Genomic DNA, 230,686 nt, shown 5'->3' on the forward strand with positions numbered 1-230,686 from the left:
TTTTCCCAAAGTAAGAAGATCTAAAAATTTCAATTTTTTCAATCTGTCTCCCTCATTTGCGGGAAGGATTAAGTTTACCATACTAAATAATAAATTATCTGTAAAAATAAACAATTATGATTACATATTTTCAATTTGCCAGCCGTTAAACTGCAAAATAATTTGCCTGCCAATCTATCTTACAACTGTTTTTATAGTTTTTGAACAGCCTATAGTTATAAGTTCCAAAGAATTTATGTAAAATATTAGAGATCAATTTTGATAAAAATTAATGATTTGTTGTCCGGAATTCACAAAACATCTATTGTGAAAAATTCAAATAAAACTGATTTATTGAGTTTTCGATATTTTAAAAGTTTGATTTCCAGTCACTTAATACGCATGAGAACTTCTACTCTAAAGACTGATATTAAAAATTTATTGAAAGTGTTTAATCGTTTAAATAACTCTTAGTCATATTACCCAAAATTTTAGTTAGCCATTTTCAAATTTTCGGGATGGTCACGGAACAGGTCATATAAACTGGGATCTATTTTAATTTTTTATGATACTTGAGCATAAACAAAAAACGCTGTAAACATTGATGTTTACAGCGTTTTAGCTTATTTTAGTTTCTCAACCAGCGGAGAGAGAGGGATTCGAACCCCCGGACCTGTTACAGTCAATAGTTTTCAAGACTATCGCAATCGACCACTCTGCCATCTCTCCAAATACTGCTACTATAGGATGTTTTTAAGAATGTACAAATTTTTCACCATGGAAATTCGGGTAAATTTTTCTTGGATTAATTTTTCTGCTGTATTTCAGTTACTTAAATTTTTCAATTCTGTTGGTTTAAATAATTCTTGATGGTCTCAGTAACTCCAAAACTGTCGTTTGAGCAGGCTTCAAATTTTGCTGCTTCTTTCACCGAAGGATGTGCATTTTTCATGGCAAAAGAATATCTGGCATTTTTCAGCATTTCGATATCATTGAGATAGTCTCCGAATGCCATCGTCTCTTCGGGCAGGATGTTTAGAGATTTCTGAAGTTTTTCTATTGCAATTCCCTTGTTGGTGTGTTTATTCATAATGTCAACCCAGTATTTACCGGAAACTACAACTGCCAAATTTTCATTTTCAAATTTTTTCAGTTCCGGATACAGAAATTCTTCGGAACTAACGGGATGGTACACCGCGATTTTAAAAACGGAGTCATCCACCGCCTCTGTAAGATCTTTTTTTTTCTGATTTTTAGTATAATATCTGCTGAAATAATCTACAAAATCCTGATCGTCACTTTCATAATATGAATTTGCTTTAGCACTGAGAACGGCTCTTGCACTTGGAATTTCACGAATCTTTTTTATAATATCGGCAATGGAATTTTGTTCTAAACGGTCTGCAAAAATTTCTTTATTCCTGTAAATAATATAGCCGCCATTCTCTGCAATGAAACCAATTTCGCTTTCAATCTTTCCGAAATATTTTGTAATTCCAGACATCTGCCGTCCGCTGGCTGGCACGAAAAGTATATCCCTCTTTTTAAGTTCTTCATAAATCTCCGGAAATTCCGGACTCACTTCATATTTTGAGTTCAGAAAAGTTCCGTCCATATCCGTAACAATCATTTTGATATCCTTCATTTTAAAAACTTTTATTATATGTAATCGCACACAAATATAGGTCTTTATAAATGATTCGGTTTTAAGCAAAGATTAATTTCAACTGAAATCATATAAAATATACAGTTTTGAGGTTATCTAGTAATGGAAAAATTTATTTTCGGAATAATCGGTTCACCAGGCAAGAATCATTTAATGAGTTTTGTATGATTCTTTCTGTAAATTTTCTGATCAAAACTGTAATATCTGGCAGCGCGGTGAGAAACGTTGCTTTCAATTTCGTCCAGAGGAACAATGTAATTAAATGACGAAACTTTCTTGTGGAAATTTTTGATATCAATATACTTTTCACTGATAGCGCTGTACAACTGATAAAGCTGTCTGACGGTGAATTTTTTTGGCAGAAGTTCAAAAATGATGGTGAAATCAGATTCAATCCATTTTCTGATTTCTATGAGTGATTCTATGATAATCTGATTGTGATCAAAAGGAAGATCAGAAACTTTGTCTACCGGAAACCAGTCTACCGTTTCATACTTGCTGCTGTTTATTTTACGGTCTATTTTACAAAGTGATAGATAAGCTACGGTGATAATTCTGTCTATGTGATGATTGTATTCTTTGTCCATCCATTTCACGTCTTTCTCGCTGGCTCTTGAGGGGTCCGCAAAACATTTAAACTGTTTGAGAACCATCTTTTTAATTCCCGTAAGCTCTGTAAGAACCCGCTGGGCTGCATCATCTACGCCCTCGTTATTCATAATCAGACTTCCGGGGAGTTTTCTGTGCTGCTCGCCGGGAGAATTTTCAAAATGACGCTGTACCAAAAGAATATTGAGCCTGTTTTCTGTATCAAAACCAAAAACAACGCAGTCTACAGAAACATAAGTATGTATGAAATTCGGATTCATGGCTTAAGTTAAAAATCGTAATTCCACAAAGATAGATATTCATTGGGATTAAAAAAAAACTAAAAAGATGTTGTTTGTCAGTAATGTATATGTTTTAAATTGACATCATTTAAACAGACAGTCTTACAAGTTTTGGTTTACCTTTTAGACTGAAGAAGATTTGAATACACAGGTTCCTGGTTTTATTGTGAATAAAATTGATCTACCAACAAAAAAAACTGCCAATTTCGGCAGTTTTTCTGTATTTTTTATCTGGAATTAAAGCATTTTAAGATTATTCACTTCCTGTTCTGTAAGAATTCTCCAGTGTCCTCTTTTGATATTTTTCTTGGTCATTCCTGCGAACATTACTCTATCCAGCGCTTCAACTTCATATCCCAATCTCTGGAAAATTCTTCTGATCACGCGGTTCCAGCCAATGTGGATTTCAATTCCCACTTCGTTTCTCGGTTTACCTTCGATGAAGGAAATCTGATCAACTTCTGCAATTCCTTCGTCTAACCGGATTCCTTCTGCGATAAGTTTTAAATCTTCGTTAGTTAATTTTTTATCTAAAGTTACATGATAAATTTTCTTGGCATCAAACGAAGGATGCGTCAGTTTTTTTGTCATGTGACCGTCGTTCGTCAATAAAATAACTCCCGTGGTAGAACGGTCTAATCTTCCGACAGGGAAAACTCTGTACGGTGAAGCGTTAGCCACCAGATCCATAACGGTTTTTCTTGCTTTGTCGTCTTTGGTAGTTGAAATATATCCTTTTGGCTTATTTAAAAGAATGTAAACCGGTTTTTCAGGTGTGATATTCTGTCCGTCAAAAACTACCTTGTCTACTTTCTGAACCTGATAACCCATCTCGGTCACCACTTTTCCGTTTACTTCCACCAAACCCTGAGTAATTAAATCGTCTGCTTCTCTCCTGCTGCAGATTCCTGAGTTGGCGATAAATTTATTGAGACGGATGGTATCTTTGTGAATATCTTTATCAATCTTTGTAAGCCTTCTTTTTTGTACAAAAGATCTGTTTTTATCTTCATTACCGTCTGCTGCGCCCGGTCTTCTTCCATATTTCAGGCTTCCTCTCTCGTATTTATCTCTTGTATTGGTGACTGCCGGTCTGCTTCCGCCTCTGCCTGCTGCAGATTTTCCGAAAGGCTTTTTGTCTTCACCCGGATTGGTAATAAAATCTTTCTGTTCAGTTTTTCCGAATTTCTTATCCATTCTTGCCTGATAACTGTTGTCAGCCGGCTTTCTGGACTCTGAATTTCTTTCTCCTGCTTTAGGAAAAGATTTTTTAAATGGTTTTGACCCTGAATTTCCTGATTTTGAAGCACGAGATTCATCAGAATTATTTCTTGTTGAACTTCTTGGTTTCTTTGGCCTTCCTGAATTATTGTCTCTTCTCATGCTAAATATTTGTGCAAAGATAGGCAATTTAGTAACGAGTTAAAAATTAAGAATCATAACTTTGTAGCACACAATACTTCAATTTAAAAAAATCAGACGATGATTACGTTCTTAGACAAAAATTTTTCTCAGCTCAACCAGTTCATGAAAGAGAAGACAGCTAGTAAAATATTTATTTTGGTGGACGAAAACACGCATGAATACTGTTTGCCACCATTCCTGGGAAATCTGGAAACGGATATTTCTTTCGAAATTTTGGAGATTGAAGCGGGAGAGGAAATGAAGAATATACAGACGGCTAATCATCTCTGGGAGATTCTTACCGAGATCCAGGCAGACAGAAATGCTTTAATCATCAACCTTGGCGGCGGTGTAATCACAGACATGGGCGGTTTTGTAGCTTCTACTTTTAAACGAGGAATTCCGTTTATTAATGTTCCTACTACTCTGCTTTCGATGTGTGATGCTTCGATTGGTGGAAAAACGGGAATCGATCTGATGCATTATAAAAACATGGTGGGCACATTTTCTTTCCCAGAACAGATCTATGTTTACCCTGAATTTTTAGAAACACTTCCTGCGAAGGAGCTTAAAAGCGGTTTTGCAGAAATGCTGAAACACGGTTTGATTGCCGATAAGAAACACTGGGAAGATTTAATAAGGCTTAATGAAATAGATGCTGTGGGCATCGAACCCTTCATTGCAAGATCGATGGAAATAAAACAGGAAGTTGTAGAGGCAGATTTTCTTGAAAAAAATATACGTAAGACTTTGAATTTTGGACACACCATTGGTCATGCCATTGAAAGTCTTTGTTTGGCTAAAGGCAAACCTGTTCTTCACGGTGAAGCCGTTGCGCTGGGAATGATCTGCGAAAGCCATCTGTCTTATCTTGAAGGTCTGCTGGATGAAAATGATTCGGAATTGATTATCGGTCATATTGCAAGATACTTCTCTTATACAGATATCACTGAATTTAATGAGGATGAAATTTTTGCGATGCTGCTGAATGACAAAAAAAATACAGATGCAAAAATCAATTTTTCTTTGCTGTCTGAGGTCGGTCTTGCTAACTTCGATTATCAATGTACAGCAGAAAATATTAAAAAATGTCTCGAATTTTACATAAAACAAAGTAATTTTTGAGTTAAAAATTACAGTTTTCATGATTTAAATCATAAAACATTATTCAACGCATATTAAATTTTAAAACATTAGTTTACTGATTTTCAATTAAATAAAAACTAAATCGATTTTTGTACCAGATGTTTTTGCCTGTAATTTCGAAAAAAAATAAAAATTTTGGCAAAGTATTTGAAAGATTGGAAACGTCTTAAACAAAAAGAGGCAGTAAAATTTAAAATTAGTAAGTAAACATTAAAATTTAAAGTTATGAAAAAGTTAATTTTTGGAATAGCAACATTAGCAACAACATTTGCGTTTGCGCAGACTTCACCAAGTACAGGATCATCAGCATCTCCAGTGAGATTCGGTCTTAAAGCGGGTATGAACGTAGCTTCATTGTCTAAAGACGCAGGTCTTGAGGATCAGAAATCTAAAATCGGTTTTAACGCTGGTGTATTCGCAAACATCCCCGTAGCAGAGTCTTTCAGCATTCAGCCGGAGGTTTTGTACAACCAGTTAGGTTCTAAAGTAGAAAACTCATACACAGTATTAGGTGTTACTACAAGAGAATCTTATTCTACAAATTTAGATTATATCTCAGTGCCAGTAATGTTCCAGTATAATTTTGTACCAAACTTTTACGTTGAAGCAGGTCCGGAATTCGGATTTATGATCAGCGCTAAAAACAAGGGTGACAGAACTACAACAAGCGGTGGTAACACTACTATGGTAAGCTACACAGATGATATCAACAAAGACAACTTAAACACATTCAACTTTGGAGTTGGTTTAGGTGCTGGATATTATTTTACAGACAACATTGGTGTTACAGCGAGATACGTAGCCGGTGTAACAGACGTTGCTAAAGACAGACCAAGTGGTTCTGATGCAATCAGAAACAACAACTTCCAGGTTGGTTTAGCATTCAAATTCTAATCAGAATACAATCTTAGTTTCAATAAAAAAAGGTCAGGTTTTGTAATGAAACCTGACCTTTTCTCTTTTATTTGAAAGAAATTTAATTAAATAATTCTAATTCTTCACCTTTTCCTACAGGATATTGTTCGGTAAAACATCCGAAACAGTGATCAGCAGAGCCTAAAATAACTTTTAAATTTTCTGTGCTTAAAAATTCCAGAGAATCTACACCTAAATAATCTCTCAATTGCTCGGTAGACATATTGGCAGAAATCAAATCATCTTTTGACGGTGTATCAATTCCTAAATAACAAGGGGCAATAATTGGCGGAGAAACACTTCTGAAGTGAATTTCCTTCACGCCTGCTTCTTTTAAAATTTTAACCAAACGTTTTGAAGTAGTTCCACGAACGATAGAATCATCGATGATTACTACTCTTTTGCCTTTGATTTCAGAAATTATAGGGTTCAGTTTAAGATTCACAATTCTCTCTCTCATCTCCTGAGTGGGAACGATGAAACTTCTTCCAATGTATCTGTTTTTAATTAAAACCGGACGGAAAGGAATTCCTGAAGCCTTAGAAAATCCAATTGCAGCCGGAACACCGGAATCCGGAACTCCAATTACAACATCTGCTTCTACAGGAGCCTGCTCCCATATTTTCTCGCCAGATTTTTCTCTGATTTCGTAAACGTTGATGTTTTCTAATGTAGAATCTGGTCTTGCAAAATAAATATATTCAAACGAGCAGATTCTCTGCTTTCCTTTAGCTTCATCGGCCATGTAAGAATGCAGTTTTCCGGGTTCGTTTTCGTTTGTGTAAACAATTTCTCCAGGTAAAATATCTCTCACATACTGAGCTCCAACGGCATCCAGTGCTACAGATTCTGAGGCTACAACGTAAGTTTTCTCGTCAATTGCCCCCAAAACCAAAGGTCTGATTCCGTTAAAATCCCTGAAAGCAAAAAATTTATTTCTCGTCATTCCCACTACAGAATAAGCTCCTTCAATTTTCTCCATCGTCGCTTTTATTGCTCCACGAAGACCAAGGTCAAGATTTTTTTGAATTAATCTTAAAATAACCTCAGAATCAGAAGTGGCCCTGAAGACAACGCCCTCAGCTTCCAGTTCAGCCTTCAGTTCTTTCGCATTGGTTAAATTCCCGTTGTGAGCGATAGAGAGGATGATCTGGTCGTATTCGTTTTTGGCAAAAAATGGCTGAAAATTGTATTTCTTTTTATCTCCCGCAGTCGTATATCTTGTGTGACCGATTGCAGAATTTCCCATAAAAGTTTCAGGATTTTTGATTTCTTTATAAACATCCAAAACCAAACCTTCATCTTTCATATTGGTGATTTTCCCGTCTTTGAGAACGGAAATACCGCAAGCTTCCTGGCCTCTGTGCTGAAGCGCAAAAAGACCGAACTGTGAAAGCGAAAACGTATCCAGATCACAATCAGAATGCATTCCGAAGATCCCGCACTCCTCATTGGGAGCATCCAGTTTTTCTTCTTCCTGCGTTCTGAAAAGATTTCTGCCGTAGGTTTGAGTTTCAAACTGTTTTAAATATTCACTTTTATGAATGTCTAAACTTTTCATTTTTAATTTTCTAGATTTGTTGGATGTCAGATGTTGGGTATTGGGTGAAAATCACCCCGCATCCAACATCCCGCACCCATCATATTACTTGTTAAGTACCGTTTTCAGTCTGTTGTAGATTTCTACGTAAGCTTCGGTTACTTCACCAAGATCTCTTCTGAATCTGTCTTTATCCAGTTTTTTCATGGTGTCTTTGTCCCAAAGTCTGCATGTATCAGGAGAAATTTCGTCAGCAAGAATAATTTCGCCGTCAGAAGTTTTCCCTAATTCAATTTTAAAATCTACCAGAATGATGTTCATTTTATCGAAAAGATCGATTAAGATTTCGTTGATGTCTGAAGTTAATTCATACATTTCGTCTAATTCTTCATACGTAGCTGCACCTAAGAAAACAGCGTGGTGATCATTGATAAGCGGATCTCCCAATTCGTCTTTTTTGTAGCAGATATCAAAAATAGTTATCGGAGATTTAATTCCTTCTTCTACTCCCAGTCTCTGAGCCATACTTCCTGCAGAATAGTTTCTTACCACCATTTCCAGAGGAATAATTGATACTTTTCTTACTAATTGCTCTCTTTCGTCAATTTTTTTGATGAAATGGGTTTTGATTCCTTTTTCATTCAGATATTCAAAAATAAGGGTTGTGATGGCGTTGTTCATTTCGCCTTTCAAATCTACAGAACCTCTTTTCTGAGCATTAAATGCCGTTGCATCGTCTTTAAAACGTACTACAACTTCTTCAGGGTTTTCGGTAGCAAATACCTGTTTTGCTTTTCCTTCGTACAACATTTCTAGCTTTTGACTCATAATTTTTACTTTCTTTTATTTTTAGATTTACTATAATTTAATTAAAATTCCTGTTAATACCGCTGCTCCGAAACTTAAAAGGGTTCCTATAAGCACATATTCTGTAAGTTTTCTCTGTTTTGCCTGTGCCAGATCACTGAATCTGAACACCGATTTTGCCGCCACCATAAATCCTACACCTTCCCAATGGTTTACCATAATAAAAGTGAAAACCATTAATCTTTCTAAAATCCCGATGTATTTCCCGGCATTAGACAAAGATTCTGTTTGAAGACTACCTGCCTGTTCGTTCACTGGCGTCCATGATGAAAGTAATAATTTAATGAAAATTGAAGCGGGCGAGGTTAAAAACAAAGCTCCCATCACGATTTTTAAAAAATCTGCATCTTTCCGAAAATCAAACTCAAACTCATTAAAATAAAGAGAAATTCCGCCGATGACTGCTACATGAAGCAACTGATCAATAAAAAACCATTTTTTTTTAGTCTGAATATTCTGAAAACTGAGTTTGCAGGCATCAATAATAAAATGGGTAATTCCTACAAAAACAGCGACCCTCCAAAGTTCAGTATTCCAAAGGAAAATAAGACTTACAACGGTGTGAATCAGAATATGAAGATATAAATACGGGCTTTTCAGTTTGCGGTTTTCTTTATCTGCAACCCAAGAGTTTGGCTGAAGAACAAAATCTCCGAGTAAATGTGCCAATATGAGTTGAATAAAAATCATCTTACAATTCTGAAATTTTCTTTTTAAAGTAATGGTTGGTTTCTACGATCAGTTCGTAGTTTGAACGTTTGAGCCTTTGGCTGATAGAAGATTGCGAAATCGTGAATTTTTTGGCAAGATCTTCCTGCGTGCTATCTTGGTTCATAATCATTTCATGAAGGATTTCTGAGGTAGCCATCGTCCAGCTGTCAAAGTCTTTTGAAGCCCATTTCAGGAGAATATTGAGGTCTCTGTCTACAGAGTCATTGGATGTTTTGATGGATACGGTGTGGCCGTCACTTTTGAGGTCATTCAAAAGTCTGCCGGAATTTACATAAGCCGTTCCGTTAGACTCAGTGATTTTTTCTGAGAGGAAATTTTCTTCGCCGATGCCAATCGCCATCCGCACGTCTAGATTTTCCTGACTTTTTATGAGAGATTTTATGGCTAAGAATCGCCAAAAGATATCATCGATACTGCATTTCAGCTGAAATTCATCTCCCCGGTAAATTTCCCAGGTCTGTGGGCTACTTCCCCACTTTTCAAGGAGATTCTTTAGTCTGGTAATCCAAACTTCAGTGTCTGCATGTTGAGAATTTATAATATCACCCGTGATGACCGCTATCATTCTGCAAATATAAGCATTAAAACTTATAAATAAAAGATATAAGCTAAAAGACTTATAATTGATGATTATTAGTGATTTTGCTTATTTGTTTTGATTTGAAATTTGTGTGAGATGTTATATGTGAGATGCGTGGTTCAAACCTTTCAAATATAAGCAGAAAGACTTATAATTGGTCATTATTAGCTTTTTGGCTTATATTATAATTTTTTTCTTAATAAAATTAATCTGCTCCCGGAAAATGATAGCTTTTCTGTTTATTGTCTGTATCATCAATATTGATGTTTAGTGCAATATAAACAAAATGAACATTTTTGTTGCCTGCCGCTTCAAACTCGCGCTGCCAAAGATATCCTCCCAGCATTCCGAAATTTTCATCAATCTGATATCCCACACCGCCATAAACTCTGTTTCTTGCAAACGACGGTTTGTTTGGGCTTACAACAAAAATTTCATCGTAGGCATTGGCAAATAAAGTTCCCGGTTTCACAGATTTTGCGTTTAACGGAACCGTAACATTCAGTCTGTAGCGGTATCTCATTCTTTCTGAATCTACATCCTTCACAGGATCGTGAAACCAGCTTTTTTCTACCCGGAAACGATTTTCAAATTTTACAGTTCCTTTTTTAAAGTCGATCACATCCTGCAGCCATACCCTGAATTCTTCTCTGCTGATCCTGTGGTTTTTATAGGTGGCATATCTGCCAAGTCCCACAAAAGGCTTGTGGGTTTTGGTAAGATTATATCCTAAGCCTCCTTTAATTTCGTAATAATCGGGGTAAGAATATTCTTCAATTCCTCTCATCTGAGTTTCTGCGTACAGAAAAAATTTTGGGTGGAATTTATACGTTAAAGTAATGGCATTAAAACTGGAAATATGCTCCTGCGCACCGGCAAAACCCATCCCTAAAATCAAACCCAGACCGACAAAGAATTTCATTTAAAAAATTTTTGCAAAATTAGATTAATTAACATTTGATTCATATTAAATTATTATTAACAATTATCTAAAATTAAGCTGATAGGTGAAACCAAGATGAAACCACCTCTCAGGCATCGGTACACCGAAGGTTTCGGTATATTTTGTATTGGTGACATTGTTAATGAGAATATAAACGGAAAGATCATTTCTGGTAAAACTTAATTTCTCATCCAACAGCTGGTAGCTCCCGAAATTCAGTCTTTCATTGTATCGGTAAACCAGTTCGCTGGTGAAATATGTCAGGAAGCGGTTCTGCAGTTTTCCCACAAACTGATGCTTCAGATTATCGAGATTGTATCTTGCAAAAACAGACGCCGGATTTGTAAGTTTATTCTCAAGGAAAGTGTAACCAACTGTGTATCTCAGCCAGTCTGTCACTTTGTGATCAAATTCCAATTCCACACCTTTTATATTGCTGTCACCCACATTTTTTGCGTACCAAACGGGATCTGTAAGACTTATTTTTGTCCAGTCGATGGTATTGTTTCCATCTCTTAAAAATCCGCTGGCTTTGGCTAAAATATTTTTGGTCTGATACTGATAACCGATTTCTGCATACACGGCATTTTCAGGTAACAGATTCATATTTCCCTGCTCGGTTTTGCTTACATAATATAAATCAGTAAACGTCGGAACCCTGTGAACACGGGCAATATTTCCGTACACTTTGCTGTTTTCAAGGAAGGTGTAGCCTACATCAATTCCCGGATAAAAGAAGTTTCCGTCTGTGGAATAATTCGCCCACGAAGCACCCGGACTTATGTTTAATTTTTTATCATAGAAAGAAAAATGATGTTCAAAGAAAAGCTGTGTTACAAATCTTTCACGGTGTCCCAGATTGTTACTTGCCAGAAATTCCTTTCTCAGTTCAACACCTAAACCAGTAGTTCCCAGATTTGAATTGTAACTTGCATTCACTTCTCCGCCCACATTGTTTCCGATGTGCATATTTCGGTAAATTTCAGGCTTGGCTCTGTTGAAAACATACATATCCTGCCCTCTCCGCCAGTATACATTTGAATTTAATTTAAACTTTCCAAAGCTTTGCTGATGTGCTAAACTTACAATCGAAGCCTGCAATTCTTCATACTGTTCGGTCGCTGCAGGAGAAGAATAAAATCCATTGGCTCCGAATTTTTTCTCCGAAATTCCCGCCTGAAGTCTTAAACTTCCGTTTTTTATTTTAAGCTGATTTTGGTAATAAGCGTTGCGGATTTCATAATCTGTATTGTAACGGTAACCTTGCGAAGAATTACTGTTGACCTGAAGTAAATTTGAGAATTTTTCGTTACCGAAATTGGCATTCAATCCCATTCCATAAGTTTCATAATCTCCGGCTTTCGCACTTATTTTCAAACGCTTTCCAGGTTCTGATTTTGTAATGATATTAATAGCTCCGGCATAGGCATTTTGTCCGAAACGTCTCGCTGCAGGACCTTTTATGACTTCAATTCTTTCCACATAATCCAGATCTAAAGGAATATTCAGAGAATTATGTCCCGTTTGAGAATCATTCATCCTGATTCCGTTAATAAGAATAAGCATCTGCTCAAAAGATCCTCCTCTGAAACTCACGTCACTCTGCACTCCGTTGGCTCCACGTCTTCTGATATCCATTCCGGGAACGAGTTGAAGGATCTCGTCGATACTTCTTGCCGGGGAAGCCAGAATATCCGCTTTTGTAATGACTGAAATATTCTGGTTGGCAGATTTGTAAGGCGTTGCAATAAATTTTCCCTGAATCTGCACCGAATCAATATCTGAAGATTTTTCCTGTGCTGAAACCGAAAAAAATGCAGAGACAGCAGAGATTGCAATCAGTTTTCTGATCATAGTTTGTATAGTTTAGTTTGAAGCGTTCAAAATTAGCAGACTTCAATCAGACCAAAAAATGATACTTGTCATAGAAAATTGATTAAAATTTAATCTTTAGAATAAAAACTTTTATTAAACTAAAAACCCCTTCAAAGAAAGAATATAATCTCAAAATTAACTCAGAATTTCGTATTTTTGTAGGTCACAATTTTACTATGAAATTATTGTCTTCTTTGTTACTTGTCTTAGGCATTTTTGTAAAATCTCAATTTACCTATCCTAACGTATCAATTCCAGATCCGCTATCTAAAATTGATTTTGATGACGAAAAAGAAACAATCAATTCTGCTGAATCTATTTTCATTAAAAATAATAAATTAAAAGAATTTTCCAAGAAAGGAACGTTTTTAGGAGAAACCCATACAGAGATTAAAAAACTTGATATTTACGGAAATATTACATATACACTACATTCTACAGAATTACCTGCAGATCATCGTGAGGCTCCGTTAACATCAGCTTTGGTTCATATTCCTGAAAACAGAAAAAGCGAGTATAAAACTGTATCAGACAATAGTAGAATTGTTTCGTTTTATTCAGAGCGTAATGGTAAGATTGGTGTAAAAACTGATGTATCTTACAATAACGATAACCAGATTATAAAGACAGAAAACAAAGATGAAACTAATGAATATTTTTATGAAAATGGACTCTTGACTAAAATTTTATCAAAAGAAAAAAGTTTTAAGCGTGAGTCGTTTTTCACCTGTGATTCCAAAGGAAAACTTATTTCTATCAAGTCAGAAAACACATTTCCTAACGGACAAAAAATGGTGCAAAGCAATACCTTCAAATATGATGCTGCCGGAAATCTGATTTCAAATTTGCAGAACAGCACCATGCATGGTATCAGTGAGAAGAAATATGTGTATCAGAAAAATAAAATTGTAAAGTACACTCACCTGATGGGCAATAAGGTTTGGGATGAAAGATTGTACGAGTATAATGCTGATCATTCATTAAAAAAAATAACTAAAAATAAAACAGACTTCGGAATTATTACTGTATCATACAAATACGCAGATGGTTTTTTAACAGAAAAAATTGTCGGAAATGACAAAAAAGAAGCAATACTCAGTACATTGTATTTTTATGATGATCAGGGAAGATTAATCAGGATAGACCACAAACAAAATAATGTAATAAATGCGTTATTCACAATTACTCACAGTAAAAACAAAATTGCCCAAACAGGATTAGGTTACGAATCTGTTTATACATTTTACGAATAAAAAATTATGGCTACAACTACAGAAATCGATATAAAAAAACAACTCTTCGTAAAAAACGCACACCTTAACAATCTGAAGCACATTGACGTTCTTATTCCTAAAAATAAGCTCATCGTAATCACGGGAGTTTCGGGAAGCGGAAAATCTTCACTGGCTTTCGACACGATTTATGCCGAAGGGCAGCGCAGGTATGTGGAAAGTTTAAGTTCTTACGCAAGACAGTTTTTAGGTAAACTTGAAAAACCGAAAATTGATGATATTAAAGGTCTTGCACCTTCCATCGCAATTCAGCAGAAGGTCATTTCGTCGAATCCGAGGTCTACGGTGGGAACTTCTACCGAAATTTATGATTATATGAAGCTTCTTTTTGCGAGAGTTGGTAAAACATTTTCTCCGGTTTCAGGTGAAGAAGTAAAGAAAGATTCGGTTTCTGATGTAATTGATTATATTAAAGATGCCAAAAAAGACACGGCGTTTTTACTCACAGCACCTTTGGATTTTGATGCCGAAAATTTTAAAGAAACTTTAAATGTTTTAAAACTGGCCGGATTCACAAGACTTGAAATCAACGGAAATGTCGCCGGAATTGAAGATTTGGAAAGTTTCGGATTCACTCCCGAAAAAAATATGGTCATTAATCTTGTGATTGACCGTTTTTCTTATGAAGAAGATGAGAGTTTTCTTCAGCGACTGGCAGATTCCATCCAGATGGCATTTTATGAAGGACGGGGATACTGTTCTTTAAAAAATATTGAGTCCGGAACGGTAAAAGAATTTTCAAATAAATTTGAGCTCGACGGAATTGAATTTGTTGAGCCGAACGTTCACTTTTTCAGTTTTAATAATCCTTTCGGAGCCTGCCCGACCTGTGAAGGTTACGGAAAAGTAATTGGTATTGATGAAGATCTGGTGATTCCCAACAAAGCTTTATCACTTTTTGAAGATGCCGTTGCATCATGGAAAGGCGAAAGCATGAGCGAATGGAAGAAAGATTTCATTAAAAAAGCCGGCGACTTCCCTATTCATAAGCCTTACCATCAGTTAACCAAAGAGCAGAAAAACTTCCTTTGGAAAGGCGATGGAAAAAGCACTTTCCCTTCTCTGAACAATTTCTTTAAAATGTTGGAGGAAAATCTGTACAAAATTCAATACAGAGTGATGCTTTCAAGATACCGCGGCAAAACACTTTGCCCGACATGCGAAGGTTTGCGTCTGCGAGAGGAAACGACCTGGGTAAAAATCGACGGACACAACATTCAGTCGATGATTGAGCTACCTTTGGATGAACTTTTCCCATTGATTGAAAGCTTAAAATTATCTGAACACGACAGAGAAGTTGCGAAAAGACTTTTATACGAAATTACGACAAGAATTGCATTTTTGCTGAAGGTCGGTTTGGGCTATTTAACTTTAAACAGAACATCCAACACCCTTTCCGGAGGAGAAAGTCAGAGAATTAATCTGGCGACGAGCTTAGGAAGTTCTTTGGTTGGATCGATTTATATTTTGGATGAACCATCCATCGGTCTTCACTCAAGAGACACCGAAAATCTGATTGGAGTTCTGAAAAACCTGCGTGACCTCGGTAACACTGTGATCGTTGTTGAACACGATGAAGACGTGATGAAAGCGGCAGATTACATTATCGACATCGGTCCTGAAGCCGGATATTTGGGTGGCGAACTCGTTTTTGCAGGTGATTATAAAGAATTAAAAGATGCCGATACTTTAACTTCAAAATACCTTACCGGAAGACTTGAAATTGAAGTTCCGAAAAAGAGAAGAAAAGCGAAAGAATTTATTCACATCAAAGGTGCAAGACAGAATAATCTGAAGAATATTGACGTAGACATTCCTCTTGAAAATCTTGTGGTGATCACGGGCGTTTCGGGAAGCGGCAAATCTACTTTAATGAAAGAAATTCTCACCACCGAAGTTCAGATTCAGCTTGGAATGGGCGGTAAAAAAGGAGATTACGATTCGGTAGAGTTTCCTTTGAAAATGATCAAAAATATTGAACTGATTGACCAAAATCCTATCGGGAAATCTTCAAGATCAAATCCTGTAACCTATCTGAAGGCTTATGATGACATCAGGGATCTTTTTGCCAAGCAGAAAATGTCTAAAATGATGGGTTACAAGCCGAAACATTTCTCTTTCAACGTGGATGGCGGAAGGTGTGATGAATGTAAAGGTGAAGGCGTAATCAACGTTTCGATGCAGTTTATGGCTGATATCGAGCTGGAATGTGAAACCTGCAAAGGAACCCGTTTTAAAAACGAAATTCTTGAAGTAAAGTTTGATGAAAAAAATATTTCAGACATCCTTCACATGACCGTTGACGAGTCTCTCGAATTTTTTAAAGAAAATAAAGAAGATAAGATTGTTACGAAACTTACGCCGCTTCAGGAAGTTGGTTTGGGCTATCTTCAGCTTGGTCAGAGCTCTTCTACCCTTTCCGGTGGTGAAGCACAAAGGGTAAAACTCGCATCTTTCCTTGTGAGAGGTGTTACGAATGACAAAACCTTATTTATTTTCGATGAACCGTCTACCGGACTGCATTTTCACGATATTCAAAAATTGCTGAAGTCGCTACAGGCTTTGATTGATTTGGGACATTCTGTAATTGTAATCGAACATCAGCCAGATATCATAAAATGTGCTGACTACATCGTAGACATAGGTCCCGATGCCGGAAAGCATGGTGGCGAAGTGGTTTTCACAGGAACTCCGGAAGATTTGGCAAAAAATAAGAAGTCGCATACGGCGAAGTATGTGGCGGAAAAATTAGTTTAGTGATGATTTATTTTCAAAACAAAACCGGTAATTAGATTTTGCTTACCGGTTTTTTTATTTTACATTCACCTTAAAAACTTTTAACTGACGACCTTTATCGGAAATGAGTTTCACCATAAAGATTCCGCCAGAAAGTTTTTTGCTCAGCTGAATGAAATTAATTTTCTTTTTTTCCAGTTGAAACGTTGCAGCTAATCTGCCAGACATATCATAAACTGCAATCATTGTCTTTTCTTTTTCAAGAATACGTCCAGAGATATAAAAATCTCCGTTATTGGGATTGTCATAAAGCTGAATATCAGAATTAGGGTCAGATTCTGAAGTTGAAAGTGTATTCAAAGCAAATTTCACAATATATCCGAAGGGCTGCCCGGGATAAGGATTGATCATTGCCGGAAACCCTGAACCTGGCGTACCGATTCCGGTACTGCTGCCTGTAACTCCCCAAATGATCAGTGAGCCATCGCTCAAAAATTCAGGATTGTAAGTGTCAGAATAAAGCGAATTGCCTCTTGCTGAAAAGTACGAGCAGTATTTCATATTGCCGAGCTCATCAAATTCGGTAAAATAAGAATTGCTGGAATTGACATTGTTTTCAAATAAAGAAGTGCGGAAAGCACCAGGTGTAGCAATGTTATCGGTATTTGAATATTGTTTTCCTGTCATTACAATTCTGTTGTTAAAAAGTGCCAGATTGCTGAATCCGTTTACAGTATCAGTATTATTACTTCCAAAATAAGTTCCCCAAATCCGGTTTCCTGTAAAATCAAACTTGGTAAGATAGAGATCCGAAGTACCTGTAATCATCGGTTTATAAGCCCCTGCAGTAGCAAAATAACTGCTGTTCGCAAGATCTGACGAAGTTCCGCTGATATAAATTCCTGTACTGCTTACCTCTATTTCATTGGCAAAACCTAAAGAACCAACACCCGGAGAACCGAAATAAGTTCCCCACACCCTTGCACCGCTTGAAGAATCAAATCTGTACAAAATCTGCTTTGCCGGAACATCCGGCTGAAAAGTACCTGCCGTTGTCTGTCCAGTCACAATAGAATCAAACTGACTGGTGAGAATGTAAACACTGTTCCCGGAAACCTCATAATCTGCAACTGCGGAAGGAAGATATGTTCCCCATATTTTCTGACCGGCAGAGTTCAACTTCACCAGATAATTATTTGTGATCTGTGTGGCAGACGAGGGAATATAACTGGCCTGATACGCTCCCGGACTTGCTACGCCGGGAATATCCTCAAGCGTTCTTCCCGTAACGAAAATACTGCCGTCTTTGGTATCCATTCTTAGAGTTACCGCTGGTGCATCAATAGAATTCGGAAGGTATGTTTTCCACAGAAGTGTACCAGAAGGACTGACTTTTGAAAGCAAAAGCGTTAAATTGTTGGATAAAGGATTTGCAGTAAGCCATACTCCAGCTGTAGAAAGGTTACTGACCTGTGAGGGTAAATAATCAAGATAAAATCTGTTGTCGGCAGCATCAATTCCTATCAGATCTTTATATCCTACAGTCTGCCGTACACCAGTGTAACTTCCCTGAAGAAACAGACCTCCGGAAGAGAATGTGGTAGCATAGCTGTTTCCATAGTTTGACGGAATAAAATTTCCTCCGCCCGAAGTAATGTACTGATTATAATACGTCGGTGCGTATCCTGCCTGTTGGAAAGTTTCACTGACTGAATAAATGTTGTTCTGGCTGTCTGTATGAAAAGAATATCCGTAAACAAATTTATCCATTAATAAATTGCCGCATCCGCCCACATAGGTTCCCCAGTCCAGATAATAGGGAAAAGTAGATTGAGCTCTTACCACAGATACCGATGCAAAAAGTAGAAGAAAAATATATAATTTTCTCATTGAGGTGAATTTGATTCAAAATTATTAAATATTTATCAAAGGATTGGAAATGTTTTTAAAAATTTTAGAAATGATAAACTCTTATTAAGTATTTTAAAACAATTATTTCTTATTATGACTCAGGTATAAGTTATCCACAAAAAAATGTGGATAACCTGTGAATTTTAACATTAAATTTATATTGCGTATTAAAATTATTCCTAAATTTACTATGTAATAAAAATGAAATGAAAACTTTTCTTGCTTTTCCATTTTCAGAAATTGCAATTAAATTTGATATAAAATTTAAGCACAGCATTGTCGGCTGTGCTTTTTTGTTGTTGTCTAACTAAAAAAATGAGATGTATTTATCTACTGAGTCCGCTCCTAAATAGCGGATTCTTTTTTTTGTAAAGAAAAAAATATCCCAAAGAAAATTCTTCAGGATATTTTTTTATTTTTTAGTGAGTGCTTTAAATTTGATATAAGAAACTATTGCCAAAGTAAGCATCGTTGCCAAACCAAGATAAACCCAAATCGGGATTGGAACCGGATCTCCTGCTGCATATGAGTGAAGTCCGCTCAGATAATAATTTACTCCAAAATAGGTCATCACCATTGAACAGAATGCAAACATGGTTGCTACGTGAACAGCCCATCTGCTTCTTAATCCCGGAACTAATCTCATGTGTAAAACGAAAGCGTACACCATGATTGAAATGAAGGCCCAAGTTTCTTTTGGATCCCAGCTCCAGTATCTTCCCCATGATTCATTTGCCCAGATTCCCCCAAGGAAGTTACCAACGGTTAGTGTGAAAAGACCAATGGTTAAAGACATTTCAGAAACAATAGCCAGTTCTTTTAATGTTGTGTCATTATGAAATTTGAATAATTTTTTGTCTGCAATAATGTAAAATACCAGTGAAATTACTGCAATAATCATTGACAGTGCAAAGAAACCGTAACTTGAAACGATGATCGCAACGTGTACAATCAGCCAATAAGACTTCAATACAGGGACTAACGGTGTAATCTGCTGGTCAAGCGCCGAACCCCCGTGGGCAAAACCCATCATAATCACTGCAACCATAAATCCTGCCGCTGGGATTAATGCGTTTGAATTGTTTTTAGTGCTGAAAAAACTTTTTTTCTCAGAAAGTACTTTTTCTCCTGTCTGGTCACCGCTGCTCTTCCCGAAACCGAAATAAAAGGCAAGACCTGCAGAAATTCCAATCCATGAGATGAAAACAATGGCCTCGTAACCATTACTCCATGGGGCGTGGCCAGAAATATACCATCTTCCTACCAAACCTAAAAAATGTAAAAAATAACCAACTATCCCAATATAAATGATTGCCCTGATGGCAACAGTAAGCATCTTTTTCGGTTTGAAAAGTTCTATAAAGCCCAGGATAATTAAGAATCCACCAACAAACGTGTAGAAAATCAAAAGCGCAAAATTGATGTTTAATTTGTTCATAAAAACCTCAAGATTAACTTTAGATTCAGAAGGAACTACTGCTTTACCCCATTTCTGCTGATAATCTGAAAGTTTTTTGAGTTCGCCGTCTGCCCTGCTCCAGTTTCCGGATTTCTGTGCCTGAAGAACTTCTGCAAAATAAGGTCCCATCACTTGTTGAGATTCAGCATCTGGTTCCATTTTTTGGTTTAACCAGCTGTTCCATGTGTGATTAGAATCGTTTTTCACAGGTACAATTCTCATAAACTGCCCGCTGAAGAAACCGTTAAAAATCTGAACTTTTTCGTTTATTTTAATAATCTGTTTGTCATATTCAGATTGTTCAGAAGGTTTTTTTCTGAAAGCTGTGTTGAAATCAGCATCAAGAATGTAGGTAAGATTTCCGTTGGCATCAGCCGGGAAAAGATTCATCAGAGAAGTATAGCCATCTTCATCTGCCTTTGTTTTTTTTAAAAGTTCTTCTCCTCCTTTAGAATCTATTTTAATCAGAGGAACCATTGTCCAGCTTGGGGTATCGGTATTGATAGAAATAAACCACTGCTCGGCGGTAAGATATTTTCCGTCAGTTCCTTTAAACTTATCGTGTTTATATAATTTTCTCAAGACGTCTAACGCCTCTGTGTTAATCGGAACAATTCTACCCTCGTAATTCTGTACCAACAGATATCCAAATTTGTCTGCATGTTCTCTGCTGATTTTGTTTTTAGCAATGATTTCGTCAGCAGATATATTTCTCATTTGAGTTAAAGGCCCTGCCAGTGAATTTTGCTTTGGCAGAGGCTTTTCCGGAGCAACTTCGTGCGTATGGCCATCATCTTCCACATGAGTATGCTCTCTGCTTCCGTCATCCTTACCGTGCATTTCTATTTTCTGAGCATTCAGACCAATGCTTAAAAGAACTAAAAGAATGGTTGCTGCTTTCTTTTTACTGATATCTTTCAGCATTCTATTCAATTTCCAGAAATGCGTTCCCTTCCAGAAGAACATCACAAACATTCCACCGAATAAAAATGCATAACCGATATAAGAAATTAAAGTTCCCCAGAAATCGTGGTTTACAGAGAGTAAAGTTCCCATTCTGTCTGGCGTATAACTTGCCTGGAAGAAACGGTAACCTTTATAGTTTAAAACATTATTCATGTAGATTTTATAAGGTGTTTCTTTACCTTCATCAATTATTTTTACATGACTTTCATACGCACTTGGAGATGTACTTCCGGGATAAGTTTCCATAACGAAATCATCTAATTTTATGTTGAATGGTGTTGTGTAAATTTTAGGTCCGAAGCCCATCATGATATTCAGCCCATCCATTGTGACCTGTTTGTAAGCATTTGGGTTTCCTCTCTCTACAGATAAATCTACAATTTGTTTTGTTTTTGGTCCCTGAATTTCAACAGTCAGCTGATCCGGAACATTCTGGTCTTTTTTTCTGTCGCCTTCCACGGCAATTAGATTTCCTTTCCTTAAACCTTCAGGTACTACCAGTTTTAAATCATTAATCGTATATAAACTTCTCAAAACCAAAGGCTGAAACTGATCTTTCAGAGTTGTACCTGTAGCCTGAGTTGCCATCGTCATATAAGCTGCATCTACAGGCGTTTTAATCATGATCTGTCCGCCATTTAAGGCAAATTCCACAGCTCCTTCAATTGCTCTTCCGAACGATACTAAGGTTCCGTTTACAGACTTGGTTTCGCCCTGTTTCAGGTAAATATTCTGTCTTCCTGTGCTTCCGGTAGATACCAGATGAAGATATTCTGCACCCTTACTATTTGGTACCAAACTGTCTTTTTTTCTCTGGATGTAATCTTTCGCTACCACTTTAATTTTCTTGTTGTGAAACTCGTAATTGGCTTCAAAATCCTTATGCAGTGGCGACATCAGATAGGGAATGTCCTGATACGTGAGCACATCACCTTTTTCTTCAATCTGAATTTTGAAGAAATGTTTATCTGTAACAATCTCATTGGTAGTTTCACCTTCACGGATGCTCATTTGGCCTTCAAAACTGATATATCTGGTAATTGCACCGCCAATAAATATCAAAATAAAGGAAAGGTGAAAAACCAGAACCGGCCATTTTTCTCTTCTGTAAAGACGGTATCTTGCAATGTTTCCGCAGAAATTAAGGATCAGCAGAAACATTACCAGCTCAAACCATTTGGCTTCATAGATGAGTGCCTTGGCAGCCGGCGTCCCGTAGTCGTTTTCAAGAAAGGTGGCATAGGCCATAGAGAAGGCATATACCAGCAAAAGTACCGCCATCGTTCGGGTAGAAATAAGAATGTCTGTTAACTTCTTCATGATTTATTTACTTGACTTGCAAAAATAAGGATGAAAAAACGAAAGGTCGAGAAAAAAAACTGTTATTTGTCAGCCAAGAGCCACAGTCAGCTTGTTTGGAATCGTTCTTAATAATTAATTTAAAGTCTCATTTCCAATAAAAAAAGGATCGTTTTGAAGGATGTTTTAAGAAAATTTCTGCTTAAACGCCCACATATTTTACAGAGATTTCTACTAAAAAAACATTAAATTTGCCCACATTGAAGCTATGGAAAAGAAAACACAAAAATCGCAGCCTGTCACTCAGGAACAATCTAAAATCTTATCGAAACCGAGAATCTTTTTCGGTTTGCTGTTTATTGTATTTGCCGGGATTCTTACAATATCGTTTATATCCTACTTATTCAACTGGAAATCAGACCAAAGCCAGGCTGGTGCACTGCTTGACAAAACCATAAAATCTTCTAATATTTTCGGAAAACTCGGGCAGTGGCTGGGCAAAATTTTCATCTATGAAAGTATAGGAGTTGCAGCATTTATTGTGGCATTTCTGTTTGTGGTTTTCGGAACAATGATTCTGAAAAAGAAAATTTTTAAACCATGGATGACGTTTGGGCATTCGCTTTTTTTCATCTGCTGGCTCCCGATTTTTTTCGGGGCAGTAACCAAAGGTCAGAGTGTACTATGTGGTGTTTACGGATATCAGATTATGGATACTATGGTTTCAATGATCGGTTCTGTGGGACTTTGGGTGGTTTTAGCTGTAAGCATTTTACTCTATTTCATTCTTGAATTTAATTTAAGACCAAGCTCAATCAAAAACAGGCTGGATTCTATAAATGAAAATACAATCGGAAGAGTGAAAGCAATGATGCCAAATTCTGAAGAGGATTTTGATGCAGATCAGGAACTGGCTGTGGAAGAAGAAATTCAGCAGGAACCAAAAATCACAGTACAGGAAGTGGTTTCTGCCCCAAAAAAGACAGAAATCATTCCTGAAATTAAAATAGAAGAGCCTAAGCTGGATCCTATCGTCACTCCCAATCAGACTTCCTTTAATGCTGAATCGGAAAAACCGGTTGAGTTTGCCAATTCTGTGAATCTTACAATGCAAACTCCCGCTGCAGTGCTTCCTAAAACGAGCCCAACAGATGCTTTTGAAGTAAATACAAAAAACGTTAATTCTGCGGATAATATTTCATTTAAAGTAGAAGTTGCTCCGGTAATCGACATTGTGGATGATGCAGATAAGCAGTCTCAGGATTTGGTTGATAAGCATGGTTTATACAACCACCGATTGGATTTGGCTAAATTTCAAATGCCTCCTTTAGATCTCCTGAAAGATTATGGAAATGAAGAAATTTCAATCAATAAAGATGAATTAGAAGAAAATAAAAATAAAATTGTTGGTCTTCTGAAAAACTTCAACGTCGGAATTGCTGAAATTAAAGCGACCATCGGGCCAACTGTTACTTTGTACGAGATCGTTCCTGAAGCGGGGATCAGAGTGGCCTCCATCAAAAAATTACAGGATGATATTGCTTTAAATCTTTCCGCTTTAGGAATCAGAATTATTGCACCGATGCCAGGTAAAGGTACAATCGGAATTGAGGTTCCGAGAAAAAATCCCACGATGGTTTCTATGAGATCAGTAATTGCTTCTCAAAAATTTCAGAATACAGATATGGATTTGCCGGTGGTTTTCGGTAAAACAATTTCCAATGAAGTTTTTATGGCTGATTTGTCTAAAATGCCCCACCTTCTGATGGCTGGAGCTACCGGACAGGGCAAATCTGTGGGTATCAATGCGATTCTGACTTCCCTACTTTACAAAAAACATCCAAGCGAACTGAAATTTGTGATGGTGGATCCTAAAAAAGTGGAACTTTCTCTGTATTCTAAAATTGAAAGACATTATTTAGCCAAACTTCCTGATTCGGATGATGCAATCATTACAGATACCAATAAAGTAATCAATACATTAAATTCACTTTGTATAGAGATGGATCAGCGTTATGATTTGCTTAAAAATGCTTTCTGTAAAAACCTGAAGGAATACAACAAAAAATTCAGCGAAAGAAAACTGAATCCTGAAAACGGTCACCGTTATTTGCCTTACATTGTTTTGGTAGTGGATGAGTTTGCAGATTTGATTATGACCGCCGGTAAAGAAGTGGAGCTTCCGATTGCAAGACTGGCACAGCTGGCAAGAGCCGTGGGAATTCACTTAATTGTAGCTACACAAAGACCTTCTGTAAACGTAATTACGGGTATGATTAAGGCAAACTTCCCTGCGAGAGCTGCTTTCAGAGTGATTTCAAGTGTAGATTCCCGTACGATTCTGGATTCTACCGGTGCAGATCAGCTGATTGGTAAAGGAGATATGCTTTATTTCAACGGAAACGAAATTTTGAGACTTCAATGCGCTTTTGTTGATACTCCCGAGGTGGAAAGACTGGCAGAATATATCGGTGAACAGAAAGGTTACGCTTCAGCATTTATGTTGCCTGAATTTGTTTCTGAAGACGGGGCAAGCACCGTTGGCGCGTTTGATCCGAATGAGAAAGATGTATTGTTTGAAGAGGCCGCAAGAATTATCGTTTCTACACAGCAAGGTTCTACTTCGATGCTTCAGAGACAGCTGAAATTAGGTTACAACAGAGCGGGAAGAATAATGGATCAGCTGGAAGCAAGCGGTTTGGTAGGTGGTTTTAATGGGGCTAAAGCAAGAGAAGTTCTCATAAGCGATCTTCATTCTTTGGAACAGTTTTTGGAAGACCTGCGAAATTAAAATTAGAAAAAATAATTTTCTAAAAAGTAAGAGCCTGTTTAAATTTCATCAAAATTAATTTCCACGCCCCTTCCTTCAACAAGCTCAGGATGACATGGGAGTTAATTTTTTCTTTAACCATTTTTAAACAGGCTCTAAAAACATTTAAATTTTTGGGTTTAGTCAGTTTGATTAAGATTGTATCTGAACATCATGATTAAGCTTAAATCCATTTGATTTTATTTAAACTTAAAAAATCATTAGAACCAAAAATTTAAAGTTTTAACTGATATTAATACCTAACCTTTAACTTAAGACTTAAATTAACGTCTAAAGTACAGAACAGAAATTTATAAAATGAAAAATCTATTATTGAAAATAACTGCAGCAGGTTTAATTATCATCAACGCAGGAATGGCTCAGGCTCAGAAAATCGATGCAAAATCCAAGAAAATCCTGGATGATGTAACAGCCAATTATAATGCTAAAAAAAATTCTTACTTTAAATTTTCTTTCGGAAGCGGACTGAACGGGAAAGTGGATAAAACTGAAACTGGAATTTACTACGCTGCCGGGAACAAATACAAACTGAAAATCATGGAAACTGAGCAGATTTTCGATGGAAGTAAAATTTACAACATCAATACTGAGGATCAGGAAGTTACGGTGGCAAAACCAAATGCAGGAAGCCAGATGTTTTCTCCTATCAACTACCTTTCGAGCTACAGAAAAGATTATAATGTGACGTACAGCGGGAAGAAAACAATTAATGGAGTAAGCGCAGATTTCATCAAACTGACTCCCGTAAAATCAAACGGACTGCAGCACGTTTATCTTTACATCGATTCTGCTAAAAAACAAATGCTGAAGCTGGAACAATACGGTAACAATAAAGACATCGCCGTAATTGCCATTCAGGAATACAAAGAAAACCAACAGCTCGATTCTCAGATGTTCACTTTCGATAAGAACAAATATAAAAGCTATCTGGTTACAGAATTATAATACAGAAATCCCGCAAGCGCGGGATTTTTTTGCAATTGAATATTGTTTTCACATAAAAAATGCCTGCGGATTTCACAGGCATTTCTTATTTCACTTTACTTTTTTATTATTTTAAAATTCTGAGTTTTATCTTTTGTAACAACTTTCAGGATATAATTTCCTTTTGTAACCTGCGTTAAATCCAGTCTGTTTTCTGAAGATTTATCTAGAGGATATATCTGTAAAAGCTGACCAGCAACATTGTAAAGCTCTGCACTTTTCACCTCTACATTTCTGCTGTTACTTATCGTGATGATCCCCGAAGTAGGATTTGGATATACTGATAAGCCTTTCATTTTTTCAGTTTCCTGCGTGCTTAAGGCGGCAAAATTACAGTTGTACACGTAGATCTCATCAATGTACCATCCATCTACTCCACCGCAGCCATCAGTTCCCATTTCAAATCTGAATTTAATATTAGATCCGGGAGTTACACCTAAAGTCGTAAGGTTAACGATACTCTGTCCCCAGGTGCTTTCTAGCTCTCCCTTATCCATTCCGTTAAAAGCAGCTTGTCCGCTCAAAGGATTGTCGTTTTGGGCCGTAGCCAGATTAGTATTGTAGGGATTGAGTGTAAACGCGCTTGATGGAACCAACGTCCACGCCCCGCCATTGAGGCTGTATTTAATATTTCCTCCGTCATACGATGCTTCAGTTGCTACATAATGGTTAAATGCCATTTCATAGTTACCTGCTGTGTAAGCCGGAAAGGTAATCAGCGGACTTTCAAGTCTCAAAATTCCGTTTTGAAAGTTGGTTGAGCAGTTTCCATTATTTGGGTCAATGCCAAAAATTGCTTTTCCTGCTCTGCCTCGTGGCAGGGTAGAATCAATAACCCAGTTTCTCTGCGTCCAGGTAGTGTTAGTGCCAATATTTGTTGCAGTCCAGCTTCCTAATCCGTTTTCCCATTTTTCCTGAAATAACGGAGCTGATGTAGCATTTGTACAAAGCTCTGGTGCAGGTGCGGGCAAAACTTTGGTGAAGTTGCACTGCGTATTTACAGAAGAACGAAGTTTTACTGCCAATAAAGCATTCTGCAGATTCTGAAGTTCGCCAATTGAAAATATCTGCCCTGAAGGACCTGCAGGAGCAGCTGATGTTGTAAGACCCTGAAGGTTAATGCCAATAAGATCATTAAATGAGCTTTCTAAAGCATCTGCAAACGCAGAATAGTTGCTGGTAGAAGTGAGATATACATTCTGTGCTCTCCACCACAAATGGGCAGCTTTTGTAAATCCGATAGGTGTAACCGTGTAGCCGCCGTATGTACCTCCGTCTACCAGTAAAGCATAAAGATGATTCCCAACTCCCGAATTTATATGCACGCCGCCAGAATCTGTTGCGGCACAGTGGTAGTAATTTGCATCAAGCATATTACCGGGATTTCCGTTACAGTTGGGGTTCCACATATCTCTCAAGGGTGCGGGTATACCGGTTGCTGTTACATCTTCTCCCATTTTCCATCGCTGTGTATTGGAACATGCAGAAGTAGTGCGGACTGCCAGATTTTCGCCGCTGTCCTGGTAGTTATTCAGCAAATCTATTGTTTCTCCCCAAACGTCAGAATAAGATTCATTAAGTGCCCCAGACTGATACTGATAAATTAAATCACTCGTATATTCTGTATACGCATGACCCCACTCATGTGCCACAACGTCATCTGCAGCAATGTTTGTGCAGTAATTGGCTGTAACGCCATTCCAGTTGGCATTGGGACAGCTGATATTTGGGTTATTGTTGATGGTGATCATGCTATGGTCTGCGCCATCGTATGAAACATAATTAAATGCGTTTTTGAAGAAGTTATAAACATGCTCAGAAGTGATGACCTCATTCTGCTGCCACTGGTCAAGCGTTCCCGGCAATGCATTTCCCTCCTGCCATTTTAGATTGGCGGCATTTGTATTGGTTTCATACAGTTTTCTGTCTATCACATTATGAATTCCTGTAAACTGATCTACGAGTTTTCCCGTGTGAGCGTTGATAAAGACAAATTCACGTACATCATTTTTGTTGGTAACCTCAATTTCATAAGCCAGGAAAGTACTGATCGGTTCTCCCTGAGCGAGGCCTCTCGGGAACATCAGCAGTCTCTGCCTTCCAATCTCCAGGGGCAGATCTTTAAAACCAAGTTTCTGATCTTTTACTATAGATTTTGCGTTTTTTATGGCTACCTCAATCGAAATTTCCGGGGAAGCAGTATCATTGATGTCTGGAATAATATTTCCATTGATGGAAGTAAGCTCTTCATTCCTGTTAAAATGAAATTTCAAAACACCGTCAAAAACAGGTACACCTTTGTAAGTCTGCGCATAAACAACGTTCTTCAGTCCATAGTTATCTATAAATTCTTTTACTAAAACCAGATCCTGAGGAGATTCAAGATTAAAGATTCCGAAATTTTCCTGAATAAAACTTTGAGCTTTTTCTAAAGCAGTACTTCCCTTCAGCTGAATTTTTTCTGCTTGTGGAAATATTATAAAATTTGGTGTAGCAGTATTTGAGTTAAAAGAAATCTGTGCTTTTGTATCGGCAGCAAACCTTGATAGATGAGTAGATTTTTGTGCCGTAGCCAGCAAGGATGCAACTGTAAAGACAGTGCAGATCATTTTTTTCATGTAAATACCAGTTAATATCTGGCAAATATACATCATAAACCCTTTTATCTGTTAAAATTTTCAATAAACTTTATACTAAAGTATAACAATCAATATAAATACAAATATCTGTTGAATTATAGATAAATTTTTTTCTTAATTAAGAGCCGTTTAAAAATGCCTTGAAAATTTCATCAAAATTAACTCCCTTGAGGGTCAGAGAAATTAATTTTGATGAAATTTAAAAAGGCTCTAATTCTTTGAAATGTTTTTTATATCCAATAATCATCTGTTTTTTATAAATTTGCTTCATGTTTAAAATTTTAGACCGATATATTATCAAGACCTTTTTCGGGCCTTTCTTTTTCATATTCAGTGTTCTGTTTTTCATCTTTATCGTCAATATTGTCTGGATTCAGCTGGGGCAGTTTATGGGTAAGGGTTTAAGCACGTTTCAGATTCTTAAACTTCTCTTCTATCTGGGAGTAAATGTAATCACAATGGTACTTCCACTCACTATTCTTCTCGCAAGCATTATGTCATTCGGGGAATTTGGCGAGCGGTATGAGCTGGCAGCAATGAAAGCGGCGGGAATTTCTTTAACAAGAGTAATGATTCCGCTTTTTGGAGTGGTAACCGTTTTAGCTATTCTCCTTTATTTCTTTTCTAATAATATTGTTCCGGACTTTCAGAGGAAGGCAAAAAATATGCTTTTTAATATTGCACAGACCAAACCTGCGCTTAATTTCACACCCGGTCAGTTTATCGACCAGATTCCCGGATACATGGTGAAATTTGATAAAATTGAGGGCAAAAATGCAGAAAAACTGCAAGGAGTTTTTATTCATAAAAAAGCAAATACTTATGATAATCAACAGTCTATCGTAGCCCAAAGAGGCGAATTTGCACCAGCAACCAACCCTGCCTACCTAAAACTTTTACTTTTTAACGGTTACGTTTTTGAAGACAGCTATGCCGGAAAAGGTGAAAATGTGAGGGTAAAACAACCGGATCAGGCCATAAAATTTGATACGCTCACTGCACATTTCGATATCAGCGAACTCATCAGTAAAGCAATTGAAAAAGAGCAGATTACAGACGATTACCGTTTCCAGACCTTTAATGAGCTTAATTCTACAATTGCCACCGTTCAGAAAGACAACAAACGGCTTGCGGACAATATGAGTTCAGATCTAATCTCTCAAACCAGTTCTGCAGTTACATATCTTGACAAAAGCAAAACGAAAGCTCCTGTAAAAGCTCAGTACAAAATTGATACTATAAAAACTGACAAAAAATTAGACCTCATTTTTAACGGATACAACAGGCTAGACAATCTTAAAAGCAGTTTAGACACAAAAAATAATGAGCTGAATCCCAGCGTTAAATACTTCAGTAAAGTAATAATTTACCAGCAGAGAATTCTTACCTATTCTTTCACCTGTATTATTTTCTTTATGATTGGTGCGAGTTTAGGCTCAATTATAAGAAAAGGAGGTATGGGTCTTCCGGTAATCATCGCAATTGTGATTTTCATCATTTTCTATGTCATCAATGTAGGTTTTGAAAATGTAGCGTGGACCGGCAAACTGAATCCTTACCTGGCCGCCTGGCTGCCCAATATTATTTTGTTTCCCTTCGGAGTCTGGATGACGTACAAGGCACTTACAGATTCACAGCTGTTTGACGCAGAAAAATACAAAGCATTCCTGAAACCTATCACCAAAAGATTTGTAAAAGTGAAAGAACATAAAAGATATCAATAATTTTTAATGAAATGAATCTGACTTTTTAACCGCAGATTGATTAATAAACAAAACAATCCTCAGAAATTTATTTTTTCTGAGGATTGCTTGTTTTTGATTGAGACAAAATTTTTATAAACAGATTCTGTATCAACATCTGAAGCTGTTTTTTTGTACTAACGGACTATTTTATTTCCTGCTGAACTTTTCCGCAGTTCAGCATCGAACTTCCGTAATAAGGATTGATGATTTTAGCCTCATTGCTGAGCCATGCCGCATCTGCCATTGGGCAATACTGCAGATAAATGGTTTTATCTGCCAATTTGTATGTTTTTGAGAGCGATAACATCTGATCAGAAATGTTCTGAAATTTCGCTCTCTGAACTTTGATATCTTTAGAAGCCGAAATGAACTGAGCATTATCCTTTATCTGCTTTAAACTGGCACTGTTTACCGTCTTCGAATCTAAGCCCGATGCTGTTTTCAAAAACTCAGAAGCTGAAACCGCAGCTTTTGCAGAACTGTCTGATGCCAAAGCATTTTTCAGGACAATATAATTCTGATAAAGTTTTGAAACCTGTACATTTTTCTTTGACTGAGCGAAAACCATCGATGAACCGAAGGCAACAGCCAAAAATAAAAATTTTGCTTTCATGTAATTATTTAATTTTAAATTCAAGTTTTACATTGAAGAATCTTCCCGTTAATCTTACAGGAACCGGATACATGAGGCTTGTATTGGAATCTGTAATCCACTGGTTAGAAACCGTATTGTTGATATTAAAAGCATTAAAAACCTGTACTCCTAAAATTAATTCTTCAAAATTCCCCCAGAATCCGTAGGTTTTCTTCTTGTCTTTTCTGTCGATAAAAACTTTAGACAAACCTAAATCTACCCTTTTATACGATGGTAAAGTTTTCTGATACTGATAAGGATCTGTAAAAACCGGTGCACCATTCGGAAGTCCCATTGCATAGGTTAAAGTTAAATTCACTCTCATTGAAGGGAATTTCGGCATATAGTCCTGATAAAACATTGCAAATCTTAAACGCTGATCTGTCGGTCTCGGAATGTTGCCTCTTCCATCAATGTTTTCAAAAACGCGTGCGTAACTTGCCGATAACCAGGAATCAATTCCCGGTACAAATTCCCCGAAAAGCCTTGTGTCAATACCATAAGCGTAGCCGGTTGCGTTGTTTTTTCCTGAATATCTGATCCTCACATTATCCATGTAGTAAGGAATCAGATTGTCCATTTTTTTGTAGTAAAGCTCCGTTGTAAGTTTAAAAGGACGGTCTTCAAAAGTAAATTCGTAATCGTTTTTCAGGATAGCCTGAATTGATCTCTGGGATTTTATGTTTGAATTGAAATTACCGTTTAAATCTTTAATTTCCTTGTAAAAAGGTGCCTGGTAATAAATCCCTCCTGATAAAGTGAAGAGCATATCAGCATTCCACTCCGGCTTTATCGCAAACTGCGCTCTTGGAGAAATAATCGTTTCGTTGTTAAAACTCCAGTGTGCTACTCTAGCTCCGGCATTAATAAAAACCCTGCTGGAACCCCAGTAAAATTTCTGAGAATATTGTCCGTATGCAGAGACCCTCGTAGGCTCAATATGGTTTTTACCGGCAATGCTGTAGAATAAATCCAGCTCTGAAGCATCCGGAAAACGCGGGTCAAAATTCTGTGTAGGAATGCTGTAACCTGAAGAATCAACCAGTTTGTATTCATTAGTTAAATCCTGAAGATTTTCTTTCTCGAATTTTAATCCAAACTCAAGATCCGTGTTCACATTTGGCGAAAACTTAGTTCTCAGCTGAGCTCCGTAAGTTCTTACAAACAAATCGTTTCTTGCGTGTTCTATCTGTCCGCCCACGTCGTATGAAGTTACAGGTGCGCCGGTAATCGGGTCAAAAGTCTGTAAAATATAGCTGGATGCGATGGTGTAATATTCTCTTTCACGGTTCTGGTAAGCAAAACTGTCTAAAGTAAATTTCCATTTTTCTGAAGGTTTATAGTTTAAAGAAACTGTTCCCATCATATTTTTGTAAGCGTCATTTTCTCTTCCGTTGTAAAAAACATTAAGATTGATCGGCTGACTTACACTTCCAAAATTAACTTCTCTTTCTTTAGGAATCATTTCATAATCGTTTTTAGAATAAAATCCTATGAACGAAAGTGATAGTTTTTCGTTGAAATGGTAATTGATATAAGACTGAAAATCGTAATATTTTGGGTTGAAATCTGTGTCTTCATTCAAAGTGTTCAGAACCAGATTTGTATTTCTGTATCTTCCTGAAAATAAAGCGGTCAGTTTTTTGTTTTTTGAAGCTAAACCGGCAGTCAGTCTCCCTCCGATTAAACTTGCTTCACCTGAAACTTCAGATTTTTCAGGCTCACGATAGTAAATATTTAATGCTGAGGACATTTTATCACCGTATCTGGGTTCAAAACCGCCGGCAGAAAAGTTCACTGTAGAAACCATATCGGAGTTAATGATACTTAAGCCTTCCTGCTGAGAATTTCTGATGAGAAAAGGTCTGTAAATCTCAATATCATTAATGTAAATAAGGTTTTCGTCATAGTTTCCACCACGCACCATGTACTGTGAAGAAAGCTCGGTATTGGAGTTGACGGATGGCAGAGTTTTGATCAGGCCTTCAATACCTCCGGAAATACTTGCCACGTTCTGTGCATCCCGCGCTGATATTTTCACTGAAGTAAGATCATTGGTTTTCCCTCTGTCTTTTCTCTGGAAAACAATTTCTTCAATTGTATTGATTTTTGTGGTGTCTTTCTTTTTTACCTGCGAAAACGCAAGTACGGGAAGAACGAGACTGAGTGGTAAAACTAGTTTTTTCAATAGAAATGCTTTAAGATTTCGGAACGTGAAATTATTAAATTTTATTTTATAAACTTACTTTTAAGAAAAATTTCTGACCATTCATCTACAAATTCTGCCGGAAGTTTTTTCTGTTTAACAGCTGCGATGCACAAAATAATATCTTTGTCACCTTTCACAAAATAGTAAACCTGAGATTCTGCATCCTTTGATTCTTTGTATGCATCAGCTTCCATAGTGAAAAGTTTGTATTCTTTCCCGGTCTGTTTATTTTCAGAAAGCTCAGTGACAGTGAGATGATGTACTTTTTCCTCCGCCTGTTTTCTGTGATATTCAAATAAAGTTGCAACGGGCAGTGAAGCTGTGTTTTTCATCGTCAGTTTGGTAACAATGATGCTGTAATTTTCCCAGTTTTCATTTTCAGGAATATATTCCAGCACTTTCATCTGCATATTTTCTTTTGAATTAGCCAGTTTCAGTTTATACTCCGCCGGAAAATCTATCTGCAGAGAATCTGTTTTCTGAGCCGAAGACCAGAAAAACATTGAAAAGAAAAATATGAACGAGAGTTTTTTAAACATAGTGAAAATCCAGGGTTAAGATTAAAATTGAAAACAAAAGCTATAAAACTTCCAGCTTCTGACTTCCAGATTCCAACTTTTTATAAAATCGCTTCTCTTACCCTCGTCAGTTTCTGAAGTAAATCTTCCAGAAGATCGAGTCTCAGCATGTTTGCTCCGTCTGATAAAGCAGTTTCCGGAGTTGGATGGGTTTCAATGAAAATTCCGTCTGCACCTACGGCAATACCTGCTTTGGCAACAGTTTCAATTAATTCCGGTCTTCCGCCGGTAACGCCTGAACTTTGATTGGGTTGTTGAAGTGAATGCGTAACATCCAAAATTACAGGTGCATAATTTCTCATCGTGGGAATTCCTCTGTAATCTACAATTAAATCGGTATATCCGAAAGAATTTCCTCTCTCGATAATCGCTACTTTTTGGTTATTGGAATCTGTGATTTTTTCCACTGCAAATTTCATTGATTCCGGAGAAAGAAACTGTCCTTTTTTCAAAGAAACACATTTTCCAGTTTCAGCTGCTGCAACCAAAAGATCGGTCTGGCGAACTAAAAACGCGGGAATCTGCAAAACATCAACGTATTGGGCTGCCAAAGCTGCGTGTTTGTTTTCGTGAATATCTGTTGTGGTGGGAATATTGAAAGTTTCGCCCACTTTTTTTAAGATTTCAAGAGATTTTTCTTCGCCTATTGTGGTGAAAGAATCCACTCTGCTTCTGTTTGCTTTTTTAAAACTTCCTTTAAAAATGTATGGAATTTCGTATTTGTTGGTTAATTCTACAACTTTCTCCGCAATTCTAAGTGCCATATCTTCGCCCTCGATAATGCACGGGCCGGCAATTAAGAAAAAGTTTTTGGAATCTTTGTGGTGTATGTTTTCTAAGTACTGAATCATTTTTATAAATTAAATAAGTTCAGTAAAAATACATAAAAATTAAGTCATTTTTTTGATGACCTTCTCAAAAGTATTCAAATTTCTGCTGGTAAACTGATCTTTCATACTTTTTTTACCTAAAATCTTCCCAAATGTCGAATCTAAAGTATTTCCTTTCGGAACCTGCCAGTAAAAAATTCCGTTTTCGATTTTTGCTTCTTCATTTTCTGCTTTTGAGGAATTTTCAAATTCAGCCATTAAAGTTTTCTCAAAATTTTCATTGCAGACAAAAACATAAATGTGAAAATCGTCATTTTTCTGAAACGGATTGCTATTCAAATAATTCTCTACATCGTTCCGGTTTTTTACGAAAAGGAAATCTTCATAGCTGAAATGATCAGACATCGCTTTTTCCAGAATTACTTTTAGATCAGATTTCGTTTTATCAGAAGAAAAAATAATATTTCCCGAAGCCAAAATTGAACTTACATTACTCATCCCCGCATCCACAAAGACTTTGCAGACATCAGCCATTTTCATGTTGGTTCCTTTTACGTTTACGCCACGGAGGAAAGCACAGTACTTCATTTAACGGATTAATCGGGTTAAAAATTTATTTTGAAGATATGGATAATCACATAATTCTGCACCAAAACTTTTAAAAAAAACCTCAATACCACGGATATTTCCGCCCATGAAATCAAATTTTGTATGCCCGATATGCTGTTCTAAAATTTTATCCACTAAAAATGAAGCCCCGTTATCAGCAATATTTTTTTCTTTGTTTAAAAGTGCAAGGAGATGAAATTCACAAGTGTCTTCAATTATAATAGCCAGATTAATAAGTTCATTTTCTTTCAGTGCTCCAAATAGCCGGATGTGTTTGTTTTGATTCAGAAAAAAAATATATTTCTCGAATTTTGAAAAATCTTTCGTCAGCAAACCTTTATAATTTCTTCTTATGAATTCTGATGTTTCATCATTCAGTTCACATTCTTTAAAATTCAGATACTGCGCAACTTTTACAGTAGATTTTCTTCCTTTAAAATATTTTTTTTTTCTGAGAAAGGCATAATCAGAAACAGGAATCTTGTAGTTTTTTCTTGTCTGAAGTTGCGTTGAAAATTGATTTTTATCATTAAAACTGTAGAGAAAAACAGTAAATTTCTTTTTCAGAAAATTTAGAAAAACATCATTTGTTTTTGGATTATCCGTTTTAGAGAAAACACCTAACTGCTGACAGAAAAGTGGCATACTTACGAGCTTTATACCATATTTTTTCTGCAGGTGAACAGGCATTACAGCTTCGTAATCGTTCAAAACCAAAACTTCCCAGCTTCCTGAGAGGTGGTCTAAAATTTCTATTCGAGCATACCAGTTTTTCTGTTCTGAAGTATGGATACATTGATTATATTTCTCAAAATCAATCTCGTGGTATTTAAGTTTTCTAATCATAATAATCCTTCGTCGGCAAAACTTAAATATGCGTTTTGGGTGATGATGAGATGGTCTAAAAGCTGGATGTTCAGGAGATTTCCTGCGTCCTTAATTTTTTTTGTTATATTGATGTCTTCCTGGCTGGGTTTTAAATTTCCTGACGGATGATTGTGCGAAACAATAATTCCTGTCGCAAAATGATCCATCGCAATTTTAAACAAAATCCGAAGATCCACCAGAGACTGATTGATCCCACCTTGAGTAAGTTGACTGAGATGCACAACTTTATTGTTTTGGTTTAAAAATAAAGCCCAAAATTCTTCGGTTCTTAAATCTGATAAATGAATTTTCAAAACATCGTAAGCCGTTTTACTGCTTGTAATTTGAGGTTTGTCGGGGATTTCCTGTGCAGCTCTTCTTCTCCCAATTTCCAAAGCAGTCGCAATGGATATGGCTTTTACTTCGCCAACGCCTTTAAATTTAGTTAAATCTTTTATTGAAAGTAAACTCAACTGATGCCAGCTGTTATCCACCGAAGCCAGTATTTTTCTGGCTAATTCTACCGCTGTTTCGTCTCTGCTGCCGCTGCCCATAATGATTGCCAAAAGTTCAGAATCGGAAAGTGAATTCTTACCTTTCAGTAAAAATTTCTCTCTCGGTCTGTCGTCTTCTGCTAAAAATTTGATGGACATTTTGTCAATTTAAAATTAATAAAAAGCATACAGAATTATCGTCTTTTCTGAGCTGTCGATGTGCTTGGCAGTTTCTTTAAACGCTTTTGGAGAAAGCATTGGGCAGCCCAGACTCAAACATGACGGAGCATCAGATTCCTCATCAGGAACGCAGTCCAGAGCATGAATTACAATGGCACGGTTTCTCGCATTGCTGTTGGTTTGATCTAAACCATCCAAACGGTAAGACTTTCCGAATTTCCCGGAATAAGATTCTTTAATCTCATATTTCCCCAACGAAGACTGATATGAATTTTCGGTATTGCTGAATTTCAGGTCTCCGTACACTCTGCTGTTGGAGCCGGAGCCATGCGAAACTATTGCCGACTGCAGAATTTTATCTTTCTGCAGATCGTAAACAAAATACCTGTATTTGCCTGATTTAATTTTAAAATTGATAAAAACAGCCAAATCCTGATTGTAATTTCTGTCTTTAATAAAACTTTTCAGCTCAGTGATTTTCTCTTTTGGAATCTGCACATCGGCGGTCTGCGAACGTCCTTCGCAACTTACAAAAAACAGAATCAGAAAAAGAAGAAAATTTTTGAGCATACTTTATTCTACGATTAAACCATCCACCATCACCAGTTTTCGGTCTGTGATTTCGGCAAGATTTGGGTTGTGCGTTACGATGACAAAAGTCTGGTTGTATTTATCTCTCAGATCAAAGAACAATCTGTGCAGATCATCTGCGTTTTTTGAATCCAGATTTCCTGTTGGTTCGTCTGCGAAAATAATTTTTGGCGAATTGATCAATGCCCGTGCAACTGCTACACGCTGAGCTTCACCTCCGGAAAGCTGAGTGGGCTTATGGTCTAAACGGTGCTGGATTTTCAGGTCTTCAAAAATAGATTCTGCTTTTTTAATAGCTTCTCTTTCGTTGGCACCGGCGATTTTCGTAGGCAAAAGAACGTTTTCAAGAGCTGTAAACTCAGGTAATAACTGGTGAAACTGAAATACAAAACCAATATTCTGATTCCTGAATTTCGAGATCTGTTTATCACTCATACTGATGAAAGATTCTCCCGAAATTGTGATTTCAGTACTGTTGTCTTTAGGGATCGTGGGGCTGTCTAAAGTGCCCAGAATCTGCAGCAGTGTAGACTTTCCCGCACCGGATTCCCCAACTATTGAGACCACTTCACCTGTTTTGATGTGAAGATCAACGCCTTTTAAAACTTCTAAATTTCCGTATGATTTACGAATATTTTTTGCTGTAATCATGTTTCAAAAATAGTGTTTTTTTTGCTTTTCCGTATTTTAAATTACACAATATATTCCGGTAATGATTCATTATTTTCTGATTGAAATTCTGAATGTTGTTCCTTTTCCCACTTCTGTCTGGGAAATTTTTATATCGCCGTTGTGATATTCCTGCACTACCCTTTTGGCTAAACTCAAACCCAGTCCCCAACCCCGTTTTTTTGTAGAATAACCCGGTTTAAAGGCGTTTCTGGCTTGGTTGTGCGTCATTCCGCTTCCGTTATCTTTTACTTCTATCAGAATATTTTTGCTTTTACCAATCATCCAGATTTGCAGTTTTCCTTCGCCTTTCATCGCGTCAACAGCATTTTTTACTAAATTTTCAATCACCCAGCTGATCAGAATTTTATTATGCGGAACCAAAACCGGATAGTTGGGAAGATTAAGACTGAAATCTACCCTTCTGGAAATTCTTGTCTTGAGGTAATCGTAATTTTCGGTGATGGTGGCATTCAGATTCATGTCATTGAGTTCGGGAACAGAACCGATTTTAGAAAATCTTTCAGAAATTGTACGCAGTCTTTCGATATCTTTTTCAATTTCTTTCACACCGTCAGAATCCGGGGTTTCCAGCTTCATGATTTCCATCCAGCCGATCATAGATGATAAAGGAGTTCCGATCTGGTGTGCTGTTTCTTTTGCCAAACCGGCCCAGAGATAGCCTTCATCTGTTTTTTTTATCGTTCTTAAAAACCAGAAGATAAAAGCAAGGTATGCAATAATGAAGAGCCCCAAAAAATAAGGGTAATATCTTAAATCACTGAGTAATTTTGAGTTGTCAAAGAAAAACAGCTGTTTGTCTCCTTTTGAAATTTCAAGCTCGAATGGTTTATAATTGCTCTCCATCTTGATGATGAGTTTTTTGAGTTCTTCAGGATCATCCAGAACTTCCTGAGGTATATTTCTGGAGCTTCCCTCGAAAATAAGCGGGTTTTTGTTTTCATCTGTTAAAATGGCCGGTATCTGATCATTTTCTTTAAGAATTGCAAATAAAAGTTCCTGAGTTTCTGAGCTTTTCTGCTGATTTCCCTGCATCATTTTGATGGCTGTTGCAAAAACTTTGATGCGTTCAGCTTCTTTATTTCTCAGATTATTGATGAGAATGTTGGATGAAATAATCAGAGCCACCACAATCACAGTAAGTATAGTAAATACAGACCAGTTGCTGAGACGTGCTAAAAAAGGACGGTTTTTCATAATTATTTTAAATTATTCAGTATCTTCTGCAGCTCTGCACTTCCGCTTCCCTGAAAATTGTTGATGATGATCGCATAAACATATTTTTTACCGTCTTTTGAAGTGTGAAAACCGGCGTAAGATTTTGTGTCGCGCATGGTTCCGCTTTTCATTTTCATACCGTTGTCCTGTGTAGGAAAACCTTCGTCATAACTGCTGAACCAAGGCTGTTTTTTAGCATAAATTAAAGCCTGAACTTCCGCTTTTGCTGAGACGTAGTTTTGAGGCGAAAGCCCGCTTCCATCAGCAAAATTAATCATGTTGGGATTGATTCCTTTTGATTTCCAGAACTCTTTCAGATACGCAACTCCACTTTTGAAACTCGGGTCACCTTTCTTTTCTTTACCTAAAGTTTTGATAAAATTTTCTCCATACATATTTACAGATTTCCTCAAAAACCAATATACGATTTTGTCTAAAGTCGGCGATTCGTACGTGAGAATTATGTTTGTTTTTGGTGCTTCTGAAGTTTTCCTGCCACCAATTTCCAGCTGAGAATCTGTAACCACATTTCCTGATATTTCAATTCCTGATTCTTTCAGCCAGTTCTGAACTTCAACTCCCAACTGCAAAGGAGGATTGGGCAGTGAACCAGAAACCGTTGTCACTTTCCCGGCAGGAAGATTTCCGTTGATTAAAGCTATATCTGAATGCGGTGCAGTAAAAATGAGACTTTGGTCTGAACTTCCGGCTGCTTTCAAATCGTTCAGCCACTTTACGCCTTGCAAGGGATAAGAAAAGTTCTTAAAATCTGTTCCGTTAATATTGATATCAAACTGATTTTCGCGCCAGTTGACACCCCACACTCCGGCTCCGTAATAATTCCCCAAATCGTCCCACGGCCAGCCTCCGGGAATGGTCTGATGGTCGTAATAAGAATCATCAATAATAAGATCACCGGAAATCTTTTTAATTCCTGAATTTCTGACGGCTTCCAGAAGTTTCTGTTTAAAGTTCTCCGGTTTATAGCCTTCGTATCTCCAGCTGCCTAATGTGGGATCGCCATTGGAAGTGATGAATAGATTTCCATTGAGATTTCCGCAAGAAACTGTTCCGGAGTAAGACAATGTTGTTTTGTAGGTGTAGTTTTTGCCTAAAACTTCCAGAGCTGCCGCTGCAGTAAAAATTTTCTGTGTAGAAGCCGTTGAAAGTCCTTTGCTTCCCTGATATTCGTAAACCAAATTTCCACTTTCATCAGCTACATAAAATGAGAGGTTTGATGAGACTGCTGTTGATGAATTCATCAGGTTTTTTGTTGCAACATCTAGTTTCTGCGTAATGTTTTGAGCAAAAAACATTTGTGTGACAATGGTAAAAGCAGCAATGGTAGTTTTCATTTAATGATATTTAATAATACTGGATAATGCTTCGGTTCCAATCAGCATGACAGTTTTGATATTGTAATTTTTTAAAATTTTTAAATTATAAACTGGTTCCTGCTTCTATTTCATAAGGTTCTTTTCCCTTTTCAAAAATCCGGGTCAGTTCGCTTCCTTCCACGGTAATTTTATCACCGATTCTTCTTATCCAGTTTCCTTCCCGAAGTCCGACAACTTTAATGTCATTTTGAGTCAGAAATTCCTTAATTCTTGTTTCTCTGGTTTCTCCGTTATGTTTTAATTCCGGATTTGGATCTAAATAATGCGGATTTATATTAAACGGAACCAACCCCATGCAATCGAAACTCGGTGGGTAAACAATCGGCATATCGTTCGTTGTTTTCATATTCAGTCCGCCAATATTACTTCCTGCACTGCATCCGAGATAGGGCTTTCCGTTTTCTACATTTTCCTTTAAAACAAACATCAGATTTTCTTCGTGTAACGTTTTAACCAAAAGAAAAGTGTTTCCACCTCCTGTGAAGTAGCCTTTTGCTTTATTTAAAGCTTCATTTTTAGCTTTAAACTCATGTAAACCTTTCACTTTTATGTTTATGGTTTCAAAGAAAGATCTTGCTTTTTCAGTATAATCGTCATGAGAAATACCGCCGGGCCGGGCAAAGGGAACAAAGATAATCTCGTTGGTCTCTTTATATAATTCGATGAGCTCTTTTTTTAAATATTCCAGATAATTTCCGCCAAAAATTGTGGAAGTTGAAGCGAGTATGATGTTCATTTTTTTAATTTAAATACATATAAATTACCTTACAAGTGAGGTCAAATATTTTTGATAATTAACAAAGATAATTAAAACAAAGAATTCATAATGCATAAGAAAATTCATTTCAATGGAATGTTTATCTTTGTGGAATATAAATCAATTTAAACGAAATGAAATTTTTTATTGACACTGCCAATTTAGAGCAGATTAAAGAAGCAAAAGACCTTGGAATTCTGGATGGTGTAACTACCAACCCTTCTCTGATGGCGAAAGAAGGAATCCGTGGTTCTGAAGACATCAAAAATCACTATAAAGCCATCTGCGAAATCGTTGACGGAGATATTTCTGCGGAAGTTCTTTCCACCACCTATGAAGAAATGATTAAGGAAGGCGACGAACTCGCTGCAATTCACCCAAATATCGTGGTAAAAATTCCGATGATTAAAGACGGTATCAAAGCATTAAAATATTTTTCTGATAAAGGCATCAAAACCAACTGTACACTTATTTTCTCTGCAGGACAGGCACTTTTAGCTGCAAAAGCAGGCGCATCTTACGTCTCGCCATTTTTAGGAAGACTTGATGATATTTCTACAGATGGTCTGAATTTAATTCAGGAAATCAGATTGATTTTTGATAATTATGGTTACAAAACTGAAATTCTGGCAGCTTCCATACGTCACTCAATGCACATCATTGACTGTGCTAAAATTGGTGCTGATGTGATTACTTCACCGCTTCCTCCAATCTTGAGTTTGCTGAAACATCCATTAACAGAAAGTGGTCTGGCTCAGTTTGTTGCAGATTCTCAGAAATTAGCGTAATAATTTGAGATTTGAAATTCATTTTGAATTTTAAATGTTAGTAAATCAGATTATATAAAATAAGAAATCCCGAAATTGTATAGTTTCGGGATTTTTTTATGTATTTGAAAATTTTTTACCAGTCTGAAGTACGTCTGCGCTTTTCAATCATTCCGTCAACGGAAAACCTTCCTGCACCCAACGTGATGATGATCACGTAAATTGAGAGATAAAGTAAGCTCGATTCTCTTTTATCAAAAGGGTCGGCACCGTGCACAACAAAAGCGGCAATTCCCATTGTAAACAGAAGAAAACCGGCAGCTATTTTTGTAAATAATCCCAGAATAATGAATATCGAACATACAAATTCTGCGAATACTGTTAATGCCAATGAGATTTTTGGGCCTAATCCTAAGAAGTCGTAAAACTTGATGTCTCCTCCTTCAATCAAAGTCTGCAGCTTCGGAAATCCATGCGAAATCATTGCAAATCCTATAAATAATCTCACAATGAGCAATACTATATCAAGAACAAGTGGATTATTTTTTAAATTTTGATAGCTCATCTACTTAAATTTAGCTTAAAGATAGCAAATAATGTACTAATACAACGATGGGTATTGAGTTTTTGTCTATCTGTAACCAAAATTCTTTAAATCTCTGTCGTTTTTCCGCCAGTCTTTCTTCACTTTTACGAAAAGGTTTAAGTGAATTTTTTTTGAGAAAAACTTTTCAAGATCAATTCTCGCTTCAGTTCCTACTTTTTTGATGGCTTCACCTTTATGACCGATAATAATTCCCTTCTGCGTGTCTCTTTCAACATAGATAATAGAATCGATGAAGATAATTCCCTCTTTTTCTTTAAACATTTCAGTCACTACTTCCACAGAATAAGGAATTTCCTTTTCATAATTCAAAAGAATCTTCTCTCTGATGGCTTCATTGACGAAAAAACGCTCAGGCTTGTCGGTATACATATCTTTATCGTAGTATGCCGGACTTTCGGGCAACATTGATTTTAATTTTGGCAGAATAACATCCAAATTAAAAGCATTCAGTGCAGAAATGGGAAGAATTTCAGCTTTAGGAATTCTCTCGTGCCATTCGGTGGCTATTTTTTCCAAACCTTCCTGGTTGGTCTGGTCTATCTTATTTAAAAGCAGTAAAACCGGAACCGGAATTTTATTTAGTTTATCAATTAAAAATTCTGACTGTTCAGATTTATCGGTAACGTCTACAATAAAAAGAAAAACGTCTGCATCCTGAAGAGAATCTTTCACAAAATCCATCATTTTTTCCTGCAAACCATATTTTGGATCTAAAACTCCGGGAGTATCAGAAAATACAATCTGTAAGTCTTCTTCATTATAAATTCCAAAAATTCTGTGTCTGGTTGTCTGAGCCTTCTGCGTCACAATGGCCAGCTTCTCTCCCATCAGTTGATTCAGAAGGGTAGATTTACCGGCATTTGGCTTTCCAACGATATTTACAAATCCTGCTTTGTGCATATAAAAAATTTAATTCGCATTTTATTACGATTTGCAAAGTTAGTAAAAACAAAATTGGTCTTTGAGTGAATATTCATTTTAGATGTTTAAAAATTATTAATTTTGGGGAGAGTTGCGGGTTGCGGGATTCGAGGTGCGACATAAAAATGCGCGTTGTCAAGTGCAGGATGATTTTTCAGATTAACATTTTAATATGAAAAAATTTACTGAATTAGAATACATATCGAAACCCCGACGGAAACCCATAATAACTCCAAACCCGAATCTCGCAACCCGAACCCCGTAACCCGTAACCGAACCCCAATGACCATAGAAAATATTATAGATAAAATCTACCCGCTTCGTGAAAGTTCAAAAGAAAATTTGATACAGAATATTACGGAAGTAAGTTATACTAAAGGTTTCTGTTTAATGAAAGCCGGTAAAGTTGTTCCCTACATTTATTTTTTAAAAAAGGGAATCGCCCGTGCTTACGCTTCATCAGAAAATAATGATATTACATTTTGGTTTGGAACTGAAGGTGAACCTGTGGTTTCCATGAAAAGTTATGTGGAGGGAAAGCCCGGTTACGAAAGCATTGAATTGCTTGAAGATTGCGATCTGTATCAGCTTGAAACTTCAAAATTAAAAGCTTTATTTAATGAAGATATCCACATTGCCAACTGGGGAAGAAAATTTGCGGAACGCGAGCTTATAAAAACCGAAGAACTGATTATTTCAAGGCAATACAAAACAGCTTTGGAGCGGTATAAAGATTTGTTGAAAGAAAAACCATATTTGCTGCAAAGAGTTCAGCTTGGTCATATTGCTTCTTATTTGGGAATGTCGCAGGTGAGTCTGAGCAGGATTCGCGCGGAGATGAAGTGATTGAGTTGGAGGGTTTGTGAGTTTGAGAGTTTTAGAGTTTTAGAGTTTTAGAGAAAATACTTTTTTTAACAATTGTAAAATTTTAAATGATTTTAAAACCTCAATTTTGCGGGATAAATTTATTTAAAAATGAACTGGATTATTTTAATCATTGCTGGATTATTTGAAGTTGCGTTTGCATCTTGTCTCGGGAAAGTAAAGGAAACTTCAGGCAACGAAATGTATTGGTGGTTTGGAGGATTTCTAGCTTGCCTTACGATCTCGATGCTTCTTTTGATCAAAGCGACAGAAACTCTTCCCATTGGAACCGCTTATGCTGTTTGGACAGGTATCGGAGCCGTAGGAACTGCTTTGGTTGGAATTTTAGTTTTCAAAGATCCCGCAACTTTCTGGAGGATATTTTTTATATGTACATTGATTGGTTCTGTGATTGGATTGAAGGCAGTTTCTCATTAATTTAAAAAACGTAAATAATTTTTAATTTTTGTCACCTGTACAAGAATAGTTTTCTTCGTAACTTTAAACAAAAATTATGAAAAAAACTTTACTCTTTTTAACAGCTTTCGGCAATTTTATTTTTGCTCAAAACCCTGAGCTTTTTAGCAACAGCTGGTATATTTCGCAGATGGTTATCAATAATCAGACTTTGGTTGCACCTGTAATGCAATTACCAATTGGAGCCTCCTACTTTCAAAATACTGGAAGTACTTATTATTTCATTTCAAAATATTATAATACTTCAGGTTTTAATTTGACATTTAATACATCGCCTGACAGTTTTACAAAATTCCCCGCATCTTGTACATTAGCAGTTTATAACGGTACAAATGCTTCTGCTGCCCAAGCTTTTGATGGAAGTAACTGTAATTTTTATTTTGATCCTGCAGGAACTGTTTATAATTACCAGATTATCAATAACGGAAGTTCTAAAACGCTTATCATAACAAACACGACAACGGGAAATAAAATTTATTACAACAACGATTACATTTATTTGGGAACGAACGATAATATTCTTAAGAAAAGCTTTAAAATTTATCCGAATCCGGCGAAAGATTTTTTAACGATTGAAAATATTGACAGAAATTTAAATTTAAAGATTTATGATGTGTCGGGTAAACTGATTTATGAAACTTTGACTTCAGGTAAATCAGTAAGGGTTGATATCAGTCATTTTCAAAAAGGCCAGTATATTCTGATGATTGAAAATTCCAGACCTGAATTTTTTATCAAAGATTAGTTTCTCTCATAATGCAATAAAAAAGGCCTCAGAATCTGAAGCCGTTTTTGTTTATTTTTTTTTAACAATGGGTAAAATTTCATTTTTCCTCAATCCGTATTTTTTTATTTCATCATCGGAAAATTCCTGAGAATAAAAATTAGCTTCCACTTCGAAGCCTGCCTTTCTTAGGCGGTCAAAATAATCCATTCCGTACCAGCGGACGTGGTCGTACTGTCCGAAATGTTTCTGTCTTTCTTTTGGATCTGTAATGCTAAAATCTTCGTAGGTTTTTTGCAGGGAATTCTTCATCGGAACCTGCAAAATCCCCCATCCTCCGGGTCTCATCACACGATATAATTCGCTCATCGCTTTCGCATCATCCTGAATGTGTTCCAAAACGTGATTGCAGAAAATAATATCAAAACTTTCATCCGCAAAAGGAAGATCCAAAATATCAGCTTTCACATCCACGATTGGCGAAAAAAGATCAGCGGAAATGTAATCCAGATTTTTCATCTTTTTAAATTTCCTCAAGAATTCCTGTTCCGGTGCGATGTGGAGCACTTTATAGTTTCTTGTAAAAAATTCGGTTTCATTCTGAAGATAAAGAAACATCTGACGATGTCTTTCCAAACTTAAAGTTCCCGGAGACAAAGCATTTTCACGCTGAGTGCCGTAACCGTATGGAAGAAATTTTCTGTAAGACCTACCGTCGATAGGATCAAAAAATTTATCTCCTTTAAAGAACTGATAAATCAGAGGTCTTGCCCAAACACTCATTTGAATAAGCATCGGACGGGGGATTTTATTGAGTAAAAGCTTGGTTAGTTTTTTCACTGTTTATGTTTATAGGAAGCTGTTAAGCAGCGGAATATTGGTAGAAATTTAAAAGAAATTAAAAATCCAGTTGAAAAGCCTTTTCCTCATCACTTACAATTCCCAATGCTTCATAAATGTAATCGAAAGTTGATAAAAGCACAGGTTTGCCATTAATTACAGCTACATCGTGCTCAAAATGCGCAGAAGGTTTGTTATCAAGAGTCGTCACCGTCCAGCCATCGCTGTGGAATTTTACCTTCTCTGTTCCAAGGTTAATCATCGGTTCGATAGCGATAGTCAAACCATCTTTGATCACTTTACCACTACCCTGTCTTCCGTAGTTCGGAACCTGCGGATCTTCGTGCATTTTCCTCCCTACACCATGACCTACAAGTTCTTTTACCACTCCGTAACCTTGATTTTCACAGTGTTTCTGAATAGCATACGAGATATCACCAATTCTTTTTCCTCTTACACACTGCTCAATTCCTTTATACAAAGATTCTTTAGCAACTTTCAAAAGTTTTTTAGTTTCTGGGGAAACTTCTCCAATTTCAAAAGTGTATGCATGATCTCCCACAAAACCGTTAAGAATAGCACCACAATCTACAGATAGTACGTCACCTTCTTTGATTTCTTCCTTGCTCGGAAAACCGTGTACCACCTGATCATTAGGTGAGATACAAAGTGAATACGGAAAACCTCCGTAACCTAAAAACGCTGGCTCAGCACCTTGATCTTTGATAAAATCGTGAGCTAACTTATCTAAATGAAGCGTAGTAACTCCCGGTTTAATTTCTTTGGCAATCATTCCCAAAGTTCTGGAAACCAGTCTTGCGCTTTCTTTCATCAGACGAAGCTCGTCTATATTTTTTAAATGAATCATTAATTCTAAAAATGTAACAATCTAACAGTGTATCAGTGTAACAGTTGCTGATTGGTAGATTGTTAAATTGGTAAATTGTTACATTGGATTGTTTACCAAAACAAGCCTTTCTTCTTTTCTCTTTTCAGTTTTGAATAGGCTAAAACTTCGCCTCCTTCCACACGGAATTCTATTCTTTCTGTGATGATGTTGTAGATTTCGCCCCAGCCTGGGAAACCACCGATGTTTCGGTCGTCTATAAACCAGTCTGCATCAATTTTTCTGGATTGTGTAGCAGAATCAAAAACTTCACCTTCAAAACTTGAGTTTACGGCATAAAATTCGAGTCCGTTTTTTCTGCAAAATTCTACTGCATCTTCTAGAGCTTGCCCGTGACGGTAAGTCCACAAAATAAGTCTGTATCCTTCAGATTGTAGTTTTTTTAAAGTTTCAAAAGCAAAAATTTTTGCTTTACCAACCGATGGATAGGCATCTTCCACCACTGTTCCGTCAAAATCTACCGCTATTTTTTTATTATTCATCTTTTATGTATGATTTAGCGTTGCAAAGATACTAAATAAAATAAAAGAGTGCTACATCGCTGCGGCACTCTCTTTTTATAAATATTGTTAAACTAATGTCTACTTTTTCACCCAGTTGAATTCAAACTGAAGATCCGGAGTAGAAATTCTGTCTGTAATTTTCTGTAGTCTTGAAGGAAGTTTCATTAAATATTCCTGAGCTTTTTCTGCTTTTTCGGTAAGACCTGTGATGTGTTCAATCTTCCATTCATCCAACAAATCTTTCATAATATTAATGTAATCCTGACCTGTATAGACCATACATCTTTGAGCTGCATCAGAGAAATGTCCCCAAAGTTCGCCCGCTGCCTGACCGCTCTGTCTCATCATGTGAGCCGGCATTACGATTTTTTTACGCATCATGTCTTCAAATGCCAAAATCATTTCTGAAGGATCTAATTCTAAAATTTTTGCAACAAAATGCTTGTAAGCTTTTGCGTGTCTTGCTTCATCGGCAGCAATCACACCACACATTTTAGCTAATTTTCCGTTTCCGGTTTGTTTTGCCAAAGTTCCTACCCTCCTGTGCGAAACGTTGGTCGCTGTTTCCTGAAAACTTGTGTAAACGAAATTTCTGTAAGGATCCATACTTGTTCCGATATCAAAACCATCACTGATTAAGTATTGGGTAGTGATTTCCATCTGTCTCATATTAACTCTACCGCACAGGTAAAGGTATTTCCCAAGTAAATCGCCGTGTCTGTTTTCTTCAGCTGTCCATGATCTGATCCAGCTTGCCCAGCTGGGACCGCTTTTTTCCTGATCAATCCCATCAACACTCATCAACCATGATTCGTAAGAAGGCAATGCTTCTTCCGTGATACAGTCACCGATGAGGGTCACAAAAAGATCGTAAGGCATCTCCTGAGCAAAGGTTTGAATTTCTTCTAAATCATATTTAAAATCAGCGCTCGACGGATCCGGAAGGTAGTCTGACGGCTGCCAAATTTTTTCGATTGGGGTTAAAAATTTATCAAGGAAAGAACCAACTTCTTTTTCCAGAATTCCCATTACTTCTTTCCTTACTAAGCTTTGATACATTTTAAAATTGATTTATATGAGTTGCAAAGATATAATATAATTTATTATTTGTAACATAATAACCATAACCTTATGATGATTATTATGAAAGACCGCTGTTATTACAACGGTCATTTTAGTTTTATATTGCTGATTTTCTTATTAGTCAGCAATAATATTGCCAGTCATTACTGCAGGAATTTCCACACCCATCACTTTTAAAATTGTAGGTGCGATATCTCCAAGTTTTCCTGCTGTAAGATTCCATTCACGGTCTTTATCCATTACAATTAATGGAACCAGATTGGTTGAATGCTGAGTATTTGGCGATCCGTCGGCATTTTTCATTACATCAGAATTCCCGTGGTCTGCCAGAATAAAAACTGCATAACCGTTTTCGTAAGCGGTTGTAGCAACCTGTTCGATACATTTATCCACCGTTTCAGCTGCTTTTATCGCAGCATCAAAATCTCCTGTGTGCCCCACCATATCCGTATTGGCGAAATTTAAACAGATAAAATCCGCAGATTGATTTTTAAGTTCAGGTAAAATAGCGTTTGTAATATCGTAAGCTGACATTTCAGGCTTTAAATCGTAAGTCGGAACGTCTTTCGGGCTTGGACAAAGGAGTCTTCTTTCACCCTGAAATTCTTCTTCCCTTCCGCCACTGAAGAAAAACGTAACGTGTGGATATTTTTCAGTTTCGGCAATTCTAATTTGTGTTTTGCCATTTCTTTCCAAAATTTCACCCATTGTTTCTGTAAGAACATTTTCGTCAAAAACAACTTTTACGTTCTGATATGTTTTATCATAATTGGTCAATGTCACATAATATAAATCCAGTTTTTTCATCTGATAATCCGGCATATCTTGCTGACAAAGCACTTCTGTTATTTCACGGCCTCTGTCTGTACGGAAGTTGAAGCAGATCACCACATCGCCATCTACCATTTTTGCCATCGGAACAATGTTTCCAACCTGCGTTTCTTTGGTAAGAATGATGGGTTTGATAAATTCATCTGAAATATTATCGTTATATGAATCCTGAATTGCCGATAAAGCATCAGTGGTTCTAAATCCAATACCTGAACACATCGCATCGTAAGCCAATCTCACACGCTCCCATCTTCTGTCTCTGTCCATCGCAAAATATCTTCCGGTAACCGTTGCAAGTTTACCTGTAGTTTCAGACATGTGCTGCTGAAGTTCCTGAATAAAACCTAATCCTGAATGAGGATCGCAGTCTCTGCCATCTGTAAATGCATGAACATATACATTTTCATTCAAATCAAAGTTTTTGGCAGCGGTTAAAAGTCCTTTTAAATGATTAATGTGCGAATGAACGCCACCATTTGAAACCAAACCTATAAAATGAACTGCTTTATTTTCTCTTTTAGCATAATCAAAGGCGTCAACAATTACCTGCTCGTGGCCAAGAGTTCCGTTTTCTACTGCCATGTTGAGTTTTACCAGATTCTGATAAACCACTCTTCCCGCTCCTAAGTTCATGTGACCCACTTCAGAATTTCCCATTTGTCCGACAGGAAGACCTACCGCAAGACCGCTGGCTTCTAAAGTTGTGTGTGGAAATTTCTGGAAACAGCTGTCCATGAATGGTGTATTGGCCTGGTCGATTGCCGAAACTTCGGGGTTTCTTCCTAATCCCCATCCGTCAAGGATTGCTAATATTGCTTTTTTTGACATTCTTTGAAAAATTTTAACAAACAAATTTATCCATTTATAAATGAAAATCCGAATTTATGGTGCTTAAATTTTGATTAAAAGCTGTTAAAACTCAAGATTAAAACATTTCTAATTGTAATATTATTAAATTTAGTAATTATTAAATTTAAGATATGATAAAAATTAAAAAATGCATCGTTGTAAGTTCAACATCATTTCTCCTTGCCTTTGGATCATGTAATTATCATGAAAAATCAAATATAATTAAAATTGTTTCAGAAAATCTATCTGATTTACAAAATATATTAGATGTTTCTAAATTCAAACCACAAAAAGTTAAATTTCTACACATTTATTTTGATAATTCTAAAGGTATTCTTGCGGGACCTTCTGATAGTTTTATTCAAGCTGAAATGCTTTATGATAAAAAGAAAATTGATTCATTAAAAAACACTGTAAGTAAGTCAGAATCTGATTTACAAATCACGAACATTGATGTTTTTTTGAACAATTGGTTCGACAGCAAAACTTCTGATGAACTTGTTAAAGATCAAAAAGAATTAAGAGTTTATAATGATTTTCTCTTTAATACAAGTGGGAGTATTGTTATATTAGAAGACAAAATTCTATATAGAAAATAAGCTTTCCAATTAGAATAAACATTCTACATACTTTTTTGAAGAGAATTTTTTAATTTTGCCACATGGATTTAAGAGACCAACTAAAAAACCTTTTCCCCACTCACGAAGAGCAGGATTTTGAAATGCCGCAGGAAGCTTTTAAACAGAAAGAACCTCTGGTTTGTAAATTTGAAAAGAAAGGCAGAAACGGAAAACCCGTAACTGTAGTTGAAGGCTGGGAAGGCAGTGAGGAAGATTTGAAAAAAATCTCCAAAAAAATAAAAACCACCTTAGGAATCGGTGGTTCTGAAAAGGATGGAACGATTATCATACAGGGCGATAACCGTGATAAAATAATGGATATCCTTAAAGAAATGGGCTTCAGGACCAAAAGAGTCGGCGGATAATCTAGAAATAGATCTGGGTTTCCGGCATTTGTTTTCTGAAGTGCTCAACCTCATCTTTTTTCAATGGATTACCGTTGAGAATTAATGTTTTTAAGTTTTTAAGCTGGGTAATCTCCTGTGGAAGTGATTCCAGATTATTATTGGCGAGATTTAAACTCGAAAGTTTTTTCATGTTCTTTATTTTCGGGGAAATTTTTGTGATTTTGTTTTCTCCGATATTTAAAAATTCCAGTTTTTTAAGTTTTAAAATAGTTTCTGGGAAAATGGTGATGGCATTTTTCTGAAGTTCCAGATATTTCAGTTTTGACGGGAATTCAGAATTCTTTAAATCACTGATCTGATTAGAAGAAAGATTTAAAAATTTTAAAGCCCTGATTTTTTGCACGCCGTAAACACTGCTGATCTGGTTGCTGCTCAGGTTAATTTCTTCCAGACCCGAAATATCTGTTAAAGCTTCCGGAAAGATATTCAGATTATTGGCATCGAGATAAACCGTTTTCAGATTTTTCAGTTTTCCAAATTGGGGACTGACTGTCGTGAGCTGATTCAAATTCATTGAAAAAGAGGTCAGTTTCTGAAGTTTAGAGATATTTTCAGGTATGTATTTAATATTGTTTTCATTTAAATTTAAAAACTGTAAATCCTGAAGAGAAAAAAGTACCTCATCAATTTTTTCAAAATTATTGGCCATCAGATTCAGAAAAAATACAGACTGTAAACTGGAAATCTGAGGAGGAATATTAAATAAACCCTTTTCTCTGAAACTCATACTGTACACTGTTTTTTCAGATTTTAAAGCAGATTCAATATCTGTGTACGTTGGATATTTCACAGGATCTATCTGAGCATGCAGTTCAGAAATAACAATGAGTGATAAAAAAACAATAATCTTCTTCATACAATAAAAAAAAGCCACCGGAAAAGCTTCCGGCAGCCTGATGCTAAAATTAAAATTACTTTTTAAGAATCTTCGCAGTCTTCTGGAATCCTTCTGCTTCAATATTTAAAATTAAAACTCTTGAAACATTGAGTTCATTAGTCAAATCTAAATCCAACTGGCTTGTAGAACCGGTATAATTTTTCTTAAACACAACCTTTCCGTCGATGCTGTAGGCAGTTACTGCAAGATTTTTCAATGCCTTCGGAGAATTGATTTTTACAATTCCTGAAGTTGGGTTTGGTGCTACTGTCACTTCTGTTTCTTTGATGACCTCGCTCGTTGCAAGGTTTCCGCTTGTGCCTAAAAACTGTGAAAGAGCTACAACTACAGTGGCAGATTTTCCTTTGTAATCAATTGTATTTCCTGTTGCATCAATATCTGTACTGATGGTTGAGTTAGGATGCTGAATACTGAAGAAACTGAATTTTTTATCTGGTGTAAACGTAAGACCAGTAGGTTCCGAACCTGCCGGCATTGATGCAAACAATCTCACGTTCGGGTTAGCCTGAGTGTGATCCGGAGCCACTACCCAAATATAGTTTTTTCCGCCATCTTGAAGAACCCAAAGATTTCCAAGTTCGTCAAAAGTAAGGTTGTCATTTCCGTCTCCCCAGGATTCAGTTTTGATTCCCTGAGCAGTGTTGAAAGAATAAACAGTCGACGCACCTCCCACGAAAGTTTCAACGTTGGTAAGCGTCATCCCATTGTCTGTCATTCTGTATACTTTATCGAAACCTTTTGCTGTAAAGTAAATTTTACCATCTAATGGACTGATTTCTACGTCTTCTACTCCATTAAAAGAAGTACCCCCCAAAGACTGAGCTAAAGCCTGAGTGTTGTTTTGGTCCGCCTTTGTTTTGTTGGGAATCTGAATCCACTGTCCGGTTGTTGACACAGGATCTCCATTGCTAAGACCATTGGTTAACTTTAATACATAAAGATTTCCTGAAGCAAGATTGTTTGGCGTATCCATTACATATTTGTAAACCATGTGTGTTCCGCCGTCTTCGCCGTAGTAAGCGATTGTTCCTGCATCATTTACCACTACATTTTCATGATTCATAATTCCCATTTGCCAAAGTTTATCTTTAGTACCGGCAGTATTATGAGACATTACCTGTGCAGTGACAGGATTTATCTCTACCAGCCATCCGTAATCTTTGTATCCATCTCCATTGGTGTCATTGGCTGTTACAGATTCTTCAGCAGTAACCACAGTTCCCCAAGGCGTGATACCTCCCGAACAGTTTCTGATGGTCTGCACGAGACTTGTATCTGAAAAGCCTACTGCTCTGGATCTAGACAACTGCCAAAGTTTTGTTGTCGTATTGTAATTCACTTCTGCCATGGTCACTCCACCAGGATTGGTTTCATGGTTCACAGATAAATACCCGTCTTCGCTGCTGCTGTTTTTGGGTACGTAAGCCGTAAAGTCATTAAGACCGCCTACCAAACCTCCGCCTTCTGTGTAAGAATCACCTTCTTTCAGGATCAGCTGATATTTGTGCTCTGCCGGAATAATCAGTTTTGCAGTTTGTGCTGTTGGAACAATTGAGGTAAAACAGCTTATGTGCGTTCCTGTACAGTTGTTTGCAGGCGGTGTGGGTGTAGGGGTTGTTACAACTGTTTTAAGATAAGCATCAATGGTCAGGTCAGAACTTGTAGCACTTCTGTTATGCAGTTCTATAGAAATTCTGTTATTTCCCTGTACAAACTTGTTTTTTGGAATGCTGAAAACATTTATAGCCGTTTCTGCCGAACCATCAATTGTTGTACTTGAAAACGTGCTGTGAGAAACTGCGCCAGCAGGCATATTGTCTCTGATAACTTCTTCACCGTTAAGATACACAATAATGCCGTCGTCTCTTCTCACGCCAAATTCCATACTGTTGGTTAAATCAGCAAGATTTACCGTAAAATCTTTGATGAGATATGCGGTGTCAACTCCTGTTATGAAAGGAGTAGTAACAGGATCTCCGTATCCAAGCGGTCCGTTTCCTGAAGCCCATGCAGAAGCGTCGTAGGTTGAGCTTATCCAGGTTGCAGGAAGGGCAACATCTGCATCGTTAAATTTCCATGAGCTCTGTAATCCGAAGATTGTAGTCTGTGCCTGGACCATTGAAGCTGTCATCAATGCCAAAGCGGCCACTGTAAGTAATTTTCTTTTCACTTTAATTAAATTATCATTTTCAAGTGCAAAGCTATCTGTTTCCCGATGGCTTTCCGTTACGCTATCTTTAATTAAAAAGTGCTGAATATTAATAAAACTGAAAGTGAATGTTACGAAGTTTAAATTAGTATTAAATTTAAAATTTCATCATTTGCAAAATTCAAATTTTTGAGTGGGAAGGGGGCTTTTTTTTCCAATAAGTAACTGCTAACCCCTTCTTTCATTGAATTTGTCGAAATGGCGTTGAACGGTTAACAGGGGACAATATTCGATTTTTGAAGAAATCTTAGCAATTTATCAATACTTCGCGCTTTAGCCCGATGATTCAAATGATGCTACGATAATGGCTTTAACCAAAATTTATATCTAAAGTTTTGCTAAAGCCATTCAGATAGTACTAAAACAAAAACGGGCTGAAGCCCGTTCCTAATGATAACCAGATTTATCGTTAAACTATATTCCTGAATCCCAAAACAATATTCTTGCTTCCTGAAAGTATATTCTTGCATTCCTAAAAAATATTCTTTCATCCTAAAAGTATATTCTTGCTTCCCAAAAATATATTCTTGCTTCCCAAAAGAATATTCTTGCTTCCCAGAACTATATTCTTTCATCCCAAACTTATATTCTTACATCCCAAAACAATATTCTTGCTTCCTGAAGGCACATCCTTGCAACCCCCGAAACTCTAATCCCCTACCCTTAAAATATAATTTTAAGGATACGGTTCAACGTATGATTATTTTTTCTTCACCCCAGTTTTAGCCTTGCTGATATCCGTCAGACTATTCAGAAAACTGATCAGTTGCTTTTTCTCAGTCTGTGTAAGATCGAGTTTATCGGCTGGCAAGGTTTGGTTTTTCATGGGTAGGCCTAAACCTTCCCCTCCGCCTTCATTGTAAAATTCAATTACCTCTTCCAAAGTTTTGAAAGCACCGTTGTGAAAGTATGGTTTAGTTAAAGCAATATTTCTGACGGTCATCGTTTTAAAAGAATTTTCATAAATCCAGGAGTTTTCTTTTTTTACGTTAGAATTAATCCTTCCCCTGTCATCATCCAGTTCAATTGGAAAATTAATAATCGGTTTTTTGGTTACTCCCAAAACTTCAGATTCATTTTCATTAAAAAACGGAGGAACCAGACCCGAAAAATGCGGCGCAAAATGACAGGTCGCACAGTTGGCTTTTCCCATAAAAAGATTAAAACCCTGTTTGGCGTCTTCAGAAACATCCTTTTCATTTCTCATAAAACGGTCAAAATCGCTTTCAAAAGAATACAGTGAAGCTACAAACGAACTCAAAGCTTTGGAAAAATTCTGTTTTGTGATTTTTTTATCATTAAAAACTTTTAAAAACGACTGCCTGTATTTTTGATCCGAATTTAATTTGGCAACTATTTTTTCATAATCGGTATCAAATTCATCCTTATTGTAAATCACATGCTCGGCTTGTTGCTCAAGATAAAAAGCACGCATATCATAGAAAAACCTTTTGGCAAAAACCGCATTATAGAGTGATGGCGAATTCCGTAAAACAGTCTTCCCTTCCACATTGCTCAATGATTTTGATTTTAAATCGGTGTACGCATTCTCCGGAAGATGACAGCTTGCACAGCTCATTTTACCATTCGAACTTAATCCTGTATCGTAGAAAATCTTTTCGCCCAGATCTCTCAATTCTTCAATGTCTTCAGAAGGTTTCAGTAAAGTATAAAAATAAGGATCGAAAAAATCGGCTTTAAAAAAATCTTTATTGGCAACATTCCATCCCGAAAAGTTTTTGAGATCATCCGGTCTTCCGTCCCAATTCCCAAATTCCTGATACAGCGGCTGGATGAAGTTTTTATAGAATTCAATACGGTCAAAAGTTTCAAAATCTTTATTTTTCTCCAAATACTGAATGGTTTGATCTAAAATCTGAATGGCTTTTCCAGTTTTAAAACTTTTAAAGTAAACATCATCCAAAATATAATTTTTCATTCCCAGCACTGCGTGTGCAGACTCTTCAGAAATATTCAAAGATCCTGGCGTATCAAAACCAGTCACTCCCAAACTGTAAATCCTGATTAGCTCGATTCTTAGAGGTAAAGTTTTGTTGGTACCGCTGCTTACGCCATTTTTCAGCGTACTGAGGTAGAAATTGGCGTAACTGTTATACAGAAAACCGGTGATTGTTTTTATTTCTTCTTTTTTCTTTTCGGCTTCATCAGAAAAAATTATTTCATCTAAAACCTGCATGCCTTCCGGTGGCAAAGTGTACGCGGATGTTCCCGCCGCTTCGATATGAAAAAGAGGTGCTGCGTTGAGATGGGTTTTGTTAAATTCCGGATAATGGTAAGCAACAAAAAATTCGATTTCCTTGAAAGAATTTCTGGTTTTTCTTATGGTTTCACGTAGTTTTTCTACGGTGATCTTGTTTTCAGAAAAAAGTTCGGCATCATTTTTCAGATATTCCAGCTCGATTTTGAAATTGGTAAGACCCTGGTTTATGAATGTATTTTCATTCTTAAAACCTTTATCCGTAGCATTAAAAGACATGGCAAATAATACAATCAGAATAGCGGGAATAAATAAAAAGTAAGATCTCACGATTTTTTTAGCTGCAAATTTACCTTCTTTGTTTTGGTAACATTTTAACGATAAATTAAATAATGTTTACATTTCGTTTACATCAATTTTAGTACTTTTAGAAACAGAAAAATAAATATTATGCTTAATCAACTTGCAGCTTCGGAACTTATTCTCAATGAAGACGGAAGCATTTATCATTTAAATCTTTTACCGGAAGATATTGCCGAAAAAATTATTCTCGTGGGCGATCCCGACAGGGTTATAAAGGTTTCCAAACATTTTGACACAGTAGAAATCAAAAAAAATAAAAGAGAATTTTACACGCACACAGGTACTTTAAGGGGCGAGAGAATTACGGTGATGTCAACAGGAATAGGAACTGAAAATATTGATATCGTCATGAACGAACTCGATGCCCTGGTGAATATTGACCTTAAAAAAAAGGAAATAAAATCTGAAAAAACGTCACTTCAACTTTTCAGAATGGGAACTTGTGGAAGCGTTAATCCTGACGTGGAAGTGGATAATATGATGGTTACTCAGAATGTTGTGGGTCTAGACGGGCTGATGAATTTCTACAAAGATTATCAGTTTGAAAATGAATTTTCCAAAAGTTTTTACGAAAATTTTCCTTACGAAAAGATCAAGCCCATGCTTTATTTCTCAGAATGGTCTGAAGAATTGGGTGAGCTTTATAAGGATGCCAAATATCTTGGAAATACGGCCACTTTCCCAGGATTTTACGCACCTCAGGGAAGACAACTGCGTCTGAAAGCCACAGACGAAAAGTTTCTTGAAAACTTAAATGACCTGGGAATTACCAATTTTGAAATGGAAACTTCTGCCATCTATGCGTTTTCTAAGCTGTTGGGGCATCAGGCTGTAACGGTGTGTAATGTAATTGCTAACCGCAGACGCGGAGAATTTTCCAAAGACCATCATGCTTCAGAGCAGAATCTGATTGAGTGGGTACTGGAAAGGGTTGTAAAGTAAAAAAAAAAGGATTTCATAATTTTGAGATCCTTTTTATTTTTATCATTACGGACAGTTTTTTTCGTATTCCTTCACGATATCAATGTACATCTGGGCTTCGTGCAGAAATAACTGCCTTCCTATATATTCCATTCTGTCTTCCCGGTTTCCGTCAATTTCATGAGAAGCTTTTTTCACTTCTTTACGGTAGCTGATCATATCTTCCCGCATTTTTTTTGTAAAGGCTTTATCATTCACCCTTGCGCGCAAATCATCCAGATACTTTGTGAAAGCAGGACATTCTTTACCGGCAACTTTGTAGGCATTTGCAAAATTATCAAGACTTCTTTCTCTGTTGAATAATTTGATGTCAAGAGGCGTTACCGCAAAATTTTCCTGATTGTTTTTCAGATAAAACGTTGAATAGGCATACTCGCATGTGCCTTTTACAATCTTATTGCTACCCGGGGAAGCCTGACAGATAAAATTGGCTTCGCCATAGACATTTATTTTACCTTCATACACCAAAGGCATGTACATCACCTGTTTGAGATCTTTCAATACATTATTTTTATCAAAAACCCTGATAGATAATCGTTCGAAAGCTGCAATCTCATCATTTTCCTTATCAAGAAACTTAAAACCCACAATATCTTTTGAGTTCATCGTCATTTTCTGACCATCTTCGGAGATTTTGTATTCAATTTTCACATTGGTATTCTGCTCTCCGCCGAAGAAGCTTTTAAAACTGCTCAGCTGCGGGAGCGTGATTCTTTTGAAGAGTACGGTCATTTTGCTGCCGTCCGCTTTGGTAATTTCTACAGGCGCGTAATCACTTTTCTTCTGTGCTGTAATCTGCACTGCGATAAAAAGCAATAATAGTGGGATTATTTTTTTCATTAGTAAATTTAAGTTCAGTTTTTATCAGAGTATCTTAGGGTCTGTTTTTTTTTAAGAGCTGTCGGTTAATCTGGATCAGTTCGGGCAGTTTTTTTCATATTCCCTCACGATTCCTCCATAGAAATCCAGGTAAGCCTGAAGCATGTACTGACCAATCAGTTGCTGAGTTCCGTTGTAACCTAACTTGGCACTTTTGCCGTCTTCATAGGCTTTTTTTCTCACACCTTTAAATCTTTCGTTGATTTGTTTTTTAAAATCTTTATCGTCTAGTTTGCTCTGAAAGTTATCCATATATTTCTGAAATTCCGGGCAGCTTCTTCCCGCATATTTGAAGGCTTCAACCATTTTATCGTACAGAGAACCGGCAAAAAGACCCATTTTATCATAATCTACAGGCATTACAGCAAAACTGTCTTTTGCGTTTCTGATGTAAATTTTAGAATAGACATAATTACACGCCGCACCCGTGCAGACCGTTAGATTAGAACCGAAAATCTGCAATTTTCCGTCATACAGCAAAGGCTGAAAGGATCTTTTCTTTTTGTCTGAAATCTGACCGTTTTTATCGATATATTTCATGTCCAGCCTTTCAATGGCATTCACTACATCGTCGTGATCATCAAAGATTTTAACCAGTTTTATTTCATCAGCACCAAATTTTTCGTCAGCAGATGTCTTGGTTTTTTTATAAACAAAATTGTAGATATCATCTTTATCAAAGAAACCCGGATAAGTACCGTTGGGATAGGTATAGCCTACAAAGAATGCATCTACTTTAGAACCGTCTGCCATTGTAAATTCAGCTTTAGGAAGGTCTTTAGACTGCTGTTTGCCATAATATTGCTGAGAGAAAACAGATGCACTGAAAATGCACATTCCAAGAATGAGTAATTTTTGTTTCATTGATAATTATTAATTTAAATAAAAGTTTTTAAAAAATTCCGTGCTCAAACATAAAGAAAAATTATGATTTTATCACACTATGGATAAATATTTTAAGAAAACTATGACTATAATGAAATACTCTTCACATATTAACAAAATTTTAAATGACAGAAGATTCATACTGAAGTCATTGTGATCTGTGCATTGATACATCAAAATGCTGTGTAACAAATACGAGCAATTGAAAAATTCTTTTTTTACATCTTAATTCACTTTATTTAGATGCTGCAATGATAATCAGTTATTAAATACACATGAGCTAACATAAAAAATTGTTTATAGAACTTTACAAATGTTTTTAAATTAAAATTAATTTTTATTGGATTCTATATTCTGCAAAGATTATGTGTTAAGTCAAATGCACGTTTCTAACCTTCGGCTGCGGATGTAGATTTAACCACAAGATTTTTCGGTACAGATGTTTTTATGAAAAATTTAACAACAAAAAAAAATCTTTAGGAATACTTCTTGTTTATTCCATAATAATTAACACCTTAAATAATTAAATATTATGGAAAATCAAGATTACAACAAAGCAGAAAAAGCAGTAGACAACACTAAAGATTCTTTACAGAATGCTGCAAACGACGCAAAGTGGAAAGTGGAAGATTTGGCAGACCGTGCTAAAGATTACATCAACGAAAAAAGAAATAATGATGAGGAAGCTACCAACGAAGGCTGGCTTGAGAGAGCAAAAGATAAAGCCGGAGATACATGGGAAGACATCAAGCAGGGAGCCAACGATGCGTGGGAAAAAACCAAAGATGCTGCAGAAGATGTAAAAGCAGAATGGAACAAAAAAACGAATTAAAATTAAGTCTTATATATAATTCAAAGAAAAACGGGGTCTTTTTATAAAAGGCGCCGTTTTTTATTATGCTTAAACGCAAATATTCGTTACATTTGTAGCTTAATAAACATTAAAATACTATGTCATACGGTTTACTTAAAGGCAAGAAGGGAATTATTTTTGGAGCCCTTAATGAACATTCAATCGCTTGGAAAGTTGCAGAAAGATGCCATGAAGAAGGAGCAGAATTTATCTTATCAAACGCTCCAATTGCCCTGAGAATGGGAGAATTGAATGCTTTGGCTGAAAAAACAGGTTCTGAAGTGATTGGTGCAGATGCAACTTCTATTGAAGATCTTGAAAAACTTTTTGATGCCGCTGTGGCAAAATTTGGTAAAATCGATTTTATCCTGCATTCAATCGGGATGTCTATCAACGTGAGAAAAGGGAAACATTATACAGATATGAACTATGACTTTTTGGAAAAAGGTTGGGATATCTCAGCAGTTTCTTTCCACAAAGTGATGAAAGTGGCTTACCAGAAAGACTGTATGAACGAATGGGGAAGTATTTTGGCATTGACATATATCGCTGCACAGAGAACGTTCCCGGATTATAATGATATGTCTGACAACAAAGCATATCTTGAAAGTATCGCAAGAACTTTTGGAAACTACTGGGGACAGAGAAAAGTACGTGTAAACACGGTTTCTCAATCTCCTACTCCAACGACTGCAGGAAGCGGTGTGAAAGGTTTTGGCGGATTCATGGGTTACGCTGAAGATATGTCTCCACTGGGAAACGCTACAGCATTAGAGTGTGCAGATTACTGTGTAACATTATTCTCAGATTTAACGAAAAAAGTGACCATGCAGAATCTTTTCCACGACGGAGGTTTCAGCAGCTCAGGTGTTACTCAGAAAGTAATCAGCAAGTATGATGTTGAATAATCATGGGTAATGAGTAATTGGTAATAAGTAATTTTTCAATTATATATAGAATCCGGAACTTTTTGTTTCGGATTTTTTTTATTGTTTATCTTTAGATAAAATTAAGTAATGCTAATTAAGAATTTAACATCGATAGTTATATCATTATTACTTGTTGGTTGTGAAAAAAAAAATACTACAAAATTAAAAGAAAAAGAAAAACAGCATAATGATGGAGTCCCTCCCAAGAATAAAAAAGTAAGTACCAACAACAGTTGTAATATAAAAAATGCACTTAAAATTATTTATGAATTACCGGAAGTTCAAAAAGAGTCAACATTTGTGGATTCCATTTCTTCAGGAAAAAAACGTTTATCTTTTATGACGGATAGTTTAGAGATTGATAATAAATCTTATTACATGGTAAAAACTGGATTCAATGGTGAATTACATTGGGAAACTTACACAACTTTTTTTATTGATAAAGATAATTGCAAGGAAATCTTGGTTGACGAAGTTATATCAGGTGATGCCATTCCTTTGGACCAATGGAGTAAAATTAAAAATTAAGTCACTCTAATTTTCAGAAAAAAGAATAGCGGCACCAAAAACGTTTCTAATACTTAATACACATTATATATTAATCCGGAACTTGTTGTTTCGGATTTTTTTTGGACTCAAAGTGCTATTTGATCTTTCATAATTATCTGCGAAATTCACTACAGAAGCCAATATTATTAGTAACCGACCATTCATAGCAACTGTAAGGTTTGTATTCTTGAAGTTATAAGCAAACAATCAAATCGTTGGCGATTCAGGGAATTTATTAGGAAAATTGATTTATTAAAAATGCGGATTATGAAGATCTCCTTTAAGACCTTGTTCCATTAAATAAATAGCACTTAAAATTTTTATTCCAAAATAGTGTAATAATAATCTATCGCATACAGTTCATCATCAAAATATGCATAATCGATGCGAATATAACCATCAAAAGCAGGTCTTATTCTTGGATCAAATTTGGTTAATGGTTCATCATTTTCGGTAGCATAATACCAAGTAGAAATCGTTCCGCGTGAATTGAAGAAATCTGCATTTTTTACGGTAGGTTTTAGCTTTGCAACCAATTCTTCTCTCTTTGTATTTTTATCGATGTAAAAACCATTTATTTTCACAAAACCTTCTACTGCAGGAATTTGCATTAATAATGAATCTCTATTGCTTGCAACATAATTGGGTTTATGCTTTTTAAAAATTATTCTGTATTTTCGAACTATTTCTAAAACTTTACCATCTTTATTGAGAACAGAGATCATTTTAATTCCTTCGGGACTATTGTAAATATCCAAGTTCTTTTCATTAAGACTATAAGTTTTACCATCTTTATTACTAATCATCAAAGAATGACCATTTTTATCTTTAACTACGCGATCACCATACGTAAGAATTAAAGGTTTATCACTATAAATAAAATCATTTAGATCCTCTGTTTTGGGCATACCCAATATTTTGTAAACGCTTTCAACAGTATCTGATTTTAAATTTATGTTATTATAAAAAAGTTTATACCCTTGAATTTCAAAACGGTTGTTTTGTTTTTTGAATTCTTTTTCAGCATTTACCTTAACTTCTGGTTTTGAAACTGTTTTCTCATTTTTCTCTTGTCCTTGACAGGAAATACAGAAAAAAAATATTAGTAATATTTTTAAATCTTTCATTTTTTTTATTTTAATTTTTACCGAGAAACATCGGAATTTTAATTCTAAAAACTAAGCATTTCTTGCTTGTGACAAGTGTTCTTTTGCACTTTGTGCTAAGTAAGTGGTTTCTGTATCAATTTCCTGTTGCAAAACATTTCGGTAGTTCGCCATCAAATTGCCGAATTTTTTATATTGTTCATCTTTGGTATCATTTAAACAATACTGATAGAGCTTGCCTGCAAAATTGCTGTCATTATTTAAAAAATCCTCTTTCGCTTTGATGACTAGTTCATTATAAGATAAAACCTGATTTTCCAGTAAACCTACTTCTTGCTTTTCCAATTCGGTGGGATATTCTTTCTTAAGTTCTGCCAATATTTCTGAGGTTTTATTGTCCGTATTGTTTGCCCAAATATTGAAATTATATTTTTCTTCTGGTGAGAGTGAACTGAACCCATCTTTCATCAATTTATCTCTCCATTTTTTTCCCTCTTCCATCAAATCATTCAAATACTTTCTGTAATCTTTCATTTGTTGGTCTATTCTTTCGCCAATTTCATCCACTTCTTTCTTTAACTGCCTTTTGGTCATTTGAAAATAGCGTTCTATTTCCTCCAAAAAATCTGCGACGGTCTGTTGCAGTTCTTCAAATTTGTTTCTAAGATCACTTATCGTTACCAGTACAGAATTGTACAATGCCCGTATATCTTTAACTTGTGCTTTTACCCAAATACCTGTTTCTGTAGCAATTTGGAAAGCGGCATCTTTTGCGTGGCGTTCTTCAATTCTATGTGGGTTTTCCTGTATCCAATTTATAGCCACTGCATCTGCCCAATCACAATAAGCAGGATGTTGCATATATTTTAAGGCTTCATTGTATAAATCTTGACCAGATATTTCATTCCTCTGTACTTCAATCATAGTTTTCAGATATTTTCCTACACCAATGACCGCCTGTGAAGCAAGTTCTGATGCTAATGAATGTAATGGGTGTTCAAATTCATCTTTTGCCAGCTGAGAATGACTGGGATCTATGCCTAATTGCCTGCCGATTTGTAAATTTTGTTTTTGTACAATAATATTATTTACCACTTCCAGCATTTCTATTACTACCCCTTTTACAAGATTCATAATAGAAGCATATAAAGCATTTACCATACTCTCTATAAGCCACACAACAGCGGTAAGCATCCAACCGCCGCCGCCTTTTGCTCTCTCTATTACTCCAACCACAATTCCTCTTACTTCGATCATTTTAGAATATCCTTTCATGATTTCAGAATAATCTACACCAGTTTCTTTGTCTATTTTTTCTTTTTCTTTTTGGGTCAGCATTAAATCTGTAAGCACATAGAATGCAAGCATATCTGCAAGTTTCAGCAATTTGCTGTATTTTGCATCTTCGTACATTGCAACTGTTTTTAAATTTACTTCTGTTTGTTTAAAAAGACCTTCCGCTGCATGTATTAAAGAATGCACCGTATCTTCACCAGAGAAATAACCTGAAACTACAGGAATATTTGCAACGTATGGAACATCATCTGTATTGTTCTCTGTATTATTGTTAAACGATAATGTGGAATATTGATCTATTACGTCTACCTGTAAACCTGCATAAGAATAAACTCCCTTTTTTCTGGCTTCACTGCAATCAAGATTTAATGGATCAGCTGCTTTATTTCCATTTAAGATGATTGGCTGTGTTGAATTATGAGAGGTAAGATATAATTTTTTATTTCCATTTCGGGGTTTAAAGGTAAAATAAAAACCATCTACCCAAAACGACGGCAGTAAATTTAAATCACCTTTTTTTTTCAAATCTTGAGCAAGATGTATAATATCTGAATACATATTTTGAATTAAAGGATCTTTTGTTTGGGATTGTGGTCTTGCTTCTTTTTTTACACCTTTATACTTTTTGTGGTCCAACTTAAATCTTCCAAGTCCTTTGTGTTTAGACAATTCTTCTGAACTAAAATCTACCCAGGGATGTACAGATACACCATGTTTTATTAATAAAATCTCACAAAAATTGGTATGTGCAAAATAATCTTCTAAAATATGCAATCCTGCACCGATGTCTCTAATTCCCATTCCTCGACCATGAGGATTGGTAGTACTTTTATATTTGTTGACACCGGAGATAAACCGTTGTTTCATGCATTCCGTAGCCGTGGGAAGTTTGCCTCCTTCATACTTAGAGCCAAAACCTTTCGCATTATGAATCTTCACCTCACTTTCTGTATGATGAATATGTTTGCTCATACCGATTGCCTCATCGATTCTTGGATCTTTTTCTATATCTGCAGCAATTAACTCACTTGGTGGGCAATAAAATGCTTCATTATTCAAACCATCTGTTGTTACTGCATAAATCGGATTATCTATGTGTTCTTCAGGACGATATACTCCTAATTCTGATGCATTAAAACCTTCAAAATGTTTTATAAAACTGACATAATCCAAAGATAATTGAAAGGCTTTCATACCAATAGATTCCGCTTTATCTTTTGCAAAATCAATCATCTTTCTACCTTTACTAGAAACTTGATCTTTTGTTTCAAACAACTTCTTTGCTTTATCAGGCAATCCTTCTGATTGGTCTCCTCTTATCTCCGTCATAGTGTGGCTTGCAGCCAAAATTTCAATTATTTTTGTCCAGGTTGTTCGACTTGGCTTTATTGCATCTGCCCAGCTATAAGAGTTTTCTTTAATATCGGGATCCAGTTTTAATAATTTTGCATCTTCGTCTTCGGGAAAATCTGTAATAGTAGGAACAATAACCTGACTCATATCACGCATATAGTTTCCTAAGTACATCCAGTTGAGCCAATATTTATCTAAATTTAATTCTGTAAACATTCTTGATTCAAAATCAAAGTGACCGTAGTGCTTCATATTCATATCGCCCTTTCCTGCCACAAAAAATTCTCCAAACTCATCCTGAAAATCTTTATCAGCCCTATTAATAGTTTCGTAAAGCTCTTGTTTTATTGATTTAAGATCTATGATTAAATTTGTTTTTTCTTTACCATCTATTTTTGCGATAGCATAGTCTATTTCTTCATCTTCTAATTTATAATTGGTAAAATAGTAAGAAAATATAGCTCCTTCATCTCTTTGGGTATCTTTCCCTGCAGTGGAAAATTTATTACGGAGAACGTCATCTAAAAAGTGACCATATTCCTCAAGTAAAGCTTTTAATAATTCTGCTCTAGCTTCCAATTTCTCTTTGTCATTACCTTCAACAGTTTTTATAACAGTATCCTCCCTGACCTCAATGCATTTTTCTTTTTTGATATATTTAGCTTTATTCCCTCCTGCTAAACCTTTACTCATGACTTTAATTGGAGGCATCAAACTATCTTTATCATCCATTATGGCGTTATAAAGATTTTCGTAAGCAATTATGGGAATTTCACCATGAAAAAAACTGGAGATTAAAAGGTAAAAAGTACTTTTGGCAGTTTCTTTCGCAAGCAAATATACTTGCATCATCGGATAATTACTAAACAATTCTACAGATTTAGAAACTTCTTTTGGCTCTTCTTCTGTACCATTACTTCCATCTGCAGCCCCAATGGTAGCGGTAGTTTGATTGGCAGTAAGTATGCTTGCTCCTGCGGAGGTTTTTGCTCCAACAAAAGTGAGCGGTTTATTGTTGATTAAAACTCCTGGAACGAATTCTAATGGCTGATCTGTAGGAGAACCTTTGTATAATAACTGGCTTCCCTGTGTAGCTATGGGTAAGCCATTTAATGTAGCTTCATTGGAAGGAACAACAATAATATTACCTTCTGTTGTTGGATCGGTTTGTAATGCAACTATTTTTGACATTTTATGGTAATTTTAGTTTGTTGATGGAACCATTAACCTCTGTAATTCCTCCTTTAATTACTGTTTTGCTGTTTCCAGTAATTTGGGCATTATTTTTCGCATTGATAATATGATCATTGGACGTTTGTTTCATTATATTTCCTGCATTATTTTCTATATCCTCACTTGCAGTGCTCATAATATTTCCCTTTTTTGCATGAATATTAATATTACTTCCAGCTTCACTTAGAATATCTGTCCCGGCTTTTATAAAAACATTTTCACCTGCGGTAAATGTGATGTTCTTTGGTGCAGTAATATTAATGCTTCCCTGTCCATCCATAAAATAAATATTACCGCTTGGGTCCTTAATGGTCACACTTCTTTCGGAATCATTCATTAAAACTTTAATCCCACTTCTTGTTTGTATGGACTTCAGATGATTCTCCACACCTCCGCCTAAACCAACTTTGCCATGAAACATACCACCCATTGCAAAGGGAAAATCGGGGTTATGGTATTCAAAACCCACCATTACCTGATCTCCGATTTCAGGAATAGCGACAAAACCTCTGTTTTGGGTAACAGTTCCTGTTCCGCCAGCATCTGGACTCATCACTCTGATGAAATGTGTGATATCCGGATTCATCTGCCAGTCAAACTGAACCTGTATTCTACCCTGATTTAGAGGGTCTACATTTGAGATTACAGTTGCAATCTGAGGTTCTGCTTTCGGAATAACAAAGTCTGGTTTAGGCATAAATCCTGTTCCCTCTGCAATGGCTTCAAAGCTTCCCGTGTAATATCCTCTTGCATCCACTTCATGATTTACTTCAGTCATCATAATTTTTGTGAAGTACGACATTTCGTTTGAATCACTTTTTCTCATCTCTATATCCGAAACACAACCAATATACAGAAAGGGAACAGTGGTGTTTCCCGAAATAGTGAAAATTTCTACAGCCTTGCTTCCTCTGGCACTTTTTTGAGAGTCTTCCAGATCAAGAAACATATTGGCATTTATGGGGCCAGGTGTTAGTGACCGTGTTTTGAATATTGAATCATTCAGTTGATAAGCTTCCGAAGACAGATCACCCAAATGTCTTATCATCACATCCGAACCCTTCATTTTAGAATGATTACTGCTGTTATAGCCAAAGTATTCCGGTTTTGTGTGAACAGCTTTCATCTGCACTTTTACATCTGTAACATTACTGCCATACACAAGTCTCACAGGATCTTCATGTTGCGGCAGCTTACCGAAGTGTAAGATTTCACCATCATAATAAAACTGTTCTCCATAAGCTTCGGCAATTCTTGCCAGATAATTGTAATGAGTTTCGCAGTATTGTGCGCTGTAATTGATGTAACTCCTGTTTTGAGTTTCTATTCTGAAATCAAAATCGTTGGCGTTCAACGACTCCCTGATAACACTGTCTGCAATAACAGAAGTATTGACAGGCTGGCTTCCTCCGAAGCTCTGGGTGTGAGGTGCGGCATCCATAAGGATTGTAGGACTGTGCCCTTGTAAGATCACATTTCCCAGACTCATCTTCTCCTGACTGAATGAAACTTCGGTAATCACACCTATGAAAGTTCTTTGCGGGCTTTCATCTTCTGCATCTTTATATCTGAAAGTTACTGTAATTCTCTGTCCTAAAAACTGTCGTGCCTCTTCAAGATTATGACTCTGAGGCTGATCTAAAGAATCATGAGCCAGCACCAGCTCAAACTGATGATGCTTTCTGACACTCTGCTGCAGACGAAAGTGTTTAAAATGAGTAACAGATCTTCCGTTAATGACAATGTCAAGTTTCACCACACGGTTAATACCCGAAATATGATTTTCTGAAATTTTATCAGAATTGGATTTTTTTTCAATCATGATATTTTGTGTTTTATTTAGTGAAATAATATTACGTATATTTCAGGATACCACAAAATATTTTCACCAGTTTTTGACATTTTGTAGTAGAACTACGATTTTTAGCTTAAGTTTTTTTTTGGATTAAATAATTTTAAAATACTGATCCTCAGTCATGATATTGATGCCTTCGAAAAAAAAAGACAGCCTCAGATAAAGCAGTCTTAATAAAAATGTAAATATAAAGAGTGTCTGGTTTACGGTGTTTTCTGATAAACCCTCACATAATCAATCTCAAATTTCTGAGGAAAAATAGAATCGTCAATTCCTTCTTTTCCACCCCAAAATCCGCCGACGGCAAGATTTAGAATAATAAAATACGGTTGATCAAATGGCCACGATTCGTAAGTCTTTTTTTTCATAGGTGAAAAACTTCCTGTCATCGATGTAGACATCAATTTTCTCCGGTGTCCAGTCTGCTTTGTAGATATGGAATTTTTCGCTGGCATCTTTTACATAAAGGGTATCTGTTTTCTGAGTATTGATGATGTGGTTATACTTTTTTGTGTGGACTGAAGCATGTACAAATCCCTGATTATATCCCACATGCTCCATAATATCCAGTTCTCCGTCATCAGGCCATTCTTTCATATTTTCACTCATCATCCAGATGGCAGGCCATGTTCCGCGGCCTTTCGGAAGTTTTGCACGCACCTCAACCGTTCCGTATCGAAATGAAAATTTTCCTTTCGTTAAAAGTCTCGCTGAAGTATAATCATTCTTTTCCCATTTTTCTTTTTTGGCTTCGATGATGAGATTTCCATTTTTCACTCTGGCATTTTCCAGCCTGTTTTTAGTATAAAACTGAACTTCATTGTTTCCGTAACCATCGCCTCCCACATCGTAATTCCATTTTGTGGAATCGGGCAAGCCTTTGTAATTGAATTCGTCGCTCCAGATTAAATTTCTGCCTGGATCAGGTTTTTTTGAAGCACAATTTAACGATGAGAAAACCAAAGTTCCTCCAATCAAAATTGCGATTGTCTTTTTAAATTTCATATTAAAATTTTTGCCGTTTGTTTGATTTTTTTCTTATGTGAAAATTTTTCAAAAGTTTTTTATTCTGAAATCTCTAGGTTCTACGGAGTCAAAGAATCTAAAACTATCATCGTAGATATGCTTTCAGCATGACAAAAAACAACGTTCGGATTCATAAAAGCATAATATAAGTCTCCCACCAAAAGCGGGTTTTATCCCGCTTTCAGCTTTAACAATTATGCTTATTTCTCCCAGTTAATTCTTTTTGTCTGAACATTCTCAGAATCTGTTCCCACCATAATATCAAATTCTCCGGATTCCCAATCGTAATTTAATGCATCATCATAGAATTTCAGGTTTTCGGGAGTTAAAGTGAAATAAACAGTTTTAGTTTCACCTTTTTTAATAAAAACTTTCTCGAAACCTTTCAACTCTTTAATGGGTCTGACTACTTTTCCAAATAAATCTCGGATGTATAACTGCACAACTTCTTCCCCATCGTATTTTCCTGTATTGGAAACACTTACACTCACTTTCAAAGTTTGATTTCCTTTAAGGTTTATCGAACTTAAATTCATTTCAGAATATTTAAACTGAGTATAACTTAAACCAAATCCAAACGGAAATTTCGGGTCGTTATCCAAATCGATATATGCCGAAACATAATTTCTGTCGGTATTGTTTTTCGCTGGTCTTCCTGTGTTGTAATGATTGTAATAAATTGGAATCTGCCCTTCTTTCCGGGGAAAAGTCATTGGTAATTTTCCACCCGGATTTACGGTTCCGAAAAGAACATCTGCTATCGAATTTCCGGCTTCAGTTCCCAGCCACCAGGTGTACATAATCACTGGAATATTGTCTGCGGCCCAATCGAAAACCAAAGGTCTTCCTGCATTGATCATCAGAACAATCGGTTTTCCGGTTTTGGCAATTTCTTTTAATAAATCTTCCTGAACTCCCGAAAAATGAAGATTGCTTCGGCTTTTCGCTTCTCCACTCATGGCGTGACCTTCGCCTAAAGTCATAATTACAACGTCAGCTTTCTTTGCTGTTTCTATAGCTTCTGCAAACATCGATTTATCCTGATCATCAACGTTGGCGCCTTTTGCGTAAAGCAATACGGAGTTTTTATCCAGTTGATTTTTAATTCCGTCAAACTGAGTGATAATTCTCTGATTGTCGTCTTTAAAAGCAACCGACCAAAAGCCGTGATTGGCAACCGTCTCTTTTCCGAAAGGACCAATTAAAGCTACTGTTTTTACTGATTTTGAAAGCGGTAAAATATTATTTTCATTTTTCAGCATAACAATAGATTTTGAACCAAATTCTCTCCCGAATTTTCTGTTTTCCTGATTGTTGAGTTGCTCCATCTGCCTTTTCTCGCTGCTGAACCGGTAAGGATCATCGAATAATCCTATTTCGAATTTCTTAACTAAAATTCTTCTTGCCGCATCATCAACTAATTTAGGATCAACCTTTCCTTCCTGAACTAATTTCGGAAGTTCTGCCATGTAAGCACGGCTTTCCATATCCATGTCGCTTCCTGCTTTGATGGCTTTTTCGGCTGCTTCTTTATTGTCTTTCGCATATCCGTGATACACCATTTCTCCGATACTTCCCCAGTCTGAAACCACAAAACCTTTGTAATTCCATTTTCCTTTTAAAAGATCGCGCTGGATATATTCATTGGCCGTTGCCGGAATTCCATTGATGTCGTTAAAGGAATTCATAAATGTTGCCACGCCGGCTTCTGCAGCAGCTTTGAAAGGTGGCAAATAGGTTTCATGTAGTTGTCTTAAGCTCATATCAACGGAATTGTAATCTCTTCCGCCAACTGCCGCTCCGTACGCTGCAAAATGCTTTGCACAGGCCATAATTGCATCCAGATTTCCCAAACCTTTCCCCTGGAAACCTTTTATTCTTGCCAAACCAATCTGCGTTCCCAAATAGGTATCTTCGCCCGAACCTTCCATCACTCTTCCCCATCTCGGATCTCTCGCAATGTCGACCATCGGCGCAAAAGTCCAGTGAATCCCGTAAGCGGATGCTTCTGTAGCGGCTATTCTTTCGGATCTTTCAATTGATTTTAAATCCCAGCTTGCAGCCTGACCAAGGTTCACAGGGAAAGTAGTTCTGTAACCGTGAATTACATCCTGACCAAACAACATTGGAATTTTCAATCTTGATTTCAACGCCAGTTCCTGAAATTTTCTCGTTTCTTCTGCTCCCGAAACATTCAGCATTGAACCTACTTTGCCTTGTTTAATTTCATTTAAAACATTGGAAGAATTGGAATTCTGAGGACCCGTGGCATATTCAAAACCACTGTACTGAACGAGCTGACCGATTTTTTCTTCCAGCGTCATTTTAGACAATAACTCAGTGACTTTCTGGTCAACTGTTTTTTGTGCGAAAGCATTGAATCCGAATGCTGTGAAGGTTAATATGAAATATAGTTTTTTCATTAATTTAATTTTGCTGTAAATTTTAATGCAAAAAGCGCATAGATTTTTTTTAAAATAATGCCGTTGATATTATGTTTACCAAGGCGTTTGACTTCGTCGAATCTTCGATTTCACTTAAATAATATTCCAAAGTTTCATTTTTAAAATTTAAAAAATATAAGTAGCCACCGAAGTTGCAGGAATATTTACCGGAGCTGTTTTACTTTTAAATTTAATATTAAAATTTTCATCGTTTTTACTGTAATTCTGGACAATCAAAACCGTTTTTCCTTCAGGCGTTTTGAAGGCCACTGTAGATAAATTTTCTGTCTGCGTTGATGAAATTCTCTGTGAGTTGGCAGGAATAAATTTCGATGCGTGGGCAATGATGTAATAGGCTACATTTCTGGTGAAATTTTCACCATCGGCAACCGTTATTGCGCCTTTGCATTCGGTACAGCCTCCGGGAGTGTGTGGTCCAAATTTGGGGTCGTTGGCCAGATTCCATTCTAAAGCAATTTTGCTCCAGTTTCTCATCGAACCGATGATTACATTTTTTGCGTGCCAGTTCAGATCTCCATCAAATGTTCCTTTTGAACCTGTCCATTGTTCTGTGAAATAGAGATTTTTGTCTGGATGAGCATTATGAACCGTACTTAAAGCAGAAATATCTCCTTCGTACAAATGAAAAGCCGAACCGTCAATGTATTGATTCGCTTCAGGATCGTTTAAAATACTGATGGCATATTCCGGTTTGTTGCAGTTGTGATCGTAAACTACAATTTTAATTTTAATTTGATTGGATCTAAAAATTGGTCCTAAGCTTTGTTTGATAAAATCTCTCTGCTGATCTGAAACCATCAGTAAACTCGGATTATTTCCCGGATGCAACGGCTCATTTTGAGGAGTTACGGCATCAATGATGATTCCTTCTTTAGCCATTCCCTGAATGTATCTGACAAAATATTTTGCGTAAGTATCATAAAATTCAGTTTTTAAACTTCCACCGATTGATTTTCCGTTATCTTTCATCCAAACCGGAGGCGACCACGGGGCTGCAATAATTTTGATTTTTGGATTTATGGCTAAAATTTCTTTCAGCATCGCAATTAAATCTTTGTCTTTTGCCAGACTGAATTTTGATAAAGTAGGATCTGTCTGTCCCTGAGGCAAATCATTGTAAGAAAAAACTTCACTATCCAAATCAGATGCGCCAATACTTAATCTTAAATAACTTACCGAAATTGAGTTTTCATTTTTGCCGAAAAGTTCCTGTAATAAAGCTTTTCGTTTGGCAATTGAAAGTTTGTTGATCACATCAACGCTTCCGCCCGTTAATGTAAATCCAAAACCGTCAACATATTGAAACTTTTGCGTGTCATCAATTTCAATATTCTGAAAATTATTAGATGTATTTACAAATTTTGCGGGAGTCTGCTTCTGCAATTTTATGCTTTCATCACCTTTCGTGAGCCAGGACTGCACATTTTTGGTTGCACAAGATGAATAAGAAAAAAGTACCACACCGCTGAAAAGCAGTGCAGTACTCTTTGAAAAGAAACTATATGATTTTTTTTCTGTCATATTTTTAATAGCCTGGGTTTTGCTTTAAAGCCGTACCTGTAAGTTCTGTTAAAGGTATTGGAAGTATTTCGTTTTTACCAGCGGTAAAACCTCTTGAACCAAGAACGGATGGAGCATCTCCCCATCGAACCAAATCAAACCATCGGTGACCTTCACCTATAAACTCGCGTCTTCTTTCATTTTTAATTGCCTGTATAGAAACAGGTAATGATGAAAGACCTACTCTGGCTCGCACTGCGTCCAATAAAGCCTGCGCTCTTGCTCCGGTACCATTCAAGGCTTCCGCTTCCATAAGGTAAGTATCTGCAAGTCTTATTAAGATGTAATTTTTCCTGTAATTCAATTCCGATGCTCCGGGAAGTGTGGTTACTTCATTTTTAGTAGGCATGTATTTCTTCAGGAAATATCCGGAATCCATAAATGCGGGAGAATAATCTATATCATTCTGCTGCTTCAAAGCTTTTGCATTAAAAATACTGGCATCTAACCTTGGATCACCTTGCATAAAATTAAACAGATTTTCTGTAATCGGGTTGAACGCCCATCCAGAAATATAATCAGGTGCCGTACTATTTTTTCTGTTGTATGATCTAATAGCAGTCATTATACAGATCGAATTTCCTTCATCATTACCCTGGCCCCAGAAACTCCAGTCAGAATTTCCCAGGTTAGTATGATTAACCTCGATAATTGATTCTGAAGTAAATTTGTTTTCGGTGTTCCAAAGTGTTGCATAGTTTGAAACTAACTGATAGCCATACTGATTGTTTCCACCAGGAGTGCCATTCACTTCAGCAAACTGCAATGCTGCCTCACTTTTTTTATTCTGATATAAGAACACTTTGCCCAGTAAAGCTCTTGCTGCACCTTGCGTGAGACGTCCTTTCTGATCTCCAGATGCCGTTATTGGAAGATTGGGAATTGCACTCAGCAAATCTGCTTCTATCTGAGCATATACAGCCTCAGGAGTAGCTTGTGGTACATTATAATAATCATCCGTGGCTTTAAAAGGTTCCAAAATAAGTGGAATATTTTTAAACATTCTCAAAAGTTCAAAATAATAAAGCGCTCTCAGAGTTTTAGATTCTGCTATAAATCTGTTTTTGGTTGCGTCGCTCATAGTTGCCAAAGGAACTTTCTGGATTAAAACATTGGTACGTGAAATCCCCTGATAATAATCTCTCCAATACGTTGCCGGCATTGTTGTAGAATTAATCTGATAATTAGACATTCCCTGAATCCCTGCACCATCAGTAGAACTGCCTCCTCCTGCATAGAAATCATCAGAACCTGCGTTGAAAAATGTAACCATATTCTCAAAGCCTCCTGCATATTTGCGTAGGCCATCGTAAGCGCCTACCAATGCAAAGAAACATTCCTGCTCATTTCTGAAAAAGTTTTCAGTTTCAAATGCTCCTAAGTATTCTACATCTTCAATATTACTGTTTGTACATCCTGTGTTTGTAAATGCTGTACCTACTAGAAGTGATGCAGCTATGCTGATTTTATAAAAGTTATTTTTCATAATAAAATTTTAAAAAGTGATGTTTGCTCCAAATATAAACGTTCTCGCCTGTGGATAAAATGCCCGGTCAATACCAAAGCTGTCACCAGCGGCAATTTCAGGATCATAACCTGTATATTTTGTAAATGTAACGAGATTTTCTGCTGTCACATAAAATCTAACTTTACTTGAACCAATACTTTCTGTAACAGAAGAAGGAAGTGTGTAACCTAACTGAACCAGCTTCAATCTTACATAATCACCTTTCTGAAGGTAATAGTTTGAAAGTCTTGAATAATTCTGATTAGGATCGTCTCTTGTAAGTCTTGGAGCTTCATTTGTAGAACCTTCACCAGTCCATCGATCTAAGATGGTAGTCTGATAATTGGCATCAATCATATCTAGTCTTCTTAGACCCTGGAAGATTTTATTACCTGCAGCACCTTGTGCAAACGCCATAAAATCCCAGTTTTTATAACTTAGATTAGCTGTTAATCCAAAAGTATACTTCGGAATTGAACTTCCCAGATTTACTTTATCATTATTATCAATTTTTCCGTCGCCGTTAGAATCAGCCCAGATAAAATCTCCAGGTTTTGCATTTGGAAGAATCATCTGTCCTCCGGAATTTACATAAGAATTAATTTGTGCCTGATTTTGGAATACTCCCAATGTCTGGAATCCGTAGAAAGAATTATAAGCCTGCCCAACCTGAATTCTTTGAATCGGACCCATAGACTGAAATCCCGGACCATCTAAATATTCTCTGCCTCTTTCTAAGCTCGTTACAGTATTTTTAAGGTAAGCAAAATTACCGTTTAAAGAGACCGTAAAATTTGACCAGTTTTTTCTGTAGCCTAATTCAACTTCTACACCTTCATTTTCCATATCACCAATGTTTGCGGTGGGAGAAACAGTAACACCTACATATCCAGGGATATTGATCTGACGCAGAATATCAGAAGTTTTTTTCTTATAATAATCCACTGTAAGATTAAAATTATTAAATAATTTCAAATCTGCAGCAATGTTCAGCTGTGAAGTCGTTTCCCATTTCAAATCTTTGTTTTCTAAAGTGTTTGGAATATATCCAGGATAAATTACGGGGTTTCCCTGAGCATCTATAAAAGTGTAATTGGCACCTGAAACGTAGAAGCTTGCAAACTGAAAATCTCCAATCCCATCATTACCCAAAATACCATATCCTCCGCGAAGTTTTAAAGTATTTATAATTTTATTTTCAGGCCAGAAGCTTTCTTTATCAACATTCCAACCTAAAGAGAAAGCAGGGAAAGTTCCCCAGTGATTATTTTCACCAAATTTTGAAGATCCATCTGTTCTTAAAGTTCCGGTAAATAAATATTTATTGTCATAATCGTAGATAACCCTGCCAAAGTACGATGCTTTATGGGTGTTGATATAATCCCATGCATTGGTATTCCTCTTGTCTGGTGCAACAAAGAAGTTGAAAGAGGCGTCCTGCCAGTTGTTTACTGGCAGACCTGTATGCGTAACCGTTTGTCCGAAACCAATGTTGTACTCATAATATCCATTCCCGATTAATGCATTGATATTGTGTTTTCCAAAACGGTTTTGATAGCTTAAAGTATTCTCAGAGCTCCATTCAAATTTCTGTTGTGTTGTTCTGCTTAAGCTGTTTATACTTAAATTATTGTAATTCGGATTCAAATAAAATAAAGGCGTAAAGTTTTTGCTTCCCCAATATGCCTTTTTACCGTTCATGGAAGATTTCAACGTAAAATGTTTTAGAAACTTCACTTCGGCATAAACGTTTCCAACAAGGTCATCAGACCAGCCCACATTTCCAAGCTGAGTATTTCTAAATGCTAAAGGATTAGACATTTCCTGATTTACGTATGGAGAAATACCATACGGATTTCCATATTCGTCCCTGAAAAGATAAGGGGCAATTGATGGATTATTGTATGGTGCACTGTTTAGAACACTGGGATCTGTAATCACAGCAGGAGTGACAGGATCTAAATTAATTGCAGAACTTAAAGGACCTCCGAATTCTCCGTTTGAGTTAATTCCCTGGTTTTTTGTGTTTGTATATGCAAAAGTTTGCCCTAAAGTTAACCAGTCTGTCACTTTATGCGAAGAGTTGATCCTACCTGTAAGTCTTTTGTAGTAAGAAATATCACTCATTACAATACCGGTCTGATCATAATAACCGAAAGATCCGAAAAATGTAGATTTCTCGTTTCCGCCGCTCACACTTACCTCATGATTTGATCTTGTAGAATTATTGAAAATAAGACTTTGCCAATCTGTTCCTTCGCCCAGACTTGCAACATTGGAGAAACGTGGAGCTTTGCCGTCATTGGTAAGACCTTCGTTTATTACTGTTGCGTATTCAGTTGCATTAAGAAGATCTAACTTTTTCGCAGCTTTACCAAATCCGTAGAAACCATTGTATGATAAATTGAGTTTGCCCCGTTTTCCTTTTTTAGTAGTTACTAAGATCACTCCTCGTGCTGCAGATACTCCGTAAATCGCAGAAGAAGCTCCATCTTTCAGTACCTCAATACTTTCAATATCAGATTGATTAAGCCATCCAATACCGTCTACTACAATACCGTCTACTACCCACAAAGGATCGTTGCTCGAAGAATAGCTGGTTACCCCTCTTACACGGATAGTTGCAGATGATCCAGGCTGGCCCGAATTGGTAATTACATTTACACCTGCAGCTCTACCCTGCAATACCTGCTCAGGTTTACCTGCCGGAATATTCTCAATATCACTCGCTTTTATGCTGGATATTGCTCCCGTTACATTACTTTTTCTTTGGGTACCATATCCAATCATAACCACTTCCTCAATCTTCTGCTCTTTCTGAACAGTGTCTGCCGGTGTAGTCTGCGCATTGAAATTTGCCGTAAAATAAAGCGCGGCAATAATCCCCAAACCTCTTGATATTCTTACATTCATATTATAGATAGTTTTTAATTCTCAAATTGAGACAATAAAAATATTATTTTTTTTGAATAGTTAACATATTTTTAATATTTATTTTAATATTTCCTTTACTTTTGGGCTTTCACAGAGTTTATCTTCTGTTAATTTGTAAGAAATTGACGATTTTTAATGAAAAAAACTTCCCGTAAATGACTGCTACAAGGAAAATTGCCCTTCCACTGAAACTCACATTCCTCATCTTCTCCATGGTGCTGAACTGCATGGGAATTATTATTTTACAACTTTCTTCTGAAGATGTTTCCTACAACAAACTTGGACTGCTGGAGGCTTTTAAAGACTTGCCTATTGCATTCATTTCTCTTTTTTCAGTGAGTTTCATCAGCAGAACAGGAACCAAAATTTCTCTGATCTCAGCTTTACTTATTGTTGCCCTCTGCTCTCTCATTCTGCCCTTCGTTGAAGTTTTCTGGTTTTACAAAGTGTGGTTTGCCATAATCGGAACCTGTTTTGCGCTGGGAAAAATCTGCGTATTTAATATCATAAAGAATAATATTACAGAAGAAAAAACTTTAACAAAAACCATGAGCAGCGTTGAAGCATCTTTTATGATAGGAATTTTTGTGGTCAACACCGGATTTGGCTGGCTCATTTCAAGTGATTACGGAGAATTCTGGAAATTCGGCTTCATCGGAATTGCACTGGTGAGTTTTTTTACTCTCTATCTTTTCACCAAAGTTGAAATCACCGAAACGGAAAACAGAAACGCTTCCCTGCTTCCAGATTTGACTGGGTTTGGAAAACCTGCATTCATCGCTTTTTTCGGCCTGCTTTTTTTTATTGTTTTTACCGAACAGAGTTTTAATTCCTGGCTGCCGTCGTATTACAAAAATCATTTGGGTGTAGATTCATTTTTTGCTCTGCAGGCTACGTCTTTTCTGGCAGTCTTCAGTTATCTGGGCCGAATCTTCACCGCACAGCTGATCAGAAAGTTTGATCTGTCTAATTATTTCTACCTCTGCGTTGCGATGGTTCTGGTGATTCTGAGTATTATCATTGCAGTCCAGTTTACACACAGCGGAAAGTCTTCAGTATTGCTTTTTATTTTTCCGGTCATTGGTTTCTTTCTGGCACCGCTTTATCCCGTTGCCAATTCAAAAATGATTGCATCTGCAGACAAAGAAAGGATCAACGTTTTGACCTCTGTTATCGTTATTTTTTCATCTCTGGGCAGTTCGGCGAGTTCAGCATTGATTTCCATCCTGTTTCAAAACAAAATGCTGGATTTCTACGCAGTCTTTATTTTTGCAGCTGTAAGCATCGTTTTTCTGTTCGGAATTTCATTTTTTAAAGCGATTAATCAAAAATAATAGAAATAATTATATTTTTACAGCATGAAAACAGACCATAATAAAAATATTGAAACCCTGAAAGAACTTATCGACAGCAAAGATTTTATCCCAAATCTGTCGGTAGACTGTACTATTTTCGGCTTTCATGACGGTATTTTGAAAGTCTTGCTTTTAAAATATCATGATTTGGATCTGTACTCACTTCCCGGAGGTTTTGTTTTTTTGGACGAAGACCTCCGCGATGCTGCCTCAAGGGTTTTGTTTGAAAGAACGCATCTTAAAGATATTTTTCTGGAACAGTTTCACACCTTTGGAAGGATGAGCCGTACCGAAAATAATGTACATAAAACTTTAATACAGAACAAAGGTCTTGATGTAAGCGAAAATCACTGGATTTTACAACGTTTTATAACCGTAGGATACTGCAGTTTGATTGATTATTCACTTGCCAACACTTTCCCCGATGCATTCAATGAAACATGCGCCTGGTTTGAGGTAGACAAACTTCCTGCAATGGCTTTTGACCACGACAGAATCATCAGATCCGGGCTTGAGTTTCTGAGAGACAATATTGATACTCAGGTGGCAGCTTCAAACCTTCTTCCGGAGAAATTTACAATGAAAGATTTACAAAGTCTTTATGAAACAATTTTGGGAGAATCTTTCAGAAGAAACAATTTTCAGAGAAAAATTTTAAGCATGAATATGCTCGAAAGACTTGAAAAATTATATGATGGCTCAGCAAACAAAGCACCCTATCTTTATAAATTTATAGAGAAATACCATTCAAAATCAAAGCCTTACACTTTTTTGGAAGACGATTTCGCATAAGATTTTTTAGTTTTTCATTTTTTATACAAGATAATTTTTTGTCAGAGTTTAAAAAATCTTATTTTTAGGAAAACAAAATTTTATGTCATATTATCCGCTTACCAGCATACCAGATTATTTTGGAATTGATGCTTTTTTAACCGACGAGCACAAACTCATCAGAGAGTCTGTGCGCGATTGGGTTGAAAGTTTTGTAATGCCCAATATAGATCAGGCTGCTCAAAACCACACCGATCTGCCGAATCTGATGAAAGAATTGGGAAATATTGGTGCTTTGGGACCATACATTCCTGAAGAATACGGCGGTTCAGGGCTTGACCAGATTTCTTATGGTTTGATTATGCTGGAACTGGAAAGAGGAGATTCCGCGGTTCGTTCGGCGGCCTCTGTTCAAAGTTCTCTGGTGATGTTTCCGATTAATGAGTTCGGTTCTGAAGAGCAAAAAAAGAAATATTTACCAAAATTAGCATCAGGCGAAATGATCGGTTCTTTCGGTCTTACTGAGCCTAATCATGGTTCAGATCCAGGCTCAATGGAAACCTATTTCAAAGATATGGGAGATCATTATCTTCTGAATGGAGCCAAAATGTGGATTACCAATTCACCACTTTGCGATATTGCTGTAATCTGGGCCAAAAATGAAGAAGGAAAAGTACAGGGATTAATCGTTGAAAGAGGAATGGAAGGCTTTACCACTCCTGAAACCCACAACAAATGGAGTTTGAGAGCTTCAAAAACTGGCGAACTGGTTTTCAATGATGTTAAAGTTCCTAAAGAAAATTTATTACCCAACGTCACAGGATTAAAAGGACCGTTATCCTGTTTAAATTCTGCCCGTTACGGAATTTCTTGGGGTGTAATTGGTGCGGCAATTGATTGCTACTGTACTGCTGTTCAATATTCTAAAGAAAGAAAACAGTTTGGAAAACCAATCGGATCTTTCCAATTACAACAGAAAAAATTGGCTGAATTTTTAACTGAAATTACAAAAGCTCAGTTGCTTTGTTTACAGTTAGGAAATCTTAAAAATGACCATAAAGCTACTCCGGCACAGATTTCTATGGCGAAAAGAAACAACGTAAAAATGGCGATTGATATTGCCAGAGAATCAAGACAGATTCTTGGTGGAATGGGAATTATGGGAGAATTTCCGATGATGCGTCACGCTGCGAATTTAGAATCTGTAATCACTTACGAAGGAACCCACGATGTTCATTTGTTGATTACGGGATTGGATATTACCGGTTTTAATGCATTCTAAAATATAACATTTAAATCTTCAAGGTTTTAGAAACCTTGAAGGTTTATTTTTTCCAATTAATTTCCGGCAAAAGTTTTTACATTTTCCACAAAACTCATTTCAGGATTTAAAATCTCAAGAATTAAATTCTGTATAGAAACCATTGCGTTCTGCAATTCTCCCTGAGCAAATTCCAGTGCCACTACTCCTTTTTTGGCATCAGCAAAACTCCAGATTCCTGTTTGCATTGGCAGTCCCCAAAATTCAGGAAGACTTTGAACAACGTACTGGTAAAGACAAAGTTGCATTGCCTGTTTCCGGTCGCTGTTCTGGAAATAATCATCCTGATTCAGTTCATCAATTTTGATCGTCAGATTTTTTGTTTTTGCGGTTTTGTAATCAATGATTCTGATGGTTCCGTTGAGCTGATCAATACGGTCAATATACCCATAAAAAGAGATTTTATCCGTTAACTCTTCATCAATATAAAAATCTACATTTTCAAATTTTCTTTCGATGTCGATAATTTTCAGTTCGTTTCCATTTTTAATCAGATCCAGGTCGACATTTAAAACAGATTCAATCACCTTTTTAGCGATGGCTCTGTGTATAAAATTCATCCCCTTTTCGTAAAATTCCGGCTGGTGTTTCAACTTTTCAATGGCTCCGTCAATGTAATGATCAATTGCTTGAATTGATTTTTGTAAATCACTTTCCTTTAAAACTTTACCTTTGAATACTTCATAAATATCCTGAAGTGAATAATGAACCAAATTTCCGTAATTTCTTACAGAAAGTTCTTCTTCAATTTCGTCTGTTTCAGATGTATTTAAAATTTTAGAAGTGTAAAAATCAACAGGATTATAAAGATAGCTCGTTAAATGTGAAGCTGAAACCCTCTCTTTCCAGCTCTGAAGTTTCTGCATTACAGCTTCAGTTTTTTGGATTTCAATCGGTTCTGTTTTTATTGGCTCACTAGTGTTTTCTATGATTAAATGCTCGATGTGATGACTGCTTTCCATCTCGATTTGCGTGATAAAACGGCTTTTTTCACCTGTATTCACACCAGAACTTAAAGCATTGTAAAGCAAATGCACATTCTCAGCATCTTGAATCAAGCGGTAAAAATGATAGGCATAAATACTGTCATTTTCAAGATATGTATGAAGCTCAAAATGCCTTCTGATGTCAAAAGGAATGTAGGTGTTCTGAGAATTTCCGAGTGGAAGTTTTCCTTCGTTTACCGATAAGAGAATGACGTTTTTAAAGTTGAGCAAACGTGTTTCCAAAAGTCCCATTACCTGAAGGCCTTTCAGAGGTTCACCCTGAAAATCAATACTTTCTGTGTTGATATGCTGATTGATCAAAACCTCGAGCGTTTCCATTTTAATATCAAACTGATACGGAAGAATCTGGTTTTTCAAAAGCCTGAAAGCATTTTCGAAATGAGAAATATTTTCGTACTGAATATCGTCAATTTCCAGCCATTTCAAACCGACACAAAAGTCTGTCAATAAATCAAGATATATCTGAGCCGAATCGGCTTTCAGCAAAAGTTTAAAATAAGAAAGCTCAGAAAGTAGCTCTGAAAAAAGGTTTCTCGAGGTATAAACGATATTCCTCTCCTCTATTTTTGATTTAAAATTTGAGATAATCTTCTCGTCAGATTCCGACGCAGGAAGTTCTTCAAGAATGGGGTAAATATCTCTGTAATAGTAAGTTGTTTTATTCTTCTCAAGCTGTTTCTGAAGATAAAAAAGTTGTTTTATAGCATTGGAAAAAGACAGGTTTTTTAACGGAAAACCCATTGTGATATTCAGATGATCCACAGCATGCATTACATCAAGACTTGCTGGCAAAAGATTTTCATCCAAAAGCACAACGACAGTGTCAGAGTAGTCGGCATCAAGGCTTTCTCTAAAGATTTCAGGCAAAATTTTGGTCTGCGTGATATTCCCCGAAACTTCGTAAACTTTAATGTTTTTTGGCTGGTTAAAATCATTTTCAATCCATGTAAATTCACGGCTGTCATTGAATTCTTTCCATGTTTTGTGATCTCTCAGAAATTTCCCTGCTTCCTGTCTTTCATCGTCGAAATAATATCTGTCTCCCTGAAAATAACACTGCGCTTTGTCCCACTGCAAAAGGTTTCTTACCAGTTTTTCTTCGACGGGTGTAAAAGCATTGAATCCGCAGAAAACAAATTTTCTATCCGTCTCTGTGGCATATTTTTGAATTTTTTCCGTCGCTATTTCATGAATCATTCCCGAAGTTGCCCAGTTTTTTTCAAGCAACGCGTATTTCAGAGCCGGCAAATAAATATTCATGTTCCTCCAGAAGTTCAGGAACTTTTTTCTTGGAACCTCATCCTGATCCCCCAAATCCTGAGCCCATTCTTTGATGCGTTCTTCATCAAACATGTACTGCAAAACTGCAGTGTCGGAATCTGAAAATTTCAGAATGTCATCCCAGTCTTTCTGTAATGTCGGAAACCACTTCAGAAAGTCTGAAAAACTATCCTGCGGAATAAGATTAAGTTTTCTGTAAACATCATAGGAAAACAACCACAGAGAAATCCCCTGAATGGGCTGCTGGTCAACGATATCCACAATAAGATCTTCCACCGTAAAAAAATCCGGCAAAAAACCGGAATATTTTTTTTCTTCGAGAATCTGGCGGATGAAAACTATCGGCCTTTTCCCCGGCAATACAATGCTGAATTTTGAAAGATCGCTTTCCTGAGCCAGCAGTTCATCGATTATTTTATTAAGAAACTTCAATGTGAGCGGTATTTGTCTAGTTTTTTAAGTTCTTCAGCAACTGTTTTATTATAAAAGAGCTGTTTCTCCTCATCAATTCCATGATTACTTTCTTTGTCGTAAAGGCGCTGAAAACGCTTATATTCTGCTAAATTAGACTTGTAAATTTCTTCAAACTTAGTTTGATAATCTTTTGAATTTTTAATTTCGTCAAATATTTTCTTCCGTAATATTCTTCCGTAAAGTTCTGCAATATCAAAATGAAGCTGTTCGTGATTTAAAGTCCATTCGCCAGTAATTCCATCCACTTTCCATGATTTTTGTACATCAAAAAAAACTAAAACTTTGATAGTTACTGGTGCTTTTGGATCTGTAGTAGTTTCGGCTTTATAGCCCATACCTACATTGGCAAATGCAACAACACTGCTGTCTTTATCTTTATTATTATCGCTTTGAAAATCCTCCCACGTAAGCTTCCTCCCTTCACTCCAGTAGATTTTCTGAGCTGAAATAAAGACAAAGGATATTAAAAGTAAAAAAGCTGAAAATCTATATTTCATTATTGAACTACAATTGTTTTTGTTATGAACGTGTTATCGCCGGTACTGAATTTGAAATTATATTTCCCTGCGACCTTCGGAGCAAAATTGATCTGATTGTAAGTTTTAAAAGTTCCCGAACCACAATTGGCATTGGTTTTAAACTTATAAGCAGTAATAGTTCTGTCAAAATCTGCGGTGTGAGCGTAATCGTAACCATAAAAGCCTTCGCATTGTTGTGTAAATTTCTGATATGTTCTGATGCTCTGTACATCAAAAACGCTCATGGTATCGCTTACAATAGCCACGCTGTCAATTTTAACTTTCTCCACTGACTGGATGGTTTCATAATCCTCATTATCATTACAGGATGTAAAAACTAAGCCAGAAAGAATGGCGATAAAGCCTATGTTGAGTAGATTTTTCATTGCATTAAATTTTATTTAGATATTTTAAATTTTCATCAAAAATTATTCCTTATGATATCCAAATCAAGAATTAAAATTACCTTTTGATAAATAAACTACTTTTTTAGTGTCGTAAAATTCTTCATCAAAATAATTTTTCAGATTAAAAATTTCACACTTCAATCCGGCAAGCTCTTCAGCAAGCTCTCCACCCTTCAGATATAGAACTCCGTTGTGTTTTTGGTTGATCTGTTCTTTTTCAAATTTTCCTTTCAGCCAACGAAGAAATTCCGGCATCTGAGTCACTGCTCTGCTGACCACAAAATGGAATTTTTCTTTCAGCTTCTCAGCTCTACCGTGAATGGCTGTTACATTGGTCAGTCCTACGCCTTCAGCTACTGCGTTTACCACAGTAATCTTCTTACCAATAGAATCAATCAGCGTAAACTGAGTTTCCGGAAACAGAATTGCCAAAGGAATTCCGGGAAAACCGCCGCCGGTGCCGATGTCTAAAACTTTCGTTCCGGGAGCAAATTCCATCACTTTTGCAATTCCCAAAGAGTGTAGAATGTGCTTTTCATAAAGCGATTCCATATCCTTCCGGGAAATTACGTTTATTTTTTCGTTCCATTCTCCATACAAACCTTCGAGTTTAGCAAACTGGGCTTTCTGAACATCCGTGAGATCGGGAAAATATTTTAATAATAACGCTGTAGACATCTTAAATAGTATATTTGAGCAAAAGTAAAGTTTTTCCTGTCCTGAATCAAGCTTTGAAACAGATTAATCTCTTTCTATTCTGTTTTTGGATTTTGACAGAATCAAAGAAAGTGCTGCATCTAAATTCTTTGTTTTTTTTACTTTATCAAGGCTGATTTTGCTGGTGTAGCCATCTTTCAACTGTACAGTCATGTTTCCTTCCTTTGAATTGATGTTCATACTGTTGATTTCATCCGGAGTAAAACGGTATTCCGCCCAAAGCTTTCTGAATTCCTTTTCGCTGATGTCCTTGTTGGATTTAGGTAAAAAACTGTACGTATTTTTTGTCTTTTTAATTTGAATTAAATTAAACTGATGGTCATTTTCAGTATCATTAATCTGAACCACAAGCCCCGGTAAACCTGAAAATTTGTAAGGCCCGTCGCTCACCGGATATTCTTTACTGAACCATGCTGTCCAGCTTCTTCCTCTGTAATCTGCAGTCGCTTTCTGACAGTTGATATCTCCGATTTTTTTAAACTCATTCTGAACTTTCCACACCGGAAATTTTTCTTCATTGATAACGAGATTTGCAGTCTGAAATTTATCGTAAAATTTTATGCTCTTCGGAGAATATGTTTTGTGAATGGTGTACGTAAGGTTTCTGTCGAAATTTTTGAATTCGGAAAGTACTTTAGAATCTTTTGTAGCGGCATAGACAGAATCTTTTTCAAATTTTGCGGCGTTGTAGAAATAAGATTCTTTTCCATCAGTATCGAGATTCATATAGTCTGTAACCAAAGAATCTCTGGAAGCAACATCTGGACGGAATTTATACTCATAAACGAATCTGTAGTTTTGTCCGGCAAGCGTTGCTGCTGCGAGTAGAAAAAGAAGCCTTATCATTTTTTTAAATTTTCTCAAAAATAAATAAAAAATCTCTTGTTTACGTGATATTTTACTGGTAAAAAACATTTATAACAAGCTAAATTCTCAAACATCAGCTGTATTTTAATTTTTAATTAAGGTCATAATTTATATATTTGTTCGAAAGACAAAAAGATTCATGAATAAACTATCAGATAGAGTAAACAGACTGGGTTACTCACAGACTTTTGTGATGTCTAACAAGGCAAGAGAGATGAAAGCCGAAGGCATAGATGTTATAAGCTTAACTTTAGGTGAACCGGATTTTGATGTTCCCGACAATATCAAACAGGCTGCTTTTGATGCCATCAACGAAAATTACAGCCACTATTCTCCCGTTCCTGGATTTTTAGAATTGCGTCAGGCGATTTCAGATAAATTAAAAAGAGACAATAAATTAGAATATAAACCTTCACAAATTTGCGTGTCAAATGGTGCAAAACAGGCCATCATCAACGTTTTGGCAGCAATCGTAAATGATGGGGATGAAGTAATTCTTCCTACACCTTACTGGGTAAGCTACGACGAAATGGTAAAAATGATGGGTGGAAATTCTGTAATGCTTCCAACTTCTTATGTTACCGATTTTAAAATCACTGCAGAACAGCTTGAAGAGGCTATAAATGATAAAACAAAAGCCGTTCTTTTCAGTTCGCCCTGTAATCCCTCAGGAGGTTATTACACGTACGATGAATTGAAATCTTTGGCAAAAGTGATTGCGAAATATCCTCACGTTACTGTCATTTCAGACGAGATTTATGAATACATAAATTATGAGACTAAAACGACATCCATCGCACAGTTTCCTGAAGTGTACGAACAAACCGCAGTAATCAACGGTATGTCCAAAGCTTTTGCAATGACTGGCTGGAGAATCGGTTATTCAGCGTGCCCGGAATGGCTGGCAAAAGCCTGCGAAAAAGTACAGGGACAAATGACGAGCGGAGCGAATACCGTTGCTCAAAGAGCTTCAATTGTAGCTTTAAAAACAGATCCTTCAGAATATAAATACATGATCGATGCTTTCGAGCAGAGAAGAAATCTGATGTTTGAACTGATGAAAGAAATCAAAGGTTTCAAGGTTCTTTTGCCTAAAGCAGCATTCTATTTCTTCCCTGATATCTCTTATTACATCGGAAAAACTTTGAACGGAACTGAAATAAATGATGCAGACGATTTTGCAATGTTCCTGCTTGAAAATGCTCACGTAGGCTGCGTCGGTGGGGTATCTTTCGGAAGCCCTGAATGCATTAGATTTTCTTATGCAGCTTCAGAGGAAGAATTGAGAGAAGCCATGAAAAGAATTAAAGAAACTTTAGAAAAATACAGTTAAAAAAGAACACAGGTTTGCAAGATGAATTTATTTAAAAAACTGACCATTACTACAAGCATTGCTGCTGCAAGTTTTTGTGGTTATGCGCAGGCACAGGATTTCCAGTGGAAGGAAGCAAAATCTAACGGTTACACCTATAAATACGTGACCAACGATCCTACTTCCGCAAGATATTATACCTTAAAAAATGGTTTAACGGTTATTTTAAGTCCGACCAATAAGGAGCCGAGAATCCAGACTTACATTGCTACAAAAGCAGGAAGCAAAACCGATCCGGCTGACCACACAGGTTTGGCGCATTACCTTGAGCACATGCTTTTCAAAGGAACAGACAAGTTTGGTTCTAAAGACTGGGCAAAAGAAAAGCCTTTGCTTGATCAGATTGATGCTTTGTACGAACAATACAATCAAACAAAAGACGAAGCCAAGAGAAAAGAGATTTACAAAAACATTGATAAAGTTTCCGGAGAGGCAGCAAAATATGCCATCGCCAACGAATACGATAAAATGATGGCTTCTATGGGTGGCGACGGCACAAACGCCTTCACATCTGTAGAGCAAACGGTGTACACAGAAGATATTCCTGCGAATGCGGTTGATAAATTTCTGGTATTGCAGGGCGAGAGATTCAGAGAACCGATCCTGAGGCTTTTCCATACTGAGCTTGAAGCTGTTTATGAAGAGAAAAACAGAGCGTTGGATGACGATGACGATAAATCTTATGAAGCATTCTTTGCAGCCATTTTCCCGAACAACAATTACGGAAAACAGACTACAATCGGAACGGTTGAGCACCTGAAAAATCCTTCACTAAAGGCGATCAGAGAATATTACAATAATTATTATGTTCCCAATAATATGGGAATCATTATGTCAGGAGATTTTAATCCTGATGAAATTATTGCCAAAATCGACAAGGCTTTTTCTTACATGAAGCAAAAGGCAGTTCCCAATTATGTTGTCGGACAGGAAAAAGCGATCACTAATCCCGTTACCAGAGAAGTTTTTGGCCCGAATCCTGAAAGTTTGCTGATGGGTTTCAGATTTCCGGGCGCAACAACCAAAGATGCTAGAATGCTGAATCTTGTGGGAAGTATGCTGACTAACGGACAGGCAGGATTGATTGATTTAAATTTAGTTAAGAAACAAAAACTCCTTGGAGCAAGTGCTTTCCCTTATGTTTTAAAAGATTATTCCACTTTATTATTGAGCGGAAGACCTACGGAAGGTCAGTCTTTGGATGAAGTGAAAAATTTGCTTCTCCAACAGATTGAAAAGCTTAGAAAAGGAGATTTCTCTGAAGATTTGATCCAGTCTATCGTTAACAACGAAAAGAAAAGCATCATTCAGCGGGATGAAAAATATTCTTCAAGAGCCGATATTCTGATGAGCGAATTCACCTCGGAAATTGACCATAAAGTTGCTTTGGAATACGTGAAAGAAATTTCTGAAATAACTAAAAAAGATATTATGGATTTTGCTTCAAAATATCTTCAGAACAATAATTACGTAGCGATTTATAAACGAAAAGGCGAAGACAAAAACATCGCTAAAGTAGAAAAACCAACCATCACTCCGGTTTCGGTGAACAGAGAAGATCAGTCTCCGTTCCTGAAAAAGATTGATGCAATGCCTGAAAATGCTATCTCCCCAATCTGGCTGAATTTCGACAAAGACATAACGAAAAACAAACTGGGAACAGTTGATGTTCTTTCCGTTAAAAACAATGATAATGCATTATTCAGAATGTATTACTATTTCGAGGCTGGGAAATGGAGCAATAAAATGTTGCCTTTGGCAGCAGAATATCTTCAGTATTTGGGAACTAAAAATAAATCTTCAGAAGATATCAGTAAGGAGTTTTACAAACTGGCTTCCAGCTTTAACGTTGGTGCCGGAAATGAAACGACCTATATTTCAATTGAAGGTTTAAATGAAAACTTTGAGAAAACAGCAGCGCTTTTTGAAGATCTAATTAAAAACTGTCAGGCAGATCAGGTAGCTTTGGAAGCTTACAAAGTCCGTCTGAGAAAGGCAAGAGACAATGCCAAGCAGAACAAAGGATCGATCATGGCTGGATTAAGAAGCTATGCACAGTACGGTGCTCAGAATCCCTTCAATAATGTTTTGAGCGATACTGAACTGGATGCTTTGAAGGCCGAAGATTTGGTTAAGATCCTGAAAGATTTATTTACATTCAGGCATAAAGTTCTTTATTACGGGCCAAAAACCGGAACTGAAGTGACTGCATCTTTAAAACCTATCCATCCGGTGGCATCAGATTTAAAGGATATGCCGAAGTCCAAGACATTTACCCAAATTTCATCCGACAAAAACAAAGTTCTGTTTTCAGATTTTGATATGGTTCAGGCTGAAGTTTTCTGGGTGAAAAACGGTGAGCCATACAATCCGACTGTAACCCCGACTGCTCAGCTCTTCAATAATTATTTCGGAAGCGGAATGGGTTCTATTGTGTTTCAGACAATCAGAGAGTCTAAAGCTTTGGCGTACTCAAGCTATTCTGCCTACTCGATGCCTTCCAAAAAAGAAGATAAAAGTTCGGTAATTGCTTATGTGGGAACGCAGGCTGATAAATTTAATGATGCAACGGTCGCTATGAACGAATTGCTGAATGAACTTCCGAAATCTGATCAGTTGGTAGAAACAGCAAAAAATTCTTTAAGAAAATCGATTGCTGCTGAAAGAGTTACTCAGGACGGAATCATTTTTAATTATCTTGCCGCCCAAAGACTCGGAAACAATTTTGACATGAGAAAAAATGTCTACGATCAGTCTCCGAAACTTAATTTTACGGATCTCAACAATTTCCACAATAAAGAAATGAAAAATAAGAATTACACATATTGCATTGTGGCATCGAAAGATAAAGTGAAGGAAGAGGATATGAAGAAATTAGGCGAAGTGAAAAAGCTAAGCCTTACAGAAATCTTCGGATATTAAAACGAAATCAGCTCTCAAATTTGAGAGCTTTTTTTTATCGAAACCCAAAACAATTATAGATTTTATTTATTGGATAGTTTGAATTCAATAGACGAAAAGCAATATATTTGCACAAGAAAAATTTAAATAAAAACAAGAAAATTATGTCTTTAGTAGGAAAAAAATTCCCAAATGTAACGATTGACGCAATGTCTGAAATGGGTGATGATTTAAGAATCAATGTATTTCAGGAAGCTGCAGAAAACCAACAGAAAGTTCTTTTATTCTGGTACCCGAAAGATTTCACTTTTGTCTGCCCGACTGAGCTTCACGCTTTCCAGGAAGCTTTACCTGAATTCGAAAAGAGAAATACTAAAGTAATCGGTGCTTCTTGTGATACAAACGAAGTTCATTTCGCTTGGTTAAATGTATCAAAAGACAACGGTGGTATTGAAGGAGTAACTTACCCGCTTTTGGCTGATACTCACAGACAGTTGGCAAATCTTCTTGATATTGTAGATCAGGATCTTGATTTTGACGAAGAAGGAAATGAAGTTTTCACAGGTTCTAACGTAACTTACAGAGCTACTTACCTTATTGATGAGACCGGAAAAGTATTCCACGAAGCAGTGAACGATATGCCTTTGGGAAGAAATGTAAAAGAATTCTTAAGAATGATCGATGCTTACACTCACGTTCAGAAGCACGGTGAAGTTTGCCCTGCCAACTGGGAAGAAGGAAAAGATGCTATGAAAGCAGACAGAACTTCCACTGCTGAGTATTTAGCTAAAAATTAAAAATTTTAATGTAACAGTGTAACAATCCAGCAATGTAACAATACAATACCATGCGATAATATTGGTAAACCGGTACACTGTTATATTGTTACATTGTTAAATTTTATCCTAAAATTTGACTTATGTATACAGAATTAGCGGAAGATACGTTGCAAAACATTGTAAGCGATAACGAAAAAGTTGTGGTACAATACGGAGCTACATGGTGCGGAAACTGCAGAATTATGAAGCCGAAATTCAAAAAATTAGCTTCTGAGAATGATGCAATTCCTTTTTTATATGTGGATGCAGAGAAACTTCCTGAAAGCAGAAAACTGGCTAAAGTTGACAATTTGCCAACCTTTGCCATCTTCAAAAACGGAGATCTGGTCAATCAGGTGCAATCCAACAAAGCTGAAAGTTTAATTGAATTATTCAACGAACTTTAATTACAATGAAACTACCGATTATAAGACAGTTTTTTCAGACTCAGACTCCTGAAAATTTAGAAAAAACTTTGGAAGTTCTTGAGAGCTTTACAGAATTCAGAGGAACCACTGAAGAAGATATGAATGTCGCCGGAGAATTGATCACCAATATTTGCGGCGCTTTGGAAGTACACGCCAACGTACAAAACGGAATGAGCGAGAAAGATGCCTTAAACTCTTTTGCACAAAAGGTTTTGGGATCTATTGATAAATAAATTTTAGTTTAAAAACTAAAAAAACACTGCCCCTGAAAGATGAAACTTTCAGGGGCAGTTTGTTTAAATTCATTATCAATTTTACTTCTTCAAACACTTCTCCAGAAACTGATCCTGTTCCCAAAGCAGATGCAGAATGTTTTCTTTGGCAACATATCCGTGCGCTTCTTTAGGTAAAAGAACCATTTTCACCGGTGCTCCAAGGTTTTTCAAAGCCTGAAAGTACCTTTCCGTCTGCAAAGTAAATGTTCCGGGATTGTTGTCTGCATCACCGTGAATCAGCAACAGCGGAGTTTTCATTTTGTCGGCATTCATAAAAGGAGACATTCCGTTGTAAATTTCAGGTACGTCCCAGTAATTTCTCTGTTCGCTCTGGAAACCAAACGGCGTCAAAGTTCTGTTGTACGCACCGCTTCTGGCAATTCCGCAGGCGTAATCTTTGGAGTGCGTCAGAAGATTCGCCGTCATGAACGCTCCGTAAGAATGTCCGCCCACAGCCACTTTTGTTCTGTCGATGTAGCCTAACTGATCTACGGCATCAATTGCCGCTTTTCCGTTGGCAACCAACTGCGTGATGAAAGTATCGTTCGGCTCCGTTTTTCCTTCTCCAATGATTGGGAATGCAGCATCATCCAAAACCGCATATCCTTTTGCCGTCCAGTAAACAAACGAACCGTAATAAGGGAACGTAAAATCGTTCGGGTTTTGTGTGTTCTGCCCTGCTGTATTTTTATCTTTATATTCTGTTGGGTATGCCCAAATCAGCAACGGTAGCTTTTCCTTCTTTGCTTTTCTGTCGTAGTTGGCAGGCAGATAAAGCGTTCCCGTCAAAGTAACACCGTCATTTCTTTTGTATGTAATCACTTCCTTGTACACATCTTTAATGCTTTCAAAAGGATTGGCAAACTGCGTTACCGGTTCAGATTTATTGGATTTAATGTTCTTCTTAAAATAATTCGGATAGGAACTTGCCGACTGCTGTATCGTTAAAACATCACCTTTTTTAGGATCAATAATATCGATGATTTCTTCCTTGGCATTTTTCAGATTTGAGGTGTAAAGTCTTTTCTTTTTTAAAGATTTCATATCCAGCTCATCCACAAAAAGATGCTGACCGTCTTTCGTAAAACCCGCCCCAATAAGGTAAGCCTTCTCCCCTTTCATATTCACAACGTATCTTCCAAAATCATTTTTGGTCGTGTTGAAACTTCCCGGATCACTGTAAACATCCTGATAATTCCGGTCTTCGATCACCTGAGATTTTCCGGTGTTCAGGTCGATCAGATAAGATTTTGTATTTCTGGTATCGTACCAGCCTTCCAAAACAATAGCGTAATGATCGTTGGTCCAGCTTATTCCTTCGTAGCGCTGTTTTGTTTTGAAGAATGACTTCGGAGTTCCGTTAAAAGGAGCATCCAAAGTGAAAACTTCATCTCTGAAATCTACAGTTTTAGACTGATCACCACCATCCAAAGCTTCGGCGTAAACCAAAGTTGCAGGCATATCGCTTCTCCAGCTCATGTCTCTTTTCCCCATTCTTACAGAGGAGAAACCTTTAGGCATAATTTCATTTAGAGGAATCTCATTGACCACTTTTACTACATTTCCACTCGCATCGTAGACAGTTGAAGTCATCGGAAAACGGTTCAATGGAACGATGTAGGAATAAGGTCTTTTTATGGTAGTTGCCATCAGATATTTGCCGTCCGGAGAATAAGACAGACCGGCATACAGATCTTTTTCTTTGAATTTTTTCTGATTTCCGTTCAGGTCTGTATGATACAGTTCAGAGCTCATCAGGTTGTCAAAATTCTTTTCATCCTGAGGATTTTTAAGCAAATCCTGATATGTTCTGTTTTGCGAAACTTTTCCGTCTGCAGTAGAAACAATCGGGCCTGTCGGTAAATCTTTTGAAGCATCGATCAGTTTCGGACGGTTTGCCGGAAGTACTTTTAAAAGGAAACTCTGAGAATCCTTCATCCACGTGTAAGGCGAACCATAATTGGCATTCAGATTATCCTGACTGATTTTTTTTGCTGTTGTTGTTTCCAAATCGATTACCCAAAGTTCTACCCCTTTGTCGGTGGTGTTGGTAAAGGCCATTTTCTTTTCATCCGGCGAAAAACTTGTATTGGTAATCTTCGGATTTTGAGGCAGACCTTTTACCTGAACTTCCGTTTTATCATTCATCTTCCGTACTTTCAGATTGTTGATGTACGTGACTGAACTTGAAATATTGGTTACCGGATTAATTCTCAAACCGCCCAGTTTCATTTCCTGCTGATTGAGATCGTCAAGCGTTTTGTACGTTGGTCTGTACACAAAAACAACCCAGTCTTTCTTTGAATTAGTCAGAACGCTCGGTGGTCTGTCATAATCTGCCAGCTGCAAAATCTCCGCAGAAGGCTTTTGATAGCCGATGTTTTCCTGCGCTTCATAAAAATTCAGAAAAGCCAGCAAACAGATGGTTAATTTAATCTTCATATTCTAATTGATTTTTGACGAAATTAATGAAAAATAGTTTTTAAGGAATACAAGTAAATAAATTTCGATCATTGAATTGACGAACTAAAATTAGTTTTTGGCTTCAGGATTAAAAATAATTAATGAAGTATTGGATAAATTAACTAAAAACTAATATTTAAAACAATTTAAAATCTTTAGGTTTGTTTCAAGTTTCCATCACTATTTTCGGATAAAAGAATATTATTTCTGAAAGAAATATGAACAATCTCCGAAAAGATTTTATATTAGTAAAAGCTTTGTTCCAGATATTAAACATTGTTATAAATTCTGATGACGAAAAAATCTTTTTATTATATTTTAAAATTATGATATACCAAAAGTTTTATAATGTTTAGATTTGTATATTTGAAAACGTAATAAGTGAGTAAATATTAATTATCAAATATTAGCCAAAGTAGATCAAATATGAATAAACCTAACGATGAAAAAGAATTTTTAGAATGGATTAAAGGAGAGCTTGGATTTCACATTGATGATAAATATAAATACTATTTTAATACAGTTGTTAATAAAATAAAGAAAGATTTTGAGGATTCGGCATTTTGGACTAATTTAATCGGTAGATTAAGAGAATTGAACGATGAGTATTTATTGAGCAAGGGTGTGACCTTATTAATCCCTGAAAATATCCCAAAAATATACACAAAATCCTTAGACTCCTTAATCATTAAGGCTTACAGAAAAAATATTCTAAATAATAAAAACTTTCCCGATGAACCTTTAGGTGGATGGATTACTCCAGATAATTGGTTTGAAAAAGTTTCTGATATTATCAGAACAACAATTACCGTAAAATATCTGGATGGCGTTGAATTTATAATAAATAAATTAGCAGATTTTTCGAAAGATAATAATTTGGAATTTGAGAGTTCTTTTGAAGCTCGTGAGGAAGGATATTATGCAGCTCATAGTAATTTACATTTTGAATTTGATATTCCAGATATTAGTTTTGCAGCTACTTCTAAAAAAATGAAAATAGAACTTCAAGTCACAACTCAAATTCAAGAAATAATTAAATCTTTATTACACAAACACTATGAACAAAATAGAAAAAAGGAAAAACCTATTGATTATAAATGGCAATGGGATTATAAAAGTGAAGAATTTGTTCCAAATTATTTAGGTCATATTGTCCATTATGTTGAAGGAATGATAATTGAAATTAGAGATAAAAAAGATAAAATATAACAATGAGTAAAATAGTTAGTGATTATTTAGAAAATTTGCCATTTACAAAAGTATTAAAGGATAGAGTTAATCATATATTAGAATTAAATTTAAAAGTTTTTGAATTTGAATTGGAAGATATATTAATTTCGGAATACAAAAATCAAGAGGGGGTAAACATATACACATCTCTATGGATATTTACTGAAGAGTTTAGTATAGAATGTAAGAATTTCCTTTACACATATGATTTTGATTTAACTCCTATGAGCAAGGGAATTAATTATTGTTCAATTTCATTTGAAAACTATAACTTAGAGGAGACTAATGATGGTTCAAAAGTAAATATAAGCGCTCAGTTTTCCGATGCTGTACATGGTAGTATTGTTGCAACGGGTATAAATTGTAAATATGCATATAATATATATAAAAAATATTTCATACCTGCATTAAAGAAAAAATGTTCATAAATCTTACGCAAGGCTTTAGAAAAATTAATATTTGATTGCATAACAAAATAGAAACTTTGCTTCGCTTTTAGAGGGGTAAGTTTAGCAAAAACCTGCCCACCAGCAGGTTTTTTGCTTATCCAAAATATACTCCCTAAATTAGCATCAAACACCACAACATGAAAAACTTCAAAACATCCTTCTTTTTCCTGAAACTTCCCATGGCGATTTCGCTTTTGGGACACGGTTTGGTAAGAATTCCCAAGCTTGCAGAATTCAGTAATGGCATGATGAAAAGTTTGGAGAAATCTGCAATTCCGGATGTGCTTATTTTGCCGTTCAGCTATGTATTGCCTTTTGTGGAAGCCTTACTCGGAATAATTTTGCTGACTGGTTTTCAGACAAAATATACGCTGTACGCGGCAATTACACTGATGAGCATTCTGATTCTGGGAAGCAGTTCTGTTGAAAACTGGTCGGCAATTGAAGCGCAACTGCTGCATTCATTCTATCTTTTCGGGCTGTTCTGGTTTTATACAAAATACAGTTCTGAGAATAAAGTTTAAATGAAAATCTACAAAAAAACCTTGTCAGGGTTTCAAACCCTTACAAGGTTTGGTGATAGCTATCAAAATTAAAAAATCCCAAATTTACTTGTTCAGCTCCTCCTGAAAAGTCTCAAAATACTTCGCCAGATCAATACCATCCGCCAAACCGTGATGCGCTTCGATGGAAACAGGCATTATCTTTTTCCCGTCACGCTCGCTGAATTTTCCAAAAGCTATTTTGGGAATGCATTCTTTAGGATCAAAATCGGTAGGATGCAGAATCGACGTGAAAGAATTCCACGGAATTGTGGTGTGTCTGATGTGATTGGGTGGTAAAACTTCATTTTTTATTCCCAGACCTTTCGTGTTCTGAACCGTTGTTATCTGCTCCTGCAAACGCTCGTTAAAAGTGTAAAAATCATCGGAAAATTCAAAGTATGAAAAACCGAAAGTGCCGTCTGCCTTGCCAATTGTACTTCCTACGTGAACGGTATCGTACAAAGCAATCTTATCGTCTACAATTCTGAGTTTTAAGGCATCTACCTTATTAATGGCGACCATCGATTTGTAAAGGTAATAAGCGAAAAAAGAATATCCGTTTTTCTTCGCATTGTCGTAAGCAATTGTACAGTCAACCTCTGTGGTGAAACCAAAGTACGGACTTTTTAATGATGAGAAAAATTCAAAATGTTCTTTTCTGTTCCAGTTTTCAAAATCGATGATCTTCATGAAATTCTTTTTTGCAAATTTCCGTAAGATTTATTGATTGTGGAAATGAAAGTTCAGATAAATACAACGTAACAAATCATATTCAGTGGAGGAAGTATGTGACAAATGCCTTCATCAATTAGATTTAATTGTTCGACTATTAATTTCTGAACTTCAGCCTTCATTTATGTTTATAAATTTTCTACCTGATAAACCCTAAATTTTGAATAAAAGAGATTTCGCAAATGGAAAGTTGAAAAAATTATGTTAAAATTGAATAAACCGGAGCTGTAATAATGGGGATGGTCTGGTAAATGCTGTAAATACAGGCAAACACCACACAAAAATATTAGAAAATGGAAAGACGAACTTTCTTGAAAAACAGCGGACTTGCTGCTGCAGGATTAATGGCATCCAGCGCTGCACCTGCGTTTGCCTCACAATTATCAAGCAGAAATACAATGGGACAATTTGAAAATAGCGGTTTGGGTAAAAGATTCAGACCGAAATATAAATCAGGTTTTGGCGGTGTCGCCTTGGGAAACGGTTTTAATGTCAATCCCGATATCGAATGTCTGCAATCTATGGAAGCTGCATGGAATGCAGGTGTACGTTATTTTGATACTTCGCCGTGGTATGGTTTGGGAATCAGCGAACATCGCATGGGAATGTTTCTGAAAGATAAAAAACGGGATGATTTCACGCTTTCAACAAAGATCGGCAGAATTCTGAAACCTTATGACGACTTCAAACTTGATGCACTTTGGAAAGGAAAACTCAACTTCTCATACGAATACGACTACTCCGCTGCCGGTGTGAGAAAAAGTGTGGAAGACAGCCTCCACCGCCTCGGACTGGCTTCTCTGGACATTGTTTTCATCCACGATCTTTCTCCGGATAATAAGGATATGAAGGGTGACTGGGTAAAATATTTTGATATCGCCGCCAAAGGTGCAATGCCGGAACTGATTAAAATGCGCGAGGAAGGCCTGATCAAAGGCTGGGGATTTGGTGTCAACACCATCGAGCCGATTTTAAAAGCGATGGAAGTTTCAGATCCTGATATTTTCCTGTCTGCATGTCAGTATTCCTTGATTGAGCATAAGGCTGATTTAAATAAAGTCTTTCCAAAAGCTGCTGAAAAAGACATTTCGATTGTTGTTGGAGCTCCTCTGTGCGCGGGTTTTCTTTCAGGTAAAGACCGATATTTATACAATGGCGATTTTCCGGCTGGCGTGAAAGAAAAACTGACGGCTTTACAGCATGTTGCCAACAATCATAAAGTGAATCTCCGCACGGCAGCGCTTCAGTTTGCAGGGGCTCCAGACGTGGTTTCGGGAGTGATTCCGGGAGCGCATACCGTGAAACAGGCTCAGGAAAATGCAGCATCATTTAATGAAAAAATTCCTGCGGGTTTTTGGGCAGAATTGAAAAAGGAAAAATTAATTGAAGAAAACGCTCCAATACCAAAAGCTTAATTATGGAAAAAAGAATTAACAAATACCATATTGATCTGAAAGAATTAGAATTAATAGATGGCTCGATGGCCGGCAAAAATCTTTCTTTTGAGTTTGAAAACCATGATGATCTTTTTAAAATTTTCTATTTAATAAAAAATAAAAATCTCTTTGAAGATGAAAAAACGTCTCTTGAATTTACATTAGGTTTAAAATTATTTACAGAAGTTTTAATTAAAAATAAAAATCATCCGCTGTTTGAAGATTTAAGTCCGGCAATTTCAGAATTCATGAAAAAACTTAAAAGTTATTAATTTAGACAGTAGAATATGAGCACAGAAAAAATAGGCTTCATCGGGTTAGGAAATATGGGACATCCGATGGCAAAAAACATTGAAAAAGCAGGATTTCCATTAACTGTTTACAACAGAACTGCGGAGAAAGCAGACGAGTTTAAAGCTGAGTCAAAAGTAGCTGATGACGTGAAAGAACTGGTGGAAAACAGTGATATTATTTTCACAATGCTGACTAATGATGAAGCGGCAAAGGATGTTTACAGACAGATTTTAGAACTGGATATTTCGGAGAAACTCTTTATTGATATGAGTACAGTTTCGCCGGAAGCCAGTGGAAAAATTGCCGATGCGCTGAAAATTAAGGAAGCTTCATTTCTGGATGCTCCGGTTGCCGGAAGTACAAAACCTGCTGCTGAAGGCACTTTAATTTTCATGGTTGGCGGCGAAGACAAAGATGTTGAAAGAGCTACGCCTTATTTGGAAAAACTCGGAAAGCAGATCAAACATTTAGGAAAAAACGGAAAAGGTCTGGCAGCAAAACTGTCAGTTAATTATTTTATATCGACATTGTATCAGGGCTTGGCAGAAACGATTCTGTTATCAGATCACTTGGGGATTGAAAGAAAAGACATGCTCGACATTATTAACGAAAGTGCCAGCGGAAGTGGAGCTACAAAAGTGAAAACGCCTTTGCTGATTGAAGACAATTACCAACCTGCATTTTCACTGGACTTAATGTTAAAAGACATTCTCCTCGCCAAAGATGCCGGCGCCGATTTCCCTCTTTCAAAAACTTTAATTGAAACCTATCAGTCAGCACAAAAAGAAGGCTTCGGAAAAGATGACGTCATTGGAATTATTAATTATTTAAAGAAGAACCGAGCTTAAATATATTTTAAAAGAACCATACAAACTTCCCGCTCCCATCTACATCTCCAAAAACCCAACCAAAAACTATGAAAGACTTTAAAACCCTATTTTTCTTCCTCAGACTTCCCATTGCCATTTCTTTGGCAGGCCACGGATTGGTAAGAATTCCAAAACTGCAGGCTTTTACCGAAGGAATGATAAAATCTATGGAGAAATCAGTTATTCCTGAAATATTAATCACACCTTTCGGATACCTGTTGCCTTTTTTAGAAGCGATTCTGGGAGTTGTGCTGTTGATTGGTTTTAAACCGAAACCGACAATCTACGCATCATTTGCCCTGATGAGCATTCTGATTTTGGGTAGCAGCTCCGTTGAAAACTGGTCGGCCATAGAAGCACAGATACTCCACTGTCTGTACCTGTTTGCGCTGTTGTGGTTTTATCTTAAATACAGTTTAGAAGAACATCAATCAATAATTTAATTAATATGACCGAAAGAATTTTAGAAGGCGAATTGTGGACCGCCAAAAAGATTAAAAACAATTATATCGTCAGCATTAAAGATCAATCGAGCATCGTACAGGCGTTGAATGATTTTATATTAAATCAGAATATCAAATCCGGTCAGGTGACGGGAATCGGCGCAGTGAGTGAAGCGACGCTGAGATTTTTCGATTTTACCACAAAAAATTACGTCGATAAAAAATTCGACGAACAGATGGAAGTGACCAATATTTCCGGAAATGTTTCAGTGACAGAAGACAAACCGTTGCTACACCTGCACATTACTTTGGGAAGGCAGGATTATTCAGCGATTGCGGGACATTTGCAGGATGCAAAGATTCGTGGAGCCGGAGAATTTTTCTTTTATCCAATGGAAATCCCTGTTTTTAAAACCAAAAATGAAGACATTGGAATCAATCTCTATGATTTCGAAAAGTCTGATGATCAGTTTTAATTTTTAAATTGCCTGAATGTTTGATATTCTGATTTCTCATATTCAAAATAAAGTACGTTTAACCGAAGCGGAAAAGAAAGATTTACAGTCGTTCTTTTCAGCGAAAAATCTGAAGCGAAAAGAGTTTCTGCTGCAGGAAGGTGAAGTCTGCACACATCTTTCCTTCGTGAGCAAAGGCTTACTGAAATCGTATTTTGAGGATGAAAAAGGCGGTGAAAACATCAATATGTTTGCGTTTGAAGGCTGGTGGATTTCAGATTTTAAAAGTTTTATCAGTCAGGAAAAAGCAGTTTTGAATATTGATGCCGTCGAAGAAACAGAATTGCTCATCATCACTCTCAATGATTATGAAAACTTAATGCTGAAAATTCCTGTGATGGACAGATATTTCAGGATTTTATATCAAAACAGTCTGGTTACGAAAGATTACCGTTTGATTGCTTCCAACAGCTTTACTGCCGAAGAAAAATACCTTGAATTTTCTAAAAAAAATCCGGAAGTCATTAAAAGAATTCCGCATAATCTGATTGCTTCATTCTTGGGTTTAGCTCCTGAAACCGTCAGCAGAATCCGTAAAAAACTTCTGTTAAAAAAACCAACTTTAAATTTAAATCCTGAATATTAAATTTTAAACTCGTCGCAACTCATGACCTAGATCAAGTGCTTTCGCTTTTCATCATTCTAAATTTGTAGAAGAAATTTTACATAATGGAAAACAATAAAAACATAGCATTAGTCGTTGGTGCCACCGGAATTACGGGAAGCAATCTTGCCAATGAACTTATTTCCCAAGGCTGGACTACTTACGGAATCTCCCGAAATACCAACAGTACTATTGAAGGATTAATTTCTGTGAAAGCAGATCTATTAGACATTGAAAGTTTAGAAACGGCTTTGGAAAACATCGCTCCCACCCACGTATTTTTCACAACGTGGATGCGAAATGATACTGAAGAAGAAAATATCAGAATCAACAGTACTTTGGTAAGAAATCTACTGAATGTTTTATCTCCAAAAAAATCGGTTCAGCACGTAGCTTTGGTTACGGGTTTAAAGCATTATTTAGGACCGTTTGAAGCGTATGCAAAAGAAGGAAAATTGCCAATTACACCTGTAAGAGAAGAACATCCAAGACTTCCATTGCCCAATTTTTATTACGCTCAGGAAGATGAAGTTTACGCCGCTTCTGAACGGGATGGTTTCACCTGGAGCATTCACCGGCCTCACACGGTCATTGGATACGCCGTCGGAAATTTAATGAATATGGCTTCTACGCTCGCAGTTTACGCAAGTATTTGTAAAGAAACGGGCAGAAAATTTATATGGCCCGGCTCAGATGCTCAATGGAATGGAATTTCTGATGTAACAGATGCACGGATGTTAGCAAAACAATTGGTTTGGGCATCCGTTACTGATAAAGCAAAAAATACTGCTTTTAATATTACAAATGGTGATGTATTCCGCTGGAACTGGCTGTGGTACAGACTCGCAGATTATTTTGGAATTGAAGCATCAGGTTTTGAAAAAACTATAAAACCTTTAGAAAACGAAATGAAAAATGATAAGGATGTCTGGAAAAAAATCGCTGAAAAATATAATTTAAAAGAATACAGTTTAGAAAGATTATCTTCAGCCTGGCACACTGATCTGGATTTAGGAAGACCGCTTGAAGTGATGTGTGACATGACAAACAGTAGAACTTTGGGATTCACAGAATATCAAAACACCGAAAAATCTTTCACAGACGTTTTCGACAGATTACGGACTGAAATGTTAATCCCTTAAATTGATAAACTAAAGGAGTTGTTTCATTACAGCTTCTTTTTTATATGACTGATCTTAACTTCATTATCTTTCTATTATTCTAAAACAATTTATTGATAGAACTAAATTGGTTAGGTTTTTGAATATTCAGAAATACACTAATCATCGCGCTTTTGAAACTCATTACATTTACAAACAAAGGCATTTACTGCCCACAGGGAAAATTCTATATTGACCCCTGGAGACCTGTAGATTATGCGGTCATCACCCACGGACACGCTGACCACGCCCGTTGGGGAATGAAAAAATACCTCTGCCATCATTTTACAAAACCTATTTTAAAGAAAAGAATTGCCGAAGACATCGAATGTCAGACCTTGCAGTACGGGGAAGTTTTGGACATTAATGGTGTTAAACTTTCTTTACATCCTGCCGGCCACATTATTGGTTCGGCACAAATCCGTTTGGAGTACAAGGGCTATGTAAGTGTGATTTCAGGCGATTACAAAGTTCAGGATGATGGTTTGAGCACCCCTTTTGAGTTGGTAAAATGCAATGAATTCGTCACAGAAAGTACATTCGGACTCCCTATCTATAATTGGCTTGAAGTGGATGATTTGAATCAAAAAATGCAGAACTGGGTTTTAAGAAATCAGGAAAATCAAAAGACTTCTGTTTTCATCGGATATTCTTTGGGGAAAGCCCAGAGAGTGATGAAAGCGGTGGAAGGAATGGGAAAAATCCACGTTCACTACTCGATTGGTAAGCTCAATCAGGCTTTTGAAGAGGTCGGAATTGTTTTACCAGATTATGAAATTCCTGATTTCCGGGAAAATATTAAGCACGTTGCCGGCGATATTATCATTGTTCCGCCGGCTTTGTTGGACAGCAACGTGATTAAGAAAATTCCCGATGCAGCGACAGCAATCTGTTCAGGTTGGATGCAGGTGCGCGGTGCGAGAAGATGGCGAAGTATGGACGCCGGTTTCCCAATGAGCGATCACGCCGACTGGAAAGGTCTTTTACAGGCTGTAAAAGCCACTGAAGCAGAAATCGTTCACGTCACGCACGGCCAGACCGAAGTTTTTTCCAAATATTTAAATGAAATCGGAATAGAATCTGATGTCGTGGAAACTTTGTACGGCGATGATGATGAGGAAGTTGAAAAAGAAGTCGCGACAAAATAAACCTTGAAGGTTTGGAAAGCTGTCTAGGATCGAAAACTTCGTAAAATTTATACATCGAATTGCTTGCAGCCCGACTTGAACGGAGCTCTTTTTGTAAGGAGGAACGACGAGCAAAAAAGCGGGAGTGGAAGGCGGAAATGCTGCCCTAGAAAAAATAAAAATAGCTATTCGCCGTAGTCAAAAGCTGTAAAAAAATAAATACTGTTTCGGAAAAGTCAATTAAAAATTTATGAGAAATTTCGCAGAACTTATCAATGCTTTGGAAAGCACCAACAAGACGAATGCAAAAATCGATGCCATCATCGATTATCTTGAGCGTGCGCCGGATGATGATAAACTGTGGTTCATAGCCCTGTTTACGGGGAAAAGACCCAAGCGGAATGTGAATACCAATTATATGAAAGAATGGGCACTGGAGATTACCCAACTGCCTTTCTGGCTTTTTCAGGAAAGTTATTCTTCTGTGGGTGATCTGGGTGAAACAATTTCTTTGATTCTTCCGCCACCAACGGAAAAAATTGAAAAAACCTTATCTGAATGGATGACTGAAATTATTGGACTGAAAACAAAAACTGAAGCTGAGAAAAAAGAATTTGTGCTCAACTCTTGGGACGGATTGGATTACACCGAACGGTTGATTTTTAATAAATTACTGGGCGGAAGTTTCAGAATTGGAGTTTCCTCTAAAACTCTGATTAATTCTCTCACTAAATTTTCCGGACAAGAAGCCAGCACTCTGATGCACAGTCTGATGGGAAAATGGCAACCGGATGAAGTCTCTTTTAATGAACTGATTTCGGCTGAAAATATCAATCCTGATAATTCTAAACCCTACCCTTTTTGCCTCGCTTATCCTTTGGAAAAAGATCTGGAAGATATCGGAAGCCCGGATGAATGGCTGGTTGAGTACAAATGGGACGGAATACGCGGACAGATTATCAGACGAAATGACGAGGTTTTCATCTGGTCGCGTGGCGAAGAACTGGTGACAGAACAGTTTCCTGAAATTGCAGAAGTTGTTCAGAATATGAAAGGAAATTTCGTGATTGATGGAGAGATACTTGCAGTAAAAGAAGGTAATGTCTTAAATTTTAATGAATTACAAAAACGTCTAAACCGTAAAACTTTAACCAAAAAAATGCTCGCAGAAATTCCAATTGAAGTTTTTACGTACGACATTTTGGAGCTTGAAGGAACCGATTTAAGGGAAAAACCAATTTCAGCCAGAAGAGCGATGCTGGAGGAATTACTATTAAATGAAAATCCGGAAAAGATAAAACTCTCTCAGGTAATTGAATTTGAAAAATGGGAAGATTTAAATCAAATCAGAGAAAATTCTAGGGACATCAACAGTGAAGGTCTGATGCTGAAACAAAAAAACTCTCACTACCATTCCGGAAGAAAAAAAGGCGATTGGTGGAAATGGAAAATCAGTCCGCTGACCATTGATGCGGTTTTGATTTACGCTCAGAAAGGCAGCGGACGGCGAAGTGCCTACTACACCGATTACAGTTTTGCCGTAAAAAGTGGCGATAAATTGGTTACCATTGCTAAAGCCTATTCCGGATTGACCGACAAGGAAATTATGGAAGTCAGCAAATTTGTGAATAAAAATGCCATTGAGAAATTCGGTCCCGTGCGAACAGTGAAACCTGAATTGGTTTTTGAAATTGCGTTTGAAGGAATCGGTTTCAGTAACCGTCACAAAAGCGGTGTGGCATTGCGTTTCCCGAGGATTTTAAGATGGAGAAAAGATAAAAAAGTGGATGAGATTGATGATATTGAAGAGATTAAGAAATTGATACAGTAAAATATAAACCACAAAATTCACAAAAGCTAAAGTTTAAAATGATTCTGCTGAGAGTTCGAAAAAAGTTTAGAATAACGCTTTTTTTAAACTTTTTAAAAGCTAAATGCACATCAAAAATTTTGTGACTTTTATGGTAAAAAAAAAAATAATTTGAGCAATTACGAACATACCGAAGGCTTTAAAATCATTCAGAACTGGATGATGGAAAAAGGCAATTCTCCATTCAAATTTCAGGTGGATACCTGGGCGAAATTCGGGAATGGCTACAGCGGAATGGTAGTGGCTCCAACGGGTTTCGGGAAAACTTTTTCGGTATTTTTGGCTTTGATTTCAGACTTTCTGACGAATCCTGATGATTTTAAAAACGGACTGAAAATGATTTGGATTACGCCGCTGCGTTCCCTTTCAAAAGATATCGCAAAAGCAATGCAGGAAGCGATTGAGGAAATTGGTCTGGACTGGACAGTAGGCGTAAGAAATGGCGATACCGATCCGAAAGTCCGTCAGCAACAGGTTAAAAATATGCCTGAAATTTTGGTGGTGACTCCCGAAAGTTTACATTTGCTTTTAGGTCAGAAAGACAATAAAAGGTATTTCAAAAATATGCAATGCATTGCGGTGGATGAGTGGCACGAGTTATTGGGTTCAAAACGTGGCGTGATGGTTGAACTGGGCATTTCTCAGCTCGTTCACTATGTTCCAAAGATCAAAATCTGGGGTATCACGGCAACCATCGGAAATCTGGAAGAAGCGATGGACGTTTTAATTCCGTATGACATTAAGAAAACAAAAATTACAGCCAAAGAACACAAGAAAATTGATATTCTCTCAGTATTTCCCGATGAAGTGGAACTTTTGCCGTGGGCAGGACATCTCGGACAAAAACTTGCCGATAAAGTCGTTCCGATAATTTTGGAATCTAAATCAACCATAGTTTTTACGAATACCCGAAGTCAGAGTGAAATGTGGTATCAGCTCCTGCTCAATGCCTACCCCGATTTTGCCGGGCAGATTGCCATTCATCACAGTTCAATTGATGCGCATTTAAGAATTTGGATTGAAGAAAATTTAAGTTCAGGAAAACTGAAAGCCGTTGTTTCCACATCATCTTTGGATTTAGGAATTGATTTTAAACCCGTTGATACGGTAATTCAAATCGGTTCTGCGAAGGGTGTTGCGAGATTTCTGCAGCGTGCCGGACGAAGCGGTCACTCTCCTTTCGAAACTTCAAAAATATTCTGTGTTCCCACACATTCTTTAGAGTTAATTGAAGTTGCAGCTTTAAAAGAAGCCGTAAAACAGAAAGTCATCGAACCGCGTGAGCCACAGGTGTTGTGCTTCGATGTTTTGGTTCAGTTTCTGATGACTTTGGCGGTTGGAGACGGATTTTACCCCGATGAAGTGTACGAAAGGATAAAAAAAATATATACTTTTCAGGAAATCCGCGATGAAGAGTGGAAAGAAATGATTGATTTTCTTACCATTGGCGGAAGTACGCTGAAAAGCTATGAAGAATATCACAAGATTGAAGTGATGGAAGATGGCTTGCACAAAGTGACTTCAAGAAAAATCGCGATGCTTCACCGAATGAATATGGGCGCCATCGTAAGTGATGCGATGCTGAAGGTAAAATTTATTTCCGGAGGTTACATTGGTATGGTTGAGGAATATTTTATATCAAGATTAAAAAAGGAAGAAAAATTTATTCTGGCCGGAAGAGTTCTGGAAGTGGCGATGATAAAAGATATGACGGTTTTCGTTCGGGCTTCAAAAGGAAAAGCTCAGGCTCCGAGTTATTTAGGCGGAAGGTTGCCTTTGAGTTCAAATTTAGGTCAGTTCTTAAGGGAAAAATTATCAATTGCTTTAAATCCCAAAGCTTCTGAAAAAGAATTGAAATTTCTTCATGCACTTTTGGCGAATCAGGAAGAACGGTCGCACATTCCGAAAGACGATGAATTTTTGGTGGAAATGATTAAAAACAGGGAAGGTTATCACCTTTTTATGTATCCATTTGAAGGTCGTCTGGTGCACGAAGTAATGGCGGCTCTGATTGCTTACCGGATTTCAAAACTTGCCCCGATTTCTTTTTCAATGGCGATGAATGATTATGGTTTTGAACTGTTCAGCGACAAAGAAATCCCTTTAAATGAGGATAATTTAGATAAAATTTTAACTAGAGACAATCTGATGACCGACGTCATTTCCAGCATCAACGCGGCAGAAATGGCTAGACGGAAATTCCGTGATATTGCAGTGATCTCTGGAATGGTGGTGCAGAATTTTCCGGGGCAACAACGTTCGAACAAAGCACTGCAAAGTTCTGCAGGATTAATTTTTAAAGTTCTGGAAGACCATGACCCAAATCACTTTCTAGTGAGACAGGCATACACGGAAGTTTTCAATATGCAGTTGCAGGAGCAGAGGTTGGTAGAGGCTTTCAAGAGAATTGAGAAGTCTAAAATTGTTTTGAAATTTGCCAATGCATTTACGCCTTTGAGTTTCCCGATTAAGGTTGACAGTTTGCGACAGACTTTGACCAGTGAAGATCTGGATGCGAGAATTCAGAAACTCATTCTGCAGGCTAAAAAAGTGAAATAACACCATTTTTTTATTTATAGTTTAATTATTTTCACTTCATCAGATATTCCTCTGTATTAAATTTCACAAATTACGCTTTTTTATATAATTTTACTCATTAAATCTAAAAGTAAGTGTTTGTGAATTTTTTCAAGGCCATTAAAATATATGTTTTAACGGGCTCCTTTTTGCTGGTAAGTACAGTTTTTCCTGCTCAGAAAAAAAACTCTGAAAACACCATTGACCGCAGACTTGAACAAAATTCAGAGCTTTACAGACAAAACATAGATAAAGCCTTCCAGCAGCTAGACGGATTACTGAAACTCTCACGAAGAGAAAAAAACCACAAAGCTGAGATGCAGATTATCGACAGAAAATGCCGGTATTTTTATAGCAAAAACCTCACAGACAGCCTTATTTTTCAAGCCGAAATGCTGAAGGAGACCTCTTCCAACTATCAGGATTATTATTTTGAAGCGATGGCTAATGTTTATCTGGCAGAAACTTATTCTATCAATAATCTTCATGACAGGGCTATACAGAATTTGAATGAGGCTTATGAGCTTTTAGAAAAAGCAGATTCAAAAAGTGATAAAGTATTTTTTGCAAAAGCAAATGTACTGGGGAGTTTTGCAAATCTTTACCTGGACAAAAAGCAGCCAAAGGAAGCTGCAAAAAAGATTTTTCAGGTTATAAAAAACGGTGAGCAGATTACAGATTCTGAAAAAAGAAAGGCTTTTCAGTATCTCAATTATTCCAATCTGGCAAATATATACCTGCAGATCAATGTAGATTCTGCCAGAGTATTTGCAGAAAAATCATTGTCTATTCAACCGAAAGAGCATCAGGATGTGCGGAATCTGATTACCAACTATACAGTTCTGGGAAATTTTTATGAAAAGAAAAAAGATTTTAAATCTGCTATCAACTATTTTCATCAGGCTCTGAAAATTAATAAAACCAACGGAACCGACCTCAATCTTAACGAAATCTATCTTCCACTTCAAAGAATCTATTCTAAAACCAATCAGAAAGACAGTGCCGGATTTTACCGGAGTAAAGCTGAAGCTTATGATCTTAAGGTCATGAACAGCAAATACAATTCTTTGCAGAAGGTATTTAGCAACGAGAAAGATCAACATAATAAGAAGCCTGAATATTTACTTTACGTTTTTTTAGGAATAGGAGTTTTAGGCATTTTCGGAATTTATCTTTTTACTAAAAAAAGAAAGTCTGAACAATCAGTTGATGTTGAAAATTCACACGAAAAAACCGGACCTTCAACCGAGATTATTCAACAGCTTATCGAACTTTTAGAAAAAAATGATCCTTCTTTTCTGATCAGTTTTGAAGTGGCATTTCCAGAGTTTACTGCAAATCTTACACAAAAACATCCTGAACTTCAGCCTTCAGAAAGAGAGTTCTGTGCAATGCTGAAACTTAAACTCAGCACCAAAGAAATTGCAAAATATACTTTTATAGAGACTCGAACTGTTCAGAACAAAAAATACAGACTGCGCAAAAAGCTGGAGATTCCACAGGATTTAGACATCTACAATTATATCGACCAGATCTGAAAGAGATTTGAAAATTACTTTAAAACATCTCATTTATTTTTCATAATTGCATAGTACCACTTAATTTCAAAAAATAACCAAAAGTAACAGTATAGCAGAATTATGAATTTTGCATTTATTTCTCCTTATTAACTAATTTTCGTTCGAAAAAGTACCTAATGAGTATCAAAAATCATATTATTCGTGCTTGAAAAAGAAGCTTCAACGCGATTTGTTATTAGATTTGCTGAACAATAATTCGGATTGCAATCTCCACTTTATTTACCTGAAGATCTACAATTAAACGAATACATTTTTAAAATTCTAATAATTACATTTATGGCTAACAAATCTCTTTTTTTGAAAAAAACAATCGCATCAACCTGTTTTCTGATGCTGGGTTTTCAACTTAATGCCCAGGGGCAGTGGGATAATGTAGGCACCTCTGCCAATGTTTCTGCTGCGGGAGGAAGCTGGTTAAATCTTGCAACTACATCTTCCGGAAATTACTATATTTCTTATTATGATACAAGTGTAACTAAAGGCTCTGTACAACAGTTTGAAGGGCAATCGTGGTCGTATTTAGGTGGTTCAGCTGGGGTTACAAACACTACCTCTCTTTATGGCTGTATGGCCATAGATAATGCTGGAAACATTTACTACAGCAATCAGGCTGGCGCAGGTGGGATGGAGATCAGAAGGTTCAGCAATGGTGCGTGGTCTATGCTCCCGAACGCTGCAACTTCACAAATCAATTATCAGGCGTTAGCCGTTTCTGCTACAGGAGATCTTTTTGCTCATCATTCTCTGGGCTCCGGCACAGTAAAAAGATACAAAAACGGAGCTTGGGAGCAAGTGGGAAATACGGGTTTTGCAGGTGGTTCCACGTATGTAAAAATGGCGGTGGGAACAGATAATAATATATATGTAGCACAGATTGCAAGTGGTCTTAAAGTTTACAAAATCAGTGTAAATGCCGGAAGTACAGATTCCTGGACTTTGGTGGGAAATGTAAACGCAGGCACAGCATACTCATCTGACAATTCTTTTATTGATCTTGCTTTAGACAGCAATAATGTGCCGTACATCTCTTACGTCGCAGCGTCTGCTGACGGCAGAAAGCTCAACGTGAAAAAATTTGACGGTACAAATTGGGTACAAGTAGGAGCTGCAAACTTTTCAGATTCGGTGGTTAACAATACTGCAGTTGCCATCGCAGGCAACGGAACAGTCTATGCAGCGGCAAGTATCTGGGACAGTGCAAACAGCAATCACGGAAATAATCAGGTTTATGCTTTAAATCCTGGTGCAACAACCTGGAACAAAATAGGCGGAACGGTAATATCAAACGGCGGTGCTGCAACATTTAACGATTTGGCGGTAGATTCAAACAATAATCTGGTTTTAGCTTATGTTGATGGAACTGTAAAAGTTAAACGCTTCAACACATCACTGCTTGCTGTTCAGGATGCTAAAAGATCAGATCTTAAAATTTATCCAAATCCTGCCAGAGATTATATTTTCGCAGATGGAAAAGTGAATATTGTGGGAGCAGAAATATACACACTCTCCGGCCAAATGATCAAGCCTTCATTTAACTCAAAAAGTATAAACGTATCGCAATTGGCAGAAGGAAACTATATTTTAAAACTTAAGCTCAGTAACGGGGCTGATTATACAGAGAAAATTCTGAAAAAGTAGGATTCAAACCTTACGATGAATAATATTTTTAGTAGAATCCTGAGTTTTTTCAGGGTTCTATTTTTGTTTTGAATAGAATAAAACAATACATTAGATGCTTCTAATGAAAGTTTCTACAAAAATTATAAAAATAAAAAAACAGAGTTTTGTAATGACCAATCAGCGCGCTCTGTTTTGGGAGAATGAAAAAGCTTTGGTTCTTTCTGATCTGCACATTGGAAAAACAGCTCACTTCCGAAAGAACGGAATTGCCCTTGCCAATCAGGTTTTTGAAAATGATTTACAGCGTTTATCTGTACTGATTGAATATTTTCAGCCGGAAAAATTTATTGTTGTAGGAGATTTGCTACATGCCGGAGACAATTCTGAAGTAGCAGAATTCTGTGCCTGGAAAGATCAGTTTCCACACCTGGAATTCTATCTTGTAGAAGGTAACCACGACCGCATTTCTAAAGCACTTGATAAAAAACTTTGCCTGCACTTTAAAGCTGAAAAATATGAATTTGAAGATCTGGTATTCATTCATGATTATCAAAAAAAACAGGAAAAATTTCAGATAACAGGCCACATTCATCCTGGGTATGTGATCAATTCGCCTGTCAAAAGAATAAAACTTCCATGTTTTGTGGTGACGGATGATCAGCTTCTGCTGCCTGCCTTCAGCGAATTCACAGGTCTGGATACAAAAAATCTCCCTAAAAAAGGGAAATTTTATGTTTTTACAGATGCCGAAATTTATGAAATATGAATCTTACAACTCATCAAACCATTTATAAATATCTACATCTGATGCGATATTAAGTTTTTTTCTGATTCTGTTTTTTCTGTTCTGTATTGCTTTGGGTGTTACAAAAGTATAGATGGCAATTTCTTTAGTGCTGAAGTCTAATTTCAGATAAACACAAAAGATTAACTCAGACTTTTTCAAATCCGGATTAATCTGTTTTAAGTTTTCAAAAAACTCTGGAAATGTAGATTTGCAGGTGTTTAGCAGCCTGGGAGAATTATCTTTAGCAAGACTCATAATCTCCTGATTTTCTGTAAAAATATTTTTTTTACCCTTTTGAATATTTGAATTTTTATCGTTCATATTAAAAAATTATAACCACGTTTTCTATGGTTTAAAAACAGTATTAAACTGTAGTTACCTTTCAATTATTCTGCCATTTGCAGATTTTCTAATAATTATTCAAATATATTATTGTTACCCCTTTAGTTTTTATGATTCTAATCACAGTGAACAAAGTAGTGTGACAATTTGTAAAAATCAAATTATTATCCTGTGGTATCTGTGTGGTATCCTAATAATTCACCCTTGAATAAAAATCTGTTTTCTTTACATTTTTAAAGTTTATTACCTAAAAAACCGTTTTTTTATACATGATTTCAGAAAATCTCCTGCTTTCGTCCGGTGCCGAATATAAGTCTTACAGCAATGAAGACCTCATTTTTTCAGAAAACGAAACTGCCTACAATTTTTATTATATCACCGAAGGAAAAGTAAAACTCAATAATTATATAGAAAACGGAAAAGAATTTATTCACGGTATCGTTACTAATAATATGAGCATAGGAACCTCATATCTTTTTACAGAGAAAAAATACAGCATCAACTGTGTTGCGATCAACGATGTAAAAGTTTTAAGGCTTCCAAAAATATCATTTCTGGAATTGCTGAATGAAAACCAGAATCTCTACCCTGCCCTCATCAGCCAGATGTCTGAAAATATACACTATCAGTTTGTGATGATGCAGACCATCGCAGTGAAAAGTCCGGAGAAAAAAATAAAAGCGTTTCTTGACTATCTGAAAGAAAACGAACAGAACAAATCTGAATTTTCACTTCAGATACATCTCACAAGACAACAGCTTGCGTCTATAACAGGTCTCAGTGTAGAAACCGTCATCAGAGCAATAAAAAGTATGGAAAAAGGTGGATTACTTAAAATTCAGAACCGAAAAATCTTCTACTGAATTAATAATAGATTTTTCTGGCATTAATTTTCAGGAAGTTTTCTCTTTCAAGTTTTTTAGCGGTACGAATTACCGTTTCTACCCGAAGACCGATGAGATCTGCAATCTGCTGACGGGTAAGCTTCACGAGGAAAGAAAATTTGTCGTCATCTTTATGGAAACTTTTAAGGTAATCCAAAAGTCCCAGAATTCTTTTTTCCGGCAACTGAGATGCCAAATTCTGGATCATTGCAGTTTTAAAATACAGCCGTTGAGAAAGACATTTATTGGTATCAACAGAAATATCGGGATGCTGATCAATCAGTCTGAAGAAATCATCTTTTTTTAGTTTGATAATTTGGCAGTCACTTAAAGTAATTGCATTAATATTATAATTTTTGTTTAAAAAGAGAAAAGAATCTCCAAAGCTTTGATCGGCGCCCAAAATATTCTGGATAAACTCACTACCCATTTCATTATAATTATTCTCTTTAATGCTGCCGCTTACAATCTGATAATAGTAAAGTGGTTTTTCATCTTCCTTAAAGATAAACTCGTTCTGTTCATAAGATTTTATTTCACCACCAAAAGACAATAGAAGTTTCTCATCTATTTTCATGCAGCTCAGTGTTTTAGCTACGGGAAGTGTATCAGCCATAAGAGGGAATAATTTTAAACTAATTTACAAATTTGTACAGAATAAAAAAAACAATTCTACTCTTTTTAAAAAGAATAGAACTGTAATATTAAATAACGAAACAAACTTTTATTTCACAGAATCCTTCTTCATACCTGAAGTGGCTGCAGAGTCTGACGACATCATGTTTGTGTCTTGTGGCATTGTGCTTGCGGCAGGCGTCATAGTATCTGCCGTCACAGTATCAGACATGTCTGTGGTGTTGTTTTCAACTTCTTTTTTCTGGTTGCAGCTCATTGTAAATACAGCAATTGCTGCTGCTAAAAGATACTTTTTCATAAAATTTGATTTAAGTGTTTCAATTGTGCAGCGAAAGTATCAATACAATCTAACTTTGATTATGATCGTAATCACAAATGACAGTTTTTTTTACAATTTATTTAATAATTGGATGAACGGTGATGAGAATAAATATTTTTTCTGTACATTTCAATAGATTTACTAAAAGTTGGTCAGCTTTTTGAATTGCTTAAAAATCACACATCAAATATTAATATTATGTCAACAGAAAATCTGATGCGCGAAGATGCCATCAAAAAAATCAAAGAACTTTCTGAAAGTGCCAAAATCTGCATGTTTTGCACTGATCTGGGAAAACTTCCGAACAACTCAAGACCTATGAGTCTGCAGGAAACTGACGAATCCGGCAATCTTTGGTTCATCAGCAGCGATACTAGCAATAAAAATTTTGAGATCAAGGAAGACAATCGTGTTCAACTCTATTTTATGAACAATTCAAACTCTGAATATCTTTCAATCTACGGTGAAGCTTTTGTGTATAAAGACCGCTCAACAATTGAAGAAAAGTGGTCACCATTGGCAAATGCGTGGTTTGACGGTAAAGATGATCCAACGGTCTCAATTATTCGTGTTGAGCCGAAAGACACCTACTACTGGGATACCAAAGCCGGAAAATTAGTAAGTCTCCTGAGCTTTGTGGCTGCTGCGGTAAGTGGCAGTAAAAGTGATAATTCAGACGGGGTGGAAGGTAAAGCTTCAATCTAAGGTCATTTGTTCACCATTTAAAATTTACGGTCATGATATTTGAAGATGATCCAAAACCAACTGTGCAGGAAACAGCGGTTTTGAACAGTAAATCTGTAACAGCACAAATCATCAGCTTTGGTGCAGACAAATCTTATGTTCTCAATTCTTTACAGAGAATGAAAAGCAGCACAATCTGTGAAATAAGAAAAAATCTAATCGATCATTTTATTACAGAATATCTCGCCAGCTTCTCGGGGTTTGTAGAAAATCAGGGTTTTGATACTTTTTCAGAAAATTACAGAATTTCACCTGTTTATGCGAGACAGTCTTACGAAAAGGTTATCAACGAACAGGAATATCTCAACCGAATCATGTCTACTTTGAACGGTGAACAGTTAAACAACATTTAGAAGTTACAATTAATTTCAAAATAAATTCCCTGAAATATTAAATTCCAGGGAATTTTCTATTATATAGAAAAGTTAAATCTCTTTAAGCAGAATTTCTGCTCGCATTGATATTTCCGAATAAAGATCTCGTGACCAATTTTTCATACGCTTCTCTGTTGCCTTCGCCTTTCTGGATTTTCATTAATGCATACTGCTGAATGCTCAGAAGAGGCAAAACAATTTTCTCTCTTATCTTTACAGACTTCCTTGAAAGCGGGTCTTCCTGCTGAAGGAGTTTAAAGCCCGTTAGCTCCAGCATAATGTCTCTTGAAAGCTCATATTCATCAAAAAGTATGGTCCAGAATTCTCCGAATTTTGGATTGTTTTTAATATAATACGTCAGAGGAAAATACGTCTTGTTCATGCTCATCATTGAGTTCAGAACAAGGGTTTTAAAAAAGTCTGAACCGGAATACAGTTTTCTGATTTCATCAAAGCGTCCTTCTTTCTTAAGCTGATTCATTGCAAAGCCAAATCCGAAAAATCCGGGAACATTCTGCTTCAGCTGTGCCCACGATCCCACAAAAGGTATAGCACGCAGATCTTCAAATTTCAGCTCATTTCCGCTTCCTCTTTTTGAAGGGCGGCTTCCGATATTGGTTTTTCCATAATACTGCAGGGTACTCATTTCCTGAAGATACGGCACAAACATCTGATGAGCTTTTAAATCTGAATACTTTCTAAAACTGATTTCCGAAAGTTCTGAAATTAATTTCCTTTCGTCATCTGTAAGATCTTTTTTGCTGCTTTTAAAAACATCATTTTCAACTCCGGCGGTCAGAAGCTGTTCAAAATTAAATGTTGCCTGCTCCTTATTCCCAAAAATACTGGTAATCGTCTGCCCCTGAATTGTCAGTTCAATCTTATTATTGGCAATAGTTTTCCCTTGAGAAGCGTAAAAATCGTGTGTTTTACCACCACCTCTGGCTGGCGGACCTCCTCTTCCGTCAAAAAATATAACTTTTATCCCGTTCTGCTCAGAAACTGAGGTAAGTACTTCTTTGGCTTTATAAATTTCCCAGTTTGCTTTTAGATAGCCGCCATCCTTGGTTCCGTCTGAAAATCCGAGCATGATGGTTTGCTGTTCGCCACGGTTTTTGACGTGTTTTCTGTATACCGGATGAGCATATAATTCTTTCATTACAGACTCTGAGTTGGCAAGTCCTTCCATCGTCTCAAACAAAGGAACAATATCCATTTTAATATCTTCTTCTTTATAACCGCAAAGTTTGAAAAATGCGTACACATTCATCACATCTTTAATATCGTCAGAATTAGAAATAATATAGCGGTTCATTCCCCGTAATCCGTTCTGCTGCTGAATTTGATTAATTTGGCAGACCGTTTCAAGCGTATCTTTTACGACGTCTTCAAAATCATCTGTATTAATTTTTTCTGAAGTTTCAAGTAATTTTGAATATTTGGTTTTAAAATCAGCTTCACCGTTACCGAATAATTGAGCATAAACGGTGTCAATCACCTGCTGATGTACCCTACTGTCCTGTCTCACATCTAAAGTAGCGAAGTGAGTTCCGAAAATTTTCACACGGTCTTTAAATCCTAAAAGAATATCATGGAAGAGTCCGTTGTGGTGCGTCATGAGAATTTCTTCCGCCTGGTCAATTTTCTGAAGGATCTGCTCAGAATTTAATTCGTGATCTTTAAATATAGCATCATAGAGCATTTCGCTCAGGTCTTTCAAAATATCAGAAACTCCTCTGAAACTCAATCGTCTTCTTACAAATTTAAGATGATTATAGTATGATTTTAAAATGGCAGAGCGGAGTTCATACGCTACCCTTTTGGTTACTTCAGCGGTGACAAAAGGATTTCCGTCACGGTCACCACCCGGCCAGAATCCCAGCTGAATGATGTCTTCATGAAGCTGAAAATCTTCTTTCGAAAATGTGCGTTTTATTTTGGTGAAAAGGTCCCCAACAGTTTCGTAATATACAAATCTTAGATATGTAATGATACTTAAAGCCTCGTCAATCGGCGTAGGTTTCTCTTTATTAACGAAAGGTGTTTTGCCCAGCTGCTGCAGAAGCGTATCAATCTGTGTGACAGAATCTGATGTGATTGCCGCTCGTAAATCATGTATAATTTTCTGTACAGAATTAGGATAAAATTGTGTAGGATGCGCCGTAAAAACAACTTTTACATTAAAATCTTCCAGTTTTTCCCGTACTTTATCCAGCTGATGATTATTGATTGCTTTTTCATATAGGTGGGTTAATGTTCCGTTGTCGTTTTCAGAATGCAGACTTGGGAAAGCCGCATCTTCAATACTGTCAAACAGTACCACCTGTCTTTCAATATACTGTATGATTTTGAAGAGAAGTTCAAGCTTTTGATCTTCCGTCTGCAGATCGGTATGGCTCTTAAAGAATTCTTCTACAATTTCTTCAGGAGTTTTACCTTCTTCGTATCCGTTTCTACTTTCTTCATATAAGAAAGGAAGAAGCATCCCGATATTCGTCATTTTATCGTAAGGCAAACTCATAAATAGTGAGTTGTAAATCTGAAACTTATTTTCAACTATCTGCCTGAATTTTTCTGCGCGCTGGTCTTGTATCATAAGACAAATGTAATAGATTTTAGTTAAAATTAATGGCTTTCCGACTGTGAAAATTATTAAATTCAACCAAAATGATCCTGGCAGATGACGATTTTAAAAAACTTAATAGCTAAATTTATCATCTGATTTAAATTTTAATATTTTTATGGGAAAACCAGGATTTGCATTATTGCTTTTATCGAACCTTTGGTGGAGCCAAACCGGGCAGATGAAAGATTTTCAAAAAATCCCTGATGTTTTTGACACTCCGGAAAATCTGTATCCTTTTATAAAACCATCAAAGGATTTTGCTTATTGGAAAGCATTCACCAACCACACAGATCCTGAAAAAGCCGTTCTGTATGAAAGTCAGTATCCTGAACCGATGACTATTCTTGAACCTGCACCGGAACAGGGCTTTTTTCAGAAATGTTTAAGCGAAAACTGTTTTCACTATATTATTGCCTGTAAAAACGACAGACCGGAGTATTTTGCTGACGTAAAGGCGTTAAGGAAATTTATCGGGGAAATAAACAATGTGGGGGAAGCGGTACTGATTGCAAATACTTACGGATATTCTGTTGATATTAAAAATCCTGAAGGCGGCTCTTTCAGAAAAGATGACTCTAACTTTTATCTAAAAACATATCGGTCTGAAAAATGTTCCGATGTTAAAGAATCTTTTTTATTGATTATTAACATCAAAAGTGGCGAACTGAAGGTTCAAAGCAGGGGAATCTACACCGAAAAAAAATCCTGCAGACAGTAAGATTTGGTGAAAAATAAAATTAAAGATTACATTTTGCTGTTTTTAAGCCAAAAAACCTGATTTTCATTACCAATATTTCAAATTTATTTATATTTTAGCATATTCTTAAAATTGTGAAAATGAAAAAACACCTACTTTTAATTGCCTTTTCTGCATTGGCTCTCAACTCCTGTAAAGATGACGACGTTTTAAACTACGAGTTGGATTTGCTGAAAGGTAACTGGAAGACAGAAAAAACCGAAATAATATCTGGTGCAGACAACAAGACAGTGCTGTTTACTGATGTACCAACGGGCTGCAGTACCAAAAGTTTACTGAATTTCAATACCAATAATCAGGTGAAAATTCAAACATATTCCGGAGCAAATTTGAATTCCTGCACCTCTTTTCTTGATGAAGGTACTTTTACGTACAACGAAGAAACCAAAGATTTGGTGATGGATACTAAAGACGCAGGAAAGCAACCATTCGAAGTGGTGATTTTAAGCAGTACAGAATTAAGACTTAAACAGAAAGCGGGCAATATTGATATCAACGGTGATATGAAAGTAGACGCCACCTACATCAGCTTTAAAAGATAACAATTACTCCCGAAACATTTCGGGAGTTTTTTATTACCTTTATTCCCCTAAAATTATAACAATGAAGAAGATTTTTTCAGTATTCTTACTGATGACGTATGCCTTATTTTTTGCTCAGGAAGAGAAACCAATGTTCTGGCAGGAAATTCAGGAATTTAAAAAACAGGATCTGGAAAATCCGCCTGCTAAAAATTCAATATTATTAATCGGAAGTTCCTCTTTTACTAAATGGACTGACGTGAATGAATATTTTTTAGGCAAAAACATTATCAACAGAGGTTTTGGAGGCTCGAGGCTGACAGATTTAAATTTTTATTCTGAAGATTTGCTTTCGCCCTATCAGCCAAAACAAATTATAATCTATTGTGGTGAAAATGATTTTGCGGATAATTCCAAACTGGAAGCTGATGTTGTGGTAGACAGATTCAAATCTTTCTACAAAAAGATCCGTAAAAAATTCCCCAATATCGAAGTTGATTTTGTTTCAATTAAATATTCTCCCAGCAGACAGCATCTATGGCCACAAATGAAAGAGGCAAATAAGCAGATTGCTAAGTTTATGTGGAGGGAGAAAAACGCAGAATTTATTAACATTACGAGAATTATGAATGATAACAACGGGCTTACCCGTAAAGATTTATTCGTTGAAGATATGCTTCACATGACGCCGGAAGGCTACAGACTCTGGACTATTGTAATGACACCCTACATGAAATAATCATGGAAAGATCCTCAAGAAATACGCCGCTTTTCAAAAAATCCCAGGAGATTTACGAAGCTTTAAAAACAATTACAGATCTGTTTCCAGAAGATAATGATTATCTGCAGGATGTAAAGTACAATCTTTTGGGCGACAGCATGATCATTCAGGCAAAGATTTCCGGTGCCGAGGCGGTGAAACTCTACGACATAAAAATGGAAAATGCTGCCATCATCAGAAAAGCGGCGCGGGACATTATGGTTGGTGGCAACTGCCTAGAGATGTTTGGTTTTAAAGACGCTAAATATTACAAAATAGTACGCGAGCTGGTAGAAGAATTCAGGATTCTGTTTGCAGAATGGGTAGAAGGTTTTAATCCGAAACATTTCATCGTTGATGACTGGGGACTCTTTAATCCGCCGGGAATTTCGAGAGATTATGCACAGCGTGATGACGAGCTGAATTTTCTTTATGATGATGAGGACGATGAGTAAATCTGGGCACAGAATCATTCGGTTATTAAATTCACCATTATTTGATAAAAATTTCTTTAATTTGCAGGCTTAACAAAATAAAATTATGAAAAAACTGTTATTACTTGCCCTGTCTGCGGGTTTTATGTGCAATTCATGTACTGTAGACGACGATGATGAATTTACCAATCAGTTTTCACTTTTAGGTGTATGGCATCCCTCCAGAGAAATTGTAGTTTCCGGAAGCACTGGTATTACTTTATCAAACACAGATTACTCGCCTTGCTATCAATCAAGCACGCTGGAATTTAAAACCAATAATACTGTAGTAACCAATATTTTTGATGTTAATATTACCGGAAACTGTGTGAGTACGGGAATAGAAACGGTTAATTACTCATATGATCATACCAACTCTAAACTCGTTATCGACGGTGAAAACATTGAAATTATAAGCCGTACCCAAAACGAACTGCAGTTTGTAAGCCACTACGAAGACGAAGATGGTGACGGTGTGGATGATAAAATCATTATTGTGATTAACAAGTAAAAAAAACACTTCCTTTTGATCTGGAAGTGTTTTTTTATTTTATTTTTTACGTTTCGATTTCGAAATCGCTTTCTGCTGTGCTCTGTTGGCTCCGAACTTTTTGGGAGTTTTTCTTTTCGAAGGCCCGCCCCAGTTTTCTTTTTTGTTTTTGTCTTTCTTTTCGTGGAAAGCACCGCCGCCTTCAAAGATTTTTGCCTGTGCAGGATTTTTCATCACAATCAGGTCTTCCTCAGATGCAATTTTTTTAGGATTGATTTTCACTTCTTCAGGGAAATCAATGTACGATAATTCTTTATCCATCAGCATCTCGATTTCTACAGCCCATTCTTCCTCTTTTTTAGTTACGAACGTTACCGCTTTACCGTCTTTGTCTGCTCTACCCGTTCTCCCGATTCTGTGAATATACTGCTCCGGAACGTCAGGAGTTTCAAAATTGACAACGTGGGTAATATCTGAAATATCAAGACCTCTCGCCATAACATCTGTTGTAATTAAACCTCTTATCTCTTCATTTTCAAAACGTTTCATCGCTTTTAAACGATAGTTTTGAGACTTATTGGAGTGAATTACATCAAAATCATCAGGAAAAATTTCGTTTATCTGAGTAAACAGCAGGTCTGCGTGCTTTTTATTGTTGGCAAAAATCAAAACTTTAGACATTTCGCCGTCCTTCTTTAGTAAGTGCTCGAGCAAATTAATTTTGGTGTTGAAATTTTCAACTTTGTAAGCAGTCTGCTCAATTTTTTCAAGTGGCGTTCCGGATTTTGCCAAAGAAATTTCTACAGGACCTGCAAAATATTCATCAAGCATATCGTCAACCGCTTCTGTCATCGTTGCTGAGAAAAGAATATTCTGTCTTTTTTCACGCATCATTTCAAAAATATGTGTCAGCTGTGGTCTGAAACCAAGATTTAGCATTTCGTCAAATTCGTCGATGATTAATTTCTGAACTTCTTTTAAAGAAATCGCATTATCAATAGCTAAATCCATGATTCTACCAGGTGTTCCCACCAAAATATCACAACCGTTATTGAAAAGTAATTTCTGTGTATTGATGTTTTTCCCGCCATAGATTCCTATCACTCTTGCAGTAAGATTTTCCGCCAGCTTTTCTACGATTTCCGTCACCTGAACCACCAGTTCTCTTGTTGGAACCAAAATCACAACCGTAGGATTTCCATTTTTGTTGTATTTCCAGGTCTTTAAAACCGGAAGTAAATACGCAAGAGTTTTTCCCGTTCCCGTTTGTGCAATTCCCATCACATCCCTTCCTGAAAGGATCGGACCGATACTTTTTTCCTGAATTGGAGTGGGCTCAAATAAATTTAAATCTGCTAAAACATCAAGAACCTTCACCGGAAGGTCAAAGTCTGCAAAAGTGAGTTTTTCCATTTTGCAAAGATAGGGATTTAAATTTTGTGTTTTGAGGATGGAAGATGGATGGGAAAGCGGGAAGTTTTGTCTCACAGATTAACAAAGATTCTATCCTCACTTATCTGTGAAAATCTGTGAGATCTGCGCGGGATTAAAAATTATTTCCGTGAGATTCTCAACATCAGAATAACTACCAGCAAAACAGAAAAACAAAATCCCAAAACTGCTACCAAAGACATTTCACCGATTCTCGGACCCGATTCTGATACGAAAACAATCGCCGTTGCAATAATATTTGCTCCCAGAATCATTGCGAGAATAAGATTTACAATGCTTGATTTGATCAACTGATTGGTCTTTTCAATATTTTTGATTTCGCTTGTTACCGTAAATTTATTTTCATCTAATTTTTGAAGTACAGAGCGAAGTTCTTTCGGAATTTCATCAACGTTATCAGTAAAATTCATCATTTTCTCAACTCCCACTTTCATTAAACTTTCCGGAGACAGTTTTCTCGCAAAAATCTTTTTTGAATAAGGCTTTAAACTTTTTACAACATCCAGATCAGGATTGATACTTCTTCCCACGCCTTCTATAAGACCAATTCCTTTAAATAAAAGATAGAAATAATCGGGCATGTGAAGACGGTTGTCTTTTAGAACATCTTTCATTTTATTCATCACCACATTGGCATCGATATCTTTCAGAGAAGAGCTGTGCACGAAATCCAGAATTTCCTGAACGTCATTTTCAAACCTTCTTTCATCAGGAATGCTGTAGCTAACAGACATTTTTTTGAGATAACGTACAATTTTATGAGAATTTTTGGCAACAAAAGCAATGATCAGATTTTCTAAAACCTCTTTGTCATTCGGCTGAATTTTCCCGACTGCACCGAAATCTATAAACACAATTCTACCATCTTTTTTCACCAGAATATTTCCGCCATGAGGATCTGCATGAAAAAAGCCAAAGTCTAAAATCTGAGAAACAAATAACCTTAAACCAACTTCCGAAACAGTTACAGGATCGATATCGTTTGCAAGAAGAGAAGTTTTGTCTGTCACTTTAATTCCATCCACAAACTCCATACAGAGGACGGTATTGTTGGAAAATTCATCGTAAACTTTCGGAACGTAAGTTTCTTTATTGTTTTTAAAATTTCTTGCAAACTGCAGAATGTTTTCTTTCTCGTTTATCAGTGAAAGCTCTTCGAGCAAAGATTTTTCAAAAGTTGAAATTGCCTGCTTCAGATTGAGTTTTTCGCCTAAATCTGTGTAAGAATAAAGAAGTTTTATAATATCTTTCAGCAGTAAAAGGTCGTCTTCGATGTAGGTTTGAACGTCTGGTTTTTTGATTTTAAGAATTACTTTTTCTCCAGTCAAAAGTTCAGCCTCATAAACCTGAGCGATGGAGGCTGTTGCCAAAGGTTTTGGATTGATAAATGCAAAATGTTCATCAGCAGAAATTCCGATTTCATTTTCGAGGATTTCTTTTACGTTTAAATCAACCACTTCCACTCTGTCTTGAAGTTTTTGAAGTTCCTGAATGAGTTCCGGTGGCAGAAGATCTTCACGATTGCTGAACGACTGTCCGAGTTTTACAAAAGTGGGACCGAGCTCTTCCAAAACCATTCTGATTCTTTCATAAACAGTACCTTTCGAGATCACTTCATCAGCCTGAATTTCTTCTGATTCAGCTTTTTTTCCGCTGTTCATTCTTGCCAAAACATCTTTAAAACCGTACTTACTGAGCACGGAAATCATTTTGGCGGATCTTTTTAGCTTTCGCTGTTGCTTGTCAAACATTCTTTGTGAAAATTGTTCTCCGAAGGTATTCAAAAAATGTTCCTGATGAAAGATTTAAATAAAAATTAGATCACCCTAAAAACCGTCAGCACCAAAATCAGCATCATCCACCCCAAGATTAGATAAAAAAACAGTCGGCTTGGTTGTGAAATATCTTTCAGTTTATCAATGACTTTATTTTTTATAACTTCGGAAAAGCTTACGTTCTCATTTCTGAAATCAACTTCATTAAGATCAATTTTCTTAAAGCAAAATGCAAAATATAAATAGTTCTAAATTTTCGTGATATAATTTTGCTGAAAAACGATTGAAAGGTGTAAACCATTCATCACAAAAAAAGCAACCACCCTTTTCATGTAATTGCTTTCTTTCTTGAAAATTCCAGTTTTACTTTAAATAAGTTTCATACAAATCTGTTCGTCTGTCTTTTAAAATCTGTACCGAACCGTTGTGGTGAAGGTCTTTGAGTAAATTCAAATCTACGTCTACAATTAATGTCATTTCCGTATTTGGAGTGGCTTCACCTTTCACGGCATTTGAAGGAAATGCAAAATCGGACGGCGTAAAAACGGCGGCCTGACCAAACTGAATATCCATATTATTCACACCCGGAAGATTTCCAACACAGCCGGCGATGGCGACGTAACACTCGTTTTCAATGGCTCTTGCAGCGGCACAGTGGCGGACTCTCATGTAAGCATTTTGAGTATCGGTGAGATACGGTACAAACAATATTTTCATGCCCTGATCGGCTAAAATTCTTGGCAGTTCAGGAAATTCTACGTCATAGCAGATCACCAATCCCACTTTTCCGCAGTCTGTATCGAAAACTTTTATTTCGCTACCGCCTTTCATACCATAGTATTTTTTTTCGTTCGGGGTGATGTGAATTTTTCTGTATTCATCAATTCTTCCATCGCGGTGCATCATGTATGAAATATTGTAAAGGTCGTTTCCGTCAAAAAAAGGCATACTTCCGGAGATAATATTGACATTGTAGCTGATGGCAAACTCGGAAATTCTGGTTCTGATATCATCTGTCAGTTTTGCCAGTTCAATCATACTGTCTCTCTCGGAAAGATGGTTGAAAGGCGCCAGTAGTGGCGTGTTGAAAAGCTCAGGAAAGAGCACAAAATCTGCCTTGTAATCTCCCATCACATTTACAAAAAACTCTACCTGCTCATAAAATGCATGGATATCTTTAAAGTGTCTCATCTGCCACTGTACCAGCCCAAGACGGATCACGCTGTCCTGCATCGTGTTCGGCTTTTTGCTGTAATAAATATTGTTCCACTGGAGTAAAACTGCGTTTTCTTTTGAAGATTCATCTTCCAGAAGATATTTATTCAGGACTTTGACAGGTAAAAAATTATTGGAAAGCTGAAATGAAAGTACTGGGTCATAAATCTCTTTATCACGCACTTTTCTGATGTATTCTCTGGGCGAAAGCTCATCACTATGCTTGTGATAATGAGGGATTCTGCCTCCCAAAACAATGGCTCTGAGATTCAGCTGCTCGCAAAGCTCTTTTCTGAGGTCATAAAGTCTTCTAGCCAAACGAAGTTCACGGAATTCAGGATCTACGAAAACTTCAATTCCGTAGAGAACATTTCCTGCATTGGTGTGTGTATTGAAGGTGTAATTTCCCGTAATATCTTTATACGTATGGTCATCGCCAAACTCTTCGTAGTTCACAATAATAGACAGTGCAACAGCCGCGAGTTTGCCGTCTACAGTGATACATATCTGTCCTGCGGGAAAAATTTTTGTAAGTTTTTCTATGCTTTTTTTTGGCCAGATGTAGTCTGACATTGTGGGATAAGCCCTTTTCATCGTTTCTACCAGCTCTTCATGGTCGTCCACACTTAGATTTCTTGCGTCTATCTGCATAATTTTCTTTTAAAGTTACTGTTTTTCTAAGTTTAAAACTTATTTGAAGGCATTATTTAAACAAGATTTACACCAAGCCGCACAGTTTTTGTAAGTATTCTCAAAATTAAAATATGAAAACATATTCAGTTCTTCTGCTCGTTGCCTTAAGTTTTCAGAGTTGTACAAAGGAAAAAACTTCTGAAAGTCTAACCCAAAATCAAACTGATAGTAAAACCGTTAAAGCACCTGTTAAAACTGATAAAATTACGATTTCGTCTAAAGAAGATATTCAGAAATATTATGGTGAGTTTCAGGATGAAATAAATAAAAAAGTCCTGGATTCTGTTTTTTTCGAATACGAATGCGACGGACGGGTAGGAAACGTGACATACTACTCAAAAAATTCAAAGGTGAAGGTGATTAAACATTCGTTTGCTCAGTACAGCCACTACTCTGCTGATGAAAACTATTATCTGAATGAAGAAAAACCGTTTTTTATACTGAAGGAAGAAACTGTTTGGAGCTTTAACGGTGGAACTTCAGAAAAACCTGAAACAAAAGATGACATCACAGAATCGAGAATATATTTAGCAGAGAATAAAGTGATTGACTGTCTCGAAAAAAAATATACCATCCTTTCAGCCGATAAAAAGAAACCGGATGTTCCTAAATTTCCAAACTATGCTTCTAAAAACTGCAAAAGCAAAGAATTGCTGGCAGAATTTGGAAAAATAATCAAAAATAAAAACTTTAAAAAAGGTCTAAAACAATGTTTTTAGAAACAAAAAAGAGATTTCCGCAAATGGAAATCTCTTGTATTTTAGATAAAAGTTTAAAAAATTAAACTTTCATAATTTCTGCTTCTTTATTTTTCAAATGGTCATCGCAGATTTTAACATATTTATCTGTGTAATCCTGAATTGTTGCCTCAGAGTCTTTGATGATGTCTTCAGAAACACCATCCAGTTTTTTAAGCTCTTTAATACCGTTTTGTCTCGCGTTTCTGATTACAATTTTGGTATCTTCAGTTTCACCTTTAGCCTGTTTTGCAAGCTCTTTTCTTCTCTCTTCAGTTAATGGCGGTACATTCAGAATGATGTTTTCACCATTATTGGAAGGAGCAAAACCTAAATTAGAATTGATAATTGCCTTTTCAATAGCATTAATCGCAGTTCTGTCCCAAGGCTGAATAGAAATCGTCATCGCATCCGGCACAGAAACGTTGGCAACCTGATTAAGCGGAGTAGGTGCTCCGTAATATTCCACCATTACATCCTGAACCATCGCTGTAGACGCACGCCCCGCTCTGATTCTCTGAAACGCATGATCCAAATGCCTTACCGCAGCATCCATGTCATCTTTTACAGAATCTAATATAAGATCTAATTCTTCCATTATATATTTAAAATTTGAATAATTACACATTTATTATGAGTAATAAGTGATGTGTAATGAGTAATAATACTATTTCAAAATCACTTTTTCCTTACTTGGTTCCTTTTACTTTTTACCTGGCTCTTTTACCTGGCTTTTACAAATCAACTAACGTTCCCACATTCTCGCCGTCTACGATTTTTATAAGATTTCCGTCTTTGTTCATGTCAAAAACGATGATCGGAAGTTTATTTTCGTGGCTTAAAGTGAAAGCGGTCATATCCATTACCTTGAGTCCTTTTTCGAAAACTTCTTCGAAGGTTAATGAGTTGAATTTTACTGCGTTCTCATTTTTCTCAGGATCCATATCGTAGATTCCGTCTACTCTGGTTCCTTTTAAAATTACATCAGCATCAATTTCAATAGCTCTTAAAGTAGCTGCAGTATCTGTTGTGAAATATGGGTTTCCTGTTCCGGCACCGAAGATCACTACTCTGCCCTTTTCAAGATGTCTTACTGCTCTTCTTTTAATGAAAGGTTCTGCGACTTTATCCATTTCAATGGCAGACTGAAGTCTGGTTTTGATTCCTGCATCTTCCAGAGCTCCCTGTAATGCCATTCCGTTGATGACAGTTGCAAGCATTCCCATGTAGTCGCCCTGCACTCTGTCCATCCCTTTTGCAGCACCGGCTACACCACGGAAAATATTTCCTCCTCCTATCACAATCGCCACCTCGCAGCCTCTGTCTACAACCTGTTTGATTTCTGCAGCATATTCCTGCAGCCTTTCAGTATCAATACCATATTGTCTGTTTCCCATCAGGGCTTCACCACTCAGTTTCAGAAGGATTCTTTTATATTTCATGTCTTTCAATAATAATTTTGGGAGCATTAATTCTTTTAAAATTAATTGTGCAAATATAAACATTAATAACAATTATTTTTCAGAAATTTTGCAGTACGAAAAGTTTTAATTTCATTCTAAATTCTGTAAAAATTTAATGAATTCTGTTCAAAAAATACAGTAACAAAATCTTAACAAAAACGTTTTTGCAGGTGTAAACTGATAATCAGCAATAAATCCTGACGTTAATTATCAACAAATCGAGTAAATACTTAAACAAATATTTTGATAAGTTCTAAAAAGGATTATTTTTGCATTAATTATATAAAGAATTGAAGAAAGTTTTAGTTTTCCCTCTTTTGCTCGCAGGTATCTTTTCGTTTGCACAGAACGGAAACAATGTATACCCTTTCTTAAACATCCCTGTTTCTGCGCGTCAGGCGGCTTTGGGAGGTGACGCAATATCTGTGAGAGATCAGGATGTCTCTTTCGCTATTGCTAATCCGTCTTTGCTGAATAAAGATTCTGATATGCAGCTTGCTCTCAATGCAACAGCATATCTCGCAGATTCTAAATACGGAACGATTGCTTTTGCTAAAGATATGGATAACGGACATTTTCTTACGGCCAATGCCAGATATCTGAGCTATGGAAATATCCCCAGAACAGACGAAAGCGGTTTTGAAATGGGAGAATTTTCAGCATCGGATGTTGCTGTGGGAGCAGGATATGCCTATCAGTTTGAAGAAAACTGGACAATTGGCGGAGGCTTAAACTTTATTACATCAAAAATTGATACCTACACATCTTCTGCAGTTTCCGGGAATGGAGGTATTACCTATCATCACAAGAAAAACAAGGAGACTGCATCTTTAGTATTCAGAAATTTCGGATATCAGTTTAAATCATTCAACGGCACAAGAGAAAATTTACCTTTCAGAATAGATTTGGGTTACACCAGAATTATTCCGAATTTCCCTTTGGCAGTAACCATTACAGCACACGACCTGCAGCAGTTTGATATTTCTTCTGAACTGAATGCCAACGGACAGGAAGTGAATATTGGTAGAAAAATTGCCGACCACTTTTCATTAGGTGCTGAACTTTTTCCTGAAAGAAGTTTTAACATCCGCCTAGGATATAATGTAAGAAGAGGGAGTGAACTTGCAGTGGTGGATCAGAGAAACTTTTCGGGACTTTCCGGAGGTTTTGGGATTAAACTTTCAAGATTCCGTCTGGATTACGCACACGTAAGATATCACAATGCTTCAAATGTAAATCAGCTGGGTATTTCTGTGGATCTTACAAGCCGTAAGGGGGAGTAATTTTTTTCTCTCAATTCCTTTCAAAATCTTTTTTTTTAGATTAAACAACTGTTGATTTTTTAATAAAATTTCTTCAAATTTGCCTTTATGAAATCCCCATGATTTAAAAGCACTAACACCTTTGAAGATTAAGGGATTCCATATGTCTTTTAAAAAAACAATAAACATCTACAGATGAAAAAACCGGTAATCGCCATAGACGGATTTTCTTCCACAGGCAAAAGTTCGATTTCTAAAATCATTGCACAGAAACTTGGCATTGTACATTTAGACACCGGGGCACTGTACCGCGGAGTAACCTGGTTTGCGCTTCAGAATTGTTGCAATGAAGACGGAACTGTTAATTTTGAAAATTTATTTGAAAACTTTGACCACATTCACCTTGAATTTAAAAATATTGAGGATGAACTGGTTCTTTTTTTAAACGAAATCAATATCAGCAAAGAAATCAGAAGCAACAAAGTCTCAGATCAGGTAAGCATTGTTGCAAAACAGCCGGAAGTGAGAGAATTTCTATTAGGTTATCAAAGAAAACTTGCTGAAAAAGGCGGTATCATTATGGACGGCAGAGATATTGGCACCGTGGTTCTGCCCAACGCTGACTTTAAATTTTTTATCACTGCCAGTATTGAAGAGCGTACGAGACGTCGCTACCATGAGCTTTTGAGTCTTGGAATTGAAGCAGATGAAAAAAAAGTAGGTCAAAATCTCTCTGAGAGGGATAAAATTGACAGTGAACGTGAAGTTGCGCCATTAAAACAGGCTGATGATGCGGTGGTGATAGATAATACAGATATCAGTAAAAAAGAAACCATCGATCTCATTCTTGATTACGTGAAAAATTTTTAACAGTTTTTAATAGTTAATTTACTTCTTTGGTATATTAATTGTAAAACTTAAGACAACTAATTCGAATATATTAACAATTAAAAAAACAAGAAATGTCTAAGAAAGGAAATACAGCAGGGATTTTAGCAGGTTTATTAGCCGGTGCAGCTGCCGGAGTAGTATTGGGAATGCTTTACGCACCTGAAGAAGGTAAAGAAACCAGAAAAAAAATTAAGACTAAAGCCGGAGATATTAAAGATCAAGCTAAGAATAAATACGGAGAAGTTTCTGACAAAGTAAAGGAGCAGTATGACAATATTTCTTCTACTTTTAAAGACACTGCCAATAATGTAGCACATACCGTAAGAGATGGGTATGATAAATACAAAGACCAAATCGTTTCTAAAACTACAGATGTAGTGAAAGATGTTGAAAACGGTCTGAATGATTTGAAATAATTTTATTTTCACAGTAATAGTTGAAGGAACTTTGTTTTTAAAGTTCCTTTTTTTGTAACTTTAAAAAAAAATCAATGGTAGAAACTTTAAAAGAATATGCAACCAAAAGACTGGATCTGCTGAAGATCCAGGCCACTGAAAAAACATCACTGTCGGCAGGAATTATCACCTATCTTATCATATTCCTTATTGCGTTTGCCTTTTTTATCATCATGTTCAATTTCGGGCTTGCTTATCTTATAGGCAGAGCTCTTGACAATACGGCATTTGGCTTTCTGATCGTTGCCGGATTTTATGTTTTTGTCATGATGGTCATTGCAGTTTTCAAAAAGAAAATCGTGAATATTATCGCAGATAAAGTGGTACAATTTATAAATCATTAAACCTATGAGTGTAAGTTTTAACAGTCTGGAAGAACTGAAAAGAAAGAAAAAACTCCTGCAGGAAGAAGTGAATGATCTGGAAGCCATTCTTACATTTAAAAATGCAAAAGAAAGTTTAAGTGCTTTCACCAATGGATTTACAGACCAGTATCTTAAAGAGAAAACTGATGAGGACGGTGAAGAAAAGACGGTTTTACGTAAAGATGTTATTGCAAAACAGGTAAGTTCTGAGGTGAAAAATTTGATTTTCAGTAAAAGTACTGCTGTAGGAATTGCTAATTCAGCATTTAAAGGTGATGCACTGGAAGGTCTGATTAAGCTCGGTACAACTGCCCTTGTTGCAAATTATGCCAAGAAAAATCTCACCAGCAGCAAGTGGAAGAAAAAAGCAATTGGTGTTGCCCTCATCTATCTTGCTCCCATAGCTCTAAAGTTTATCAGGGGAAAACTTGAAAATTATCAAAAAACCAAAAGCGTTTCGAGTATGGAGCAGCTTATATGAGCGGGAGTGTTGGAGAGTCGGAGTGTTTGAGTATATCAAGAGCCCTCCCACTCTCTGATTCTAAAACAAAAAAACTTCTCAACCAGCAACTCTATAACCCTAAAACGCTCCGACTCTCAGACTCTACACCTCAAACCCTGAAAAGCTGTCCTAAGATAATTCCCGCAGCCATAGAGACATTAAGACTTTCTGTAGACTGCGACTTTCCGAATCTCGGGATACTGATGCTTTGATGCAGAAAATTTTCAGTTTCAGGACGCATACCGTTTCCTTCGTTACCTAAGATCAGATTGATTTTTTCAGGTTTCTGAAAAGTGTAAATATTTTCGCCTATCATATCAGTTCCGATATTCTGATTTTCAGTTTCAGATAAATACTCAACAAGATTTTTGTACACGATATTTACTCTTGTAAAAGAACCCATCGTTGCCTGAATAACTTTAGGATTATAGAAATCTACAGTATCTTCGCTGCACACAATCTGTTCAATTCCAAACCAGTCTGCAAGTCTTATAATGGTTCCCAGATTTCCGGGATCCTGAATTCCGTCTAAGACAATCTGAAAATCTTTTTCCTGAAAGCCAGACTCTTCATGCAGATAACATACCGCTACTGAATCTTTTGGATTCTGCAGGAAACTTAATTTCCTCAACTCATTTTCAGAAACTGGGATGCATGAAACATTATTAAATCTCAGTTTTCGTGGATCTGTAGAATATATTTCTTTAATTTTAAAACCTGAACCGTTAAGTTCTGAAATAATTTTATTGCCTTCAACCAAAAACAAATTGTATTTTTGCCTGAACTTCTTTTTATCAAGAGACTGTAAAATTTTTAGTGTATGAGCTGTAAGCATTATAGGAATTCTCCTCAAAAGTATTATAAAATTCTTTCATTTGCAATATTTATTATTATACTTTACGCCTGCAGTACTACCAAAAAAGTTCCTGACGGGCAGTATCTTCTCACGAGCAACACTTTTGAATTTGAAGATGGAAAACAACCTTTTGATGATGAGCTTAAGGATTACGTACAGCAAAAACCAAACAAAAAACAACTGCTTTTCCTTCCATTGAGTCTTTGGTTTTACAATGCGGCAAACCCGAAATACGACACCATTTTAAATGAATACATGACCTATCCCAGCGAAATGAGAAATCAAAAGCTGAGAGACTCACTTTTCATAAAATACAATATGCAGAGCAGTGTGGGTAAAAGTTTGTTTATGGACAGACTGTACCATAACTGGGGAAGTGCACCGAGCATTTTTGATGAAGCAAAAACTGAAAAAAGCGCTGCATCAATAGAGAAAAGATTGACGTACAGAGGTTTTTGGGACGGTGAAGTAAAAGCCACAGACAAAAAGGATTCGGCGAGTAAAAAGGCAAGTGTAAATTACACAATCAGGCACAACAGCCCTACGATCATCAAAGATTATTATTACAACATTCCGGATTTGGCGATTAAAGATCATTTTAAAAACAGTATCGCAAAAACCAATATTAAAAAAGGTGATATCCTTGATCAGACCAATCTTGAAAAAGAGGTTGTAAGAATCAACGAGATTATGCGCGGCAGCGGCTATTACAGATTCAACAGTGCAAATAATGAGGTATATTTTGTAGCCGATTCTTTAAAAAGCAGAAAAGAGGTTCCGCTAACTCTGGAGATTCACAAAGATTCTGTTGATACTCCTTACAAAGTTGCGACTATAGGAGATATTGATGTTGCTGTAGTAGATGATATTTCAGATTATTATGAAAAAAGAACTACAAGAGACAGCCTCAGAAGAATCCGCTTTCATAAAACCGATGACCGTTATAAAAATCAGGCTCTTTGGCGGGCCGTTATTGAAGACCACGGATCTGTATATGATCAGAAAAAACTGAATCTTACCAAACGTAATTTTTCAGCAATGAATAACTTCAGTATCCTGAAAAGCGATGTGGATTACAGAAAAAATGATGGTGGAAAAATAAGTGACAGCATTCTTGATGTTTTATATATTTTAAAACCATTAGACAAATTCCAGCTTAAACTGGGAACAGATATCAATTATTCACAGCTTTTAAATTTAGGTATTTCACCTTCTGTGGATCTTACAACAAGAAATGTTTTTGGAGGTGCCGAAAATCTCTCTACCAGTCTTTCCGGAACGTTTGGAAGAATCGTCAACCCGAGAGACATTGACAGAAGAATTGGTGCCTACGAAATTTCTGCACAGGCTTCACTACAGTTTCCAAGATTACTTTTGCCTTTCTCTTATTACAAATTAATTCCCAAACGGTACACTCCTACATCTTCTATTGTTTTGGGAGCTTCTGTACAGAACAACATTGGTTTGGGAAGAGTCAATTTCAATACGGGTTTAAATTATTTCGCCAACGTAAACGATCAGGTTTCACACAGACTTTCACTGTTTAATACGCAGTTCAGTTTAACCAAAAACAAAGAGAACTACTATGATTTTTTCGTAGGTGACGAAAACATCAGGAGAGCAGCTTTTGATGATTATTTCACTTACAACCCTCAGTTAGGTCAGCAGTATAATTCCGGTCAGTTTACCAAAGATCAGGTTTCTATGATGATTCTTCAGGATGAGGGTTATGTGGCAACACTTGATCAGACAAGAGCAGACCGTTTGCTTGCCTTCACAGGAACATTGGTGAATAAAGACAGACAAACACAGGATGTTGTCATCAACTCTCTAATATACAATTTTGTTTATAATGAAATTGGTAAAAAAGATTATCCCAACGCATTTTATTTTAACGGAAAAGTAGAATTGGCAGGCAATCTCCCTGGTCTTTTTACTAAAGCAACAGATGGCGGTGGCGTAGTTACAACCCCCCAAAAAACGATTTTCGGAATACCTTATGCACAATTTGTAAAATTTGATTTTGACATCAGAAAATATTATAAAATTAACGGCAACCAGACTCTCGCTTTACGGCAGTTTGTAGGAGTGGGAATCCCTTACGGAAACTCATCCACTATGCCTTTCGTACGTTCTTATTTCAACGGTGGTTCTAATGACATCAGAGCGTGGGTGGCATTCGGAGGTCTTGGACCTGCAGATTCGCAGATTGATGAGCGTGTGCGTACCTATCTGATGGGAAATGTAAAACTGACCACAAATATTGAATACCGTCTTCCTTTCAACGATATGTATGAAGGAGCCATATTTACAGACATTGGGAACATCTGGAATCTTGAAGACAGCGGTTTTGAAGATCAGTTTAAATTCAGCAAATTCATCCGCCAGATGGGTGTAGGAAGCGGATTGGGATTGAGAGTAAATATCGCCTACATCACCTTAAGGCTAGACCTTGCCTATAAGATGTATGACCCCAACAGGCCAGATTCAGAAAGATGGAGAATAAAACATTTCAATCCTCTGAAACCAACCATGAACATTGCATTTGGTTATCCTTTCTAAATCTTAATCAGGAGAAATCCCAAGGATATAATAAACCACAGCCGCAACCCTGGCTAAACTTTCTCTGGACTGATTTCTGTAAAAACTTTCAGGTTTAGATACGTCCTGAGCATCAAATCCCAAAGCATTCATAGAATTGTTTCTGGCAAAAAACAGTGCCCGCAGATTGTGAAATCCCTGCGAAACGATGATGACGTTTTTCTTTTTGTAAGTGTTTTTACAGCGGAGAATACTCTGGTAGGTATTAAAGCCTTTCGGGTCTTCAACAATAATATGTTCCGGCACGCCTTCCTGATAAATGAGATAGTTTTTCATGGCAGCCGGCTCGTCATAGCCCTTACTTTTTTCACCACTTACAACAATGGTTTTTATTTTGCCGTGATGATAGAGCAAAGCAGCAGCATCCATCCTTTTGGTGAAGTACGGATTTGAAACTCCGGATCGCATTCTGGGTGAAGTTCCCAAAACCAAAGCAACTTCACGCGGAGGAATTTTTGAAATTTTTGTGTATGTTCTTCCGTTGGTAAGCCCAAACACCCATGCATTGCACAGAGCCATCAGCAGAAGAAAAATTTCTGCTGAAACGAAAATAAATTTGAATATGTGCCTGATGAATCTCAATTGAAATCAAAGTTAAGCTTTATTTTCTTTGTTTTGGCAATAGACATGCAGGCTAAAATTTTGCCCTGTGATTCTTCTTTTTCTGTTAAATATTCATTTTCCAGAAGTTCCACTTCACCTTCTTCTAAAAAACACTCGCAACTGCCACAGATTCCGGATTTGCAGGAATATGGGACAGGAAAATTTTTTACTAATAGCTGCTGTAGTATTTTCTCTCGGTTATTTTCAAGTTCTGTTTCAAAGTTTTTACCTGAAATCTGAAATTCTACTTTAATATTTTCAATAAGAGGAAATTCTTTTTCTATTGGATAAATGTCTTCATTAAACTCTTCAAAAAGTTCAAAGTGAATGTTGTTTTTCGGAATCCCGAGATGAAAACAGGCATTGGCAAGGCTTTTTATCATTTCACCTTTTCCACAGATTAAAACTTCATCTACAGCATCCCAAATCGTTGATTCTTCGTCGGTATCATCAAGATGCAGAATCTGGTTGATAATTAAATTTAATTTTTTATCATCAAGTCTTCCAGAAAAAAAGGAGTTTTCAGTATTTTCTCTCGAAAAAAAGTAGAAAATCTGCAATCTGTCGCCATAAAAACGGGCAAGCTGATCAAGCTCCTCACGGTATGCGAGGTTTTCAGAGTTTCTGTTTCCGTAAAAGAGGAAGAGACGGGTTCTCGGTTCCCGGTGAAGAATATTTTTAAAATGGCTCAAAACAGGCGTAATCCCAATGCCTGCAGCAAAACCTACTATGGTTCTGAATTCACTCGGCTTTGAAACCAAAGTAAATCTACCGGCAGGTTTGCTTACATACATAAAATCACCAATCTGATAATTTTTGTAAATGAATGCGGCAGAACCTCCATCAGAATTCATCTTCAGCCCCAAAGAAATTTTCTTCTCAAACGGAGCAGAAGTCATCGAGTAATCATTTATAAATTCACTGCCTTTGTTTTCGGTGAGAATACTTACATACTGGCCGGCATCAAAAGAAAAAAACTCAGTCAATTCTTCCGGAACCTCAAATTCCAGAGAGAAAGTATTTTTGGTCAGGTCTTGCTTTTTAGCTATTTTTAGCGGGTGAAACGCAGTGAGTTTACCTTTATAAATTTGTTGTTTCATATCTGAATTTCAAAAATAAATAAAAAATATGAAGAAGCTTCTTTTATCTGCATTTGTTTTATGTGCACTCTCTGCATGCAAAAAGCAGGAACCCACTTCAGAAACGCCCACAAATACAGACTCTGTGGCTGTAAATACAATTCCTGAAAAAGACAGCGTAAAAGTTAATTTAAAAGAAATTTCTCCGAAGGAACTCTCAGAAAATATTTCAAAAAATAACGATACTTTGTACGTAACAAATTTTTTTGCTACCTGGTGTGGCCCCTGCATGATGGAAATGCCTCATTTTAAGAAAAAAGTTGAAGAGCTGAAGGGAAAACCTGTGAAGTTTCTTTTTGTAAATATCTACAATAAACCGGAATGGACTAAAGACGTACCTGCTTTTGCGGAAGAAAGCGGTTTGAAAGACCAAATAGTTTTGCTGGATGATTCAAAATTAGACCCTTCATTTTTCGATGCTTTCACATCATGGAAAGGAAATAATATTCCCTACACTTTTTTCAGGAAAGGAAATAAAACCGATGAAGCTCTGGGTGGAATGCCGGAGGAGGTACTGGATGCCAAACTGAAAAGTTTTATTCAATAGTTCTATAAATGAGTCAAAAATTCAGAATTCTGTGTTCGATATTAATAGTCCTGACTGTTGCAGTCTCACTTATTAATCTGAACACAGGATTTTTAAGTTTAAATTTCAATGATTTTTTTGGTGAATCATCCAATAATCAAATTGCTGAAATACGTATAAACCGTGTTTTGGTAATGCTTTTGGCGGGAATTTCAATACCAACTTCAGGTTTTCTGATGCAGGAATATTTTCAAAACCCTCTTGCGGGACCCGATATTTTAGGAATCACTTCTGTTGCCAGCCTTTCTGTAGCTTTTTACATTTTTTTTTCTTATAATATTTCCCTTCCGGACTTTCTTCAGAACAGTTTCATGAGTCTTTCTTCCATCATCGGAAGTTTGCTCCTGATGTTGCTTTTGCTTGCAGTTTCTGATAAATTTCAGGATAAATCCTACTTAGTGATCTTCGGATTTCTCGTCTCTGCATTTGCTGGGGCAATTGTTTCACTACTTCAGTTTTATGCTGAAAATCAAAGTTTAAAAAACTATATCCTGTGGTCTTTCGGAGCGAATAATCTTGTATCGCGAAATCAAATCTATGTATTGAGTATTTTAATTCTGATCGGAATTTTTGTCAGCTTCAAAACAATCAAACCATTGATAGGCAATTCATTGGGAACATCTTATGCAAAAAGTTTTGGTGTTAATTTACATCACCTCAAATTACTGGTCATCCTTGCCTCTTCACTGCTTTCAGCATCGGTTACAGCATTTTTAGGGCCGGTTTTGTTTATCGGGATTATCGTTCCACACTTTTGCAGATTAATTTATAATCCAGCAAAACTCTGGCAACAATGGATTTTAAATATGCTTTTAGGTATGGTCATGATGATTCTCTTTTCAGTTATAGCAGAAAAATCACAGATCCCGCTCAATGTCATCAGCTCGATATTTGGAATTCCTGTAATTTTAATGATGCTTTTGAGGCAGAACAAAGTTTAGTTAAAATGCATCTAAAAATCAACCAGGCCAACATTGGCTACAGTAAAACTCTTATTTCAAATGCCAACGCATCTTTGAAACTGGGAGACGTCTGTCTATTAATTGGAAATAACGGTGTGGGAAAAACTACTTTAATAAAATCTATTCTCCACCACAACCCCTTGTTGGGTGGCGAAATTTTAATTGAAAATAAAAACGTAAAAGATCTGTCGGTAAAAGAAATTGCAGAAAACATTGCCATCGTTTTTTCAAAAGCGGTTATTCCGCAAAATTATACGGTTGAAGACCTGATTTCTTTAGGAAAATACATCTACTACCCTTTTTATTTTGAACTTACAAACGAAGACCGCGAGGAAGTTTCACATATTATCGAAAATCTTGATCTGATGCAGTACAGAAATACATTACTCAAGAACCTTTCAGACGGAAACCTTCAGAAAGCTTTTATAGGAAGAGCTTTGTCACAAAATTCACACATCATTATTTTAGATGAGCCCACTACCCATTTGGATGAAAAAAATAAACTAATTATTTTAAAAACACTTCGTCAATTAGCAAAAGAACAAAATAAACTTATTCTTTTTTCGTCGCACGACTGGCGTCTGGCCAAAGAATTTGCAGATAAAATTTGGTACATAAAAGAGGGAAATATGCATTCTGGAATAGTGGAAGATGTATTGTCACGGCATCTTGAGCTTACCAGTGCTTCCATTTTTCAAATCCACCAGAATTTTATTGCCCCAAAAATAACTGCTGCAGATCTACAGAAAGAGATGCTTTATTCTTTACTCCAGAAAAATTTTGAAAAAGACCTTTCAGCATTCCACTTCATAAAACAGAATGAAAAATGGATCATTGAACACAATTCTTTCACACATCAATGCGAATCTTTTGAAGAAATCATCAATTTCGTAAAAACCGTTCACTATATCAACCCTTAATGTATTGATTCTACATACTATGCATGCATAGTATTATGCTAATCATACATTTTAATATTCTATAAATCAACATATTATAAATATTTCTCTTTCAGAAATGCTATGCATGCATAATATTTGCTACATTTGAATAAACCGATTAGCAATAATTTACATGGATAACAACAAAGAAAAAACTGAAAATGTTGATCTTATTTTGAAGCAGACCTGGTTAGCTGTTTCAAAAATGTACACAGAGCTCGCGCAGGAACATGATTCTACTGCTGTTCAGGCGCTTACACTACTTAAAATTGATCCTAAAGAGGGTACAAGAAGTACAAATCTTGGTCCCAAAATGGCAATTGAGCCTACTTCCCTTACCAGAATTATTAAACTTCTGGAAGACAACGGCTATATCTACAAAGAAAAAACAACCCAGGACAAACGTGAAGTGATTATAAAACTCACAGATAAAGGATTAAACTCCCGAAATATGTCTAAAGAAGTGGTCGTTAATTTCAACAAAAAAGTTGTGGAGAAAATTTCACCTGAAAAACTGGAAATTTTCAAAGAAGTGATGACAGAGATTATGAAAATTTCAAATGATCTGAACAGTAAGAAGTAGAACGCTTTTTATTTGGGCAGCTATTTCCGCCCTCCGTTTCCGCTTTTTTGCAAATTTCCCACCCCAATTGCCAGCCCTGAAATTTGCAAAAAGAGCTCCACTCAGGTCGGGCTGCGAGAAATCGAGGAACAAGATTTAGCAATTCAAATTACAAATTAAATCTCTTAGAGATAGGTTTAATACTTGAAGGCATTACGTAAAATTAATCAGGTTATAATCAACTCATTAATTAATAAAAATAATAAAATCTACATATGAAAAGAAGAATCAAACACGTAACGGTTCTCGGTTCAGGAATTATGGGAAGCGGTATTGCTGCACACTTTGCCAATATTGGCGTGCAGGTTTCGCTGCTCGATATTATTCCGTTTGAACTCACTGAAGCCGAGCAGAAAAAAGGTTTGACCAAAGATGACAAAACTGTTCGCAACAGAATTGCTTCTGAAAACTTTGAAAAACTGAAGAAAGCAAGTCCTGCACTCCTCTATTCTCCAAAATTTGCGGAAAGAATTAAAGTCGGGAATTTTGATGATGATTTAAAGAAAATAAAAGATACCGACTGGATTATTGAGGTTGTAGTTGAAAAACTCGACATTAAAAAATCGGTTTATGAAAAAATCGAACAGTTCAGAAAACCGGGAACTTTGGTTTCTTCAAATACTTCAGGAATTCCAATTAATATGTTGGTTGAAGGAAGAAGCGATGATTTTAAAAAATATTTTGCAGGAACGCATTTTTTCAATCCGGTAAGATATCTTCCACTTTTGGAAGTCATTCCGACCAAAGATACCGACCCTGAAATTGCAAAATTCTATATGGAATATGGCGCAAAATTTTTAGGAAAAACTACGGTTTTAGCTAAAGATACTCCAGCATTTATCGCCAACAGAATCGGCGTTTTCTCAATGATGGATTTGCTTCATAATGTTCAGAAATTAGGTTTAAATGTTTCTGATGTGGATAAATTAACCGGTCCAATTATCGGTCGTCCTAAATCTGCAACCTTCAGAACTGCCGATGTTGTTGGTCTCGATACTTTGGTAATGGTTGCCAATGGCGTTCGCCAAAGTGGTTCTGAAGCCAACGATTTTAATGATGTTTTTGCTCTTCCTGAATACATTCAGAAAATGGTCGATAACAAATGGTTGGGATCAAAAACCGAACAAGGTTTCTATAAAAAAATTAAAGGTAAAGACGGCAAATCTGTAATCCACGGATTAAATCTTGAAACTTTAGAATATGAACTTCAAGGCAAATCATCTTTCCCGACTTTAGAATTAACGAAAAACATCGACAAACCGATTGACCGTTTCAAAGTCTTAGTTGGCGGAAAAGATAAAGCCGGAGAGCTTTACAGGAAATCTTTAGGCGCGTTATTCGCCTATGTTTCTCACAAAGTTCCTGAAATTTCAGACGAAGTTTACAAAATCGACGATGCGATGAGAGCAGGTTTCGGTTGGGAAAACGGACCTTTCGAAATTTGGGATTCTGTTGGTGTTCAAAAAGGAATTGAATTGGCGAAAGAAGCCGGTTATGAAGTTTCAGACTGGGTGAAAAACGTTGAATCATTTTACAAAGTAAACGAAGACGGACAAAGTATTTTCTTTGATAAAAACTCAGGAAATTACAATAATATTCCCGGTCAGGAATCCTTTATCATTTTAGATAATATCAGAAAAAACAAAACCCTTTGGAGCAATTTAGGTTCGGCAATTGAAGATTTGGGCGACGGAATTATCAATTTTGAAATCCGTTCCAAAATGAATTCTTTAGGCGGGGAAGTTTTAGATGGATTAAACCGCGCCATCGATTTGGCAGAAAAAGAATACGATGGCTTAGTGATTGGAAATCAAGGTGCAAATTTCTCTGTCGGAGCCAATTTAGCAATGATTTTAATGATGGCAATCGAGCAGGATTGGGATGATTTGAATATGGCGATTGCCTATTTCCAAAAATCGATGATGAGAGTTCGTTATTCATCAATTCCTGTCGTAGTTGCTCCTCACGGAATGACTTTGGGTGGCGGTTGCGAAATGACCATGCACGCAGACAGAGTGGTTGCAGCAGCGGAAACTTATATCGGATTGGTTGAAACAGGAGTCGGTGTAATTCCTGGTGGTGGTGGAACGAAAGAATTTGCTTTAAGAACTTCGAGAGAATTTCACAGCGATGATGTGAAAAATAACCGTCTCCGTGAAGCTTTCATGAATATCGCAATGGGAAAAGTGGCCACTTCTGCTTACGAAGCTTACGATATGGGAATTCTTGAGAAAGGAAAAGATATTGTGGTTGTTGACAAGAGAACGCAGATTATGACCGCAAAAATGATGGCGAAAAGCTTAGCAGAACATGGTTACACTCAACCCATCGAGCAAACTGTAAAGGTTCTTGGAAAAGATGCTTTGGGAATGTTCTATGTGGGAACAGACCAAATGTTAACAGGTAATTTCATTTCGCAACACGATAAATTAATCGCTGATAAATTAGCCAATGTTTTGGTAGGTGGAAATCTTTCCGAACCGACGGTTGTTACCGAACAGTATTTGTTGAATCTTGAAAGAGAAACTTTCCTACAGCTTTGCGGTGAAAGAAAAACTTTGGAGAGAATTCAGTTTATGTTGCAGAAAGGAAAGCCATTGAGGAATTAAAGCGCAGCTCCGTAGGAGAGCCCTGTTAATAGCAGAATTATTAGCGTTTTTATCGCAGCCTCGTAGAGGCGACCTGTTAATGGACGATTTACCAATTTTAATTTAAATATTAATCTTATGGCAAACACTTATACGCAAATTTATATTCAAATTGTTTTTGCTGTAAAAGGTCGACAAAACCTGATTCCAAAAGAAAACAGAGAAGAATTACATGAATTTATAACAGGAATTATTTCGAACAGAAGTCAAAAATTATTTGCTGTTTTTGCAATGCCCGACCACGTTCATATTCTTGTAAGTATGAGTCCGACGGTTTCGATTTCAGATTTGGTTAGAGATATTAAAACAGGTTCGTCAAAATTTATTAATGATAAAAAATGGATGAACGAAAAATTCAATTGGCAGGAAGGATATGGAGCTTTTTCCTATTCTAAAAGCAGTGTTGATTTGGTTGTCAAATATATTTTAAATCAGGAAGAACATCATCAAAATAAATCATTTAAAAACGAATATTTAGATTTTTTAGAAAAATTTGAAATTGAATATGATTCTAAATATTTGTTTGAATGGATTGAATGAAATTAACAAAGGTAATTAACAGGTCGCTCCTACGGAGCTCCGCAAAAGCGTACGTACAAATTGCTATTAACAGCGCGCCTCTACGAGGCGAAAATTCTTAAACTAATTTTTAATTAATAAAAAAATGTCAAAACAAGCATACATCATAAAAGGGTTCAGAACTGCCGTTGGAAAAGCTCCAAAAGGTAGTTTGAGATTCACACGTCCCGACGTAATGGCAGCAACAGTTATCGAGAAACTGATGGCAGCCGTTCCGCAATTAGATAAAGACAGAATCGATGATTTAATCGTCGGAAATGCAATGCCAGAAGCTGAACAGGGTTTAAATGTGGCGCGTTTAATCTCTTTGATGGGATTAAATACGGACAAAGTTCCTGGTGTTACCGTGAACAGGTATTGCGCATCAGGTTCTGAGGCAATTGCGATTGCTTCAGCAAAAATTCAGGCAGGAATGGCAGATTGTATCATCGCAGGTGGTACAGAATCAATGTCTTACATTCCGATGGGTGGTTACAAGCCTGTTCCGGAAACAGAAATTGCAAAGTCGAATCCCGATTATTATTGGGGCATGGGCTACACTGCCGAAGAAGTGGCAAAACAGTTTAATATTTCCCGTGAAGAGCAAGACCAATTTGCTTTTGAGTCGCATCAAAAGGCTTTGAAAGCCAATCAGGAAGGGAAATTTAGTAATCAAATCGTACCGATTCCTGTAGAATATAATTTCCTGGATGAAAACCAGAAAATGCAGACCAAGAAATTCGACTTTTCAGTAGATGAAGGTCCGAGATTAGACACTTCTTTGGAAGGTTTGGCGAAACTAAAACCTGTTTTTGCAAACGGTGGAAGCGTAACTGCCGGAAATTCTTCGCAAATGAGTGACGGTGCAGCCTTCGTGATCGTGATGTCGGAAGAAATGGTAAAAGAATTAGGATTGCAACCTGAAGCGAGATTGGTTGCGTACGCAGCTGCAGGTTTGGAGCCAAGAATTATGGGAATGGGGCCTGTTTATGCCATTCCGAAAGCGTTGAAACAAGCTGGTTTAGAGCTGAAAGATATTGAATTGATTGAATTGAATGAGGCTTTCGCTTCTCAATCTGTTGCGATTAAAAAGGAATTGAATTTAAATCCTGATATTTTAAATGTTAATGGAGGCGCAATCGCACTCGGTCATCCGCTTGGCTGTACGGGAACGAAATTGACGGTTCAGCTTCTCGACGAAATGAGAAAACGCGGAAATAAATACGGAATGGTTTCGATGTGTGTGGGAACAGGGCAAGGTGCGGCTTCAATTTTCGAACTTTTGTAAAATAATTAAACTTTTAAGGTTTCGATTTTAAGCGCTAAAAGTTGCAGCCCGACTTGAACGCAGTTCTTTTTCTGAAAAAACAGGGAGGGAACAGCTTGGGATTTTTTCAGAAAAAAGCTGGAGTGGAATGTATCAATGAGATGAAGCGAAGGCTTTACCGAAGTTTACCAACGAAGTTCGAAGCTGCCCAAATAAAAATTAAAAAAAAATAAATAATATGTCAAATTTAAAAGGCGGAGAATTTCTGATTAAAGAGATTCCTGCAAATGAAATTTTCAGTTTGGAAGAACTGAGTGAAGAGCAAAAAATGCTTCGTGATTCTGCGAAAGAATTTATCGACAGAGAAGTGATTCCACATCATGAGCGTTTTGAGAAAAAAGATTACGCTTTAACCGAAGAAACTATGCGGAAGTTGGGCGAAATGGGACTTTTGGGAATTACTGTTCCTGAAGAATATGGTGGTCTCGGAATGGGATTTGTGAGCACGATGTTGGCTTGTGATTATGTTTCGGGGGGAAATGGCTCATTGGCAACAGCGTACGGCGCTCATACAGGAATCGGGACGCTTCCTACCCTACTTTATGGAAGTGAGGAATTGAAACAGAAATATCTTCCGGATCTCGCGACGGGAACAAAATTCGGAGCGTATTGCCTTACCGAGCCTGATGCCGGTTCTGATGCCAATTCCGGAAAAACGAGAGCAAAATTGTCTGAGGACGGAAAACATTACATCATCAACGGACAGAAAATGTGGATTTCGAACGCCGGTTTTGCCGACACATTCACTTTATTTGCCAAAATTGATGATGATAAAAATATCACTGGTTTTGTAATCAACCGTTCTGAACTTGAGAATCCTGAAAGCTTATCTTTCGGTGAGGAAGAGCACAAATTGGGAATTCGCTCATCGTCTACGCGTCAGGTTTTCTTTAATGACATGAAAATTCCTGTTGAGAACATGCTTGGCGAAAGAAACAATGGTTTCAAAATCGCTTTGAATGCTCTGAATGTTGGAAGAATTAAACTGGCTGCTGCAAACCTTGACGGACAGAGAAGAATTTTAAATCACTCGATTCAATATTCTAATGAGAGAAAGCAGTTTGGCGTTTCTATTTCAACTTTTGGAGCGATCAGAAAGAAAATTGCTGAAATGGCAACGGGAGTTTTTGTAAGCGAAGCAGGTTCGTACCGTTTGGCAAAAAATGTGGAAGACAAAATCGCAGAATTGGTTGCAGCTGGCGTGGATCATCAGCAAGCTGAATTGAAAGGTGTTGAGGAATTTGCAGTGGAAGCTTCAATTTTAAAAGTGTACGTTTCAGACTTAACTCAAAATACTGCCGACGAAGGAATTCAGATCTACGGTGGAATGGGCTTCTCTGAAGACACTCCGATGGAAGCTGCATGGAGAGACGCAAGAATCGGCAGAATTTACGAAGGAACCAACGAAATCAACAGACTTTTAGCTGTCGGAATGTTGATCAAAAGAGCGATGAAGGGTGAATTAGACTTATTATCTCCGGCAATGGCAATTTCTAAAGAATTGATGGGAATTCCATCTTTTGAAGTTCCTGATTATTCTGAATTGATGAGTGAAGAAAAAGCAATTATTGCTAATCTGAAGAAAGTTTTCCTGATGGTTTCGGGAGCAGCTCTTCAAAAATATATGATGGATATTGAGAAACAGCAACATTTATTGTTGAATGCTTCAGAAATTCTTAATCAAATTTACATGGCAGAATCAACAATTCTAAGAGCAGAAAAACATTTCGCTGCCGATTCTGTAGAAGTTGCAATGGCTCAATTAAACCTTTACAAAGCCGTAGAAAAAATTATTTCTGCTGCCAAGGAAGGAATCATTTCTTTTGCAGAAGGCGACGAACAGAGAATGATGCTTTCAGGTTTGAGAAGATTTACAAAATATACAAATAACCCGAATGTTGTGGCTTTGACTGAAATGGTTGCGGCGCATTATATTGGGAAGGGGCATTATTAATTTTATCCGCTTAAATCAAACCTTGAAGGTTTTGAGAATAACCATAAAAAAATCCCGAATCATTTTTCGGGATTTTTACTTTTAATCTTTTTTTGGGCGCCTGTTTCCGCCCTCCGTTCCCGCTTTTTTGTTCGTCGTTCCTCCTCGCAAAAAGAGCTCCACTCAGGTCGGGGCGCAATAGTACAACATTTAATTAATCGATAATTAATGACAAAATATCATGTTAAAATCTCACATCATTCATATTAATGTTCCGTTCCGGTCACTTTAAGATCGTTTAAATCAATTTGCAGTTCAGCTTTTCTGATTTCGGAATCTTCAAATTCCTTATGTTTTCTCATTTTAAATAATTCCTTGCGCTGAAGTGCATGAATTTCCAAAAGCATGTGGTGATACTCCTCCACCTCTTCCTTTTTGGTGTCACGACACTCCACAGAATCAAAACTTTTCTGGTTGTCTGCAATTTCGTTTTGAAGACTGTTTTTGTAAAATTCAATCAACTCATTATCGGAAATTTCCTGCGAATATTTTTCACTGATGTAGTTCAGCCCCAACTCATCGAGACGAATCTGAATTCTTTTACGCTGTTGATCTTCAGGAATCGTGCTGTCGATTTCGCCGATGTTAATCCATTTAATAATCAACGGAAGAGTAAGTCCCTGAAAAACCAGAGTAATAAAAATAACCACAAATGTGATAAAAATAATCATATTCCGCTCCGGAAACAAAGTTCCATTCTCATCCAGATAGATCGGAATTGATAACGCAGTTGCCAGAGAAACCACTCCTCGCATTCCTGCATAACTCGTTATCAGCGGACCCTTCCAGCCCGGACTGGGTTCATTTTCCCTTATACTTTTAAACAAAAACCGTGGAATATGAGCAATGGGATACACCCACAAAAATCTTAAAACAATGACAATTAAACTGATCATAATTCCATATTTTAATCCCTGAAAAACCAAGTGTTTACCTAAACCATGTACGATTTCTGGAAGTTCCAATCCTATTAAAATGAAAACTAAAGCATTCATTACAAAAATCATGGTCGTCCAAACGCCCATCATATTTAACCTTGTACTTCCCGTTTTGAAAATTTCGTGAGAACGCCATGAGATAAACAATCCTCCAGTTACCACGGCCATTACTCCCGAGAAGTGAAACTGTTCTGCGGCAAGAAACAAAATGTAGGGTGTCATCACCGTCAAAGCCGCATCAATAGCCGGACTGGTAGGTAAAAAACGATGAATAGCATACATAATATTTCCACCAATAATTCCGACCACAACGCCCATTCCGGCAACCAGAAAAAACTGTCCGGTAGCTTCCTGCATAGAGAAAGTTCCTGTAAGAACTGCCGCCAAGGCAAATCTGAAAACAATCAATGATGCAGCATCATTTACCAAACTTTCACCTTCTAAAATCGTCAGTAATCTTTTCGGAATTTTAAGGCCTTTCATCACTGTTGCAGCTGCTACAGCATCGGGCGGAGAAACGATTCCACCTAATAAAAACCCAAGTGCCAGTGTAAATCCCGGAATCATCGATGAAGAAATATAAGCCACGATAAGCGATGTAAAAAACACCAAACCAAACGCTAAAAGGCTGATAGGTCTTTTCCATTTCCAAAAATCTTTCCACGACGTGTACCACGCAGCTTCATACAAAAGAGGTGGCAGAAAAAGAAGAAATATAATATCGGGATCAAGTTTTAAGACAGGAATTCCCGGAATAAAACTTATTCCCAAACCCGCTATAACTAAAAATATAGGATAAGCAATTTTTATCTTTTTTGCGAGTAAAACAAGCATCATGACAGCAAAAAGAAGGAAAAGAATGAGGAGTAAATTGTGGTGCATGGTTTTTAGATTATTTTTTCATCAGTTCTAGAATTGCGGCGTATCAAAATTTTTGTGTCTCTAAAGATTCTACTTTTCAACGACAAAAGTAAAAAAAGATTATTGGTTTTTAAAATTCCTTTCAAATGATGTTTTATAAGTTTTCATGCACGTTCTATTTCACTGAGGATCAATCTATAATAAAACACAAAATGCCAAAACTTCAGGAATAACTAAAGTTTTGACATATAAAAATTATAATACTTTTTCTATTTTAATTTTGTATCCGTATCATCAGCTATCAACCACATTTCTAAAATCTATATCCTAAAGAAAGTCCGCTTCTCAATTCTGCCCACGGTCCGTCAAGTTTTACAGAGGCTCCGTTGGCATTAGTCTATACAGAATATTAAACCAGTGTAATTCCCAAATCCTCGAGATCGGTTTTCAGTTGATTGTTGGTCAGGAGTTAACGTCTGAGAAGATCTTCCTGTAAAATCTCCTTTGCCTTTTCCGTAGTGCGCTCCTACACTCCACCAGTCGAGAACAAAACTTCCTTTTTTATTTAAGAAAAACTGTACACCAAGCAGCAAACCTGCGCTGTTGACACTGGCATTTCCGGAAATATTCACCGGTATTTCTGTATAATTTCCGCCCCTGCAGTCGTATTCATAATAATAGGTAAAGTTGCTGACTTTAAAATTTGAATTTCGGTAATATGGGGCCGCGTAAAATCCTATTCCATACCCTTTCCTAAGATAAAATCTGGTCTACAGTAAAATGTGAACTTCCTGCTTTTACGTATCTCAATTCGTCATCACCATCAGTAAAAAATTTAATTAAGGGAATTTTTCCTTCTGGCATTGCTGCAAAGCCTGCACTCACAGACAGCCATCTGTTGATCGATCTTTAGTGCGTGAGATTAATTTTTTTAAAAGCATATGCCGTGAGATTGGTTTTGATAATATTTTTACTTTGCGGAGCTGCAGGATTATAGGTTATCACCAAACTTTTCTCCTGTGTACTGATAAATGAGGCAAAGATGATTGCCGGAATTGTAAATAAAGTTTTCATGGTTATTAGTTTTTTTTAATGGTCAAACATTATTTAAAACCAAATGCCAATCAATTACACAAATGGGTACATTTTTCATCATAAATTTAAAATTAATTTAAATTCATTATTTGAATTATGCAAGTAAATCCACAGATTACTTTATTCCTTAAAATATGAGCTTTCTGTTATATAGCCAAACAATTGTTAAGTAGTTAAAATCTGTATCTGATCTGCAGGAAAGAATTTTTTTAATATTTGGCCTTGTTGCTTCTCTCCTTGTTTCAGTTTTTCATTTCAAAAAAATAATAATAAATTGCTCAGGGATTTAATTTAACCTTTTAAATTAAAAATTATCCAAAAAAAAATCTGTGTTATTATGAAATTATTTATTTTTTTCACAACTTTCAGCTCAGCGTTATTCTTCAGCCAAACTGCAGAAAAACCTTTGATTATTAAAAATGATTCAACTGCAGTTGAGAAATTTTCATTTAAAAAACCACTTGACTCTGCTTCGCTGAAACGGGATTTAATGTTGGTTAAAAAACCTTCTGACTCATTGTATTTGAGTCTCGTAAAGAAAAAAACTGATACTGAAATGATCGAAATTCTCACTGCGGGTAAACAGAAAGACCTGATTGTAAAATTTGATGATCCGAAAGCGCTTCCGAAGAAAAACCACTGATACTGAAATGATCGAAATTCTTTCTGCGGACCATCAGAAAAAACTTGTATTTAAAACTGAAGATCCTAAAGTACTTTCCGCAAAATAATTTCTCTAAGGTAAATAAGAATTATTAAAGTCAACTTTTAATATTTTTTTCAGCTTAAAAAGGCTTGAAAATTATTTTTCATTTTTTATTTTTGCAGTCTACTTTACTATACCATGACCAAAGAAGAGTTACTGCACCGTGCAATAAAAATAGCAGATAAAGCACATAAAGGCCAAAAAGATAAGTACCACGCTCCTTACATTGCGCACGTTATGCGTGTAATGGAGTACGGAAAAACGATGGATGAAAAAATTGTGGGCGTGCTGCACGACGTCGTGGAAGATCATCCTGAAGAATTCAGTTTTGAATATCTTAGAGAGGAAGGATTTCCTGAATACATACTTTTTGCTATAAACTGCCTCACCAAATACGATCCGGAAGAAAATTATGACGATTTTGTAAAACGTACCGAGCGTTCTCCCCTTGCTGTTGCAGTAAAACTGAACGATCTGCGTGATAATATGGATCTAAGAAGGGTCAACAGAGAATTGACTCAAAAAGATATTCACCGTTTTAATAAATACCTGAAGGCTTACAGGTACCTTTCTGAGAAATATTAAACTTAAAGAAATCTTATATTAACAAAGGCTCACTTCAAAAGAAATGAGCCTTAACTTTTATCTAATTTAAAAAAATTATTTAGCAGCTTTTACATCAACAGAAATTTCGATGTCTTTGCTGATCATCCATTCTGCAGGATCTGTTTCGTCTGTACCGAATTTGATTCCCCAGTCTGCTCTGTTTACCGTAAATTTAGCCTGAACAGCCGCTGTACCTTCAGCTACATCTACTTTTGCAGGGAAAGATACGTTTACCGTTTTACCCAACAAAGTTAGATTTCCGCTTACAGTTTTGTTAGCTCCTGCTACAGCGTCAGCCGGTGCAGTTGCAAGATCAGCTACGCTGGTGATTTTGAAATCCGCAGTCGGGAATTTTGTAACGTCGAAGAAATCAGGATTTTTCAAGTGACCTTCTAGATCAGCAGGTTTTTTGTCTTTTTCAGTTACTGAAGCTGGATCAACTTTCAAAGAAGCCATATCGATTACAAAGTTACCTGCAGTAAGCTGTCCGCCATCCACGTTTAACTCACCAGACTGAATAGAAAGTGTTCCCCATCTTGGAGCAAAACCCCCTTTGTGGAAAGCTTTCCAGTTTACTTTAGATGCAGCAACGTCAGCTTTCAAAGCTTCACCTTTTCCTTCTGCAACATTTTGCTCAGTTCCCGTTTTTGCAGTTTCTGCTGTTTTGTCTTTGTTACAAGATGCTGAGATCAAACCTACAGCTACCAATGCGATTACGCTTAGTTTTTTCATATTGTTTTATTATTTAAATGTTTTAGAAGTGATAAATATAAGATTTATGAAATTATTTACCAATCTTTCAGTTTTGATGTGGCAAAGATAGGTTTGGTTTTATTCAAAAACCTTAACATACATCAAGAAAATCTCTGTTGACTAAATTTTAGATTAAATGAAAACGTAATTTTTAACTTCCATTTCAGTACTTTTGTCTATCCCAAAAATACTTCATGAACACTGTAAATTTCATTCAGAAACAACTCAATATAGCAGATAATAGCATCAATGCTACTTTAAAATTATTATCCGAAGACTGCACTATTCCTTTTATTTCGCGATATCGTAAAGATGCTACAGGAAATTTAGATGAAATTCAGATTGAGCAGATTTCAAAATTGAGTAAACAGTTTGATGACATTGTAAAGCGTAAAGAAAGTATATTAAAATCAATTGAAGAGCAGAATTCTTTATCACCCGAATTAAAACAGAGAATTGATGAAGGTTTTGATCTTCAGGAACTGGAAGATCTGTATTTGCCTTTCAAAAAACGCAGAAAGACCAAAGCCGATTCGGCAAAAGAAAAAGGTCTTGAACCTTTAGCGAAAATTATTATGAGCCAGAAAGCTCAGGATATTCAGTTTTTGACTTCAAAATATTTAAATGAAAGTGTTTCGTCTGAAGAAGAAGCTCTGCAGGGCGCAAGAGATATTATGGCTGAATGGATCAACGAAAATATGTATGTCCGTAAAAATCTCCGCCGACTTTTTCAGCGAAAAGCAGTGATTACTTCCAAAGTAGTAAAGGCTAAAAAAGACGAAGAAGGTGCCCAGAAATTTTCACAATATTTTGAGTGGGAAGAAAGTTTAAACAGAACACCATCTCACAGACTTTTGGCAATGTTGAGAGCTGAATCTGAAGGTTTTGTAAAAATCAATATCGAAATCGATAAAGACGAAGCTTTGGATTTTATTGAAAATGCCATCATTAAATCTAAAAATGAAAGCTCAGAGCAGATTGCTTTAGCCATAAAAGATTCCTACAAAAGACTTCTTGAGCCTGCTATTTCAAACGAAACTTTACAGGAAGCCAAAGAAAAAGCAGATAAAAAAGCAATTGAAATTTTTTCTGAAAACCTCAGTCAGCTTCTGCTCGCTCCGCCTTTGGGTGAAAAAAGAATTTTAGCCATCGATCCTGGTTACAAAAGTGGCTGCAAAGTGGTTTGCTTAGATGAAAAAGGAGATTTACTTCACAACGAAACCATCTATCCCCACGCTCCACAAAATGAAAGCGGAATGGCAATGAAGAAAATCCGTTCGATGGTGAATGCTTATAATATTCAGGCAATTTCTATTGGAAACGGAACGGCGAGCCGTGAGACAGAGTTTTTCATAAAAAAAATAGGTTTTGATAAACCTTTGCAGGTTTTTGTGGTTTCGGAAGCAGGTGCTTCTGTTTATTCTGCCAGTAAAATTGCAAGAGATGAATTTCCCAGTTTTGATGTGACCGTTCGTGGTGCGGTTTCTATCGGTCGCCGACTTTCTGATCCTTTGGCGGAACTGGTAAAAATTGATGCAAAATCTATCGGTGTGGGTCAATATCAGCATGATGTGGATCAGACTCAACTGAAAAACGAACTAGATTCTACTGTGATAAGATGCGTGAATTCTGTCGGAATTAATTTAAATACGGCAAGTAAATCTTTACTGAGCTACGTCTCCGGAATTGGCGAAAAAATGGCTGAAAATATTGTGAACTACCGTGCTGAAAACGGAGCTTTCGAAAACAGAAAACAACTGAAAAAAGTCCCAAGACTTGGCGAAAAAGCTTTCCAACAGGCTGCGGCTTTTATCAGAATTGCCAATGGAGAAAATCCTTTAGATAATTCTGCCGTACACCCTGAAGCTTATGGGATTGTCGAAAAAATGGCAAAAGAATTAGGTTTAAAAACAAATGATTTAATTGCCAATAGAGAAAAAATAAGTCTGATTCAACCTGAAAAATACATTACGGAAGACATTGGAATTTTAGGAATCAAAGACATTTTGAAGGAACTTGAAAAACCAGGTTTAGATCCAAGAAAAGCAGCGAAAGTTTTTGAGTTTGATCCCAATGTCAAAAAAATCACAGACCTGAAAATGGGAATGATCCTGCCGGGAATAGTCAATAACATTACAGCTTTCGGTTGTTTTGTGGATTTGGGAATTAAAGAAAGCGGGCTTGTGCATATTTCACAATTGAAAGAGGGTTTTGTTTCTGATGTGAATGAGGTGGTGAAATTACATCAGCACGTTCAGGTAAAAGTGACGGAGGTGGATGAACAGAGGAAAAGGATTCAGTTGAGTATGATTTTATAAATTATTGTGATGAAAGTTTCAGAATTAAGGAAAAAGAAATTGATCCACAGACCAACTCAGAATTTTGATGTTGAAGGAAAGCGTATTTACAATGTATTTGAATACGATTTACCCTTTAAAACTGATTACGAAGGCAACGAAAAAGACAGAATTTTGGCAAAAATCATCGATGCAGTTCCTGTTTTGCTGATTGCATTTTTCTTACTGAAGCTCTCCCCTTTCTTGGCAATCGTATTTTCACTTCAGGCGGTTATAATTTTAGGGAGTATTTCTGAAACCCTTTTTGGAATAACTTTAGGCAAAAAAATATTTAAAATTAAAGTCATTGATGACCAGGGAAAATATCCTGGAATTCTGAGATCATTAGGAAGGAATTTTTTATGTCTATCCATTTTTTATATGCTCTTTTCAGATTTATTCCCGCCATTGAATGAAATTTTCGCGATCAAACATAAAGATGCCAACTTCACGATGCACATGAATAACATTTTCTGTAAAACGCATCTTGTAAAAAATGATCAGTTTGCAGAAATCAAAGCGCTGTTACAATCTAATCCATAAATCAAAATTAAAAACAACTTCCATATCAAAATAGCATATCTATTATATTTTTAACAACAATTTTAATATGTAACAAATAGTTATTTAAAAAAGACTTAATTTTTATTCAAATATTTAAAATAAATACCTGTTTATGGTGAAATTTATTTTTAATCCTTTACCTTTATCCGTTGAAATGCGGTTTCATCAAAGTCTTTTGACGGATTGACTGAGAACTAAAAGCATTGAAAATTGAGCTTTTATGCACAAAAAAATCTTAGACATATTTTAAAATTAGAAATCTGAAATTACAAATGACCGGCAAAATTATTGGAGTGGGAAACTGCATCCCTTCAGAGACAATTACCAATTTATTTTTCGATAAACATGTTTTTATGAACGAACATGGCATTACTCTGAAAGAAGATAATGCATTAATAACCAGCAAACTGAAAAAAATTACCGGGATCGAAGAACGAAGATATGCAGAAAGCAATCAGGTAACTTCAGATTTAGGTTTAATCGCGGCACAGAGAGCCATTGAAAATTCAGGTATTGATCCTGAAACTTTGGATTATATCATATTTGCACATAATTTTGGAGATATTACTCACAATACAGTTCAGTCTGATGCTGTTCCCAGTCTTGCTTCCAGAGTAAAACATTTGTTAAAAATAAAAAATAATTTCTGTGTAGCCTACGATGTTCTGTTCGGTTGTCCGGGTTGGCTTGAGGGTGTCATTCAGGCGAATGCATTTGTGAAATCTGGTATTGCCAAAAGATGCCTCGTGATTGGTGCTGAAACCCTTTCCAGGGTGGTTGATATTCACGACAGAGACAGCATGATCTATGCAGATGGTGCCGGTGCAGTGATTATAGAAGCCAATGAGAGCGATGATTGCGGAATAAAATCTCATTTATCGGCCTCATTTACTTATACCGAAAAAGACTTCCTTTTCTTTGGCAAATCTTATAATACAGAAAGCAGTAAAGACATCAAATACATCAAAATGGATGGCAGAAAAATATACGAATTTGCCCTGCTTAACGTTCCCGCAGCAATGAAAAAATGTATGGATGCCAGCGGATTTCCTATTCACCAGCTCAACAAGATTATCATTCACCAGGCTAACGAAAAGATGGATGAAGCGATTGTAAACCGTTTTTACGAACTGTATGGCATTCCTACCCCACAGGATGTAATGCCAATGGTCATCAGCAAACTGGGAAACAGCAGTGTGGCCACCATTCCTACTCTTCTTACAATGATTATGCAGGATGAACTGGAATCTCACAAAATTGAAAAAGGCGACATAGTTCTTTTTGCTTCTGTGGGTGCCGGGATGAATGTTAATGCAATGGTTTATCAGTTTTAAAGTTTAAATCAAATATCAAAACTACAGAAAGCAGCCTCATTTTGAGCTGCTTTTTTCTTTGTCTAACTGCATAATTGGTGACTTTAAGACAATGGTTTTTTCGCTACTGACTTTAAAAACATACAGCCTTTAGAGGGTATTCATCACTTTCTGAATGTTTGATTTCAGAACTTCCTGATCCGAATTAAAACTTTCAAAAACGTCAGCACCGGAGTTTGACAGATAAGAATCTAAATTCTGAAGGCATCCTTTCACCATATTTGGGCTCACCTGAAACTGTATTGCCAAATCTGCAACGGTATTCTGCCCGGAATTTTCTGAGGAAAGCTGATTCATCATAGTTTGGCTCAACCAGTCTGTGGGTTTTGGAGAGGGTTCAGAATAACTCATTTCAAGACCAATTTCGTTTCCTGTAGTTGGCAAAATCTTCTGTTTTTCAACAGGTTTGTAAGAACTCCAAACCATATCGCCGTACAGACTTGTAATGATCTCGTTGAGTTCAATAATCTGCACTTTATCAGGATTTCTTGCCGCCTGTTCTAAAAATGTTTTAAAACCAATTTTCAGCATACACGGCTCATCCAGAATCAAATCTGGAATTTTTTCATCAAAACGAACAGCAGCAAGCAGTTCTATTGCTTTGATATCTGCACAATCTGCTGCATTTGCAATTCTTTTTTTAAGATTTTTAATTATCCTGCTGATGAGCCGGTTATGTTTCTTATCTGAACTCAGGAGATAAACATAGCAGACCACAATGGCTAACATCGGGTTTTGCCAGTCGTCTGAAGCCACTTTTTCCAACAGCGGCTGCGGAATATGATAAATCGCATTCTGCATATTTCTCAGCAGTTTATCTGTTTCCATATTATCTTTTTCACACAGGTCAAAAGGAGAATTGGGTGTTCTGAATAAAATTCTTGCCGTAGGAAATATGGGTGTTCTCTTGAACGTTAAAAAAAATTGCGTCTGCCAGTCCCGAAATACAAAAAGCGGAATTTCTCTTTTGCCAGGACCGTTGTAAACCAAATAGTAGATTCCAGGATCCAGCGGAACGTGAAATGCCAGCCAGCCAAAATCTTTATCTTCTTTTACATGATTTTCATTTAATCTGAAAAGTAAATTTCTCTTTTTATCTAAAAGTGAAAAACGCCATCCCATCGAGTTTGCCACGTTTCTCTGCTGATCCCGCACCTCCCTGTCCGGATATCTGAAAAATATAAAAACAGAAGAACCTTCATCATATTTTTTTTCATCGAGTGTGAAATGATCACTCCAGTTTTTTGATGTTTCAGTATAATATTCGTGTGAACTTTCAAGAAAATATCCTGAAATTGATGAGTACGAGCCCTTATTTTCATAAGTCCCTGAATAATCTTTATCTAAACGGATGGTCTGCGATTCCAGCTTTTCATTAGAATAAATATTAAGCTGGTACAGCCCTCTGGCGAGGTCTTCTGATATTTTACTGTAATTTCCTGCGATGAGTTTTCCGTCGCCGTCAAAAAGTTCCAGAAAAACAAATTCGCTCAGCGGCCCGGTAACGATAAAATCAAACTTATAAACTGCTGTTTCTTTAGAATTCATACTGTACCACATTTTTTGTTCCGTCTATTCTTATTGATTTCGCAAGATCAGCTTCACCTTTGTTGTAAATAGCATACGATCTTTTCTTTACAGAAACATTCCAGCTTCCGTTTTCTGTGCTGTCTTCTTTAATAATATTCAAATCTGCATCTTCTAAAATTACCGTTCTGTGGTTTCCTTTAAATGATATTTCCAATATAATATCCTGATTTTTAATACCATCTACAATTGTAACTTCGCTACCGGCGTTCTCTGTATGAAATCTTGGAATCTGAATTTTCTGAACAGATTTTGCCAATTCCGGAAGATTAAGTTTCAGATAATTGGTAAGTGAAGTGGTTGTAACCTTTCCGTTTTCTGCAGCGGCACCTTTTAATCCGTTCATCAGTGAGGCTGTAAATAGTCCTTGCGTACGGTTATTATCCAACAAACTACCGTTTCCGGGCTGAATCACTGCTTCGAAAGCTTTATTGTCAAACTCGGTGGCAGAAAAGACGTAAGACACACATTCTGCAGTTCCTGCAGCCGGCTTGATATTGGCAAAAAGTGGCTGCGCACCGTTTACTCCCACCATCCTGTTTCTGCAGCAGTCTAAAAAGAAAAATACCTCTTTAAAATAACCGCACTGGATTAAAGTTTTTAAATATCCTGAAGAAGAAAGTGCGTAGTTTCTTAAAATATCCGTCCATGGCGGCAGAACCAAAGCTGTTTCATTCCAGTCTATTCCGAGGCCGTGACCTGAGAAATAAAAGTACAGCCTTCTTCCTTCTTTTCCACTTGCCCGGAAAGCTTCCAGAATATCTGCAAAAGCCGTATCTATACCATCCTGAATCGGAGTAAGTGGATTTTCTTCAGATAAAATTAAATGACAGTTTTCCGGAGGTAAACTGCCTTCAGCTTCGCCTGTCAGCCAGTTGTAAAATTTCCGAGCATCATCAGCCGGACCCTATAGTTTTGTAAGGCCTTTATAATGACTTACACCTATTACAACGGCAAAATCGTTATTGTTTTTCGGCATAAATTATTGATTAATAAGATAAACCATGCTGTCTAAAGTTGTTTCTTTATCATCATCAAAACCACCGTGTGAGAGCGAGCCTGTTTTGAAACCATTTAAAGCGGTATCATCAGATTTTGAATATACAATCTTTCCTTCGTCAGCTAAAAATGTTTTAATTCTCGTAAACATATCGCCAATATATGGTTTGTTTCCTGTGATGTGTCTTTGTAAACCTAAAATATGGGCGTCTCTCTCCTCTTCCAGAATTCCGGAAATAAGATACAGCAAAGATCTCGGATAAAAATGTTTTACCAAATGATCCTGTTTCTCGAGGTCGTCTTTCATTGTGAAAATTCTGAATGAAGAAAATCTCTCAGGCGAAGAGAGAATGGCTTCGTCAAACAAATCACAACGGCAGGCGGGAGCAAAAAACATTACATTTCTGAATTTCAGCTCACTCTTTTCCGCTTTCAATTTTTTGAATAATTCACAGATGACAATAGACCCTGCGGAGTGCCCTACCAGATCAACCGTAAGCGGTTTTCCTGATTCTTTTTGGTATTCTTCCAGTTTTTTAATAACGTAGGAACCCACGTGCCAGTCCTGGTAATCTCCTGTAAAATCTGATGATTTCCACATTGCGGCAGCTTTTTTCTTCATGTTTCCCCAAAGCCAGTTTCCAAGGTTTGATACATAAATTTCTCTGAGAATTTCTTCAATCACCGTGGGATAAAAATCGTGATCTGTTTTCTGAATATGCCTTTTAATAACATTGTAGGTAATTTTTACCGCAGCGGCAATTAGTTTCGCAGAGCTGATTATTCCTTTTCCTTCGGCAACTTCTACACCTGCGTATTCGGGATTGAGCAGTCTGGCTTCCTGTTCAGATTTTTCTGCAGCTGCACTATTTTTAAATTCCTGATCACTTTCAATTTCCTCCTCAAGTTCTGCTTCTATTTCAGGAAGGATTCGGGCTTCTATCGCGGCATCAGAGCTTATGGTTTCTGCATAAATTACGGAAGCAGATTTTGAGCCTGCATTCACCTGATAATTTTTAAATGGCTCTTCCCTGTTTAATTCAGCATGAATTTCAGATTCTTTCATGGTTTCTACTCCCTTAGAATTTCCGATGTTGTCTACCGCTTCAATCCCAAGTTTTTTTCCGGCAACTTTGATCACTTTGACCATAAGTTTTTTAAAAAAGTCAGATTTTTGAGCTATATCAAGATTGTCTGCCACAGTTTTTTGAAGTCCGGTTTCCCAAATAAAGCAGATGGGATGTGCATTGGTGTCTTTTTCCACATATTTCACTATGCGACCGGCAGTTTCCATCCCGTCTCTGGCCGGTACGAGCCCTCCGTGAAAATATAGTACAATCTTTGTCAGATTTTTATCTTTCAGGTTTTGAAACAGCTGGTCAATCTCCTGTGGAGTGCTGTTGAACAAAGGATTATTTCCGGGAAAAAACGTGCCGTCTTTTCCCACGCTTACGTAGTTGTTGCGGCTGAGCGCAGAGTTTTCGTTTGGCATGATTTAGTTTTTGTTTTATACACTCTAAGGTAAAAAATTTTACGTTCAGATTTTAAACAAAATTTAAAAATCACTGAAAATAATGAGATGAATTGTTCTTTTGTCTTGAAACAAAAGAACGAAAAGTTCAAGACTGGAAACTAAGACTAAAATTTTAAACAATTTCCTAAAATTTCTAAACTCGGGCGGATTGAAGAATTGTTTGTAAAAACAATAAACATTGCCGCCACTCAAAAATAAGAAATTTCTTAACGGAAATTCTTCAAAATTTCTTAACGTCTTAGTTTCCTAGGTAATCAAAAATATTCATTATATTTTCGAGAAAAGGCATAAAAAAACCGGTTTGGAAACCGGCTAAAAAAATGATTATTTTTTTGATTCTTCTACAGAAACTTTTCTGAAGTCTTTGAAAAGTTTGCTCAATTCTAAAGCTGCTTTACGAGCTCTTGTTCCAGCTGCTTTGTTACCTTTCTCAGCCTGTTGGTTTGCTTCTGTTGTAAACGCTTCAAATTCTGCGTTGATTTTTTCAATAAGTTCTTTCATGTCTAATAAATTTAGGTTGCAAATATATGGTTTCAGATGATATATGCATAACTTCATTAAAGAAATTTAACACAAAAATGTACATTTTATGGGCTTTGAGGTCTGTTTTTGCCGAATGTTTGATATTTTGCCGTGATTTTTATGTTTTTAATATCAGAATTTGCAGAAATCATCAGGAGAGTTTAATAGCCACTTTTTAAAATAGATTAATTCTAAAAATCCTGATGTAAAGTACAAGACAGTACTCCGTCCTGCTTTTAAAAAAGGCGTTGTAGAACAGCAACAAGACAATGAATGACGTAATACAGATCCGCTACAGAAACGGGCGAAAATTAGTAAAAAACCACTTTAAATAGTTAATCATAGATCTGCCCGAAAAGAAAACTTCTAAAAAGCTTTCAGCTGCTCGTCATAGTAGCTGATGGCATCATCAATAACCGCAGTGATTCTCGGGAAATTATTATACCGCTCTCCAAAAACTTCAAGTCCTGTAAACTCTGTAGTAATATTGCTGGAAAATGTGCTCGTGAGATTAATCGTTCTCAAAACCTGGCTCACCTGAATTAAAGTACTGATTTTACTGTCAACAGATAACTGTGGCGAAAGCTGTTTTCTTAAACCTTTCAGCTCATCCAGCTGCTCTTTCGTTACCTTCTTTTTTTTCTTTCCCATAATGTAAAATTACATCTTTTAGGAAAGGGATGTTTTTATTTAATGTTAACAAATTGTTACGAGAATTTTGTATTAAATAATAATCAGTTTTATCTAATCAACTTTTTTATCGTAATATTGCAATATTAAATAAAAAAAATGGGTGCAACAAAAACTGAACATTTTACTGATCGACAGAATAAGATTGCTACAATTGCCAAAGCTTTAGGCCATCCCGCCAGAATTGCCATCATTGATTATTTATTGAAGGTAAATGAATGCATTTGTGGTGATATAGTGAATGAGCTTCCGTTAGCTCAGCCTACCGTTTCGCAGCATCTGAAAGAACTCAAAAATGCAGGCATTATTAAAGGAAATATTGAGGGAAACACTATCTGCTACTGCATCAATGAAAAATCCATCGAAACAGTAAATATGTTTCTGTCTTCAATAGTTAAGACTGTATCACAATCCAAATGCTGCTGAGCATTTTTTTATCAATATATATCGCAATATTGCATTTAACCTATAAACGTTTTTTATGAAGCTTTCAGAAATTAAAGAAATTTTACCAACCTTGCAGAATGTTGAATTTCAGCTTGAAAACGGAACCTTTGTACCGGAACATTTTCACGTAACGGAAGTGGGAGTAATCACCAAAAACTTCATCGATTGCGGCGGCACATTGCGCTCAGAAAAAGTGGTAAATTTTCAGCTGTTGAATGCCAATGATTTTGAACACCGCCTGAAACCCGGCAAATTACTCAGCATCATCAAACTTTCTGAAGATCAGTTAGGAATCGAAGATTTTGATATTGAAGTGGAATATCAAAATGAAACTATTGGAAAGTATGATTTAGATTTTAACGGAGAAACATTTGTGCTGAAAAATAAAACCACTTCCTGTCTGGCTCAGGAAGCATGCGGAATTTCCACAGAAAAGAAAAAAATAAAATTATCGGAAATCTCTGTACCTCAAAGTTCGTGCTGTACTCCGGATTCCGGATGTTGCTAATTTAAGTTGAATTGAATAAGAGAAAAATATGTATACAAAGTTATTAGAAACGATAGAATTACTTAAAATAAAAAAAATAAGCAACGAGCGGAAGGCTCTTTTAGAACCATTGGTTGATTTTATTGCCAAAAAACTGCAGGAGCAGAATATGATTAATCTGAATTTTATCTGCACTCATAATTCCAGAAGAAGTCATCTGTCGCAGGTCTGGGCACAGGTTGCGAGTGCTTATTACAAGATACCGGATGTGACGTGCTATTCCGGAGGAACGGAAGAGACGGCGATGTTTCCGACAGTTGTGGAGACTTTACGCAGCCAGGGTCTGAAAATTACTCAGATTTCCTCTGCAGAAAATCCTGTTTATGCTGTAAAGTATGACGAAAACCGAAATCCGATTATAGGTTTTTCAAAAAGATATGACAGTTCATTCAATCCTGCTTCAGGTTTTGCCGCAATTCTTACCTGTTCTCAGGCGGACGGCGGCTGCCCTTTTATCGCAGGTGCAGAAAAGCGGATTTCTATTACTTTTGAAGATCCAAAAATTGCCGACAATACACCGGAACAGACATCGATTTATACTGAACGGAGTCTGGACATTGGTGCAGAAATGTTCTACGTTTTTTCACAGATCAATAAACACTGAACATCGTAATGAAGCCAAAATTAAAATTCCTCGACCGCTTTCTAACTCTTTGGATTTTCCTTGCAATGGCAATTGGAGTCGGTTTGGGATATTTTTTTCCGAATATCTCGATGATAACAAACTCTCTGTCTGTAGGTACAACCAACATTCCTCTTGCCGCAGGACTGATTTTAATGATGTATTCGCCGCTTGCAAAAGTGGATTATTCTCTTCTGCCAATGGCTTTTAAAGACGGAAAAGTAATGTCTGTATCATTACTGCTCAACTGGATTATCAGTCCTGCTTTAATGTTTACCCTGGCAATTATTTTTCTAAAGGACGAACCGGAATATATGATTGGTTTAATCCTGATTGGTTTGGCAAGATGTATCGCAATGGTGATTGTATGGAACGATCTGGCAAAAGGAAGCAGAGAATATGCGGCCTTGCTGATAGCACTCAACAGTATTTTTCAACTGTTTTTTTACAGTTTTTATGTTTGGCTTTTCATAAATATATTACCTCAAAAACTTGGCTTGGGAAACTTTAATATCGCTGTCCCAATGAAGGATGTCACCGAAAGCGTTCTTATATATCTGGGCATTCCATTTGTTGCAGGTTTTCTGAGCCGATGGTTTCTGATTCATTTAAAAGGAAAAGACTGGTTCAACAGAAAATTTATCCCTACCATCTCACCTCTTACACTTTATGCTCTGCTCTTTACAATTATTTTAATGTTCAGTTTAAAGGGCGGAAAAATCGTAGAATTACCGCTGGACGTTGTGAAAATTGCTGTACCGCTGGTGATTTATTTTGTACTGACATTTTTTATCAGCTTTTTTATCAGCAAAGCACTGAAGATTCCTTATGAAAAAAATGCATCGATTGCTTTTACAGCTACAGGTAATAATTTTGAATTGGCAATTGCTGTAGCTATAGCCGTTTTCGGAATACACTCCCCACAGGCATTTGTAGGCGTAATAGGACCTTTGATAGAAGTTCCGGTGTTGATCTTACTCGTGAAAGTAAGTCTCTACCTCAGGAAAAAATACATTCACAAAATGTAGCTTAAAATGATGGCAGAGCCTTTTGAAACTGAAGAATTTAAGCAGTTTCATCAGGACTCTACTTTCAATAGAAATAATTTCTTCTTAAAGTTAAATATTGCAGCATACTATTTGAATTGAAATTTTAAAATTCCTCAGAAGATTTTAAAATTAAAACCAAATCAATTATAAAATTAAAATAATATGCTAAAAAAAGGAGACCACGTAAAATGGAAATTTCAGAACGGTGAAACTCACGGGACGGTACAAAAGGTTCACAAGAAAGATTTTACCTTCATGAATAAAGAGCGAAAAGCATCAGAAGAACAACCACAATATGAAGTTATGAGCGAAAAAACAGGAAAATCTGCAGTGCATAAAGCCTCGGCTTTGAAGAAGATTTAAGTAATTATATAATCTTTTAACTGTTACCGATTTTGTTACCGATTATATCAGTATTAATTTTAAAAAAATAAGCAAACTCCCAAGAATAAAGAGTTTGCTTACTGTGACTTCGAAGGGATTCGAACCCCCAACCCTCGGAGCCGAAATCCGATATTCTATCCAGTTGAACTACGAAGCCGTTTTTTTATGAGTAATGAGTAATTGGTGATAAGTAATGCAAATTGCTCATTACGATTACTCATTACTCATATTTTAGAAAGAAATTTTCACGCCTCCTAAAACCTGCGCTCCTAAGACTTTGTAGCCTTGAAACGTTTGGTATTTGGCACCGAGAAGATTGTTTCCGACTGCGAAAATACTAAAATTTTTGTGAAATCTGTACTCTGCGGATAAGTTTAAATCTGCATAACCACCAACTTTATCATTGGTATCTTCTGTAGACTGGTAAACGGTAGAACCTGCAACCAAAGGATCCGGAACACCTGTAAGAGTGTAAGAATTTGTGGTTCTGTCACTTGCGAAGATTCCTTTGAAGCCTAAAAGAAGTTTTTTCTCCAACATCGTATATTTTGCTCCGAAAGATGCAGTGAGTAATGGAACGTTATAAATATTTTTATAATTGTTCAAATCATACTTTTGGAATCTCACTTCACCGTCAATCACTAAATTTTCAAGCGGAAAATACTGAAGACTTCCTTTGATGTCGCTTACATTTCCGTCGTCATAAACGGTTGAGAATGTATTTGCAAAATTGTAGGCAGAACGGTTCAGCGTAAATGCATTGTCAAATAATGAGTTGGCTCGGAAAAACAAAATATTGTTCATTTTTCCGAAACCTGCAGAAACGTCGTATTTGAAAGTTTCGTCAATATCTCCTCGCAAACCTGCATAGAAATGGTATTTTGTTTCGGTTGGTCTCAAATACTGGTCAGAAACCAAAAACGGATTCTGCTGTAAAAGTTCTCCGTACGTATTCAGCTTTAAACCTCCGTCTACTCCACCGTAGAATTTGAATTCATTAGCTGCAGCATACTGAAATTCTGCCTGTGGAAACCAATAGGTTTTATTTGATTTTAACTGTTCTGCTAAAATTAAATTATCATTTTTAGAATTTAAAAAAGAAAATGAAGAACCTATACTTAAATAAGAATCTCCTTTTCTGAAACTGATTTCCGGAGTTAAACTAGCATTCACGAAATTGGATGAATTTGCATCTCTGATTTTAAATTCAGTTTTCACAGCCTCTAAACCTAAACCTAAATCAGCGTTGAGTGTAAAACCGGAATCTCCCAGTTCTGCTGCATGTTTCGATAGATTTGCCAAAGCAGAAACCTGGTTTTCTTTAGCTTCAAAATGATCAGTCAGAAATAAAGACTTTACTCTGACATCGTTCAGAATTTCGTTGGAATAAAAATCGTAGTAACCGTTTACTTTAAACTGATTGACTTTTTGGTCTAAGTTAACGCCCGCATCAGGCTGTAGCGCATAGATTCCGTAATAATTATAATGATCCAAACCATATTCTGCATTCAGATTAAATTTCCCTTTTTCGCCGTAAGAATTCATGAAAGCACCGATAGTTGCAGCACTCTGCTTCGAATCCCAAACATAATCTTTTTTCAGACCCTGTGTAGATAACCAATGTGCATCTGCCCCGACTTCCAATTTATTCTCAAGAACTTTTGAAACATGGGCATCACCTAAGATTTTTCCATAGTTCCCCATTCCAAACTGGATGTAGTTGTCCTGAGCTGTTTCATCAAATTTCGGAGCCACATCTTCGCCTTGAATTGTAGAAGTTTTAAAATCACTCACCACAGGAACATCGGTAATTGTATATTTCACCGGATTGGCAGATTTTTCTTCAGGCGGATAGTTTTTTACCGTTTCCACTGAAGTTTTCTTTTTCTCGATTTTTTTTACTTCCGGTTCTCTTTTTTTATTAAGAATCAGTTTTTCTTCCTTGATCTGCGAAAATGCAACCGAAGAGAATCCCAGAAATAATATAGATAGTATTTGAATTTGCTTGTTCATTTTTAAAAAATTGTATTAATGTATAATGTGATGTATCATGTTTTCTGCTTTGTACATTTTACTTTGTACATCGTACATCTTACTTTTTAATCGTTTTTTTAACTTCTTTCGCTTCCGCTACAATTTCAGGGAAATCTGCGTAGTTTGAAATGATCTGATCACAGGTATAACTCGCCTGATAGTTGTCTTTTAGTCCCACATAATTTTTCGCCATTAGAACCAAAGCTTTTGCACCCCAGTATTCTTCTGATGCGTAATTATTAGCCAGTTTAAAAATGGTTTCATTTGAAGTTTTGAATGATTTGGCTTTATTCTGATAGAATGCTTTTGCATACAAAGATTCTGCAGCAACTTCAGTATTGGAAGATTTTTCCAGAGCAGCAAATGCAGATTGTGCATCTTTATCTTTCCCTGCATTCATCAAACTTCTCGCTTTAATCACTTTTGCAGTTTCAATTACAGCAGCTGAGTTTTTATTATTTAAAATCACAGCGTCGGCCAGTTTTTCAGCCTGTGAGAAATTCTTTTCCTCGGCATAAATTTTCATCATTTCTACATTTGCATAGTTTCTGATGTTGATGTCTGAAGAATTCACCAGACTTTCAAGATATTTTTTGGCTTCCGAAGAATTTCCCTGTGCGATGTAGATCTGTGCTAATCTTGTCTGAGCATCATCCTGATAGTCGTTGGCTACATTCCCAACTTCCTGAAGAACCAACAAAGCTTTAGTAGAATTTTTGGTTTGATAATAACTTTCTCCCAACTCGTATTTAGCCTGATAAAGACCTTCACCGGTTGGATTTTGAGTTAAATATTTCTCGTAGTAAGAGATTGCATTTTTGTAATCTTTTTTAGCAAAAAACTGCTTGCCGGTAGAAAGATTGATTTCGTCGATTTCTGAAGCATCAACATTTACTCCAAGATTTCTGGCAAAAGTCTCATATGCTGAAACATCTCCGTTTTTCGTAAAGATTGGTTTTGCAGCCTGCACAATTTTATCTGCATACTGCGTATTTTTATACTGCTGACCCAATGAGGTGAATTCAGCCAAGGCTTTTTCATTCTGATTTTGATCAATCAAATTCTGAGCCTTGTAAATCGAAGCATTTGCCACCAGATCACGGTCAGACGAAGATTTAATTACTTTCGAAAAGAAATCTGAAGAGTTGGCAAAATCATCCTGACTTGCGTAGGCAACACCAATTTCATATTGAGCATCATCGGTATATTCTGAGTCAGGATATTTTGAAATTAAAGATTTTAAGTTGGTAATTTTAGAATTATTATCTCCTTTAAATCCTAAAGCCATCGCCTTTTGGAACAAAGTATAATCCGTTGCATCCTGATTCTGGTCGTACACGGCAATTGCTGCATCCAGATCATTGTTGGCGTAATCGATATCGGCTAAACGAAGCTGTGCATCGCTTTTATATTCCGTTTTAGGATTAGCTAAATACTGTTTAAAATATTTCTGAGCCTGATCAAACTTTTTGGATTTAAAATAAGCATATCCCAAATCGTAAGGCAATTGCTGTTTTTCAGGAAAAGTTTCTGTTAAAAGCTTTTCATAACGCACGATTGCAGAAGGATAATTTCCTTTCTGATAATACGTTTGTCCGAGCCAGTAAAGTGCGCGGCTGTTGAATTCTTTATTGATATTAAATTCCAGACTTCTCAAGAGAAAACGTTCAGCTTCATCAAAATTTCCTTTGTTAAATTCTTCCGTCCCCAAAAGATAAGAAACCTCCTGATCAATTTTATCGATTTCCGGCGTGGAATTCTGAAGTCTGTCGATCGCATTTAAAGTTTCACGATAATTACCTGAATACAGATAAGATTTCACCAAAAGAGATTTCATTTCGGTGTTGTCTGCTTCTGCTTTGTTATCAGTCATGTAATTCTGAATCACCTGAGAAGCGTTCTCAAAAGGGTTTCCGATGTCGTAGCTTAATTTTGCATATTGCTCCTGCGCCAGTTTTTTCACTCCCTTATCATAGTTCATCTGATAAGAAGACCTGAAAGCCGAAAGCGCTTCCTGCTTCTTCCCAACTTCCAAATAGGCGTTTCCTAACTGATAGTATGCGTTCTGAGCCAAAGCAGAATTGGAATTGACTAACTGATTATAGTAGGAAACCGCTTCGTCATGCTTCTTCAGCTTGGCAGCAACAAATCCCATTTCATACAGATCATTTTCTGAAGGATTGGTTTGTACGGCAAGATAGTCTTTCAGGTGAGGATATGCAGAACTGTAGTCATTTTTCATAAAATAACTTTCGCCAATGATTTTGTGAACCTCTGCTTTGTAAGATTCAGAAATATCTTCGTTTAAAAGTGCATTTCCTTCTGTGATTGCCTTATCATAATCCTTTTCATTAAAGTACATCTGCACATAATAAGGTCTCACGAGTTTGGAATATTTCTCTTCATTTTTAATGGAATCAAAATACTGAAAAGCTTTATCATTATTTCTGCCGGCATAATTTAAATGTCCGAGCATGTAAGCGATATCGCCTTTTTGAGTTCCATCTGAAGTTTTGTAAGCTTCTTCCAATGCATCAATCGCACCTTTTGCATCACCCAACATGAATTTGGCATAACCCAGTTTCATGATGTACTGCGTGTTCTCCTCTTTCGTCAGCTGATATTGATTAACCTTTTTTAAAGTCTGTAAAGCTTTTTTGAAATCTTTTTTGGCTAAATAATAATCCGCCAACGGAAGATTTGCCTGTGCAAAATAGGCAGATTTTGGATATTCCTTGATGAAAGCCGTCAACCCTTCTTCCGCGTGATTTTTCTGTAAAATCACACCAATCACGTTATCGAAAAACTGTGCAGCTTCCTTTTTAGATCTCGAAAGATTCTGATTGTAGAAATATTGTCTTGCGTATTCGTACTGAGAAGAATTGTATATTTTGGTTTGATACAGATTCTCTGCCAAGCCGAATCTGTAATTTTCTTTCTGACTGAAATATTGAGACTGCTGAGCTTCGGAAACCCCGAAATACATCACAGCAGCAGCTAAAAGTATCTTTTCTGATCTCATTAATTTTAAAATTTTTGAATGATCTGTGTTGAAAATTAATTACTTACATCTTTGTATTTAAAGATTATAATTATCCACAATTTATCAACGAAAATATCAAAAAGATATTGTCTGGACAAGGCTTTTAACATAATGTTAGTATGTGGATTATTTTTTACAGGTATTTAACTTTCTCTTAAGAAATGTTAAGAAAAACGTAATATTCTGAAACTTTTAATTACATTTGTTTTTTTCAATTCAAATAAACTATTAATGAATCAACTTTTCAGGAGAAAGAACTATTCAGAGACAGATACTTCCACTTCACTCCTTCGTGTTTTAGGAGTTTGGGACATTGTTTTTTTCGGAATTGCCGCCATCATTGGTGCCGGTAGCTTCAGCAGTTTGGGTGAAGCTATTTTCAGAGGAGGACCGGGCGTAATCTTACTTTATCTGATCTGTGGTTTTGCCTGTGGTTTTACGGCGCTCTGCTATGCTGAATTTGCCAGCCGTATTCCAACTGCAGGATCTGCCTACACCTATGCCTATGCGAGTTTTGGTGAATTGATTGCCTGGATTATCGGTTGGGCATTAATTATGGAATATTCTTTCGGAAATATTTATGTTGCATTTTCCTGGTCAGATTATTTTACCAGTTTTTTGGGAAGATTGGACGTTCACATCCCTGAATATCTCAGTTGCAGTTATACAGAGGCAAAAAAAGCATTTTTCAGCACGCCACAGTCGACGAATAAGGAACTTTTAAACGCATGGATAAATGCTCCGGAAATTGGAGGTTTAAAAATGATTCTCGATATTCCGGCATTGGTAATCAATGGTTTAATTACATGGCTTTGCTTTGTAGGAGTGAAAGAAAGTAAGAATTTCAACAATGTTTTGGTAATTTTAAAACTGGCCGTGATCGTCCTTGTAATTCTGGTAGGATATAAATTCATCAACACCGGAAACTGGACGCCCCTGAATCCTGAAACACAGGTAAGTTCATTTATGCCCAACGGTTTTGCCGGAGTGATGAGTGCCGTTTCGGGAGTATTTTTTGCCTACATCGGTTTTGATGCTTTGAGTGTGCTTTCAGAAGAAACAAAAGACCCTCAGAAAACTTTGCCCAAAGGAATGATTATTTCCCTTGCGCTCTGCACAGTAATTTACATCGCACTGACTTTGGTTTTAACCGGAATGGTGGATTACAGAAAATTTGACGGTGTGGGAGACCCACTTTCCTTTATTTTTGAAAAAACCAATGCCAATGTTGCGTGGATGGAACTTACCGTTTCTTTTATTGCGATTATTGCGATTACAACGGTACTTTTGGTATTCCAGATGGGGCAGCCGAGAATCTGGTACGCCATGAGCCGTGACGGACTGATGCCTAAAAAATTTCAGGATGTCCACCCAAAATACAAAACACCATCTTTCGCAACGATTGTCACCGGTATCGTAGTGGGAATTCCTATTCTTTTTACAGATAAAAGCTTCATCTTAGACTTTACCAGCATCGGAACTATTTTCGCTTTCGTTTTGGTTTGCGCCGGAGTTTTGATGTTGCCTGCGAAAGAAAAAATCAAAGGCAGATTTCACCTTCCTTACATCAATGGAAAGATTATTTTTCCTGTTATTTTTATTGGAACCTTAGTTGGATTTTATTATTTCCAGCCTGCTTTTTTTGAAAATTTAATGGACTGGAAAGATCCAAATGAAGGCGAATTCAGAGCTTCAATTTTCTTTTTCATCATGGTTAATTTGATATTATGTGTTGTTACTTTCATTAAAAATTTCTCTTTAATTCCATTAATAGGATTAAGCTCATGTCTTTATCTTTTAACGGGAATGAGCCATGACAACTGGTTCTGGTTCGGGCTTTGGTTTGCCATCGGTCTTGTGATTTATTTCTTCTACGGCTATAAAAACAGCAAACTAAGACAAGCTTGATTTCCGGTGAAGAAAATACTTTTTTTGTTCGTCCTGATAATATTGGGATGCAGTGAAAAGACCGAAAATATTCGTGCTTCCACTACGGAAAACAGTATAGAGAAAGTTTCTTATAAAGATTTTTTTGCTCAGATTAAATTAAAAACTGATACTCAAAAACGCAGTTATTTTTTCAGATATATCAATTACGACATTCCGGAATACTGGCATGGTACGCGATGGTCTTCTGGAGGGACAACTCGAACTTCATAATCCGTCACAATTGCCTGCGGATACTTTGTGACAAACGTTCTGAGCGATTTTGGTATTAAAATTGAAAGGGTTTATATGGCACAGCAGGCTTCCTCCCTGATGATAAAAAAGCTCTATAGTGAAATCAAATACTTCACAAAAATAGAAGATCTGGAAGAATATATTCTTTCCAAACCGGAAATGACAGTTTACATCGCTGAGCTCGATTTTCATACAGATTCATCACAAGGGAAAACAGAGACACCTATTTTATCCACTCCAGTTACATTCAGAATAAAGGCGTGGTAAAAGAAAAACCGAAAACTCAAAAGCTTTAAACGCATCAAAAACCTACATGATCGGAACTTTAAAAAACTGAAGTTATGTCTGAGAGAATAAAAACATTCAGTGAATTCTATCAGTTTTATCTCACTGAACACAGCAAAACAGGAACGCGCATTTTACATTTCATCGGCACTCTGCTGGTATTTTTTGTCGTTGGTTACGTCTTTTACTCCGGGAAAGAAAGGTTTCTCTGGTACGTTCCGCTTTTCGGATACGGTTTTGCCTGGTTCAGCCATGCTGTGGTTGAGAGAAATAGTCCGGCGACCTTTAAATATCCTCTTTGGTCGTTGATTTCAGATTTTAAAATGTTTTTTGAACTATTGACTGGAAAACAGAAATTTTCGCAACCGAAAGAAGATGAACCCGAACATTAAAATTCAAAATAATATTCATAATGAAAACTTTATCGATTATAAAACGGTCTTGCCTTACAATTTTTTCACTGATTCTTTTAAACTGCACAGCAAGTCCTTCAACTGAAAATTCTTCTGAAAAAACCCTGTTTGTCGGCTCAGAAACGAAAGACTGCACCGGTGTTGCTCCTATGAAATGTCTTCAGGTAAGAGAAAATGCTACTGATAGCTGGGCAAATTTCTATTCAAACATCGAAGGTTTTACTTACGAGCCTGGTTTTGAATATGAATTGAAAGTGAGAACGGAGAAAATCTCCAATCCACCAATGGATGGATCTTCAATTAAATACATTTTAGTAAAACAAGTTTCCAAGATTAAGAAATAAAAAAACCGCTTTCAAAAAAAAACGGTTTTCAGATTTATTTAAATTCAAATCAAAATATCGCAGGATATTTCTCCGGATTTGTTTCATTAAACATGGCGTAAATTCTCTCAACCATATCGTCTGCTGATGGTTTTGAGAAATAATCACCGTCACTTGCATAAGCAGGTCTGTGATCGTTAGCTGCAATCGTCAAAGGATCAGAATCCAAATATCTGAAAGCTTTTTCTTTCTCTAAAATCTGCTGTAGGATAAAGGCTGAAGTTCCGCCCTGCACATCTTCGTCGATTACGACCAATCTGTTGGTTTTCTTAACAGACTCAGCAACTTCGTGCGTCAAATCGAAAGGAATTAATGACTGTACATCAATCACTTCTGCTGAAATCCCTAATTTTTCTAATTCGTTGGCTGCTTCAGTGACAATTCTCCAGGTCGAACCGTAGGTTACCAAAGTAACGTCTTTTCCTTCTTTTGTTACTTCAATTTTCCCGACAGGAACAGTGAATTCACCGATATTATCCGGTTGTTTTTCTTTTAATCTGTATCCGTTTAAACATTCAACAATCACAGCAGGTTCGTCGCTCTGAAGCATCGTGTTGTAAAATCCTGCAGCTTTAGTTAAGTTTCTTGGAACTAAAACCAAAATACCTTTGGAAAGATTTAAAATCCCCGCCATTGGTGAACCTGAATGCCAAACACCTTCCAGTCTGTGACCTCTCGTTCTGATGATCACTGGCGCTTTTTGTCCGCCTTTTGTTCTGTACTGAACAGTCGCCAAATCATCGCTCATTCCCTGTAGACAATACAATATATAATCAAGATACTGAATTTCAGCGATTGGTCTTAAACCTCTCATCGCCATTCCAATACCTTGGCCGAGAATCGTGGCTTCACGGATTCCCGTATCGGCAACACGAAGTTCGCCATATTTTTCCTGCATTCCTTCAAGACCCTGATTTACGTCGCCGATATTTCCGGCGTCTTCACCAAAGACCAAAGTTTCAGGATATTTATCAAAAATTTTATCGAAGTTATTTCTGATAACTACTCTGCCATCAACATCATCAGAATTTTCAGAGTAAACAGGTTTTATTTCCTTTACATTTTCAGCCTTCCATTCAGACTGAGAATACAAATGAGATGAGTAATTATCTTTTTCAACCTCAAAAATATCGTTGTATTTCTGCATCAACTGATTTCTTTCGGAAGAATTTGTTCCTCTCGTTGCCAGCAAAGATTTTCTTACCAAATGGAAAACATCCTTTTTGGCCTTTGAAACCAACTTGTTAAAATTGGTGATATGATTATCAATTTCAGAGTTTTGTCCTTTTAAATTTTCAACTAAAGGTAATACTGAACTGATCAAATCTGTGATTGTCTTCTGGTAACTCTCCCACGCTGACTTCTGACCGACTTTTACATCCTTCTTAGCTTCTTCTTCGATGGCATCAAGTTCCTCAGAAGTTGCCAAAACTTCTTCTTTGCCTTCAATCTCGATTGAATAATCTAAAATCCATTCTTTGAATTTCACCAAACCGTCGAACTCAGTTTCCCATGCAAGACGCTCTTCATTTTTATATCGTTCGTGTGATCCCGAAGTTGAATGTCCTTGGGGTTGAGTAACTTCAATAACGTGAACTACAACAGGAACCGATTCTGTCCTTGCAAAATGCTCAGCTCTTGCATAAGCATCCAACAAAGCAGGATAATCCCATGCTTTCACCTGAATAATTTCACAACCCTGAAACTCGCCTTCTTTTCTCTGGAAACCGCTCAACATTTCAGCAATATCAGCTTTAGCTCTCTGCTTCATCGTAGGAACCGAAATTCCATAGCCATCATCCCAAATTGAAACAATCATTGGAACCTGCAATGCACAGGCAGCGTTTAAAGTTTCCCAGAAATGACCTTCTGCGGTAGAAGCATCACCAATTGTCCCGAAAGCCACTTCATTGCCTCCCTGAGAAAACTTCTCAGAACCGTCAAATTTTACTGATTTATATATTTTGGAAGCCTGGGCTAGACCTAAAAGTCTTGGCATCTGTCCCGCTGTAGGAGAAATGTCAGAAGAAATATTTTTCTGGGCTGTTAAATCTTTCCAGCTACCGTCTTCATTTAAACTTCTTGTAGCGTAATGACCGTTCATTTGTCTCCCGGCAGAAGCGGGCTCACGTTCTACACTTGTATCTGCGTACAACTGAGCGAAAAAACTCTCAACAGTAAGTGCGTCTGCAGCTAAAGCAAAAGTCTGATCTCTATAGTAACCCGAACGAAAATCACCATTTTTAAAAACTTTAGCCATTGCAAGCTGTGGAAGTTCCTTACCATCCCCAAAAATACCAAATTTTGCCTTTCCTGTAAGTACTTCTCTCCTTCCAAGATAAGACATTTCGCGGGAGATTCTTCCTAATTTGTAATCGCTAAGTATCTGATTTTTAAAATCCTGAAAAGAAATTTGTTGCGTTTCTATATATGTTGTCTGCATTACACTATGATTTTTACAAATATAAATAATTTTTACTGTACGCGATAAAACAATTTTATAGAATTCGTATTTTTTTTTAATTATTTTAAAAAATTCACAATTCGGAAATATTGATGATTATTGGATATACCTTAATAATTAAAAACTTATAACAAAAAAAGTTCCTCGCGTGAAACACGCAAGGAATCTAAAAACACAAATGATGAAAAAAAAAAAAAAATTGTTAAATATGTAAATGTGGTTTGGTTCGGTCTTTTATCTTTTTGGCGGTGGAATAGGATCACCTTCTACTACAGTTGTAGAGTTTGTAGAATCCTGAATTTTCTGTGATGCTTTATTAATAAGCTCAAGATTCTGGTAGTCTTCTGAGCTGAAATTGTCATCATCCTGACGACAAGAAATTACCGTAGTTATTAAAACTGCTGAAAAAAATAATATCAACTTTTTCATATGAGCTTAATTTATAAAGATTAATTTTTAGTTCGCTTAATTTTCTGTTGCAAACATACAGCAGAAAACAATTTTAAGTCAAATTTAATGACGGGGAATTCATAAAAAATGTCCGGCAATTTTTAAATTTTACGTTTTTTATTCAGATTAATTATGTTAATATTGTAGACTTTTAAATTTATAAAAAGCCAAACGTGTTATCTCCATTTTGTTATACTACCCGTAACAACCTGATTAGAGGAATTTTACTACCTTTATTTATAATTTTCCTTTTTACGCAAAATATAAATGCGCAGGAGAATTCTAAAAAAAGGTTGGAATACCAGGAAATCGAGGCAAAAATTGATAGTTTTCATAACGATCAGAAAAAAGCATGGGAACTGATTCAGTATTATATAAAAAAGGCAAAAGAGGAAAAAAATAATGAAGCATTAGTTTATGCATATCGTTACGCAAGCAATTTTTCTAAGTATCCCGAAAATATAAATAATGCCAATCTGGCTTTAAATGTCGCAAAATCCTCACAAGACCAGCGCCTCCTTGCTAATGCTTACTTAAACAGGGGTACTGTATTTTTTCAGGAAGGATATTATCAAAAATCTCTGGACGATGTTTTGGTGGCCAATATTAATGCAAACAATATTGCTGATGAATACATTACTTATAAGAGTATTTATTTAATAGCTCAAAATAAAATTTATCTCGGTTTACACGAAGATGCAGCCAAGGAACTTCAGGTCTGTATCAATTTTTTTAAAAAAAGAAGTACAGACAGCAAGTTTGGCCAGGACTATCAGACCTATTACATCTATTCTCTATTGAGTTATATTGATAATAATACGAGGATGGGTAAAATGAATGAAAATAAAACACTGATTTCGGAAAGTATTGATTATTTGACAGACAACAACTTACAGCAGTTCATACCCTATTTTATCTCATCCCAGGGAACCGATGCATTTTATCAGAAAGATTATCAAACATCCATCAAGAAGCTCACTCAAGCTTTGGAGATGTACAATGATAAATATCCGCACATCACAGAAATCTATTATTTAGGGCTTAACAACTGGAAGATTGGCAAGCGGACTATCGCAGTTAAGTTTATGGAAGTTATTGATAATCAATACAACAAATCTAATAGGTTAGATCCGCAATTCCGCTCGGCTTATGAAATTCTGATAAAATATAACGATTCAATTAAAAACAGAGATAAGCAGCTGGAATACATTGACAAACTGATGATTCTGGATAAATCTTACGAGAAAAACTTCAAGTATCTATATCCTAAAATCAATAAAGAATATGACACCAAAAAATTAATCTCTGAAAAAAACAAAGTAGAGAAATTACTCATCCTGCGAAGCAATATTTTCCTTCTTATTCTCATAATCAGTCTGGGAATAATTCTGTTTTTCAGTATAAGATATTACAGAATTAAAAAACTGTACAAGCAAAGATTTGAAAATATTATCATCAATTCTGAGGTTGAACATAAAAAGCATCACGTCACAAAAGAAGCACAGGAGAATACTGAACCTGAGACCGTTAAGACGGTTTTTATTTCAGATAAAGATGTCAAAGAACTTAATCTTGAAAGTCCGGAGAACCTGGATGAATATTATTCAAAAATTCCGGGTTTAAATCCTCTGGTCATAAAAAGTATTATGAATCAGCTGGATACGTTTGAATATGAAGAGCGATATCTGGACAGTCAGCTCACTCAAAAATCTTTGGTTGAGGAATTAGGAACAAACTCCACATATCTTTCAAAAATTATCAATACATACAAAGGTTCTAATTTTAATATATATATAAATAATCTCAGGCTAAATTATATTATTGATCTTTTAAGAACTGATGCTAATTATCTGCAATATGATGTTAAAGAGCTGGCCAACATCTGTGGTTTTTCCAATGCCGAGAGCTTTTCAGACAATTTTTACAGAAAGTTTGAGATCAAGCCGTCGTATTTCGTGAAGATGATGAAAGAGAAATCTAGAAGTTCCTCTCAATCACATAATCCAACATCAGATTAAGGGACGTTTTAGGCTGAGAATCAGGAAACTCGCTCAGAATATCTTTTGCTTTCTGCTGAAAATCCTTCATTACCGTAACGGCATAATCCAAGCCTCCGGAAGACTTCACAAAATTGATTAATTCTTTTACCCTTTTTTGATCGTTGTTGTATCTTTTGATGGTATTGAAGTAATATTTTTTATCCCTCTCGTTGGCCATTTTTAGGGTGTGAATCAACGGCAAAGTCATTTTCTGTTCTTTGATGTCAATCCCAACTGGTTTTCCGATAACGTTTGAACTCAAATAATCAAAAAGGTCATCTTTAATCTGGAAAGCCATACCTGTGTAAGTGCCAAACTCCATCATTTTTTTTGCTAAATTTTCATCAGCATTATTAGACAACGCCCCTATTTCACAACATGCAGCAATTAATGTAGCTGTTTTCTGGCGGATAATTTCGTAGTAAACGTCTTCGGTAATATCAAGTTTTCGGGCTTTTTCAAGCTGTAGAAGTTCGCCTTCAGACATTTCTCTGATGGTTCTGGAAATCACTGCAAGCAAATCATAATCTTTGTGATCTGTAGAAAGTAATACAGCTTTAGATAAAAGAAAATCACCAACCAAAACGGCGATTTTATTCTTCCACAAAGCATTGATCGAAAAGAAATTTCTGCGTTTAAAACTTTCATCTACCACATCATCATGCACCAAAGTTGCGGTGTGAATCAATTCAATCATTGAAGCTCCGCGATAGGTTTTTTCGTTGACATCACCAATCAGTTTTGCACATAGAAATACGAACATCGGGCGCATCTGCTTCCCTTTTGTGGTAACAATAAAACGGGTGACTTTATCTAATAAAGATACTTTCGTCTGCATCGATTCATAAAACTTCTGTTCAAAAAGTTTCATTTCTTCGTTGATGGGTCTCTTGATTTCTTCTACGGTATTCGCCACTATCTTTGAATGATGGGTAGTTGATATTTACTGGATACAAAGATAAATTTTTTAGCCTAATTTTAACGGAAAATTAAATTTAATCTGAATACAAACTGCGTTAGAATTTCAGTTTTTCTTTTGGTATAAAATAGAAATAAGTTTTTGTGTTACCGATTGGTGAGTAGAATTTCTCACCAGAAATGTAAATCCCCATTTCATCAACAGCAATTCCTTCGATCTGGCCGATGCTTAGGGCACTCCCCAGATATAATTTCCTTGGATTATTTTTAAAGAAAATTCCGGATTCAGATTCATCGAAAATCATCAGAAAGACTTCAGTTTTTTTGGTGTAACCGACGACATAAAGTTTTCTATCAAAATAATAAGCATCAGAAATCATAAAACCTGTTTTAAAGGTTTCAATTTTCTGAGCTGCCTGTTTTTCGAAATTATTTGGATCTAAAGCATAATGAGTGGTTGATTTTGAAACCCACTCTTTGGTAAAAATATGAAGTTTTCCATTTAAGTAAATCATAGATTCCAAATCGAAATCTGTGGCAATATTTTTTGGTTTAAAATCTTTCTGATCAGAATAATAAAATGAAATGGTTTTCAGAGAATCATTCTGAATCCGATTATTATTAAATGGAATTTTAAAAATTTTTAAATCCTGACGTGTTCCTGTATTATTTCCAAAATCACCGATATAAAAGTTTTCGCCGTCATTTGTTAATGCTTCCCAGTCTTTGTTTTCAGCATTTGTTTTTAAAACTGTGAAAATTTTCCCTGAGTTTCTATCAATTTCATACAGTTCAGCGGGGTTTCCGCTGTCATTGAAAGTGTATAATCTTCCATCAAATAAATTTAAACCTGAAGTTTCCTGAATGGAATCACTTAAAACAGAAACTCTGTAATTTTTTATTTTAAAAATTATAGATTGCTGTGCGGAATTTAGAATCGAAAAAATTATGGAAAGGATTAGAAAAAGCTTCTTCATTGGGCAAAATTAAAGTTTTTCTTTTTAAGATTTGTTAAATGATAAATGTCAAAATAATATTTAAGTTATTTAACGTATCCAACTGCATGGTGTTTACTGTAATAATATTTCGTATAAAAAAACCAAAACCTGTTGTTTGAATAATCTTGTTTAATTATCAAATTATCTTTAGAAGGTAAAAGTGTTACAGCATAAGTTTTTTCAGAATAATTATGTCTTTGAGATGAAACTTCTAATTTATAGATATTTGAGTTGGTTAAAATTTGGTTTTTCTCTAAAACCAGTTTTCCGGATTTCAGATCAGTAATAATTTCTTCTAAAATTAGATTACACAATCTATCTTGAGAAAAAAACATGATAAAAAGTGAAAAGACAAGCATAAAAATTCCTTTGAATCCTTCTTTCTTTTTTATTTTTTCATAAATAAGATAGAGAATTGAAAAGACAGCAAAAATCGAATTTGAATAAAATAGAATACTCCAAAAAAGAATCATTATTCAGCAGTCTTATTCGCCAATTGTCCGCAAGCTGCATCGATATCGCCACCACGGCTTTTTCTTACCATTACAGTTACTCCGGCTTTTTCCAATTCACGAACGTATTTTTCTTCTGCAGCAACACTTCGGTGATCAAATTTACCTTCACCAATTGGGTTGTACTGAATTAGATTAACCTTTGAAGGAACCTGACGGCAATATTTAATTAAAGCTTTTATGTCTTCATCCTTATCATTTATTCCTTTCCAGACACAATATTCAAAAGTGATCACTGAGCCTGTTTTTTTGTACCAGTACTGCAAGGCTTCCATAATATCCGTTAATGGAAATTTATCAGAAAATGGCATAATTTCGTTACGGGTAGACTCTACTGCTGAATGTAAAGACAAAGCTAATTTTACACGCAACTCATCATCTGCAAGCATTTTAATCATCTTCGGAATTCCAGATGTTGAGACGGTAATTCTTCTCGGCGACATGCCCAGACCTTCCGGCTGAGTAATTTTTTTAATGGCTTCAACTACATTTTTATAGTTCATCATCGGCTCGCCCATTCCCATAAACACGATATTCGACAATGGTCTGTTGTGGTATTCCCTACTCTGCCTGTCGATGAGTGCCACCTGATCTACAATTTCTGCAACTTCAAGATTTCTCATCCTTTTAAGCTTTGCAGTGGCACAAAATTCACAATTAAGAGAACAGCCGACTTGAGAAGAAACGCAAGCTGTGGTTCTGGTTTCTGTAGGAATTAAAACTGATTCCACCATTAAGCCGTCGTGCAGTTTAACACCATTTTTTATGGTTCCGTCCGTAGATTTCTGGAACTGATCAACCGCCGCGGGATTCATTACGAAATCACGCGTCAGATTTTCTCTCAGGTTTTTTGAAAGATTCGTCATTTCTTCAAATGAATGAAGATTTTTACTCCAGATCCAGTCATAGACCTGCTTGGCACGAAACGGCTTTTCGCCAATGGTGCCGAAATAGTCTTTGAGTTGATCGAGAGATAAAGTACGGATGTCTTTCATTGAATTGTTGGGTGTCGGATGATGGATGTCTGATGAAAATCTGGGCGCTGAATCGTAAACTTCCAGCACCCAGCTTCCAGCTTCTGTCTTAAAGAATCAACATTGCGTCTCCGTAAGAGTAGAATTTATATTTTTCTTTTACAGCTTCTTCGTAAGCGTGCATCACGAAATCTTTTCCTGCAAATGCGGCAATCATCATCATTAATGTAGATTTTGGCGTGTGGAAATTGGTAATCATGCAATTTGCAACTCCGAAATCGTGTGGTGGAAAAATAAATTTATTCGTCCAACCGTGGAATGCAGATATTTTTTTGTTTGAAGACACTGATGTTTCCAATGTTCTCATCGTTGTAGTTCCTACAGCACAAACTCTTCTGTTTTCTTCAACAGCCTTGTTGATGATTGCAGCATTTTTTTCGTCGATGAAAATCTCTTCAGATTCCATTTTATGTTTAGATAAATCTTCAACTTCGATCGGGTTGAAAGTTCCCAAACCTACGTGAAGCGTAACTTCAGCGAAGTCGATCCCTTTGATTTCAAGTCTCTTCATCAAATGTCTTGAGAAGTGTAGACCTGCAGTAGGTGCAGCTACAGCTCCTTCTACTTTTGCGTAAATGGTCTGGTATCTTTCAGCATCTTCAGGCTCAACATCTCTTTTAATGTATTTTGGAAGAGGAGTTTCTCCTAATTCTTTCAATTTAGCTCTGAATTCTTCGTAAGGACCGTCATACAAAAATCTCAAAGTTCTCCCTCTGGATGTTGTATTGTCGATAACTTCAGCTACCAAAGATTCGTCTTCAGTGAAGAATAGTTTGTTTCCAATTCTGATTTTTCTTGCCGGATCTACCAAAACGTCCCAAACTCTCGTCTCCTTATCAAGCTCTCTCAATAGGAAAACTTCAATTTTAGCACCGGTTTTTTCTTTGTTCCCGTAAAGACGTGCAGGGAAAACTTTAGTATTATTGAAGATGAAAAGATCTTTTTCGTCGAAATAATCTACAACATCTTTGAAAAGTTTATGCTCTATTGTCTGAGTTTTTCTGTCCAAAACCATTAATCTGGCTTCGTCTCTGTGTTCTGAAGGGTGTTCTGCTAAAAGTTCTTCTGGAAGATCAAAATTAAAATCTGATGTTTTCATTTTTTTAAATTACGGTTTAAAAATTATCAATTACAGTAAGTAATTTGCGAGGTGCAAATATACGACATTCGATACCCCTTTGTCAAGTGTTTTAGGGAATTAGCCGAAATAAAATAAAGGAATTGGTTTTTTATCCAGATATAGTTAATCAAAATTTTAATATAGCAACTAAACTCCCCAATAACTATCATTTTTGTAGTTCAATTTTTCTGGTAGTGAAAGCTTAAAATCTACAACCTGAAAATCGTTCACAATTTTGTAGGAAACTCTTGTATTGTAGTGCAATTTGATTTTCTTTACAATGTAAGTTGAATCTGAATCTAAGAGTTTTTGTAATTTCTCCTGCATTTCTTCAGTTTTAGCGTGATCCACTCCAACTGTCAAATAGCTCATTTTTGATTTTTCTAAAGTAACATCAGCAGAAAATCTTTTCTTTTTCTTCTTTTCATCTACAAATCCAACAATTTTGTATTGTAAAGAATCAATTTTTGTAACTTCGATGATATCTTTTGCAATGTGATTAAAATCCTCATCAACTTTAATTGTATTTAGATATTCGAATGCAACGGCTCCTTTTTCTTCAGTAACCTTAAACAAATGCCGGATATTCTTTTCTTTATCAAAAATAACTGCGCGCAATTTCCCGCTGAAACTTCTTAAACTGAGTTGGGTTTTGCTTTTTGAATCATAAAAGCTTGTGTAAACACTTTCTCCATCAGACATCCCACCATTGTAGTGACTTTCAATTTGATAATTAAACTGATAGGTCTGACTAAAAACTGTTACCGAAATCAGACATAAAAATAACGTAAAAATTTTTCTCATAAATATGTTTTAATAATTTTCCAATCTTCAAGTTTCCGTTCATAAGAAATCGTGTGAAGCGGACTGGTTGAAGGCAATAAATATACAGGAATTTCAGAATTTTTATCTAAAATTTTCTTCAGATTTTTATAGGATTTTCCGCCATTGCAAAATATAGCCTGAATATTTGGATGGGTTTCCAACAGATTTCTGATATCATTGGCTTCCTCATTTCTGATTTCAGAATCAAGGCTGCCTTTTCTTTCGCAGGTATCGATTACGTCCCAAACTGCGATATTATTTTTCTTTAAAATTTTAATTTTCTCCTTATAATTTTCGGTAAAATCTTCATTAAATAATTCAAATATAATCTTCCAGAATTTGTTTTGTGGATGACCATAATATTCCTGCTTTTCAAGAGATTTCACGCCCGGAACCGAACCTAAAATAAGAATTTTTGATTCCTCATTAATAACAGGTGGGAATGATGAGATTCTGTTTTGCATATTCAAATATAATACTTGAAAACCTAAAAAATGTTAAATAAAAAAGATTATTCACAATCAAATAGAAATATAATTAAATTTGTATTAAATAATTTTTAGTTTAAATGAAAAAACTTGCTATCCTTTCTTCTATTGTCCTCAGCGCTGTAGCTTTTGCACAGGGAATTAAATTTGAAGAAACACCATTCAAAAATCTTTTGGAAAAAGCGAAAAAAGAAAACAAACTTGTCTTTTTAGATGCCTATACAACGTGGTGCGGACCATGTAAACTGATGGCCAAAAACATTTTCCCTCAGCAGGAAGTTGGCGAATACTTCAATGCAAACTTCGTGAATGCAAAAATTGATATGGAAAAAGGTGAAGGCCTGGAAATTGCCAAAAAATATGGCGTAAAATCTTACCCGACCTATCTTTTCATCAATGGTGACGGTGAAGAAGTTCACAGATCTTTAGGATACACTCCTGAAGCAAAAGACTTTATTGTGATTGCAAAGGATGCAAATGACCCTAATAAGAGACTGAGCACTTTAAAGCAAAAATTTGAAAAAGGAGATACCAATCCTGAATTATTAAAAAATCTTGCAGGATTAACAATTTATAATGACCCTCAGTTTGCAACGAAAGTTTTGGAAAAATACTTTCCACAGGTGAAAACGCTTACTCAGGAAGATGTACAGATGCTTTTGATGGCTGCACAAAATCCTGACAGCCCAATGTACACGATGTTCAAAGAAAGAAAAGCTGACATTATCAAGGTTTTTCCTGAAGCCAATTACAACGCATTTGATAAAAATGTAAGAGTAAATGCAATCATGAAAAAATCTTATAATGCTGAGAAAAAATCATGGGATGACCAATATTTTTTAACTGAAGCACAAAAGTTTTTGGCTAAAGACGAAGCGGAGAAAATTTTACAGAAAGCCAGAATGGGCAGAGCGGCGAGAGCTAAAGATTTTAAAACTTACGAAAAAATCGCACTTGAACTCTATGCTGATTACGAAAAAATGTCTTCAATGGAGCTCAATGAAATCGCATGGAACTTTTTTGAAAATGTAGATTCAAAACCTGGTCTTCAGACAGCTGTAAAATGGGCACAGGAATCTGTAAAAAAGGAAGAAAGCTATGCCAACACAGATACTTTGGCTAATCTTTACAATAAGGTTGGAGATAAGAAGAATGCTAAAATCTGGGCACAAAAATCTGTTGATTTAGGAAAAGCTGAAGGGGAAGATGTAGCTGATACAGAAAAATTACTGAAAAGTTTATAAAGCCATCCTGGTTTTATTGGTTAATAGAAGTCCGGCTCAATGTGGCCGGACTTTGCTTATTTTATGATTAAATATCTGCTTTGGAGTTGAGCATTTTCTGTTCCCATTCAGGATCTTTCGGGTCAAAGAACAGTCTTTTTCCTGTATCTAAACTTCTGACAACATTCATCTCGTCTTTTGTAAGCTCAAAATTAAAGACATTAAAATTCTCATCGATTCTGGAAGGCCTCACAGATTTCGGAATTACGCAGAAACCTTCCTGAAGATGCCATCTTAGAATTATCTGAGCAACAGTTTTATCATACTTCAACGCAACCGCTTTTAACTGTTCATTTTCCAAAAGACCTGCATTTCCGTTTCCAAGCGGACTCCATGGCTGAGTTACAATGTTGTTTTCTCTGTTGTACACCTGAAGTTCCTTTTGCTGAAATAAAGGATGTAACTCGATTTGGTTGATAACAGGCAAAACTTTAGCATTAGCTTTTAACTCTTCCAATTTTTCAATTGTGAAATTGCAAACACCTATTGCTTTTATTTTTCCTTCACTGTAGAGTTCTTCGAAAGCTTTCCAAGCACCTAAAAAATCTCCGAAAGGCCAGTGAATTAGGTACATATCCAGATAGTCGAGCTGCAATCTGTCTAAAGTTCTTTGGAATGCCGCTTTCGCTTCTTCGTAACCATGTGATTGAACCCAAAGTTTTGAGGTAATAAAAAGTTCATCCCTGCTCACACCGCATTTTTGGATTGCCGTTCCCACCGCTGTTTCGTTCTGATAAATTGAGGCTGTATCAATCATTCTGTATCCCACTTCGATGGCTTTTATCACAGCATCTTCACACTGCTGAAGATCTTCCATTTGCCAAACGCCAAATCCTAAAGCAGGAATGGCAACGCCATTGTTCAAAGTAATTACAGGCTGAACTGCATAATTTTTGTGCATATTTATTTGTTTTGATTGAAACAAAGGTCGGGGAAATTAATAATACATTACATAAAAATTATGATCTATTGTTCACCATCAGTTTCAATACCACCGCTAAGGATTCTAATCCTTCTTATATTACTTGGCTGATTATTATAAAGTGGGCGTCTCGCAGTGTACAGTCGTGATTTTAGAATTTTTCTAATGCATACTTTGTCAGATTGATTGCCTCCCAAAACATGATAATGTTTATCATCTTCGCCAACATACAAGCCTACATGTCCTGCCTTAGAACCAGTAGAGGTAGTTCTTACGAACACCAAAACATCACCTAACATAGCGATTTCAGTATACTTTCCAAAAGTTCCCCAGTTCAATGCCCATAAAGGATCTTTAACAATATTCTTAGAACTCCTTTTCGCAACGATTGCCATAAACAAACCGCACCATGGGATTGAATCTGCAATATATATTTTATCGACATCCCCTCCAATTTCGTCAGCCCAAGATAAAATAACATGATTATTCTGAACTCCGAGTGCTTCCGCAACATCTAAAAGTGAAAGGGCATTCTTGATCATCAGTGGTCCTGATTCATCAGCCAACCACTTGTATTCATTTGTTAGTTTCATGAGTTTTTATTTACAAATTAAACATTCTTGAGATTCTTCTAAACTACTACACCACTTCGTACCATTAACTATATAAGCATCGTTACGAATTATTTTTCTCACGGAAAACAAATCTGTTTCGGCAGCTTCCTTTGAGAAATATCCCATAAGAACTGTTCGAAAAACATTTCCTTTTTTAATAATATTGGCATTTATATTTATTTTAGTTGCTTTAATCAGCTCATTTTTAGCTTCATCAATTGTCGTATCACCACCTGCAATAATGTACCATTCGTCTGACATTTTTTTTTCCTCTGTAAGAGGCGCAGTGAGCAACTTTAGTTCTTCTTTAGTCTTAAGATTTTCTACAATTTGTTTAGATGATGGATTGCTGATGTTATTAGCTTTAGCGAGTTTTGTTTTTTTTAAAGAAATTTCCCTGTAATCTTTTTTGATACTGTCGTAATAATTCTCCCATGACTCTTTCATATATCCACTAGGAGCAACGGTGGCTAAATATCTAACGAACTGATAGCGCGTTTCGATACTATCTTGATTTTTAACTTGATTTATATATTTATCGAAATACTGTACTTCTTTGATATCTTGATCTCTTTCTTTAAATAAATCACTTATTATTAAAGTAACAGAACTAATTGCTAAAGTAACTATAACCCATTTGAAGTAATCCAAGAATTTATCAATTTGTTCTATCTCGAAGGTTTTATTTCTAATAATTCGATATACTAACAGGATAGAAATAACTCCTACAAATACGAAAAATCCGTACAGGAATAGCGAAAGGTTTGCGGTATTTTTAAACATGATTAAAAGTTTTTATTAGAGTAAACCTACGGTTAACTTACATACCTTTCAATTACCCTTTTTCGCTATTTAAAACAAAAAAACCAGCCTCAAAAAAAGCTGGTCTATATTTAAATTTCATTCAAGATTATTCCCACTCAATTGTTGCTGGTGGTTTGCTTGAGATATCGTAAGCTACTCTGTTGATTCCTCTTACTTCGTTGATGATTCTGCTGGAAACAGTATCTAAGAACTCGTACGGAAGTCTGCTCCACGTTGCGGTCATAAAGTCGATAGTGTTGGCAGAACGGACTACTGCTGTATATTCATAAGTTCTTTCATCACCCATCACTCCTACAGATTTTACGGGAAGAAGAACGACGAATGCCTGAGAAACTTTATCGTACAAATCGTTTTTATATAATTCTTCGATGAAAATATCATCCGCTTCCTGAAGGATTTTCACTTTTTCAGCATCTACAGCACCCAGAATTCTGATTCCCAGACCTGGACCAGGGAAAGGATGTCTGTGTACCAAATGATGAGGAATTCCCAATTCTTCACCTACTTTTCTAACTTCGTCTTTAAAGAGTTCCCTTAAAGGTTCAAGCAATTCAAATTCCATTTCTTCGGGAAGTCCACCAACGTTGTGGTGGGATTTGATTACTGCTGAAGGTCCGTTTACCGACTGACTTTCGATCACGTCAGGATAAATAGTTCCCTGTGCTAAGAATTTTGCTCCTTCAATTTTATGTGATTCTTCGTCGAAAACGTGAATAAATTCGTTTCCAATGATCTTTCTCTTGGTCTCAGGATCGTCAACTCCGGCTAATTTTGAAAGGAATCTTTCTTTGGCATCAACCAATTTGATGTTCATATTAAAGCTTTCGCCGTAATTTTTCATCACTTTTACATCTTCATCTTTTCTAAGAAGTCCCGTGTCTACAAAGATACAGTGAAGCTGATCTCCGATTGCTTTATGAATCAAAACCGCAGCAACAGAAGAATCTACACCTCCGGAAAGACCAAGGATTACTTTATTATCTCCTACTCTTTCTTTAATTTCTTCAACCGTTTTATCGATGTAATTGGTAAGTTTCCAGTTTTTCTCTGAATTACAGATAGCGAAAACAAAATTTTCGAGCATTTTACCACCTTCTTCCGTGTGAGAAACTTCAGGGTGAAACTGTACGCAATAGATTTTTTTCTCTTCATTGGCAATCGAAGCAATTACACCTGATTTTGCATTTAAATCGAAACCTGCAGGTAATAGTCCTACTTCATCAAAGTGACTCATCCAAACGATAGAATTGTCAGTAACTCCTTTTAATAATGAAGATTCTTTTACGATTTCCAGATGTGCTTTTCCGTACTCGCCTTTAACTCCTTTGTGAACTTTTCCGCCTAAAAGATGTGCGGTAAGCTGCATTCCGTAGCAGATTCCTAAAACGGGAATTCCCTGCTCGTACAATTCTTTTTCAACCAAATGCGCGTTTTCTGCGTTTACAGAACTTGGCCCGCCGGAAAGGATGATACCTTTTGGCTGTTTTTCCAGAATTGTTTCTAATGGTGTATTGAATGGTAAAATTTCGGAATACACGCCCATCTCACGGATTCTTCTTCCGATAAGCTGGTTGTACTGAGATCCGAAATCTAATATGATGATACCGTTATTCATTGTATAATTGATGATTGATAATTTATAAATGATAAAACAAATGATGTTTGATTTACCTAATTTTTTAAAAGGACGAAAACCCTAGCCCTGATGGGAGCGGCATCTTTTTTTGTTATTGCGATTGAGAAATGGTTCAACAAATTACTTCACGTTGTTCGCAATGGCAAAAAAGATACAGCCCTTCGGCTAGGCTCAGGATAAACTTCCAGCAGGTTCCCGGCTCCTAATAAAAAAGCCCCGAAAAATCAGGGCATTATATTAAAATTTACCGATGTCTTCTCTGTAGAAGCTGTAATCGAAATGTACGTGGCTTGCATCTTCGTACACTTTTTTGCGTGCTTCATCATAAGTAGCGCCAGTTGCAACAATGTTGAGAACTCTTCCACCGTTTGACACTACTTTATCGCCTCTTTTTGCAGCTCCTGCGTACAGTAACTGGCTGTGTTTTACCCTTTCTTCACCTTTTATTTCGAAGCCAAGCTCCATATTTCTTGGGTAACCTCCAGAGCACATTACCAGACAAACTGCTTTTTCGTCTTTGAATTTAAGCTGAATATCTTTTCCTTCCATACAATCCTGAATAACATCCAGCAGATTGTTTTCCATTAAAGCCATCAAAACCTGAGTTTCAGGATCTCCGAATCTCATGTTGTATTCTAAAAGGTAAGTTCCGTTTTTTGTGATCATCAGTCCGAAGAAAATGATTCCTTTAAAACCAAAACCTTCTGTTTTAAGACCTTTCAGTGTAGGTTCAAGGATGTTTTTTTCGAAATCTGCGAAGTGCTCTGCTGTAAACTCAGGGCTTGGTGCCACAGCTCCCATACCGCCTGTGTTTGGGCCTGTATCACCGTTACCTGCTTTTTTGTAATCTTTTGCAGCAACGCAAGGGAATAATTTTTCCCCGTTTGAAAATGCAATGATGGAAGCTTCAAAACCTTCCAGATATTCTTCGATAACCACACGGATTCCCGCATCACCGAAGATTCTTCTGATCATAAAGTCGTGAATAGTAGCTTCTGCCTCTTCTAAATTTTCGCAGATTACAACGCCTTTTCCACCCGCCAAACCGCTGGCTTTGATTACCAATGGAAATTCCTGAGTCTGAAGATATTGTTTTGCATCATTGTAGGCATCAAAAACTTCTGCTTTGGCAGTTTTGATATCATAGGTTTTCATAAATTTCTTGGAGAAAGCCTTACTTCCTTCAAGACTTGCCACTTTTTGTGCAGGACCGAAAACTTTAAGATCGTGCTTTTTAAATTCATCCTTAAGACCAGCTACCAAAGGAGCTTCCGGACCAACGATGGTAAGATCTACTTTCTCTTTGATAGCGAAATCTCTAAGTTCTTTGATTTCTGATAGATGGATATTTTTCCCAATTCTGTCGGTAGTTGCGTTTCCGTTGGCAAAAAACATTTGACTCACTCTTGAATCTTTCTGAAGTTTGATAGCCAAAGCAGATTCTCTTCCACCTTCACCTATGATTAATATTCTCATACTTTATTTATTTCTAGTCTATTTTACAAATATATAATTTTGAATGCTATAAATACAATCTCCAATTATTATTTTAATTCAATTTTAATGAAAAAAGTGTCTTACGCCAGTGAACATCATCGGGATTTTATGTTCGTTTGCCGCATCTATACTTTCCTGATCTTTTACACTTCCTCCAGGCTGGATAATCGCTGTAATGCCTTCCTGAGCGCAGAAATCTACCACATCACGGAAAGGGAAAAACGCATCTGAAGCCAATACTAATTCGCCTGTGAATTTTTCTTTTGCTCTTTCAATGGCTTGTTGCGTCGCCCAGATTCTGTTCACCTGTCCACCGCCAATTCCGAAAGCTTGAATACCGTTTGAAACAACAATTGCGTTTGATTTTACGTATTTTACAACTCTCTGCGAGAACAATAATGCTTTTTTCTGCTCTTCCGTCGGTTGAGTTTCAGTAACTACTTTAATATCGTCTGAGAAAATACTGTCGTTGTCCTGAACCAAGATTCCACCATCAACTTTTACCCAGGTTTGCTTGTCTGAAACAGGATTGACGATTTTTATAATTCTTAAATTTTTCTTTTTTCTTAAAATTTCCAGAGCATCCTCGTCAAAATCCGAAGCCATTACGATTTCAAGGAAAGTTTTGTTTAATTCTTCAGCAGTTGCAGCGTCGATTTTGAAGTTGGCAGCAACAATTCCGCCGAAAATTGAAATTGGATCGCACTCGAAAGTTTTTTGATAAGTTTCTAAAGCTGAAGTTCCGATTGCCACGCCACAAGGTGTAGAATGTTTTACAGCACAACAAGCCATTTCGTCTTTAAATTCTGTTACTACTTTCCAGCAAAGATCCATATCACGAAGATTGTTGAATGACAATTCTTTTCCTCCCAACTGTTCGAAACCTTTCATCGCACCATTCTCAAAAGTTGAAGCATAGTAGGCTGCAGTCTGGTGTGGGTTTTCTCCGTATCTTAAGTCTGCCACTTTTTTGTAAGAGGCACTTAAATAAGTTGGGTATTCTTCATCTAAAAGCATTCTTGAGATGGCCGCATCGTAAGCTGAAGTTAAGTTAAAAACTTTTCCGGCTAATTTTTTACGGGTTTCGATAGCGGTGTCACCTTTTTGTTCCATTTCAGATTTTACTTTTTCGTAATCTTCAACGTCGGTAATAACAGTTACGGAATCGAAATTTTTAGCAGCTGAACGAAGCATTGAAGGCCCTCCGATGTCGATGAATTCTACTTTTTCGTGTAATGAAATGTCTTTGTTTACATTTTCAAAAAACGGATACAAATTCACAATCACCATATCGATCAAACCGATACTGTGCTCCTGAACAGTTTTCATGTGTTCTTCGTTTGAACGGACTGCCAAAAGACCACCGTGAACTTTTGGGTGTAAAGTTTTTACTCTTCCGTCAAGCATTTCAGGAAATTCTGTTACTTCGTCGATTTGAATCGGATTTAAACCAGCGTCTTTCAAATGTTTGAATGTACCTCCTGTGGAGATCAATTCATAATTCTGAGATTCTAAAAACTGTGCGAATTCTGTTAATCCGCTTTTGTCAGAAACACTGATCAAAACTCTCTTGCTCATAGATTTTTTCATTTTTTGAAATGAAAACCGCAGGATTGCGATTTTCATTCATTTTTACTTTTGTCCACAGGGACTTTTCAACTTTTACTTTTTACAGTTATTTCAAACTGTAGACCGGTTCTTTCACCTCCGGTCTTACTTTTACTTAGATTATTTTGAAATAATTTTTGTTTATCTAAGTGTGTCTTTATTTTTAATTTAACAATATATCAGTTTAACAATGTAACAATATCTATTATTGGTATATTGATACATTATTACATTGGTACATTATTAAGTATTTTATTAATTGCTGTTGGGAAAATTTCATATTCAATTTTATGAACTTTTTCTGCCAATGTTTCTGGAGTGTCGTTTTCTGTAACTTCGAATGATTTCTGAAGGATTGCTTCTCCTTCGTCGATTCCTGCGGTTACGAAATGAACGGTTGCTCCACTTTCTTTTTCTTTGGCTTCAATCACAGCGTTGTGAACGTGATGTCCCCACATTCCTTTTCCGCCGTATTTTGGAAGTAAAGCAGGATGAATGTTGATGATTTTCCCTGTCCAGTTTTCCACGAACTCAGGTTTGAGGATGGATAAAAATCCTGCCAACACGATTAAATCTGTATTTTCAGGAATGATTTTACCCACATCGCTGCTGAAGTTTTTTCCTCTCGGAATCAACGCAGTTTCTATGTTGTGGTTTTTTGCTCTTTCGAGTCCGTAACATTCTCTGTCGGCCACAACTAAAGATACTTTTGCATTTTGGATTTCTCCATTATCAATGGTATCGATAATTCTCTGAAGATTGGTTCCTGAACCTGAAACTAAAATGACAATATTTTTCATTAAAAACTATTATTGCTAAAAATACATTCTTCCCTAGCCCCGATGGAAACGGCATCCTTTTTTGTCATTGCGATGGCAAAATAGTTCAAAAGATTGCTTTACTTTGTTCGCAATGACAAAAAAGATACAGTGGACAGCGGGAATTGCTCCAAAGCAATCGACGGAGTCAAATAGCTCCTAAAATTTCAAATCAATCTTTTCTGCTCCTTCTGTGATTTCTCCGATTTCGTAAGCGTCGTCTAAAAGATGAAGCACTTTTTCAGCGTGCTCAGGATCAACGACAACGATCATCCCGACACCCATGTTGAAGGTTCCGAACATTTCTTCACGGGCGATGTTTCCTCTTTTTTCCAGTTCCAGCATGACACTTGGAATCTGAATTTTTGAAGCATCGATGGAAGCACAAAGTCCGTCACCAATAATTCTTGGAATATTTTCGTACAAACCGCCACCGGTGATGTGGGCAATTCCGGCAACTTCTATCTCTTCAATTACTTTGTGAATGTCTTTGTAATACAATCTTGTAGGCACCAAAAGTGTTTCGAATAAAGGTTTTCCTTCAAATTCTTCATTGAAATCCGGGAATATTTTTCTTACCAAAGAGAAACCATTTGAGTGGAATCCTGAACTTGGCAAAGCAATGATTTTATCTCCTGTTTTGATTTTTGAACCGTCGATAATCTGGTCTTTTTCTACTATGCCCACGCAGAAACCTGCTACATCGTAATCACCAGGCTGATACATTCCAGGCATTTCAGCAGTTTCACCACCGATTAATGCGCAGTTGTTGTCTTTACAGGCTTTTACCATTCCCAAAACGATCTCTGCAGCGATTTCAGAATCCAGTTTTCCGCAAGCTAAATAATCGAGGAAAAACAAGGGCTTTGCACCGTGGCAAAGAATGTCGTTGGCACACATTGCGAAACAGTCTACGCCGATAGAATCGTATCTTTTTGAGTCTAAAGCGACTTTCAGCTTCGTTCCTACGCCATCAGTTCCTGAAACCAAAACAGGGTTTTTGTAACCTCCGATTTCGTAGAAGGCACCGAAACTTCCCAAATGATTGAGTACATTGGAATTGTGCGTTTCGCCCACCGCTTTCTTGATTTTATCAACGGTTTTGTAACCTTCTTCTTTGTCTACTCCTGCAGATTTGTATGTGTTGCTCATATATTTAATGTAACAGTGTATCAGTTTAACAATCTAACAAATGATTTGTCGTATGCTAAAATGGAACGTTTAATTTCTATTTTATAAAGTCTGATTTTGAAAACAAAAAAGCCGACAATCTTGGTAGATTATCGGCCGTTATATTATCTCAGAATTTCAGAGTCCACAACATTCCCTTTTTTGGAGAAACATTCTTTAAAAGTGGTCTGAATTTTCATTACTTTTTCTTTTTGCAAAGATATTAATTTTATGTTAATATTCAAATGCTATTTTTCCAAGATTATTTCGGCAGACGAAATCTTTGCTATTTTATCCTTTAACTCACTGTCTTTCTCTTCGTTAGAAATTTTCTGATTTTCTTTATCAAAGTTATCATTAAAGTGTGGCAGTGTGAATGTATCCACAACATTTCCTGCGTGTAACGGAAATCTTTTTGAAGCTGCTTCCAATACACCTAGACCGCCTCTCGGACCGGTTGCAGTTGCCATTAAAAGCATTGGAATATCGTTCCATACTTTTCTGCCTTTGATTCTTGATGTCCAGTCAAACACGTTCTTGAATGCTGTTGAATACGTTCCGTTGTGCTCTGATAATGAAACTAAAAGTAGATCTGACGCATCTATTTTTGAAGCGAAATCAACGGCTGCCTGTGGAACTCCGCTTTCTGTTTCGAGCTGATGTTTGTAGATGGGCATTTCGAAGTCGTTCATGTCTACGACGTCTATTTCTGCATTTTCAAAAAGTGAAGCTGCGTACGAAACTAATTGTTTATTGATTGATGTGTCGGAATTGCTTCCTGCGATGGCTAGGATTTTCATTTATATTTAAATTGCTTTGTTTAATTATATTGTTGAACCACTTCTTGGTTCGTTTTTATTGACTGTCTTGCACCATGGGTTTCACCCAGGGCTATTCATATTTAAACCACTTCATGCATTGACTGTTTTGAAAATTATATTAGAATATTTATTATCAAGAGCCTTCAATTTTGGTAGTGCAAAATTAGTGTTTATTTTAAATATTCCGGTAAATCCATGGGAACTTCCATTAAAAGGATTTCTGTGTCCTCTGTTGCTTCAATATTGAAGCTTTGGGTATCCCAAATTCCTAGGCCGTCTCTTTCATTTAAAATTCTGTCGCCTACGTTAGCACTTCCTTTTAAAACAAATGCATAGACACCGTTTCCTTTTTTGTTGATGGTGTAGTTTTTACCGTTTCCTTTCGTGAAATTGGCCAAATTAAACCACGCATCCTGATGAATCCAAACGCCGTCGTCATTTTTGTCAGGCGATAAAATCTGTTGAAATCCGTTGATTTTTTCTCCGTCCTTGATGCTTTTCTGGTCGTATCTCGGTTCTACATTTTCTTCTCTAGGGAAAACCCAGATCTGCAGGAATTTTACGGCTTCATCTTTATTTTGATTATATTCACTGTGCATTACACCCGTTCCGGCGCTCATCACCTGAATTTCTCCTTTTTTAATAACCGCTGTCGTTCCCATAGAATCTTTGTGCTCCAGGTTTCCTTCCAATGGAATTGAAATAATTTCCATGTTTTTGTGTGGATGCGTACCGAAACCCATTCCCTGAGAAACGGTGTCGTCATTTAAAACTCTCAATACTCCAAAATTTTGTCTGTCTCTGTTTTGATAACCTGCAAAACTGAAAGTGTGGTAAGAATTTAACCAGCCGTGATCTGCGTGCCCTCTTGAATCTGCTTTGTGATATACTGTTTTCATAATTTATAAGTAATTAGTAATGATTAATAAGTAATGATAATATTTGATTTTTGATGTTTAAATTTATTGTAGCAAAATTCGTTAAAATCTGGTGGCGGGATGTTGATGTAAGGTAAGAAGTGATTGATGCGAATTGTGAATGGTCAGTTTTCTTCAAAATGAATTTTCAGAGCCATGATCATTTTACAAATAATTGCCTCTGGCTAAAGCCCATCCACAGTCTTGAAATAAGAAAGCGGACAAAAGTCCGCTCCTATTGATGTTTTTATTTCTTGTTTATATTTAAAGCAAATTCTTAATTGTAATTTTTACAATCTTAAATATTGAATGTAATATTTTCAACCTTGAATATTGGATCTTAAACCTTCAATTTTAAATCTTGAATCTTGAATCTCAAACTTCAAATTTCAAATCTAAAAGTGTACCTGCTGAATTTCTTCTTCGATTTCCTGAGGATTTGAATCAGCAGTTTTAATAAAAATCATAGTTAAAACTGCTCCAAGAAGCATACAAATTCCACCCACAACTATATAACCCATCGCGTAATTTCCGAAAGCGCCTTTTACAATTGGGCCGCCAAATATGCCGTTAATGATTTGAGGAATTACAATGAAGAAATTAAAAATCCCCATAAAAACACCCATTTTTCTTTGTGGAATTGCGTCAATTAACATGGCATAAGGCATAGCGAGAATACTTGCCCAAGCAAAACCGAGTCCGATCATTGAAATCCAGAGAAGCGATGTGTCTTTGATAAAATACATTGAAATCAAACCCAATCCTCCGGAAAATAACGCTAAAGCATGGGTTTGTTTTTTACCAATCCATTTGGCAATTGGCGTCAACATAAATGCGAACGGAATTGCCCAAAGATTGTACATTCCGAATAATCTATTTTGTAAATCACCTGCGTTATTAAACTCTACTGAATGCGTGTCTTCAGGAGACAATCCGAAATGGTGAGTAGCTAAAGCACTCGTTGTAAAAACCCACATCGTAAACAGAGCAAACCAAGAGAAAAACTGAACAATTCCCAGTTTTTTCATCAAGGTCGGAATTTTAGCAAAATCGCTGAAAATATCTGATAATTTTGACGGTTGTTCAACTTCCTTACCGCCCTCAAATTCAGCAAACTCTTTTGGCGAATATTCTTTAATAGTAACAATTGTGTAAATAATCGTCATTAAAAGGATTCCCGCACCGCAGTAAAATGCGTAAATCACATTATCGGCAACGAAGCCTTCTCTAGCTACATTTGAAACGCCTAATTTGGTTAACCAATCCGGTAAATAAGATCCGATTACCGCACCAATTCCTATGATAATTGTCTGGACAGAAAATCCTAAAGTTCCCTGATGTTTTGGAAGCATATCTCCCACCAAAGCACGGAAAGGTTCCATTGCAACATTGATGGATGCATCCATCATCGCCAGAAAAATAACTGCCAAAAGTAAAACATTAGCCGCCATCATCTGTGTTGCCGAAGCTGCGTTTGGAAGCAGAACCAAACCGATGGCACACAAAATCGCACCTATTAAAAAATAAGGTTTCCTTCTTCCCAGAATTCCCCAAGTATTGTCGCCCATGTGACCGATAATTGGCTGTACAATCAGACCTGTAACCGGTGCCACCAGCCAGAACCATGAAAGCTGATGAACGTCTGCTCCGAAATTTCCGAGAATACGGCTGGCATTACCATTCTGAAGCCCGAAAGCCATCTGAATTCCCAAAAACCCCATGCTCATGTTGATGATCTGAGCCATGGAGAGATTTGGTTTTATCTTTTTTGTCATAAATTTATAATAAGTGATGAATGATAAAAGATTACACTCTAATTTTTTAATTTTTGAATCATAGCTTCTTCAATTGGAGTCTTGATCTCCACAATTTTATCTACAACTTCATTCGGAACTGTAACTGATAAAACATACTGCTTCACCTTCCATTGTCCATTGATCTTTTCGAGTACTCCGGAACCACGGCAGATTTTCATTTGGGTATCCAATAATTCATCAAACCAAGCCATTTTTCCGTCTTTGCTGAAAAAGATATTTCTTTTTAAAGATTTAAAATCCCACGTTTTCTTTTTGTCGAAATACGGTTTTGCCCAAACCATAAATTGCTTTTTATCCCAAACCTCGGTTGCATCGGTTCCTATAAAGGAAGATTCATCGGCATAGAAGTCGAAGTATGTTTTGTAATCTGCTTTTGCTGCAGCCACGTTAAATGCATCAAGCATTGTACTGATTTCCGCTTTTTCTTTTTCATAAAAACCTTTTTTTTGTGCGGACAGTTCCAGCGAAATAATTCCGAAAAATAACAACAGTGTTATTTTAAATATTCTATTTTTTTTCATTTTTTATCCGTTTACCTTTTTCGTTAAAATTTATAATAGATCCTTCAATCGGCTCACAACAATTATTTCCGTCAAATTCTTTTATTGTTTTTATTTTTCCGTTTTTATAATACTCTGTCCAAATTCCTGATCTGCTGCCATTTTTATAACCTCCAATTGTTTTTTCTCCCAATTCATTAAAGTATACCCATCCTCCTATCTGCTCATCGTCAAGAAAATATCCCTCTCGATAGAGGTTCCCATTAGGAAAAAAAACTTGGTTTAAACCATTAGCTTTTCCTTTTGCTAACGAATAAATTTCATGAGGCTGCCCATTTTCATAAAATGTTCTGCAAGTTCCCTCTTCCATTTGATTGGTATAAAACGCCTTCGTTTCTATAACTTCATATCCATTATAATAATACAATCCTGATAAATTGCCATTTGGGTGGTATGTAGTTCTCTCGCCTATTCGGTTTCCATCTTTCCAAGTGGTTCTATCTTTTAATTTCCCATTTTTATAATATTCTAACTGTACACCGTCTTTTTTCCCATTTTTAAGATGAGAAATCTCAATAAAAAAATTATCTTGAAACGTTTTTACTGTTTTTATCTCGTAGTTCCCTACGTTTCGAGTTTGTGAAACTTCTTTAACAGTAGCTACTCTATTTACATCATAATATTCTCTTACCTGTTTTTCCTCCTGAGCAAGACAAAAAACTACTTTAGCGAGAAAAATAAAGCAGAAAGATTGTTTTTTCATTTTACCTGATTTCTAAAATCAATGAAGATTTTCCCGGAATTGTAAGACTGTTTTGTAAAGAAATTTCTTTCCCGGAAATCACATCTTTTCCTTTTGTAGAAAATTTTATTGCCTCTGAAAATCGTTTTAAATCTAAATCCTCTTCTTTATCACTGTTATTCACCACAACCATTACTGTTTCTTTTTCGTTATATCTAAAATACACAAAAACATCATTCTGAGGAACGAAATTTTTAGTTTTTCCGGTATGGATGACGTCTTTGCCTTTTCTCCATGTCAATAATTTCTGGGTGAAACCATGAAACTCCTTCTGTTCTGCAGTTTGCGAAGCCACGTTGAAAGCATTCTGCTGATCAGATTTCCAGCCGCCCGGAAAATCTCTTCGAATATCTGCATCGCCACCTTTGTTTTTGTCGCCACGCATTCCGATTTCAGTTCCGTAGTAGATTTGTGGAATTCCACGGACGGTTGAGATAATCGTCATTGCGAGTTTATAAGCCTTCGGATCATTATTAAACATTTCATTCCATCTCTCGGTGTCGTGATTTTCGAAGAAAACGAGAAGATTGTTGACGTCGGGATAGAGAAAATCGTTAGTGAAACTGTTATAAAGTCTGTTCATCCCGTTATTCCAGCCTTCTTTTTCTTTAATTGCTTTCGGAAGTTCGTCGTACAGAGGAAAATCCATTACGGATGGCAAATTGGAGTTGTACTTTGCAGCCTCTCCCGTTTTTGAATCCTTTTGCCATGCAGAAATATGTCCTGCAGTGCTCAACCATGTCTCTCCGACAATATTAAATTTCGGATATTCGTCGGTAATGGCTTTTGCCCATTTCGCCATCGCTTCCTTGTCGTTGTACGGATAGGTATCAACACGGAAACCGCCCAGTTCAGCATATTCGATCCACCAGATCGCATTTTGGGTTAAATATTTCAAAACCAAAGGATTACTTTGATTGATATCAGGCATCGAAGTATCAAACCAACCGTCCAGCGCTATTTTTCTGTCTGCATCTGAAGCATTTGGATCAAATTGGGACGTAATTTTGTAATTCGAACGCTTGAAGCCTTTCTCGCCATCATCAAACCAGTGAATCCAGTCTTTGGTTGGTAAATCCTTGATGAGCCAGTGCGAAATTCCCCAGTGATTGGTTACGTAATCCATCACCAGCATCATATTTCTTTTATTGAGTTTTTGGGAAAGTTCCCTGTATTCTTCGTTGGTTCCGTATCTGCCGTCAATTTTATACAAATCGGTCTGCGCGTAACCGTGGTAAGAGTAAACTTTTTCATTATCCTCATTTACAGGAGTCAGCCAGATTGCGGTTGCTCCAAGGTTTTGAAGATAGTCGAGATTGTTGATAATTCCACGCAGATCTCCGCCGTGACGGCCGCCGGGAAGGCTTCGGTTGGTTTTTTCGGTTAAATTTGGCTGGGAATCATTTTTTTCATCGCCGTTGGCAAAACGGTCAGGCATAATCAGGTACATCAAATCTTTTGAGGTAAAAGAATTTCTGTTGGCTGAGTTTGGATTTCTGTCTTTCAGCTCATACGTGTAAGAACCTACATTTTTCTTTCCGTCTTTAACGTCGATTTTAAACTTTGAAACATTGATTTCATTCGTATTCAAAGTTACAAAAACGTAGTTCGGATTTTCTACTTTTTGAATGTCTTTTGCTTTAATTCCGTCCGAAATTTCAATTTCGTTTTTGGCAATGTCTTTTCCGTAAATGAGGAGCTGAACTTCAGGATTGTTCATTCCTTTCCACCAAAATGCGGGTTCTACTCTGTCTAAAGGTTTTTGCGAAAACGCCAGTGCAGCGGCAGATAATGCTGCGATTGTATATGTTTTTTTCATCATAACAGATTATTTTAAATCATTCCCAAACAAAAATCGATTCTATTTCAGTTCACCGGTGGCGAGCCATTTTCAGATAAAGTAAATCCTTTTAAATTTGAATTACTGTCTTTTTTTTCGTTTCAGAATTTGACTGTAATATAAAGAAAATTTGGTTTTTTCTGTGCTAATCAAAACATTTTAACATTGTGCAAAATATTTCTTTTTTTAAAACGCAAGATGGCAGATCGACATATCAAGAATTTTGAGCGGCATACTTTTACAGACCATTTTTTACGCTACTAATAAAGTCTTAAATTTTAGTATTAATCTACCCTTAGAGCTTCCTGTTTTGCAATCCTATTCGCAAGCCAGCTGACATAAAACAACTGAAAACTGTGGTAGATCATTACAGGAAGAAGGAAAAGAACTTTCTGATCATCTGCAATACCAAGAACCAAAACGAAAAGACTACCGTGAACAAGAGACTTTTTTGAACCACAGAAAGTTGCAGTTATGACATCCTGTGTTTTGAATTTCATTTTTTCTGCCAGCAATTTTGTGAGGTGATATACTGCGAAAAAGAGAAAAATAACACTGAAAGCCAGAACTAAAAACACAAACGAAGGCACTGCAGAAAAAACGTGCTGTACGAACGCGGCAGAAAAACTTTCGTAGACTATCAGGAGGATAATCAGACGGTCAAATTCATTGATAATATTTGAATATTTTGTAACGAGTTTTTTCAATAATGGATTGAAGATAATTCCTATAATGATTGGAAGTAAAACTTTTAATAACAGCTGCTGAAAAATTTCACCGTTATTGTCTGAAGACGAAGAATCTGAATTCATAAAAAAACTCATCAGCAAAGGCGTCATCACAATCCCGATAATTCCGGAAACTGATGCATTGAAAATGGCTGAAGTTACGTTTCCTCTGGCTATGGAAACCATTACTACCGACGATGAGACCGTGGATGGTAGACTTGCCAGAAAGAATATTGAAAGCCAGATATTGAAATATTCTGAATCTTTGATGAACGGATATGAAATAAAAACCAGAAACGGAAAAATAAGAAACGTAGTGGACTGAATCAGCAGGTGAAGTTTCCAGTTGGTGACGTCTTTTGCGACTTCTTTTAAATTCAGTTTTAAGCCGTAGAGGAGGAAAATTACCGCGATCCCCCAGTCTATGAATGCTGAGAGATTGAAATACTGATTGTAGGATTCGTGAAAAGGGATCATTTTCGCCATTAAGACCATTGTAATCAGCAGAAGCAGGAAAATATTCTGTTTGCTGAAGATTGTAGCCATCAACTTCATTGAGATAATTTTAAACCTTAAATTTACAAAAAAAAACTTTGCCGAAGAATTTCTACCTCCGACAAAGTCTCTAAATACGCGGTCTTCCCTAGCCCCGATATGAACGGCATCCTTTTTTGTTGCGGACGCAGCGGAGCGGAGACCGTGACAAAAAAGATATAGTGGATAGCGGGATTAAGCTCCTAAAAAAATCAGAAGCTATCCCAGATTTCTACTTTACCGGCTTGATAGAAATGGCGTAACCACCGCTTCTTACCAAGTGCACAGGCAGTTTTGTTTTGCTTGTAATGGTCTTTTTATAAATATGATAAGACTGAGGATTGTTGATGTAATCTGCGTCTTTGCCATCCTGATAAATGGTTGCTTCATATCTTCTGCCTTTGTCGAGGAAAGAAAAATCTACGGTGTAATCCAAAGCTTTTTCATCTGTGATTCCTCCTACAAACCAGTTTTCTGTTCCTTTTGCTTTTCTTGCTGTGTGCACAAATTCGCCCGGCTCGGCAGATAAAATAATGGTATCATCCCAATCTGCAGCTACGTCTTTGATGAACTGGAAGGCATCCATGTGTTTCTTGTAGTTTTCAGGAAGGTCGGCAGCCATCTGCAGCGGCATGTACATCGTAACGTACAACGCCAATTGCTTTGCCAGTGTGGTTTTCACAAAACGTTTGTCGCCGGGGAAGTAATAATCGAGTTTGGTCTGGAAGATTCCTGGTGTGTAATCCATCGATCCGCCCATCCATCTTGTGAAAGGAAGAATGGTGTGGTGATCGGGATTGTTGCCACCAAAAGCATCATATTCAGTACCTCTGGCAGCTTCCGCAGAAATGTAGTTTGGATAGGTGCGGCTTTCTCCCGTAGGACGCACAGATTCGTGAGAATTGACCATCACTTTGTACTCGTTTGCTTTTTCGACGATTCTGTAATAGTGGTTGATCATCCACTGTGAATAATGGTGCTCACCACGCGGAATCACATCGCCTACATAACCGGTTTTCACAGCATCATACCCATATCTGTTCATCAACTGAAACGCTTTGTCGGCAAATCTTTCGTAGTTGGTTGCAGAGCCTGAAGTTTCGTGGTGCATGATCAGTTTAATGCCTTTTGCGTGAGCATATTCATTCAGCATTTTGATGTCGAAATCAGGATAAGGAGTCTGAAAATCAAAAACATATTCTTTTGAACGGCCAAACCAGTCTTCCCAACCGATGTTCCAGCCTTCGATCAGAAGACCTTCGAAGCCATTTTCTGCTGCAAAATCGATGTATTCTTTTACTTTTGTGTTGTTGGCTCCGTGGTTTCCGTTAGGAGTCAATTTGCTGAAATCTGTGGTGTCTAAATGTACATTAGATTCCGGCTGACCGTAGGCCCACTGAGATTTTCCGATGATCATTTCCCACCAAACGCCCATGTATTTTGTTGGGTGAATGTAGGAAGTATCGGTATATTTTGTAGGTTCGTTCAGGTTAAAAAGCATTTTTGAATCCATCACAACTTCAGCTTTTGGCGAAACGATAATTGTTCTCCAAGGCGTGGTTGCAGAGCTTTGCATGTATCCTTTTGCTCCCTGTCTGTCGGCGGTAAGATGCGTTTTTAATTTAAATTTAGCTGCATCAACTTCCAGATGAGAGGCAGGATAATCCAGCACCGCAGCTTCGGCGACATTGATATACAAAGGAGTTTTGCCCTCAACTTTCAACATTAATGGAGACTGAACAGCATTTTTGATCAAAGTCTGTGAAGCGTTGGCATCAGCAGCTTTTGGCCATCTCGCAGGAATTTCTGATATTTTGGTTTCCTGATACTGGTATTCCTGAGAATCATAATCTGCCACCATCCACCATGCTTTCATATCTGATGGGAAATCGAATTCTGAATCTTCTTCACGGATCACGAAATAGTTCAGATTTTTCTGTTGTGGAAATTCATATCTGAAACCCAGACCGTCATTGAAAAGACGGAATTTGATGATGATATTTCTGTCTGTTGCAGCCTGATTAAGCGTTACTGCAAACTCGTTGTAGTGGTTGATATAGTTTTTTTTCTCTCCTAAAACCGGTTGCCATATTTCGTTTTTGGAGTCTCTTTTTTCGCCGGTTTTTGTAAAGCCGTTGTTCAGATCATTTTTGGCATCTTCGGGCTTTGCAATTTCTGAGGCGAACTTTATAGAAGTATCTTTAAATAATCTCAAACCTAATTTTGAATCTTCCAGAACCGTTTTGCCTTCATATTTTAAATTGTAGAAAGGCGCTCCGTTTTTAAGCTGAAAATTCATTTCAAATTTTCCGTCTGGAGATTTTAAGGATTGTGCATTGGCTATTCCAAACATCATTGAGAGCATGAGTGCTCCTGTTGTCATTTTCTTCATGTCAGATTTATTATAAACTTTAAAAATAAAAAAACTGCTGCTGTGGAGCAACAGTTTTGCTGTATAATAAGATATATTTTACAATTTTGTAACAGTCAGCTTATAATACGCTGAATTGTGTAAATCTAATTCGATTTTATAATTTCCTGCAGTGGAAACTTTATATGCCGGATCACCAGTTACCGTTCCCTCAGCACTCATAAATGATTGCACTCCTGTTCCAGAAGCTAAAGTCTGATCTCCAGTGGCTGGCTGAAATTTCATACCCCAGTCATCGTTTGCTCTGAATTTGAATACTCCTGTACTGTTCAATGCAATAGAATTTATAACGTATGTTTTCGTAGTAGGATTGTAAATAAAATCAGTATCCGAACCCCAACCAGTTGGAGTTGCATCACCTATTACACCGAAGTTTGCCAAAACAGACGAGTATGTGTTGGCAGTCCAGTCAACTTTCACATAATACGTGCCAGCAGTTGCTGCTTTTATATTTTGCTCACCTGTTTCAACAAGTTTACCTGTAAGAGTACCATCATCACCTTTGTCTCCTGCCCAATCCTGATTAATCGTGAATTTGTATTCACTGTTTGGAGCAGTTACGTAAATAAATCCTCTATATTGGCTGTTTTTATCTGGAGAGAATAGATTCGCTGCATTTGCAGGATTCCAGTCTGCGTAACCTGCTGCTCCTGCGTATCCACCGGGTACATTTATCTTAGGAAAAATCAAATCCGGGTTTGGTGTATAACCGGTCATCGATACTTTCAAAACATTCGAGTAAAACGGAGTAGCTGGATTTACGTTGGATTTTAATCTAATTTCAATTGACTTAAGTGTGTTAGGAACTACATTTAAATCAGCCAATATATTATTAAGTTGTAAATGACTTAAAGCAAATGTATTCTGACCCATAGAAACCTCTTTCGTGGTATTTGGGCTAAAATTAGTTCCTGCAACGGCAAATTCCACAGCATTCGTAAATTGAACTGAAGGGCTAAAGGTTGGATTCTTAAATTCAAATACAAGAGCCGCCTGATCTGCAGTTGTTTCATCTAAAACAACAGTTGTTTTATTTACTGACAATGTACTTACAGAAGTATTGTTCAGCATTACTTTGTCGTCATCTTCCTGACATGAAATTATAAAGGCGACGAGTATCCCTAAAAGAAATATTTTAAATATATTTTTCATTCTGAGTAATTTTTAAATAATTAATATCCTGTATTTTGTGTCAAATTAGGGTTAGACTGAAGTGCTGTAGCAGGTATAGGGAAAAGCTTGTAATTGTCAGAAATTGCGGTACCGTCTTTAGAGCCACCTTTCCATGGCCACAAGTACGATCCTCCTGTAAATTTTCCGAATCTGATTAAATCCTGTCTTCTCACTCCTTCGAGATTAAGTTCACGACCCCTTTCGTCTAAAATATTTTGGAGTGTCACGGTCAGATTTCCAGCATTTGATCTATTTCTTACCTGGTTAAAATAACTTTGAGCCAATGCCATGTCAGCTCCTGCAGCCCCTCTTACTGCACACTCTGCATACATAAGATAAGCATCACTTAATCTGAATAACGGAAAATCAGTAGAAACAAAAACTGATGGTGTTCCGTTTCCGGCAGCATTCACATTTTGGAATTTCACAGAAGGATATCCATCTTTCCACACTTTATAATCAGTCATTTCATAGCTGTGCCCCGTAGTCCAAAATAGCTTCGCTCTCTGATCCGGACTTGCGTTTAGTGCAGCAGCAGAATTTCCAAACAGGCCGTACCAGGCCTTCGTAGCTCTGTGGCCTGCCCACGCTCCTGCATCAGGTCCTACTGAACCATAAGTTTGCGGAGTCATCGTTTCTATACTAAGACTACCTTGAATAATATATGTTGTATTTCCAAAACTCTGACTTGAGATTGCGTCCGCAATCAAGGGAAATATGATTTCTTTCGAAGTATTATTGTCTGTCCTGAAATTTTTAGAGAAATTACTTTCAAGACTATATCCAGCTGCTATTACCTTGTTTAGATAAGGTACTGCACTGCTGTATCTATTTGTTCCGGTATACACTTCTGCATTTAGATATAATTTTGCCAAAAGAAATTGTACTGTTGCCTTGTTTGCTCTTCCATAAGAGTTCGTAGCAGGCAAAACTGCTTCAGCTTCAATTAGTTGACTCTCTACATAGTTAAAAAGTTCTGTTCTGGAGGATTCCGGAAGAGGGGCGGTTGTACCAAAATTAGTATCATTTACCAACACACCTTTACCAAAAAGATCAATGATGTAGTAATATGACAGTGCCCGTAAAAATTTTAATTCGCCAATTGCTTCTGCTTTCTTTGCATAGCTTACATCATCTTTATTAAGAATCAGAATCAAATTGGTTGCCTGCGGTATAATATAGTATAATCTGTCATAAACATATCTGAAGAACTTATTACTGTCAGTCCAGTTTACAGTGGTTGTCAACTGATCTAAACCATTATCTCCCCATCTGTTTTTCATACCATCAGCTGTGAAATCTTCAAGATTAATCAGACCTCTGATAAAAGGTGATTCACCCGGATCTGCCCCCGCAACATCAGATTCACCAGACCCTCTCACACTTGACAATGCATAACTTGCATATAATCTTGAAAGTAATCCCTCTACTGCATTTGGATCCTGAGCAATTAATTGTTCTAAAGTATAATCATATTTTGGTTCTGTATCCAAATCACCAATACAAGAACTTGTAGCAAGTAAAAGCACTGTACTTAGTGTAAGTAATTTAAATTTTATATTTTTCATGATTTATTTTTAAAAGTTAAGGTTAAAACCAAGTGTATAGATTCTTGGTCTTGGATAAAAGTTGTTATCAATACCGTTAAAATTTTCCGGATCCACACCGTTGTATTTAGTAATAACAAATGCATTGTTTACAGATGCGTAAACTCTGATATTGGTATTTTTAAATGCATTTTGAATTAAATAACCTACTGTTGCATTATCCATTCTCAAAAACGAAGCATCTTCCAAGAAGAAATCTGAATAGATAACCGGATCTGTTATATTATCAAATGGCGATACTGCAGCGTAGGAATTAGCATTATTAACTGAAAGTCCGTTTTGTGGAACTGAACTTTGTCTGTAACCTTGCGAAAGTTTTCTGGCATTGAAAACTTTACCTCCTATCTGACCTCTCAAACTTGTACTAAAATCAAACTTCTTGTAATTGAACGATGTACTAAATCCGTAAGTCCAATTGGGTCTGATTGCTTTAAAGTATTTATCTTCTGTGTTAATTATGCCGTCATTATTTCGGTCAACAACTACACCGGCCAAAGGATTACCGTTTGAATCATAAACCTGTTCGTAAACATAGGCAGAAAATGGCTGATACCCTACCGCGTTATATGCAAGAATATTTCCGGTACCTACAGGCAAACCTCCATCCTGACCCTGAATCAATTTTAATTGATCCAGATTTTTTACCTTTCCTTTGTTATAGCCCATATTTCCAGAGACGCTCCAGGTCACATCGTCAGTCCGCACAGCATTTACAGTCAGGTTGAGTTCAACTCCATTGTTTTCTGTACTTCCTACATTTCGTACAAATTCGTTAGTAAGAAATTGCCCTGCAGGGTAAGGAACTTTAGCCAAAAGATCACTGGTTTCAGTTCTATATACATCTAAACTACCTGTAATAAAATTATTCCTGAATAAAGAGAAGTCCAATCCAGCATTCATTGTTGTAGCTTTCTCCCAGGTTAACTCATCATTAAATGGTATCGCACTATAAGTTCCGATTCCTGGAAAATATTGAGATCCTGCATTACCTTCCTGAAATAAAGCTCTGGATGGATAATAACCTGCAATTTGAGTAATGTCCTGCTGTCCTGTCTGTCCCCACCCTAATCTCAATTTCAACTCTTTTATATTATTAGAGTCTTTAAGAAAACCTTCTTCGTTAATTTTCCATGCAAACGCAACGGAAGGGAAATATCCCCATCTGATATCTTTTCTGAATAGAGAAGACGCATCCGCTCTCAATGTAGCTGTGAATAAATACTTATTTTTGATATCAATATTTGTCCTTCCAATAAACGACTGTAGATTGGTTAAATTATAGTAATTATTGTTCGGGTTGAGTAATGGAAACTGAACAAAACTTTCTCTTATACCTGTCTCATTGTTATATCTGAATTCATCCTTATGTCCCTCATTCCTAAAACTTTGATAAGAGTATCCTCCCTGAATTAAAAAATGGGAAATAAATCCTGAGTAATTTTTTTCGTATACTAAATATGAATCCAACGTCTTGTTAAAAATATTTTGTCTCTCGCGGTAATTTACTCCTGGATTAAAAACAAAGTCATTTGGTGTAGCAGCTCCACTCACCAACCTGTAGGTTTGAATAGCATTATCACCGAAAACAGTTTCAAGATTGGATTCTGAAGTTTCCAAACCTAAATTCACAACGGCTCTCAATTCAGGTACAAAATGCATTTTGTAATCCAATTCTACGTTACCTAGTAATTTCTTAATGTTTTGAGGGGAACTTCTCTGTAACAAAACTGCCAAAGGATTTGACTGCCCAATAGCATTATATTGATTGCTCACCAACGCAGTATTCTGATAAAACCCTCCAAACCTGTTGTATGGATTTCCACTCAGACCAGTTTGCGAAACGTAAACAGGCTTTGTAGGATCCATGGATATGGCTCCACCAATGGCTGCATCCTGATCTATCGCATTAAGATCAGATATTATACCTTTTGCATTTACGTCAATTTTCAGATGCTTATCAAATAATGTTGGTGTTATTCTCAATGCTCCCGAAAACCTTTCGTAGTCACTCGTCTTTACCACACCTTCAGTTCGGTTATAACCTAAAGATAATCTTACAGGTAATTTTTTATCAAACAAAGCTCCGGATAAACTTAGATTATTATCCGTTGATACAGAAGTCCTGTAAATCTCCTTTTGCCAGTCAGTATTGTAAATTGTTCCTGTCGTTGTAGGGTTATCAGCAGATCCACCTACCCCAAGTTTCCATTTACTTTGCGGAAAATATTTGCTGACATAGTCTACAAATTGATCAGCATCCATCACATCAGCAAATTTTGTTACCTCACCAACAGACATATTCGTGCTAAAATTAATCTTTAATTTACCGCCTCCTTTTTTTGTTGTTATAATAATTACACCATTTGATGCCCTTGAACCATAGATAGCTGTAGCAGATGCATCCTTTAAAATTGAAAAAGATTCAATATCATTGGGATTTACCAAATTGAGAGGATTAGCAGATCCTGCAGCAGATACAAAATCTAATGGCACTCCATCTATTACAATGAGAGGATTATTCTGTGCAGAAATTGATGAACCACCCCTGATTCTAATATTGGGTGCTGAATCAGGAGAACCTCCAGTGTTCGTAATACGTACGCCGGGAGCTTTACCATTAATCAGCTGATCTGCTGATACAATTGCACCTTTATTAAATTCCTTTTCGCTAACTGAAGTAATAGATCCTGTAAGGTCCGATTTCTTCTGCTTACCGTAACCAATTAAAACTACTTCCTCAATCTTCTTTTCTCTTGCAGTAGAATCCTGCTCTTGCCCGAACATTACTGAGCTTGCCAGTAAAAATGCCGGTGCAATCTTTAATACCGTTGTAAAGTTTTTCACAATATTATTTTTATATAGTTTCCTTCGTTGATGCTGTATCCCAGCCCTGCAATTTAAACAAAAATATATTTCGTGTTAATAAATAATTAATATTTATTAAAATTTACTTAAATTAAAGCTCTTTAATTATCCAAATGTTTTATTATCAATACTTTAATATAAATTATACATTGCATAATATCCTGACAATGCCCCTTACAAATTAAACAATTGTTTAACTAAATGAACAAGTGTTAGTCAAAATTTATGATAAGCCTTACGAGAAATCATTTAGATATACTTTTAGATAAATTATAATTATCTTTGCACATCTAAATTTTAGTATAAAAATGTCAAATAAAAAATTGATTACGGCGGCGTTGCCTTATGCAAACGGACCGGTTCATATAGGGCATTTGGCGGGTGTTTACATTCCTGCTGATGTCTATGCAAGATTTCAGAGAAGATCGGGGAAAGATGTTGCTTTCATCTGCGGAAGCGATGAGCATGGAATTCCCATCACCATCCGTGCTAAAAAAGAAGGTGTCACACCACAGGATATCGTCGATAAATATCATGAAATCATCAAAAAATCGTTTTCCGATTTAGGGATTTCATTTGATGAATATTCAAGAACTACTTCTGAAAACCACCGTAAAACAAGTCAGGATTTCTTTAAAGTTCTTTATGAAAAAGGGAAATTTACAGAAGAAATGTCTGAGCAGTATTTTGACGAACAGGCAGGAGAATTTTTAGCTGACCGATACATCGTTGGAACCTGCCCAAACTGTGGAAATGACAACGCTTATGGAGATCAGTGCGAGAAATGTGGTACTACCCTTTCACCTTCAGAACTGATCAATCCAAAATCGATGCTGAGCGGAAATGTTCCTGTCTTAAAAGAAACAAAAAACTGGTATCTACCTTTAAATGAATACGAAGATTTCTTAAACGAATGGATTATTGAAGGCCATAAAGACGACTGGAAAACCAATGTTTACGGACAGGTAAAATCGTGGTTAACGGATGGTTTGAAACCTCGTGCCATGACCAGAGATCTGAACTGGGGCGTTCCCGTTCCTCTTCCGAATGCAGAAGGCAAAGTACTTTACGTTTGGTTTGATGCACCGATTGGATATATTTCTTTCACCAAAGAATGGGCTGAGAAAAACGGAAAAGACTGGAAAGAGTACTGGCAGAGCGAAGATTCTGATTTAGTTCATTTCATAGGAAAAGACAATATTGTATTCCACTGTATTATTTTCCCTGCAATGATGAAGGCTCACGGAAATTTTATTATGCCGGAAAATGTTCCTGCGTTTGAATTTTTAAATTTAGAAAACGATAAAATTTCCACTTCAAGAAACTGGGCAGTTTGGGCACATGAATATGTGGAAGAATTCCCGGGACAACAGGATGTTTTGCGTTACGCATTGCTTTCCTCAGCTCCTGAAACGAAGGATAATAACTTTACATGGAAGGATTTTCAGACGAAAAACAATTCTGAGTTGGTTGGGATTTTCGGAAATTTCATCAATAGAGTTGCCGTTTTAATTCATAAATATTATGAGGGAATTGTTCCTCAAGGTGACGTTGATGCTCCTGAATTGCAGGAAATCAATAAATCAGCGAAAGAAATTTCAGGCTTCCTTGAAAACTATGAGTTCAGAAATTCGCTGACAGCTTTAATGAATTTAGCACGTTTTGGAAACCAATATCTTCAGGCTGAAGAACCCTGGAAAACCATTAAAGACAATCCTGAAAAAGCGGCTCAGTCATTATTTGTCGGAGCTCAGATCGCGGTTGCTTTGGCGCAGTTGTGTGAACCGTTTATGCCTTTCAGTTCTGAGAAATTACTGAATATGTTTAATGTTCAAAAATCAACGTGGAATGATGTTGAAACTAAAAATGTTTTAATTGAAGCCGGGCATCAGATCAACGAATCTTCTCTTCTTTTCTCAAAAATTGAAGACGATGTGATTGATTTTCAAATCCAGAAATTAGAAAATACAAAACAGAGCAATAAAAAAACAAATCCTAACGCAAAACCTATGAAAGAAGAGATCACTTTTGATGATTTTACAAAGATCGACTTGAGAACAGCAACGATTTTAACAGCCGAAAAAGTAGAAAAAGCAGATAAATTATTGAAGTTCTCAGTAGATACTGGTGTTGACGTAAGAACCGTAGTTTCTGGTGTTGCCGAAAGTTTCACACCAGAAGAATGTGTTGGAAAACAGGTGATGATTTTATTAAATCTTGCTCCAAGAAAAATCAGAGGTATTGAATCTCAGGGAATGTTGCTTTTGACCAATAATTCTGAAGGAAAATTGGTTTTTGTGACGCCTGATGAAACAGTGGCGAATGGAATTGAAATTGGGTAAAAGACTTTTAAAGATGAGAAAATTATTTACTATTTTGCTGATGAGCGTTACAGCTTTATGTTTTGCTCAAAAAAAGGACTATAAGCTTTTGAATACAGATGAGAAAGGCACAAAATTTTATTATTCTTTTGATAAACAAACCAAAGACGGCTTTTTTACTTGGCAGAAAATTTCTTACACAGAAAAATATAATCCTGCACAGGAATCTTTGGAATTTTATGTAGAATTTAAATGTTCTAATAAAACTCAATCTGATCAAATAACGATAAATAATTGGCGTGGAGCAAAACCCGAAATTTATAGAGAAAAATCTCCATTTATTCCAGTAAAAAAAAATTATCTGACTTATCCGCTTTTTGAAAAGCATTGCAAATAAAGGAAAAGACACATCGAGCGATGTGTCTTTTCTTTTTCATAACCTTAAAGATTGCTTCCTTACTCACAATGACAGGCTTTCTTCTATTTCTTTATCAATCTCGCCAGATAAGAATCCTCATCCTGCAAAATCATCTCTACTTTAAAATCATTATTTAATGCGGCATTTTGCAAGGTATTAAAATCAAGATACAGCCATTTGATAGGATCTTCAGACTCGTTTTTATAGTGAACGATGTAATCTAATTCGCCATAATATCCATTTGCAGGAATCAAAACTCCGCCATCATCATCGGTGTCAAACATGTACAGAATATCGGTGCTGTCGATCAGGATTTGTCCGTTTTTGTTTAATAGAGAATGTAATTTTTTGAGATAAATATCAATTACATTCAGGCTTTGGAAAATTCCGGTTCCGTTCATCAGGAGAAGAATTGTATCATAAGTTTCTCCGGAAAATTCCAGCATATTTTGGGTAACTGTTTTCTGAATGCCCCGTAGTTGACAGACTTCAATAGAATTTGGCGAAATATCTAAAGCAGTAACATCCAATTTTCTTTCATTCTGGAGGTAAAGCGAATGCGAACCCGCTCCAGCCCCAATGTCTAACACTTTTCCATTAGAAAGTTCTAAAGCTTTCTGCTCGATTTTATTCATCTCATCAAAATCTCTGAAAAGATAGTCTACCGGAAGCTCATCGAGTTCGGAAATTGAGGTTTCTGTCTGCAGATCTTCAGGATTTTCGTTTTGAAAATAGTCCAGGATCGCACGTCCCATTAAGTCTTTCATAGCTGTAATTCTTCAGCAAAGATAGGTTTTTGAAGTTTTTTAGAAAATTTTACCAGGTTCGAAATTCAATTATTAAAAGTTAAATGTTTAACAAAAGTTCTAAAACAGCTGAACTTCCATAGCCCCGATAGGAACGGCATCCTTTTGTGATGAGGAACGAAGAGCAAAAGATATAGTGGATAGCGGGATTAAGCTCCAAAATAAATAAGTAATGGGTGATGGGTAACGGGTAATTTATAATTTTATGACTTATCCCGGAGATCGCTTCTTATCTTGCAATGACCGGAAGAAAAAGTAAAGCCCCGCTTTGAAGACAAAACGAGACTTTACGGGTAAAAACAAGGTAACTTAGAGTGCAGAACCGGAAGCGTCTTTCAGTTCGTGCGCTAATTTATTTTTTTCTCTCAAACGTTTTCTGGCAATCACAGATTTTCCGCTTACGAGTCTTATAACTCTTGGATATCTGAATTTTTCTTCCCCAAAATGATGCACCAAAACAAAAAGCAGAACTCCGAAACCGGCAACAGTTATGTATCCGAAAAGTTTTTTATTGGCAGATATAACGGCGTTGAGCTGCACGCTTTTCAAACTGGTGGGCAGGTTTTGTGAAGTGAGCGTCATTCCGTCCAGATAAACGGCGAGATCACCAAGACTTTCGATTTGAAACTGATACTGAAACCACGAAAATAAAGCTGAAAAAAATCCTACCGCAAGAAAAGTACGCCATACTAAAACCAGCCCGATTGCGGCTAACATATCCTCTAATTCCAGCTTGTCTAATGTGTAATACCAAACTGAGATGAAAAGTGATCCCATCCCAAAACCTTTCAGGAACATCGGTAAATACCAGTTTTCAAAATTAAATTCCAAAACCATCGAAAAGTACATGATCAATGTATATCCCAACATGGAGGAAAATCCTGAGAAGATGAACATTTTGAGCGGTTTCTCTTTCCTGAACCAGAAAACAGCAACAATTCCTGCCACAATCAGTCCGGGAATCATCATCAGATTGAGTTGAGCATTTGTAAGCTGATCATAGCCTAAAACTCCTACTGAAAAGATATTCTGAATGGAGGTGGTTCCTAAAAACATTCCCAGACACAGGAGAAGAAACAGCCCGTTCTGAACATTGCTTCTTTTGAATATTTTAAATGAAAGATAAGGTCTCTTTAAAGTCAACTGCCGGATCGCCAACAGAGCAAAACTTACAAATGCGGCTATACCTGCGTTGATAATTTTATTGGAGTTGAGCCAATCCTGCTGTTTTCCGAATGAAAAAACATAGGCCGAAAACATAAACGTTGCTACGAAAAGCATGATGCTGAGCCAATCGATGTAATGCAGCGGAACTTTGAGCGCAAAATACTTATCGTGCATAAAAATCCAGCAGATTAAAGCCATCGCAAAGCATTGAATCGCTGCAATGATGAAAAACTGCTGCCAGTTGTAAAGTATAGAAATTTCAACTGCGCAGTAACTGGAAATCTGATTTAATGTCAAAACAAAAGTATAGAAAACACCGTAGAAAACTCCTCTTCCGCCCATCATTGCCATTAAAGGCAGAAACAGTTCTATGGTAATCATCATTTTAAAAAATCCTATCACCAAAGCACTCGCAACGATGATTGCTGGCTCCATGGTTGAACCGTTCACATAACTTAGAAATCCTAAAATTATAAGCAAAAGCACTACTTTGTCACGTACTTTATACCTCATTTTGAACCTTAGGACAACCGGCATACACGCGCCCATCCCTATGGTGGTGGCATAATTTGCCCACATAAAATATTCTGTCAACTTACCCGTTCCGCTCACCATAAAGCTGATGTTTCCTGTATACACGCCGCCGAGCGGCATCACTACAATGAGAAGCAGAACGATGATGAGCAGCTGTACAGGTTTTGGAACCCAATTGCTGAAAAGACCTTTGTTGTACATGATTTTTGTTTTAGCTGGAAGATGGAAGATGGGTGCTAGAAGTTTTCCACTATTGCGTTTACTGTTTTAAAAAAATATTAAACTTTACCACTAAATGCCGAAAGTTTACGAATCACGTCCTTCCATCATCCTTCTTCCCGCTTCCATCCTTTTAAATTGGTTCTTTTTACTTTTTACTTTTTATTTGCTACGCTCACATTCATATTCATTCCCGCGCTCAGTTTTGCAACATCTTCTTTTTTGTTGGCATTTGTAAACTCGATTCTTACGGGAATTCTCTGCTGCACTTTGATGAAGTTTCCTGTTGAGTTATCCGTTGGAACGTTTGAATATCTTGAACCTGTTGCCGCAGAAACTGCTGTCACCGTTCCTTCAAACTGTTTACCGCCCAGCGCATCAGCAGTCATCATGATTTTCTGTCCGATTTTGATATTCGGCATCTGGCTTTCTAAAAAGTTGGCAGTTACCCATTTCTGATTATTCAAAACGATGGTTCCCACCTGCTGTCCCGGCTGAATCAGCTGACCTTCAGAAATCATTCTTCTTCCCATCACACCGTCGTAAGGTGCGGTGATTACGGTGTAAGAAAGATTGATTTTCGCCATATCCAAAGCAGATTTTGTTCTTTTGATTTCAGCGTCATTAATTCCCAGTTTGCTTTTTACTTCTGCAGTAGAAAGGTTAGCCGACTGTTTTTGATTTACCAAAGTTTCGTAAGCGGCTTTCTGAGCATCGTATTCTGTTCTCATTTGGTCATACTGCTGTCTTGTGACTGCTTCTGAAGCCAGTAAATTTTTATATCTGTTTAAATTCTGCTCAGCATTCCACAGTCTCGCTTTTGCTCCTGCAATATTAGATTCCATTACACTTACACTGTTGGAAACCGTGTTTACTGATGAATTGGTTGCTGATCTCTGCGCCAGGGAATTTTGATATGCTGCCTCTGCCTGACCCAATTGTGTAAGTATTTCTCTGTCGTCCAGAATCACCAGAGTATCACCTTTTTTCACAGGTTGATGTTCGATGAATTTTATTTCCTTAATGTATGCAGAAACTCTTGTGTTAATTGGGTTGATAAATTCTTCGACCTGAGCAGATTCTGTGTAGGTTTTGTCGCCGATATGAAAATACTGACGTACTAACCAGTAGAAACCGAAACCAATCAGTGCAAAAACGATAATGTTTGAAATGACAGCTCTGATTTTATTTTTTCTGTTCTGTTTTTTCTTAGCTTCTGCATTTGAAACTGCAGGTTTTGTATCTTGAATATTTTGTTCCTTGTTTTCCATTGTTTTGATTTTCAGTTTTAAATTAAAGCGTTCCGGTTGATTTCAGCAGATTATAATATTGATAAAGCACATTGATTTCTGCATTGGCAAAATCTAATTCCGACTGCAGTTTCTGGTTTTGTGCATCAATCATTTCGGCCTGCACAGCCAGTTGATTAAGATATTTCGCTTCTGTGATTTTGTAGTTTTCATCCGCTAAATTTTTAGCATCATTCAGAATATCCGCCTGCTGTATCGCTTCCTGATATTTTGTGTAGGCAGCATTCACCGCCATATCAAGATTCTGCTGAACCAGAGTTTTTGCATCACCCGCCTGATTTTTCTGAATTTCACCGAGCTTCACACGCTCTTTGGTTTTGTATAAATTATCGATATTGTAAGTAAGAGAAACGCCGCCCTGCCATCCGCTGGAATACATATCCAGAACAGGATTTCTAGTTGTAATGGGTCTTTGGAGACTGTATCCGCCAAAACCTGCAAGCGTAGGCAACTTATCTGTTTTAATGATTTCGATATTCTTATCTGCCACTGCAATGTTGGTTTCAGCAGATTTTATTTGAGGATTTTTGCTGTGGCTTAGATCCAGATAATAATCCAGCCCGATTCCGTTTTCTTTATTTTCTATATCTTCCACAGGAACTATTTCTGTATCGTAATTCAAACCTAAAACAGTATTCAGATTGTAGTTGAGAATTTTTCTGTTGTTGGATAAGGTTAAAATGTTCTGATCCAGATTTTTAATCGCCAGCTCACCCCGGATTACTTCATTTCTGGTAATCATTCCCTGTCTGTAAAAATCATTTACATTTTTCAGACGCTGCTGAGCGAGTTTTTTGTTGTTCTGAAGAACCTTTTCCTGATTTATGATTTTATAGATATCCAGATAATTTGAAATCACCAGAAATTTGACGTCCTGTTTGTTTTTCTCCAGATCAAGTTCCGAAAGCTGCTCACGAAGACCGGCAAGCTCAATTGATTTGTTTATCAATCCACCCTTAAATATAAGCTGTGTTGCCTGTACTCCGTACGAACTTCCGTAATGAGGCATCTGCACTGTTGCTGAACTGGAAAAATCTTTATCTATAGCCACTACATTTCCCAAATAAAACTGACTTGTAGATGCAGTGATGGTGGGAAGTTTCTGAAGTTTCGTGATCTCTGTCTGCTGTTTTGCAATGTCTATATTCTGTGCAGAAACTTTCAGCTGATAGTGATTTTGAAGTGCTAACTGAGCCACTTCCTCTGCTGTCATCTGTTTTATTTCCTGTGAAAAAAACAGCGCAGGCAAAAGTCCTATAAACAGATATATTGCTATTTTTATGTTCTTAACCATTTTACCTTGTTTTTACAGATGCAAAGTTAGGCTGGTTACAGATTCAAACAAATGTTTGATTTTTGGAAAAAGATGTTTAAATGTAGGATTCGTTTATTGATATTGTTGTCTGTACTGACTTGGGCTTGTCTCTAAATGCTTCTTAAAAAAGTGCGAGAATGAGTACTGATCGCTAAAACCAAGAATGGTTGAAATCTCCGCAACAGGCATTTTAGTTGAGTTCAGATACACTTTCGCTTCATTGATCACAATTGAAGCAATAATCTGACTTGCTGATCTTCCTGTCACTGACTTCACCACTGATGAAAGATGTCTGGTTGTAATAGATTGCCGTTCCGCATAAAATTTAACATTATGGTTATTGAGATGGCTGTTTGAGAGATCATTGAGAAAATTAAAAACAATCTCTTCCTGACGGGACATCTGGCTCATCGCACTGTTGTCTTCACTGGAAATAATCCCCGCCATCTGATAGCAGAAAACCGAAAACAGATGTTCCACAATTTCTTTCTTATAAATCATTTCAGTATCAGAATCGAGAATATATTTAAGAAAATTGACGCTTTTCCAAACCAGATCCAAATCATCTTTAGAAAAAGGCACTGCAACATTCATCTGCTGACGAAAATAGCGGTACGTAATTAATCTGTTAAATTTTAAAGACAAAGCTGAGATAAATTCTCGTTTGTAAGAAACCATTCTCGACTGAAAATCATCGCTGATGGAAATAAGTTCGTACACCGTTTGTGGGTCTGTAACGATAAACGTATTGGCAGAAAGCTCGATGTCATTAAGATGCTGACGCAGCTTTATAGTTCCGCTTTTAATGAACAGAAATGCAGGATTATCTGGCCGGAAAGGTTTATCTGTCGCGATTCTCTGATGAATGGTTTCCTGAGTAAAAATCTCGACCCCAAATTTTTCTAAAGCTGTCATATTACAAAAATAGCGAAAGTCTTATTTACACAAAAATTCATTATTTTAGCTTCCACCAAATTTAGACCATGAGAAAAATAGACCGTCTGTTTGCTGAATACGCAGAAAGCCACAGAAATTCTACCAACAAACTGATTCACTGGATCTGTGTTCCGCTGATTTTCTGGACCATATTAGGTTTTATTTCCTACATTCCCACACCGAACATCTATCTGAAATACTTTGGTTTTCTGAGTATTGCAAGTTTCATTGCCTTGTGTCTGGTTACTGTTTTTTACTTCAGATTATCCTGGAGAATCGCTGTAATTATGATTTTCGTAATGCTTTTGATGGAACATTTTGTCTCTCTCGTCAATGTTACATTTGGGAGAAAATCCTGGCTTATTTATCTGGGAGTTTTTGTTGCGACCTGGATTTTACAGTTTGTAGGTCATAAAATTGAAGGAAAAAAACCATCATTTCTAAAAGATTTACAGTTTCTTTTGATTGGACCTATTTGGCTATTGAGTTTTATTTTGAAAAAATCAGGGATTCGATATTGATTTTAATTTAATGGTTTGATTAATTGATTCTTCGACATGCTCAGACTGACAAATCTAATACTAACCGCTCAATTTATCGGTGTCACTCTGAGCTCGTCGAAGAGTTTTTCTACCAGAATTATTTATTTGATGAAAATTTAAACAGGCTCATAGTGATGAAATACTAATATTTAGGAATCAAATTCTTAATTAATTTAAATCATATCAATCTTCCAGAGCATACACTGCAAAGCTTGCCAGCCAGTGATCGCCACCGTAATTTCCCTGAAATAATAATGGAAGTCCGTTGTTTAAAAAGATGGTTGCCGTTTTTTGGAATTCTTTTTTTAATGGATGATTATCGGGAAGGGATTTTGCGATTCCCTTCATGCACCATGATTTTGTGAAAGATAAACCTACGAGATGAACAGTTTGATAATCGCTCAAATCACTCACCACAGGAATTTTTTCAATGTTTTCCAGACTTTTCTTTTCATAAAAGTTATCAAGCCATTTTACAAATTCTTTTTGAGGAAGAATTCTTCGCATTAAATCAGCAATTTCAAGGCTTGGTGAAAAGAAATCTGAACCGTCAGGCTCCAGATATGCAGGAGTTCTTGTGTTATTTAAATAAAAATATTTTGCTTTTTCTGTCACTTGATTTTCAAAATCTTTATCTTGTACCGCTCTCGCCCAATCCAGTGCAAAAACCATTGCAAATGCCGTGTTGGGATGTACTCCCGTTCTGTTGGGATACGTCTGTTTAGGCAGATAAGTTTTCCAGGAAGCTAAAATTTTATCCGTTAATGGCTTTAGATTCTGATGCCAGAGTTTCGCTTTTGGATGATTCCATGTTGCTAATTCTTCATCAAGTTTTAGCAGCCAAGCCCAGCCATAAGTACGCTCGAAAGTGGTTGTCAGCTGATATTTTGTGAAATAATCTGCTTCGGTCTGAAGGTTTTCTTTTTTAAAAGATTGGTCTAAAATGGTTTCAATGTCTTTAGCAACAGACAGATCAGGTTTGGTTTTTAAAAGTCTTACCAACATCCAGTGCCCATGAACAGAAGAGTGCCAATCGAAACAGCCATAAAAACTTGGATGAAGATCTTTTGGGCTCAAAGAAACTTCTGCCGCGGTATTGATGATGTGTGCCGTCTTGTTAGGATATGCCTGATTAATGCAGTGAAGGGGTTTTTCGGAAAGTTTAACAGCCATTTCATCCGTCAGTCCTGGATTCTGCTGCGCGAACATTACAGCAGGTAAAAGCACTAAAATGTGAAGATATCTTTTCATGTTTTAAAAATAAAAAACAAATTCGTAATATTGAATACAACATCTGGTGAAAACCTGCAAAAATTTAAAAATGAAGAAAATCCTTATTGCAATCGCGTTTACAATACTTATATCCTGTAGTAAAAATGAGAGTGAGCCGCAGGAAGAACAAATAGTAGAAGCTAATCTTGAAGAAATGAAGGATGTGCCTGCAAGTGCCACCGCAAATTTTGCTCCGCAAAGAGATGCCGCTCCAGCAAGCAGTGAAGAACCATCTGAAGATAAAAATACTGATTCGCAACCTCTTCCGAAAGTCAGTTCAATTGCGAAAAAAATTATTAAAAACGGAGAGATGACGGTTCAGGTTGATGATATTACAAAATCCCGGAGCCAGATCCAGTCTGTCGTTAAAAAATATCAGGCTTACATTCAGAAAGAAACCTTCAGAAACACCGATACTCAGGACGATATGGAATTTATCATCAGGGTTCCACACCAGAAGTTCTAAGCTATAACCAACTCTATTTCAGACGGTTTAGGAACTGTAACTGCAAAGAATATTTATTCTGATGATGTTACTGAAGAATATGTGGATGATTCTATAAAATTAGAAAACAAGAAAATCTATCTTGAAAAATATAGAGATATGCTCAAAAGTGCAAAATCAACAAGTGATATGCTCGAAATTCAGGAAAATATCAGGAATCTGGAAGATGAAATTGACGTCTCTGAGGGCAGATTGAAATTCATTGATGACCGTGTGAATTACAGCACGCTCAATCTTACACTTTTTAAAGAAAAAGTAAGATCTTCCACCACATCAAAAATTGGTTTTGGAAGCCGTTTCGCAGATTCAATTACTGAAGGATGGAATGGTTTTGTGCAATTTTTCTTAGTCCTGATCACTTTATGGCCATTCTTATTCCTTTTACCAGTCCTGATTTTTGTATGGTAAAAGTTGAAATTTTCAAGAAAAAAATAACCAATAAAAAACTGATCCGAAGATATGTTCTCCGGATCAGCTTGATGCAGTTTATCACTTAAAACTATGCATTAAAATGAGATTTCACAGTTTCAAGAACCTGCTCGTCAGACATTTGCTGTGAAGTTTCTAAAATAACTTTAAGATTTTTAAACTGTGCTGTATCGTGAAGATGTTTTTTCAGCTCTTCCTGAATAGTTCCGGGACCTGTAATAAAAACTTCCTCAGAATTAATCAACAAGTGTTCTACCTCCTTGAAAAACTTTACCTTATTGGTTTGTTCAGCGTTATTTCCTGCGTTTTCACTTGAGTTTCCGTGTTGGATAACAGCTTTCACAGGACTGCATAAAAAGAATTTGAATGAATTCTGAGCATCATGATTTTTTACCACTACAGCTTTTTGGGTATCAATCCAAAGTCCTGCTAATTTTTTTTCAGACATAATATTTGTTTTAATGTTATATCTTTAAGTAGACAAGAATGATGCAAAGTTGATGTTAATGACCTGTTAAATTATTTTCCAAGCACAAAAACCGTCGGAATTTTATGGAGTTCGGGTTTCTGTTTCTGCCATTCTTTGATGGTTTTTGTTTTGATAAATTCTGTTTCAGGATCATTGATATTGGAAGCAATGCACAGTTTAGAATTCGGCGGAAGCACCTTGAGCAAGTCTTCTACAAGCTGATTATTACGGTATGGCGTTTCCATAAAAATCTGTGAATAACCTGTTTTCTGTACAAGATTTTCCAAATGAAGAATCTGTTTTTTCTTTTCTGATTTATCGATGGGAAGATAACCGTTAAAAGTAAATTCCTGACCATTGAAACCACTTGAAATTAAAGCCAGAATAATTGATGAAGGCCCTGAAATCGGGACAACTTTAATATTTTTTTCATGACACCATTTCACCATTAGATTTCCCGGATCTGCAATACAGGGAAGACCTGCTTCAGATAACAGTCCGAAATCCTGACCTTTCATCATCAAACTTTGAGCTTCTTTTATATCAGCATTTTCTGTGTATTTATCGAGTAAAAACAGTTTTAAATCTGACTGCTTTTTTTCAGGAGCAAAAAATTTCACTACTTTTCTTGCTGTCTTTTCGTTTTCTACAAAAAAATAATCAGTCTGCATTATATACTCTTTAATCACAGGCGAAAAGTGAGTGACAGCAGTATTTTCTGAGAGATATGCGGGGAGTAGGAAGAGCATGTTTTGAGATTAAGGTTAGGAGTAAGAGTGAGATTTTGATTTACTTTGCGTTGGAAGTTTCTTTTCTAAGTTTCTCTACAATGATTTCGCAGGCATCATCAATCTGTCTAAAAACCTTGTCAAAACCTTCGGAGCCGCTCCAGTAAGGGTCGGGAACTTCATCAGGATGTTGTTTCAGATTCAAATCATTCATCAATAGAGAAACTTTCTGTCTCTGTGCATCCGTTTTTGCCATAGAAAGAACGTCGCGGAGATTGTTTTTATCCATACAGAAAATTTTGTCATATTCATCTAAATCATTGGCCTGAAAATGTCTTGATTTCTGTTTTGAAATATCCAAACCATTTTTGAAAGCCACTTCCACAGATCTTTGATCCGGTGCACTTCCTTCGTGCATATTGATTGTTCCGGCAGAATCCACCTGAAAATCTGCGGGAAGTTTTGATTTTAAGATTCCTTCAGCAAGCGGGCTTCGGCAGATATTTCCGAGACAGACCATTAATATTTTCATTTGAGATTTAAGATTTGAGATTTGAGATTTGAGATTTGAGATTACAAAAATAAAAAATGAAGAATAAATCTATCCTTCATTTTTAATATTAATTTAAAAAAATTCTCACTTAATGTTTGATTCTTTCAGTAAGATCTTTCACATATTTTTTTACTTCCTTGTCAATCTTCGAAACGTCTTTTATGGTTTCGCAGGCGTACATTACGGTTGAATGGTCCTTGCCTCCCATTTCTTCACCTATTTTGGTAAAGGTGGAATTGGTGTATTCCTTCGCAAAATACATTGCCAGCTGTCTTGGAAGTGCAATTTCTCTTTTTCTTGTTTTAGATAAAAGCTGCTCTCTTTTAATTCCGAAATAATCACACACAACCTCCTGAATGTAAGGAATATTGATGATTTTTTTCTGGTTTGCCGCAATTTTATTAATGGTTTCCTTTAAAAGTTCCAGACTTAAATCTGACTTGTAAATTGTGGAGTACGCAATCACAGAGTTAATCACACCGATGAGTTCACGCACATTTGTCTTTGCTTCAGCAGCCAGGAAGTCAAGCATATCATCTGTTAAGACAATTCCATCTCTGCTTAGTTTATCAACAATGATTTTTTTACGGGTTTCAAGATCCGGAGATTTAATTTCAGCAGAAAGTCCCCATTTGAAACGGGACACAATTCTTTCCTGAATATCCATAATATCCACCGGAGCCTTATCTGAAGTCAGGATAATCTGTTTTCCGTTTTGATGCAGATAGTCAAAAATATGGAAGAAACTGTCCTGTGTAGCAGATTTCCCCGAAAGAAACTGAATATCATCGATAATCAGCACATCCACCATCTGATAAAAATTGGCAAATTCCGTCTGTTTATGAGCTTTTGCAGCCGAAATAAACTGCTGGATGAATTTTTCTGACGATAGATACAAAACTACCTTGTCCGGAAACTGACTTTTCACTTCAAGACCAACTGCCTGCCCAAGGTGAGTTTTACCAACACCGTAACCTCCGTACAGGAAAAGTGGGTTGAAAGCCGTTGCACCAGGTCTTTTGGCGATAGATTTTGCCACGGTAGAAGCAAATTTATTGCTCTCACCCTCTACGTAGTTATCAAAAGAAAAATCTGATTTAAGGTTAGAATCAATATTCACCTTTTTGATTCCCGGAACTACAAACGGATTGACGATGTTTCCGGAAAAACCCTGAGGCATAGTTTCCTGAATTTTGGGTGTGGCTACGGTTTTGCCTTTCATATTCATGGTGACAGGTTTTTCCTGTCCTGATGGTTTGTTTTCCATCACAGAATACCAAAGTTTAACGCCTTTACCAATATTTTTCTTCAGGGCAGCAGAAAGTAGAGACAGGTAATTATCTTCAATATATTCTTTGTAAAAATCACTCGGTACCATCAGCGTAAGGTTGTTGTCTACAAGAGAAACCGGCTGCACTTTGTCGAAAAGTAAGTCGAAGGATTTTTCAAGTTTCTTCAGATCAGAATTATCTTCAGCCGCATTGAGATTATCTCTCATAAACTGAAGGCAATTCTGCCATGTCATCATTAAATTTTCTTTCATTTTTTATGCCCTGATATTGCGTAGTTAGTCATCAAAAAAAGGTGGACAGCAAAGGTCACGTATTTTCTTTTTAAAAAAAAATGTTGCACCTATTGATTATTAAAAAATATATTTGTATGTATAAAAAAGACCTCGATATGATACATACAACTCACTCATTACGAGTACGTTACGGAGAAACAGACCCTATGAAATATGTCTACTACGGCAACTATGCAGAGTATCTGGAAGTTGCGAGAGTGGAGCTCTTCAGAAGCATAGGAATTTCGTATAATGACATCGAAAAAAAAGGAATCTGGCTTCCGGTTTCAGAATATAATATTAAATATTTAAAACCTGCGTTCTATGACGAAGAGTTAACAATTCATACCTACATCGAAAAGCTTCCGGGAGTAAAGATAGAGTTTAGATATGAGATATTCAATCAGGAAAACGTTAAAATTACGGATGCCAGAACTACGCTCTTTTTTCTGGATGCAGAATCTGGTAAAATTATCAAATGTCCGGATTTTCTGATGAACTTTATTGAGAAGGAATGGAAGCCAAAAGACGTATTATCTGATGACTGATTTTATGTTTTTTATAATCATTTTCTCCAACTAAAAAATTTAAAAAAATGAGAAATGACTGAAATCTGAATTCCAAAAAAAGAGACAGATAAAAATAAGAGCCTAATTATCAGTGGATTTCATAATCAAAAACTGTATTTCGAATTTTCATCACCATTTGATCTGTTTTTCTATTAACACAAAGATATTTACAAATACTTATAATTTTTGTTGCTGTTAACCAAAATTTATGTACATTTATCACGTATTTAACCGATATAATTTTTGATTATGAAAAAAGTTCTATTTTCTTTACTTTTATTTGCTTCTGTAAGCGTTTTTGCACAAAAAAATTCTTCTACAAAATTTGCAATTGCCAATGGTAATGTGGGAACTGTTGCGATGTTTGATGCAAACAAACAGTTTGTACAAAGCGTAAATATGTATAAAAACTCTGCAGCGCTGCCACAGGAATTAAAAAAATACAGTTTCCTGGCTGAAAACGGTTTGGCAGCTGTAAAGTTTAAGAAAGATTTCGGAACACTGGATTTTATCAGCCTTGGAGATCTTAACAGGCAAAACGGTTTAGCTCCGGAAACTCCTGTTTTTGTAGACGGTTATGAATTTCCAGATACAAAAATAAATATTTTTGCCGATCTGATGGTGAACGCTGAAGTAAAAGATTACAACGGCAGAAAAACGCTTTACATCAGCAGCACGAAGAAATAATAATTTGCCATATTATATTTTTGGAAGGATATTCATTTTGAGTATCCTTCTTCAGTATTTATCATTCCATTTTTTCTTAAGTTCGTCATAGATCTTCTTTTCTGTTGCGTTATTTCCAGGTTCATAAAACTTCACATCTTTAATTTCTTCGGGTAAAAAATCCTGATTAACGAAGTTTCCTTCAAAAGAATGTGCATACTTATACTCTTTTCCGTAATCCAAATCTTTCATCAGCTTCGTTGGAGCATTTCTTAAATGTAACGGTACTGGAAGATTTCCGGTTTTCTTTACAAAAGCCAAAGCAGCATCAATTGCAGCATAAGCAGAATTACTTTTAGGAGAAACCGCCAGATAAATCGCAGTTTCACTCAGTAAAATTCTCGCTTCCGGATTTCCAATCACGTTAATTGCCTGAAAACAGTTATTCGCAATAACCAAAGCATTCGGATTAGCCAAACCAATATCTTCAGAAGCTAAAATCAGCATTCTCCGTGCAATAAATTTAATATCTTCTCCCCCCGCAATCATCCTGGCCAACCAGTATACTGCTCCGTTAGGATCACTTCCACGCATTGATTTGATGAAAGCAGAAATGATATCGTAATGCTGTTCTCCATTTTTATCGTAAAGAGCCATCGTTTCCTGAAGAACCGACATCACATCGTCATTCGTAATATTTTTTGTTGATGAATTTTTAAACTGACTCAGAACCAACTCTACGGAATTAATCAGTTTTCTCCCATCGCCACCGGAATACTGAATGAATGCCTCTTTTTCCATAATTATAAAATCACAGTTTTCATCTTTATTAAATCTTGCCGAAGCAACATCAATAAGCGCTTCCAGTTTTTCATGACTTAAGCCTTTCAAAACATAAACCTGACTTCTCGACAGCAGTGCCGAAACCACTTCAAAACTCGGATTTTCTGTAGTTGCACCAATCAAAACCACCCAGCCTTTTTCTACCGCATGAAGAAGAGAATCCTGTTGAGATTTATTAAACCTGTGAATCTCATCAATAAAAAGGATAGGAGATTTTCCTGAAAAAAGATTTTGTTTTTTGGCATCTTCAATTACATCCCTCACATCTTTCACTCCGGAAGAAACTGCCGAAAGTTTAAAAAATTTACGTCCGGATTTTTCTGAAATAATTTCAGCTAAAGTGGTTTTCCCTGTTCCGGGCGGGCCCCAGAGAATAAGAGAGTTTAACGAATCATTTTCCAGCATCTTTCTGATGGTGCCTTTTTCTCCTGTAAGGTGCTCCTGGCCTAAAACTTCATCCAAAGTTTTCGGTCTTAATCTTTCTGCTAAAGGCGTGTTGTGATTCAAGATTTTAGTATTTGCATTGTAATTTTTGAGTGACGGTAAATAAGAATCGATCAACCCGGAAATTTATCCGGTGAATGAACTGTTTACAGTCTTAAACTTGAAACAAATTTAAACTAAATTTCAATTTTTTACCCTACTTTTGCAATGTTTTGAAAATTTCATTCAATAAAATCATCACATTTCCTCTGGTAATTCTCGTTAGATTTTACCAATGGTTTATATCGCCACTACTTCCCAAAAACTGCCGGTACGAGCCAACCTGCTCACATTACATGGTAGAATCTCTGCAGGTCCACGGGATTTTTAAAGGATTGTGGCTGGGTGTAAGGAGAATTTTAAAATGTCATCCCTGGGGCGGCAGCGGCTACGATCCCGTTCCTCCAAAATCTAATCACTAATGTTTAAAACATTTTTATAATGAATACTATATTCTTTAGAGTTTATCTAATTATTTTCGCTTTTTTTGTCCAAAATCTCTTTGCGCAATACTATCCAGATGGTGTTTCTGATGCCAACCTGATTGTGAACAGCCAGTCTGTTCCTGTAAAAGTTTTCACTACTACAGATGCCAAGACCTTTGCTGATTTTGCAGGCAAAAATTCACCAAACAGTTTGGTTATTGTAAATAATGCTAATCTTGAAGGTAAAAACGGTTTGGGAGAATATTATGATAACTCTTTTATGGTTCTTCAGAAAAACGGGTATCAGTTTTTAAATAAAGATTTTAAGCCAACACAGAATAAAGCAGATTTCAAATATATCCTGAAGTCTTCAAAACCTTTAACAGAGGCGGATCAGGTTTCTCTGGAAACAGAGTACAAAATCTGGGATCCTTCGGTTGGGATAAAATTAGGCTCATTCACACTGCATTATTACAGTTTGATGTTTGTATTTGCTTTCGGTTTCGGATATATTTTAATGAAAAAAATATTTGATATCGACCACGTTAACCAAAAATATCTGGATCCTATTTTTACATGGACATTGATTGGAACTATCCTGGGGGCCAGACTTGGACATGTGATTTTCTATCAGCGTGAACTTTTCAGCGAAGATTTTCTAAGTGTATTTCTGCCAATCAGAACAAAACCAGAACTTGAATTCACAGGTTTTTCCGGTTTGGCAAGTCATGGAGCAACAATTGCGCTGATTTTCACAACGCTTTATTACTCTTTCAAAATCATCAGAAAAAATCCTTTTTGGGTGTATGACAGGTTGGGAATCGTAGTTTCTCTGGGCGGTGCTTTTGTAAGACTTGGAAACTTTTTTAATTCAGAAATTGTAGGTAAACAGGTTGATCCGAGCTCACCTTTTGCAATTCTTTTCCCACAGATGAGTGACGAATATGGCTTGAGTGTACCAAGATATCCGGGACAGCTTCTTGAAGCTGCAGGTTATATTTTACTCTTCATTTTACTTTGGGTTTTATACAGAAAAACAGATAAAAAATACCAGCAGGGTTGGCTGTT

General features: G+C 36.5%; 204 protein-coding genes, 2 tRNA genes and 1 pseudogene (2 of these 207 cut by a window edge). 89 read left to right on the plus strand and 118 right to left on the minus strand.

What is annotated here, in order from left to right; all coding sequences use genetic code 11:
• From ASG31_RS07445 to ASG31_RS07465, 5 genes are all read right to left on the minus strand, one after another.
• On the minus strand, positions 1 to 81 hold the start of the coding sequence (locus ASG31_RS07445; protein ID WP_056030041.1) for a response regulator. The gene continues 3,822 nt to the left of window position 1, outside the view; only the first 81 of its 3,903 coding nucleotides appear in the window; its start codon is at positions 79 to 81; its stop codon lies beyond the left edge, outside the window.
• 542 nt (positions 82 to 623) lie between these two features.
• Positions 624 to 708, minus strand: a tRNA-Ser gene (locus tag ASG31_RS07450).
• Between the two features lie 112 nt (positions 709 to 820).
• Positions 821 to 1,624, minus strand: coding sequence for a Cof-type HAD-IIB family hydrolase (locus ASG31_RS07455; RefSeq protein WP_056030044.1), 804 nt, complete (start codon positions 1,622 to 1,624; stop codon positions 821 to 823).
• A gap of 167 nt (positions 1,625 to 1,791) precedes the next feature.
• Complete coding sequence (locus ASG31_RS07460; protein ID WP_056030047.1) at positions 1,792 to 2,514, minus strand: NUDIX hydrolase; 723 nt, start codon at positions 2,512 to 2,514, stop codon at positions 1,792 to 1,794.
• A 258-nt stretch (positions 2,515 to 2,772) separates the two neighbouring features.
• Positions 2,773 to 3,918 carry a pseudouridine synthase gene (locus ASG31_RS07465; RefSeq protein WP_410493182.1) on the minus strand — a complete coding sequence of 382 codons (1,146 nt, stop codon included), beginning with the start codon at positions 3,916 to 3,918 and terminating at the stop codon, positions 2,773 to 2,775.
• A gap of 99 nt (positions 3,919 to 4,017) precedes the next feature.
• Between ASG31_RS07465 and aroB the strand changes: the two genes are divergently transcribed.
• Both aroB and ASG31_RS07475 read left to right on the plus strand, forming a co-directional pair.
• Positions 4,018 to 5,064 carry a 3-dehydroquinate synthase gene (aroB, locus tag ASG31_RS07470; protein WP_056030050.1) on the plus strand — a complete coding sequence of 349 codons (1,047 nt, stop codon included), beginning with the start codon at positions 4,018 to 4,020 and terminating at the stop codon, positions 5,062 to 5,064.
• Positions 5,065 to 5,310: 246 nt separating this feature from the next.
• Entirely contained in the window at positions 5,311 to 5,979 is a 669-nt protein-coding gene (locus ASG31_RS07475; RefSeq protein WP_056030053.1) for a porin family protein, read from the plus strand.
• A gap of 82 nt (positions 5,980 to 6,061) precedes the next feature.
• On the opposite strand, the gene purF is transcribed toward ASG31_RS07475, so the two are convergent.
• The 6 genes from purF to ASG31_RS07505 all read right to left on the minus strand — a co-directional run bounded on the left by purF (position 6,062) and on the right by ASG31_RS07505 (position 12,516).
• Positions 6,062 to 7,561 (minus strand): amidophosphoribosyltransferase, encoded by a 1,500-nt coding sequence (purF, locus tag ASG31_RS07480; protein ID WP_056030056.1) that lies wholly within the window; start codon positions 7,559 to 7,561, stop codon positions 6,062 to 6,064.
• Positions 7,562 to 7,645: 84 nt separating this feature from the next.
• Positions 7,646 to 8,368, minus strand: a complete 723-nt coding sequence (gene purC, locus ASG31_RS07485) for a phosphoribosylaminoimidazolesuccinocarboxamide synthase (RefSeq protein ID WP_056030059.1) — start codon at positions 8,366 to 8,368, stop codon at positions 7,646 to 7,648.
• A gap of 30 nt (positions 8,369 to 8,398) precedes the next feature.
• Positions 8,399 to 9,097: a DUF3307 domain-containing protein gene (locus ASG31_RS07490; protein WP_056030062.1), complete on the minus strand. Its 699-nt coding sequence runs from the start codon at positions 9,095 to 9,097 to the stop codon at positions 8,399 to 8,401.
• Between the two features lies 1 nt (position 9,098).
• Positions 9,099 to 9,704, minus strand: coding sequence for a SatD family protein (locus ASG31_RS07495; RefSeq protein ID WP_056030066.1), 606 nt, complete (start codon positions 9,702 to 9,704; stop codon positions 9,099 to 9,101).
• 220 nt (positions 9,705 to 9,924) lie between these two features.
• Positions 9,925 to 10,641, minus strand: coding sequence for a DUF2490 domain-containing protein (locus ASG31_RS07500; protein ID WP_056030069.1), 717 nt, complete (start codon positions 10,639 to 10,641; stop codon positions 9,925 to 9,927).
• A 63-nt stretch (positions 10,642 to 10,704) separates the two neighbouring features.
• Entirely contained in the window at positions 10,705 to 12,516 is a 1,812-nt protein-coding gene (locus ASG31_RS07505) for a TonB-dependent receptor plug domain-containing protein (protein ID WP_056030072.1), read from the minus strand.
• A gap of 197 nt (positions 12,517 to 12,713) precedes the next feature.
• Here ASG31_RS07505 and ASG31_RS07510 point away from each other — a divergent pair, with 197 nt between their 5' ends.
• Positions 12,714 to 13,790, plus strand: a complete 1,077-nt coding sequence (locus ASG31_RS07510; RefSeq protein WP_056030075.1) for a hypothetical protein — start codon at positions 12,714 to 12,716, stop codon at positions 13,788 to 13,790.
• A 6-nt stretch (positions 13,791 to 13,796) separates the two neighbouring features.
• Positions 13,797 to 16,586, plus strand: coding sequence for an excinuclease ABC subunit UvrA (gene uvrA, locus ASG31_RS07515; protein ID WP_056030078.1), 2,790 nt, complete (start codon positions 13,797 to 13,799; stop codon positions 16,584 to 16,586).
• Positions 16,587 to 16,640: 54 nt separating this feature from the next.
• On the opposite strand, the gene ASG31_RS07520 is transcribed toward uvrA, so the two are convergent.
• Positions 16,641 to 18,455: a T9SS type A sorting domain-containing protein gene (locus tag ASG31_RS07520; protein ID WP_056030081.1), complete on the minus strand. Its 1,815-nt coding sequence runs from the start codon at positions 18,453 to 18,455 to the stop codon at positions 16,641 to 16,643.
• Positions 18,456 to 18,888: 433 nt separating this feature from the next.
• Positions 18,889 to 22,221, minus strand: coding sequence for a cytochrome c biogenesis protein (gene ccsA, locus ASG31_RS07525; protein ID WP_056030084.1), 3,333 nt, complete (start codon positions 22,219 to 22,221; stop codon positions 18,889 to 18,891).
• A gap of 247 nt (positions 22,222 to 22,468) precedes the next feature.
• Between ccsA and ASG31_RS07530 the strand changes: the two genes are divergently transcribed.
• Positions 22,469 to 24,991, plus strand: a complete 2,523-nt coding sequence (locus tag ASG31_RS07530; protein ID WP_056030087.1) for an FtsK/SpoIIIE family DNA translocase — start codon at positions 22,469 to 22,471, stop codon at positions 24,989 to 24,991.
• Positions 24,992 to 25,327: 336 nt separating this feature from the next.
• Positions 25,328 to 25,975: a LolA family protein gene (locus ASG31_RS07535; RefSeq protein WP_056030092.1), complete on the plus strand. Its 648-nt coding sequence runs from the start codon at positions 25,328 to 25,330 to the stop codon at positions 25,973 to 25,975.
• Positions 25,976 to 26,070: 95 nt separating this feature from the next.
• Here ASG31_RS07535 and ASG31_RS07540 read toward each other — a convergent pair whose 3' ends face one another.
• Complete coding sequence (locus ASG31_RS07540) at positions 26,071 to 28,623, minus strand: M4 family metallopeptidase (protein ID WP_056031361.1); 2,553 nt, start codon at positions 28,621 to 28,623, stop codon at positions 26,071 to 26,073.
• A 299-nt stretch (positions 28,624 to 28,922) separates the two neighbouring features.
• Here ASG31_RS07540 and ASG31_RS07545 point away from each other — a divergent pair, with 299 nt between their 5' ends.
• Positions 28,923 to 30,377: an LptF/LptG family permease gene (locus ASG31_RS07545; RefSeq protein ID WP_056030095.1), complete on the plus strand. Its 1,455-nt coding sequence runs from the start codon at positions 28,923 to 28,925 to the stop codon at positions 30,375 to 30,377.
• A gap of 163 nt (positions 30,378 to 30,540) precedes the next feature.
• Here the strand turns inward: ASG31_RS07545 and ASG31_RS07550 are convergent, their stop codons facing one another.
• The 12 genes from ASG31_RS07550 to pepE all read right to left on the minus strand — a co-directional run bounded on the left by ASG31_RS07550 (position 30,541) and on the right by pepE (position 41,431).
• A complete protein-coding gene (locus tag ASG31_RS07550) occupies positions 30,541 to 31,011 on the minus strand; it encodes a DUF3347 domain-containing protein (RefSeq protein WP_056031365.1) in 471 nt (156 codons plus the stop codon).
• Positions 31,012 to 31,015: 4 nt separating this feature from the next.
• Complete coding sequence (locus ASG31_RS07555) at positions 31,016 to 33,220, minus strand: TonB-dependent receptor plug domain-containing protein (RefSeq protein ID WP_056030098.1); 2,205 nt, start codon at positions 33,218 to 33,220, stop codon at positions 31,016 to 31,018.
• Between the two features lie 41 nt (positions 33,221 to 33,261).
• On the minus strand, positions 33,262 to 33,780 hold the full coding sequence (locus tag ASG31_RS07560) for a hypothetical protein (protein WP_131725516.1): 519 nt from the start codon (positions 33,778 to 33,780) through the stop codon (positions 33,262 to 33,264).
• Positions 33,781 to 33,860: 80 nt separating this feature from the next.
• A complete protein-coding gene (gene kdsA / locus ASG31_RS07565) occupies positions 33,861 to 34,670 on the minus strand; it encodes a 3-deoxy-8-phosphooctulonate synthase (RefSeq protein ID WP_056030104.1) in 810 nt (269 codons plus the stop codon).
• A gap of 39 nt (positions 34,671 to 34,709) precedes the next feature.
• Entirely contained in the window at positions 34,710 to 35,237 is a 528-nt protein-coding gene (locus ASG31_RS07570; RefSeq protein WP_056030107.1) for a DUF1697 domain-containing protein, read from the minus strand.
• A complete protein-coding gene (locus ASG31_RS07575; protein WP_056030110.1) occupies positions 35,238 to 36,104 on the minus strand; it encodes a hypothetical protein in 867 nt (288 codons plus the stop codon).
• On the minus strand, positions 36,101 to 36,778 hold the full coding sequence (radC, locus tag ASG31_RS07580; protein WP_056030113.1) for a RadC family protein: 678 nt from the start codon (positions 36,776 to 36,778) through the stop codon (positions 36,101 to 36,103). Before radC ends, ASG31_RS07575 begins: the two co-directional genes overlap by 4 nt.
• Positions 36,779 to 36,793: 15 nt before the next feature.
• Positions 36,794 to 37,369: a murein L,D-transpeptidase catalytic domain-containing protein gene (locus ASG31_RS07585; RefSeq protein ID WP_056030115.1), complete on the minus strand. Its 576-nt coding sequence runs from the start codon at positions 37,367 to 37,369 to the stop codon at positions 36,794 to 36,796.
• 3 nt (positions 37,370 to 37,372) lie between these two features.
• On the minus strand, positions 37,373 to 38,041 hold the full coding sequence (locus tag ASG31_RS07590) for an ABC transporter ATP-binding protein (protein ID WP_056030118.1): 669 nt from the start codon (positions 38,039 to 38,041) through the stop codon (positions 37,373 to 37,375).
• A gap of 69 nt (positions 38,042 to 38,110) precedes the next feature.
• Complete coding sequence (locus ASG31_RS07595; RefSeq protein WP_056030121.1) at positions 38,111 to 39,277, minus strand: sensor histidine kinase; 1,167 nt, start codon at positions 39,275 to 39,277, stop codon at positions 38,111 to 38,113.
• A gap of 2 nt (positions 39,278 to 39,279) precedes the next feature.
• Complete coding sequence (gene dacB, locus ASG31_RS07600; RefSeq protein ID WP_056030124.1) at positions 39,280 to 40,653, minus strand: D-alanyl-D-alanine carboxypeptidase/D-alanyl-D-alanine-endopeptidase; 1,374 nt, start codon at positions 40,651 to 40,653, stop codon at positions 39,280 to 39,282.
• Positions 40,654 to 40,738: 85 nt separating this feature from the next.
• The gene (gene pepE / locus ASG31_RS07605) at positions 40,739 to 41,431 is read right to left on the minus strand and encodes a dipeptidase PepE (protein ID WP_056030127.1); all 693 of its coding nucleotides are present in this window, start codon (positions 41,429 to 41,431) and stop codon (positions 40,739 to 40,741) included.
• Between the two features lie 155 nt (positions 41,432 to 41,586).
• Here pepE and fsa point away from each other — a divergent pair, with 155 nt between their 5' ends.
• Positions 41,587 to 42,240 carry a fructose-6-phosphate aldolase gene (gene fsa / locus ASG31_RS07610; RefSeq protein ID WP_056030129.1) on the plus strand — a complete coding sequence of 218 codons (654 nt, stop codon included), beginning with the start codon at positions 41,587 to 41,589 and terminating at the stop codon, positions 42,238 to 42,240.
• Between the two features lie 115 nt (positions 42,241 to 42,355).
• Here the strand turns inward: fsa and ASG31_RS07615 are convergent, their stop codons facing one another.
• Both ASG31_RS07615 and era read right to left on the minus strand, forming a co-directional pair.
• On the minus strand, positions 42,356 to 42,784 hold the full coding sequence (locus ASG31_RS07615; RefSeq protein WP_056030133.1) for a DoxX family protein: 429 nt from the start codon (positions 42,782 to 42,784) through the stop codon (positions 42,356 to 42,358).
• 66 nt (positions 42,785 to 42,850) lie between these two features.
• Complete coding sequence (gene era, locus ASG31_RS07620) at positions 42,851 to 43,726, minus strand: GTPase Era (RefSeq protein ID WP_056030136.1); 876 nt, start codon at positions 43,724 to 43,726, stop codon at positions 42,851 to 42,853.
• Positions 43,727 to 44,029: 303 nt separating this feature from the next.
• On the opposite strand from era, the gene ASG31_RS07625 reads away from it, so the two are divergent.
• From ASG31_RS07625 to ASG31_RS07635, 3 genes are all read left to right on the plus strand, one after another.
• Complete coding sequence (locus tag ASG31_RS07625; RefSeq protein ID WP_056030140.1) at positions 44,030 to 44,593, plus strand: Crp/Fnr family transcriptional regulator; 564 nt, start codon at positions 44,030 to 44,032, stop codon at positions 44,591 to 44,593.
• A 129-nt stretch (positions 44,594 to 44,722) separates the two neighbouring features.
• Positions 44,723 to 45,049 (plus strand): DMT family transporter, encoded by a 327-nt coding sequence (locus ASG31_RS07630; RefSeq protein ID WP_056030142.1) that lies wholly within the window; start codon positions 44,723 to 44,725, stop codon positions 45,047 to 45,049.
• Positions 45,050 to 45,125: 76 nt separating this feature from the next.
• Entirely contained in the window at positions 45,126 to 45,833 is a 708-nt protein-coding gene (locus ASG31_RS07635) for a T9SS type A sorting domain-containing protein (protein ID WP_056030143.1), read from the plus strand.
• Between the two features lie 51 nt (positions 45,834 to 45,884).
• Here ASG31_RS07635 and ASG31_RS07640 read toward each other — a convergent pair whose 3' ends face one another.
• From ASG31_RS07640 to gpmI, 5 genes are all read right to left on the minus strand, one after another.
• On the minus strand, positions 45,885 to 46,652 hold the full coding sequence (locus ASG31_RS07640) for a class I SAM-dependent methyltransferase (protein WP_056030146.1): 768 nt from the start codon (positions 46,650 to 46,652) through the stop codon (positions 45,885 to 45,887).
• 58 nt (positions 46,653 to 46,710) lie between these two features.
• Positions 46,711 to 47,520: a type I methionyl aminopeptidase gene (gene map / locus ASG31_RS07645; RefSeq protein ID WP_056030149.1), complete on the minus strand. Its 810-nt coding sequence runs from the start codon at positions 47,518 to 47,520 to the stop codon at positions 46,711 to 46,713.
• 92 nt (positions 47,521 to 47,612) lie between these two features.
• Complete coding sequence (locus ASG31_RS07650; RefSeq protein ID WP_056030151.1) at positions 47,613 to 48,041, minus strand: BT0820 family HAD-type phosphatase; 429 nt, start codon at positions 48,039 to 48,041, stop codon at positions 47,613 to 47,615.
• A gap of 99 nt (positions 48,042 to 48,140) precedes the next feature.
• Positions 48,141 to 49,121, minus strand: coding sequence for an acyl-ACP desaturase (locus tag ASG31_RS07655; RefSeq protein ID WP_056030155.1), 981 nt, complete (start codon positions 49,119 to 49,121; stop codon positions 48,141 to 48,143).
• Between the two features lie 141 nt (positions 49,122 to 49,262).
• Positions 49,263 to 50,804 carry a 2,3-bisphosphoglycerate-independent phosphoglycerate mutase gene (gene gpmI, locus ASG31_RS07660; RefSeq protein ID WP_056030158.1) on the minus strand — a complete coding sequence of 514 codons (1,542 nt, stop codon included), beginning with the start codon at positions 50,802 to 50,804 and terminating at the stop codon, positions 49,263 to 49,265.
• Positions 50,805 to 50,956: 152 nt separating this feature from the next.
• Here gpmI and ASG31_RS07665 point away from each other — a divergent pair, with 152 nt between their 5' ends.
• Positions 50,957 to 51,424: a hypothetical protein gene (locus tag ASG31_RS07665; RefSeq protein WP_056030161.1), complete on the plus strand. Its 468-nt coding sequence runs from the start codon at positions 50,957 to 50,959 to the stop codon at positions 51,422 to 51,424.
• A 62-nt stretch (positions 51,425 to 51,486) separates the two neighbouring features.
• Positions 51,487 to 51,810 carry a translation initiation factor gene (locus tag ASG31_RS07670; RefSeq protein WP_056030163.1) on the plus strand — a complete coding sequence of 108 codons (324 nt, stop codon included), beginning with the start codon at positions 51,487 to 51,489 and terminating at the stop codon, positions 51,808 to 51,810.
• Position 51,811: 1 nt separating this feature from the next.
• On the opposite strand, the gene ASG31_RS07675 is transcribed toward ASG31_RS07670, so the two are convergent.
• The 3 genes from ASG31_RS07675 to ASG31_RS07690 form a co-directional block, all read right to left on the minus strand.
• Entirely contained in the window at positions 51,812 to 52,708 is an 897-nt protein-coding gene (locus ASG31_RS07675) for a leucine-rich repeat domain-containing protein (protein ID WP_056031368.1), read from the minus strand.
• Between the two features lie 55 nt (positions 52,709 to 52,763).
• Complete coding sequence (locus tag ASG31_RS07680; protein WP_056030166.1) at positions 52,764 to 54,920, minus strand: alkaline phosphatase PhoX; 2,157 nt, start codon at positions 54,918 to 54,920, stop codon at positions 52,764 to 52,766.
• 739 nt (positions 54,921 to 55,659) lie between these two features.
• Positions 55,660 to 57,507, minus strand: a complete 1,848-nt coding sequence (locus ASG31_RS07690) for a cytochrome-c peroxidase (RefSeq protein WP_056030172.1) — start codon at positions 57,505 to 57,507, stop codon at positions 55,660 to 55,662.
• Positions 57,508 to 57,627: 120 nt separating this feature from the next.
• Here ASG31_RS07690 and ASG31_RS07695 point away from each other — a divergent pair, with 120 nt between their 5' ends.
• Positions 57,628 to 58,482, plus strand: a complete 855-nt coding sequence (locus ASG31_RS07695) for a nucleoside phosphorylase (RefSeq protein WP_056030175.1) — start codon at positions 57,628 to 57,630, stop codon at positions 58,480 to 58,482.
• Between the two features lie 45 nt (positions 58,483 to 58,527).
• On the opposite strand, the gene ASG31_RS07700 is transcribed toward ASG31_RS07695, so the two are convergent.
• Positions 58,528 to 59,361 carry a hypothetical protein gene (locus tag ASG31_RS07700; RefSeq protein WP_056030178.1) on the minus strand — a complete coding sequence of 278 codons (834 nt, stop codon included), beginning with the start codon at positions 59,359 to 59,361 and terminating at the stop codon, positions 58,528 to 58,530.
• A 75-nt stretch (positions 59,362 to 59,436) separates the two neighbouring features.
• On the minus strand, positions 59,437 to 60,264 hold the full coding sequence (locus tag ASG31_RS07705; RefSeq protein ID WP_056030180.1) for a hypothetical protein: 828 nt from the start codon (positions 60,262 to 60,264) through the stop codon (positions 59,437 to 59,439).
• 553 nt (positions 60,265 to 60,817) lie between these two features.
• Between ASG31_RS07705 and ASG31_RS07710 the strand changes: the two genes are divergently transcribed.
• The 3 genes from ASG31_RS07710 (at position 60,818) to ASG31_RS07720 (ending at position 62,595) form a co-directional block, all read left to right on the plus strand.
• Positions 60,818 to 61,117, plus strand: coding sequence for a hypothetical protein (locus tag ASG31_RS07710; protein ID WP_056030183.1), 300 nt, complete (start codon positions 60,818 to 60,820; stop codon positions 61,115 to 61,117).
• A 119-nt stretch (positions 61,118 to 61,236) separates the two neighbouring features.
• Positions 61,237 to 62,046: an enoyl-ACP reductase gene (locus ASG31_RS07715; RefSeq protein WP_056030186.1), complete on the plus strand. Its 810-nt coding sequence runs from the start codon at positions 61,237 to 61,239 to the stop codon at positions 62,044 to 62,046.
• A 108-nt stretch (positions 62,047 to 62,154) separates the two neighbouring features.
• A complete protein-coding gene (locus ASG31_RS07720) occupies positions 62,155 to 62,595 on the plus strand; it encodes a hypothetical protein (RefSeq protein WP_056030189.1) in 441 nt (146 codons plus the stop codon).
• 341 nt (positions 62,596 to 62,936) lie between these two features.
• Here the strand turns inward: ASG31_RS07720 and ASG31_RS07725 are convergent, their stop codons facing one another.
• From ASG31_RS07725 to ASG31_RS07760, 9 genes are all read right to left on the minus strand, one after another.
• Entirely contained in the window at positions 62,937 to 63,743 is an 807-nt protein-coding gene (locus ASG31_RS07725) for a hypothetical protein (RefSeq protein WP_056030192.1), read from the minus strand.
• Positions 63,744 to 63,794: 51 nt separating this feature from the next.
• Positions 63,795 to 67,562 carry an HET-C-related protein gene (locus tag ASG31_RS18345; protein ID WP_056030196.1) on the minus strand — a complete coding sequence of 1,256 codons (3,768 nt, stop codon included), beginning with the start codon at positions 67,560 to 67,562 and terminating at the stop codon, positions 63,795 to 63,797.
• A gap of 1 nt (position 67,563) precedes the next feature.
• Entirely contained in the window at positions 67,564 to 69,426 is a 1,863-nt protein-coding gene (locus ASG31_RS07735; RefSeq protein ID WP_117585831.1) for a type VI secretion system Vgr family protein, read from the minus strand.
• A 236-nt stretch (positions 69,427 to 69,662) separates the two neighbouring features.
• On the minus strand, positions 69,663 to 69,827 hold the full coding sequence (locus ASG31_RS18875) for a hypothetical protein (protein ID WP_231433722.1): 165 nt from the start codon (positions 69,825 to 69,827) through the stop codon (positions 69,663 to 69,665).
• Positions 69,793 to 70,464, minus strand: a complete 672-nt coding sequence (locus tag ASG31_RS07740) for a family 16 glycosylhydrolase (protein ID WP_231433723.1) — start codon at positions 70,462 to 70,464, stop codon at positions 69,793 to 69,795. Before ASG31_RS07740 ends, ASG31_RS18875 begins: the two co-directional genes overlap by 35 nt.
• A 221-nt stretch (positions 70,465 to 70,685) precedes the next feature.
• Entirely contained in the window at positions 70,686 to 72,908 is a 2,223-nt protein-coding gene (bglX, locus tag ASG31_RS07745; RefSeq protein ID WP_056030199.1) for a beta-glucosidase BglX, read from the minus strand.
• A gap of 147 nt (positions 72,909 to 73,055) precedes the next feature.
• On the minus strand, positions 73,056 to 74,471 hold the full coding sequence (locus tag ASG31_RS07750) for a glycoside hydrolase family 30 protein (RefSeq protein ID WP_056030202.1): 1,416 nt from the start codon (positions 74,469 to 74,471) through the stop codon (positions 73,056 to 73,058).
• A 4-nt stretch (positions 74,472 to 74,475) separates the two neighbouring features.
• Entirely contained in the window at positions 74,476 to 75,996 is a 1,521-nt protein-coding gene (locus tag ASG31_RS07755) for a RagB/SusD family nutrient uptake outer membrane protein (protein ID WP_056030205.1), read from the minus strand.
• A gap of 9 nt (positions 75,997 to 76,005) precedes the next feature.
• Positions 76,006 to 78,930 (minus strand): SusC/RagA family TonB-linked outer membrane protein, encoded by a 2,925-nt coding sequence (locus ASG31_RS07760; protein ID WP_056030208.1) that lies wholly within the window; start codon positions 78,928 to 78,930, stop codon positions 76,006 to 76,008.
• A 176-nt stretch (positions 78,931 to 79,106) separates the two neighbouring features.
• Here ASG31_RS07760 and ASG31_RS07765 point away from each other — a divergent pair, with 176 nt between their 5' ends.
• The 3 genes from ASG31_RS07765 (at position 79,107) to ASG31_RS07775 (ending at position 82,359) form a co-directional block, all read left to right on the plus strand.
• Positions 79,107 to 80,285, plus strand: coding sequence for an MFS transporter (locus ASG31_RS07765; protein ID WP_082504507.1), 1,179 nt, complete (start codon positions 79,107 to 79,109; stop codon positions 80,283 to 80,285).
• Between the two features lie 24 nt (positions 80,286 to 80,309).
• Entirely contained in the window at positions 80,310 to 81,098 is a 789-nt protein-coding gene (locus ASG31_RS07770; protein WP_056030211.1) for an NUDIX hydrolase, read from the plus strand.
• An 82-nt stretch (positions 81,099 to 81,180) separates the two neighbouring features.
• Positions 81,181 to 82,359, plus strand: a complete 1,179-nt coding sequence (locus ASG31_RS07775; RefSeq protein WP_056030214.1) for an acyl-CoA dehydrogenase family protein — start codon at positions 81,181 to 81,183, stop codon at positions 82,357 to 82,359.
• A gap of 56 nt (positions 82,360 to 82,415) precedes the next feature.
• Here the strand turns inward: ASG31_RS07775 and ASG31_RS07780 are convergent, their stop codons facing one another.
• From ASG31_RS07780 to ASG31_RS07800, 5 genes are all read right to left on the minus strand, one after another.
• Positions 82,416 to 85,118, minus strand: a complete 2,703-nt coding sequence (locus ASG31_RS07780) for a PD-(D/E)XK nuclease family protein (RefSeq protein ID WP_056030217.1) — start codon at positions 85,116 to 85,118, stop codon at positions 82,416 to 82,418.
• Positions 85,115 to 85,657 (minus strand): hypothetical protein, encoded by a 543-nt coding sequence (locus ASG31_RS07785; RefSeq protein ID WP_056030220.1) that lies wholly within the window; start codon positions 85,655 to 85,657, stop codon positions 85,115 to 85,117. The genes ASG31_RS07780 and ASG31_RS07785 overlap by 4 nt, the downstream gene beginning before the upstream one ends.
• Positions 85,657 to 86,064 carry a hypothetical protein gene (locus ASG31_RS07790; RefSeq protein ID WP_056030223.1) on the minus strand — a complete coding sequence of 136 codons (408 nt, stop codon included), beginning with the start codon at positions 86,062 to 86,064 and terminating at the stop codon, positions 85,657 to 85,659. The genes ASG31_RS07785 and ASG31_RS07790 overlap by 1 nt, the downstream gene beginning before the upstream one ends.
• Before the next feature lie 63 nt (positions 86,065 to 86,127).
• Entirely contained in the window at positions 86,128 to 86,763 is a 636-nt protein-coding gene (gene rsmG / locus ASG31_RS07795) for a 16S rRNA (guanine(527)-N(7))-methyltransferase RsmG (protein WP_056030226.1), read from the minus strand.
• A 63-nt stretch (positions 86,764 to 86,826) separates the two neighbouring features.
• Positions 86,827 to 87,648 carry a GLPGLI family protein gene (locus tag ASG31_RS07800; RefSeq protein ID WP_157844451.1) on the minus strand — a complete coding sequence of 274 codons (822 nt, stop codon included), beginning with the start codon at positions 87,646 to 87,648 and terminating at the stop codon, positions 86,827 to 86,829.
• A 160-nt stretch (positions 87,649 to 87,808) separates the two neighbouring features.
• Here ASG31_RS07800 and ASG31_RS07805 point away from each other — a divergent pair, with 160 nt between their 5' ends.
• From ASG31_RS07805 to ASG31_RS07825, 5 genes are all read left to right on the plus strand, one after another.
• Entirely contained in the window at positions 87,809 to 89,002 is a 1,194-nt protein-coding gene (locus tag ASG31_RS07805; protein ID WP_056030232.1) for a pyridoxal phosphate-dependent aminotransferase, read from the plus strand.
• Between the two features lie 21 nt (positions 89,003 to 89,023).
• Complete coding sequence (locus ASG31_RS07810; protein ID WP_056030235.1) at positions 89,024 to 91,963, plus strand: M16 family metallopeptidase; 2,940 nt, start codon at positions 89,024 to 89,026, stop codon at positions 91,961 to 91,963.
• A gap of 143 nt (positions 91,964 to 92,106) precedes the next feature.
• The gene (locus ASG31_RS07815) at positions 92,107 to 92,739 is read left to right on the plus strand and encodes a peroxiredoxin (RefSeq protein ID WP_056030238.1); all 633 of its coding nucleotides are present in this window, start codon (positions 92,107 to 92,109) and stop codon (positions 92,737 to 92,739) included.
• A 122-nt stretch (positions 92,740 to 92,861) separates the two neighbouring features.
• Positions 92,862 to 93,167: a thioredoxin family protein gene (locus tag ASG31_RS07820; RefSeq protein ID WP_056030241.1), complete on the plus strand. Its 306-nt coding sequence runs from the start codon at positions 92,862 to 92,864 to the stop codon at positions 93,165 to 93,167.
• A gap of 5 nt (positions 93,168 to 93,172) precedes the next feature.
• Complete coding sequence (locus tag ASG31_RS07825) at positions 93,173 to 93,421, plus strand: DUF6952 family protein (protein ID WP_056030244.1); 249 nt, start codon at positions 93,173 to 93,175, stop codon at positions 93,419 to 93,421.
• An 81-nt stretch (positions 93,422 to 93,502) separates the two neighbouring features.
• On the opposite strand, the gene ASG31_RS07830 is transcribed toward ASG31_RS07825, so the two are convergent.
• The gene (locus ASG31_RS07830) at positions 93,503 to 95,905 is read right to left on the minus strand and encodes an alpha/beta hydrolase family protein (protein ID WP_056030247.1); all 2,403 of its coding nucleotides are present in this window, start codon (positions 95,903 to 95,905) and stop codon (positions 93,503 to 93,505) included.
• Positions 95,906 to 96,352: 447 nt separating this feature from the next.
• Here ASG31_RS07830 and ASG31_RS07835 point away from each other — a divergent pair, with 447 nt between their 5' ends.
• From ASG31_RS07835 to ASG31_RS07845, 3 genes are all read left to right on the plus strand, one after another.
• Positions 96,353 to 97,135: a hypothetical protein gene (locus ASG31_RS07835; RefSeq protein ID WP_056030250.1), complete on the plus strand. Its 783-nt coding sequence runs from the start codon at positions 96,353 to 96,355 to the stop codon at positions 97,133 to 97,135.
• Between the two features lie 2 nt (positions 97,136 to 97,137).
• On the plus strand, positions 97,138 to 97,584 hold the full coding sequence (locus ASG31_RS07840; protein WP_056030253.1) for a hypothetical protein: 447 nt from the start codon (positions 97,138 to 97,140) through the stop codon (positions 97,582 to 97,584).
• 158 nt (positions 97,585 to 97,742) lie between these two features.
• Entirely contained in the window at positions 97,743 to 98,129 is a 387-nt protein-coding gene (locus tag ASG31_RS07845) for a MauE/DoxX family redox-associated membrane protein (RefSeq protein ID WP_056030256.1), read from the plus strand.
• Between the two features lie 84 nt (positions 98,130 to 98,213).
• Here ASG31_RS07845 and ASG31_RS07850 read toward each other — a convergent pair whose 3' ends face one another.
• A complete protein-coding gene (locus ASG31_RS07850; RefSeq protein WP_056030259.1) occupies positions 98,214 to 98,840 on the minus strand; it encodes a chloramphenicol acetyltransferase in 627 nt (208 codons plus the stop codon).
• Between the two features lie 335 nt (positions 98,841 to 99,175).
• On the opposite strand from ASG31_RS07850, the gene ASG31_RS07855 reads away from it, so the two are divergent.
• From ASG31_RS07855 to pdeM, 13 genes are all read left to right on the plus strand, one after another.
• Positions 99,176 to 100,297, plus strand: coding sequence for an aldo/keto reductase (locus tag ASG31_RS07855; RefSeq protein WP_056030262.1), 1,122 nt, complete (start codon positions 99,176 to 99,178; stop codon positions 100,295 to 100,297).
• A 2-nt stretch (positions 100,298 to 100,299) separates the two neighbouring features.
• Positions 100,300 to 100,590 (plus strand): DUF3861 domain-containing protein, encoded by a 291-nt coding sequence (locus ASG31_RS07860; protein ID WP_056030265.1) that lies wholly within the window; start codon positions 100,300 to 100,302, stop codon positions 100,588 to 100,590.
• Positions 100,591 to 100,605: 15 nt separating this feature from the next.
• Entirely contained in the window at positions 100,606 to 101,460 is an 855-nt protein-coding gene (locus tag ASG31_RS07865) for an NAD(P)-dependent oxidoreductase (RefSeq protein ID WP_056030268.1), read from the plus strand.
• Between the two features lie 68 nt (positions 101,461 to 101,528).
• Entirely contained in the window at positions 101,529 to 101,924 is a 396-nt protein-coding gene (locus tag ASG31_RS07870) for a MauE/DoxX family redox-associated membrane protein (RefSeq protein ID WP_056030271.1), read from the plus strand.
• Between the two features lie 5 nt (positions 101,925 to 101,929).
• On the plus strand, positions 101,930 to 102,400 hold the full coding sequence (locus ASG31_RS07875) for a PPC domain-containing DNA-binding protein (RefSeq protein ID WP_056030273.1): 471 nt from the start codon (positions 101,930 to 101,932) through the stop codon (positions 102,398 to 102,400).
• Between the two features lie 16 nt (positions 102,401 to 102,416).
• Positions 102,417 to 103,025 carry a Crp/Fnr family transcriptional regulator gene (locus ASG31_RS07880; RefSeq protein ID WP_056030276.1) on the plus strand — a complete coding sequence of 203 codons (609 nt, stop codon included), beginning with the start codon at positions 102,417 to 102,419 and terminating at the stop codon, positions 103,023 to 103,025.
• A gap of 83 nt (positions 103,026 to 103,108) precedes the next feature.
• A complete protein-coding gene (locus ASG31_RS07885; RefSeq protein ID WP_056030279.1) occupies positions 103,109 to 104,185 on the plus strand; it encodes an SDR family oxidoreductase in 1,077 nt (358 codons plus the stop codon).
• 152 nt (positions 104,186 to 104,337) lie between these two features.
• Complete coding sequence (locus ASG31_RS07890; protein WP_056030282.1) at positions 104,338 to 105,351, plus strand: ligase-associated DNA damage response exonuclease; 1,014 nt, start codon at positions 104,338 to 104,340, stop codon at positions 105,349 to 105,351.
• Positions 105,352 to 105,580: 229 nt separating this feature from the next.
• A complete protein-coding gene (locus ASG31_RS07895; protein WP_056030285.1) occupies positions 105,581 to 107,161 on the plus strand; it encodes an ATP-dependent DNA ligase in 1,581 nt (526 codons plus the stop codon).
• A gap of 198 nt (positions 107,162 to 107,359) precedes the next feature.
• Entirely contained in the window at positions 107,360 to 109,759 is a 2,400-nt protein-coding gene (locus ASG31_RS07900) for a ligase-associated DNA damage response DEXH box helicase (RefSeq protein WP_056031374.1), read from the plus strand.
• Between the two features lie 119 nt (positions 109,760 to 109,878).
• A complete protein-coding gene (locus tag ASG31_RS07905; RefSeq protein WP_131725517.1) occupies positions 109,879 to 111,315 on the plus strand; it encodes a tetratricopeptide repeat protein in 1,437 nt (478 codons plus the stop codon).
• Positions 111,316 to 111,654: 339 nt separating this feature from the next.
• Positions 111,655 to 112,995 (plus strand): T9SS type A sorting domain-containing protein, encoded by a 1,341-nt coding sequence (locus tag ASG31_RS07910; RefSeq protein ID WP_157844452.1) that lies wholly within the window; start codon positions 111,655 to 111,657, stop codon positions 112,993 to 112,995.
• Between the two features lie 103 nt (positions 112,996 to 113,098).
• The gene (pdeM, locus tag ASG31_RS07915; protein WP_056030296.1) at positions 113,099 to 113,743 is read left to right on the plus strand and encodes a ligase-associated DNA damage response endonuclease PdeM; all 645 of its coding nucleotides are present in this window, start codon (positions 113,099 to 113,101) and stop codon (positions 113,741 to 113,743) included.
• Positions 113,744 to 113,746: 3 nt separating this feature from the next.
• Here the strand turns inward: pdeM and ASG31_RS07920 are convergent, their stop codons facing one another.
• Positions 113,747 to 114,085, minus strand: coding sequence for a helix-turn-helix transcriptional regulator (locus ASG31_RS07920; protein WP_056030299.1), 339 nt, complete (start codon positions 114,083 to 114,085; stop codon positions 113,747 to 113,749).
• A 290-nt stretch (positions 114,086 to 114,375) separates the two neighbouring features.
• On the opposite strand from ASG31_RS07920, the gene ASG31_RS07925 reads away from it, so the two are divergent.
• Positions 114,376 to 114,969, plus strand: a complete 594-nt coding sequence (locus ASG31_RS07925; protein ID WP_056030302.1) for a Crp/Fnr family transcriptional regulator — start codon at positions 114,376 to 114,378, stop codon at positions 114,967 to 114,969.
• A 1-nt stretch (position 114,970) separates the two neighbouring features.
• On the opposite strand, the gene ASG31_RS07930 is transcribed toward ASG31_RS07925, so the two are convergent.
• Positions 114,971 to 115,606, minus strand: a complete 636-nt coding sequence (locus ASG31_RS07930) for a Crp/Fnr family transcriptional regulator (RefSeq protein WP_231433724.1) — start codon at positions 115,604 to 115,606, stop codon at positions 114,971 to 114,973.
• A 108-nt stretch (positions 115,607 to 115,714) separates the two neighbouring features.
• Positions 115,715 to 115,924: a hypothetical protein gene (locus ASG31_RS18460; protein ID WP_131725518.1), complete on the minus strand. Its 210-nt coding sequence runs from the start codon at positions 115,922 to 115,924 to the stop codon at positions 115,715 to 115,717.
• Between the two features lie 219 nt (positions 115,925 to 116,143).
• Here ASG31_RS18460 and ASG31_RS07940 point away from each other — a divergent pair, with 219 nt between their 5' ends.
• Positions 116,144 to 116,650 carry a pyridoxamine 5'-phosphate oxidase family protein gene (locus tag ASG31_RS07940; protein WP_056030309.1) on the plus strand — a complete coding sequence of 169 codons (507 nt, stop codon included), beginning with the start codon at positions 116,144 to 116,146 and terminating at the stop codon, positions 116,648 to 116,650.
• Between the two features lie 32 nt (positions 116,651 to 116,682).
• Positions 116,683 to 117,042, plus strand: a complete 360-nt coding sequence (locus ASG31_RS07945) for a hypothetical protein (protein WP_056030312.1) — start codon at positions 116,683 to 116,685, stop codon at positions 117,040 to 117,042.
• A gap of 82 nt (positions 117,043 to 117,124) precedes the next feature.
• On the opposite strand, the gene ASG31_RS07950 is transcribed toward ASG31_RS07945, so the two are convergent.
• Positions 117,125 to 119,659 (minus strand): phosphoenolpyruvate carboxylase, encoded by a 2,535-nt coding sequence (locus ASG31_RS07950; protein ID WP_056030315.1) that lies wholly within the window; start codon positions 119,657 to 119,659, stop codon positions 117,125 to 117,127.
• Positions 119,660 to 119,804: 145 nt separating this feature from the next.
• Between ASG31_RS07950 and ASG31_RS07955 the strand changes: the two genes are divergently transcribed.
• The 5 genes from ASG31_RS07955 to ASG31_RS07975 all read left to right on the plus strand — a co-directional run bounded on the left by ASG31_RS07955 (position 119,805) and on the right by ASG31_RS07975 (position 122,711).
• Positions 119,805 to 120,407, plus strand: a complete 603-nt coding sequence (locus ASG31_RS07955) for a hypothetical protein (RefSeq protein WP_056030318.1) — start codon at positions 119,805 to 119,807, stop codon at positions 120,405 to 120,407.
• A gap of 119 nt (positions 120,408 to 120,526) precedes the next feature.
• Positions 120,527 to 120,988 (plus strand): lipocalin family protein, encoded by a 462-nt coding sequence (locus ASG31_RS07960; RefSeq protein WP_056030321.1) that lies wholly within the window; start codon positions 120,527 to 120,529, stop codon positions 120,986 to 120,988.
• A gap of 61 nt (positions 120,989 to 121,049) precedes the next feature.
• Positions 121,050 to 121,706: a GDSL-type esterase/lipase family protein gene (locus tag ASG31_RS07965; RefSeq protein ID WP_056030324.1), complete on the plus strand. Its 657-nt coding sequence runs from the start codon at positions 121,050 to 121,052 to the stop codon at positions 121,704 to 121,706.
• 2 nt (positions 121,707 to 121,708) lie between these two features.
• Entirely contained in the window at positions 121,709 to 122,182 is a 474-nt protein-coding gene (locus tag ASG31_RS07970) for a hypothetical protein (protein WP_056030328.1), read from the plus strand.
• 85 nt (positions 122,183 to 122,267) lie between these two features.
• The gene (locus tag ASG31_RS07975; RefSeq protein WP_056030331.1) at positions 122,268 to 122,711 is read left to right on the plus strand and encodes a lipocalin family protein; all 444 of its coding nucleotides are present in this window, start codon (positions 122,268 to 122,270) and stop codon (positions 122,709 to 122,711) included.
• Positions 122,712 to 122,750: 39 nt separating this feature from the next.
• On the opposite strand, the gene ASG31_RS07980 is transcribed toward ASG31_RS07975, so the two are convergent.
• The 3 genes from ASG31_RS07980 to ASG31_RS07990 form a co-directional block, all read right to left on the minus strand.
• Positions 122,751 to 124,103 (minus strand): DEAD/DEAH box helicase, encoded by a 1,353-nt coding sequence (locus ASG31_RS07980; RefSeq protein ID WP_056030332.1) that lies wholly within the window; start codon positions 124,101 to 124,103, stop codon positions 122,751 to 122,753.
• Between the two features lie 140 nt (positions 124,104 to 124,243).
• Positions 124,244 to 125,851, minus strand: coding sequence for an ABC1 kinase family protein (locus ASG31_RS07985; protein ID WP_231433725.1), 1,608 nt, complete (start codon positions 125,849 to 125,851; stop codon positions 124,244 to 124,246).
• A gap of 429 nt (positions 125,852 to 126,280) precedes the next feature.
• On the minus strand, positions 126,281 to 127,783 hold the full coding sequence (locus ASG31_RS07990; protein ID WP_056030338.1) for a carbon-nitrogen hydrolase family protein: 1,503 nt from the start codon (positions 127,781 to 127,783) through the stop codon (positions 126,281 to 126,283).
• 113 nt (positions 127,784 to 127,896) lie between these two features.
• Between ASG31_RS07990 and ASG31_RS07995 the strand changes: the two genes are divergently transcribed.
• Positions 127,897 to 128,544 carry a hypothetical protein gene (locus ASG31_RS07995; RefSeq protein ID WP_056030341.1) on the plus strand — a complete coding sequence of 216 codons (648 nt, stop codon included), beginning with the start codon at positions 127,897 to 127,899 and terminating at the stop codon, positions 128,542 to 128,544.
• A 61-nt stretch (positions 128,545 to 128,605) separates the two neighbouring features.
• Here ASG31_RS07995 and frr read toward each other — a convergent pair whose 3' ends face one another.
• Positions 128,606 to 129,160 (minus strand): ribosome recycling factor, encoded by a 555-nt coding sequence (frr, locus tag ASG31_RS08000; RefSeq protein ID WP_056030344.1) that lies wholly within the window; start codon positions 129,158 to 129,160, stop codon positions 128,606 to 128,608.
• A gap of 136 nt (positions 129,161 to 129,296) precedes the next feature.
• A complete protein-coding gene (gene pyrH / locus ASG31_RS08005) occupies positions 129,297 to 130,004 on the minus strand; it encodes a UMP kinase (RefSeq protein ID WP_056031381.1) in 708 nt (235 codons plus the stop codon).
• A gap of 311 nt (positions 130,005 to 130,315) precedes the next feature.
• Here pyrH and porQ point away from each other — a divergent pair, with 311 nt between their 5' ends.
• From porQ to ASG31_RS08030, 5 genes are all read left to right on the plus strand, one after another.
• A complete protein-coding gene (gene porQ, locus ASG31_RS08010) occupies positions 130,316 to 131,308 on the plus strand; it encodes a type IX secretion system protein PorQ (protein WP_056030347.1) in 993 nt (330 codons plus the stop codon).
• Between the two features lie 174 nt (positions 131,309 to 131,482).
• On the plus strand, positions 131,483 to 132,157 hold the full coding sequence (gene cmk / locus ASG31_RS08015) for a (d)CMP kinase (RefSeq protein ID WP_056030350.1): 675 nt from the start codon (positions 131,483 to 131,485) through the stop codon (positions 132,155 to 132,157).
• A 92-nt stretch (positions 132,158 to 132,249) separates the two neighbouring features.
• Complete coding sequence (locus ASG31_RS08020) at positions 132,250 to 132,594, plus strand: YtxH domain-containing protein (protein WP_056030353.1); 345 nt, start codon at positions 132,250 to 132,252, stop codon at positions 132,592 to 132,594.
• A gap of 74 nt (positions 132,595 to 132,668) precedes the next feature.
• A complete protein-coding gene (locus ASG31_RS08025) occupies positions 132,669 to 132,977 on the plus strand; it encodes a phage holin family protein (RefSeq protein WP_056030356.1) in 309 nt (102 codons plus the stop codon).
• 4 nt (positions 132,978 to 132,981) lie between these two features.
• A complete protein-coding gene (locus ASG31_RS08030) occupies positions 132,982 to 133,479 on the plus strand; it encodes a hypothetical protein (protein WP_056030360.1) in 498 nt (165 codons plus the stop codon).
• 130 nt (positions 133,480 to 133,609) lie between these two features.
• Here ASG31_RS08030 and ASG31_RS08035 read toward each other — a convergent pair whose 3' ends face one another.
• The gene (locus tag ASG31_RS08035) at positions 133,610 to 134,335 is read right to left on the minus strand and encodes a TrmH family RNA methyltransferase (RefSeq protein WP_056030362.1); all 726 of its coding nucleotides are present in this window, start codon (positions 134,333 to 134,335) and stop codon (positions 133,610 to 133,612) included.
• Here ASG31_RS08035 and ASG31_RS08040 point away from each other — a divergent pair.
• Entirely contained in the window at positions 134,321 to 136,918 is a 2,598-nt protein-coding gene (locus ASG31_RS08040) for a BamA/TamA family outer membrane protein (RefSeq protein WP_056030365.1), read from the plus strand. The genes ASG31_RS08035 and ASG31_RS08040 overlap by 15 nt on opposite strands.
• Positions 136,919 to 136,921: 3 nt before the next feature.
• On the opposite strand, the gene ASG31_RS08045 is transcribed toward ASG31_RS08040, so the two are convergent.
• Together ASG31_RS08045 and ASG31_RS08050 are read right to left on the minus strand one after the other, a co-directional pair.
• On the minus strand, positions 136,922 to 137,476 hold the full coding sequence (locus ASG31_RS08045) for a vancomycin high temperature exclusion protein (RefSeq protein ID WP_410493183.1): 555 nt from the start codon (positions 137,474 to 137,476) through the stop codon (positions 136,922 to 136,924).
• Between the two features lie 59 nt (positions 137,477 to 137,535).
• Positions 137,536 to 138,660 (minus strand): 2Fe-2S iron-sulfur cluster-binding protein, encoded by a 1,125-nt coding sequence (locus ASG31_RS08050; RefSeq protein ID WP_056030373.1) that lies wholly within the window; start codon positions 138,658 to 138,660, stop codon positions 137,536 to 137,538.
• Positions 138,661 to 138,688: 28 nt separating this feature from the next.
• Here ASG31_RS08050 and ASG31_RS08055 point away from each other — a divergent pair, with 28 nt between their 5' ends.
• From ASG31_RS08055 to ASG31_RS08090, 8 genes are all read left to right on the plus strand, one after another.
• Entirely contained in the window at positions 138,689 to 139,246 is a 558-nt protein-coding gene (locus ASG31_RS08055; RefSeq protein ID WP_056030376.1) for a TlpA family protein disulfide reductase, read from the plus strand.
• A gap of 8 nt (positions 139,247 to 139,254) precedes the next feature.
• Positions 139,255 to 140,226: an iron ABC transporter permease gene (locus ASG31_RS08060; RefSeq protein ID WP_056030379.1), complete on the plus strand. Its 972-nt coding sequence runs from the start codon at positions 139,255 to 139,257 to the stop codon at positions 140,224 to 140,226.
• Positions 140,227 to 140,231: 5 nt separating this feature from the next.
• Positions 140,232 to 141,167, plus strand: coding sequence for an ABC transporter ATP-binding protein (locus tag ASG31_RS08065; protein ID WP_056030382.1), 936 nt, complete (start codon positions 140,232 to 140,234; stop codon positions 141,165 to 141,167).
• A gap of 154 nt (positions 141,168 to 141,321) precedes the next feature.
• The gene (locus ASG31_RS08070; RefSeq protein ID WP_056030385.1) at positions 141,322 to 141,771 is read left to right on the plus strand and encodes a MarR family winged helix-turn-helix transcriptional regulator; all 450 of its coding nucleotides are present in this window, start codon (positions 141,322 to 141,324) and stop codon (positions 141,769 to 141,771) included.
• 254 nt (positions 141,772 to 142,025) lie between these two features.
• Positions 142,026 to 144,419 (plus strand): 3-hydroxyacyl-CoA dehydrogenase/enoyl-CoA hydratase family protein, encoded by a 2,394-nt coding sequence (locus ASG31_RS08075; protein ID WP_056030389.1) that lies wholly within the window; start codon positions 142,026 to 142,028, stop codon positions 144,417 to 144,419.
• A gap of 117 nt (positions 144,420 to 144,536) precedes the next feature.
• Positions 144,537 to 144,998, plus strand: coding sequence for an IS200/IS605 family transposase (gene tnpA / locus ASG31_RS08080; RefSeq protein WP_056030392.1), 462 nt, complete (start codon positions 144,537 to 144,539; stop codon positions 144,996 to 144,998).
• 124 nt (positions 144,999 to 145,122) lie between these two features.
• Positions 145,123 to 146,304, plus strand: coding sequence for an acetyl-CoA C-acyltransferase (locus ASG31_RS08085; RefSeq protein WP_056030396.1), 1,182 nt, complete (start codon positions 145,123 to 145,125; stop codon positions 146,302 to 146,304).
• A 217-nt stretch (positions 146,305 to 146,521) separates the two neighbouring features.
• Entirely contained in the window at positions 146,522 to 148,297 is a 1,776-nt protein-coding gene (locus ASG31_RS08090) for an acyl-CoA dehydrogenase family protein (RefSeq protein WP_056030399.1), read from the plus strand.
• A 245-nt stretch (positions 148,298 to 148,542) separates the two neighbouring features.
• On the opposite strand, the gene ASG31_RS08095 is transcribed toward ASG31_RS08090, so the two are convergent.
• The 4 genes from ASG31_RS08095 to ASG31_RS18545 form a co-directional block, all read right to left on the minus strand.
• A complete protein-coding gene (locus tag ASG31_RS08095; RefSeq protein ID WP_056030402.1) occupies positions 148,543 to 150,156 on the minus strand; it encodes a Na+/H+ antiporter in 1,614 nt (537 codons plus the stop codon).
• Between the two features lie 371 nt (positions 150,157 to 150,527).
• A complete protein-coding gene (locus ASG31_RS08100) occupies positions 150,528 to 150,767 on the minus strand; it encodes a hypothetical protein (protein ID WP_056030405.1) in 240 nt (79 codons plus the stop codon).
• Positions 150,768 to 150,888: 121 nt separating this feature from the next.
• Positions 150,889 to 151,020, minus strand: coding sequence for a hypothetical protein (locus ASG31_RS19055; protein WP_262483838.1), 132 nt, complete (start codon positions 151,018 to 151,020; stop codon positions 150,889 to 150,891).
• Positions 151,021 to 151,044: 24 nt separating this feature from the next.
• Complete coding sequence (locus ASG31_RS18545) at positions 151,045 to 151,209, minus strand: hypothetical protein (protein ID WP_157844453.1); 165 nt, start codon at positions 151,207 to 151,209, stop codon at positions 151,045 to 151,047.
• A 358-nt stretch (positions 151,210 to 151,567) separates the two neighbouring features.
• Between ASG31_RS18545 and ASG31_RS08105 the strand changes: the two genes are divergently transcribed.
• Both ASG31_RS08105 and ASG31_RS08110 read left to right on the plus strand, forming a co-directional pair.
• Entirely contained in the window at positions 151,568 to 151,873 is a 306-nt protein-coding gene (locus ASG31_RS08105; RefSeq protein ID WP_056030407.1) for a hypothetical protein, read from the plus strand.
• A gap of 201 nt (positions 151,874 to 152,074) precedes the next feature.
• Entirely contained in the window at positions 152,075 to 152,521 is a 447-nt protein-coding gene (locus ASG31_RS08110) for a phosphohydrolase (RefSeq protein ID WP_056030410.1), read from the plus strand.
• Between the two features lie 75 nt (positions 152,522 to 152,596).
• On the opposite strand, the gene ASG31_RS08115 is transcribed toward ASG31_RS08110, so the two are convergent.
• Entirely contained in the window at positions 152,597 to 153,274 is a 678-nt protein-coding gene (locus ASG31_RS08115) for a YceI family protein (RefSeq protein WP_056030413.1), read from the minus strand.
• A 215-nt stretch (positions 153,275 to 153,489) separates the two neighbouring features.
• On the opposite strand from ASG31_RS08115, the gene ASG31_RS08120 reads away from it, so the two are divergent.
• From ASG31_RS08120 to ASG31_RS08130, 3 genes are all read left to right on the plus strand, one after another.
• A complete protein-coding gene (locus ASG31_RS08120) occupies positions 153,490 to 155,613 on the plus strand; it encodes a Tex family protein (RefSeq protein WP_056030416.1) in 2,124 nt (707 codons plus the stop codon).
• Positions 155,614 to 155,622: 9 nt separating this feature from the next.
• Complete coding sequence (locus tag ASG31_RS08125; RefSeq protein WP_056030418.1) at positions 155,623 to 156,174, plus strand: RDD family protein; 552 nt, start codon at positions 155,623 to 155,625, stop codon at positions 156,172 to 156,174.
• Between the two features lie 293 nt (positions 156,175 to 156,467).
• Entirely contained in the window at positions 156,468 to 157,529 is a 1,062-nt protein-coding gene (locus tag ASG31_RS08130) for a 3-oxoacyl-ACP synthase III family protein (RefSeq protein WP_056030421.1), read from the plus strand.
• Positions 157,530 to 157,658: 129 nt separating this feature from the next.
• Here the strand turns inward: ASG31_RS08130 and ASG31_RS08135 are convergent, their stop codons facing one another.
• The 5 genes from ASG31_RS08135 to ASG31_RS08155 all read right to left on the minus strand — a co-directional run bounded on the left by ASG31_RS08135 (position 157,659) and on the right by ASG31_RS08155 (position 162,861).
• A complete protein-coding gene (locus tag ASG31_RS08135) occupies positions 157,659 to 159,116 on the minus strand; it encodes a hypothetical protein (protein ID WP_131725519.1) in 1,458 nt (485 codons plus the stop codon).
• Entirely contained in the window at positions 159,106 to 159,819 is a 714-nt protein-coding gene (locus ASG31_RS08140) for a hypothetical protein (protein WP_056030427.1), read from the minus strand. The genes ASG31_RS08135 and ASG31_RS08140 overlap by 11 nt, the downstream gene beginning before the upstream one ends.
• Before the next feature lie 318 nt (positions 159,820 to 160,137).
• Positions 160,138 to 161,646: an alpha/beta hydrolase gene (locus ASG31_RS08145; protein WP_056030430.1), complete on the minus strand. Its 1,509-nt coding sequence runs from the start codon at positions 161,644 to 161,646 to the stop codon at positions 160,138 to 160,140.
• Between the two features lie 366 nt (positions 161,647 to 162,012).
• Positions 162,013 to 162,189, minus strand: coding sequence for a histone H1 (locus ASG31_RS08150; RefSeq protein ID WP_027381692.1), 177 nt, complete (start codon positions 162,187 to 162,189; stop codon positions 162,013 to 162,015).
• Positions 162,190 to 162,576: 387 nt separating this feature from the next.
• Complete coding sequence (locus tag ASG31_RS08155; RefSeq protein WP_056030431.1) at positions 162,577 to 162,861, minus strand: hypothetical protein; 285 nt, start codon at positions 162,859 to 162,861, stop codon at positions 162,577 to 162,579.
• Between the two features lie 138 nt (positions 162,862 to 162,999).
• Here ASG31_RS08155 and ASG31_RS08160 point away from each other — a divergent pair, with 138 nt between their 5' ends.
• The 5 genes from ASG31_RS08160 to ASG31_RS08180 all read left to right on the plus strand — a co-directional run bounded on the left by ASG31_RS08160 (position 163,000) and on the right by ASG31_RS08180 (position 165,928).
• Positions 163,000 to 163,326 (plus strand): ArsR/SmtB family transcription factor, encoded by a 327-nt coding sequence (locus tag ASG31_RS08160; protein WP_056030434.1) that lies wholly within the window; start codon positions 163,000 to 163,002, stop codon positions 163,324 to 163,326.
• Between the two features lie 55 nt (positions 163,327 to 163,381).
• On the plus strand, positions 163,382 to 163,855 hold the full coding sequence (locus tag ASG31_RS08165) for a DUF6428 family protein (RefSeq protein WP_056030437.1): 474 nt from the start codon (positions 163,382 to 163,384) through the stop codon (positions 163,853 to 163,855).
• A 28-nt stretch (positions 163,856 to 163,883) separates the two neighbouring features.
• A complete protein-coding gene (locus ASG31_RS08170; RefSeq protein ID WP_056030440.1) occupies positions 163,884 to 164,498 on the plus strand; it encodes a low molecular weight phosphatase family protein in 615 nt (204 codons plus the stop codon).
• An 8-nt stretch (positions 164,499 to 164,506) separates the two neighbouring features.
• Positions 164,507 to 165,544 carry an ACR3 family arsenite efflux transporter gene (arsB, locus tag ASG31_RS08175; protein ID WP_056030444.1) on the plus strand — a complete coding sequence of 346 codons (1,038 nt, stop codon included), beginning with the start codon at positions 164,507 to 164,509 and terminating at the stop codon, positions 165,542 to 165,544.
• 183 nt (positions 165,545 to 165,727) lie between these two features.
• Positions 165,728 to 165,928 carry a DUF2945 domain-containing protein gene (locus tag ASG31_RS08180; RefSeq protein ID WP_056030447.1) on the plus strand — a complete coding sequence of 67 codons (201 nt, stop codon included), beginning with the start codon at positions 165,728 to 165,730 and terminating at the stop codon, positions 165,926 to 165,928.
• Positions 165,929 to 166,032: 104 nt separating this feature from the next.
• On the opposite strand, the gene ASG31_RS08185 is transcribed toward ASG31_RS08180, so the two are convergent.
• From ASG31_RS08185 to ASG31_RS08195, 3 genes are all read right to left on the minus strand, one after another.
• A tRNA-Arg gene (locus ASG31_RS08185) sits at positions 166,033 to 166,106 on the minus strand.
• A gap of 74 nt (positions 166,107 to 166,180) precedes the next feature.
• Entirely contained in the window at positions 166,181 to 167,962 is a 1,782-nt protein-coding gene (locus ASG31_RS08190) for a TonB-dependent receptor (RefSeq protein WP_056030450.1), read from the minus strand.
• Positions 167,963 to 168,041: 79 nt separating this feature from the next.
• The gene (locus ASG31_RS08195) at positions 168,042 to 171,005 is read right to left on the minus strand and encodes a tetratricopeptide repeat protein (RefSeq protein ID WP_056030453.1); all 2,964 of its coding nucleotides are present in this window, start codon (positions 171,003 to 171,005) and stop codon (positions 168,042 to 168,044) included.
• Between the two features lie 252 nt (positions 171,006 to 171,257).
• On the opposite strand from ASG31_RS08195, the gene ASG31_RS08200 reads away from it, so the two are divergent.
• The 5 genes from ASG31_RS08200 (at position 171,258) to ASG31_RS08220 (ending at position 174,249) form a co-directional block, all read left to right on the plus strand.
• Complete coding sequence (locus ASG31_RS08200) at positions 171,258 to 172,934, plus strand: APC family permease (protein WP_056030456.1); 1,677 nt, start codon at positions 171,258 to 171,260, stop codon at positions 172,932 to 172,934.
• 24 nt (positions 172,935 to 172,958) lie between these two features.
• Complete coding sequence (locus ASG31_RS08205; protein WP_131725520.1) at positions 172,959 to 173,186, plus strand: hypothetical protein; 228 nt, start codon at positions 172,959 to 172,961, stop codon at positions 173,184 to 173,186.
• A 75-nt stretch (positions 173,187 to 173,261) separates the two neighbouring features.
• Positions 173,262 to 173,474: a hypothetical protein gene (locus tag ASG31_RS08210; protein ID WP_131725521.1), complete on the plus strand. Its 213-nt coding sequence runs from the start codon at positions 173,262 to 173,264 to the stop codon at positions 173,472 to 173,474.
• Between the two features lie 74 nt (positions 173,475 to 173,548).
• Positions 173,549 to 173,884: a DUF962 domain-containing protein gene (locus ASG31_RS08215; protein WP_056030465.1), complete on the plus strand. Its 336-nt coding sequence runs from the start codon at positions 173,549 to 173,551 to the stop codon at positions 173,882 to 173,884.
• A gap of 20 nt (positions 173,885 to 173,904) precedes the next feature.
• The gene (locus ASG31_RS08220; protein ID WP_056030468.1) at positions 173,905 to 174,249 is read left to right on the plus strand and encodes a DUF4377 domain-containing protein; all 345 of its coding nucleotides are present in this window, start codon (positions 173,905 to 173,907) and stop codon (positions 174,247 to 174,249) included.
• Between the two features lie 49 nt (positions 174,250 to 174,298).
• On the opposite strand, the gene ASG31_RS08225 is transcribed toward ASG31_RS08220, so the two are convergent.
• Together ASG31_RS08225 and ASG31_RS08230 are read right to left on the minus strand one after the other, a co-directional pair.
• Positions 174,299 to 176,731: a thiamine pyrophosphate-dependent enzyme gene (locus tag ASG31_RS08225; protein WP_056030469.1), complete on the minus strand. Its 2,433-nt coding sequence runs from the start codon at positions 176,729 to 176,731 to the stop codon at positions 174,299 to 174,301.
• A gap of 255 nt (positions 176,732 to 176,986) precedes the next feature.
• A complete protein-coding gene (locus ASG31_RS08230; protein WP_056030472.1) occupies positions 176,987 to 177,181 on the minus strand; it encodes a hypothetical protein in 195 nt (64 codons plus the stop codon).
• A 314-nt stretch (positions 177,182 to 177,495) separates the two neighbouring features.
• Between ASG31_RS08230 and ASG31_RS08235 the strand changes: the two genes are divergently transcribed.
• Positions 177,496 to 179,220: a helix-turn-helix domain-containing protein gene (locus ASG31_RS08235; protein WP_131725522.1), complete on the plus strand. Its 1,725-nt coding sequence runs from the start codon at positions 177,496 to 177,498 to the stop codon at positions 179,218 to 179,220.
• On the opposite strand, the gene ASG31_RS08240 is transcribed toward ASG31_RS08235, so the two are convergent.
• From ASG31_RS08240 to ASG31_RS08270, 7 genes are all read right to left on the minus strand, one after another.
• Complete coding sequence (locus tag ASG31_RS08240) at positions 179,180 to 180,157, minus strand: polyprenyl synthetase family protein (RefSeq protein ID WP_056030478.1); 978 nt, start codon at positions 180,155 to 180,157, stop codon at positions 179,180 to 179,182. The genes ASG31_RS08235 and ASG31_RS08240 overlap by 41 nt on opposite strands.
• A 100-nt stretch (positions 180,158 to 180,257) precedes the next feature.
• Positions 180,258 to 181,136: a hypothetical protein gene (locus ASG31_RS08245; RefSeq protein WP_056030481.1), complete on the minus strand. Its 879-nt coding sequence runs from the start codon at positions 181,134 to 181,136 to the stop codon at positions 180,258 to 180,260.
• A 65-nt stretch (positions 181,137 to 181,201) separates the two neighbouring features.
• Positions 181,202 to 181,630 (minus strand): hypothetical protein, encoded by a 429-nt coding sequence (locus ASG31_RS08250; protein ID WP_056030485.1) that lies wholly within the window; start codon positions 181,628 to 181,630, stop codon positions 181,202 to 181,204.
• Entirely contained in the window at positions 181,630 to 182,664 is a 1,035-nt protein-coding gene (gene rlmN, locus ASG31_RS08255; protein ID WP_056030488.1) for a 23S rRNA (adenine(2503)-C(2))-methyltransferase RlmN, read from the minus strand. The genes ASG31_RS08250 and rlmN overlap by 1 nt, the downstream gene beginning before the upstream one ends.
• Positions 182,665 to 182,752: 88 nt before the next feature.
• Positions 182,753 to 183,802 carry a tRNA preQ1(34) S-adenosylmethionine ribosyltransferase-isomerase QueA gene (queA, locus tag ASG31_RS08260; protein ID WP_056030491.1) on the minus strand — a complete coding sequence of 350 codons (1,050 nt, stop codon included), beginning with the start codon at positions 183,800 to 183,802 and terminating at the stop codon, positions 182,753 to 182,755.
• 168 nt (positions 183,803 to 183,970) lie between these two features.
• Positions 183,971 to 184,627 (minus strand): hypothetical protein, encoded by a 657-nt coding sequence (locus ASG31_RS08265; protein ID WP_056030494.1) that lies wholly within the window; start codon positions 184,625 to 184,627, stop codon positions 183,971 to 183,973.
• Positions 184,624 to 185,112, minus strand: a complete 489-nt coding sequence (locus ASG31_RS08270) for a DNA-deoxyinosine glycosylase (RefSeq protein WP_056030497.1) — start codon at positions 185,110 to 185,112, stop codon at positions 184,624 to 184,626. The genes ASG31_RS08265 and ASG31_RS08270 overlap by 4 nt, the downstream gene beginning before the upstream one ends.
• A 104-nt stretch (positions 185,113 to 185,216) precedes the next feature.
• Here ASG31_RS08270 and ASG31_RS08275 point away from each other — a divergent pair, with 104 nt between their 5' ends.
• Positions 185,217 to 186,380 (plus strand): thioredoxin family protein, encoded by a 1,164-nt coding sequence (locus ASG31_RS08275; protein ID WP_056030500.1) that lies wholly within the window; start codon positions 185,217 to 185,219, stop codon positions 186,378 to 186,380.
• Positions 186,381 to 186,447: 67 nt separating this feature from the next.
• On the opposite strand, the gene ASG31_RS08280 is transcribed toward ASG31_RS08275, so the two are convergent.
• The 19 genes from ASG31_RS08280 to ASG31_RS08370 all read right to left on the minus strand — a co-directional run bounded on the left by ASG31_RS08280 (position 186,448) and on the right by ASG31_RS08370 (position 211,523).
• Positions 186,448 to 187,320 (minus strand): aldo/keto reductase, encoded by an 873-nt coding sequence (locus ASG31_RS08280; RefSeq protein ID WP_056030503.1) that lies wholly within the window; start codon positions 187,318 to 187,320, stop codon positions 186,448 to 186,450.
• A gap of 65 nt (positions 187,321 to 187,385) precedes the next feature.
• Positions 187,386 to 187,934, minus strand: coding sequence for a TIGR02594 family protein (locus tag ASG31_RS08285; protein ID WP_056030507.1), 549 nt, complete (start codon positions 187,932 to 187,934; stop codon positions 187,386 to 187,388).
• Between the two features lie 6 nt (positions 187,935 to 187,940).
• Entirely contained in the window at positions 187,941 to 188,738 is a 798-nt protein-coding gene (locus ASG31_RS08290; RefSeq protein WP_056030510.1) for a hypothetical protein, read from the minus strand.
• A gap of 127 nt (positions 188,739 to 188,865) precedes the next feature.
• Positions 188,866 to 190,395 carry a glutamine-hydrolyzing GMP synthase gene (guaA, locus tag ASG31_RS08295; RefSeq protein ID WP_056030512.1) on the minus strand — a complete coding sequence of 510 codons (1,530 nt, stop codon included), beginning with the start codon at positions 190,393 to 190,395 and terminating at the stop codon, positions 188,866 to 188,868.
• Between the two features lie 258 nt (positions 190,396 to 190,653).
• The gene (gene purD, locus ASG31_RS08300; protein WP_056030515.1) at positions 190,654 to 191,892 is read right to left on the minus strand and encodes a phosphoribosylamine--glycine ligase; all 1,239 of its coding nucleotides are present in this window, start codon (positions 191,890 to 191,892) and stop codon (positions 190,654 to 190,656) included.
• A gap of 84 nt (positions 191,893 to 191,976) precedes the next feature.
• Complete coding sequence (purH, locus tag ASG31_RS08305) at positions 191,977 to 193,491, minus strand: bifunctional phosphoribosylaminoimidazolecarboxamide formyltransferase/IMP cyclohydrolase (RefSeq protein WP_056031383.1); 1,515 nt, start codon at positions 193,489 to 193,491, stop codon at positions 191,977 to 191,979.
• Between the two features lie 257 nt (positions 193,492 to 193,748).
• Positions 193,749 to 194,321, minus strand: a complete 573-nt coding sequence (gene purN / locus ASG31_RS08310; RefSeq protein ID WP_056030518.1) for a phosphoribosylglycinamide formyltransferase — start codon at positions 194,319 to 194,321, stop codon at positions 193,749 to 193,751.
• A 177-nt stretch (positions 194,322 to 194,498) separates the two neighbouring features.
• Positions 194,499 to 195,491: a phosphoribosylformylglycinamidine cyclo-ligase gene (purM, locus tag ASG31_RS08315; RefSeq protein ID WP_056030521.1), complete on the minus strand. Its 993-nt coding sequence runs from the start codon at positions 195,489 to 195,491 to the stop codon at positions 194,499 to 194,501.
• 266 nt (positions 195,492 to 195,757) lie between these two features.
• Complete coding sequence (locus ASG31_RS08320) at positions 195,758 to 196,309, minus strand: NADPH-dependent FMN reductase (RefSeq protein ID WP_056030524.1); 552 nt, start codon at positions 196,307 to 196,309, stop codon at positions 195,758 to 195,760.
• A gap of 191 nt (positions 196,310 to 196,500) precedes the next feature.
• Entirely contained in the window at positions 196,501 to 197,229 is a 729-nt protein-coding gene (locus tag ASG31_RS08325; protein ID WP_056030526.1) for a pirin family protein, read from the minus strand.
• Positions 197,230 to 197,642: 413 nt separating this feature from the next.
• A complete protein-coding gene (locus tag ASG31_RS08330) occupies positions 197,643 to 199,022 on the minus strand; it encodes an MFS transporter (RefSeq protein WP_056030529.1) in 1,380 nt (459 codons plus the stop codon).
• Positions 199,023 to 199,060: 38 nt separating this feature from the next.
• A complete protein-coding gene (locus ASG31_RS08335; protein WP_082504511.1) occupies positions 199,061 to 199,585 on the minus strand; it encodes a nuclear transport factor 2 family protein in 525 nt (174 codons plus the stop codon).
• Positions 199,572 to 200,327, minus strand: coding sequence for a toxin-antitoxin system YwqK family antitoxin (locus tag ASG31_RS08340; RefSeq protein WP_056030532.1), 756 nt, complete (start codon positions 200,325 to 200,327; stop codon positions 199,572 to 199,574). Before ASG31_RS08340 ends, ASG31_RS08335 begins: the two co-directional genes overlap by 14 nt.
• A gap of 1 nt (position 200,328) precedes the next feature.
• On the minus strand, positions 200,329 to 202,185 hold the full coding sequence (locus tag ASG31_RS08345) for a glycoside hydrolase family 13 protein (RefSeq protein ID WP_056031388.1): 1,857 nt from the start codon (positions 202,183 to 202,185) through the stop codon (positions 200,329 to 200,331).
• A 305-nt stretch (positions 202,186 to 202,490) separates the two neighbouring features.
• Positions 202,491 to 203,480, minus strand: a complete 990-nt coding sequence (locus ASG31_RS08350; RefSeq protein ID WP_056031391.1) for a bile acid:sodium symporter — start codon at positions 203,478 to 203,480, stop codon at positions 202,491 to 202,493.
• 220 nt (positions 203,481 to 203,700) lie between these two features.
• Positions 203,701 to 205,860 carry a glycoside hydrolase family 97 protein gene (locus ASG31_RS08355; RefSeq protein WP_056030535.1) on the minus strand — a complete coding sequence of 720 codons (2,160 nt, stop codon included), beginning with the start codon at positions 205,858 to 205,860 and terminating at the stop codon, positions 203,701 to 203,703.
• A 78-nt stretch (positions 205,861 to 205,938) separates the two neighbouring features.
• The gene (locus tag ASG31_RS08360; protein ID WP_082504512.1) at positions 205,939 to 207,051 is read right to left on the minus strand and encodes a SusE domain-containing protein; all 1,113 of its coding nucleotides are present in this window, start codon (positions 207,049 to 207,051) and stop codon (positions 205,939 to 205,941) included.
• A 20-nt stretch (positions 207,052 to 207,071) separates the two neighbouring features.
• Positions 207,072 to 208,640 (minus strand): RagB/SusD family nutrient uptake outer membrane protein, encoded by a 1,569-nt coding sequence (locus ASG31_RS08365; RefSeq protein WP_056030541.1) that lies wholly within the window; start codon positions 208,638 to 208,640, stop codon positions 207,072 to 207,074.
• Between the two features lie 9 nt (positions 208,641 to 208,649).
• Entirely contained in the window at positions 208,650 to 211,523 is a 2,874-nt protein-coding gene (locus tag ASG31_RS08370) for a SusC/RagA family TonB-linked outer membrane protein (RefSeq protein ID WP_131725523.1), read from the minus strand.
• 329 nt (positions 211,524 to 211,852) lie between these two features.
• Between ASG31_RS08370 and metG the strand changes: the two genes are divergently transcribed.
• Positions 211,853 to 213,886: a methionine--tRNA ligase gene (gene metG, locus ASG31_RS08375; RefSeq protein WP_056030547.1), complete on the plus strand. Its 2,034-nt coding sequence runs from the start codon at positions 211,853 to 211,855 to the stop codon at positions 213,884 to 213,886.
• A 13-nt stretch (positions 213,887 to 213,899) separates the two neighbouring features.
• Positions 213,900 to 214,262 carry a hypothetical protein gene (locus ASG31_RS08380; RefSeq protein ID WP_131725524.1) on the plus strand — a complete coding sequence of 121 codons (363 nt, stop codon included), beginning with the start codon at positions 213,900 to 213,902 and terminating at the stop codon, positions 214,260 to 214,262.
• Positions 214,263 to 214,345: 83 nt separating this feature from the next.
• Here ASG31_RS08380 and ASG31_RS08385 read toward each other — a convergent pair whose 3' ends face one another.
• The 5 genes from ASG31_RS08385 to ASG31_RS08405 all read right to left on the minus strand — a co-directional run bounded on the left by ASG31_RS08385 (position 214,346) and on the right by ASG31_RS08405 (position 220,549).
• Positions 214,346 to 215,050: a class I SAM-dependent methyltransferase gene (locus ASG31_RS08385; RefSeq protein ID WP_056030553.1), complete on the minus strand. Its 705-nt coding sequence runs from the start codon at positions 215,048 to 215,050 to the stop codon at positions 214,346 to 214,348.
• 348 nt (positions 215,051 to 215,398) lie between these two features.
• Positions 215,399 to 216,991 (minus strand): hypothetical protein, encoded by a 1,593-nt coding sequence (locus ASG31_RS08390; protein ID WP_056030556.1) that lies wholly within the window; start codon positions 216,989 to 216,991, stop codon positions 215,399 to 215,401.
• Between the two features lie 173 nt (positions 216,992 to 217,164).
• Positions 217,165 to 218,280, minus strand: a complete 1,116-nt coding sequence (locus ASG31_RS08395; RefSeq protein ID WP_056030559.1) for an HlyD family secretion protein — start codon at positions 218,278 to 218,280, stop codon at positions 217,165 to 217,167.
• 22 nt (positions 218,281 to 218,302) lie between these two features.
• Positions 218,303 to 219,613 carry a TolC family protein gene (locus ASG31_RS08400; RefSeq protein WP_056030563.1) on the minus strand — a complete coding sequence of 437 codons (1,311 nt, stop codon included), beginning with the start codon at positions 219,611 to 219,613 and terminating at the stop codon, positions 218,303 to 218,305.
• A gap of 93 nt (positions 219,614 to 219,706) precedes the next feature.
• Positions 219,707 to 220,549 (minus strand): helix-turn-helix domain-containing protein, encoded by an 843-nt coding sequence (locus ASG31_RS08405; RefSeq protein WP_056030566.1) that lies wholly within the window; start codon positions 220,547 to 220,549, stop codon positions 219,707 to 219,709.
• A 68-nt stretch (positions 220,550 to 220,617) separates the two neighbouring features.
• Between ASG31_RS08405 and ASG31_RS08410 the strand changes: the two genes are divergently transcribed.
• Positions 220,618 to 221,091 carry a DUF962 domain-containing protein gene (locus ASG31_RS08410; protein ID WP_056030571.1) on the plus strand — a complete coding sequence of 158 codons (474 nt, stop codon included), beginning with the start codon at positions 220,618 to 220,620 and terminating at the stop codon, positions 221,089 to 221,091.
• Between the two features lie 204 nt (positions 221,092 to 221,295).
• On the opposite strand, the gene ASG31_RS08415 is transcribed toward ASG31_RS08410, so the two are convergent.
• The gene (locus ASG31_RS08415; protein ID WP_056030574.1) at positions 221,296 to 222,363 is read right to left on the minus strand and encodes a DUF2891 domain-containing protein; all 1,068 of its coding nucleotides are present in this window, start codon (positions 222,361 to 222,363) and stop codon (positions 221,296 to 221,298) included.
• 175 nt (positions 222,364 to 222,538) lie between these two features.
• On the opposite strand from ASG31_RS08415, the pseudogene ASG31_RS08420 reads away from it, so the two are divergent.
• Positions 222,539 to 223,297, plus strand: a pseudogene (locus ASG31_RS08420) (DUF4349 domain-containing protein).
• Between the two features lie 91 nt (positions 223,298 to 223,388).
• Here the strand turns inward: ASG31_RS08420 and ASG31_RS08425 are convergent.
• From ASG31_RS08425 to dnaA, 4 genes are all read right to left on the minus strand, one after another.
• The gene (locus ASG31_RS08425) at positions 223,389 to 223,766 is read right to left on the minus strand and encodes a hypothetical protein (RefSeq protein WP_056030577.1); all 378 of its coding nucleotides are present in this window, start codon (positions 223,764 to 223,766) and stop codon (positions 223,389 to 223,391) included.
• Positions 223,767 to 223,837: 71 nt separating this feature from the next.
• Positions 223,838 to 224,536 carry an SAM-dependent methyltransferase gene (locus tag ASG31_RS08430; protein WP_056030580.1) on the minus strand — a complete coding sequence of 233 codons (699 nt, stop codon included), beginning with the start codon at positions 224,534 to 224,536 and terminating at the stop codon, positions 223,838 to 223,840.
• Positions 224,537 to 224,576: 40 nt separating this feature from the next.
• Positions 224,577 to 225,047, minus strand: coding sequence for a low molecular weight protein-tyrosine-phosphatase (locus tag ASG31_RS08435; RefSeq protein ID WP_056030583.1), 471 nt, complete (start codon positions 225,045 to 225,047; stop codon positions 224,577 to 224,579).
• Positions 225,048 to 225,156: 109 nt separating this feature from the next.
• Positions 225,157 to 226,611, minus strand: coding sequence for a chromosomal replication initiator protein DnaA (gene dnaA / locus ASG31_RS08440; RefSeq protein WP_056030586.1), 1,455 nt, complete (start codon positions 226,609 to 226,611; stop codon positions 225,157 to 225,159).
• A gap of 137 nt (positions 226,612 to 226,748) precedes the next feature.
• Here dnaA and ASG31_RS08445 point away from each other — a divergent pair, with 137 nt between their 5' ends.
• Positions 226,749 to 227,180 (plus strand): acyl-CoA thioesterase, encoded by a 432-nt coding sequence (locus ASG31_RS08445; RefSeq protein WP_056031394.1) that lies wholly within the window; start codon positions 226,749 to 226,751, stop codon positions 227,178 to 227,180.
• Positions 227,181 to 227,450: 270 nt separating this feature from the next.
• Complete coding sequence (locus ASG31_RS08450) at positions 227,451 to 227,888, plus strand: hypothetical protein (protein WP_056030589.1); 438 nt, start codon at positions 227,451 to 227,453, stop codon at positions 227,886 to 227,888.
• A 51-nt stretch (positions 227,889 to 227,939) separates the two neighbouring features.
• On the opposite strand, the gene ASG31_RS08455 is transcribed toward ASG31_RS08450, so the two are convergent.
• Complete coding sequence (locus ASG31_RS08455) at positions 227,940 to 229,217, minus strand: replication-associated recombination protein A (RefSeq protein ID WP_056031397.1); 1,278 nt, start codon at positions 229,215 to 229,217, stop codon at positions 227,940 to 227,942.
• Between the two features lie 149 nt (positions 229,218 to 229,366).
• On the opposite strand from ASG31_RS08455, the gene yidD reads away from it, so the two are divergent.
• A complete protein-coding gene (yidD, locus tag ASG31_RS08460) occupies positions 229,367 to 229,615 on the plus strand; it encodes a membrane protein insertion efficiency factor YidD (RefSeq protein WP_082504513.1) in 249 nt (82 codons plus the stop codon).
• Positions 229,616 to 230,021: 406 nt separating this feature from the next.
• Positions 230,022 to 230,686, plus strand: partial view of a prolipoprotein diacylglyceryl transferase gene (gene lgt, locus ASG31_RS08465; protein WP_056031403.1) — the 5' portion only. The gene runs 202 nt beyond the window's last position; the window shows 665 of its 867 coding nt (coding positions 1-665); its start codon is at positions 230,022 to 230,024; its stop codon lies off the right edge, out of view.

This window comes from Chryseobacterium sp. Leaf404, assembly GCF_001424145.1.
Taxonomy (GTDB): domain Bacteria; phylum Bacteroidota; class Bacteroidia; order Flavobacteriales; family Weeksellaceae; genus Chryseobacterium.

Coding starts and splice junctions, on each gene's coding strand:
- ASG31_RS07530 (WP_056030087.1), top strand. CDS start 22,469: ATGGAAAAGAAAACACAAAAATCGCAGCCTGTCACTCAGGAACAATCT.
- ASG31_RS08215 (WP_056030465.1), top strand. CDS start 173,549: ATGTCTGAGAGAATAAAAACATTCAGTGAATTCTATCAGTTTTATCTC.
- gpmI (WP_056030158.1), bottom strand. CDS start 50,804: ATGTCAAAAAAAGCAATATTAGCAATCCTTGACGGATGGGGATTAGGA.
- ASG31_RS07535 (WP_056030092.1), top strand. CDS start 25,328: ATGAAAAATCTATTATTGAAAATAACTGCAGCAGGTTTAATTATCATC.
- ASG31_RS08085 (WP_056030396.1), top strand. CDS start 145,123: ATGTCAAAACAAGCATACATCATAAAAGGGTTCAGAACTGCCGTTGGA.
- ASG31_RS07775 (WP_056030214.1), top strand. CDS start 81,181: ATGTCATATTATCCGCTTACCAGCATACCAGATTATTTTGGAATTGAT.
- ASG31_RS07825 (WP_056030244.1), top strand. CDS start 93,173: ATGAAACTACCGATTATAAGACAGTTTTTTCAGACTCAGACTCCTGAA.
- ASG31_RS08200 (WP_056030456.1), top strand. CDS start 171,258: ATGAATCAACTTTTCAGGAGAAAGAACTATTCAGAGACAGATACTTCC.
- dnaA (WP_056030586.1), bottom strand. CDS start 226,611: ATGAAAGAAAATTTAATGATGACATGGCAGAATTGCCTTCAGTTTATG.
- ASG31_RS07955 (WP_056030318.1), top strand. CDS start 119,805: ATGGGAAAACCAGGATTTGCATTATTGCTTTTATCGAACCTTTGGTGG.
- ASG31_RS07990 (WP_056030338.1), bottom strand. CDS start 127,783: ATGCAGATAGACGCAAGAAATCTAAGTGTGGACGACCATGAAGAGCTG.
- ASG31_RS07840 (WP_056030253.1), top strand. CDS start 97,138: ATGAGTAAAATAGTTAGTGATTATTTAGAAAATTTGCCATTTACAAAA.
- ASG31_RS08245 (WP_056030481.1), bottom strand. CDS start 181,136: ATGAAGAAGCTTTTTCTAATCCTTTCCATAATTTTTTCGATTCTAAAT.
- ASG31_RS07615 (WP_056030133.1), bottom strand. CDS start 42,784: ATGAGCTATCAAAATTTAAAAAATAATCCACTTGTTCTTGATATAGTA.
- ASG31_RS08430 (WP_056030580.1), bottom strand. CDS start 224,536: ATGCTCTTCCTACTCCCCGCATATCTCTCAGAAAATACTGCTGTCACT.
- ASG31_RS07885 (WP_056030279.1), top strand. CDS start 103,109: ATGGAAAACAATAAAAACATAGCATTAGTCGTTGGTGCCACCGGAATT.
- ASG31_RS08170 (WP_056030440.1), top strand. CDS start 163,884: ATGTATACAAAGTTATTAGAAACGATAGAATTACTTAAAATAAAAAAA.
- ASG31_RS18545 (WP_157844453.1), bottom strand. CDS start 151,209: ATGAAAACTTTATTTACAATTCCGGCAATCATCTTTGCCTCATTTATC.
- ASG31_RS07735 (WP_117585831.1), bottom strand. CDS start 69,426: ATGATTGAAAAAAAATCCAATTCTGATAAAATTTCAGAAAATCATATT.
- ASG31_RS07720 (WP_056030189.1), top strand. CDS start 62,155: ATGCTAATTAAGAATTTAACATCGATAGTTATATCATTATTACTTGTT.
- ASG31_RS07540 (WP_056031361.1), bottom strand. CDS start 28,623: ATGATCTGCACTGTCTTTACAGTTGCATCCTTGCTGGCTACGGCACAA.
- ASG31_RS07595 (WP_056030121.1), bottom strand. CDS start 39,277: ATGAAAAACCGTCCTTTTTTAGCACGTCTCAGCAACTGGTCTGTATTT.
- ASG31_RS08195 (WP_056030453.1), bottom strand. CDS start 171,005: ATGAGATCAGAAAAGATACTTTTAGCTGCTGCTGTGATGTATTTCGGG.
- rlmN (WP_056030488.1), bottom strand. CDS start 182,664: ATGAAAGACATCCGTACTTTATCTCTCGATCAACTCAAAGACTATTTC.
- ASG31_RS07655 (WP_056030155.1), bottom strand. CDS start 49,121: ATGTATCAAAGCTTAGTAAGGAAAGAAGTAATGGGAATTCTGGAAAAA.
- ASG31_RS07985 (WP_231433725.1), bottom strand. CDS start 125,851: ATGATTTCCGTGCTCAGTAAGTACGGTTTTAAAGATGTTTTGGCAAGA.
- ASG31_RS08435 (WP_056030583.1), bottom strand. CDS start 225,047: ATGAAAATATTAATGGTCTGTCTCGGAAATATCTGCCGAAGCCCGCTT.
- ASG31_RS07970 (WP_056030328.1), top strand. CDS start 121,709: ATGGAAAGATCCTCAAGAAATACGCCGCTTTTCAAAAAATCCCAGGAG.
- ASG31_RS08115 (WP_056030413.1), bottom strand. CDS start 153,274: ATGAAAAAACTAAGCGTAATCGCATTGGTAGCTGTAGGTTTGATCTCA.
- ASG31_RS07475 (WP_056030053.1), top strand. CDS start 5,311: ATGAAAAAGTTAATTTTTGGAATAGCAACATTAGCAACAACATTTGCG.
- ASG31_RS08020 (WP_056030353.1), top strand. CDS start 132,250: ATGTCTAAGAAAGGAAATACAGCAGGGATTTTAGCAGGTTTATTAGCC.
- ASG31_RS07500 (WP_056030069.1), bottom strand. CDS start 10,641: ATGAAATTCTTTGTCGGTCTGGGTTTGATTTTAGGGATGGGTTTTGCC.
- ASG31_RS07900 (WP_056031374.1), top strand. CDS start 107,360: ATGATGGAAAAAGGCAATTCTCCATTCAAATTTCAGGTGGATACCTGG.
- ASG31_RS08380 (WP_131725524.1), top strand. CDS start 213,900: ATGAGAAAATTATTTACTATTTTGCTGATGAGCGTTACAGCTTTATGT.
- pdeM (WP_056030296.1), top strand. CDS start 113,099: ATGAAAGTTTCTACAAAAATTATAAAAATAAAAAAACAGAGTTTTGTA.
- era (WP_056030136.1), bottom strand. CDS start 43,726: ATGCACAAAGCAGGATTTGTAAATATCGTTGGAAAGCCAAATGCCGGT.
- ASG31_RS07800 (WP_157844451.1), bottom strand. CDS start 87,648: ATGATAAGGCTTCTTTTTCTACTCGCAGCAGCAACGCTTGCCGGACAA.
- ASG31_RS08045 (WP_410493183.1), bottom strand. CDS start 137,476: ATGGCTCTGTGCAATGCATGGGTGTTTGGGCTTACCAACGGAAGAACA.
- purD (WP_056030515.1), bottom strand. CDS start 191,892: ATGAGAATATTAATCATAGGTGAAGGTGGAAGAGAATCTGCTTTGGCT.
- ASG31_RS08130 (WP_056030421.1), top strand. CDS start 156,468: ATGACCGGCAAAATTATTGGAGTGGGAAACTGCATCCCTTCAGAGACA.
- ASG31_RS07950 (WP_056030315.1), bottom strand. CDS start 119,659: ATGATACAAGACCAGCGCGCAGAAAAATTCAGGCAGATAGTTGAAAAT.
- ASG31_RS07460 (WP_056030047.1), bottom strand. CDS start 2,514: ATGAATCCGAATTTCATACATACTTATGTTTCTGTAGACTGCGTTGTT.
- ASG31_RS08135 (WP_131725519.1), bottom strand. CDS start 159,116: ATGAATTCTAAAGAAACAGCAGTTTATAAGTTTGATTTTATCGTTACC.
- ASG31_RS08410 (WP_056030571.1), top strand. CDS start 220,618: ATGAGAAAAATAGACCGTCTGTTTGCTGAATACGCAGAAAGCCACAGA.
- bglX (WP_056030199.1), bottom strand. CDS start 72,908: ATGAAAAAACTATATTTCATATTAACCTTCACAGCATTCGGATTCAAT.
- ASG31_RS07830 (WP_056030247.1), bottom strand. CDS start 95,905: ATGAAGATTAAATTAACCATCTGTTTGCTGGCTTTTCTGAATTTTTAT.
- ASG31_RS07940 (WP_056030309.1), top strand. CDS start 116,144: ATGTCAACAGAAAATCTGATGCGCGAAGATGCCATCAAAAAAATCAAA.
- ASG31_RS08340 (WP_056030532.1), bottom strand. CDS start 200,327: ATGAAAAAACAATCTTTCTGCTTTATTTTTCTCGCTAAAGTAGTTTTT.
- ASG31_RS07465 (WP_410493182.1), bottom strand. CDS start 3,918: ATGAGAAGAGACAATAATTCAGGAAGGCCAAAGAAACCAAGAAGTTCA.
- ASG31_RS07975 (WP_056030331.1), top strand. CDS start 122,268: ATGAAAAAACTGTTATTACTTGCCCTGTCTGCGGGTTTTATGTGCAAT.
- ASG31_RS07675 (WP_056031368.1), bottom strand. CDS start 52,708: ATGAAGAAGATTATTGTTTTTTTATCACTCATTGTTATTTCTGAACTG.
- ASG31_RS07705 (WP_056030180.1), bottom strand. CDS start 60,264: ATGAAACAAAAATTACTCATTCTTGGAATGTGCATTTTCAGTGCATCT.
- ASG31_RS07520 (WP_056030081.1), bottom strand. CDS start 18,455: ATGAGAAAATTATATATTTTTCTTCTACTTTTTGCATCGGTATCTGTG.
- ASG31_RS08060 (WP_056030379.1), top strand. CDS start 139,255: ATGAGTCAAAAATTCAGAATTCTGTGTTCGATATTAATAGTCCTGACT.
- ASG31_RS08150 (WP_027381692.1), bottom strand. CDS start 162,189: ATGAAAGAACTTATTGAAAAAATCAACGCAGAATTTGAAGCGTTTACA.
- ASG31_RS08385 (WP_056030553.1), bottom strand. CDS start 215,050: ATGAAAGACTTAATGGGACGTGCGATCCTGGACTATTTTCAAAACGAA.
- purF (WP_056030056.1), bottom strand. CDS start 7,561: ATGAAAAGTTTAGACATTCATAAAAGTGAATATTTAAAACAGTTTGAA.
- ASG31_RS08400 (WP_056030563.1), bottom strand. CDS start 219,613: ATGGTTAAGAACATAAAAATAGCAATATATCTGTTTATAGGACTTTTG.
- ASG31_RS08120 (WP_056030416.1), top strand. CDS start 153,490: ATGAACACTGTAAATTTCATTCAGAAACAACTCAATATAGCAGATAAT.
- metG (WP_056030547.1), top strand. CDS start 211,853: ATGTCAAATAAAAAATTGATTACGGCGGCGTTGCCTTATGCAAACGGA.
- ASG31_RS08230 (WP_056030472.1), bottom strand. CDS start 177,181: ATGAAAAAGTTGATATTATTTTTTTCAGCAGTTTTAATAACTACGGTA.
- ASG31_RS08405 (WP_056030566.1), bottom strand. CDS start 220,549: ATGACAGCTTTAGAAAAATTTGGGGTCGAGATTTTTACTCAGGAAACC.
- ASG31_RS08365 (WP_056030541.1), bottom strand. CDS start 208,640: ATGAAAAATATAAAATTTAAATTACTTACACTAAGTACAGTGCTTTTA.
- ASG31_RS08145 (WP_056030430.1), bottom strand. CDS start 161,646: ATGCCAAACGAAAACTCTGCGCTCAGCCGCAACAACTACGTAAGCGTG.
- ASG31_RS07865 (WP_056030268.1), top strand. CDS start 100,606: ATGAGCACAGAAAAAATAGGCTTCATCGGGTTAGGAAATATGGGACAT.
- ASG31_RS08055 (WP_056030376.1), top strand. CDS start 138,689: ATGAAGAAGCTTCTTTTATCTGCATTTGTTTTATGTGCACTCTCTGCA.
- ASG31_RS07960 (WP_056030321.1), top strand. CDS start 120,527: ATGAAAAAACACCTACTTTTAATTGCCTTTTCTGCATTGGCTCTCAAC.
- ASG31_RS07815 (WP_056030238.1), top strand. CDS start 92,107: ATGTCTTTAGTAGGAAAAAAATTCCCAAATGTAACGATTGACGCAATG.
- ASG31_RS07625 (WP_056030140.1), top strand. CDS start 44,030: ATGACCATAGAAAATATTATAGATAAAATCTACCCGCTTCGTGAAAGT.
- map (WP_056030149.1), bottom strand. CDS start 47,520: ATGATTCATTTAAAAAATATAGACGAGCTTCGTCTGATGAAAGAAAGC.
- uvrA (WP_056030078.1), top strand. CDS start 13,797: ATGGCTACAACTACAGAAATCGATATAAAAAAACAACTCTTCGTAAAA.
- ASG31_RS08275 (WP_056030500.1), top strand. CDS start 185,217: ATGAAAAAACTTGCTATCCTTTCTTCTATTGTCCTCAGCGCTGTAGCT.
- ASG31_RS08075 (WP_056030389.1), top strand. CDS start 142,026: ATGAAAAGAAGAATCAAACACGTAACGGTTCTCGGTTCAGGAATTATG.
- ASG31_RS08030 (WP_056030360.1), top strand. CDS start 132,982: ATGAGTGTAAGTTTTAACAGTCTGGAAGAACTGAAAAGAAAGAAAAAA.
- ASG31_RS07850 (WP_056030259.1), bottom strand. CDS start 98,840: ATGAAGATCATCGATTTTGAAAACTGGAACAGAAAAGAACATTTTGAA.
- purH (WP_056031383.1), bottom strand. CDS start 193,491: ATGAGCAAGAGAGTTTTGATCAGTGTTTCTGACAAAAGCGGATTAACA.
- kdsA (WP_056030104.1), bottom strand. CDS start 34,670: ATGATTCAGTACTTAGAAAACATACACCACAAAGATTCCAAAAACTTT.
- ASG31_RS08040 (WP_056030365.1), top strand. CDS start 134,321: ATGAGCTGTAAGCATTATAGGAATTCTCCTCAAAAGTATTATAAAATT.
- ASG31_RS08095 (WP_056030402.1), bottom strand. CDS start 150,156: ATGCACCACAATTTACTCCTCATTCTTTTCCTTCTTTTTGCTGTCATG.
- ASG31_RS08445 (WP_056031394.1), top strand. CDS start 226,749: ATGATACATACAACTCACTCATTACGAGTACGTTACGGAGAAACAGAC.
- ASG31_RS08165 (WP_056030437.1), top strand. CDS start 163,382: ATGAAGCTTTCAGAAATTAAAGAAATTTTACCAACCTTGCAGAATGTT.
- ASG31_RS08325 (WP_056030526.1), bottom strand. CDS start 197,229: ATGAAAACAGTATATCACAAAGCAGATTCAAGAGGGCACGCAGATCAC.
- ASG31_RS07920 (WP_056030299.1), bottom strand. CDS start 114,085: ATGAACGATAAAAATTCAAATATTCAAAAGGGTAAAAAAAATATTTTT.
- rsmG (WP_056030226.1), bottom strand. CDS start 86,763: ATGTCTACAGCGTTATTATTAAAATATTTTCCCGATCTCACGGATGTT.
- ASG31_RS07695 (WP_056030175.1), top strand. CDS start 57,628: ATGCTTAATCAACTTGCAGCTTCGGAACTTATTCTCAATGAAGACGGA.
- ASG31_RS07965 (WP_056030324.1), top strand. CDS start 121,050: ATGAAGAAGATTTTTTCAGTATTCTTACTGATGACGTATGCCTTATTT.
- ASG31_RS07770 (WP_056030211.1), top strand. CDS start 80,310: ATGAAAACAGACCATAATAAAAATATTGAAACCCTGAAAGAACTTATC.
- ASG31_RS07715 (WP_056030186.1), top strand. CDS start 61,237: ATGTCATACGGTTTACTTAAAGGCAAGAAGGGAATTATTTTTGGAGCC.
- ASG31_RS08180 (WP_056030447.1), top strand. CDS start 165,728: ATGCTAAAAAAAGGAGACCACGTAAAATGGAAATTTCAGAACGGTGAA.
- ASG31_RS08035 (WP_056030362.1), bottom strand. CDS start 134,335: ATGCTTACAGCTCATACACTAAAAATTTTACAGTCTCTTGATAAAAAG.
- ASG31_RS18460 (WP_131725518.1), bottom strand. CDS start 115,924: ATGAAAAAGTATCTTTTAGCAGCAGCAATTGCTGTATTTACAATGAGC.
- ASG31_RS08415 (WP_056030574.1), bottom strand. CDS start 222,363: ATGAAAAGATATCTTCACATTTTAGTGCTTTTACCTGCTGTAATGTTC.
- ASG31_RS08070 (WP_056030385.1), top strand. CDS start 141,322: ATGGATAACAACAAAGAAAAAACTGAAAATGTTGATCTTATTTTGAAG.
- ASG31_RS07870 (WP_056030271.1), top strand. CDS start 101,529: ATGAAAGACTTTAAAACCCTATTTTTCTTCCTCAGACTTCCCATTGCC.
- tnpA (WP_056030392.1), top strand. CDS start 144,537: ATGGCAAACACTTATACGCAAATTTATATTCAAATTGTTTTTGCTGTA.
- ASG31_RS08090 (WP_056030399.1), top strand. CDS start 146,522: ATGTCAAATTTAAAAGGCGGAGAATTTCTGATTAAAGAGATTCCTGCA.
- purM (WP_056030521.1), bottom strand. CDS start 195,491: ATGAGCAACACATACAAATCTGCAGGAGTAGACAAAGAAGAAGGTTAC.
- ASG31_RS08320 (WP_056030524.1), bottom strand. CDS start 196,309: ATGAAAATCCTAGCCATCGCAGGAAGCAATTCCGACACATCAATCAAT.
- ASG31_RS07760 (WP_056030208.1), bottom strand. CDS start 78,930: ATGAATGTAAGAATATCAAGAGGTTTGGGGATTATTGCCGCGCTTTAT.
- ASG31_RS08390 (WP_056030556.1), bottom strand. CDS start 216,991: ATGTACAACAAAGGTCTTTTCAGCAATTGGGTTCCAAAACCTGTACAG.
- ASG31_RS07945 (WP_056030312.1), top strand. CDS start 116,683: ATGATATTTGAAGATGATCCAAAACCAACTGTGCAGGAAACAGCGGTT.
- ASG31_RS07630 (WP_056030142.1), top strand. CDS start 44,723: ATGAACTGGATTATTTTAATCATTGCTGGATTATTTGAAGTTGCGTTT.
- ASG31_RS07785 (WP_056030220.1), bottom strand. CDS start 85,657: ATGAAATATAGATTTTCAGCTTTTTTACTTTTAATATCCTTTGTCTTT.
- ASG31_RS08330 (WP_056030529.1), bottom strand. CDS start 199,022: ATGACAAAAAAGATAAAACCAAATCTCTCCATGGCTCAGATCATCAAC.
- ASG31_RS07755 (WP_056030205.1), bottom strand. CDS start 75,996: ATGAAAAATAACTTTTATAAAATCAGCATAGCTGCATCACTTCTAGTA.
- ASG31_RS08270 (WP_056030497.1), bottom strand. CDS start 185,112: ATGCAAAACAGAATCTCATCATTCCCACCTGTTATTAATGAGGAATCA.
- aroB (WP_056030050.1), top strand. CDS start 4,018: ATGATTACGTTCTTAGACAAAAATTTTTCTCAGCTCAACCAGTTCATG.
- ASG31_RS07750 (WP_056030202.1), bottom strand. CDS start 74,471: ATGACAGAAAAAAAATCATATAGTTTCTTTTCAAAGAGTACTGCACTG.
- ASG31_RS07545 (WP_056030095.1), top strand. CDS start 28,923: ATGTTTAAAATTTTAGACCGATATATTATCAAGACCTTTTTCGGGCCT.
- ASG31_RS07820 (WP_056030241.1), top strand. CDS start 92,862: ATGTATACAGAATTAGCGGAAGATACGTTGCAAAACATTGTAAGCGAT.
- ASG31_RS07855 (WP_056030262.1), top strand. CDS start 99,176: ATGGAAAGACGAACTTTCTTGAAAAACAGCGGACTTGCTGCTGCAGGA.
- ASG31_RS07880 (WP_056030276.1), top strand. CDS start 102,417: ATGTTTGATATTCTGATTTCTCATATTCAAAATAAAGTACGTTTAACC.
- ASG31_RS07635 (WP_056030143.1), top strand. CDS start 45,126: ATGAAAAAAACTTTACTCTTTTTAACAGCTTTCGGCAATTTTATTTTT.
- ASG31_RS08360 (WP_082504512.1), bottom strand. CDS start 207,051: ATGAAAAATATATTTAAAATATTTCTTTTAGGGATACTCGTCGCCTTT.
- ASG31_RS07860 (WP_056030265.1), top strand. CDS start 100,300: ATGGAAAAAAGAATTAACAAATACCATATTGATCTGAAAGAATTAGAA.
- queA (WP_056030491.1), bottom strand. CDS start 183,802: ATGAAAACATCAGATTTTAATTTTGATCTTCCAGAAGAACTTTTAGCA.
- ASG31_RS07665 (WP_056030161.1), top strand. CDS start 50,957: ATGATAAAAATTAAAAAATGCATCGTTGTAAGTTCAACATCATTTCTC.
- cmk (WP_056030350.1), top strand. CDS start 131,483: ATGAAAAAACCGGTAATCGCCATAGACGGATTTTCTTCCACAGGCAAA.
- arsB (WP_056030444.1), top strand. CDS start 164,507: ATGAAGCCAAAATTAAAATTCCTCGACCGCTTTCTAACTCTTTGGATT.
- ASG31_RS08210 (WP_131725521.1), top strand. CDS start 173,262: ATGGCACAGCAGGCTTCCTCCCTGATGATAAAAAAGCTCTATAGTGAA.
- ASG31_RS08425 (WP_056030577.1), bottom strand. CDS start 223,766: ATGTCTGAAAAAAAATTAGCAGGACTTTGGATTGATACCCAAAAAGCT.
- frr (WP_056030344.1), bottom strand. CDS start 129,160: ATGGAAGAATTAGATCTTATATTAGATTCTGTAAAAGATGACATGGAT.
- ASG31_RS07670 (WP_056030163.1), top strand. CDS start 51,487: ATGGATTTAAGAGACCAACTAAAAAACCTTTTCCCCACTCACGAAGAG.
- ASG31_RS07570 (WP_056030107.1), bottom strand. CDS start 35,237: ATGAAGTACTGTGCTTTCCTCCGTGGCGTAAACGTAAAAGGAACCAAC.
- ASG31_RS08220 (WP_056030468.1), top strand. CDS start 173,905: ATGAAAACTTTATCGATTATAAAACGGTCTTGCCTTACAATTTTTTCA.
- ASG31_RS07575 (WP_056030110.1), bottom strand. CDS start 36,104: ATGATTAGAAAACTTAAATACCACGAGATTGATTTTGAGAAATATAAT.
- ASG31_RS07790 (WP_056030223.1), bottom strand. CDS start 86,064: ATGAAAAATCTACTCAACATAGGCTTTATCGCCATTCTTTCTGGCTTA.
- ASG31_RS08335 (WP_082504511.1), bottom strand. CDS start 199,585: ATGAAAAAAAATAGAATATTTAAAATAACACTGTTGTTATTTTTCGGA.
- ASG31_RS07510 (WP_056030075.1), top strand. CDS start 12,714: ATGAAATTATTGTCTTCTTTGTTACTTGTCTTAGGCATTTTTGTAAAA.
- ASG31_RS07550 (WP_056031365.1), bottom strand. CDS start 31,011: ATGAAAGCAAAATTTTTATTTTTGGCTGTTGCCTTCGGTTCATCGATG.
- ASG31_RS07585 (WP_056030115.1), bottom strand. CDS start 37,369: ATGCTCAAAAATTTTCTTCTTTTTCTGATTCTGTTTTTTGTAAGTTGC.
- ASG31_RS07740 (WP_231433723.1), bottom strand. CDS start 70,464: ATGAAATTTAAAAAGACAATCGCAATTTTGATTGGAGGAACTTTGGTT.
- ASG31_RS08125 (WP_056030418.1), top strand. CDS start 155,623: ATGAAAGTTTCAGAATTAAGGAAAAAGAAATTGATCCACAGACCAACT.
- purN (WP_056030518.1), bottom strand. CDS start 194,321: ATGAAAAATATTGTCATTTTAGTTTCAGGTTCAGGAACCAATCTTCAG.
- ASG31_RS07490 (WP_056030062.1), bottom strand. CDS start 9,097: ATGATTTTTATTCAACTCATATTGGCACATTTACTCGGAGATTTTGTT.
- ASG31_RS08350 (WP_056031391.1), bottom strand. CDS start 203,480: ATGGCTACAATCTTCAGCAAACAGAATATTTTCCTGCTTCTGCTGATT.
- pyrH (WP_056031381.1), bottom strand. CDS start 130,004: ATGAAATATAAAAGAATCCTTCTGAAACTGAGTGGTGAAGCCCTGATG.
- ASG31_RS08290 (WP_056030510.1), bottom strand. CDS start 188,738: ATGTTTAAAAATACCGCAAACCTTTCGCTATTCCTGTACGGATTTTTC.
- ASG31_RS07725 (WP_056030192.1), bottom strand. CDS start 63,743: ATGAAAGATTTAAAAATATTACTAATATTTTTTTTCTGTATTTCCTGT.
- ccsA (WP_056030084.1), bottom strand. CDS start 22,221: ATGAAGAAGTTAACAGACATTCTTATTTCTACCCGAACGATGGCGGTA.
- ASG31_RS08250 (WP_056030485.1), bottom strand. CDS start 181,630: ATGATTCTTTTTTGGAGTATTCTATTTTATTCAAATTCGATTTTTGCT.
- ASG31_RS08160 (WP_056030434.1), top strand. CDS start 163,000: ATGGGTGCAACAAAAACTGAACATTTTACTGATCGACAGAATAAGATT.
- ASG31_RS08450 (WP_056030589.1), top strand. CDS start 227,451: ATGAAAAAAGTTCTATTTTCTTTACTTTTATTTGCTTCTGTAAGCGTT.
- ASG31_RS18875 (WP_231433722.1), bottom strand. CDS start 69,827: ATGAAAAAAAAGACTTACGAATCGTGGCCATTTGATCAACCGTATTTT.
- ASG31_RS08065 (WP_056030382.1), top strand. CDS start 140,232: ATGCATCTAAAAATCAACCAGGCCAACATTGGCTACAGTAAAACTCTT.
- ASG31_RS08025 (WP_056030356.1), top strand. CDS start 132,669: ATGGTAGAAACTTTAAAAGAATATGCAACCAAAAGACTGGATCTGCTG.
- ASG31_RS07895 (WP_056030285.1), top strand. CDS start 105,581: ATGAGAAATTTCGCAGAACTTATCAATGCTTTGGAAAGCACCAACAAG.
- ASG31_RS07765 (WP_082504507.1), top strand. CDS start 79,107: ATGACTGCTACAAGGAAAATTGCCCTTCCACTGAAACTCACATTCCTC.
- ASG31_RS08110 (WP_056030410.1), top strand. CDS start 152,075: ATGACCAAAGAAGAGTTACTGCACCGTGCAATAAAAATAGCAGATAAA.
- ASG31_RS08225 (WP_056030469.1), bottom strand. CDS start 176,731: ATGCAGACAACATATATAGAAACGCAACAAATTTCTTTTCAGGATTTT.
- ASG31_RS07875 (WP_056030273.1), top strand. CDS start 101,930: ATGACCGAAAGAATTTTAGAAGGCGAATTGTGGACCGCCAAAAAGATT.
- ASG31_RS07980 (WP_056030332.1), bottom strand. CDS start 124,103: ATGGAAAAACTCACTTTTGCAGACTTTGACCTTCCGGTGAAGGTTCTT.
- ASG31_RS07995 (WP_056030341.1), top strand. CDS start 127,897: ATGAAAACATATTCAGTTCTTCTGCTCGTTGCCTTAAGTTTTCAGAGT.
- ASG31_RS07930 (WP_231433724.1), bottom strand. CDS start 115,606: ATGGCTGATACACTTCCCGTAGCTAAAACACTGAGCTGCATGAAAATA.
- guaA (WP_056030512.1), bottom strand. CDS start 190,395: ATGAATAACGGTATCATCATATTAGATTTCGGATCTCAGTACAACCAG.
- radC (WP_056030113.1), bottom strand. CDS start 36,778: ATGTCCATCAAATTTTTAGCAGAAGACGACAGACCGAGAGAGAAATTT.
- ASG31_RS08345 (WP_056031388.1), bottom strand. CDS start 202,185: ATGAAAAAAACATATACAATCGCAGCATTATCTGCCGCTGCACTGGCG.
- ASG31_RS07810 (WP_056030235.1), top strand. CDS start 89,024: ATGAATTTATTTAAAAAACTGACCATTACTACAAGCATTGCTGCTGCA.
- ASG31_RS18345 (WP_056030196.1), bottom strand. CDS start 67,562: ATGTCAAAAATAGTTGCATTACAAACCGATCCAACAACAGAAGGTAAT.
- ASG31_RS07505 (WP_056030072.1), bottom strand. CDS start 12,516: ATGATCAGAAAACTGATTGCAATCTCTGCTGTCTCTGCATTTTTTTCG.
- ASG31_RS07495 (WP_056030066.1), bottom strand. CDS start 9,704: ATGATAGCGGTCATCACGGGTGATATTATAAATTCTCAACATGCAGAC.
- ASG31_RS08355 (WP_056030535.1), bottom strand. CDS start 205,860: ATGAAGAAAATGACAACAGGAGCACTCATGCTCTCAATGATGTTTGGA.
- ASG31_RS08155 (WP_056030431.1), bottom strand. CDS start 162,861: ATGGGAAAGAAAAAAAAGAAGGTAACGAAAGAGCAGCTGGATGAGCTG.
- ASG31_RS08050 (WP_056030373.1), bottom strand. CDS start 138,660: ATGAAACAACAAATTTATAAAGGTAAACTCACTGCGTTTCACCCGCTA.
- ASG31_RS07700 (WP_056030178.1), bottom strand. CDS start 59,361: ATGAAAAAAATAATCCCACTATTATTGCTTTTTATCGCAGTGCAGATT.
- ASG31_RS08395 (WP_056030559.1), bottom strand. CDS start 218,280: ATGGAAAACAAGGAACAAAATATTCAAGATACAAAACCTGCAGTTTCA.
- ASG31_RS07835 (WP_056030250.1), top strand. CDS start 96,353: ATGAATAAACCTAACGATGAAAAAGAATTTTTAGAATGGATTAAAGGA.
- purC (WP_056030059.1), bottom strand. CDS start 8,368: ATGAGTCAAAAGCTAGAAATGTTGTACGAAGGAAAAGCAAAACAGGTA.
- fsa (WP_056030129.1), top strand. CDS start 41,587: ATGAAATTTTTTATTGACACTGCCAATTTAGAGCAGATTAAAGAAGCA.
- pepE (WP_056030127.1), bottom strand. CDS start 41,431: ATGAACATCATACTCGCTTCAACTTCCACAATTTTTGGCGGAAATTAT.
- ASG31_RS08190 (WP_056030450.1), bottom strand. CDS start 167,962: ATGAACAAGCAAATTCAAATACTATCTATATTATTTCTGGGATTCTCT.
- ASG31_RS08280 (WP_056030503.1), bottom strand. CDS start 187,320: ATGCACAAAAATTATGCAGTTCAGCCTGTAATTACTTTGAACAATGGC.
- dacB (WP_056030124.1), bottom strand. CDS start 40,653: ATGAAAACTACCATTGCTGCTTTTACCATTGTCACACAAATGTTTTTT.
- ASG31_RS08105 (WP_056030407.1), top strand. CDS start 151,568: ATGAAATTATTTATTTTTTTCACAACTTTCAGCTCAGCGTTATTCTTC.
- ASG31_RS08285 (WP_056030507.1), bottom strand. CDS start 187,934: ATGAAACTAACAAATGAATACAAGTGGTTGGCTGATGAATCAGGACCA.
- ASG31_RS08265 (WP_056030494.1), bottom strand. CDS start 184,627: ATGAGAAAAATTTTTACGTTATTTTTATGTCTGATTTCGGTAACAGTT.
- ASG31_RS07590 (WP_056030118.1), bottom strand. CDS start 38,041: ATGATTACAGCAAAAAATATTCGTAAATCATACGGAAATTTAGAAGTT.
- ASG31_RS07845 (WP_056030256.1), top strand. CDS start 97,743: ATGAAAAACTTCAAAACATCCTTCTTTTTCCTGAAACTTCCCATGGCG.
- ASG31_RS07560 (WP_131725516.1), bottom strand. CDS start 33,780: ATGTTTAAAAAACTCTCGTTCATATTTTTCTTTTCAATGTTTTTCTGG.
- ASG31_RS07650 (WP_056030151.1), bottom strand. CDS start 48,041: ATGAATAATAAAAAAATAGCGGTAGATTTTGACGGAACAGTGGTGGAA.
- ASG31_RS07925 (WP_056030302.1), top strand. CDS start 114,376: ATGATTTCAGAAAATCTCCTGCTTTCGTCCGGTGCCGAATATAAGTCT.
- ASG31_RS07710 (WP_056030183.1), top strand. CDS start 60,818: ATGGAAAATCAAGATTACAACAAAGCAGAAAAAGCAGTAGACAACACT.
- ASG31_RS07455 (WP_056030044.1), bottom strand. CDS start 1,624: ATGAAGGATATCAAAATGATTGTTACGGATATGGACGGAACTTTTCTG.
- ASG31_RS07805 (WP_056030232.1), top strand. CDS start 87,809: ATGAATAAACTATCAGATAGAGTAAACAGACTGGGTTACTCACAGACT.